Source organism: Tianweitania populi (genome assembly GCF_014652875.1).
Lineage (GTDB): Bacteria > Pseudomonadota > Alphaproteobacteria > Rhizobiales > Rhizobiaceae > Tianweitania > Tianweitania populi.
Genome location: NZ_BMZQ01000003.1, coordinates 56,637 through 246,831, shown reverse-complemented (window position 1 = coordinate 246,831; position 190,195 = coordinate 56,637). Strand labels below are relative to the sequence as shown.

Annotated in this window: 170 protein-coding genes, 7 pseudogenes and 1 riboswitch (1 of these 178 running past the window's edge); of the genes and pseudogenes, 83 read left to right on the top strand and 94 right to left on the bottom strand. The window is 58.9% G+C overall.

The window, feature by feature from the left end:
• Positions 1-563: 563 nt before the first annotated feature.
• From IE166_RS17560 to IE166_RS17515, 10 genes and pseudogenes are all read left to right on the top strand, one after another.
• The gene (locus IE166_RS17560) at positions 564-800 is read left to right on the top strand and encodes a hypothetical protein (protein ID WP_189506488.1); all 237 of its coding nucleotides are present in this window, start codon (positions 564-566) and stop codon (positions 798-800) included.
• Between the two features lie 227 nt (positions 801-1,027).
• Positions 1,028-2,033, top strand: a pseudogene (locus tag IE166_RS17555) (IS30 family transposase).
• 345 nt (positions 2,034-2,378) lie between these two features.
• Positions 2,379-3,320, top strand: a complete 942-nt coding sequence (locus tag IE166_RS17550; RefSeq protein WP_189506486.1) for a hypothetical protein — start codon at positions 2,379-2,381, stop codon at positions 3,318-3,320.
• A complete protein-coding gene (locus IE166_RS17545) occupies positions 3,317-4,339 on the top strand; it encodes a glycosyltransferase family 4 protein (RefSeq protein ID WP_189506484.1) in 1,023 nt (340 codons plus the stop codon). Before IE166_RS17550 ends, IE166_RS17545 begins: the two co-directional genes overlap by 4 nt.
• 391 nt (positions 4,340-4,730) lie before the next feature.
• Positions 4,731-6,716 (top strand): rhamnan synthesis F family protein, encoded by a 1,986-nt coding sequence (locus IE166_RS17540; RefSeq protein WP_189506482.1) that lies wholly within the window; start codon positions 4,731-4,733, stop codon positions 6,714-6,716.
• The gene (locus tag IE166_RS17535) at positions 6,716-7,582 is read left to right on the top strand and encodes a glycosyltransferase (RefSeq protein WP_189506480.1); all 867 of its coding nucleotides are present in this window, start codon (positions 6,716-6,718) and stop codon (positions 7,580-7,582) included. Before IE166_RS17540 ends, IE166_RS17535 begins: the two co-directional genes overlap by 1 nt.
• A 103-nt stretch (positions 7,583-7,685) precedes the next feature.
• Positions 7,686-8,711, top strand: coding sequence for a WavE lipopolysaccharide synthesis family protein (locus IE166_RS17530; protein WP_189506478.1), 1,026 nt, complete (start codon positions 7,686-7,688; stop codon positions 8,709-8,711).
• Positions 8,711-9,601: a phosphotransferase gene (locus IE166_RS17525; protein WP_189506476.1), complete on the top strand. Its 891-nt coding sequence runs from the start codon at positions 8,711-8,713 to the stop codon at positions 9,599-9,601. Before IE166_RS17530 ends, IE166_RS17525 begins: the two co-directional genes overlap by 1 nt.
• A 2-nt stretch (positions 9,602-9,603) precedes the next feature.
• The gene (locus tag IE166_RS17520) at positions 9,604-10,677 is read left to right on the top strand and encodes an NTP transferase domain-containing protein (RefSeq protein ID WP_189506474.1); all 1,074 of its coding nucleotides are present in this window, start codon (positions 9,604-9,606) and stop codon (positions 10,675-10,677) included.
• Positions 10,674-11,714: a WavE lipopolysaccharide synthesis family protein gene (locus IE166_RS17515; protein WP_189506472.1), complete on the top strand. Its 1,041-nt coding sequence runs from the start codon at positions 10,674-10,676 to the stop codon at positions 11,712-11,714. Before IE166_RS17520 ends, IE166_RS17515 begins: the two co-directional genes overlap by 4 nt.
• Positions 11,715-12,867: 1,153 nt before the next feature.
• On the opposite strand, the gene IE166_RS17510 is transcribed toward IE166_RS17515, so the two are convergent.
• The 9 genes and pseudogenes from IE166_RS17510 to traA (IE166_RS17475) all read right to left on the bottom strand — a co-directional run bounded on the left by IE166_RS17510 (position 12,868) and on the right by traA (IE166_RS17475) (position 24,206).
• Positions 12,868-13,761 (bottom strand): TIR domain-containing protein, encoded by an 894-nt coding sequence (locus IE166_RS17510; RefSeq protein ID WP_189506471.1) that lies wholly within the window; start codon positions 13,759-13,761, stop codon positions 12,868-12,870.
• 2 nt (positions 13,762-13,763) lie between these two features.
• Positions 13,764-14,048 carry a hypothetical protein gene (locus IE166_RS17505; protein ID WP_189506469.1) on the bottom strand — a complete coding sequence of 95 codons (285 nt, stop codon included), beginning with the start codon at positions 14,046-14,048 and terminating at the stop codon, positions 13,764-13,766.
• A gap of 501 nt (positions 14,049-14,549) precedes the next feature.
• Positions 14,550-15,611 carry an acyltransferase family protein gene (locus IE166_RS17500; RefSeq protein WP_189506467.1) on the bottom strand — a complete coding sequence of 354 codons (1,062 nt, stop codon included), beginning with the start codon at positions 15,609-15,611 and terminating at the stop codon, positions 14,550-14,552.
• Positions 15,608-17,476, bottom strand: coding sequence for a methyltransferase domain-containing protein (locus tag IE166_RS17495; RefSeq protein ID WP_189506465.1), 1,869 nt, complete (start codon positions 17,474-17,476; stop codon positions 15,608-15,610). The genes IE166_RS17500 and IE166_RS17495 overlap by 4 nt, the downstream gene beginning before the upstream one ends.
• On the bottom strand, positions 17,476-18,414 hold the full coding sequence (locus IE166_RS17490) for a glycosyltransferase family protein (RefSeq protein ID WP_189506463.1): 939 nt from the start codon (positions 18,412-18,414) through the stop codon (positions 17,476-17,478). Before IE166_RS17490 ends, IE166_RS17495 begins: the two co-directional genes overlap by 1 nt.
• Positions 18,415-18,434: 20 nt before the next feature.
• Complete coding sequence (locus IE166_RS17485; protein WP_189506461.1) at positions 18,435-19,514, bottom strand: NAD-dependent epimerase/dehydratase family protein; 1,080 nt, start codon at positions 19,512-19,514, stop codon at positions 18,435-18,437.
• 46 nt (positions 19,515-19,560) lie between these two features.
• Positions 19,561-19,900 (bottom strand): annotated as a pseudogene (locus tag IE166_RS20970) (Tn3 family transposase); the annotation flags it as partial.
• A gap of 342 nt (positions 19,901-20,242) precedes the next feature.
• Positions 20,243-20,614, bottom strand: a complete 372-nt coding sequence (locus IE166_RS17480) for a DUF6118 family protein (protein WP_189506459.1) — start codon at positions 20,612-20,614, stop codon at positions 20,243-20,245.
• A gap of 13 nt (positions 20,615-20,627) precedes the next feature.
• Positions 20,628-24,206 (bottom strand): Ti-type conjugative transfer relaxase TraA, encoded by a 3,579-nt coding sequence (gene traA / locus IE166_RS17475; protein WP_189506457.1) that lies wholly within the window; start codon positions 24,204-24,206, stop codon positions 20,628-20,630.
• Between the two features lie 289 nt (positions 24,207-24,495).
• Between traA (IE166_RS17475) and IE166_RS17470 the strand changes: the two genes are divergently transcribed.
• The 3 genes from IE166_RS17470 to IE166_RS17460 are packed head-to-tail and all read left to right on the top strand — an operon-like array spanning position 24,496 to position 26,806.
• Complete coding sequence (locus IE166_RS17470) at positions 24,496-24,801, top strand: mobilization protein (RefSeq protein ID WP_189506455.1); 306 nt, start codon at positions 24,496-24,498, stop codon at positions 24,799-24,801.
• On the top strand, positions 24,798-26,462 hold the full coding sequence (locus IE166_RS17465; protein ID WP_189506453.1) for a type IV secretory system conjugative DNA transfer family protein: 1,665 nt from the start codon (positions 24,798-24,800) through the stop codon (positions 26,460-26,462). Before IE166_RS17470 ends, IE166_RS17465 begins: the two co-directional genes overlap by 4 nt.
• Positions 26,459-26,806 (top strand): hypothetical protein, encoded by a 348-nt coding sequence (locus IE166_RS17460; protein WP_189506451.1) that lies wholly within the window; start codon positions 26,459-26,461, stop codon positions 26,804-26,806. The genes IE166_RS17465 and IE166_RS17460 overlap by 4 nt, the downstream gene beginning before the upstream one ends.
• 213 nt (positions 26,807-27,019) lie before the next feature.
• On the opposite strand, the gene IE166_RS17455 is transcribed toward IE166_RS17460, so the two are convergent.
• Positions 27,020-27,661 carry a hypothetical protein gene (locus tag IE166_RS17455; protein ID WP_189506450.1) on the bottom strand — a complete coding sequence of 214 codons (642 nt, stop codon included), beginning with the start codon at positions 27,659-27,661 and terminating at the stop codon, positions 27,020-27,022.
• 122 nt (positions 27,662-27,783) lie between these two features.
• Between IE166_RS17455 and IE166_RS17450 the strand changes: the two genes are divergently transcribed.
• Positions 27,784-28,023, top strand: coding sequence for a helix-turn-helix transcriptional regulator (locus tag IE166_RS17450; RefSeq protein WP_189506448.1), 240 nt, complete (start codon positions 27,784-27,786; stop codon positions 28,021-28,023).
• A gap of 281 nt (positions 28,024-28,304) precedes the next feature.
• Here the strand turns inward: IE166_RS17450 and IE166_RS17445 are convergent, their stop codons facing one another.
• The 3 genes from IE166_RS17445 to IE166_RS17435 form a co-directional block, all read right to left on the bottom strand.
• Positions 28,305-28,583: a type II toxin-antitoxin system YafQ family toxin gene (locus IE166_RS17445; RefSeq protein ID WP_244641552.1), complete on the bottom strand. Its 279-nt coding sequence runs from the start codon at positions 28,581-28,583 to the stop codon at positions 28,305-28,307.
• A 13-nt stretch (positions 28,584-28,596) separates the two neighbouring features.
• Positions 28,597-28,875: a type II toxin-antitoxin system RelB/DinJ family antitoxin gene (locus IE166_RS17440; RefSeq protein WP_189506444.1), complete on the bottom strand. Its 279-nt coding sequence runs from the start codon at positions 28,873-28,875 to the stop codon at positions 28,597-28,599.
• Between the two features lie 340 nt (positions 28,876-29,215).
• Complete coding sequence (locus IE166_RS17435) at positions 29,216-30,268, bottom strand: hypothetical protein (protein WP_189506442.1); 1,053 nt, start codon at positions 30,266-30,268, stop codon at positions 29,216-29,218.
• Between the two features lie 248 nt (positions 30,269-30,516).
• Between IE166_RS17435 and IE166_RS17430 the strand changes: the two genes are divergently transcribed.
• Positions 30,517-30,738, top strand: coding sequence for a hypothetical protein (locus tag IE166_RS17430; RefSeq protein WP_210312989.1), 222 nt, complete (start codon positions 30,517-30,519; stop codon positions 30,736-30,738).
• A gap of 382 nt (positions 30,739-31,120) precedes the next feature.
• Here IE166_RS17430 and IE166_RS17425 read toward each other — a convergent pair whose 3' ends face one another.
• Both IE166_RS17425 and IE166_RS17420 read right to left on the bottom strand, forming a co-directional pair.
• On the bottom strand, positions 31,121-31,798 hold the full coding sequence (locus IE166_RS17425) for a DarT1-associated NADAR antitoxin family protein (protein ID WP_189506440.1): 678 nt from the start codon (positions 31,796-31,798) through the stop codon (positions 31,121-31,123).
• The gene (locus IE166_RS17420; RefSeq protein ID WP_189506438.1) at positions 31,798-33,396 is read right to left on the bottom strand and encodes a DarT ssDNA thymidine ADP-ribosyltransferase family protein; all 1,599 of its coding nucleotides are present in this window, start codon (positions 33,394-33,396) and stop codon (positions 31,798-31,800) included. The genes IE166_RS17425 and IE166_RS17420 overlap by 1 nt, the downstream gene beginning before the upstream one ends.
• A gap of 119 nt (positions 33,397-33,515) precedes the next feature.
• Here IE166_RS17420 and IE166_RS17415 point away from each other — a divergent pair, with 119 nt between their 5' ends.
• Positions 33,516-33,797: a PIN domain-containing protein gene (locus IE166_RS17415; RefSeq protein WP_189506437.1), complete on the top strand. Its 282-nt coding sequence runs from the start codon at positions 33,516-33,518 to the stop codon at positions 33,795-33,797.
• Positions 33,798-33,946: 149 nt separating this feature from the next.
• Complete coding sequence (locus tag IE166_RS17410; protein WP_189506428.1) at positions 33,947-34,225, top strand: HU family DNA-binding protein; 279 nt, start codon at positions 33,947-33,949, stop codon at positions 34,223-34,225.
• 131 nt (positions 34,226-34,356) lie between these two features.
• Here IE166_RS17410 and IE166_RS17405 read toward each other — a convergent pair whose 3' ends face one another.
• The 6 genes from IE166_RS17405 to IE166_RS17380 all read right to left on the bottom strand — a co-directional run bounded on the left by IE166_RS17405 (position 34,357) and on the right by IE166_RS17380 (position 41,077).
• A complete protein-coding gene (locus tag IE166_RS17405; protein ID WP_189506427.1) occupies positions 34,357-34,692 on the bottom strand; it encodes a LexA family protein in 336 nt (111 codons plus the stop codon).
• A 95-nt stretch (positions 34,693-34,787) separates the two neighbouring features.
• Positions 34,788-35,222: a MucR family transcriptional regulator gene (locus tag IE166_RS17400; protein WP_189506526.1), complete on the bottom strand. Its 435-nt coding sequence runs from the start codon at positions 35,220-35,222 to the stop codon at positions 34,788-34,790.
• 454 nt (positions 35,223-35,676) lie between these two features.
• The gene (repC, locus tag IE166_RS17395) at positions 35,677-37,017 is read right to left on the bottom strand and encodes a plasmid replication protein RepC (protein WP_189506425.1); all 1,341 of its coding nucleotides are present in this window, start codon (positions 37,015-37,017) and stop codon (positions 35,677-35,679) included.
• 199 nt (positions 37,018-37,216) lie between these two features.
• Entirely contained in the window at positions 37,217-38,218 is a 1,002-nt protein-coding gene (gene repB / locus IE166_RS17390) for a plasmid partitioning protein RepB (protein ID WP_189506423.1), read from the bottom strand.
• Positions 38,219-38,381: 163 nt separating this feature from the next.
• Positions 38,382-39,617 carry a plasmid partitioning protein RepA gene (repA, locus tag IE166_RS17385; protein WP_189506421.1) on the bottom strand — a complete coding sequence of 412 codons (1,236 nt, stop codon included), beginning with the start codon at positions 39,615-39,617 and terminating at the stop codon, positions 38,382-38,384.
• A gap of 593 nt (positions 39,618-40,210) precedes the next feature.
• Positions 40,211-41,077 carry an ArdC family protein gene (locus IE166_RS17380; RefSeq protein ID WP_189506419.1) on the bottom strand — a complete coding sequence of 289 codons (867 nt, stop codon included), beginning with the start codon at positions 41,075-41,077 and terminating at the stop codon, positions 40,211-40,213.
• Positions 41,078-41,614: 537 nt separating this feature from the next.
• On the opposite strand from IE166_RS17380, the gene IE166_RS17375 reads away from it, so the two are divergent.
• The 9 genes and pseudogenes from IE166_RS17375 to IE166_RS17335 all read left to right on the top strand — a co-directional run bounded on the left by IE166_RS17375 (position 41,615) and on the right by IE166_RS17335 (position 53,361).
• The gene (locus tag IE166_RS17375; protein WP_189506418.1) at positions 41,615-42,889 is read left to right on the top strand and encodes a hypothetical protein; all 1,275 of its coding nucleotides are present in this window, start codon (positions 41,615-41,617) and stop codon (positions 42,887-42,889) included.
• Between the two features lie 282 nt (positions 42,890-43,171).
• Positions 43,172-46,642, top strand: a complete 3,471-nt coding sequence (locus IE166_RS17370; RefSeq protein WP_189506416.1) for a hypothetical protein — start codon at positions 43,172-43,174, stop codon at positions 46,640-46,642.
• Positions 46,629-47,102, top strand: a complete 474-nt coding sequence (locus IE166_RS17365; RefSeq protein ID WP_189506415.1) for a response regulator transcription factor — start codon at positions 46,629-46,631, stop codon at positions 47,100-47,102. Before IE166_RS17370 ends, IE166_RS17365 begins: the two co-directional genes overlap by 14 nt.
• Complete coding sequence (locus IE166_RS17360; protein ID WP_189506410.1) at positions 47,099-48,328, top strand: phosphorylase family protein; 1,230 nt, start codon at positions 47,099-47,101, stop codon at positions 48,326-48,328. The genes IE166_RS17365 and IE166_RS17360 overlap by 4 nt, the downstream gene beginning before the upstream one ends.
• Positions 48,329-48,342: 14 nt before the next feature.
• Positions 48,343-48,531 (top strand): annotated as a pseudogene (locus tag IE166_RS17355) (IS3 family transposase); the annotation flags it as partial.
• 329 nt (positions 48,532-48,860) lie between these two features.
• Complete coding sequence (locus IE166_RS17350; protein ID WP_189506409.1) at positions 48,861-49,862, top strand: IS30 family transposase; 1,002 nt, start codon at positions 48,861-48,863, stop codon at positions 49,860-49,862.
• A 248-nt stretch (positions 49,863-50,110) separates the two neighbouring features.
• Positions 50,111-51,373, top strand: coding sequence for an ISNCY family transposase (locus IE166_RS17345; RefSeq protein ID WP_244641557.1), 1,263 nt, complete (start codon positions 50,111-50,113; stop codon positions 51,371-51,373).
• A 69-nt stretch (positions 51,374-51,442) separates the two neighbouring features.
• Positions 51,443-51,826: pseudogene (locus IE166_RS17340) on the top strand (IS3 family transposase); the annotation flags it as partial.
• Positions 51,827-52,041: 215 nt separating this feature from the next.
• Positions 52,042-53,361, top strand: a complete 1,320-nt coding sequence (locus IE166_RS17335) for an ABC transporter substrate binding protein (protein ID WP_244641551.1) — start codon at positions 52,042-52,044, stop codon at positions 53,359-53,361.
• Here the strand turns inward: IE166_RS17335 and IE166_RS17330 are convergent.
• The 6 genes from IE166_RS17330 to IE166_RS17305 all read right to left on the bottom strand — a co-directional run bounded on the left by IE166_RS17330 (position 53,327) and on the right by IE166_RS17305 (position 66,983).
• Complete coding sequence (locus IE166_RS17330) at positions 53,327-54,922, bottom strand: glutamate-cysteine ligase family protein (RefSeq protein WP_189506407.1); 1,596 nt, start codon at positions 54,920-54,922, stop codon at positions 53,327-53,329. The two genes, IE166_RS17335 and IE166_RS17330, sit on opposite strands and share 35 nt — an antisense overlap.
• Before the next feature lies 1 nt (position 54,923).
• The gene (locus IE166_RS17325; protein WP_189506406.1) at positions 54,924-57,419 is read right to left on the bottom strand and encodes an MFS transporter; all 2,496 of its coding nucleotides are present in this window, start codon (positions 57,417-57,419) and stop codon (positions 54,924-54,926) included.
• Between the two features lie 280 nt (positions 57,420-57,699).
• The gene (locus IE166_RS17320) at positions 57,700-58,251 is read right to left on the bottom strand and encodes a hypothetical protein (RefSeq protein WP_189506405.1); all 552 of its coding nucleotides are present in this window, start codon (positions 58,249-58,251) and stop codon (positions 57,700-57,702) included.
• Positions 58,214-58,600 carry a nuclear transport factor 2 family protein gene (locus IE166_RS17315; RefSeq protein ID WP_189506403.1) on the bottom strand — a complete coding sequence of 129 codons (387 nt, stop codon included), beginning with the start codon at positions 58,598-58,600 and terminating at the stop codon, positions 58,214-58,216. Before IE166_RS17315 ends, IE166_RS17320 begins: the two co-directional genes overlap by 38 nt.
• A gap of 289 nt (positions 58,601-58,889) precedes the next feature.
• Complete coding sequence (locus tag IE166_RS17310; protein ID WP_385966446.1) at positions 58,890-61,370, bottom strand: ATP-binding protein; 2,481 nt, start codon at positions 61,368-61,370, stop codon at positions 58,890-58,892.
• A gap of 192 nt (positions 61,371-61,562) precedes the next feature.
• Positions 61,563-66,983 (bottom strand): autotransporter domain-containing protein, encoded by a 5,421-nt coding sequence (locus IE166_RS17305; RefSeq protein ID WP_189506400.1) that lies wholly within the window; start codon positions 66,981-66,983, stop codon positions 61,563-61,565.
• Between the two features lie 614 nt (positions 66,984-67,597).
• Here IE166_RS17305 and IE166_RS17300 point away from each other — a divergent pair.
• Positions 67,598-67,855 carry a hypothetical protein gene (locus IE166_RS17300; protein ID WP_189506397.1) on the top strand — a complete coding sequence of 86 codons (258 nt, stop codon included), beginning with the start codon at positions 67,598-67,600 and terminating at the stop codon, positions 67,853-67,855.
• 124 nt (positions 67,856-67,979) lie between these two features.
• On the opposite strand, the gene IE166_RS17295 is transcribed toward IE166_RS17300, so the two are convergent.
• A complete protein-coding gene (locus tag IE166_RS17295; RefSeq protein WP_189506395.1) occupies positions 67,980-68,519 on the bottom strand; it encodes a DUF6118 family protein in 540 nt (179 codons plus the stop codon).
• Between the two features lie 11 nt (positions 68,520-68,530).
• Positions 68,531-72,109, bottom strand: coding sequence for a Ti-type conjugative transfer relaxase TraA (traA, locus tag IE166_RS17290; RefSeq protein WP_189506392.1), 3,579 nt, complete (start codon positions 72,107-72,109; stop codon positions 68,531-68,533).
• A gap of 201 nt (positions 72,110-72,310) precedes the next feature.
• Between traA (IE166_RS17290) and IE166_RS17285 the strand changes: the two genes are divergently transcribed.
• The 4 genes from IE166_RS17285 to IE166_RS17270 are packed head-to-tail and all read left to right on the top strand — an operon-like array spanning position 72,311 to position 75,424.
• On the top strand, positions 72,311-73,111 hold the full coding sequence (locus tag IE166_RS17285) for an NYN domain-containing protein (protein WP_189506390.1): 801 nt from the start codon (positions 72,311-72,313) through the stop codon (positions 73,109-73,111).
• A gap of 2 nt (positions 73,112-73,113) precedes the next feature.
• Positions 73,114-73,419, top strand: a complete 306-nt coding sequence (locus tag IE166_RS17280; RefSeq protein ID WP_189506388.1) for a mobilization protein — start codon at positions 73,114-73,116, stop codon at positions 73,417-73,419.
• A complete protein-coding gene (locus IE166_RS17275) occupies positions 73,416-75,080 on the top strand; it encodes a type IV secretory system conjugative DNA transfer family protein (RefSeq protein WP_189506386.1) in 1,665 nt (554 codons plus the stop codon). The genes IE166_RS17280 and IE166_RS17275 overlap by 4 nt, the downstream gene beginning before the upstream one ends.
• Complete coding sequence (locus IE166_RS17270) at positions 75,077-75,424, top strand: hypothetical protein (RefSeq protein ID WP_189506384.1); 348 nt, start codon at positions 75,077-75,079, stop codon at positions 75,422-75,424. Before IE166_RS17275 ends, IE166_RS17270 begins: the two co-directional genes overlap by 4 nt.
• A gap of 211 nt (positions 75,425-75,635) precedes the next feature.
• Here the strand turns inward: IE166_RS17270 and IE166_RS17265 are convergent, their stop codons facing one another.
• Positions 75,636-76,064, bottom strand: coding sequence for a hypothetical protein (locus IE166_RS17265; RefSeq protein ID WP_189506383.1), 429 nt, complete (start codon positions 76,062-76,064; stop codon positions 75,636-75,638).
• A gap of 364 nt (positions 76,065-76,428) precedes the next feature.
• Here IE166_RS17265 and IE166_RS17260 point away from each other — a divergent pair, with 364 nt between their 5' ends.
• Entirely contained in the window at positions 76,429-76,662 is a 234-nt protein-coding gene (locus IE166_RS17260) for a helix-turn-helix domain-containing protein (RefSeq protein WP_210312987.1), read from the top strand.
• A gap of 34 nt (positions 76,663-76,696) precedes the next feature.
• Here IE166_RS17260 and IE166_RS17255 read toward each other — a convergent pair whose 3' ends face one another.
• Both IE166_RS17255 and IE166_RS17250 read right to left on the bottom strand, forming a co-directional pair.
• Positions 76,697-77,389 (bottom strand): nucleotidyl transferase AbiEii/AbiGii toxin family protein, encoded by a 693-nt coding sequence (locus IE166_RS17255; RefSeq protein WP_280514888.1) that lies wholly within the window; start codon positions 77,387-77,389, stop codon positions 76,697-76,699.
• On the bottom strand, positions 77,389-77,736 hold the full coding sequence (locus IE166_RS17250) for a hypothetical protein (RefSeq protein ID WP_244641550.1): 348 nt from the start codon (positions 77,734-77,736) through the stop codon (positions 77,389-77,391). The genes IE166_RS17255 and IE166_RS17250 overlap by 1 nt, the downstream gene beginning before the upstream one ends.
• 133 nt (positions 77,737-77,869) lie before the next feature.
• Here IE166_RS17250 and IE166_RS17245 point away from each other — a divergent pair, with 133 nt between their 5' ends.
• The 5 genes from IE166_RS17245 to IE166_RS17225 all read left to right on the top strand — a co-directional run bounded on the left by IE166_RS17245 (position 77,870) and on the right by IE166_RS17225 (position 81,591).
• Positions 77,870-78,412, top strand: a complete 543-nt coding sequence (locus tag IE166_RS17245; protein ID WP_210312986.1) for an FAD-dependent monooxygenase — start codon at positions 77,870-77,872, stop codon at positions 78,410-78,412.
• A 162-nt stretch (positions 78,413-78,574) separates the two neighbouring features.
• A complete protein-coding gene (locus IE166_RS17240) occupies positions 78,575-78,943 on the top strand; it encodes a nuclear transport factor 2 family protein (RefSeq protein ID WP_189506379.1) in 369 nt (122 codons plus the stop codon).
• A gap of 417 nt (positions 78,944-79,360) precedes the next feature.
• Complete coding sequence (locus tag IE166_RS17235) at positions 79,361-79,828, top strand: Rrf2 family transcriptional regulator (RefSeq protein ID WP_189506375.1); 468 nt, start codon at positions 79,361-79,363, stop codon at positions 79,826-79,828.
• Positions 79,818-80,714, top strand: coding sequence for an NAD(P)/FAD-dependent oxidoreductase (locus tag IE166_RS17230; protein ID WP_189506374.1), 897 nt, complete (start codon positions 79,818-79,820; stop codon positions 80,712-80,714). The genes IE166_RS17235 and IE166_RS17230 overlap by 11 nt, the downstream gene beginning before the upstream one ends.
• Positions 80,715-80,919: 205 nt before the next feature.
• On the top strand, positions 80,920-81,591 hold the full coding sequence (locus IE166_RS17225; protein ID WP_189506372.1) for a class I SAM-dependent methyltransferase: 672 nt from the start codon (positions 80,920-80,922) through the stop codon (positions 81,589-81,591).
• Positions 81,592-81,760: 169 nt separating this feature from the next.
• Here IE166_RS17225 and IE166_RS17220 read toward each other — a convergent pair whose 3' ends face one another.
• From IE166_RS17220 to IE166_RS17210, 3 genes are all read right to left on the bottom strand, one after another.
• Positions 81,761-82,342 carry a DUF1349 domain-containing protein gene (locus IE166_RS17220; RefSeq protein ID WP_189506370.1) on the bottom strand — a complete coding sequence of 194 codons (582 nt, stop codon included), beginning with the start codon at positions 82,340-82,342 and terminating at the stop codon, positions 81,761-81,763.
• A 480-nt stretch (positions 82,343-82,822) separates the two neighbouring features.
• Complete coding sequence (locus tag IE166_RS17215; RefSeq protein WP_189506368.1) at positions 82,823-83,779, bottom strand: nitrilase-related carbon-nitrogen hydrolase; 957 nt, start codon at positions 83,777-83,779, stop codon at positions 82,823-82,825.
• A gap of 190 nt (positions 83,780-83,969) precedes the next feature.
• A complete protein-coding gene (locus IE166_RS17210; protein WP_189506366.1) occupies positions 83,970-84,920 on the bottom strand; it encodes a DMT family transporter in 951 nt (316 codons plus the stop codon).
• A gap of 123 nt (positions 84,921-85,043) precedes the next feature.
• Here IE166_RS17210 and IE166_RS17205 point away from each other — a divergent pair, with 123 nt between their 5' ends.
• From IE166_RS17205 to IE166_RS20965, 5 genes are all read left to right on the top strand, one after another.
• The gene (locus tag IE166_RS17205; RefSeq protein WP_189506365.1) at positions 85,044-85,814 is read left to right on the top strand and encodes an AraC family transcriptional regulator; all 771 of its coding nucleotides are present in this window, start codon (positions 85,044-85,046) and stop codon (positions 85,812-85,814) included.
• Between the two features lie 995 nt (positions 85,815-86,809).
• Positions 86,810-87,070: a hypothetical protein gene (locus IE166_RS17200; protein ID WP_189506363.1), complete on the top strand. Its 261-nt coding sequence runs from the start codon at positions 86,810-86,812 to the stop codon at positions 87,068-87,070.
• The gene (locus IE166_RS17195) at positions 87,067-87,354 is read left to right on the top strand and encodes a hypothetical protein (RefSeq protein ID WP_189506361.1); all 288 of its coding nucleotides are present in this window, start codon (positions 87,067-87,069) and stop codon (positions 87,352-87,354) included. Before IE166_RS17200 ends, IE166_RS17195 begins: the two co-directional genes overlap by 4 nt.
• A gap of 53 nt (positions 87,355-87,407) precedes the next feature.
• A complete protein-coding gene (locus IE166_RS17190) occupies positions 87,408-87,647 on the top strand; it encodes a hypothetical protein (RefSeq protein ID WP_189506359.1) in 240 nt (79 codons plus the stop codon).
• A 133-nt stretch (positions 87,648-87,780) separates the two neighbouring features.
• Complete coding sequence (locus tag IE166_RS20965) at positions 87,781-88,320, top strand: GNAT family N-acetyltransferase (RefSeq protein WP_407701828.1); 540 nt, start codon at positions 87,781-87,783, stop codon at positions 88,318-88,320.
• Between the two features lie 180 nt (positions 88,321-88,500).
• On the opposite strand, the gene IE166_RS17180 is transcribed toward IE166_RS20965, so the two are convergent.
• The 5 genes from IE166_RS17180 to IE166_RS20960 form a co-directional block, all read right to left on the bottom strand.
• Entirely contained in the window at positions 88,501-88,830 is a 330-nt protein-coding gene (locus tag IE166_RS17180) for a helix-turn-helix domain-containing protein (RefSeq protein ID WP_244641556.1), read from the bottom strand.
• Between the two features lie 345 nt (positions 88,831-89,175).
• Positions 89,176-90,480 carry a Y-family DNA polymerase gene (locus IE166_RS17175; protein WP_244641548.1) on the bottom strand — a complete coding sequence of 435 codons (1,305 nt, stop codon included), beginning with the start codon at positions 90,478-90,480 and terminating at the stop codon, positions 89,176-89,178.
• Positions 90,464-90,895, bottom strand: coding sequence for a LexA family protein (locus tag IE166_RS17170; protein ID WP_189506355.1), 432 nt, complete (start codon positions 90,893-90,895; stop codon positions 90,464-90,466). Before IE166_RS17170 ends, IE166_RS17175 begins: the two co-directional genes overlap by 17 nt.
• Positions 90,896-90,991: 96 nt before the next feature.
• A complete protein-coding gene (locus IE166_RS17165; RefSeq protein WP_189506514.1) occupies positions 90,992-91,426 on the bottom strand; it encodes a MucR family transcriptional regulator in 435 nt (144 codons plus the stop codon).
• Positions 91,427-91,881: 455 nt separating this feature from the next.
• A complete protein-coding gene (locus IE166_RS20960) occupies positions 91,882-92,049 on the bottom strand; it encodes a hypothetical protein (RefSeq protein WP_244641559.1) in 168 nt (55 codons plus the stop codon).
• Between the two features lie 714 nt (positions 92,050-92,763).
• Here IE166_RS20960 and IE166_RS17155 point away from each other — a divergent pair.
• From IE166_RS17155 to IE166_RS17145, 3 genes are all read left to right on the top strand, one after another.
• On the top strand, positions 92,764-93,012 hold the full coding sequence (locus tag IE166_RS17155; RefSeq protein ID WP_189506353.1) for a type II toxin-antitoxin system Phd/YefM family antitoxin: 249 nt from the start codon (positions 92,764-92,766) through the stop codon (positions 93,010-93,012).
• A 26-nt stretch (positions 93,013-93,038) separates the two neighbouring features.
• Positions 93,039-93,443, top strand: coding sequence for a type II toxin-antitoxin system VapC family toxin (locus tag IE166_RS17150; RefSeq protein ID WP_244641547.1), 405 nt, complete (start codon positions 93,039-93,041; stop codon positions 93,441-93,443).
• Positions 93,444-93,559: 116 nt separating this feature from the next.
• Positions 93,560-95,518, top strand: a complete 1,959-nt coding sequence (locus IE166_RS17145) for a DUF4139 domain-containing protein (RefSeq protein WP_189506349.1) — start codon at positions 93,560-93,562, stop codon at positions 95,516-95,518.
• A 392-nt stretch (positions 95,519-95,910) separates the two neighbouring features.
• Here IE166_RS17145 and repC (IE166_RS17140) read toward each other — a convergent pair whose 3' ends face one another.
• The 3 genes from repC (IE166_RS17140) to repA (IE166_RS17130) form a co-directional block, all read right to left on the bottom strand.
• Positions 95,911-97,173 (bottom strand): plasmid replication protein RepC, encoded by a 1,263-nt coding sequence (gene repC / locus IE166_RS17140; protein ID WP_189506348.1) that lies wholly within the window; start codon positions 97,171-97,173, stop codon positions 95,911-95,913.
• 208 nt (positions 97,174-97,381) lie between these two features.
• On the bottom strand, positions 97,382-98,479 hold the full coding sequence (gene repB / locus IE166_RS17135) for a plasmid partitioning protein RepB (protein WP_189506346.1): 1,098 nt from the start codon (positions 98,477-98,479) through the stop codon (positions 97,382-97,384).
• Positions 98,480-98,636: 157 nt separating this feature from the next.
• Positions 98,637-99,863: a plasmid partitioning protein RepA gene (gene repA / locus IE166_RS17130; RefSeq protein WP_189506344.1), complete on the bottom strand. Its 1,227-nt coding sequence runs from the start codon at positions 99,861-99,863 to the stop codon at positions 98,637-98,639.
• Between the two features lie 365 nt (positions 99,864-100,228).
• Here repA (IE166_RS17130) and IE166_RS17125 point away from each other — a divergent pair, with 365 nt between their 5' ends.
• Positions 100,229-100,702, top strand: coding sequence for a helix-turn-helix domain-containing protein (locus IE166_RS17125; RefSeq protein ID WP_189506342.1), 474 nt, complete (start codon positions 100,229-100,231; stop codon positions 100,700-100,702).
• Between the two features lie 19 nt (positions 100,703-100,721).
• On the opposite strand, the gene IE166_RS17120 is transcribed toward IE166_RS17125, so the two are convergent.
• From IE166_RS17120 to IE166_RS20885, 5 genes are all read right to left on the bottom strand, one after another.
• Positions 100,722-101,603, bottom strand: coding sequence for an ArdC family protein (locus IE166_RS17120; protein ID WP_189506341.1), 882 nt, complete (start codon positions 101,601-101,603; stop codon positions 100,722-100,724).
• 228 nt (positions 101,604-101,831) lie between these two features.
• Positions 101,832-102,887 carry a Fic/DOC family protein gene (locus tag IE166_RS17115; protein WP_189506340.1) on the bottom strand — a complete coding sequence of 352 codons (1,056 nt, stop codon included), beginning with the start codon at positions 102,885-102,887 and terminating at the stop codon, positions 101,832-101,834.
• A 72-nt stretch (positions 102,888-102,959) separates the two neighbouring features.
• Entirely contained in the window at positions 102,960-103,163 is a 204-nt protein-coding gene (locus IE166_RS17110) for an antitoxin VbhA family protein (protein ID WP_189506338.1), read from the bottom strand.
• A gap of 120 nt (positions 103,164-103,283) precedes the next feature.
• The gene (locus tag IE166_RS17105) at positions 103,284-103,616 is read right to left on the bottom strand and encodes a DUF736 family protein (RefSeq protein ID WP_189506336.1); all 333 of its coding nucleotides are present in this window, start codon (positions 103,614-103,616) and stop codon (positions 103,284-103,286) included.
• Positions 103,617-104,003: 387 nt separating this feature from the next.
• The gene (locus tag IE166_RS20885) at positions 104,004-104,189 is read right to left on the bottom strand and encodes a hypothetical protein (protein WP_308430531.1); all 186 of its coding nucleotides are present in this window, start codon (positions 104,187-104,189) and stop codon (positions 104,004-104,006) included.
• On the opposite strand from IE166_RS20885, the gene IE166_RS20880 reads away from it, so the two are divergent.
• A complete protein-coding gene (locus IE166_RS20880) occupies positions 104,121-104,297 on the top strand; it encodes a hypothetical protein (RefSeq protein ID WP_308430532.1) in 177 nt (58 codons plus the stop codon). The genes IE166_RS20885 and IE166_RS20880 overlap by 69 nt on opposite strands.
• Before the next feature lie 3 nt (positions 104,298-104,300).
• Entirely contained in the window at positions 104,301-104,447 is a 147-nt protein-coding gene (locus tag IE166_RS20875) for a hypothetical protein (RefSeq protein WP_308430530.1), read from the top strand.
• Between the two features lie 434 nt (positions 104,448-104,881).
• Here the strand turns inward: IE166_RS20875 and IE166_RS17095 are convergent, their stop codons facing one another.
• Entirely contained in the window at positions 104,882-105,142 is a 261-nt protein-coding gene (locus IE166_RS17095; RefSeq protein ID WP_189506335.1) for a hypothetical protein, read from the bottom strand.
• A 295-nt stretch (positions 105,143-105,437) separates the two neighbouring features.
• Positions 105,438-105,602 (bottom strand): hypothetical protein, encoded by a 165-nt coding sequence (locus tag IE166_RS17090; RefSeq protein WP_189506333.1) that lies wholly within the window; start codon positions 105,600-105,602, stop codon positions 105,438-105,440.
• A gap of 98 nt (positions 105,603-105,700) precedes the next feature.
• Here IE166_RS17090 and IE166_RS17085 point away from each other — a divergent pair, with 98 nt between their 5' ends.
• Entirely contained in the window at positions 105,701-106,171 is a 471-nt protein-coding gene (locus IE166_RS17085) for a helix-turn-helix domain-containing protein (protein ID WP_189506332.1), read from the top strand.
• 179 nt (positions 106,172-106,350) lie between these two features.
• On the opposite strand, the pseudogene IE166_RS17080 reads toward IE166_RS17085, so the two are convergent.
• Positions 106,351-107,580: pseudogene (locus IE166_RS17080) on the bottom strand (IS3 family transposase).
• A gap of 73 nt (positions 107,581-107,653) precedes the next feature.
• Here IE166_RS17080 and IE166_RS17075 point away from each other — a divergent pair.
• The 3 genes and pseudogenes from IE166_RS17075 to IE166_RS17065 all read left to right on the top strand — a co-directional run.
• Positions 107,654-108,172, top strand: a pseudogene (locus IE166_RS17075) (type IV secretory system conjugative DNA transfer family protein); the annotation flags it as partial.
• Between the two features lie 325 nt (positions 108,173-108,497).
• Positions 108,498-109,835 carry a type II toxin-antitoxin system HipA family toxin gene (locus tag IE166_RS17070; protein WP_189506330.1) on the top strand — a complete coding sequence of 446 codons (1,338 nt, stop codon included), beginning with the start codon at positions 108,498-108,500 and terminating at the stop codon, positions 109,833-109,835.
• Between the two features lie 2 nt (positions 109,836-109,837).
• Entirely contained in the window at positions 109,838-110,122 is a 285-nt protein-coding gene (locus IE166_RS17065) for a helix-turn-helix domain-containing protein (RefSeq protein WP_189506328.1), read from the top strand.
• 174 nt (positions 110,123-110,296) lie between these two features.
• Here the strand turns inward: IE166_RS17065 and IE166_RS17060 are convergent, their stop codons facing one another.
• Genes IE166_RS17060 through IE166_RS17040 form a run of 5 tightly spaced genes read right to left on the bottom strand, consistent with a single transcriptional unit; the run spans position 110,297 to position 114,787 of the window.
• On the bottom strand, positions 110,297-111,244 hold the full coding sequence (locus tag IE166_RS17060; RefSeq protein ID WP_189506326.1) for an aliphatic sulfonate ABC transporter substrate-binding protein: 948 nt from the start codon (positions 111,242-111,244) through the stop codon (positions 110,297-110,299).
• Complete coding sequence (locus IE166_RS17055; protein WP_189506324.1) at positions 111,241-111,984, bottom strand: ABC transporter ATP-binding protein; 744 nt, start codon at positions 111,982-111,984, stop codon at positions 111,241-111,243. Before IE166_RS17055 ends, IE166_RS17060 begins: the two co-directional genes overlap by 4 nt.
• Positions 111,985-111,988: 4 nt before the next feature.
• A complete protein-coding gene (locus IE166_RS17050; protein WP_189506322.1) occupies positions 111,989-112,810 on the bottom strand; it encodes an ABC transporter permease in 822 nt (273 codons plus the stop codon).
• On the bottom strand, positions 112,803-113,936 hold the full coding sequence (locus IE166_RS17045; RefSeq protein WP_189506320.1) for an LLM class flavin-dependent oxidoreductase: 1,134 nt from the start codon (positions 113,934-113,936) through the stop codon (positions 112,803-112,805). The genes IE166_RS17050 and IE166_RS17045 overlap by 8 nt, the downstream gene beginning before the upstream one ends.
• Positions 113,933-114,787 carry an ABC transporter substrate-binding protein gene (locus IE166_RS17040; RefSeq protein ID WP_308430529.1) on the bottom strand — a complete coding sequence of 285 codons (855 nt, stop codon included), beginning with the start codon at positions 114,785-114,787 and terminating at the stop codon, positions 113,933-113,935. Before IE166_RS17040 ends, IE166_RS17045 begins: the two co-directional genes overlap by 4 nt.
• 156 nt (positions 114,788-114,943) lie before the next feature.
• Between IE166_RS17040 and IE166_RS17035 the strand changes: the two genes are divergently transcribed.
• Positions 114,944-115,336: an ArsR/SmtB family transcription factor gene (locus tag IE166_RS17035; RefSeq protein ID WP_189506318.1), complete on the top strand. Its 393-nt coding sequence runs from the start codon at positions 114,944-114,946 to the stop codon at positions 115,334-115,336.
• Here the strand turns inward: IE166_RS17035 and thiD are convergent.
• The 6 genes from thiD to IE166_RS17005 all read right to left on the bottom strand — a co-directional run bounded on the left by thiD (position 115,315) and on the right by IE166_RS17005 (position 119,859).
• Positions 115,315-116,118: a bifunctional hydroxymethylpyrimidine kinase/phosphomethylpyrimidine kinase gene (gene thiD, locus IE166_RS17030; protein ID WP_189506316.1), complete on the bottom strand. Its 804-nt coding sequence runs from the start codon at positions 116,116-116,118 to the stop codon at positions 115,315-115,317. The genes IE166_RS17035 and thiD overlap by 22 nt on opposite strands.
• On the bottom strand, positions 116,115-116,768 hold the full coding sequence (gene thiE / locus IE166_RS17025; RefSeq protein ID WP_189506314.1) for a thiamine phosphate synthase: 654 nt from the start codon (positions 116,766-116,768) through the stop codon (positions 116,115-116,117). The genes thiD and thiE overlap by 4 nt, the downstream gene beginning before the upstream one ends.
• Positions 116,761-117,492, bottom strand: coding sequence for a hydroxyethylthiazole kinase (locus tag IE166_RS17020; protein ID WP_189506312.1), 732 nt, complete (start codon positions 117,490-117,492; stop codon positions 116,761-116,763). Before IE166_RS17020 ends, thiE begins: the two co-directional genes overlap by 8 nt.
• The gene (locus IE166_RS17015; protein WP_189506310.1) at positions 117,489-118,430 is read right to left on the bottom strand and encodes an ABC transporter substrate-binding protein; all 942 of its coding nucleotides are present in this window, start codon (positions 118,428-118,430) and stop codon (positions 117,489-117,491) included. Before IE166_RS17015 ends, IE166_RS17020 begins: the two co-directional genes overlap by 4 nt.
• A gap of 19 nt (positions 118,431-118,449) precedes the next feature.
• Positions 118,450-119,196, bottom strand: a complete 747-nt coding sequence (locus IE166_RS17010; protein ID WP_189506508.1) for an ABC transporter permease — start codon at positions 119,194-119,196, stop codon at positions 118,450-118,452.
• Positions 119,197-119,306: 110 nt separating this feature from the next.
• A riboswitch (TPP riboswitch) is annotated at positions 119,307-119,410 on the bottom strand.
• 254 nt (positions 119,411-119,664) lie between these two features.
• Positions 119,665-119,859 (bottom strand): hypothetical protein, encoded by a 195-nt coding sequence (locus IE166_RS17005; protein WP_189506304.1) that lies wholly within the window; start codon positions 119,857-119,859, stop codon positions 119,665-119,667.
• Positions 119,860-119,895: 36 nt separating this feature from the next.
• On the opposite strand from IE166_RS17005, the gene IE166_RS17000 reads away from it, so the two are divergent.
• Positions 119,896-120,159, top strand: a complete 264-nt coding sequence (locus IE166_RS17000; RefSeq protein WP_189506302.1) for a hypothetical protein — start codon at positions 119,896-119,898, stop codon at positions 120,157-120,159.
• A 3-nt stretch (positions 120,160-120,162) separates the two neighbouring features.
• On the opposite strand, the gene IE166_RS16995 is transcribed toward IE166_RS17000, so the two are convergent.
• Genes IE166_RS16995 through IE166_RS16985 form a run of 3 tightly spaced genes read right to left on the bottom strand, consistent with a single transcriptional unit; the run spans position 120,163 to position 122,218 of the window.
• On the bottom strand, positions 120,163-120,735 hold the full coding sequence (locus IE166_RS16995; protein ID WP_189506300.1) for a DUF6969 family protein: 573 nt from the start codon (positions 120,733-120,735) through the stop codon (positions 120,163-120,165).
• Positions 120,735-121,010, bottom strand: a complete 276-nt coding sequence (locus tag IE166_RS16990; protein ID WP_189506298.1) for a hypothetical protein — start codon at positions 121,008-121,010, stop codon at positions 120,735-120,737. The genes IE166_RS16995 and IE166_RS16990 overlap by 1 nt, the downstream gene beginning before the upstream one ends.
• Positions 121,007-122,218, bottom strand: a complete 1,212-nt coding sequence (locus tag IE166_RS16985; protein WP_189506295.1) for a YeeE/YedE family protein — start codon at positions 122,216-122,218, stop codon at positions 121,007-121,009. Before IE166_RS16985 ends, IE166_RS16990 begins: the two co-directional genes overlap by 4 nt.
• Before the next feature lie 237 nt (positions 122,219-122,455).
• Between IE166_RS16985 and IE166_RS16980 the strand changes: the two genes are divergently transcribed.
• The 4 genes from IE166_RS16980 (at position 122,456) to IE166_RS16965 (ending at position 126,178) form a co-directional block, all read left to right on the top strand.
• Positions 122,456-122,824 (top strand): TlpA family protein disulfide reductase, encoded by a 369-nt coding sequence (locus IE166_RS16980; RefSeq protein ID WP_189506293.1) that lies wholly within the window; start codon positions 122,456-122,458, stop codon positions 122,822-122,824.
• A complete protein-coding gene (locus IE166_RS16975) occupies positions 122,821-123,540 on the top strand; it encodes a cytochrome c biogenesis CcdA family protein (protein WP_189506291.1) in 720 nt (239 codons plus the stop codon). The genes IE166_RS16980 and IE166_RS16975 overlap by 4 nt, the downstream gene beginning before the upstream one ends.
• A 123-nt stretch (positions 123,541-123,663) precedes the next feature.
• Complete coding sequence (locus IE166_RS16970) at positions 123,664-124,962, top strand: rhodanese-like domain-containing protein (protein ID WP_189506289.1); 1,299 nt, start codon at positions 123,664-123,666, stop codon at positions 124,960-124,962.
• Between the two features lie 604 nt (positions 124,963-125,566).
• Positions 125,567-126,178 carry a helix-turn-helix domain-containing protein gene (locus IE166_RS16965; protein ID WP_189506505.1) on the top strand — a complete coding sequence of 204 codons (612 nt, stop codon included), beginning with the start codon at positions 125,567-125,569 and terminating at the stop codon, positions 126,176-126,178.
• 74 nt (positions 126,179-126,252) lie between these two features.
• Here the strand turns inward: IE166_RS16965 and IE166_RS20735 are convergent, their stop codons facing one another.
• Positions 126,253-126,447 (bottom strand): hypothetical protein, encoded by a 195-nt coding sequence (locus tag IE166_RS20735; RefSeq protein ID WP_244641558.1) that lies wholly within the window; start codon positions 126,445-126,447, stop codon positions 126,253-126,255.
• Between IE166_RS20735 and IE166_RS20835 the strand changes: the two genes are divergently transcribed.
• Positions 126,446-126,715 (top strand): hypothetical protein, encoded by a 270-nt coding sequence (locus IE166_RS20835; RefSeq protein ID WP_280514887.1) that lies wholly within the window; start codon positions 126,446-126,448, stop codon positions 126,713-126,715. The two genes, IE166_RS20735 and IE166_RS20835, sit on opposite strands and share 2 nt — an antisense overlap.
• Positions 126,716-126,875: 160 nt before the next feature.
• Here the strand turns inward: IE166_RS20835 and IE166_RS16955 are convergent, their stop codons facing one another.
• From IE166_RS16955 to IE166_RS16905, 11 genes are all read right to left on the bottom strand, one after another.
• Positions 126,876-128,375: an ABC transporter permease gene (locus IE166_RS16955; RefSeq protein WP_189506285.1), complete on the bottom strand. Its 1,500-nt coding sequence runs from the start codon at positions 128,373-128,375 to the stop codon at positions 126,876-126,878.
• Positions 128,372-129,220, bottom strand: a complete 849-nt coding sequence (locus IE166_RS16950; RefSeq protein WP_189506283.1) for an ATP-binding cassette domain-containing protein — start codon at positions 129,218-129,220, stop codon at positions 128,372-128,374. Before IE166_RS16950 ends, IE166_RS16955 begins: the two co-directional genes overlap by 4 nt.
• A gap of 4 nt (positions 129,221-129,224) precedes the next feature.
• Positions 129,225-130,190 (bottom strand): ABC transporter substrate-binding protein, encoded by a 966-nt coding sequence (locus IE166_RS16945; protein ID WP_189506281.1) that lies wholly within the window; start codon positions 130,188-130,190, stop codon positions 129,225-129,227.
• 41 nt (positions 130,191-130,231) lie between these two features.
• On the bottom strand, positions 130,232-131,581 hold the full coding sequence (locus IE166_RS16940; protein ID WP_189506279.1) for an LLM class flavin-dependent oxidoreductase: 1,350 nt from the start codon (positions 131,579-131,581) through the stop codon (positions 130,232-130,234).
• An 811-nt stretch (positions 131,582-132,392) separates the two neighbouring features.
• On the bottom strand, positions 132,393-133,193 hold the full coding sequence (locus tag IE166_RS16935) for an ABC transporter ATP-binding protein (RefSeq protein WP_244641545.1): 801 nt from the start codon (positions 133,191-133,193) through the stop codon (positions 132,393-132,395).
• Entirely contained in the window at positions 133,178-133,972 is a 795-nt protein-coding gene (locus IE166_RS16930) for an ABC transporter permease (RefSeq protein ID WP_189506277.1), read from the bottom strand. Before IE166_RS16930 ends, IE166_RS16935 begins: the two co-directional genes overlap by 16 nt.
• Positions 133,973-133,981: 9 nt before the next feature.
• Positions 133,982-134,833: an ABC transporter permease gene (locus tag IE166_RS16925; protein WP_189506275.1), complete on the bottom strand. Its 852-nt coding sequence runs from the start codon at positions 134,831-134,833 to the stop codon at positions 133,982-133,984.
• A 49-nt stretch (positions 134,834-134,882) separates the two neighbouring features.
• A complete protein-coding gene (locus tag IE166_RS16920) occupies positions 134,883-135,956 on the bottom strand; it encodes a substrate-binding domain-containing protein (protein ID WP_189506273.1) in 1,074 nt (357 codons plus the stop codon).
• 51 nt (positions 135,957-136,007) lie between these two features.
• Positions 136,008-136,328, bottom strand: coding sequence for a 4Fe-4S dicluster domain-containing protein (locus IE166_RS16915; RefSeq protein WP_189506271.1), 321 nt, complete (start codon positions 136,326-136,328; stop codon positions 136,008-136,010).
• Positions 136,325-137,938 (bottom strand): FAD-dependent oxidoreductase, encoded by a 1,614-nt coding sequence (locus tag IE166_RS16910; RefSeq protein WP_189506270.1) that lies wholly within the window; start codon positions 137,936-137,938, stop codon positions 136,325-136,327. The genes IE166_RS16915 and IE166_RS16910 overlap by 4 nt, the downstream gene beginning before the upstream one ends.
• Before the next feature lie 888 nt (positions 137,939-138,826).
• A complete protein-coding gene (locus IE166_RS16905; protein WP_189506268.1) occupies positions 138,827-139,336 on the bottom strand; it encodes a hypothetical protein in 510 nt (169 codons plus the stop codon).
• 135 nt (positions 139,337-139,471) lie between these two features.
• Here IE166_RS16905 and IE166_RS16900 point away from each other — a divergent pair, with 135 nt between their 5' ends.
• Positions 139,472-140,140, top strand: a complete 669-nt coding sequence (locus IE166_RS16900; protein ID WP_189506266.1) for a response regulator transcription factor — start codon at positions 139,472-139,474, stop codon at positions 140,138-140,140.
• A gap of 5 nt (positions 140,141-140,145) precedes the next feature.
• On the top strand, positions 140,146-141,459 hold the full coding sequence (locus IE166_RS16895; RefSeq protein ID WP_189506264.1) for a sensor histidine kinase: 1,314 nt from the start codon (positions 140,146-140,148) through the stop codon (positions 141,457-141,459).
• Positions 141,460-141,968: 509 nt separating this feature from the next.
• Here IE166_RS16895 and IE166_RS16890 read toward each other — a convergent pair.
• The gene (locus tag IE166_RS16890; protein WP_189506262.1) at positions 141,969-148,103 is read right to left on the bottom strand and encodes a putative Ig domain-containing protein; all 6,135 of its coding nucleotides are present in this window, start codon (positions 148,101-148,103) and stop codon (positions 141,969-141,971) included.
• 852 nt (positions 148,104-148,955) lie between these two features.
• Between IE166_RS16890 and IE166_RS16885 the strand changes: the two genes are divergently transcribed.
• Entirely contained in the window at positions 148,956-149,603 is a 648-nt protein-coding gene (locus IE166_RS16885; RefSeq protein WP_189506260.1) for a response regulator, read from the top strand.
• A gap of 3 nt (positions 149,604-149,606) precedes the next feature.
• Positions 149,607-150,932: a sensor histidine kinase gene (locus tag IE166_RS16880; RefSeq protein WP_189506258.1), complete on the top strand. Its 1,326-nt coding sequence runs from the start codon at positions 149,607-149,609 to the stop codon at positions 150,930-150,932.
• A gap of 98 nt (positions 150,933-151,030) precedes the next feature.
• On the opposite strand, the gene IE166_RS16875 is transcribed toward IE166_RS16880, so the two are convergent.
• Positions 151,031-151,402 carry a VOC family protein gene (locus IE166_RS16875; protein WP_189506256.1) on the bottom strand — a complete coding sequence of 124 codons (372 nt, stop codon included), beginning with the start codon at positions 151,400-151,402 and terminating at the stop codon, positions 151,031-151,033.
• A gap of 553 nt (positions 151,403-151,955) precedes the next feature.
• On the opposite strand from IE166_RS16875, the gene IE166_RS16870 reads away from it, so the two are divergent.
• The 7 genes from IE166_RS16870 (at position 151,956) to IE166_RS16840 (ending at position 158,173) form a co-directional block, all read left to right on the top strand.
• A complete protein-coding gene (locus IE166_RS16870; RefSeq protein WP_189506502.1) occupies positions 151,956-152,720 on the top strand; it encodes an amino acid ABC transporter ATP-binding protein in 765 nt (254 codons plus the stop codon).
• Positions 152,717-153,361 (top strand): amino acid ABC transporter permease, encoded by a 645-nt coding sequence (locus IE166_RS16865; RefSeq protein WP_189506254.1) that lies wholly within the window; start codon positions 152,717-152,719, stop codon positions 153,359-153,361. The genes IE166_RS16870 and IE166_RS16865 overlap by 4 nt, the downstream gene beginning before the upstream one ends.
• Positions 153,361-154,023, top strand: a complete 663-nt coding sequence (locus IE166_RS16860; protein ID WP_189506252.1) for an amino acid ABC transporter permease — start codon at positions 153,361-153,363, stop codon at positions 154,021-154,023. The genes IE166_RS16865 and IE166_RS16860 overlap by 1 nt, the downstream gene beginning before the upstream one ends.
• Positions 154,024-154,047: 24 nt before the next feature.
• Positions 154,048-154,890, top strand: coding sequence for an ABC transporter substrate-binding protein (locus tag IE166_RS16855; RefSeq protein WP_189506250.1), 843 nt, complete (start codon positions 154,048-154,050; stop codon positions 154,888-154,890).
• 65 nt (positions 154,891-154,955) lie between these two features.
• Positions 154,956-155,690 (top strand): aspartate/glutamate racemase family protein, encoded by a 735-nt coding sequence (locus tag IE166_RS16850; RefSeq protein WP_189506248.1) that lies wholly within the window; start codon positions 154,956-154,958, stop codon positions 155,688-155,690.
• 26 nt (positions 155,691-155,716) lie between these two features.
• A complete protein-coding gene (locus IE166_RS16845) occupies positions 155,717-156,838 on the top strand; it encodes an aldo/keto reductase (protein WP_189506246.1) in 1,122 nt (373 codons plus the stop codon).
• A gap of 51 nt (positions 156,839-156,889) precedes the next feature.
• Positions 156,890-158,173, top strand: a complete 1,284-nt coding sequence (locus IE166_RS16840; protein WP_189506244.1) for an NAD(P)/FAD-dependent oxidoreductase — start codon at positions 156,890-156,892, stop codon at positions 158,171-158,173.
• Here the strand turns inward: IE166_RS16840 and IE166_RS16835 are convergent.
• A complete protein-coding gene (locus IE166_RS16835) occupies positions 158,170-159,099 on the bottom strand; it encodes a LysR substrate-binding domain-containing protein (protein ID WP_189506243.1) in 930 nt (309 codons plus the stop codon). The genes IE166_RS16840 and IE166_RS16835 overlap by 4 nt on opposite strands.
• A gap of 93 nt (positions 159,100-159,192) precedes the next feature.
• Here IE166_RS16835 and IE166_RS16830 point away from each other — a divergent pair, with 93 nt between their 5' ends.
• Genes IE166_RS16830 through IE166_RS16820 form a run of 3 tightly spaced genes read left to right on the top strand, consistent with a single transcriptional unit; the run spans position 159,193 to position 163,372 of the window.
• Entirely contained in the window at positions 159,193-161,634 is a 2,442-nt protein-coding gene (locus tag IE166_RS16830; protein WP_189506241.1) for a GcvT family protein, read from the top strand.
• A 38-nt stretch (positions 161,635-161,672) separates the two neighbouring features.
• Positions 161,673-162,419, top strand: coding sequence for an electron transfer flavoprotein subunit beta/FixA family protein (locus IE166_RS16825; protein ID WP_189506239.1), 747 nt, complete (start codon positions 161,673-161,675; stop codon positions 162,417-162,419).
• Between the two features lie 23 nt (positions 162,420-162,442).
• Positions 162,443-163,372, top strand: coding sequence for an electron transfer flavoprotein subunit alpha/FixB family protein (locus IE166_RS16820; protein ID WP_189506237.1), 930 nt, complete (start codon positions 162,443-162,445; stop codon positions 163,370-163,372).
• Positions 163,373-163,469: 97 nt separating this feature from the next.
• Here the strand turns inward: IE166_RS16820 and IE166_RS16815 are convergent, their stop codons facing one another.
• The 10 genes from IE166_RS16815 to IE166_RS16770 form a co-directional block, all read right to left on the bottom strand.
• Positions 163,470-164,876, bottom strand: coding sequence for a DNA phosphorothioation-associated putative methyltransferase (locus IE166_RS16815; protein ID WP_189506235.1), 1,407 nt, complete (start codon positions 164,874-164,876; stop codon positions 163,470-163,472).
• Positions 164,869-165,342 (bottom strand): class I SAM-dependent methyltransferase, encoded by a 474-nt coding sequence (locus IE166_RS16810; RefSeq protein WP_189506234.1) that lies wholly within the window; start codon positions 165,340-165,342, stop codon positions 164,869-164,871. Before IE166_RS16810 ends, IE166_RS16815 begins: the two co-directional genes overlap by 8 nt.
• Positions 165,343-170,694, bottom strand: a complete 5,352-nt coding sequence (locus IE166_RS16805; protein ID WP_189506232.1) for an FtsK/SpoIIIE domain-containing protein — start codon at positions 170,692-170,694, stop codon at positions 165,343-165,345. It abuts the gene before it with no gap.
• Entirely contained in the window at positions 170,681-172,318 is a 1,638-nt protein-coding gene (locus IE166_RS16800) for a hypothetical protein (RefSeq protein ID WP_189506230.1), read from the bottom strand. The genes IE166_RS16805 and IE166_RS16800 overlap by 14 nt, the downstream gene beginning before the upstream one ends.
• Positions 172,318-174,168, bottom strand: coding sequence for a hypothetical protein (locus IE166_RS16795; protein ID WP_189506228.1), 1,851 nt, complete (start codon positions 174,166-174,168; stop codon positions 172,318-172,320). Before IE166_RS16795 ends, IE166_RS16800 begins: the two co-directional genes overlap by 1 nt.
• A complete protein-coding gene (locus IE166_RS16790; RefSeq protein ID WP_189506226.1) occupies positions 174,168-174,992 on the bottom strand; it encodes a phosphoadenosine phosphosulfate reductase family protein in 825 nt (274 codons plus the stop codon). The genes IE166_RS16795 and IE166_RS16790 overlap by 1 nt, the downstream gene beginning before the upstream one ends.
• The gene (locus IE166_RS16785; RefSeq protein WP_189506224.1) at positions 174,989-178,174 is read right to left on the bottom strand and encodes a hypothetical protein; all 3,186 of its coding nucleotides are present in this window, start codon (positions 178,172-178,174) and stop codon (positions 174,989-174,991) included. Before IE166_RS16785 ends, IE166_RS16790 begins: the two co-directional genes overlap by 4 nt.
• A complete protein-coding gene (locus tag IE166_RS16780; RefSeq protein WP_189506222.1) occupies positions 178,171-179,067 on the bottom strand; it encodes a DUF4007 family protein in 897 nt (298 codons plus the stop codon). The genes IE166_RS16785 and IE166_RS16780 overlap by 4 nt, the downstream gene beginning before the upstream one ends.
• Positions 179,052-180,203, bottom strand: a complete 1,152-nt coding sequence (locus IE166_RS16775) for a cysteine desulfurase family protein (RefSeq protein WP_189506220.1) — start codon at positions 180,201-180,203, stop codon at positions 179,052-179,054. Before IE166_RS16775 ends, IE166_RS16780 begins: the two co-directional genes overlap by 16 nt.
• 399 nt (positions 180,204-180,602) lie before the next feature.
• The gene (locus IE166_RS16770; protein WP_189506218.1) at positions 180,603-180,878 is read right to left on the bottom strand and encodes a helix-turn-helix domain-containing protein; all 276 of its coding nucleotides are present in this window, start codon (positions 180,876-180,878) and stop codon (positions 180,603-180,605) included.
• A 164-nt stretch (positions 180,879-181,042) separates the two neighbouring features.
• On the opposite strand from IE166_RS16770, the gene IE166_RS16765 reads away from it, so the two are divergent.
• The 8 genes and pseudogenes from IE166_RS16765 (at position 181,043) to IE166_RS20830 (ending at position 185,499) form a co-directional block, all read left to right on the top strand.
• On the top strand, positions 181,043-181,546 hold the full coding sequence (locus tag IE166_RS16765) for a hypothetical protein (RefSeq protein ID WP_189506216.1): 504 nt from the start codon (positions 181,043-181,045) through the stop codon (positions 181,544-181,546).
• An 85-nt stretch (positions 181,547-181,631) separates the two neighbouring features.
• Entirely contained in the window at positions 181,632-182,513 is an 882-nt protein-coding gene (gene ehuB / locus IE166_RS16760) for an ectoine/hydroxyectoine ABC transporter substrate-binding protein EhuB (protein WP_244641544.1), read from the top strand.
• A gap of 9 nt (positions 182,514-182,522) precedes the next feature.
• Complete coding sequence (locus IE166_RS16755) at positions 182,523-183,182, top strand: amino acid ABC transporter permease (RefSeq protein ID WP_189506214.1); 660 nt, start codon at positions 182,523-182,525, stop codon at positions 183,180-183,182.
• Complete coding sequence (gene ehuD / locus IE166_RS16750; protein WP_189506212.1) at positions 183,172-183,831, top strand: ectoine/hydroxyectoine ABC transporter permease subunit EhuD; 660 nt, start codon at positions 183,172-183,174, stop codon at positions 183,829-183,831. Before IE166_RS16755 ends, ehuD begins: the two co-directional genes overlap by 11 nt.
• 23 nt (positions 183,832-183,854) lie before the next feature.
• Positions 183,855-184,605 (top strand): annotated as a pseudogene (locus tag IE166_RS16745) (amino acid ABC transporter ATP-binding protein).
• Between the two features lie 11 nt (positions 184,606-184,616).
• A complete protein-coding gene (locus IE166_RS20725; RefSeq protein WP_244641543.1) occupies positions 184,617-184,814 on the top strand; it encodes a M14 family metallopeptidase in 198 nt (65 codons plus the stop codon).
• Positions 184,815-185,288: a M14 family metallopeptidase gene (locus IE166_RS20720; protein WP_280514886.1), complete on the top strand. Its 474-nt coding sequence runs from the start codon at positions 184,815-184,817 to the stop codon at positions 185,286-185,288.
• The gene (locus IE166_RS20830; RefSeq protein WP_453901325.1) at positions 185,275-185,499 is read left to right on the top strand and encodes a hypothetical protein; all 225 of its coding nucleotides are present in this window, start codon (positions 185,275-185,277) and stop codon (positions 185,497-185,499) included. The genes IE166_RS20720 and IE166_RS20830 overlap by 14 nt, the downstream gene beginning before the upstream one ends.
• Before the next feature lie 240 nt (positions 185,500-185,739).
• On the opposite strand, the gene IE166_RS16735 is transcribed toward IE166_RS20830, so the two are convergent.
• The 3 genes from IE166_RS16735 to IE166_RS16725 form a co-directional block, all read right to left on the bottom strand.
• Positions 185,740-186,147: a hypothetical protein gene (locus IE166_RS16735; RefSeq protein ID WP_189506210.1), complete on the bottom strand. Its 408-nt coding sequence runs from the start codon at positions 186,145-186,147 to the stop codon at positions 185,740-185,742.
• 19 nt (positions 186,148-186,166) lie between these two features.
• Positions 186,167-186,610 (bottom strand): PaaI family thioesterase, encoded by a 444-nt coding sequence (locus IE166_RS16730; RefSeq protein ID WP_189506208.1) that lies wholly within the window; start codon positions 186,608-186,610, stop codon positions 186,167-186,169.
• An 83-nt stretch (positions 186,611-186,693) separates the two neighbouring features.
• Complete coding sequence (locus IE166_RS16725; RefSeq protein ID WP_189506206.1) at positions 186,694-187,284, bottom strand: TetR/AcrR family transcriptional regulator; 591 nt, start codon at positions 187,282-187,284, stop codon at positions 186,694-186,696.
• Between the two features lie 161 nt (positions 187,285-187,445).
• On the opposite strand from IE166_RS16725, the gene IE166_RS16720 reads away from it, so the two are divergent.
• Both IE166_RS16720 and IE166_RS16715 read left to right on the top strand, forming a co-directional pair.
• Complete coding sequence (locus IE166_RS16720; protein WP_189506204.1) at positions 187,446-187,706, top strand: hypothetical protein; 261 nt, start codon at positions 187,446-187,448, stop codon at positions 187,704-187,706.
• Positions 187,703-188,179, top strand: a complete 477-nt coding sequence (locus tag IE166_RS16715) for a PaaI family thioesterase (RefSeq protein ID WP_189506202.1) — start codon at positions 187,703-187,705, stop codon at positions 188,177-188,179. Before IE166_RS16720 ends, IE166_RS16715 begins: the two co-directional genes overlap by 4 nt.
• A 537-nt stretch (positions 188,180-188,716) precedes the next feature.
• On the opposite strand, the gene IE166_RS16710 is transcribed toward IE166_RS16715, so the two are convergent.
• Positions 188,717-190,195: the 3' portion of a pyridoxamine 5'-phosphate oxidase family protein gene (locus IE166_RS16710; RefSeq protein ID WP_189506200.1), read on the bottom strand. It continues 525 nt past the right edge of the window; 1,479 of the gene's 2,004 nt are visible here — the last part of the coding sequence; the start codon falls outside the window, past its right edge — the gene reads right to left on this strand; the stop codon is at positions 188,717-188,719.

Genomic DNA, 190,195 nt, shown 5'->3' with positions numbered 1-190,195 from the left:
ATCAGGTGGGAGATCGGCGAACCTTGATACCCGCCGACATAAGACACGCCGGATTGCAGCAGAGCCTTCGTAATGGCGAGAATGCCTTCCCCCCGGAACTCCTCGCCGTCGCCCAGCCGGAGATCCTTGACCTCTCGGGCAAATGACCGCTCAGCCATCGAACACTCCTGAGAACCATCGTGCTAAACTATGCTTTAGCATAGATTTAGGGGTGAAATACGTCAACGGTCGTTGATCCAAACACAACACCGACCCTTCCAAGCCATCTCTGGTGCATCTCACAGACGGGATCGATGCCGTTTCAGAGTCCCACAACGAAGCCACGCGCGGGCTTTTGCCGGAAACGCCGATAATGTGCGTCGGGCCCACCGCTTGAGCCGTCGCGTGCGCCCGACGACAAGGCGATCCTGTGGGTTCAGGTGCCCGACGCGCCGCGCATCCTGCAAGGCGACGCAGTCGGCGAGATCGCGACCTCCGGGCAATAGGACGACCCAACGTGCGAAGCCTTCGCCGAACGCATCAAGTCCATCCTTGCCCGCCACGTCACCGGCTTCAAGGATACGGTGCTTGGCTGCCGCGCTCTTGCACTGGCCGATCTAGAGGCGCGCAACATCAACTGCTGGGCGGCGATCCATATCGCGGCGCATGCACGGTCGACCAATCTTCCTGTGGCGACATATCCAGGCTCGATGAACCACTGTACACCCGTGGTCGGGCATTACCATATAGGCGCTTCAACCCATCTGGCTCCCGGTCTTGGTGGCGGCTCCGGCTTCCTCGTGGCCAAGGAAGTCGGCTAAGGCCGATGCGCGGGCTTCGGCTCGCCCAAGCCTGCCATTGCGACGGATGGTGGCGCTTGGTGGATTCAAAAGCTACACTGCAACTGTCTAAAAGAATCGACCCGCAGACCTCTTTGTCGGTTCCATAACACAGATTATACAACTTATGGTTGTAGCGGGGTGGGTTCTAACTTGAAGTGCGACTTTGCAGCGATACCAATCGTTTCATCGCATGCAAGGAGCCCCACATGGAACGCACCTACTCTCAGATTGATCTCGATGAGCGTCGTAAGATCGCCCGCTGGAGACAGGCCGGGGTCGGCGTCGATGCCATTGTGGAGAAGCTAGGCCGACATCGCTCGACGATTTTCCGGGAACTGCGCCGCAACAGGTTCCAGGATGTCGAGATGCCAGATCTGACCGGCTACTACTGCGTCACAGCCGATGGTTTCGCCAAGGAGCGCCGGCGCCGATATCGCAAGCTCGTTCGTCATCCGCAGCTTCGGGCAGCCATCATCGAGCGGATCAAGCACGGTTGGTCGCCGCAGCAGATTGCCGGCCGACTGGCTTATGAGCGCAGCAGCATTCGAGTGTGCCACGAAACGATCTACCGCTTTGCCTATTCCCCTGACGGCCGGGAGATGAAGCTCTGGCGTCACTTGCCGGAAGCCCGGGCCAGACGGCGACCGCGCCATGCATGCCAAGCGCCGTCATGGCCGACGCTTCAGCCCAGAACTCAGTATTCTGCACCGTCCCGACGTCGTGCGTGACAGGAAGCAGCTCGGCCATTGGGAGTGCGATCTCATCCAGTTCCGCAAGAAGTTCGGTAAGGCCAATGTGACCTCGCTGGTTGAACGGGTCAGCCGCTTCGCGGTCTTCCTGCACAACAACGACTGGCAATCGAGGCCGATCATGGAAGGAATGATCGACGCCTTGGGTGCCCTGCCGTATACCGCCCGCCGCTCGATCACCTTTGATCGTGGCACCGAGTTCATGGATTGGCCTTACCTTCAAGCCGGGCTTGGCGTGCAAACCTGGTTTTGCGATCCACAATCGCCTTGGCAGAAGGGCACGGTGGAAAATACCAATCGCCGGGTCCGCAAATGGCTGCCGCGTGATGCTGATCCACTAACGTTCGATGATGATCACCTGAAGCAGGTGTGCGCCCATCTCAACTCGACACCGCGCAAGTGCCTCGGCTTCCGAACGCCCGCTCAAGTGTTCCGACGCAAGATGATGGCGGCCAGCCGCTGAACCAGCTACCCTGCCCTTCGCCGCAAAGTCGCACTTGGATGAGAACTCACATATATGGCGAACCTATGCAGATCGACGGGTCGGACCATCGCGGTACATTGCTCTTTGCGACTTCCGTTAGTACCCCCGCGGCGGCCGTGGTTGAGCGGACTCCCGCGACGGCGCCAAGCACGGCATGGTAGAAGATGAACGAAGGCCTCGAATTGCCGGCGGCTGTGGCGTATAACAAATTCTTGTTATCACCTTGGTTGCAGGTCGTGTCTGCAATCTGCTCCTGCTTGATCGCTGGAAAGTAGATACATGGAACTGGCGTGGCATCGGAGCGATCTTTTGTGGACAAGAGAATTGGCTGACGTCGCTATCCCTAATGAACGCATAAGCTCCGATGAGGAAGGGTTGGGGTTCTTCGATAGTGTGCTGGACAGGTGCGAAGCGGACAAGAAGCTTCCCCGGATCATTTTGCGCAATGAAGAGCTCGAGGCTGAGATCATGAGGGTTGTTGCCGAGCGGGACGAGGCAAACCGCCGGAATGACGAAACCCAGCATCAGATCCGCGATCTGCTGAACTCACGGTCCTGGAAGATCTCCGCTCCCTTCCGGTCGCTCGGTACCATAGCGCGCCAAGCTCGCGGTGCTGTGAGACACCGCTTTGGACGTGAGCCTACAGCTGAAGATCAAGCCAACACGTTAGAAGGATTTGTAAGGAACCATCCGCATCTCTTGCTCATGAATGCGGCGTCTCGTTTGGACCCGGCACTCGATGAACCAGCGGTTGCCTTTGCCAACGTGGCGGCGGAGGCCGGTTATGGTGTGGTTTTTATCGGGTGGCAGATGATCGAGACGGACGCGCTTCCCGGGCGCTCCAGCCGGCTTGCCCCAAACCTCTTTCAGATCGGTCGGTATGACATGAAGGAGCTGGTTGCCGTCCTCAAACATGTAAAACCCGCATCAACCACTTGTCTTGTGACCGTGCCAATGTTGGAAATCGTTCAATCCTTGCTGAAGCTTGAAGAGGCAGGTGTGCGGGTCATCTATCACAAGCTGCAGGATTGGGGAGAGATCGCCCAAAAAGGTCTTGCTCCATGGTTCGAGGACCACCTGGAAAGGCACTTGATCTTGAATGCAGATAAGGTGACGGGCATCGCGCTTTCTGGCCTTGAGCCGATCGTGCAGGAAAGCAATGCGATCGTCGTGGGCAAGAAGGTCCTGCCGCTAAGCCCCGCACGTCCCGCTATCTCGCCAAAATCATCCATTTGGGCAGCTCAGCTGCAGATGATCCTTCAATGAGTAAGAGCCTGTTTATCTGCCCCTGGTGCACTCTAGGAGGCGTCGAGCGCAGTTTGCTTAACCGGGCATTGGCCCTGAGGGAAGCCGGCAACGATCAGCAATTCTTTGTTCGCTTTCTCCATGATGGACCGGCCCTGGACCGTTTTCAGTCTGCTATCGACGCGTTGTCCCTGTCCGGGCTTATGAAGCTCCACCAGGGAGAGGGTGAGGACTTTGATCGCTACGTCATCGTAGATTGTCCCGATGGATTGACCATCATCCCGCCCCATGCCGACGTTTATGTGGAATGCCACACGACATATCCCGATTCGAAGCAGTATTTGCGCGACCTTCCTTCGTCTATCCGCGCGGTTTTAAGCCCAAGCGATCAGTTCTCGGGCGAAATCAGGCCGCTGGTTCCGTCACGGACCCCTGTCCGCACACTTTGGAACTACGTACCGGAGGTGAAGCGGGCGACACTTCCAAAACTGAATTCCGAGCCGTCCTTTACGTTTTTCCATTACGGACGGATGGACTTCTGGAAGAACGATGCCGAAGTCGTGGCGACGTTTGCCGAGGTCGCTCGGAATGAACCCCGCGCCAAATTCATCCTGTGCGGCGACAATCTCGGGGAAGACCGCTACTTCCGCTATCTTTCGGATGCAGGACTGATCGGGCGGTGCCGCTTGATGCCGTCCATTTCCTTTGAGGATGTCGACACATTCCTTCGGCAAATGGTTGAAGCCCGCGCTATATTCATCTCAAGTTCGCGAGGAGAGAGTTTCGGCCTCGCAGCCGCCGAAGCGATGTCGCATGGCATCCCTGTTCTGCTTTCAGACATTCGAGGTCACCGCGCGCTGGTTCGGTCGCAAGAGGCTTTCCTGTATCCGCTCTACGACACGTCCTCTGCTGCAGAGAAGTTGCTGCTTTTAAGCCGGAACTGGGCCGATGTTTCGCGCACGGCGCGGGATATGATCGAGGACTATGCCGACGTGCATATGATCAATCGCGCTTGGAAGAGCGCGATGGATCTTTCATGAATGGCCTGCTTTCGCCTCTTGCCAGGCAGGATACAGGCCCAGACCAGCACGCCTTAATCGAGTGGGTTCAAACGTCGAGATCCGGTCGCCGCTTCGGCTTGATGACAGAGGTTGCATCAGCTGCTAGGGCGCCGAAGGTGAGCATCTTGCAAGTCCGGACATCGCATTGACACCTGAAGCAGACGCATCCCACGGGGAAGATCCGGAAGGCTTGTTTTCCGAGCCGGCTCGGCAGGAGCATGGCTCTGCTGCTCTTGCAGCCCGTTACGAAGCCAGAATCGCAGCCCTGAAGGCTGACCGCGACCTAAGAATTTCGGAGATGAGGTCTGAGCGGGATGCGGCTCTCGAACAAGCCAGGCTGATCGAAACAAGCACTGCGTGGAGAGCGACCTTGCTGCTGCGCCGGAGCTTTGCCACAAAGCCGCGCCTGCGTTTGTTCGGTCGCAAAGTGATCAAGCTTGGCTGGTGGACGATTTCTGGCCAGCTTCCTTATCGCATACGCGCTTGGCGACACATTCGCGCTGATGCCACTGCCCGCCGTGCCGAAGCGATGCCGGGTGGGAACTCGCAAACGCCAGAGGTTGCCCGTCCGATTGAGAACGACTACAGCGCGGCCGTGCCCTTTGCTTACCCTATGGCAAACCTGGCGGAAGCGCCGGGCCTGGCTGTCATCTGTCATATCTTTCACGAGAACCTGACGCCAGAAATCCACCGTTACCTCCGCAGCATACCCTTCAAGTCGGATATCTACATTTCCACGGATACCGCCTCAAAGAAGGCGATCATCGAGCGCCAGTTCGCGTCATGGAACAACGGCTGCGTCCAAGTCCGCGTGACGGAAAACAGAGGTCGCGACATTGCACCGAAGCTTGTCGGCTTTCGGGATGTGTACGATGAATACGAGTTCGTTCTGCACCTTCACTCGAAGCAATCCAGCCACGACTCTGTCTTGAACGGTTGGCGTGGGTATCTGCTCGAGAACATGCTTGGTTCTCCCGAGATCGTCCAAAGTGTTTTCGAGGCCTTCACGCGCGAGCCGAAGCTCGGGATCGTCGCATCCCAGCATTTTGAGCCTGTTCGCGCTTGGATCAACTGGGGCGGCAATCTCGACCTTGCCAACCGCCTACTGGCGAAGTTCGGAAAGCCCTTTTCTTATGATCAGGCGCTCGATTTCCCTTCCGGCTCGATGTTCTGGGCCAGGTCTGCCGCACTGAAACCGCTTCTAGACCTGCAACTATGTCCGGAGGACTTTCCATCCGAACAAGCACAAATCGACGGTACGCTAGCGCATGCCATAGAGCGCTTGTTCTATATCGCCTGTGAATATGCAGGTTTTACCTGGATGAAGATCGCGCAACCCGGTTTGTTCGAAGCAACACCTTGCATCGTGCCGATCAACGACATTGCCGATCTCGATCGCTTCATGGTCAAGCATGTTGTTTCACTCACCGGACCAAGCCGTCCGGCAAGGCGCAAGAAGCAGCCGGAGTGGATCGTGGCTCCGACGAAAGGCCTTGTTGACCGACTGCAGACGCGTGCGCTTGGCTTGGATCGACAGGTTGATCGCTCCACTCGGGTCGCCATCGGGATACTGACCTACAACAATGCAAGCGACCAGTTGCAGAGGATGCTTTCCAGCGCCCGTGTCTCGCTTGAACAGGCTGGGCTGGAAACGCATGGGCGGCTCTACCTGACGGACAATGGTGTCTCGACGGAACAGCTGACGCGAGCCAATGCTGCGGTCACCCGCCTGCCGAGTGCCGGCAATGTCGGGTTTGGCGCCGGCCATAACAGGTTGATGCGCGAGGCGTTTGCTCAAGGCACCGATATCTACATCTCCGCAAATCCGGACGGCGCTTTTCATCCTGCAGCGATTACGGCCATGGTTCAGATGATGGCGGCGCAGGATCACAAGGCGCTTATCGAAGCTTGTCAGTTTCCAAGCGAGCATCCCAAGACCTACGATCCGTTCACGTTCCAAACGGCGTGGGCATCGGGTGCGTGCCTTGCCATTTCGCGTCCTGTCTTCGAGGCCCTTCGCGGCTTTGACGATGACTTCTTCATGTATTGCGAGGACGTTGATCTTTCGTGGCGCGCGAAGGCGGCAGGTTTTCCGGTGCAGATCTGCCCGCGCGCATTGTTCCTGCATGGCGTAACGAACCGGCCTCACAATCCGGCCGTTCTATGGATGGTCTTCAACTCGGCCGTCATCTTGGCACGAAAGTGGGGCGATCCCAGCTTCGAGGCTTGGGCAGACAGACAGTTGAAGGAGCTTGGTGGCGAAACACCCACCGTTCAGCCCGAAAAGGTGCCACCGGAATGGCAGCACTTTGCGGACTTCTCACATGAACTGCACTTTTCGCAGGCGCGGTGGTGATGACGATCATTGCTAATCAGGTAGACGTCGTTGTACGGTTCCATGACGTCAGCCGACTTGCGGAACTGGAAAGATGCCTGTTTTCGCTCGTGGGCCAGGACTACAGGCCCTTGCACATTATTCTGGTGGTACAGCGCTTCTCTGATGCAGATATCGAACGCACGTACTCAAGCCTGCTCCCTTTGTTCGGACTCGATCAAGCTCCCAGCTTCGAGATCCTGAACTGGGAGCATGAAGCGCCGCTGGATGCGCGCTCGGCTCTGATCAACCTCGGCATCAGCGCCGCAAAGGGACGCTTCCTTGCTTTTCTGGATTTTGACCAAGCCCTTTATCCGGAAGCCTACCGCCTGCTGGTTTCGCAGTTGCAGTCGGCCGGTGCTGACATCGCCTTTGCCAAGGTGCGCCGGGTTGAAATGGAAGCTTTCAGCAGCTTCCTTCACTCACGAGCCATGTTGCCATCTGCTGAGTGCGCAAGTTTGCGTGATCTATTTACAGGGAATGTCTGCCCGCTCCATAGCTTTATGGTGGATCGGACCCGTATTCCCGAACAGCTCCTGTTCTTCGAGCCTTACCTTATGGTTGAAGAAGCCTATGACTTCCTTCTTCGGATTTGCGCGCAGTTTCGATCCGACTTCACGCTCGCCCGAGCTGGAATAGGGGAATACCACGATAGGATTGACAGCGCTAATGCACAGGATAACGTCAGCGTCCGGCACGAGGGGCGTATTCTCTATAAGCACGAAGCGGCTTTTGTGGAGCAGCGTCGGCGTAATACCCCGCTGTCAGAGCCAGTACGTCGGGCGCTTGGAATTGTACCGCTACAAATAAACTTAAGCATTCGTGATTATCTCGATGGCGCCTCTTAGCGGACAGCCGTAGAGTTTTAGAGCACCATTTGAAGGTTGCTGTACGTGCCACGCTGTCATATGTCGCTGGTAACAGGCCGGGCTTTCGACATGCGAGCTACGGATGGTTTCAACCGCACTTTTTGGGCATTCAGTGACATTCGAAGATAAAGACATCACGTTTGTCGTACAGGGGCCGGTCAGTAGGACCGACGGTGCGAAGACGTCCGACACAATCGCCTCGATTAGGCACTTTTTTCCAAAAAGTCACCTCATCCTGAGTACATGGGAGGATGAAGACACGGACGCGATCGCTGCGGATGAGGTCATCAAGAGTGCCGACCCGGGACCGATTGTTTCGGATTATGAAGGCCTGCAAATCTCCAACAACGTTAACCGCCAGATAACCTCGACACGCGCCGGGATGGAGAAGGCGCAGACGCCTTTTGCCGTCAAGCTTCGCTCAGACGCGCGAGTGACTGGCCGCGGCTTTGTTTCCTTGGATCAGCACTTTCCTGCGCGCCTTCCGCAAGATCGCGTGTTTGAGCGCCGGATCGTGATCTCCAAGCAGATCACCCGGAGCTCGCGGTCGTTTGTGCCCATGGCCTATCATCCTGGCGACCTATTTCAATTCGGGCTGACTAGTGACCTCCGTTTTTTCTGGAAAGCCGATCTCCTCGACGGTCAAGCGCTTTGCGATTTTATCCTCGCGCGAACGCCAGACGTTCGCTTCAAGATGTTTGACCGCTTTCGGTACACGACTGAGCAGTATCTATTCCTGTCCGCTCTCAATCGGGCTGGCCACAATCCGAAACTACGCGATTACGCAGAGATCAATGATCAAATCGTCGCTGATTCCGAGCAGATGCTCTTCAACAACTTCATTCCTTGTGAACCGGAGATCCTGGGCATTTTTCATCAAAGGTTCAGCTATCGGGCTCAGCAATCCCTCGTAGAGGACTGTTTGGGGCTCCGAGAGTTTCTGGCCTGGTACCTTGGGGCGCCAACTCAACTTGGGGCCGGCGCCCTCGTTGGAACAACAGCACCTCGCATGTCTCTGATGCTTCGCGCGGAACGGGTTGGTCGCGAAGTTCTGAAACACAACAGGCTGATGCGCAGCCTCTACGCAGGACGGTTCCTGAAGCGGTGATGACTACAGTTTCAAGCCCGCACCCGCAACACATTCGGTCGCTGACGGGTCATTCAGGATGTTCGGTCACGCTGTGCCTAGATGGCGATCGATATTTTGTGCGCAAGATTTCTGCTTCTCCGGCTTATAACGTGCGCTTCAAGCAGCAGATCGAAAAACAGAGAGCGCTGGCCAGGATCATCTCAACGCCACGGGTATTGCAGCAGGGCGAGAGCGACGGCCTGTTGTGGTATGACATGGACTATGTGCAAGGGCATGGCTTCGTGTCATTCGCACCTTTGCAAGCCGTCTCTGACATACCGCGTATAGTGGAACAACTCACCAAGCCGCTTCATCGTCTCGCCGAAACAGCTTCAGGGTCGCTCGATGACGGTCTGTTTGTGGCCAAGGTCATTGAACTGAACGCGAGCGTACGCCGCAGCCCGTTTTATCCAGCCTATGTGGCCTTTCTCGATGACCTGCTTGATGCACTCGGCGAGGCCGATTGGACGGGAATCCCCCGAACTATGTGCCATGGCGACCTCACAGTCGAGAACATGCTCATCCGAGAGGACGGCTCAATTGTGTTCATCGACCTTCTCGATGGAAATCTCGAAAGCATGTGGATGGATGTGGCCAAGCTGCTTCAGGATCTTGAAAGCGGCTGGTCGCTGAGGAGCCTTCTTTGGCAGGAACGGCCGGATGCAACGGCCAAGCTGCTGCGGACAATCAGCCATTATCTCGCTGACGAAGTTACAACTCAGATGACGGGCTTGTTTCCCGGCCTCTTTGCGAGACTTCCTGCATTGCGTGCATTGCAGGCCATGCGTGTTCTCCCTTACGTGCACGACAAAGCAATCTTCGCCGGCGTCATCGCCGGTCTAAAACGGATCCGACTTATTGAGGCATGAGCATGAGCAAGCAACGAACTGTGATCCTTCCGATCGCTGGTCGGTCTTCGCGTTTTCCGGGCCTTCGCCCTAAGTGGATGTTGACGGCACCGACTGGTGAATTGATGCTGGAAAAGTCGCTTGCATCCGTGTCGGACTGGCGCTCGCATCGTGTGGTCATTGGCGCACTCGCCGAGCATCTCGACGGACTGGGTGGCCGCGGCGCACTCAACAAGGCTTTCGGCGACGCCGTTGAAATCGTCACCTTCGACGAGCAAACGGCCGGACCCGCTGAAACGGTTGCCGAAATCCTGCTGCGAGCCGAGGTGCAGGGACCGATTTTCATCAAGGATTGCGACAGCTGGTTCGTGCCACATGAAGACGTGTTCAGCGACTGCGTGTGTTATGCCGATCTTCGGCAAACCGGTGAAGTTCGCAACATCGCGGCCAAGAGCTTCCTGCACCTCAATGAAAACAGCCTTCTGCTTGGCATCATCGAGAAGAACGTGTCGTCCAACTACATTTCTGTTGGCGGCTACGGCTTTCATGACGCGCAGATTTTCATTGCCTCCTATCAGCGCCTGATCGCATCGAACCATGACGGCGAACCCTTCGTCTCCCATGTCATTCTGGACGCGATCCGGCAGGGCAACGTTTTCCGCGGCATCAACACGGATGGCTATGTCGATGTCGGTACGCTGGAAGCCTGGAACCGTTTCCGCGAAAATCTCGGCCTTTATCTCGTCGATTTGGACGGCGTGGTGTTGAGGAATGCCGGTCAATTCATGCCGCCGCTGTGGGATGATCCAGATCAGGCGCTTCCTCGCAATGTCGAAACGTTGAAGAAGCTCATTGAAAGCGGTGCGCAGATCATCTTCGTAACGGCCCGCCCAGAGCGCTATCGTGAAAAAACAGAGGCTTTCCTTCGCGATCTTGGTCTCACCTGGCATGCTGCTGTCTTCGGAGTAAACCATGCGGCGCGGACGCTGATCAATGATCATGCGTCGTCCAACCCGTACCCATCGGCCGTGGCTATCAATCTCGCGCGTAACGGCGATGATCTTGCAACGATGCTACCTGGCGTCGGCAAGCAATGAGCGAGAAACAAGACCACGTCTCCGGCGGCTCATCTATTGCTAATGAGGACGTCACCATCGTGATGCAAGGCGGATTGGGTGGTGAGTGGGATATACGCTATTCTGCCCGCTATCTGCGTGAGGTCATGCCGGGCGTCAAAATCATCCTGGCCACGCAGAAGACGTCAGCCAAGTCTTTCGATGACGGGTCCGACTTCGATGCCGTGATCCTGACGCAGGATCCAGGGCCTTTGCCGTCAGTAAAGCTGGTAGGGGCGCCTCACAACGTCAACCGCCAGATCGTGTCCTCGGCGGCTGGGCTAGCGGCTGTGACAACTCCATACGCCATGAAATTGCGAACCGACTCATATTTGTCGTCGCGAAGAGCCGTCGAACTCTGGTCACGTTGGGGAGAAGCCAACCCAGGTCCGCGCCAAAAGGGCCAAGCCCGCATCTTGGTAATGTCGTTGTTCAGCCTGAACCCACATTACGATGAACGTCTCTGTTACCATCTCAGCGACTTCATGCAGTTTGGCCGAACGGAAGATCTACGGGCGTTTTGGAACGGCCCTCAAATGGATCTCGGCACTAACACCTATTATGAGCGCCATCCCTATGCTGCACATTCGCTGCCGCGTGAGCGTGAATTCAGATCCCTTTATGGCACAGAGCAGTGGCTGACGCTTGGCTACCTGTTCGGAGAGGGCCCTTATCCCATCGCCTACCACAACGACGTCGACGAACAGATTATCGACGAGTTTGAAGAATATCTAGCCGATAACTTCATTGTCGCCCATCCATTCGATGTCGACTTGCACATGCCGAAGCATCAGCACGTTTTTACAGATCGCTACTTCAATGCGATCTGCTATTCCTTTGAAGATTGGAAACGGCTGGTCGGGAAAAGGTCGAACCTGACCGGCTCCGATATCGGCTACACGCGATGGCCTACCAACGATCGGGACAAGCGCTCCTATGTTGCGGTTCGGCAGCGCCTGCGCTGGTTCCGTCGGTTCGCTCTGGCGCGAGCTATGCGTAGGCTATTGCCGCGTTTGTAACCAAACAGGGATCCATACACGGTCTTCAACAACTCTTAGAGGTTGGGCTTCTCAGTTGTTGATTTAGTCATCGACTCGCGGCGGGTGTTGGATGATCCCTCGTCACCACAACGCCGTATCAAACTAGGCCTTTGCGCTCGTGTACAATTTACAGCGAGGCGAATGCGAGAACATCGGTGGAAACACTCACACAGCTAAGAGCCGCAGCAAATGGTAACGGGTTGAGGATTGCTCAAGCTCAGCACCTCATCAAAAAGCTGACTAGGTTGTGCGAGCCGTCTCGGGCACTGGATGCAGCCGGCGAAGAGCTCGGTTCCCTGCTCTTGAATATCGAGATAGAAAGCATTTTGGGAGGAGAAACCTCTAAAATGAAAGCTAGAGCAAACACGTTACTTGATGCTATAGAAAAAGCGATGGCTAGCCCACGAAGATAGGCACAGGCTGTTGGTTCAACCTTGAAATGCAAGCCAGCGGTCAGGCTACAAGGTCATACAGTCGCTATCCGGTTTCGACTCCAGTCCCTTCCATGTAGGCACAGAGTTGGGCCTCGAGATTGTGATGGCAGGGCATCTCGTGCCGCTTGCCACCCTTCTCACACAGCCGCACCCATAGGCGGCGGTTCTGCACATAGACATTCTCGACCTTCATGCCGAGAGCGGCCCCGATGCGAGCGGAAGAGTAGACCATTAGTCCAATCAGCTCCCGTTTCTCAAACCGCCCAGCGTCGTCACGTCAATCGCTTCGAGGAGCTGACGCGCCTCATGGGGATCAAGCACCGGCGTTTTGCCGCGCCTTACGCTATGCGAGGGACCGCGCACCGAGGCGGCGAGGTTTACCGTCACGATCTGGCCGGTTAACGCCAATCTAACAACATGCGGATAGCCGCCAGGCGCTGTTTGGCTGCTTGTGCCGGTCGAGATTGGCTCAGCGACTCAATATAGCTGGCGACGTGACAACGGTTGCACGGTAGTGATCGACCGGACGCCATGAGCCTCGCACCAAGTCAAGAACTCGCTCACGGCACGACCGTAGGCGCGGCGTGTGTTCACGTTACGGATGTTAGCGGTGAGGAACTTATGGAAGCGCATGCGGGCCGCAGTTTTTAATGCCTCAAGCAGCGTAGGCACACGATCGGCGTGAACGACAAGCGCGGTCACTGCATCACCTTGTTCCAGTCAATCACGTAGCCCGCTGCCTGCAGCTCTCGAGCAAGCGAAGCCTTCCATCCATTCCCCTGGTCCATCGCTTCCCAAACTACGCCTGCGAAGTCGCTCGGGATCTCGAGCTCACCACGTTTAAGCGCACAGACGCGAGATCGCCCTAGTTTGCCAAGGAAATAACCAAGCTCGAGCAACACGTTTTGCCTAGCTCTCGGCTCAGGTTCGCTACCCTTCTTGCTTCCCGTATCATCGGGCGTCAGCAACACCACTGCAAACCCGACATCTGCGTTAGCTTCCACCTTCTCGATGACGGTCCGCCCCTGATTAGCCTGTTCATGTAGGATGATTGCCTCAAGCCCAAGTTTCTCGATGAAACGGGCAACAGCTTCTCTTGCCTCACCATCATGACCGTGCACCACGAAAATCTTTTCACTAACTGGCAACACTAGGCGTGGCACCGGTGCCTCTTTGCTCTCGACATAGACTTTGAAGTCGCGAGCGAAAGGGATCAGCAGCTGGCTGACCACGGAATGGATGTTCGCAGTGTATTTCGAGCCGGAGTAGAAATAGGTGTGACCGAAGTCGATCATGAAGTCAGGGTTTTCTGCAAATCGCCGGATCAGAAGAAGCGTGAGCCCCAGCTCCTCTCGACGATCGTCCGGCCAATTTAGCTGGTCACTTCCAATCATGCTGGCTCGCGAACCCTTTCTCTCCAGAAACGCATCGAGATCGATCCCCTCCGTCAGAGAGCTGACAGCTGGGGCCAGATCGTCAGCCTCAAGCAGTTGCGCAAGTCGCTTGAGAGGACGTGTGTAGGTCTGGGATTGCGATGCTTGCAGATCCAGCAGCGCATTGTTGATCTCGCGAAAGATATCGACGCTGGCCATGATCAGTCGTCCTGTTTGCCGAGGCGGTGCGCCTGTGCCTGCTCGATAATGGCTTGCCGAAAATGCTCTTTAGTTTCCTCGATCATCGGCCCAACCAGCGGATTTCGCGCGTACGGCCCCATCTTGTCGTCGATCATCCGGTGTGCAGCTTGAACAGCGACATCAATGCTCGCAGGATCTTCAGGGTCAAACGACGCTTCGCCAAGCAAACCGTCGATCTCTTTCATGGCCATTTCCGCTTCCTTCAAGTCTCGCTGCAGCTTGTCGATCCCTTGGATCTTCATCATGTCTCTCCTCACACTTATATTTGTTAAAGGATATTATCATATATTAATGAAGTTGGTCGTACCCGCCGGTCATTCATCCCGAAGAGAAACTCCAGACAAGCGACCGCTTTCCGCCTCGCCGGGAGCGTCATCGCCAAAACCGTTTAGGGATGGTCATGACCGTCAGCACCAGGAACGTCAACATCGCAGCCGGCAGCGGCGAAAGCTGGGAAGAAGACCTGCAGTGCCGGCGGTTTGTAGCTGGGTGAGCTGTGCGGCCGTATAGAGTGCATTGCCATCGCCGACTGTCGATGATGATTTGGGCCTCGGCAAGGTTGTAGAAGATTCTCCGCCGAGGACCAGCTCGTCAGAGAACGGCTATGTAGAGAACTTCAACGCGCGTGGCCGGCGATTCGCGCCGACCCGCTCCGCCGGCACAGCTACCGCTGGTGCAAAGACCTACCCTGGACTAATTTCCGACTGGACCACTCAGCGGGAGCCGCTCGCGGCGTCGAGACCGCTTTATGGCTGGATGCCAGCCAGGCTAGGCCTAAAACTTCCGAGTGACCTGGGCTTTAAGCGCAGCGCTGGCTTTTCAACGAAGTGCCAGGAGAGTTTTGCCAATCCGCAGGACACGAGGAGAGCGATAATTGCGTTAAGGCTAGGTTGCCCATCTGTCTTGAACGTCACGGCGACACATTGTTGGACGACGAAGCCATAAAGATAGATACCGTAAGAAAGATCGCCGACGCGGTCGACTGCTGCGAAGGCCGGGATAGGCGCTTTTGCAAAGCTGAGGACGGCATAGGGCAGCAGCACAAACAAGCAGGTTTCCTGAAGGAGCGGCGAGCCTGTAATGAACGGCGCAGAGAAAGCCGCAAGTATACCGCATTGAAGGTTCAGCGGGATCCAGTCCAGATAACGTCGAAAGGTCGCTCCTGCTAGGAAGTAGGGAGCCATGGCACTCGCTGCAGGCAAGCTCGTGCCATAGATCACAAGTGGTTCCGACGCCGGCATTGTGCCGAGCACCCCGGCCAAGCCAAACACCGTTACCGAAATGATCGGAAGGGAAAACCGGACCAGCCGATCGAACATAAGGGCGAACGGCAGGGTGAGATACATGAAAAACTCAACCGGCAACGTCCACAGCGAACCGTTCACTGCTACCGGATAAACGTTCGAGGTGAAGACCCCCGGCAGCGCGTAGACCGGGAAAAGAAAAATATTCCAAAGGTAGTGACGCGTACCCTCTGCGGCCATGTATTCGGCCACGGACAAAGACGTGTATAGGGGTCCCACAACAGCTACAGTCAGCAGGGCGAGAACAGCGAGAGCGGGGAATATCCGCAGGGAACGGCGGATCATATATCGAAGCAAATTAGCATCGCGATCCCAGCTTTCCGTAATGAGGAAGCCGCTAATCACGAAGAACACCTTCACTGCAATTGTGCCCACAGGACTGTAAAGTAGCCCTGGAGACGTTTGTCCGGTCAAGTAGAACGCATGGCCATAAATGACTGCACTGGCTGCCAGGAGTCGCAGAGCAGCAAAATTGTCGCGATGCACTACCCGCCCTTGGTTCATCCCTTGAAGCCCTTTAGTCGCCTAACAGGAGCGCTGAATTGCCAAGATCGCGAATGCCGAATCGTATCGCCGATGTCCCGCAACTGTTGGGTTGTAAGCATTGGCAGTTGCTGGAGCTTGATCTCCGAAGGAGCGCCACATAGCCGCGATGCAAGGCGAAGCGGTTTGGTGAGCTGCCAAGAGGTGGATGCTAAGAGCATCAGAACCTCGCTGAGTGCATGCGACCAGTCCCGAGCGTCACCTGCTTGAAAGGAGCCACAGGGGGTCCGTTCATCGCGTTCGTCCAGAAGCTGCCGGATGAGCCTCGAACTCCCCGCCGGAAGCAGTAGCGGCGCCGAGTCTTGTTTTTGGAAGATCCAGGCGTGGTTTTGCTGCCATTCTGTTTGAGCGTGGTCGGTACGCGACGATTGATGATTGTCGTCCCACCAGTGATACACTGATGTGATTTTCTCGCTGCTTGCCACGCCGACAACCAAGGCCACGCGAAGGATGTAGTCCCAGTCCTCGGTGGTCGTCAGTTGTTCATCGAAATGGATCCCGAGATCAAAGAATGGTCCCCGCGGGAAAGCGACCGATACCGGAGGCGTGCTGTTGACGCGCAAATGTTCGAACAGATCGAATGAGGATGGATAGAGTTTCTCCAATGTTTCCACTGCTCGGATCGCAGCGCGTCCACCCGTTTGGACGCGTTCGATGTTTTGTCTCACGCTGACAGCGCGCAACAGCCGACCGGGATGCTTGGTAGAAAGCTCTCTAAATGTTTCTATCCAATGCCCAAAAACGATGTCGTCGTCGTCGAGGATGGACACGTACTCCCCGGAAGCGACCTCAAAGCCTCTATTCAGAGGGTGGGTCCTGTTGCCGCTATCAACAAGAACCAGCTTTGTACGCCGCCGCAGCGCTTCCGGAGCTGCATCGAGAATACGCTCTATCTGCTTCTGACGCTTGGTATTGAGCTTATGACCAACCACGATCCACTCGAAATCGCTATCCGTCTGGCCGGCAAGACATGTCTGAACCTCGACGAGGCATTCAGGCCGCGTTCCCTGAGTTCGGGTCAGAACACTCAGAAAGGGCCGCTTCTCCTGAGTTGTGGCGAGAAAGGCGGTGGGCTCCGCCGCCGGTCCGCTAAGATATGCGCGGACAAATTGATTGACCTTGGTCACTCGGCTCGCACGCGAACCGAGGTGATCAAACAATTCGCGAAGCGTTGTACCTGAAGCAAGCGCTGGATGAGTTTGGGGAAAGTGTTGATCACTGATCGCTTTCTCCACGTCGAGCCCACCAACCTGATGTAGCCCGGCGGCTCGCATGGTACGCTGGAGACTTGCCTCGCTGAACAAGCGAACGTGGGTGTGGTCCAGAAGGCCGTCAGGTGTGTAGTCCCAACGTCCTAACGCCAATTTCGACCCAATATCCCGGTGGGTGACATTGGGAACACTGGCGATGAGAATGGCCGAATGCGGCTGCATGAGGGCGGCGATAGCGCGGAGCATCGCGTCGCCGTGAGGGAGATGCTCAAGCGTATCGAGAAACGTCACCGAAGCCAGTTGACGCGAACCCACAAAGCCGCGCAAGAGCGCAAGCGTGTTCTCAAAATCCTCGAAGAACCCGCGATGGCATTCAAACCCTCGATCCCGTAGTGACTCGAGACCTGCTTCATTGGCGTCGATACCGACATAATGCAGTTGAAAGCGATCGCGGACAACTTCCGCAATCCGACCGAAACCACAGCCCACGTCGAGATGGACTTTCGCTCCCTCCTCCTGGCTGGGCTGCAAATGACGTCCGAGCAACTCGACGGCATGGCCGTAAACATTATCATGCTCAAAAGCATTGTCGTAGCTGACGTGATCGTTGAGCATCAGAGTTTGTATCTATGTTGAGTGTATAGGTCGCCCGTGAACGTTCCGATCCGGTGTTTGGGATCGCGTGGTTCCGGAAGGTTGTTCTCGTCCATCCGCTTCACGAAAGCCTCCGCCGCTTTTCGTTGGAAGTCGTCGCCGTGCGCCTGGTACATCTTTAGGTATTTCTGGACGAGATCGGCGCGTGACCATTTATGCGCCATGATCATCGAAGCCTCTGCGGAATAGTAGCGTTCGGCATTGGTCGGCTGCCATCCCGCGTTCTGCGATGACAAGCGTTTGTCGTGAAAGACCGTTGCCGACGGCTGAAATATGACCTTCAGTCCCGCTTCACGGACAAGCCAGGAAAAATCTACGTCGTCGCAATAAAGAAAGAAGCTTCGAGAATCGAAGCCACCCAGCTCGTCGAAGACCGCTCGGGGGATCATGGCACAAGCAGTGGTCGCCCAGTCAGTTTCGCCAGTTGCTTTGTTGTAGTCTTTCGGATGCTCGATCGGCAGCTGCTTAGCTTCCACCATTCCGACATTGGGAAGACGAAATGGCTCTAGAAGAGCCTCGAACAGGCGTGGAGACGGAACAACATCAGGATTTTCAATCAAAAGAAAATCGCCATCTTGGGAAAGACCAGCTAAGCGATTATGCCCCGCTGCGGAACCCAGGTTTTCCCCAAAGTGGTGGTAGTCCAAATTGAGGGGCAACGCGAACTTCTCTCCCCACTCCTTCAAAAATTTGTCGTCGAGAACGGGCGACGGCGAACAATCGCCATAAGCGAGGGTGATGCGGCCGCAACAGCCATCCGAAATGGCAAGTTCACACGCTCGGTGGATGTTCTGGATCGAACGCTCCACATCCACCTGATCATTGAGATACAAGATCGATTGTATCCGGAGGTGGGTGTTCGGCTTTCGGTAGGGGCCTTGTAGCGTTTGCACGTTCATGAAAGTGGTTCCTAGCACGCTTAGGCGTACCCATTGGCCACGAGCCATTGCCCGACCCTGGCTGATCCTTCGCGGAAGTCTACCGTCGGACGAACTCCGAGCAGCTCTACCATTTTGGTGATATCGGCAACGGCGCTCCGCACATCACCATCACGGAACTTGCCACAGACCTCTGGGGCTGGAGCACCGTTCAGTTCGGCGATAACTTCCGCTGCCGCTTGGATCGTCGTCGCAGTGCCGGTACCGACATCGATGATCCCTGTATACGGATCAGGAAGATCAACGGCTGCAACAACGGCATCTGCTACATCATCGATGAAGACAAAGTCGCGAACAATCTGACCATCCTCGTAGACAGGGATGGTATCTCCTTTGCGAGCTAAACGGTGAAAGATGTTGATGATGCCTGTGTATGCATTGAACGGCGATTGACCCGGTCCATAAACGTTCTGGAAGCGAAATATCGTCAAGGGAACACCACGTGCTCCGCACCAGGCGGAAAGGATGTTCTCCTGAGCGAGCTTGGTCGAGCCATAGATGCTCGACGGCCGTGGGAACGTCGTTGTTGCCGCGTGAGGGAGGGCCTGGGCAGGCAGATTGTTTGGCCCGTCCGGATCCCACTTGCCCGAACTTAGCATGACATGAGTGCGCGGCTCTGGGTAAAAGCTCGTCCCTTGTTCGGTCTGCCACAAGCCCTCACCGTAGACAGCCCTGCTGGAGGCTAAAACAATCAGTCGGGGCTGGATACGATTGCGTGACAGGGCGTCCAGCATTTCGGCCGTGCCGGTCACGTTGACATTGGCGTGCCTGGAAGCTTCGTCAAGTGATTGAGCGGTCCCGGTTTCCGCCGCCAGATGAATGACAACCTCTGGGCTGAAACGAGCGAGGAGATCGTCCCAAGCAACACTGTCGCAGACATCTGCAACGACAAGTTCGGCTTCCTCATGCAGCAATGGCGGGCGCTTGCCCGATGGATGGATCTGTGGATGCAGATTGTCCAAGGCGACCAATCTTGAACCTGGCCGACCTGTGAGCCGATCGGCCAGAGCAATACCAATGAAGCCGGCGCCGCCGGTAATAAGAATGCAATGCTCGGCCATACGGAAACTCCTTCGACATCTCCCCTAAAGTGAAGCTTGTGCTACTTCAAGGGTCGGTTCCGGCCGGGGCAAAAATCCGCTCCAAGCGCTTGCAGCGCTGGCAGTGATATTCGCCGGTCAAAAATGCCCAACCCAGCGGAGGATATGTGCGCCAGAAGTTCGGGCATACATCAAGTCCTTCATTTTGGCGCTTTTGTCGCTCAGCGACGCTTAGCCGAGATGCAGAGTTTTCCAGTAGATGATGATTGTGCAGAGCAGATCTAGACCACCGATCCTAATGTTAGCCTTCGGTGGTTCGGTCACAGATTCACCTTGGCGACCGATACGCAGCGCATGCTTGAAAGCATGGGGGCCTCGCCCTTGTTGTTGAGGTCGATCTTGGCACGCCACCGCAGACATGGCAGCGTGACTAAACGAAACAGCTTCCGGCAGTCCCGGGACGGTTCAAGCTACTTCGGATGACTGTTGCAATCGTACGTGCAAAACCATTGCTTGCGACAGCTAAAGAACGATGTCACACGCACCACTACGACTAGCCAGCCCGGTCCGCTCCCCCAAAGCGGGCCTTAAAGATGGGCAAGCGGTTTACATTCCTGGAGACCAATGCGGAGTGTTGGCCTCTTCCTGTTCAGGCTAAGGCTCAGCTTGCGGTTCGGGTTGTCCGAGTGCTGCCGCCAGTCCGCATTGATGCGCTCGCGTACTGCCACGACCCCATTTTCAAGGACTCCTTAGGGGATTTGCTGTTGCTGGCCAGGAAGCCTTTGAGGCGCGCAACCGCGGCCGTTGCACCCTTGCCATTCTTTTCGGCCTCCTCCGCCCTTTCCTGAGCCTTTGTCCGCTCCACGATTGCGCGTTCGAGTTCCCAGCGCTGACTGTCGATCCGGTTTTCCAGCAACCGGCGCGCGCCGCTGCTCCATTTTATCGAGGGCGAACTCGAAGCCGTTGCGGATGGTCGCCGTTTCGCGGATTAGATCGACGGCGAGGGTTTCTACTGTAGCCTTAAACGCCTCGAAAGCGGCGGCGGCCGGATCACTGGCGTCTTCGACGTTCAAGACGTCTGGATCGAGGTCCTCTTGGTCATCGTACTGGCTATCCGCCATGTCGCCTTCCCTCCTAGCGTTCCATACCGCGGTCGCGATCGCGACTCCGCGACAGTTCTCGCTCCATTTCACGAGCTATGGTTTGATCCTGGCGCAGATACCTGATCCCAAGCTCCTGAGACCGCCTGCGCAAAGCAGCGTCAGCCTGGGGATCGCGCTCCAGTGTCTTTGCCATGGTGCGCATCTGGTTCTCGACCTTGTCGCGCGCCTCTTCGTTGCTCCAACCACGAAGCTCCTGGCGCTCAGCTTGCAAGCTCTGCCATTGCTGTACGAAGCGCTCCGCTCGAACATGTGGGTCAGCCTGCGCCGCTCGCTCCCGCTCCATGCCGGCTACCAGCTGGATGACGCGATCGCGGCCGGCATGATTGGCGATGACGTCCTTCATCTCCGGATCATGCTGTAAGGCCGAGCGGATCAGGTCGTGCGAGCCCGGCCGCACCTGCTCGAGCTGTTGCCTTGCCCCTTGCAGCTCCTGCTTCTGCATCTCGAGAAGCGGCAGCCCTTGGTTAAGCTGCTTGTCAGCGGCGCTGAACGCACGCGCATAATGATCAATGGCTTGTTCAAAGCTGGACATGGGCCGAGTGCGCTCGGCAAATCGATCTGCTTCCTCTTTTCCCGTGCGCTGTCCCAGCGAGGCTATGCTCCGCTCTCGGGAAACACCGCGGCTGACTGGGAGCTTCAGGCCGTCAAACATGCTGCGTTTTTGTGGCTTGGCCTTCGGCGCATCCGTACCAGCGACGCCATTCCGATCCGCAACGCTGGAACGATTACCAGGAGGATCCTGCCTAGGACGACCTTGGTTTTCACGCGCAAGATCTGGACCGGGCTTCTGCGAGGATCCGCGCGCAAGCGAATGATCCTCAACCGTCACCTTCCGCTCTGTACGCGGGTCGACATGGTCGCGCGCCACCTGTCCCGGTGGAACCTCTATCTCGCTACCGACACCCAGTCGTTCTGCGATCCCGCGCCGTTCGGCAAAGCCCTTGGTGTAGTCGAGTGTGGCTTCCTTTGCCCCCGAGCGCGAAAGACGCTTCTCGAGTTGGTCATAGGCCAGTTCACCGGCATCTCTGACCTTCCACACATTGCGCTGTGTTTCCGCGCCATCGGGCAAGCGGACCGTTTCGGCACCAACATGCTGAAGGCCCATCCTGTCGCCGACCTTAGGCGCAGCCTCCTTCATGGCCTGCTGAAGACCGACGCCCCATGTGGTGTGCCGCTGCCCATGATCGTTTTCCAGCGTGACGAAGTAGCTGTCGCGGTTGCCCGCCTTTTGTTCGTAGGACGCAACACCATGCTGCACCAGTTTGCCGGTTTGGCTGCCAGGACCAGATTTGCTGAACTCCTCCTGCGACGCGTAGACCTGCACGCCATCGCGATGTCGGGTCATGGCGACATAGGTCAGATGCCGGTCCATCGTAGCCGACGCCAGCACATAGGCGCGGTCGACCGTGGCGCCCTGGTTCTTGTGGATGGTCGTGGCATAGCCGTGGTCGATCGCCTGGTAATCGCTCATCGGCACGCTGATGCGATCGCCATTACGGCCATCGAGCTGAACCATCATGCTCGGACCGGTGCCCAGCCGGCCGGCTTCGACCTGCTCCACCGTTCCGAGCATGCCGTTCTTCACGCCCAGATCGCGATTGTTCTGAAGGAACACGACGCGGTCTCCGGCAGCGAACTCGCGTTGGCCGTCATTGGTCTGGAAGGTTCGTGCGTCAGCGCCCTCGCCTCGCGCCAGTTCGCCACGCTCCTGCAGCTCAGTGCGGATCGCATCGTTGAGGGCGCGAACATCGGCCCGCCGATGCGCCATCGCAACGCGGGTGCCGTCAGGCCGCTCATCGCGGTCGGCTAGATAATCGCGCACGATCCCGGCTCGGGCTTCCTCGCCGTTCTTGCTGAACTGAATGTCGCCGCGCTCTCGATAAGCCGCCAGCCCTTCAGCCGATCGGTGCGTAGCAAAAGCGACCGATGCTTCACGCTGCCAGTCCAGACGCTGCCGCCGGATTTCAGACAACTCGGCATGGCCGATCTCTTGCGTGATTGCACGGAATGGAGCCCCGGCCCCGATTGCCTGCAGTTGCTCATGGTCGCCGACTAAAACGATCTTTGCGCCGCGCACTTCGGCCTCGCTAATGAAGCGGGCAAGCTGACGGCTGCCCACCATGCCGGCTTCGTCGATGACGAACACATCGCCGCGACTAAGCTGGTGTTTCGCCCCACCCTGCGGGTTGTCCCAGGAGAGCGACCACGACGCCAGCGTGCGGCTCTGGATGCCGGAGCTTTCCTCAAGTCCTTCAGCCGCTTTGCCAGACAAGGCTGCGCCGTGAACCTTGTAGCCTTGTGCCTCCCAGGCATCGTGTGCTGCCGCGAGCATGGTGGACTTGCCAGCACCGGCAAAGCCAACAACAGCAGAGATCCGCTCTGGCCCTGTAATATGCTCGATCGCCCTCCTCTGCTCGTCCGACAGCCGTGCAGATGCATCGCCGGAACTCCGCTGTATGGCGGCATCCTGGGCTGCAAGTGCTTGACCGACATGCTGCCGATGGACACCATGATCGTGGGCCGCGTGCATCTGCTGCGCGCTTTCGATCATGCCGGTTTCGATGGCGATCATTTCATGGGTCGAATAACGCGCAAGCGACACTGCGCCTGTCTCAGCGTCAGTGCGCGCCGCCTGCAATTCCACTAGCTCGCGTGATACCATAACTTTCGCAAAAGCGTTCTCGAAAGCCTGCGCATCATCGTTGACATACCGATGCAACGTCCGAGCCACATCGTAGCGATCAAACACGCTCTTCTCGTTGGTGATGAGCGAAAGAACCTGTTCTGGTTTTTGCCCGATCAAATCGGCATTGCGCTTGGCCGCATCCGCATCGAGCCGGCTGCGCTCCACAAGGTCGCCTTTGCGCTGCATCTGTGTCGCAGCGACGCCCATATGCTGTGTTGGCTCGATCTCCAATCCGCGCTCGGCATGCGAACGATGATCGATCCGCACATCCAGACCAGCGCTCGCCAGTTCTCGGTTTGCCATCCCTTCCCAGCCGCGGCGAATATCCACCAGCTGCATCTGCGTGGTCGCCAGTCCGCGCGGCAAAAGCTCCTTGTTGGCAAGCTCGATATAGGTTTTGTCGCCTAGACCTTCCGCGGTGACCTGGCGCGTGGTCACCAACACATGAGCATGGTGGTTGCGGACATCGCCGTCGCGGTGCGGTGTGTGGATCGCGAAGTCCACGGCAGCACCATAGCGATCGGCAAGATCCCTAGCGAACTCTCGCGTCAAAGATGACCGCTTTTCTGCAGATAGCTCGTGCGGCAATGCCAGCACGAACTCGCGCGCCACTCGAGCGTCTTTTCGCTTTTCTGCCAGCTCGGCAGCGTTCCACAAAGCTGACCGGTCAAGAGCCCACTCGGCGTTCGCACCTTGCGGCAAAACAATCTCCGAATACTCCACGCCGCCGCGATGCGTGTAGTCGTGCGTCAGGCCATCGCGTTCGTTGGTCAGCTTCGCGGCGGAACGATAAGCAACAGCGGCAACCGCACTGCGGCCGCTGGAGCGTGAGACAACAGACATCTGGCAATAGAAGATCGCCAAAGCCGTTTGTCTCCTTGTCCTCGGGAAGCCCAGCGCCAGCGCCGCAAGGGGTCAGCATGACCCGTATTTGCGCCCTTGTGACTTCCTCGTTTCACTCGAGCAGCCACGGTATCGGCCTGCATCGACGCCGCTATCCCTGAATACCGGGATTGAGCTTGGCCAATCCTGACGCCACGATTTCAACGATTGATGGAGGACCAAATGGCTGCCGACACCCACCGCTCGATGCGCACAACACATCGACAAAGATCATCAAAGCACGGATCTCAGCATTGCCGGGACGTTGATCATGGCGAGGAAGAGCATTGAACAACGCCTGGGTGAGCTGGAAGCGCAACGCTCTGCTCTGAAGGCGCGCTTGTCCAAACAGGAACGTGCCAACGACACACGCCGCAAGGTGCTGCTTGGCGCCTTCGTTCTGCATCGGCTGGAGAACAGCAAGGACGAGGAGTTTGCCCATCGCCTTCGTGAATGGCTGAACAGGGAACTGCCGGGCTTTCTCACGCGCGACAATGACAAGGCCCTGTTCAGCGATCTGATCGGCAATGGTGCCAATGCAGCTCCAGCAAACACAGCCGGGGAGACGACATCATGAACCAGGCAACACAAGCATGGGCGGCGCTGAAAAACATGCTGCGCGCGGCCGTTAGTGATCCGGTATGGGCGCTGACTGCCCTCGTTCTTGCGCCGTTTCGCGCGTTCAAACCGATCGTGCAAGCCATCGTCTTTCTCGGCATCATCACCCTCGTTGTCGGTTTAGGTGGAGCAATGGGCCTCGATGCCATCGGCTTCGGCCAGGGCAGTGTTCCGATGATGGCTTTAGACATCATCCTGCCCCTCATTCTGATCGCCGTTCTGTTCCGCCTGATCACCAATCCCCTGATCATCCACTTCGGTGAAACGGACGGCGATACCCACGGCTCGGCCCGCTTCTCCTCCGACAAGGAAGTGGCTCCCCTCGCCCGCTCCCCCTCCGGACTTCTGATCGGCCGCGATGGCAAAACAAAAAAGCTGCTTCGCTACGACGGTCCGGCTCATCTACTGACCATGGCGCCAACACGCACCGGCAAAGGTGTTGGAACCATTATACCGAACTTGCTTGTTGCCGATCGGTCCGTGATCTGCATCGATCCGAAGGGCGAGAACGCCAGGATCGCTGGGCGGGCCCGTGAGAGGTTTGGGCCTGTGCATGTGCTCGATCCTTTTGGCATTACAAGTTTGCGGTCTGCTGCCTTCAACCCACTTGACGCGCTTGATCCTGACGGCCTCAATGTCGCGGAAGATGCCAGCACCCTGGCCGATGCTCTCGTGTTCGACGAACCTGGTATGAGCGGTGAAGCGCACTGGAATGAAGAAGCAAAAGCGCTCGTCGCCGGCCTGATCCTCCATGTTGTTGCCGAGCAGCCGAGAGCCGGGCGGAATCTCGCGACGGTGCGCGAGTATCTGACACTCGCCCCGGAAGCCTTTGCCAAGCTCTTGAAGGACATGCAGGCATCAACCGCGGTGTCTGGGTTAGTCGCACGCGCAGCGAACCGTCACCTTGGCAAGTCCGACCGGGAAGCTGCCGGTGTGGTGTCGGCCGCGCAGCGCCATACGCACTTTCTGGACAGCCCGCGCATGACGGCCGTGCTTGATCGGTCCGACTTCCGCTTTGCCGATCTTAAACGGCGCAACGTGTCGGTGTTTCTTGTGCTGCCGCCTGATCGTCTTGCCACCTACTCCCGATGGTTGCGGCTGCTCGTTTCGCAGAGTTTGATCGACATGGCGCGCGATCCTTCCAAACCGGATGTGCCTGTGCTCTACCTGCTTGATGAGTTTGCAGCCCTCGGCCATCTGGCGCCTGTTGAGCGCGCGATGGGGCTCATGGCTGGCTATGGCGTTCAGCTCTGGCCGATCCTGCAGGACGTGCACCAGCTTCGCGCCACCTACGGTCAGCGCGCCGGCACCTTCCTGTCGAACGCCGGCGTCCTCCAGGTCTTCGGTGTCAACGATCACGACAGCGCTCGGCTGGTGTCCGATCTGCTCGGGCAGGAAACCGTCGTGTTCCAGACCATGAGCCGCGCGCTCGACTCCGAGAAATCCGGTATCTCTTTTGGCGAACAACACATAGGACGGCCGCTGCTCACGCCGGATGAAGTGCGCAACATGGCACCGCAAGTCCAGTTGTTGTTCCTTGCGGGACAGCGGCCGATTATCGCCGGCAAGCTCGCCTATTACGCGGATCCAGAGTTCAAAGGATTGTTCGATCCAGCATGAATGATGAAACCAAGGATCTGACTGAAACGCTGGCTTTTACCCTCAGCGTCATCCTCAGTGGAAACGAGGCTGAACGACGGCGCATCGCAAGTGCCTACCAGCGCGGACGCCAGCTGATCGCCGGGATCCCCTTCGATCGAGGCGATGCTCGACCTCGGATCATCGCCTGCTCAGAAAGGTTCAACACTTGCGACATTGCCGGGGAGATCGCCAGCGCTGGATGGATGCTTGCCGCGATCGAAGAACGCGTCGCCGAAAAGAACCTGCGTGGATGGAGAAAGCTTCGCAAACTCGTCGATGAGACGGTGAGGTTCCTGCCGTCCTGCCAACAGACCGTGCACTAGGGGCGCACGCCGCTCCTTCGTGCAGATGGAAGGCCCGGAAAACCGGTCAAGGGTGTTGCCCAACCAACGATCCCTGACCGGCCTTCTTAGCCATACACTCCGTTCCCGCAAAGCGTCCGGCCAACCCTGGCTGAGATCGTTCACTGTCCGCCGTGCAGGGCAGGTGACGGACAATCACGAGCCCTCGCTGTCGAGGGCACCAATGCCAGCAGCCTACAGAACAAGCCGAACCAGATCCTGATGCGCTGATCGAATCTGCGGCCAGGGAAACTCCTTGGGATGCTCGTCCCACGCCGCACCCCAGCGAGACACGGCCTCGAGCTTGTTCGCAACACCGGCGAGCGAAGCCGCCTGAGTGATTGCCATCGCGTCCAACAAAGCCTCTGCCTGTTTGAATGCGCCCTGCTCCGCCTTCATGGTGGAGAAGTACTCGACGTCATCCGCAACTGCCTCAAAGCGAGCTTGCCGCTCATCAAGCTCGGCTGCTGCCTGCCTGCGGATCTCATCCACATCCGTCCGGTCACCAACCAGACGATCAAGGGCCTCATGCGAGTAAAGAAGAACAGGCCCCTCCCCTGGAAGCGTAACCCTCATCCCCAAACAGTCCGTCCGCTCGGCAAGTTCAATCTCAAGCTCCTGCATCCGACGGCTGAGATGCTGAACCCTCTCATGCACGGCTTCCCATTCGCGCCAAAGCGAAGCGACTGGGTCAGTTGGAGCCGCCGCATAGAGAGATATGTGATTTAGGGCATTTGCAGATGCACTTTGTGGCGCAGCAGCAGCAGCAGCAATGCCCCATAATGCGACCCGGCGCGTGACGCAGGCAAATCTCGTGGTATTGGTAATCCCAGCCATGATCCGAGCTCCTTGTAGCTTGGGTGTGGTTAGACTGTGCGCGTGTTGCAACCACGCGCACAGTCGACTGCTTATTATGCGCATATTTGCGTTTTTTGTGCAACCGGGTTTGCTTTGAGCCTATGAAACATTTTCCTGCTCAGGTTCGTGCAGCTCGTGGGCTTCTTGCTCTAACTCAACAGGATCTAGCTGCCCTCTCACACGTGAGCTTACGCACTGTGGTGCAACTTGAACGTGGAGACAGACCGGTTTCACCGTCGATCTGCCAAGCTATCAAATTGTCTTTGGAAGCGGCGGGAGTTGACTTTCTCCCTGCTAATGGCGGCGGGCCTGGTGTTCGTTTGGCGCGCTATTCAGAATAGAACTAGCTAAGGGAAGACGCCCGAGGTTTGTAGCTCATTAAGCATTAATTGGAACGAGAAGCTCGCCATACATTAACAAGGGCAAGTTCGTCATGATCATGTGTGCTGGGCAACGTACAGCTTGCAAGGTGCAGTTGAGGCAACGGGATTTACACAGCGCATCCTAGGATCCGTCCGTCCATCCACCGCTCTGCCTTCTTCTAAAATTGTTCGTTATTTTCAGTATTTGGCACGCGATGCTCGCCTCGGAAGGCATAGAAGTTAAGCAGGGAACCTAGCCGTTACTCGAACAGTTCAGCATGGGTACCAGCACGCACGAAAACGATGCTGTCGTCCTCCACCTGGTAGATCAACAGAAAATCGCCTCCGATGTGGCATTCCCGATGGTCCCCCCAATCGCCTTTTAATGGATGATCTAGCCACTCCGGACCTAAAGGTTCATCATTGCCGATCAACTGCAGCATGGCAGTCTTGAGTTGGCGCATATTGTAGCGCCCAGAACGCGAAAGCCGATCCCAGTCTTTTACAAAGCTTTTTGCGTAGTCTGCCGTTCTAGGCATCGAAGCCCGTTTGCTACCTACGGATTTCTTTGTCGAGGGCATCAAACATTTCCTGTCCATCTTTAAATCGCGCGCGATGAGCCTTCATCATGGCGCGAGATTCCTCCATTGCCCCGCGTGTCTCAGCGTTCGGCACCTTCAAGTCGAACGGCAGAGCCTTATCCCGAGCAACTCGCGTCAAAGTCATCCGTACGACATCGGACACGGTAAGCCCCATTTCCGACAAGACCGCTGAAGCTTCGTCTTTAAGTCGCTCATCGATACGAGCACGTACAAATGCGTTAGAAGCCATAGGTAGGGGCCTCCTTTCCAAGCGAGATTGTAGCTCGGTTGAGCAACACAATCAATGAGCGACCAAATGCAAATCTGAGCTGAGCTGGGCCAAATCGATAGAAGAGGGCATTCTGCGTAGGCGACAACGTCCCCTCAGCGAAGCGATTCAGCCGCCATTAACCCCAACAGCGGTCAGACGGCAATCGACCCCATTGCGGTCATTCATGGGGCTCGCAGCGAATGTCCGCTTCGAGCTCTAATTGTATGTTCGCAGCCCGAACCTAGAACGGAAATTAAGTCGCGACTTTCTATGAGCCTGCATTTGCGGAGTCTGTAGAAACACGCTTGCCGCCTGGTGCCTATCGGCGCATGGGGTTGGCAAACCTTATTTCCTGCTCAACGTAAGCGAAAACTTTAGGTGCCCAGCGGTATCCGTATGAATACTCCATCTTATCCGCTTCAGCGAATTTCTTAGCCGTACGTTTAGCACATTCATAGGGCAAAATGGCGTCTACCTGCCTCTTCAATTCAGCACTTTGGGCTGCGCCTACTTCATCATCCTGAACATGATTGATTGCACCAAGGCGACGGCCAACTTCGAGCGTGTTCGACTCCAAGATTGGAACTGATGAGAGCGAGACTAACCGTTTAGAAACTCGCTTAGAGAGTGTCTGAATCTTCTCCCAATCACCGCGGTTCAACACCTCCTCGGTGTTCATGATTGCTACGATCTCATCAAGCGAGGCTACTACGGCATCTCTCTCACTAGCGGGAAGAAACGAATGGGAGCACTGCCGTACTATGCTTAGGACAATCTGGAATTCGTCAGGATCGGTATTGGCCATCCAACCGAACTCGCCGTGGATCAATTCGGCGTAGTCCCACAGATGACTGCCAAAGTACCCAAGGTTTAATGCCGCTAGTAGACGGTCGCGATGGAAGGCATGAGCCTCTGGGAGCGTAAAGTTGGGAAAGTGGCTTTTAAACGTCGAAGGGTTTGCGCCGAGACTTCCCACGATATCGTCCCAGAATAGGAGGCCGACAGCTGACTTGCCCTCGCTGACCCTTTTATCGGAATACATCCTCACTTCCATCTGAAGCTTCGTGTCGCGATCCCGAGTGGTCGCGATATAGATGGCATTGAGTGCAGGCTCGAAAGCGTCGGAATTCTCGACTTCTGCTTTGACCATCTCAATCTTCAGTGGTTTCGCGTACCGCTTACATTGAGCGCCGATCCGCCTTCCGATGTCGTCCGGCCCGAAGATGTCGACACCTTTCTGTTTCTGACCCGGACGACCGTTCGCGGATAAATTGGGCGAACCCCAACGCAGACGTAACGCGTCCAAGGTGATTGCTTCGAAGTCCTGCCAGTTTTTCGGTTTTGGTATCTCGAGGGAGTGAATTGATGTCATGATCTTCGGATGCTGGCTGATCGTTCTGCGATGTATACCCGGTTGAAACGCATGTAAGCAAAATCGGCTGTAAGGACACAAACGAGAGCGATCACATTGTCCGCATAGCTGTCGTAGGTAGCCGATTTCGTGAATGACCGGTTTCCACCCGGTCGAGCCGTCAGCAGACGGCCTGCTTCGACCGCCACGACGATCCGTTAGCGTATATCTGAGTCCGTTCTATGTGCTGACCGGGATGGACCTATCGGTTGCCGGCGCGCGAGGAGCGGCGCTACCGGGAGCGCGTCGCCGATCTTCCCGCCGACATTCAGGCGATCGGCTGGAAGGCGCAGGTGCGCCTGTGCCAACGCTTCCGTCGGCTGACGGCTGCGGGCAAGCCGCAGCCCAAGGTGAACGCGGCGATCGCCCGGGAGCTGGTCGGCTACGCCTGGGATATCGCGCGCCGCACGCTTGCGGCGGCGCCCGCCTGATCGCGGCGGGCACGCCATAGTCTTGGAAGGCGTGCCGCGGGCACCCGACTGTGATGGGCAATCCTCGGCGTACGGTGGGGCAGGATCGATCCGATGCCCGAACTTAGAATGAGGCAGGCCCAGCGACGGAGACGGGAAATGCGGTAGCCACCCCGCGGATGAGAGCTTGATCAATCGTTGTCGATCAGGAGCACGCGGCACACCTGCCAAGGACGGACCCTCGCTGGCCATCAGACCAGCGAGGGTCTAAACTCGTCCAGCGTCTCAGATGGCAGTCATGAGAGCGTACGTTTTTGACCATCCTCTTACCGGCCTCCTGTAGGCTGGATGTGCGTACGCCAGCCTGCGAAGCTTGGAGGCCGGTTCGGGCCATTGCTTGCTGTTAGAACAGTTCGCCCTGCTTTGCGGCTTGCGGAGAGGGCAGAGCAGGCTTGCCGAAAAGTTCCAGGAACGCGTCAGGCGATGAAGTGGCCTGCTCGAGCAGGCCCGACTGCAGCAGCGAAACATACAGCGCAACTGATCGAGCCTGGCAGTTGAACGACTTCTCAGGGTTGAACTCGATGTCCGTGAACGCGTCGTACTTCCGGACGCCATCGGCGAGGTCATGATGGCGCTGGAGCGCGGACACGTAAATCCAGTCATAGAAGACAGTCTTAGGTTCGGTCGGCCATTGCCTACCGTCGAACACGAAGGATGTCAGCGGGCCCGAGTTCCGCAGCCGCTGATCCCGTTTTGCCTCCCTGGGCACCTTCGAGAAAAGGTCGTTGAAGGGCCCGCCGTCCCTGAAGACCTTGCTGCCTTGGAAAGCGCATTCGACGGTGAGGGGCGGGCTGCCGAACGTGAGGTTGAACGCGCTCAGGGCAACGCCTAGACGGTCCCGGGACTTGCTTGACACCTCCAGCACGCTGCGGACTTTAAGGACCGCCCGCGCAGCTGCGTGCAGCTCTTCGACCGATCGCTGCTTTTGCGCTATGGAAAGCCCTGCATGCCATTTGAACTCCACGATCTCGACGGCAACCATGGATGCAGGGCGGGGAACGAAGACGGGCCGACTCGCCATCAGGAAACGGTCCTTAAGTTCTTCCGCGCGAACGCGCGGGTTCCGAAAAAGCCGGAACCTTCCGCACATATGGTGGCCTTTCTCCCTTCAAGGCAATCCTGGTACCTTGCGGCAAGCTCCGGCTTGCTGAACACGAGCTCCTCTATTCCGGAAGGCTCGATTCCCTCGAAGACCAGGACTTCGGCCTGGACGTCGGTGGGATCGAACAGCTCCATCCAGGCACTTTCCCGCCTGGAACCTCCGACTTCCTCGTCGAACATCGCCTCAAAGGCGGAAGGCGTCAGAAGATCGCCCAGTGGCCGCCTGCTCACCCTGCTGTCCGCCGCGTTAAGCGGGCAGAAAGCCGCCTTCTTCGTCCAGAGTATCGAAGGGCTGAGCTTCAGGACCACCCAGTCCTGATCGGGGTTTTCCCGGCGATACTTGTAGAACATCCTGTCGTTGGCATGGGCGACCGATAGCGAGACCGCTCCGGGTCGCCGGTCGTACCGCGCGAGATCGTTGCGGGAGAACGGGATGCGGCGTTCGCCAAGCGTAGTCACAGGAAGCACCCCTGCCTGGCAGATCGACCTCAGGTTCTCGATGCGCGTGAAGTGCACGAGGAACGGCACCCTGCGCCTTTCGGCACTGGCCCGAACCTCCTGTCCAGTCCGGCTTTCAAGGGCGGTCCCGAGCCTGGGCGCTTTCCCTTCTGCGTCCTCCAGTGCCGTTGCAGCGGGCTTCCTGGCGGCTGAGCCTGCCTGCGCCTTCAGTGCTGCGGGCTGAGGGAACTGCGCTGCGAAAGTGCCGACCAACGGCCAGGTCTGTTCGTTCAGCAGGGCGGCGATAAACGCGTTGAAAAGGTCGGGCGAAGCATGCGCCTTCTTCTGCATGTCGCGGATGAACGTCTCGCGTTTCATGCGTAACGCTTCGACCTTCAAGTCGATCCTTGCCTGTACGTCAGGACTGGAGTGCTCGGGTACATGGCTGAACACGGGCGGCCTTACGAGCTCGCGCGACGCCTGCTCCTTGCGTATCTCCTTTGCGCCCTGGAGCGCCTTGTCAAATCGGCTGAAGTTTTCTTCGTAGAGTGCCTTGAGCTGCGGCTCCATCGCCGCGACTTCTCTGGCATGCTCTACTTGGCGAATGGCGGCAGCATAGGCGGCCTCTACGTGGATGCGTTCGCTGTCGACCGTCTGCGCCAGCTCGCGTGTTGCCGTCTGGACAGCGTTTGCCAGGTTTATCGACTGCTCGAGGTCGGCCATGGTTGCTGCTGCCGCCCCGGAGAAGCTGAAGGGCATGTTGGCGGCACTGGACCCGGCCGCCTTGGCAGCTTCCTTTTGCGGTGCATACGGTACCGCGGCAGCCTCCGGACGCTCCGGGAGCCTCTTCTGCGGCGTGGCCTCTGCTGCTTTTTCACCGACAGGTTCGTCGTTCGGCTTCACGAACGCGTATGTTCCCCACACGACGATCAGCTGCAGCCCCACCAGCGGCGGATAGAATAGGTTGAGAAGCGTGAATGCAGTCCACACCGTGCACACGGCGATCAAGTAAGAGGGAATGGCAAAGCGGGCCACGACGATCGTGACAAAAATGAAGGTTTGGTACGCCAGCACTTCCACTCGGGCACTCGCAGTCTGCGCGGACTTACTGCGGTCCCGCTTTCCCTGCGATAGACTGCCGGTGGTTGAGGAATTCAAAACGCGATCTAGGATCGCCAAACGGACAAGCATACCGTTCGATGCAAACCCATAAGTGGCACATCAGCCAAGGGGGTGCGTCTGCTAGGCTTGCTCAGGATCTGCTGCTCCGGTTCGAGCACCGGGTGCTCGCAGTGAACGAGCCTGTCGCCTTGGTTTGGGGCAACCTTATGGGATTGGCCAAGCGCCGCGGTCGTGGCCTTTCGTCGATGGATGGATTGATTGCCGCGACAGCCATTGCCAACAAGCTCACCTTAGCTACCCGCAACATCAAGGATTTCGACGCCTTCGAGATCGATCTTTACAATCCAGGGACGCCTTGAACCGCGCTATGGCATGGATCGCACGGCTTGGCGCAGGGTTTGCGTTGCTTTGCTTCGCGAAGCTGAGGTGCGAACTCAGCATCCCCAATTGCGCGCGGACCGCAAACTCGTGATAGGCAGAGGCCGTTTTCATCATCAGGAGTGAACCAATGACGACAACGACAGAGATCGCCGACAAGATTGCAGCTGAGCAGAACTTGACCGAGGCACAAGCCAAGACAATCGTTGAGGCCGTGTTCAAAGAAATTACGAATGCGGCCTCCTCAGGTGTGGAAACTAGCATCCCTGGGTTTGGCAAGTTCAAGGTCAAAGACACCCCGGCACGGGAAGGGCGCAATCCGGCGACCGGCGCCAGCATCCAGATTGCTGCATCCAAAAAGCTGACCTTCACTCCAGCCAAGACGATCAAGGACGCGCTCAACGTCTAATCACCTGGCTAGCCGGTTCATCACTGTAATGAACCGGCTAGCCGCTTAACGTGCTTCATGCCATTTCGAGACCGAGTACTCGTTTATTTTAGGGGGATTACCATCCGAAGCTTACTTCGCTGATCCCGCCTTCAACAAGTCTGGTGGGATAGCGGCACGTCACGTTTGCCAGTCCAGCGCTTAAACGAACGGTCACCATCAATATCCACGACAACGATGTCACCAGGCGTCGGCGGCACCGAGCGATCGACCACAGCAATATCGCCGTCGAACAGCTGCGCCTCGACCATGCTGGAGCCTTGGACGCGCACCAGGAAGGTCGCAGCCTTGTTCTGAACGAGCAGGCGGTGAAGGTCGATCTCATCCTCGACATGATCCTCAGCGGGCGATGGGAAGCCTGCCGGAACAGCCCTTGCAAGGAGCGGGAGGAAGGTTGGCGTTGGCCGAAAGGCGAAGATGGTCAGCATGATCCGTCACGTGCTTTGAACGTGAACGAACCACGACCATTTGCTACATTGAGTCAATCGCCTCCGCGATCAACTCTCTGGTTCCGAAGCGTCAGCTAAGCCTTGGGCTTACGGCTGCGCCTTTGAACAGGCGCTGGTTCGGCCGCAGATTTTGGACGCCGACCTAGCCCCATCTTCTTGGCAAGCATCGAGCGGTTCGCAGCATAGCTGGCTGCTACCATTGGATAATCTGCCGGCAAGCTCCACTTTGCCCGATATTGATCGGGAGACAGGCCAAGCTTGGCGAGATGTCGCCTGAGCGTCTTGTACTGTTTCCCATCCTCCAGGCTGATGATGTAGTCTGGGGTGATCGACTTCTTGACTGGAACAGCCGGCTTCGCCTTCTCCGAAGATATGGCAGGCTCTGCACTCGCCGGTTGGTTCAGGGCGTTCAGCTTGGTGTGGACGCTCTCGATCAATCCCGGAAACTCGCTCATTGGAACCGGGTTCTTCGCGACATACGCGCTTACGAGCTGCGCAGTTATCTCCATGATAGGGCTTACCACCGAAGCAGGTTCGTCTAGTGTTGGAGTTTCCACGATAATATCCTCGACTGGATCGAAGGCTTCAATGCAGCGGAGGGCTGCTTAAGCATTCAGGTTGTGCCTTGTGATCTATCCTCGCCTTCGGATTTAGGCAACATTGCAGGCACAGCTTTCATTATTTGCCGAAAGCACATCCTCGGAACAACCTTACAGTCATTTCTCCGTTGTTCCACAGGTTCGCCTAGCACGCATTCATGGCCAGCGACAGCTTGTGCTCGTGTGCATCAAGGCTCCAGCAAACAGCATCTGACTGAAGGCGTCACCCCACGCGCCGACTGCTGTACAAAGAACGCATTTGAATCCGTCTCTGATGCGAGCCCTCCCCTCTTGGAGAGCTGGCGCCCTTGCACTAACACCTTTGTTGCGTCCGCGGAGGCATAACCGGCCGGAGCGTCAACCATCAGCGATCCCAACGCTTTTTCGCGATCGATCGGCGAAGTGCATCACTGGCTTCAAAATGGGTTTCGCGGTGATCGCCCTTTTCGGCGCTGCCAGCCTCGAAGGACCGTACATTTGCGCCAGCGTCAGCCGACGAACCTCCTTTCATCTTCTTGCGCAACAAAGCCATCACCATCGGCCAAGGCGAAAACTGCCCCGCCCTCGCCCGCTCCGTCAACGAGCGAAGATAGCCGCCGGCGTTGCCGATTTCGTCAGCTCGTTCGTAGATCGCGCTGACGGTGATGGCAGCGTTTTCCACGCCAAGCACCACCTGCGCGTCCTCCCAGGCGCTCGAGCTGATACCAAGCGACGGCCGCGCCAATCTGGCCGCCGCCTGCAGATCTCGCCATGTCCGGATTTCGCCGCGGTCACCCAGCAGCCGGATTTCCGGGCATGCATCCAGCACAATTCCTAAAGGCAGTTCTCGCTTAGGCAAACTGCGTACGTTGTCGCTATCAGCAGCGTTGCCGCTCTCTTCTTTCTTTTCTCCCAAGCCCTGTTCAGATTCGTAGATGGGTTCTGGTTTTGAATTATGTATGTGGCGATCAGAATGAGACTCATTGGCGTTCATATTCTTCGATTTAACGAACAACTCCAATGCCTTACCAACTTCATCGCGCAGCACTTCGAGCTCGGCGGTGACACTGTCGAGGGTTTGGCGAGCAACTGTGCGTGGAAGGTCGTCGATTAGGAGGCGGTATCGTGCCCTGAAAGCTTCCCAGTCCCCTGGTACTTCCTCTTCCACACCCGTCTCAATAAGTTTGACGATGTCCCGGCGGCATAGCGAGAGCCGTTCCTTGGCAACCTTGAAGGCGTGCTTTTCGGCTCTGATGGCGTCAGCCAGCTCGCGAAACTCCTCGGCACGCGCAACGATCGGTGAGAGATCGAAGCCATAGGCCTGCTCGATCAATCCCCCCTGCCCCTTTCTGGCAAAGCGTTTGCCATTGGGGCTATCGCGTCGAATGATCAGCCCGCAGGTCACCAGATTGGCCAGGTGCCTTCGCAGCGTTGCCGGTGACATTCCGTTGGCACGAGCTTTCAAAAGCTCATTCGACGGCCAAACGACAAGTGTGCCATCCGCCGCAAGCGTCGTGTCCGGATGGAACGTCAGGAGCGCGTTGAGGATCGCCAAAGCACGATCAGTTGCCCCGATCGCCTCGCGCGCCTCGCGGATGGTTTGGAAGACCTGCCACTTGTGTGCCGTCGCTTCGGCCAGCATTTCCTTTGTTGCGACCTGACTTGCCAGAAGGCCAAGCGTCATCGGTCGCCGCCCGAAGGGCGTCGATGAAATATGCGTCTGCATTTCCTTTTACCTTTTGTTAGGCAAAAGAAATCTGCTCGCCAAAACGGCGTTGAGCCCGAACGGACTCTTGACGGCGATTCCTGAAAGTGCGATTCTCAAGTTGCGACACTATGAGAAGGGCTTCCGGAATTCGTTTCGGTGGCCTTTTTCTTTGCCTGCCTGTCAGAGGTGGTTGATCTCCATGGCAGCGGTCAGTACATCAGCTTCCCTCCTCCTTACCATCCGCCTGAAACTCGACGTAAAGCTGGTCAAGACGCGCCGAAATGAAACGGGCGAAGTCTGGGACGACTTTGTCTTCGAACACTAGAGTTGTCCGACCATGCCTGGCTTCTATATGGGCAGCGCGTTTGCCGTTGGGCGCCTTCCACATGTCCTTTGAAGCGAGGCTCTTGCGAGGCTTACTCGCTAGAGCCTGGAGTGCTGCGTTAAGCCGGGTGTCGCTATCTGCCTTGCGAAGCGCGGCGCTTGCAAGAGCATCCTCAACAACATCTATCTGGGATCGCTTCTCCAGGGCATCGGCTAAAGCGAGCCAACGGGCCCGCCCCGCCTTTGGCGCTGGTCCAATTTTCCGCACGATATCTTCTGGAACTCGCCGAGCGACGAGGATGTATCTGCTCACATCGGCTTTGTCTGTCCCGAGAGCGGCGACGATCGTTCGCCGATCACAACCGTCGTCCTCAAGATTCTTAGCAAAAAACGCTTTCTCGATAAATGAGAGGTCCTTTCGATCGAGATTTTCGCGTCCCTGTGCTACGATGAGCTCACTATCGGACAGGGTTTTGACAATCGCCTTGACGGAGCGACCAAGAACTTCCGCAGCTCGTAGGCGGCGCCGGCCATATGCAATCTGGTAACGCCCCGCGACGTCCGGGTGGGGCCGCACAAGGATAGGAACCTGCTGTCCATTCTCCTCTATGCTCGCAACAAGCTGGTCGAAAGCTGCGTCGACTTCGATCGGTATACGATCAGCCACCCGTGAGCTGTCAATCTTCGCTACGTCGAGAGACAGAACGGCTTCGCCTTCAGCCAGCTGCTTTTGTAGATTCGCAGCATGCTTGGCGTTCTCCGACATCTCGTGGAGGGAAGCACCCATCGCCGAAATCGCGCCCGTTCTCACCCGCTCGCCGCTCTTTTGTGGCTTACCGGACTCGGGATCAGGCCGCTTCAAGAAGAGACTATTTACAGTGTCCTTCCGGCTCATGATGTTTCTTTCTGACCCTGTCGCGCGGTAGATTTATCCGGATGTTGGGAGCTCCCAACACTATTTGATTTCCCCAGATCCAAGGATAGCACTAGCCGCTCGTTGGGAGCTCCCAACAAGCAGTTCGCTCCAGTGCAAAATCCTCTACCGCCACCGAGCTTCATCATGCGCGCGCCCAAGCTTTACGGATCAGATCTTCGATCTCCGCGTTGACCGCATCAAGAGCTTCCATGGCACGGTCGTAAGTCGACCGCGTTATATTCTCTCGACCGATCTCATAGAGCGTCTGCTTCGTCAGCCCAGCATCGGAGACAGCTGCTGACTTGACCATCGGGTTTGTCATAACATGATCGTCGAAGAGGTTTCGCAGCAGAGCAGCCACCTTTGTCTGCGGGGCATCCTGAGGCTCGTAGCGCGTCAAGAGATATCGTACGAAATCAAACTTGAGGTCCCCACCGGCATCACGAACAACTCCCAACAGATCCCGAGTCATCAGTAGGAATTGGCTCATGGATGAAATGTCGAGCATCTGCGGGTGAACGGTCACTACCATGCTCGTAGACGCACACAGGCCGCTGAGTGTCAGGAACCCAAGCTGGGGAGGGCAGTCAATGACAACAACGTCATAGTTGTCCGCGACTTCATCAAGCGCTTCTGCCACACGGGCGAAGAAGATGGTTTGATTCTCCCGGCCGTCAGCAGTCAGTGCTTTCGGCGTGGTATGCTCGAACTCCATCAGCTCAAGATTGCCAGGAACTAGGTCTAAGCCATCGAAATAGGTGTGACGCACAACATCGGAGAGTGGTCGTCTCTGAGCGTCGTATCGGATCGCCGCATACAGCGTTTCGTTTGACCCAACATCGACTTCGGGAAGCACTCCAAGTAAGGCCGACAAGCTTGCCTGTGGATCAAGGTCGATCGCAAGAACGCGATATCCTTGTAAGGCCAGATACTGGGCAAGGTGAGCTGACGTTGTGGTCTTGCCAGAACCACCCTTGAAGTTCGTGACCGCAAGAACCTGCAAGTGTTCGTGGGACCGGCGATGCGGCACGAACTCTATAGCCTCTCGGCCGCGTGCCGACTGCGCCAAGAGCTTCCGAATTCCATTGATGTCCGACAGGGTGTAGAGGCGTCGGCCATTGCTTGTGGTCTGGGGCTGAGGTCCATCCCCCGCAAGCGTCATCTTGCGGAGGGTGGAGTCGGAGACACCCATCAGCTTGGCAGCTTCACCAGAGGTGAAACGTCGGAGTACCTTCTGCGACGTTGGAGGAAATAAAGCCTCGCTCATTGCCCGAAGCTGAGAACTCAGCAGCTCTGCTTGAGCGCCGATGGTATCATCGACGCTTGGAAGCAAATCACGGTTGGCTTGAGCGTTCGCACTCACGGTAAAAACTTTCATCACGGTTTTTAGAGCGAAACGGCTCTGTTTCCGTGAAGTTACCTACAAAGCAGTTTCACGCAAGACGTTTTTGGTTAATGAAACCTCAACGATAACGCTCCTTGCTACATACAAGCCTTGACCAGCACACGACCATTATCGTTTTCCGTCAATGCTTTGTCGCTCGATGGACCGGCCGGTGTTAACGAGCTCTCCCTCCTCAATGCACCGGTGGGAAACTACCTCACGCGTTAAGTTTCTATCTATAACCACGGACGCGATGCGCCGATTGCCCCGAATCGGCCTTCGTAGTTCTTCCTTCCCTTGCCGTTTGGTTCATCTTTAACCCTACTGCTTCCAAACCTGTCGATGAGGTGTTGTCTATCAGAGTTGGCGCGAATAATTCACAGTGCGACGTTGAGCGACTGTGCATGGAGGAGGGGAGGGGCGTTAGGCTCCCCGTCTGGTCGAACCAGACATGCCGGTGTCTGTTTCCTTTAGAAAGCAGGAACTGGGCTCGATGCACTGTCCGGCTTATCCGCGCTACTGAACCTGCCTGGTGGCGGGTAAAGCGCTTCGAGTCGATGGATGCGTGGAGCACCATTCCTGTTCCTCTATGGTTGCAAGTCATGCAGGAAACCGGCTGCACGTTCGGCGGCCGATGCAGCTTGGAAGATCGCGCGCTTATCTTCCTTCAAGCACTTCAGCCACGATTCAAGGTAGGCCGCATGATCCTCGCGCGGCTCGATCGAAACACCCAGATCAACCCCGAGGAAGGCTGAGCCGATTTCAGCAACAAGTTCCTCTCTCGCATATGCCTGATCTCCGAAACGTTTTCCAAAGGTCCGGTTTAAACGGGCTTCATGCCCGCTCCAGTGAACAACCTCATGGCAAAGGGTAGCCGCGTATCCTTCCGGCGTCGAGAACTGTTCGAAATTCGGCATCTGAACAAAGTCAAGGCCGCCATTATAGAAAGCGCGATTGCCGCCATGGCGAAGATCGACGCCCGTGTTCTCCACGAAGCGATCAACCTGCGCCAGGCGCTCGCCGGTGGCTTTTGGCTCTGGCGCCACCGGGTAGTATTTGGCGTCTAACCCCTCGATCTGCTCGGCGTTGAAAACAGCATATGATTTCAGGAAGGGTATGCGGCGCTCAATGTCCTCGCCGGTCTCGCTCTGCTCGGTTTTTTCCATGCTGCCGGCGTAAACGACGAACGTTCCGCGCTCGCCTTTCTTAACGCAAGCGTTCAATGCCAGCGCCTGCTTGAAGGTGAACCAGTACGGCGACGAATAGCCCGCCTGCGATGCCGCATCCCACAAAACAAGAACATTGATGCCGCGATAGGGTTCACCGGTTGAACGTGTTGGGCGAACGGGTAGACCGTTCGTTTCCCACGGGCGAAGCCAAGGGCGGACGCCGTTTTCAAGCTGCTGAATGATGCGGTTCGTGATCTGTTGGTAGATGTCTTTCCGCTCGGACATGGCTTCTTCCTTTCGCCTGTGGGGCGAAGCCTTCCCTTCTGTTTAGGGAATGCCTCTCAGCATTTCCCTGGGCAGAGGGGGGAGGGCGCAGCCCGCTCACCGGCGCGCGATCAAGCGGGGTCAACCGGTTGCCTGCTGAAAAACGGAAGGTTCGGGCAAAGCCTGAAAGCCGTCTTTTCTGAAGGCAACGTGGCGAAGCCGCGCTTGCCGGTTGATGCTGCGGCGCGCGATGGCAGGGCGGAAAAGAAGGGATTGTGGCAGCCCAAACGGCGGCCTCCATGCAGGACCAGAGTCTTAGAGGCCTCCCTCGGGATCAGGTTCGAGTTTCCAAAGGAGCACCCTGGAAGCAAGTCGAAGCAGGTTTGTGGCTCATCTAGCGTAAGATCGGCGGTAACCCGCTGTGGACAGAAAATTCCTGGCAAGTCTAGCAGCCGAGCGGGGAGGGGGAGTGGCTAGCTCCGATAACGACGTCAGCAGACAGACGGTAGCCTGCCACCTAGACTGGCTTCCAGATCATCTGCGTTGAGACCGACCATCATGCAACTCACTCGCCTCGAGCTTTACACCCGCGTGTGCAAAAGCCCGCTTAGCAAACTCGCGCCCGAGTTCGGTATCTCTGGAATAGCACTTGCCACGATCTGCAAGAGATACGCCATTCCTTATCCCGGCTCAGGGTACTGGACGCGCTTGTCCCTCGGACAGGATGCCGAGCTGCCCGTGCTGCCTGAGGCGCCCAATCAAACTATCGAGATCGTGCCTCCGGTCACCAAGCCTCGGAAGAAGCGCACCATTGATGAGGGCGGCTCGCCCAAACCTAAGCGCGCTGAAAGAGCACGACCTCCAACCCGACACCCATTGCTGTATGGCGTTGAGGAGCACTTTCGCAAAACGCGCGCTTTAGAAAGCGGCGAGTTCCTTCGACCCTATAAAAGGATCCTGCCGGATCTGATTTCGTCGGAAGCAGCCTTGGCGAAAGCGCTGAGACTCGCCAACGAGCTATACCTTGCACTCACCGAAGCGGGATACCGCGTCCATATTGCGCCAGCCGCCGACAAATTGCGGCGCATGCACGTTCGCGAACAGGAAGTCGAGATGAAGGATCGTCTGTATGGTCGCTACCGTTCCGGCACCATCTGGTCTCCGGACCGTCCAACGGTCTTCCATATCGACACGGTGCCGGTCGGCATCGCCCTCCTCGAGATGACCGAGCGGGTGACCGTCAGATACTTCAACGGCGACTACCATCGCGAAGACAGCGCAATCATACGGTCCGCAAAGTCGTGGCAGCTGACGCATTCCTGGACGGCAGAAAGAGATATGCCCAGCGGACGCTTCAAGCTTTTCGCCTACTCCCCAAGGAACGGCGTCGACTGGTCGATCAGCTGGCAGGAAACGGTACAGGAAAGCTTGAGCGTCCTGACGCAGGCGATCGTAGCGACGCTCACAGCGTCCAAGGACAACCTGCAAGGTCTTATGAACGCGGCCGATGAAGCGGCAGCCCAGAGGAAGCAAGAAACCGCCGAAAGATGGGAGCGCTATCGAAGAGAAGAGGATGCCCGCAAAGTCGCCCAGGCTCAGACCGACAGCCGCAAACAGCTCGCCGACATCATCGACGCCTGGGGGAGGGCGATCACCATAGAACGCTTCTTCACCGATGCTGAGCAACGCCTGGAAGGTACCGAAGGTGAGCGTCGGCTGCGCCTAGAAGATCGGCTAAGACTTGCGCGCGAGATGATGGGGGGTGTCGACCCGCGCGACTTCATCGAAAGCTGGGTAGCGCTGGAAGAGAGATACCGTTCGGAGTATCGGTAGACGGCAAGTTCTTGGGAAAGAAAGCGGGATGCGCTTATCCGGACACGACTGACCCATTCACTCGTTGATCGGTAGTCTCAGCCTGCAGCAGACCAAAGCGCGCGCGCCAAAGCTTGCTCTGCCGCTGAACCAGCCGGCACCGCTCTATGATCGGTGATTGCATCCAAAGCGTCTATGTTAAAGCCTCACGGCGCCTTGTGCGCGAAGATACACACTGGAATGGGAACGACTCCTATGCCTTAATCAAAGCACCAGTAGTCTGCGAGTCGAAGCCCATAATTTATGACATCTGATCCTTACCTAGACGCTCAAAACCGGCTAAGGGGCGCAATCGCTGCATATTTAGGTGCATCAAACAAGCGGGGAAGATCAAAAGATGCGGAAGCTGGTAAGCCACTAGCTGATCTACGAGCTCTACGACATGACGTAGCAGGTGTTTATACCTTCGCTCGCAATCGGATTTCTGAGCCAAGGTTCAGGGAGTTTATTGAATGGAGCATAAAGTCTCTTGAAATTCGTGCCCCGAGATACTTTTCACAACCGATTGGTGAAGACTATTTGAATGCTAGGTCATTAGGCGACACTGGAACTCTGTTGCGAGATTTGGGGTGGATAGCCGAGCGTATAAGAGCAGAACGTCAAACAATAGTACGGTTCTTAGAACTGAGGCAGGCCATCGCCCTAGCTGTGGCGCAAAACGAGGGGCATGCTGCTATAGCACAGCTTACCCAGCTAGACGAGGAGCTTGGCACCTCAGTCTGGAGCATAGAGCTACGCATCGCCTTGGAACATGCCTTCAAAGGATTAGAGGCGCAAAAGAGATTTACTGCATCCGTCCGCGAAAGACACCCAAAAGGTATATTACAATATATAACCTATTTTCTAAGTGTTAGAAATGAAGATCGCACGGCTGTCGATGAATTTTTCAATGCTATAGACCGCCGCATTGACGATAAAGTCGACTTAGCTACTGCCGTATACATAAAGTATAAGTTGACCCACCGACTTCCTCTTACTGAGGACGGCCTGCTTCAACTTTTACTTATGGAGCAGCAGCGTTCCATAATTGATCTATACGAAACTTTCGTCGACATCCTTCAAGAAAATACATTTGGGACTGCCGCTCTATTGAATAGAAAAGCTATCCTCGCCTTGATTGAAGTTGCCTCTCTCGAAGATTTCCGGCTTGAGAAGTGCTTTAATCATCTGGAAGGACACGTACCCGACAGGTTTAACCCGCGACCCTATGATAGCTTGAAAAAAGCGTTACAAACGCCGGTTGACAATAGAGCAATACGACTAGCTTTAACTTATGAACACACCGGACAGTCTCCATGGGAGATAATCTACGCAGGAGCGGCGCTATCTTGCACATCTCGCCCTTCAGCCCTGGTACGATACGGTCCCATCGGGTTAGCCGCTAGCCTTGCAAATGCCCTGAAGCTAGGGCACAGCTCCCAGAGTCCAGCACTAGATTGCGAGCGTGTCTCCGTAAATTTTTCAGGTATCCCGGCGATTAAAGGTGTCTATCGGTTCCTTCGAGAGATGAAATCGACCGACTTAACCTATGCACCAAGGGTCCACGTTGCCGATATATACTCACCAGACGACGGACCTGAGACTCTCTTACTCTATCAAGAAGGAACACTATGCCCCGGGGCGGGGGGTCTCTTCGAAGATCCCACGCATCCTAAAGCTGCTGCTGAAGACACGGTAAGTCCTGCATTCAACGCATTGTTCGACGCTTTAAGCTATGAGCGAGCGGGCGACCCTGACTCTGCCGCTTCGACAATGCACGAGCTTATATCCGAACCTCAACCAAGCTCAGTTCTCCACGCCGCGATTAAGATCCTTTATCGCTCGTACTACGCCCTAGGCAAGCGCCGCCACTTGATTGATCTGACGGCTACAGCGATCGCTTCGAAAGACCAACCCATACCGTCGGAATACATTCTATCAGCCCTCCGCAGCTACGCTTTTGCGGACTACGCTTCGGAGGGGCTGGATCTGTCAGCCATTGTTGCAATCGACGGGCTCCAGAAGATATCGCACGATGAATTACATCTTTCCATTCTGAGATTTGCAACATCGCGGTTCATAAGGCGCAGCGAGTGGGATCGACCGTCTCTGATCCTTGAGCATGTATCTGCATATGATAGCACACAGCTGCGGTACTTTCTCAGCGAAGTGTGTATCCCCAGTGTTATCGACGTTGCAGGGCCGTTTAAGTCTACACGAGAGGTGCTCCGAGAACGCCAATCTATACTCGGGGTATTGGTGATGATAGATGAGGTAAATAGGGCTCATTACGAAGACGAGATTGTAACCATTGCACACCGGCTGAGCGTTATGGATGGGCTCGCCATAGTCGATCGCAACCGTGTCTATGTCGATACGGACGCAATAACTAGGTTGATGCGTCAACGATTAACGCAAACATTTTTGCGATACCGAGATCTACTTAGGCTCGACAGTGAGGAAATAGTTGCGTTTGACCAGCTTCTGAAAGATGTCTCGTTAGCTGCCAAACACGGGAAGGAGGGGATCCAGATACCTCCAAACGAGGCTGATGGCGTCCTTCTCGACATGGTGTCTCAAATAAGGGACGAATTTTTACATAATCCCGCTTATGGTCTCGACTTCTATCTCAGTAAGCGCATTCGTCACCTGTCGTTCGTAGGTAAGTTAAGAGATCCACTTGAACTTAAAAATCTTATTACCACGAGAATGAATGGACATTCAGGCTATAACGAAAATAGTTTTTGGTTGGAGAAGTTGTCACTGACTGAGTCGTCACGAGAGCGACTGAGTTTGCTTTTCAGTGACTTTGCTGCTGAGTTTGACGAGAGAGTTGCATTAATCAAAGATCGTTTGTTCCATGCTCGCTCTACCGACAAGCCAGAAGGCATCTTTGATATAGTAATCACCCCGTCACTGCTATACGTTATAAAAGTCATATCTGTTAATGATACTGACGTAGAAAAGCTTTTCCAGACGATCTACGCTGTCTTTTGGGGCTCTCTCTCGCCTCACCTTGAACTTGCCCGAACAACTATTTCGCAGAGCCTGCGGCTCGCACTACCAGAGTCGCTTAACAGGTTGAGAGCGAAAGTAGCCGAGATCGTCAACCAGGACGCAGCTTTACAAGAATTCAGTCTGTTCGTTGCACAAGCAATAAGTGAGCTGGAGACGGCTATAATTGAGACGGAGTCGTGGTTCGATCGAGCTGACATCAAATCTGCTGAGCACCATTTCACGCTCAGCCAAGCCGTTGATGTTGCAGTCGAGTCTGCACTTAAATCCAACAAGGTTTTAGAGCCAAAAATAGCCTATGAGCTTGATGAAGACACATCAGTCTTCGCGTCTCAACTCGTTTTCATTACGGATGCAGTACTTGTCGCCTTCGGAAACATCCGGAAACACTCGCAACTTGCATCTCCTAATGTACTCATAAGGTGCGGGCTAAACTCAGAAAAGAACGGTCTTCAAGTTGAAGTCATTCATGATGTTTCCTCACGAATAAACAAGCCGGAACATCAAAGGCGAATGTCAGAAATCAGAGATCTTATTTCCAGAGGAGCAGACGGTAAGCGTTCTAAGTTCGACGAGGGATCGGGCTTCATTAAATTAGCCCAGGTTGTAAGACAGTCTGAGCATGGCCGTATTGAGTTTGATTTTCACGAGAGCAGAAAGTTTCGCCTTTTTGTTCAGTACGCGTGGATTCCTGAAGAGACAACTGATGAGACACTTTGATGGCCATCTAGTCGAGGATGAGGACTTCAAACGCCGGCATATCCAAGAGTTTATAAGTCTAGAGTTTCCACAAGCAAATATCATTACGTCTAGATCAGTAACGTCAGCGATTGATAATTTAGACAATCGACTGCCTCATGTCCTATTGCTCGATATGTCTCTTCCTACATTCGATATCGGTGAGGCGGAAGGAGGCGGGAGACCGCAGGGTTTTGGCGGCATTGAGGTACTGCGGCATTTAAAGTTTTCAGGCTTTGCTTTCCCCGTTATTGTCGTAACCGGCTACGAAACCTTCACAAAAGGAGCAGTTTATGTCGATTTGCACGAACTTGAGAGAGAGTTAAAGGAAGAATTTCCTGATCTGGTTCAATCGGTTCTTTACTTTAATTCGGCATTTGACGACTGGAAAGAGCAGCTTCGGATTTCCATTGAGATCGCTGTATTGGGAAGCGCAAATTGAAAATACTTGTGATTGATGACCAACCTAGGAAATATAGTCGTTTTTTTGAAAAGCTAGTCTCAGTTGGGCATTTAAGAGATGAGACCGATATCGTCACATGCTCATCCGACGGACTGCTAAAGCTGAAACAGACCCATTACGATTTAGTGGTGCTTGATATCCTGCTGCCCTATCGAAACGAGGACGAGGCAGATTTCGACAACTCCGTACAACTCCTTATGGAGATTTCCGATGGAACGGAGTTAATAAAACCAGGCAGAGTTGTAGGCATTTCTGCTGATAAGCTGGCTGCCGAGAAGGCTTCACCTCTTTTTGCTCAGTACTTATGGACGATCATAGAATATGACAGCTCGTCCGATGACTGGATTAATCAGCTGACTAGTTGCATATCTTACATGTCGGCTCAGGGTAGTAATCCCGGCAAGCCTAGTTCCAAGATCGATCTCGCTATCATCTGCGCTTTGGCTGAGCCGGAATTATCTGAAATTTTGAGTCTGAATTGGGGGTTCGGATCAGCTGAGCCTATCGACGATGTTACCTTCGGACATCGTGGGCAACTGGTCAGCAATGGCAGATCTCTATCGGTTATGGCCTTCAGCGTGGACCGAATGGGTATGGTGCCCTCTTCGCTGAAAGCCGCTCGCATAATAGAAAAACTTCGCCCCAAGGTTTTGGCGATGACTGGAATTTGTGCGGGAGTGAAGGACAGGGTTGATCTTGGTGACGTTGTATTGGCCGATCCATGTTGGGATTGGCAGGCCGGTAAATATGCTAAGGTTTCAGATCAATCCCGCTTTTTGATGTCTCCCTACCCCTTCCACCCTCCACGGGCTGTTAGGACGTTTATGGAGCAATTAAAGGCCGATCGAAGCGCCCTTGCAGAGATTGGAGCGAATGCACCACATAAAGCGATAGGTATTCCCAAGCTACACCTTGCACCTCTGGCATCTGGCTCAGCAGTTGTAGCAGACAGTGAGATCACGGCTGAGATTGTTGATCAAAATAGGGAGACGTGTGGCATCGATATGGAGGCTTACGGGATATATTCCGCGGCATATCACTCAGACACTCCAACTCCGCTAACCTTCGTTGTAAAAGGGGTTTGTGACTTTGCTGATCCTCACAAGAACGACAGGTACCAACGAGATGCAGCTTATGCGAGCGCTAGTGTATTACGCGTATTGTTCGAAAGGTACGGCGACAAGGTTGTTGAATCGGCAGATTAGAATGCTTTGAAGCTAGCCGTTGCGGCAACTGTAACGACACCGCCGTGGCGGAGAGCTTCTTCAATCTCCTCAAATGCGAGATTATACGACTCCGGACTTACCGGGGACGCGACGAAGCAAGGCAGAACGTGTTCGACTACATCGAGATATCCTACAACTCCAAGCGCAAGCACGTCAGGAACGGGATGCTATCACCCGTCTAGTTCGATCGGCAGCAGGAAATGTAACCCGAGGGCATCCACGAAACTCCGGGCTATTCAGCTGCAGCCACTTGAACCCGTCCGATGGCTTCAGGCAGGGAGCCCGAGATCACGCGCGTGGTGATGGCTGCCTTGCCTAAGCGAGGTAGTCCGCGCGCTGCGTAAACTGCGCCTCGTGTTGTTTCTCCGCTCACAGCGGTGTCAGAGATAAAGCACACCTGATCAAGAGTTCCATAACACAGATTATGCAACGCCTGGTTGTAGCGGGGTGGGTTCTACCTTGAAGTGCGACTTTGCAGCGATACCAATCGGTTCATTGCAAGGAGCCCCACATGGAACGCACCTACTCGCAGGTCGACCTCGATGAGCGTCGTAAGATCGCCCGCTGGAGACAGGCCGGGGTCGGCGTCAATGCGATTGCGGAGAAGCTAGGCCGACATCGCTCGACGATCTTCCGGGAACTACGCCGCAACAGGTTCCAGGATGTCGAGATGCCAGATCTGACCGGCTACTACTGCGTCACAGCCGACGGTTTCGCCAAGGAGCGCCGGCGCCGATATAGCAAGCTCGTTCGTCATCCGCAGCTTCGGGCAGCCATCGTCGAGCGGATCAAGCACGGTTGGTCGCCGCAGCAGATTGCCGGCCGACTGGCTTATGAGGGCAGCAGCATTCGAGTGTGCCACGAAACGATCTACCGCTTTGCCTATTCCCCTGACGGCCGGGAGATGAAGCTCTGGCGTCACTTGCCGGAAGCCCGGGCCAGACGCCGACCGCGACATGCCAGGCGCCGTCATGGCCGACGTTTCAGCCCAGAACTCAGTATTTTGCACCGTCCCGACGTCGTGCGTGACAGGAAGCAGCTCGGCCATTGGGAATGCGATCTCATCCAGTTCCGCAAGAAGTTCGGCAAGGCCAATGTGACCTCGCTGGTTGAACGGGTCAGTCGCTTTGCAGTGTTCCTGCACAACAACGACCGGCAATCGAGGCCGATCATGGAGGGATTGATCGATGCCTTGAGTGCCCTTCCTCATGCAGCCCGCCGCTCGATCACCTTTGATCGTGGCACCGAGTTCATGGATTGGCCTTATCTTCAAGCCGGGCTTGGCGTGCAAACCTGGTTCTGCGATCCACAGTCGCCGTGGCAGAAAGGTACGGTGGAAAATACCAACCGCCGGGTCCGCAAATGGCTGCCGCGTGATGCTGATCCCCTAGCGTTCGATGATGATCACCTGAAGCAGGTTTGCGCCCATCTGAACTCGACCCCGCGCAAGTGCCTCGGCTTCAGAACGCCCGCTGAAGTGTTCCGACGCAAGATGATGGCGGCGAGCCGATGAACCAGCTACACTGCCCTTCGCCGCAAAGTCGCACTTGGGTGAGAACTCACACGGCTGTTTGGTAATGCGACAGCTGGGCCAGTTAGAGATGCGACAGTCTCGCCTCTCTACGCACTGGTCAATGCCACTGTCGGGAGCAAGGATGACGATCTTCAGCCTGGTTGAGACCAGCAGCGGTCGGAGTCGTCATGTCCTTTACGATCACCATGTCGCAGAAAGAGTTGCATCGGCTCGAGGTCATTTAGAAGATTCGTGACAGACGCCTGAGCGTCGTTCGGGCTGCCGAGTTGCTCAGGCTTAGCCGAAGTCAGGTGCATAGACTACTGCAGGCGTATGACCAGGCTGGTCCAGCTTGTCTCGTTTCGAAGAAACGATCGCGTCCGAGCAACCGACGTCACAGTAAGGATTTCCGCAATGCGGTGCTGGATCTGGTCCGTGAACGCTATCTGGATTTTGGCCCGACACTTGTGCGTGAGAAGCTGATCGAGTTGCATCGGCTCTCCGTTTCCAAGGAGACGTTGCGGCAGTGGATGACCGAGGCCGGCATCTGGATCTCGCGTCGCGAGCGCACGAAGAGAGTTTTCCAGCCGCGCGGCCGTCGGGATTGCTTTGGTGAGTTGGTGCAGATCGACGGGTCGCATCACTGGTGGTTCGAGAACCGCGGCCCTAAATGCGCCCTGCTCGTTTATATCGACGATGCCACCGGCAAGCTCTTGCATCTACGCTTTGCCGGATCGGAGAATACGTTCGATTACCTGCATGCGACGAAGTCCTATCTGCAGCAATGGGGCAAGCCGCTCGCTTTCTACAGCGACAAACACGGCGTCTTCCGCTCTACCCATGCGTCAGAGAAAGATCGGACGAGTGGCCTGACGCAGTTCGGCCGAGCGCTCTATGAGCTTAACATCGACATCATCTGCGCCAACACTCCGCAAGCCAAGGGTCGTGTGGAGCGAGCCAACCTGACGCTGCAGGACCGGCTGGTGAAGGAGATGCGGCTGCGAGAGATCAACACGATCGTGGCAGCCAATGCCTATGCACCTGCTTTCATAGCCGACTTCAACGAGCGTTTTGGCAAGCAACCGCGCAATTCGAAGGACATGCACCGACCGCTGGCCGACCATGAGAATCTCGATGGCGCTATGTGCCACAAGGAAGTCCGCACGCTGTCGCAATCCCTAACGCTACGCTATGACAAGGTGCTGTTCATTCTCGATCCAACTGAGTTTTCTCGGCCGCTGGCGGGCCAGAAGGTCGTGGTCTGCGATTATCCGGACGGCCGCCTCGAGATCATGCACGACAGCTTTGCTTTGCCTTGCAGAACCTTTGACACGTTGCGCTCGGTGCATCGCGCAGATGTTGTCGAGAACAAGCGTTTGGACGACATGCTGTCTGTCGTCGCAGAGATGCAAGCTGGGCACGAACAGCAGCGCAGCAAGAGCGGCCCTCGCCGCACTGGCCAGACGGATCATATGTTCGGCATTCGCGACGGTAGCGTGACCAACGGCTGACAGCGATCGACCGTAGCTCCAAGAACAGTGACCGAACCTATGGCGCCCTCCGCGTCTGGCATGACGTGCTGGGCGATGAAGTCGGAGATGACGGCGCAGCTCCTGACAGACGCCCTCATCATGACGATCTGGCGCCGAGGTAAGCCCGACAGCCTGCTGCACCATTCGGATCAAGGCAGCCAATACACCAGCGAGCAGTTCCAGAGCCTGATGGCGGACCAAGGCATTACCTGTTCGATGAGCCGATCGGGCAACGTCTGGGACAATGCTGCGATGGAGAGCTTCTTCTCGTCGCTGAAAACCGAGCGGACGACTCGCAAGGTCTACAGGACGAGGGATGACGCCAGGGCGGACGTGCTCGATTACATCGAGCGCTTTAATAATCCCCGGCGACGGCACTCGACACTGGGCTACATGAGCCCCGTCGAGTTCGAGCGGAAAGCTATGTTAGCTAGACCTCGTGTCCACGAAACCGGCAGCAGGCCAACTCGAGCAACTTCATTGAAGCTGTCTAAGCAATTTTATTCATGTGGATTTCCAGCTAAGGAAACGTAAGGTCATTGCTCGTATGATTTGGCTGCTCACCTCAAACTTGTTCTTCTGTAGTCAAAAGCAAAGCTAGCCGCGTCCAGCTACTGTAAGAGCACGCACCATGCAGGCTAAAGTCGATGAAGCGCTTTTTCGAACGCCCCCCGACAGCTTATCACCTCCAGACGATGTCCTTCCGACATCAAGCAGGTCACACTTCGTGCCGTTTGATGCCGTTCCACTCGGCCATGATGCACGTGATGCTTCTAAGCGCGACCCTACTGGCATTCGGCAACCTTCCTGCCCAAGCGCAGTCTTCCGCCGTAAACGTTCCGGTTGCACAAGGTTCATTGTCACCTTCCACGCAAGTCTGGCCTTCTGATCCGCGCCGAAAGGCGGACGGTACCAAATGGCGCTTAGGGTATTATGAGGGCGGCCAGTACAAAGATTACGAAACCATACTGAAAGCCACGGTCCGCGGCTTAGCTGCCTTAGGCTGGATCGAGCCTATCAGCCTGCCTTCAGCAAACGATCCTCAGGCCGGCGGCTTCTGGCGTTGGTTGTCTGCCAACGTGAAAAGCGACTACATCGACTTTCCGGCTGACGGATACTACGCGTCCGGGAACTTCGACAAGATCAGGCGTCCCAAGGTAAGGGCCGAGCTACTTCAGCGCCTGAACGAACGCCGCGATCTGGATCTCGTTCTGGCGCTTGGCACCTGGGCTGGACAGGATCTTTCAAGCGCCGATTTACGTACGCCAGTTGTCGTAGCATCCACCAGTGATCCCGTCGGATCAAAGATCATCGTTAGTGAAGCGGACTCGGGGCACGACTATCTCAACGCAAAGGTCGAGCCGCAGCGGTATGCCCGGCAGGTCGAGCTTTTCGATGACATCTTTCACTTCAAGCGACTGGGACTTGTCTATGAGGACAGCCCGGAAGGGCGCACTTTCGCCGCAGTAGACGACATCCGACGCCTCGGGGATGAACGCAGCTTCGAAGTCGTACCGTGCTTCGCGCCCTTCAACGACATTGCTCAGGAAGAAGCCGAAGCCAAGGTCATCGCCTGCTATGAGGACATCGCCACAAAGGTAGACGCCGTCTACATCACGGTACATCGCGGCCTCAATGAAACAAGCCTGCCAAAGGCTCTAGCCCCCTTGACCGAAAATCGTATCCCGACCTTTTCGATGCTAGGCGAGACCGAGGTTAAAGCAGGAGCCTTGATGAGCGTCGCCCAATCCGACTATCTGTATGTCGGCCGATTTCACGCGGAAACCATTGCAAAAATCTTCAACGGAGCGTTGCCACGCGAACTCCCGCAAATCTGGCAGGCGCCGGCTAAAATCGCGCTGAACCTGCGCACCGCCGATGCGATCGGCTACGCTCCGTCTGTCGACATCCTTTTAGCCACTGACGAGATCTTCAGTGCGAACCAAGGGCCCGCGACCGCGCCTTGACGAGATTCGCGCTGTCCTTGTGAAAGACTGATGAGGACGCAGGCGCGATAGCAAGAACTGGACATGGAAGCGGTCCCTGAAGCGTCCGCCTTCTGACGAGTTTAAGGATCCGCGTCCTGCTGTCTCCCGATTGTGTCTCGAAAGCCGCCAAAGCGCGGTCCGCGCCGTTCTGCCCGGTTGCAAGAACGTGCCTGGGATAAGCGAGCATCCACCGTTCGGCCGGCGCAAGACCCGCCTCCGCCTCGTCCAGAACAGCCTCGCTGAAGCGCTTCAATGTGAGGCCGTTTAGGGTCCCGCCAAGGCCATGGCGAATTGCCTCTTCCCGCATCATCCGAATGTCTCGCCAAGGCATGAACCGTGACAAGCGCCGATAAGCGTCTGGGTTGAGCTGGAGGCCCTTTTGAAGGGCCGAGGGCGAAACGGCAGCCGATGCTGCTACAAGAGGGTTTGACAGGCCGCAAAGTTCGGGATCCGGGAAGGTCGCGCCACAGGCCCTTCCTTCGATGTAGAGGCCGCTGCACGACGACGCGAAGAGATCCTCGAGCGCATCTTTCGCAAATGCCTCGAAAAAGGAGTCGACCGTCGGTAGTTCGGCAAAAGCGAATCTGATCCTGCCGTCAAGGAACTGTGAGAACTGCAGCTTGTCCAGGTGGTCGACACTTGGAACGAGTTCGAGGGGCGCATTGGTTTCGATGTCAAAAGCCCGTGCGGGACCGCCGCGCAGGAAGGTCAGGAAGTCAGGGTCTCCTTCAACCCGGGCGAGACCGCCAAAGCCCTTGTAGGAGTTGCCAGGCAAAGGCAGCACCTGCATTGCCGTACCCGCGCCGAACATCCACTGGAAGTAGTCCCTGAGACTTCGGAATGGCTGGTCGGGTACTTGGTGGAACGTGCGGTCGCCTGGAAAAACTGGCTCGGCAAACATGCGAGGCCAGATTGTCAGACGGTTCTCCTTCAAGCCCGTCAGCTCTCCGTTCTCGAACGGACTGTTTGCATACAGAGCGATTAACGCGGGCGCAGTCAGGAGGACCAGGTTCAAGGCGGCCACGGCGTCAGCAGCGGTCACGCCAGTGGTCGGCCCATTCTGCGCTTTGGCGTCTATCCCCTGCTCATGCCGCCAGCCACGACCCTCGCGCCAGTATCCGTAAATGGGTTTCGGAGCTCGCATCTCGCGATAGACCTGTTCGGTTACCGGACAAGCGGGGTGTTCCGAGAAGTTCACGACCCCTGCGCCTAGTTCGCCAAGCACGTCGCAAACATCGGTCAGCTCTCGGTGAATAAGCGAAGCAAGGCGGTTTAGAGAAAAGGTTCCCGATCCAGGTCCCCCGACTACGCCGATAGCGCTTTCCAGGTTGTTGAAGCCATTATCGACGCTTGTGATAACAAGATCACCCTCGACGCCGATCATCTGGTCGCCTGCATTCAATGCCGTAACCCGGTCACCTCTCGCGAGCCTATGATTCAGGAACGCGGGAAAGAAGCTTCTTGCATCGTAAGTGGACCCATCATCAAGCCGTGCGACGGGCATCTCGATCTCAGCGCCAAGGGTCGGGTTGCGTTGCATGTCAGGCATGAGGTTGGTCCACGGCAGTGTGGGCGGGGGGGAGACGGTCCCGCGCGATCAGGAAAAAGAGGGAATTGGATGCGACTAAGTAGACGCCAGTGAGCGCAATGCCTTCACGTGCGCCGATAAGGGCAAAGAGCGCGCCCACTGCCACAGGTCCGATCATCTGCCCCAGCTTGTCAGCGGCACGTTGAATGCCCATGGCCCTGCCGGTTCCCAGACGCTGGACGCTTGGCAAATGAAGGGCGAAGCTTGATTGTGCAGGGCCGCCCAAGCTGCTGGCCAGGCCAAGGAGGAACACTGACGACACGAGTGTCGCAACACCGATGTCGACATAGGTAAAGACCAACCCTGCCCCACCCAGCAAGCCGCCTAGAACGATAAACGGCTTTTTGCGAATGTGTCGGTCCACCCACCCTCCTAGAACCGGCGCAATGTAGATCACCGACAACCCGTAGATCATCATGATGCGGCCGATATCGGCCTGCTCGAATCCTTCATGCGAAAGGTAGACGGGCAAGGTATAGTAAAGGAGACCGACCTGGGCGATCGAGAATGGCACGACGCTGAGCAGAAGGAGTGCAAGAAAGTTGCGGTCTGTTAGAAGCGAGGACAGCCTTGAGCCCGGCTGCGCAGTTAAAGGTATTGGCACCGGGGCAGACGCCGCCTGACGAGCTGAAGCATTTTCGCGCATCTCATGCGGCCTGCCGAAGTAGGACCTCATGAAGAACCACGCAAACGGGATCGGTAGCAAGCCGGCGAAGGCAGCTACCTGGAACACTGCCGAGAAGCCAAGCTGGTCCGCAAGCATTGCGCCCGTCACATTGCCGCAGATTTGTCCTGCGAAGATTCCGGCGACAAGGTTGGCGATGCCTTGAGTGCGCGTGCGAGGACTTGACCAAGTAAAAATGTAGCCCTGGATGCCCATCCAGGCGAGGCCATAGCCAAGTCCGACTAACCCTCGGGAAGCAAGAAACAGGACGGGCATGGTTGCTAAAGCCGAAAACAAAGCTCCCGCCGCGCAGATGACGCTGCCGAGCAGAAAGGGGATGTGCCAGCCCTTTCGATCTGTAAGGATGCCTGCGAGCAGAGCTGTAACAAGCGCGCATCCCATCTCAGTGGAAATTGGCAAGGCCATCGTCACGTCGCGCGACAGCCCCAGAAGTGGCTCATCAGTGAGAGCGCTCATCTGGAGGGGTACGAATGACAGTGTCAGGCCCCAGCCGAAGACTAGAAGAAACGAGGCAGGACGCGCCAAGAGATGGTGCGAGTCTTGGTCGGTCACCCTTTGATGTTGCTGCTGCACCAGGCGGCGCATGAGGATCCCGAACAGGACAAGAAGTTCGAAGCCGAACAGCGCGGACGTCAAGAGCACCGTGCTGGCATCGAGAACTCGGCGTCTCACCCCTTCAGAGATTGCCTTCTGTGAAAGTGTGGCGGTCAGGCGAGCCAGAACGTCGCCATCGTTTGAATAGCGGATTTCACGAACAACGGACTGGAATGCAGTTCCAGTGTCATCCAGCGTCGGCCCGCCCCTTCCCGCGTCGTACGCTGACAAAGTCTCGCCGCTCATCGCGGTAAGCCGAACCACGGCGAGCTCCGGTATGTTGCTTGCCATACGCTTGAAAGGAGCTTCGTAGTCTGAAAGCCGTTCGAGATGCACGCCTTGCTCGACCAGCCGCTGAAGATCCGTTTGGAATCGCTCGACCGCTCGCTCGACATTCGTGGTAGCCGCTCGCAGATACACGTCGCGAAACGTTGTTACATTATGCCAGGACGATATGCATTGGGCGCTGACAAGAACAAGCGCGGGGATAACCAGCAGCTTCCATCGCTCAGTACGTTCTGCAGCATTCGCCCGGATCATCAGGGAGCCAAGAGCGATGGCGAGTGCGCCGAAAATGGACGTGACGCAAATCGATTGTACCGCCAAGCTTATCGGCCCACGAGCCGCTTCCGCAATTACGGCTTCCGGGACGACCATCGTCAGCGTTCCAGCGAGAACGTCTCTTGCGCCGCGAACTGGTAGAACGAAGAGGTGGTTTGCTCCAAGTTGAACAGCTGACAAGGTTGGCGGGGTACCGCCGTTGGCAGCTTTGGCAGCTATCTGGCCGATCGCCATTCCTGCCCCCGGGTCCAGTTGTCCCTCGATATTGCTTTCGACGATGGAGCCGTCAGTCAATGTAACGACTACTCCGGAGAGAAAGGGCAAGTCACCGCGTATATCAGCCAGCATCTCTGTCAGTCCGAACATCTGCGTAATTGGCTTGCCGAAGCGCAGAGAGTTCTGGATGCGGAATGCCCAGTCATTGCCGACAATCCGAGCAGCGGTAGCGCTGGCTTCGAAGGCCGTTTTTCGGATGGCCGAGGTTGTGAGGACGCCGTTGAGAAGCTGGGCGAGCACAAGCACTGACAATGCAGCAATGATAAACCGGACTTGAACGCCAAAGCGCAAATGTTTCAACCCCGAACTTAGGCTCTTGACTGCCGTAGCCACTGACGCCCCCAAGCAGCAAAGCTTCTATATCAAAAATTGATATTCACAATTGACCAAAAAAACGTTACGGCTGTGCTGTTGGAAGTGTTTCTCCAGCAAATAGCGCCTTACAGCTTTCAGTGGATACGTGCCGGCCTCCGGCACCTTCTTGAGGCGTCGTCTACGTCAGCAGATCATCCGATACGTTATTTGCGTCACTAATGTTGCCGGATGCGTTGTCTGTGACCTGCCTGGCTTGCATGTGGATGCACGGCAACGGGAAACTTGGATCTCCAAGTTCTCAGCCCCCGTCTCCAAGGTTTGCGTCGGCATCAATTATCAGCAAGTACGGAACGCCAGAAGCAATGAATCCATCGGCGCTAGACCAGGATGGACGCAGGTAAATTCCATCCAGCCCCACCTCTGAGGATGATACCTTAATTTCGGACCCGTTTCCAAAGTGGTAGTAGGTCGATCCGTAATCGCGGCTTGCATCCCAGTGCACCTCAACCTCGGAAGGATGGGTTGGACGAAGAACGACTGTGCCTTTAACCGGGACTTCGGTTATAAGAGGATCGTCGAGATAAGATGCCAAGCTGCTCAAGCGGTCAGCTGGAAGTGGAGGCTTCTCGCATGCTGCAAAGACAACCAGCAGCAGGCAGCCGCCGGTCAGAAGACCTACGGATACCAGTGGCCGAGCGTCGTAGCTGCTGCGCGTTGCCATGGTCAGGTTAGCATAGCTGCCATCAAAGGATGCGGCGGAGCTGTCGTCACTATGAGAGATCAGCCCGGCCAACCCAGGGATTACGCCCTGCTTAAACAATGGCACGCTGCACCAGAACCGTATCGACATACTGGACGAACCGGAGGATCTTTCCGTTGCGGATCGTCCAGGTATGTGCGAAGGGCGATCGAAAGCTCTTCATCGTTGCCTTAAACACGCCGCTGTAGTGCCCAAGCGCGACAACCTCGTCGCCTTCGCTTACATAGCGGTCAGGTGTGGCCCGATAGTCGTTCCACTCAGTCGCCAGCTTGACGAACACGCCGTCCACAACTGCCTGAGGCCCATGGAAGGTCCCGGCATACGGATAGCCTTCTGCTTCCGTCCATTCGATTTCAGGTGACATGTCGGCAAGAACGACAGGCAGGTCCGCAGATGCGAAGCCTGCATAAAGGCGTTTGATGGTTTCGATGTTGCTCACAGGGTCTCCCTCTGGTCATCGTTGAAGCCTCTGTGCTCCGACAGACCTGAAGCTGTGGCGTTCGCTGAACCAGCAGGAGTGTTCGATGCGATCGAACAATTTTTCTTTGCGGAAGAAACTAACTCGCACTCGCCCTTGTTTTGGGAGTGTTCAAGTCGAGGCTTGAATGCAGAGAGGTCGGCCCATCATAGTCGATTGGCGTGGCGCGCCGGCTGCTCGCGTCTCTCGGTTACCGACACGAAAGAGAGCCTGCTCGCAACTCCACCCGCTATCACGTGAAGTTAGGCACTTAAAACTTCCAGTCCATCGAGACCGGAGGCTGATAACGGCAGAAGCTGCCCGTCCTGATGGACAGCGCCAGATGCTGTCCAAGCGCGGGGCAAACAGCTTCGACTTGCGCAACGGCGGCGCGTAGGGTCCGGGTGACATTCACCCGCATCCGTTCCTGCGGAGAGCCAAGACGTCTGGCCCGCCCGCCCAAGCCAGAGCTCTTCGCCAGTTCCTGCGAGACAAGCTCATGCTCGCGAAGAACGCTTGCACGCCGATCAGCGTCCAACGCGTCCTCGTCCATAGCCAGTGCCCGTTCGAGGAGCCGTAATCGCTTGCGGTAAGCGGTAACCGCCTGCGCATCCAACACCGGATCACCACGGCCGATCTCACGTGGCTCCCCATCGGCTACTGCTGCGAGTTTCCCCGCGAAGATCTCAATCCCTGGAGACTGGAGAAGATGCCGGATCTGCCGTAGTCCCTTGCTGTCAGGCAGTATGGCCTCATGTTCATCGAACTGGATGATCCAGACAGCATCGCGCTGCCGGAATACGCCGACATGCGGCGTAGGCGCAGCCAGTCGCTGCAGAACGCATCCAGCGATCTCCCAGGCCGCGCCATCTTGAAGGCGTACGGCCAGAGCCTGGGCTTCAAGGGCTAGGGCTTTTGCCCCGTCCGTGTCCTCTCCCGCCACCAGCCTGACCCGAGCGCAATCGGCAAGCAGACGCGCGTGCGAACCATGCACATCGCCGAGGCGCTGAAGGCCAAGACGTCGGCACAGCGCCAGTGCTTCGTCATAGAGTTGCAGAGCCTCTCCTGCCCTACCTGTGCGCTCCAGAACGCCCGCAAGGCTCTGATCGCCAATCATCCGCACCACAAGGCTGCCGTCATGCTGCGAAGCGATGACCTTCTCGTATCGGCTAGCCGCTTTCTCCCACTCTTCCAGACGCTCATGGCCAAAGCCAACGTTCCATGCTGCGAAGCCTTGACCCCATCGATCCTCAGGGTAGCGTGCGATCAGTTCCGCCCCTTCGATGGCACGCCTCAATCCGGCGTCTTTGCTGCCCGCAATGATGTCACATTCACCGCGAAGACAGAGGTGATAGCCACGCAGAAGATCGGCGCCGGGCTCGTCCAGGTCTTCCAGAAGCGCCAGTCCGCGATCCAGCTCCACCGCAGCATTCAGCCAGTCACCCGTGTCGTGCGCTTCAAGAAAGCCGAGACTGAACTGAGTTGCTGCCTGCAGGATGACAGGCGCCTCGCTGGCCTGGTCGAGCGCAGCACGCAACCAGCCGATGCCCTCGCGATGCCGACTAGCTGTCCACCAGAACATCGTCAGGGCAACCGCGGTCCCCAGAGCTTCGACGGCCCGCCCTTCGTACAGGAGGGTGCGCAGCGCTTCATGCAGATTGTCGACCTCTCCCTGAAGCTCTGGAAGCCAGGTATCTTCAGGCACGAAGTTGACGGCTCGTGCCCGGTGCGCCAGCGCCGAGAAGTGCATCGCATGAGTGAGACGCATGGCACCCAATTCGCCTGCTTCCTGCGCCAGTTTTGCCGCGAACAAGCGCACCATGTGAAGAAGCCGATAACGTGCGGTACTCATATCGAACTGAACCAGCGAGTGTTCCACCAACTCGCGTAGCGAGGGCAGAACGTCCGCCTGAGTCAGTCCTTCATAGGCGCACACAGGCGCCACGGCCTCTAGCGAGAAGCTTGCTTGAAATGCGGAAAGCCGGCGAAGCAGAAGCCGTGCTTTGGCCGTTAAAAGGGCGTGACTCCAACGGATGGTGTCGTCGAGAGTGTCATGCCGCGTTGGTATGGAACCGCGCCGCTGCAGGAGTTCGAAACCCTGCGATAGCTGCAAGGCAATCTCGTTTACTGGAAGAACATCGGTCCAACCAGCAGCGAGCTCAACAGCCAGCGGGAGGCCGTCCACTGCCCGGCAGATCGCCTGCACCGCGCCAAGTGCCTCGCCTGCCATGAGGAGGTTCGGTGCTCGATCGCTAGCCCTCTTGACGAATAGGTCGATGGCGGCTTGTTCGTCGAGTGCCCCCAGCCGCAACTGCTTTTCGCCGACCAGGCTCAGTGGAACGCGGCTAGTCGTCAGAACAGAAACCTTCCGGGTACCCGTCCCAAGTGCGTCTACCAAGGCGGCGACCTTATCGACGACATGCTCGCAGTTGTCGAGCACCAGCAGCAGCTCGGTGTCGCGTAGCCATTGCACGATCGCCTCGAGATACGGCCGTCCGCCCGTCTGCGGCATTCCCACTTCAGCCGCCACGGCTCCGAGCACGGCTGAGGCATCTGACAGCCCATCGAGCCGAACAAAGGCGATGCGCCTGCCGTCGTTTCGTTCGTTTGCGGCAAGCCATTCCAGAACCAAACGCGTCTTGCCGACGCCGCCGGGGCCTATGACCGAGACGAAAGCCGAAGACTGCATCAATGCATCGAGCTCCTGCAGTACCGCAGCACGCCCGATGAAAGGATCACGTCTAGGTATCACCGCCGTTACTTTCTGCTCTTAGATACGCGCCTGAACGGATCCCGTGCGTTTGTGATCTAACATACAATCAGGAGTAACGGGCAGTTGTACGCACCTTCTTACTGCGACTTCAGTTCGGCAGAATCACGCGCTAGCGGAAAGAATACCCTGCTTCGAATGCAGGAACAGGGCACTAAGCTGGGAGCACAATGCTCAGAATTTATACGTGAACCCCAACGAGGCCCGGTGGCTGTCGATGCCAGATGAGAACGTGCCATCATACCGCACATTGGCTGATAGTTCGTCGGAAAGAGCAACACCAACACCTGCACCAACCAGAAAACGATCTCGCTTGCCGCCTGTAACTGACGTATAAAAATCGGCGCCGGCCACGGCAATCGTAGAGGAGCTGGTTGTGTCCAAGCCGCGCAACGAACGCTCATACATCAGTTCAATGGCAGGTGTCACAGTGATGCTGCCGAACTGAACTGTTGAGCCGAGACGTGCACCGAAAACAGCGTACAGCTGATCGCTGTGTTCATCGTCGACGGTGAGGTTGAGAAGGCCAGCGCCATCCTCCGTGTAGCTGTCTCGCGAAGCATGAACACCACGCAGGCGTGCGACAGGACCGAGTTGCACGTTACTCAGGCCAACCGCAGGCGCTAAGTCATAGAACGCTTCCGCGAAACCGGAGAGCGCTGTACCGTCAGCGTCTCCACGAGCCGTGATCGTGTCTGCACCAACAGCGATGTCACGGGTCAGATCGTAATTGAGCCATGTATAGGCCAAAGCCCCTGATATTGCTAGATTGCCCTCTGTGTGGCTGCCATAGAAGCCAAAATGGCCAGCATCTGCATCAGCTTCGCCGTCAGCTACATCGACGTTGGTCCGTGAGTACCCCCCCGCTAAACCGAACACAGTCGTGCCAGTACCGTAGTTTGTGTACTCAAACCCACCCGCGACGCCACCCGTTTGGCTATCGTAGCCGAAAGCCGAACCGCGGCTAACAACAGATGTGTCCTCGCCAAAGCCGGAGATCCAAACCGCCAGCCCGCTTGAATCAACGATCGGTGCTATTTCGGCGGTTTCGTTATTAAACACGCCCGGATGTGACAAACCCGTCGTCTTTGCACTGGGCTCTTCAGCAAACCCAAGCGGGATAGTGGCGCCGGTGACAGACATGCGGCCGAGTTGGCTTTGCATGGATATGCGACGGCCAAGCGTCTCTGCGAAAGCCATTGAAGCATTTCCAGCGCCGTAGAGCGAGGCGGGGCCATTCGCCTTGTTTGAAAAGCCTGGTGTCGGCTGCGGCTCCGGTTCAGGATCTGTCTCTGGATCCGGGATAACTATCCCCTGCTTCTTTAGACCGAGTTGCACGTTGGACGGGTTGTAGACAGCATAGGCATCGATGTCGGGCAGATTGTCGATCACACCGGAAAACTCGCCCGAGATGCCGCCCGCCGAGATGATTGTGTAGCGATCTGCATCCGAGTAGGCCCCTGCCGCACCAAGAACGCTTACGGTGCCGCCGTTGATCGAGACAATACCTTCGGAAACAAGGCGATCGGACTTGCTTGTCGCATCGATCTCTACTTCGTAAGTCGATCCCTCGCCGAACGTCACGTCGCCTGCGACCCTTAGGGTGCCGATCGAGTTGCCGGGTGCAAGCGTGGAGCCGTTGTTGAGGCTGACGCTACCGGCGATCTCTCCGGATCCAGCGAGCCGACCATTGCTGTTCACACTGACGCGCGCCTGGTTTGAGCCATCCGTATCATCTAGGTCGCCGAAGAGACCGTTCACCCGCAACGTGCTGTCCGTGACGTTGGTGGTGCCTGTGAAGGACGACCGTTCAGTGTTTATGCCAGTTAGGTTAAGTAAGCCGCCGCCAGTCATGTTGATGACGCCAGACCCAGTGAAAGCGCCAGTATAGTCGGCGCTGGCGGCACCCGTAACATCAAGCTCACCGTCAATTTGGCTAACGGCATCAGCACTTGATCCGCCGAAATATTGTGTCTGCAACGTCGAGCCGGTTGTCACGAAGATCGAGCGATCGCCGAACACTGTAAGGCTGGTGTTCGCGTCGTTGACAAGCGAAGTGAGGCCAGTCAGTTCACCATCGACAATGAGCAGCCCACCGTCGGTATTTGCAAAGCTATCGTCCGCAGTGGTCGTGCCGTCTACGAGGAACAGGCCACTATTGGCGATAGCACCGCTGATCGATCCACCCCGCGTCTCAAAGCGGTTCAATGAACTGATGCCGCCGCTGATCGAACCGGCAAGTTGTTGCGTGTAGCCTGTGTTGACGAGGCCACCGGTGAGTACGCCCGATGTTTCGAAAGTGTCCGTGTTAATAACGCCTGATAAAAGCGATCCGCTGATGTCGAGCACAAGGCGACCCTGGCTGACAACGGTTCCACCGGCAAAGGTGTTCGCGCCAGAAAGCGTCAGCGATCCGCTACCGCTTTTTGTAAGCGACCCCGCGCCAGAGATAACTCCAGAAAGGGCGGCTGATACCGATGGAGTGACTTCGACCGTCCCGCCGACGGCTTCGATCAGAATACGACGCGCGCTCGTCAGATCGTCTGTCGCGCGCAAAGTGCCGCCTCCAAGCAACAACCCACCAGAGGCTGCGCCCAGATTGGCATCAGACGAGATGGAAAGCGTACCTTCTCGTATAATCCAGTCGGTTTGCGCGCTCGTTGCGTTCTCAAGTGTCCATACGCTTTGACCGGTCTTGTGGAAGTCACCGAAGCCGACAAACTGATTGCCTAGCGACGATGCGTCGAATGTTGCGTCGTTCGCGCCGCCAAGGATGAAGCTATCGCTGGAGGAATACGCAAGGACGTCGCCCTCGATTGTGGAGCCAGCTTGCAGCTCCAAGCTGTTGCCGCCGCCGGTAAAGCGTATAGCGGCAGCCTGTTCGGAACTACCTGCGAAATAGTACGAGTTGTCGCCGCCCTCGATCGTCCCTGCGTTGATCACCGATAGGTTTGCACCCTCGATCGCGCTCGCATTAGCGCCCAACGGGGCACCTCCGGTGAAGTAGGAGTTGGGGGTTTGGCCACCTCTGATCTGGCCGCGATTGATAATCGTTCCACCGCTCGCTGCTAGTATACCTTTTCCGCCGTCACCAGATCGGCCCCTCATCGCCAGGGAAGCATCTTCTCCTTGCAAGTCGCCCGCAGCGCCGCCTAATCCGCCTTCGATAGTGCCATTATTAGTTAAAGTTCCGCCGCCCTGAAGTCGAACACCAACGCCACCGACCCCTCCGTTGCCACTGATGCTATTTGCTCGACCCTCATAGAGAATGCCACCGTCGCCTCCCAAACCGCCTCGAATAGTTCCACCGTTCATGATTTGGGCAACGTCACTTGCCTCGACGCCGATTCCGCCGGAGCCACCGTTCCCGATAGTGCCAGACGAACGATCAGAGTCACGATCGATATAAAGTAGACCGCCAATCCCGCCGGCCCCGCCGCTGACCAGAGCATCTTCGTTGACCAACGAACCTCCAATGATGGCTATGGCCGCTCCACCACTACCCCCGTCTCCGGTCGTAGTGTCTGTAAATTCTGCTCCGACAAAGCCCCCCGTGCCGCCAGCGCCTCCCGTCACGCTGCCGGTGGCAAGCGTAATGTTTGTGCTGCCTGAGGTCTGAAGCGCAATACCTCCAGCGCCACCTGCGCCGCCAGTAAAGTAAGAATATCCCCCATCGCCTCCCATACCACCAGATAGCGATCCGCCTGCGTGCCGATAAAGGCCACCATTAAGCCTTGCGCCGGTACCACCGGCACCACCGCTGCCTGCGGTACTTGAAGTCACATAACCGTAAGCACGACCACCGGCCCCACCGCGGATGGTGCCGCTATTTTCGACCTCCGCACCGTTGAGGACAATACCCGCTCCACCTGCCCCGCCGCTTGCACCAACGCTCCTGTAATTAGTAGTGCTCTCTCCTCCGCTGCCACCATTTACCGTTCCCGCGTTGCTAAAGCGTCCGCCAATGATCGCAGAGGCTCTGCTGAAACCTACGCCCCCGTCACCACCTTTTCCGACAACTCCGTAAGTAGATTCGCCGCCTGCGCCGCCTTCACCACCTGCAACAGTGGCAAGACCTTCGTTGACGAAGTCTTTGGCTGAACGCAGTTCAAGACCAGTGCCACCGCCGCCGCCAGCTCCTCCGTCCCCGGACGGTATGACTAAGATGCCATAAGGCACATAAGGTACATTCCCGCCGTCGCCACCCCTGCCTCCAGCACCACCTGTGATCTGCCCGGTATTGGAGATTGAGCCTTCTCCGTAAAGGATCGCACCTTGCCCACCGGCGCCACCGCCACCTCCCCCGCCGCTGCTCGCGGGATTCGAAGAGGTGTCTCCCCCCGCCCCTCCGTTGCCGCCCGAGCCACCCAACAGAACAGATGCGTTAGGAAACTGCGTTTGGCCTGTTAGACCGTTTCCACTGATGCCACCGGCTCCCGCACCACCGCCGCCGCCGCCAAAGTAGGAACTCGTACCCTTCGACCCGTCACTTCCTGACGCTCCCGCACTCGAACCGTCGGGCGCTCCTCCTTGACCACCTTCAGCGCCGTTGCCGCTAGCACCACCAGCGCCTCCAGCCTGGCCTGGATCGCCGCCGTTGCCTCCCGATCCATTTGTGTTCGTGCCAACTGCGCCAGACGCTCCATCCGACCCAGCACTAGCACCAGCTGCGTTACCCCCAGTTCCACCCGCTCCCGGAACTCCTACGAATTGGGCTTGCGCAAGTGCAACGCTGGCCGCCAGCAGTGAACCAGCAAGTCCGCTGGAAAGCATTGTGCGGGCGAGTAGGCGACGCTTCCCAGAGATAGATCGGTGCGTGGGTGCTTGTAAGAACGGCAAACGATCTTGTTCATGGGACAGGCCAAGCAGCACGTCAGCCAAGTCACTGCTCACTGCTTCTGGCGACGATGCCGCCAATCCAACCCAAGCATCTTCCGACGCCGCCTTCATCAAGAAGTCGCGCGCTGCAGGCAGGTCAGGTAGCACCAGATCCAACAAGAAGGCCTTCGGATGTAGATCGCGATGGACTGGAATGTTAGACAGGATCAGTGGGGCACCGTGAGCGGCCGCTTCGGCCGCCGGCATGTTAAAGCCTTCGAACCGTGACATGGAGACAAACGCTTTGGTGCGGCGGTAAAGCTCGTCCAGCTCAGCTCGCGACACAAAACCGCGATGCTCAATGCGTGATTGGATGTCAGTTGGTAGCCTCACAAGCTCCCCTTCAAAACCATCCCTTCCATAACCTGTGAGTACCAGGCGAAGTTTCGGATCAGAAGTCGCAAGCTCGGCAAAGAGATTCACGAGGCCAGGAAAGTTCTTATGTGGATGATTTTCATGGTGCGCTACAGCGAGAAGGAAATTTTCGCGCTGCCTTGCCGGCGCTACAGCGGGAGCGAATATGACAGGCGGGACAATCGAGAAGTTGCGAGGCGAACCAAACACGCTTGAGAAGTCTCGCCGGCTGGCCTCACTAACAAAAGCGATGTGGTCTGCCCAAACCCTTGTTTCTGTGAATAAAGTCTCAAGCTCAGCCCGTTCATGAGCCGGAAAAAGGTCATGGAGAAAAGCGAACTGGATGTCATGGACAATGTTCACAACTCTAGGCCGCGGTGAACCAGACTGAGATGGCTTAAGGGGTGACTGGAAGTTGGGAATTAGAAAGACCGAATGTGGATCCAGGCGTGCGAGAGCTTCAGCACATGCCCGCTCTCGTGGGAGATAGCGTTCTGGAAGAGGTCCAAACTTGTCTAGAAGAGAAGTGACTTGGACAAGACGTGAGCCCAGCCTTGCCTGCAATGCGGTTCGCAGGCGTTGAGAATATTCTGCCACACCGCCCATGAGCGGAAACTGCTCAACTACGTCAAAATAGTAAATTCGACGCTCGTTGCTGACACCAATCCCACCCATCGTCTATCCTAGTTGCTATACCCCCGGCAACCAGCAGTTACCCTGAGTAAGCAGGCAGTGTCTTTGGTCTTCTATTAGCAACCAGAAATATCTTGCGCTTTGTTGCCGTTGCGACACAGCTTCTTACCGAAATAGCCGATAGCTTGAATGGTATGTCGTGAACCTTCGAATCGTCGCGTTCAGGTATGTCTCTCAAAAAGTTCACTAGCGCTCCGCCTGATCTTCGTGACAATACCACACCGTCATCAGTATGGGATGCTGCGGACCCCAAAAGCTAGATGGTGGGGACTTAGGATGACTTCATGCTCAAAACCGACACCCGCCAAGCCAACTGGCGCCGAGCCAATCCCGGTAAGTATGAGGCTCATCTTGCTGTTCAACGAGCAATGAAAGCAGGAGAGCTGGAGAAGCAGGGTTGCGAGGTTTGCGGGACCGACGCCGTTGATGCCCATCACGACCAATACGATAAGCCTTTGACGGTCCGCTGGCTATGCCGTCGGCATCATACAAGGCTTCACCACTACGGCGAAGACATGTTTCCGATCAGAAACGCGCTCTAGAATACGAACGGTGCGCCGCGAACCTCTCAGAACGCACTCCCACGATGTCGATTGCCAGTCGCTATAGCGCCCCCGCCTGATGCAGCCAAACACCCATGACGACGCCGGCCACTTGGACCGCAACCTAAAACGGCAGCATTGCTGGCAGGAACAGGGTCAACACAACACCGGCGAGCATCCCGCAGAAAGCAGCGATGATGAACCATCGATTTTGCCGGTTGCGCTCACGGGCGCTGGCAACGTGCGCGGACAAGTTCCTGCCGGCGCGCTCCAGGTCAGATGCTTGCCGTTCGAGGTGCTGCGCAGCGGTTCTAACCAGGCTCTCGCCGCTGTTCTCGATCACGCGGGCATAATGCTCCGGACCATGCTTGAGAGCGGAGGATTGCTCAATAGCTTGCAGGCGCTCATTGGTTTCAGCCTGGTTTCGTTCCATGCGGCCGATTTCAGGGCTGTAGTCAACAGGCGCGCCCCGCTGCTCCATTCGGTCGAGGGCGAACTCGATACCGCTACGGATGGTCATCATTTCACGGGTGAGATCGGCGGCGAGCGTTTCCACTGTGTTCCGTAGCGCCTCGAATGCGACGGCGGCTGGATCGTTGGCGTCCTCGTTGTTCAAGATATCCGTATCGAGATCCTCCAGGCCTTGGTTTTGGTCATCCGCCATTTCACCTCCTCCTATCGTTCCATCCCACGGTCGCGATCGCGACTCCGCGACAGTTCCCGCTCCATTTCACGAGCGATGGTCTGATCCTGGCGCAGATACCTGATCCCAAGCTCCTGGGCCCGATTACGTAAAGCAACTTGAGCTTGGGGATCGCGCTCCAGTGTCTTTGCCATGCTGCGCATCTGGCTCTCGATTTTGCTGCGTGCCTCGTCGTTGCTCCAACCACGAAGCTCCTGGCGCTCAGCCTGCAAGCTCTGCCATTGCTGCACGAAGCGCTCGGCCCGGACATGGGGATCAGCCTGTGCCGCTCGCTCCCTATCCATGGCGACCACAAGCTGTCTGACGCGATCGCGGCCGGCATGATTGGCCATGACGTCCATCGTCTCCGGATCATGCTGTAAGGCCGAGCGGATCAGGTCGTGCGAGCCCGGCCGCGCCTGCTCGAGCTGCTGCCCTGCCCTTTGCAGCTCCTGCTTCTGCATTTCGAGAAGCGGCAGGCCCTGTTTAAGCTGCTTGTCGACCGCGCTGAACGCCCGTGCATAGTGATCGACGGCCTGCTCAAAGCCGGACAGAGGTCGGATTCGTTCGGCAAACCGATCTGCCTCCTCTTTTCCCATGCGCCGGCTCAGCGAGGCTGCGTCGCGCTCCTGGACGGCACCGCGGCTGACTGGGAGCTTCAGGCCGTCAAACATGCTGCGCTTCGGTGCCTTGGCCTGACGCGCCACCGTGTTGGACGTGCCTTGGCGCTCCTGAACGGCGGAACGATCACCAGCGGGAGCCTGCACAGGATGCTCGGGATCCCTGGGTGCAATATCTGCACCGGGCTTCTGCGAGGATCCGTGCGCAAGCGTCTGATGGTTGGTAGACACCGTCCGCTCCATGCCCAGTTGGACATTGTCGCGGGCCACCTGTGCGGTTGGAACCTCAATCTCGCTGCCAACACCCAAACGTTCCGCAATCCCGCGCCGTTCGCCAAATGCCTTGGTGTAGTCGAGCGTGGTTTCTTTTGCGCCTGAACGCGACAAGCGCTTCTCCAGCTGGTCATAGGCCAGCTCATCAGCAGCCCTCACCTTCCACACATTCCGCTGTGCTTCCGTGCCATAGGGCAAGCGGACGGGCTCCGCGCCAACATGCTTGAGGCCGATCCTGTCGCCGATCTGAGGCGCGGCCTCCTTCATGGCCTGCTGAAGGCCGACGCCCCATACTGTGTGGCGCTCGCCCTGATCGTTTTCCAGCGTCACAAAGTAGTTGTCGCGGTTACCAGCCTTTTGTTCATAGGACGCAACACCATGCTGCACGAGTTTACCGGCTTGGCTGCCGGGCCCAGACTTGCTGAACTCGTCTCCAGCCGCGTACAGCTTCACGCCGTCGCGATGCCGGGTCATCGCGACATAGGTGAGATGCCGGTCCATCGTGCCTGAAGCCAGCACAAAGGCGCGGTCGACCGTGGCGCCTTGGTTCTTGTGGATCGTCGTCGCATAGCCGTGGTCAATGGCCTGATAGTCACGCATCGGCACGCTGACCTTGTCGCCGTCGCGGCCATCGAGCTGCACGATCATTGTCGGACCGGTGACTAGTTGGGCAGCTTCGACCCGCTCGACCGTTCCCAGCATTCCGTTCTTCACACCAAGATCGCGATTGTTCTCCATGAACACGACACGGTCGCTGACTGCGAACTCGCGTCGACCAACATTGGTTTGGAATGTCAGCGCACCCGCCTCCTCACCCCGTGCAAGCTCCCCCCTCTCCTGTAGCTCTGAGCGGATGGCATCATTGATGGCGCGAACGTCGACACGGCGATGCGCCATCGCAACGCGGGTTCCCTCCGGTCGCTCGTCGCGGTCAGCGAGATAATCGCGCACGATCGCGGCCCGCGTATCCTCACCATTCTTGCTGAACGTTATGTCGCCGCATTCTCGATAAGCCGCCAATCCTTCAGCTGTTCGATGCGTGGCAAAAGCAACCGATGCGTCACGCTGCCAGTCCACACGCTGCCGGCGGATCTCCGACAACTCGGCATGGCCGATCTCTTGCGCAATTGCCCGGAACGGAGCCCCTGCCCCGATCGCCTGCAGCTGCTCATGGTCGCCGACCAGGACGATCTTCGCTCCGCGCTTCTCTGTCTCACTGATGAAACGGGCGAGCTGCCGGCTGCCCACCATGCCGGCCTCATCGATCACAAACACATCACCGTGACCAAGCTGGTGTTTCGAGCCACTATCCGGGTTGTCCCAGGAGAGCCACCACGACGCCAGCGTGCGGCTTTGGATGCCAGAACTTTCCTCAAGTCCTTCCGCCGCTTTGCCCGACAAAGCGGCACCATGAACCTTGTAGCCTTGGGCTTCCCAAGCCTCGCGTGCTGCCGCGAGCATGGTGGACTTGCCGGCACCCGCAAAACCGACAACAGCAGCGATCCGCTCAGGCCCAGTGATATGCTCGATCGCCCTCCTCTGCTCGCCTGACAGCCTGGCAGATGCGTTGCCGGCACTTCGCTGGATGGCAGCATCCTGTGCTGCAATAGACTGACCGACATGGTTCCGATGAACACCATGATCCTGCGCCGAGTACATCCGCTGCGCGCTCTCGATCATGCTGGTTTCGATGGCTACCATTTCACGGGTCGAATAGCGCGCAAGCGAGACTTCGCCCGTGTCACCATCAGCGCGCTCAGCTTGAAGCTCGACCAAGGCTGGTGAGGCCATCACTTTGGCGAAAGCGTTCTCGAAAGCCTGCGCATCATCGTTGACATACCGATGCAACGTCCGAGCCACATCGTAGCGATCAAACACGCTCTTCTCGTTGGAGATGAGTGAAAGAACCTGCTCGGGTTTATCCCGGATCAGCTCTGCATTGCGCTTTGCCGCATCCGCATCGAGCCGGCTGCGCTCCACATGGTCGCCCTTGCGCTGCATCTGAGTGGCCGCGACGCCCATATGCTGTGTTGGCTCGATCTCCAAACCGCGCTCAGCATGCGAACGGTGGTCGATACGAACATCCAGACCGGCACTCGCCAGTTCGCGGTTTGCCATTCCCTCCCAGCCGCGGCGAATATCCACCAGCTGCATCTGCGTTGTCGCCAGCCCGCGCGGCAGAAGCTCCTTGTTGGCGAGCTCGAGATAGGTCTTGTCGCCCAGACCTTCTGCTGTGATTTGGCGCGTGGTCATCAAGACGTGCGCATGATGGTTGCGAACGTCGCCGTCGCGATGCGGTGTGTGAACAGCGAAGTCCACGGCGCCGCCGTAGCGATGGGCAAGATCCTGAGCGAACTCTCGCGTCAGCGACAACCGCTTTTCTGCAGACAGCTCGTGCGGCAATGCCAGCACGAACTCGCGGGCGACACGAGCATCTTTGCGCTTCTCCGCCACCTCAGCCGCATTCCATAGAGCCGCACGATCATACGCCCATTCGGCACCAACGCCTTGCGGCAGCACGATCTCAGAATGTTCGACGCCGCCGCGATGCGTGTAGTCGTGCGTCAGGCCATCGCGTTCGTTGGTGAGCTTCCCGGCCGAACGGTAGGCCACAGCCGCAACAGCACTGCGGCCGCTCGACCGCGAGATAACAGACATCTGGCAATAGAAGATCGCCAAAGCCGTTTGTCTCCTTGTCTTCAGGAAGCCCAGCGCCAGCGCCGCAAGGGGTCAGCATGACCCGTATTTGCGCCCTTGTGACTTCCTCGTTTCACTCGAGCAGTCACGGTATCGCCCTGGATCAGCGCCGCTATCCCTGAATACCGGGATTGAGCTCAGCCATTTCAGACGGCACGATTTCACTGCTTGATGGAGGACCAAATGGCTGCTGATACACTCGCGGTGCTTATTGATGCCGACAACGCGTCACCGAAGATCATCTCGGGCCTGCTTGCCGAGATTGCTAATTACGGCGTGGCAAGCGTTAAACGCATCTATGGCGACTGGACCGCGCCGAACCTTAGGGGCTGGAAAGCATGCCTGCTTGAGCATTCGCTGCAGCCAGTCCAGCAGTTTGCCTACACGACGGGAAAAAACGCCACCGACGGCGCGATGATCATCGATGCGATGGATCTACTTTACACCGGTCGGTTCACCGGCTTCTGCATTGTTTCCAGTGATAGCGACTTTGCTCGACTGGCAGCAAGGCTGCGCGAGCATGCCGTCACCGTTTACGGCTTCGGAGAACGGAAAACGCCGCGTCCATTCATCACGGCTTGCGACAAGTTCGTGTATTTTGACGTGCTGGCTTCAGCAACGGCAGAGACGAAGACGCCTTCTGAGTCGGAACAAACACCGCCTACAAAGGCTCCGGTCGTCGACGGTGCGGCTCAATCTGCCAAGCCCACACCGACAAGGGCGCGGCTGGACAAAACAGCTTTGGAAATGCTGAGAACGGCGGTGACCGCTTCATCTGATGAAGACGGCCGCGCCAATCTCGCCCGCGTCGGTGCGCACCTCGCGAAACAAGCTCCAGACTTCGATCCGCGTAACTACGGCTTTGCCCGCCTTTCACAGCTCGTGTTGGCTTCTGGTCTCGTCGACATGGAGAGCGTCGGCGAGCATCCGAAGGTCATCATGGTCAAGCTGAAAGCAGCTGCCACAGTGACGTCGGGGGAATGATCATGGCGCGGAAAACCATTGAACAACGCCTCGGTGAGCTGGAAGCTCAGCGCTCTGCTCTGAAGGCGCGCTTGTCGAAGCAGGAACGCGCCAATGACACACGCCGCAAGGTGCTGCTCGGCGCGTTCGTTCTGCATCGGCTGGAAAGCAGCAACGACGGGGAGTTTGCCGACCGATTGCGCGAATGGCTCGCACGGCACCTGCCGGGCTTTCTCACGCGCGCCAATGACAAGGCCCTGTTCAGCGATTTGATCGGCAAGCGTGCCAATGCAGCTCCAACAAGCACAGTAGCGGAGACGGCATTATGAAACAGGCAATACAAGCATGGGCGGCATTCATAAACATGCTGCGAGCCGCCGGCCGTGATCCGACATGGGCGCTGACTGCCCTTGTTCTTGCACCGGTTCGCGCGTTCAAACCGATCGTGCAAGCCATCGTGTTTCTCGGCATCATCACGCTCGTTGTTGGACTGGGTGGCGCACTGGCTCTCGATGCCATCGGCTTCGGCGAAGGCAGTGTTCCGATGAGGGCACTAAATATTATCCTGCCCCTCATCCTGATCGCCGTTCTGTTCCGCCTGATCACCAGTCCCCTGATCATCCATTTTGGAGAAACGGACGGCGACACGCATGGCTCGGCTCGCTTCTCATCCGACAAGGAAATGGCTCCCCTCGCCCGCTCTTCTTCCGGCCTTCTCATCGGACGTGATGGCAAAACGAAGAAGCTGATGCGGTACGATGGTCCAGCTCATCTCCTCACAATGGCGCCAACACGCACGGGCAAAGGTGTGGGAACCATTATCCCGAACTTGCTGACCGCCGATCGGTCCGTGATCTGCATCGATCCCAAGGGCGAGAACGCCAGGATCGCGAGACGCGCGAGAGAGAGGTTTGGTCCTGTGCATGAACTCGATCCGTTTGGCGTAACCGGCCAGCCGTCTGCTGCCTTCAATCCGCTTGATGTGCTCGATCCCGACGGCCTCGATGTCGCAGAAGATGCCAGCACGCTGGCCGATGCTCTCGTGTTCGACGAACCTGGTATGAGCGGTGAAGCGCACTGGAATGAAGAAGCAAAAGCGCTCGTCGCCGGCCTGATCCTCCATGTTGTTGCCGAGCAGCCGAGAGCCGGGCGGAATCTCGCGACGGTACGCGAGTATCTGACACTCGCCCCGGAAGCCTTTGCCAAGCTCTTGAAGGACATGCAGGCATCAACCGCGGTGTCTGGGTTAGTCGCACGCGCAGCAAACCGTCACCTTGGCAAGTCCGACCGGGAAGCCGCCGGCGTGGTGTCGGCCGCACAGCGCCATACACACTTCCTCGATAGCCCTCGCATGACGGCCGTTCTCGATCGATCTGACTTCCGCTTTGCCGATCTTAAACGCCGCAACGTGTCGGTGTTTCTTGTCCTTCCACCCGATCGTCTCGCCACCTATTCCCGATGGCTGCGGCTCCTCGTTTCTCAAAGTCTGATCGACATGGCGCGCGATCCGGCCAAACCGGATGTGCCTGTTCTCTACCTGCTTGATGAGTTTGCAGCCCTCGGCCATCTGGCGCCGGTTGAACGCGCTATGGGTTTGATGGCTGGTTATGGCGTTCAGCTTTGGCCGATCATGCAGGACGTGCACCAGCTGCGCGCCACCTATGGGCAGCACGCAGGCACCTTCCTGTCGAACGCCGGCGTCCTGCAGGTCTTCGGTGTCAACGATCACGACAGCGCAAGGCTGGTGTCCGATTTGCTAGGTCAGGGAACGGTCGTGTTTCAGACCATGAGCCGCGCCCTCGACTCCGAAAAGTCCGGCATCTCTTACAGCGAACAACACACAGGCCGGCCACTGCTCACCCCGGACGAAGTCCGCAACATGGCGCCGCAAGCGCAACTGCTGTTCCTGGCTGGACAACGGCCGATCATCGCCGGCAAGCTCGCCTATTATGCGGATGCAGAGTTTGAAGGATTGTTTGATCCAGCATGAATGATGAAACCGAGGATCTGACAGAGTCCCTGGCTTTCACCCTCAGCGTGATCCTCAATGGAAACGAGGCTGAACGACAGCACCTAGCAAACGCGTACAGAAGTGGACGCAGGCTGATCGCTGGCATCCCCTTCGATAGAAGCGATGCTCGACCCCGCATCATCGCCTGCCTGGAACGGTTCAACACCTGCGACCTTGCCGGTGAGATCGCCAGCGCTGGATGGATGCTTGCCGCGATTGAAGAACGCGTAGCCGAAAAGAACGTGCGCGGATGGAGAAAGCTTCGCAAACTCGTCGATGAGGCGGTGAGGTTCCTGCCGTTATGCCAGCCGACGGTGCACTAACGGGTAACACGGTTCCTTCGTGCAGATGGAAGACCCGGAAAACCGGTCAAGGTGTCGCCCAACCAACGATCCTTGACCGGCCTTCTTGGCCACACACTCCGTTCCCGCGAAGCGTCCGGCCAACCCTGGCTGGGATAGTCTGCTGTCCGTCATGCAGGGCAGGTGGCGGACAAGTGCAAGCCCTCGTTGTTGAGGGTTGAAACGTCAGCAGCTACAGCGCGAGCCGAACCAGATCCTGGTGCGCCGATCGGATCTGCGGCCAAGGAAACTCCTTGGGATGCTCGTCCCACGCTGCACCCCAGCGGGACACGGCCTCCAGCTTGTTAGCAACACCGGCGAGCGACGCTGCCTGAGTGGTTGCCATCGTGTCCAACAAAGCCTCTGCCTGTTTGAATGCGGCCTGCTCCGCCTTCATGGTGGAGAAGTACTCAACATCATCAGCAACTGCCTCAAAGCGCGCTTGCCGCTCATCAAGCTCGGCTGCTGCCTTCCTGCGGATCTCATCGACATCCGTCCGGTCACTCACGAGACGGTCAAGCGCCTCGTGCGAGTAAACGAGAACAGGCCCCTCACCTGGGAGCGTAACCCTCATCCCCAAACAGTCTGTCCGCTCGGCAAGCTCAATCTCGAGTTCCTGCATCCGTTTGCTGAGACGTTGAACCCTTTCGTGAACGGCTTCCCAATCGCGCCAAAGCGAGATCACGGGATCAGCGCGTAGGGAAGCTGATGAATGAACGGACGACAGATCTCGGGCTTGGGCAAATGCATCCCGTGGCGCAATCGCGGTAGCAGCAGCGCCCCACAGGGCAACCCGGCGCGTGACGCAGGCAAACTTCATGCTATGGTCGGAATCAGCCATGATCCGAGCTCCTTACAGCTTGGTTTGTGGTTAGGTTGCTAGGGGTGAAGCGAACACCCCAGCAGCCGCTAAATTGAATTCGTAACACTGATACGATAATTGAAGTTGCCCTGTTGATCAACATGAATCGTAGCCCTGTTCTGAAATGAACGCCATACAGTGCAAAATGGCGCGTGCGGCGCTGGGCTGGGGAACGCGCGATCTTGCACGGAATGCAGCCGTGTCTCCCGACACTGTGGCTCGTCTTGAGAGAGGCGAGCAATTAAAGGCGTCGACAGTCATGGCACTTCGATCTGTATTCGAAGCAGCAGGAGTTGAGTTCATTCCCGCCAATGGTGGCGGGCCTGGGGTTCGAATGATGCGACCATTAGACGAGTAATTTGTCAGCACGCTGTTTGGCTGCGCCGCTTCGTTTAAGCTTGCTTGCTTTCGTCCAAAGCATTTTCAAGAACGTCTATCGTCGACGTAAGACCAGTCGCGATCAGGTCGAGATAGTCGGGAAGGATCATCAACTGAGCGATGGTTCCTGATACGAAATCTGGGTTGAGAGCTTGTAACCGGTCGAGAGCGTTGGCAACCTGGTCTGGGTAGGCACGCAACGCTTCAACAATTTCAGAGCGATGCGAGCGCGCAGCAGCCGCGATGTCAAACACGTCCCGTGCCTCGGCTTGACTACCGCGATGAACGATCTTCTTGACTACGATTTCCGGAATAGTCTCTAGCTCGACAGTCCGGTCTTGGATGAAGAACGAAGTTGTGGGCACCGCAGTCAAGCTGGCAGCCACGATGAAGTCGATCTCGCCGATGCCCTCAAAGGCAAATTTTTGGAAGCGCGCGCCCTCCCCCATGTAAGAGGAAGGTGCCTCTTGAAAGCTCAGTTCCGCTTTTGCCGGATCAAGAAAGCCGAGGACCTGACTGTCATCGAGGAAGATATCGACATCGTGACTTTCCCGATGACCGATCTGCAGCATCATTGCTGTGCCGCCGCCAAACGACCAACGTAGGGGGTAACCAGCAGTCCGTTCGTCAACTTGGTCGAGTAGATCAGCAGCAATGGCGAAAAGCCGTGCCCACTGAGATGGCCGGCGATTGTGCGAAGCGAACATCAAGAAGCGAGATGGTAACTCTGGCCCGACCATTTTGCAAAATCAGAGGCGAAGCTCTTCAAGTCTGCCAGGGCAATCCCGAACTCGTAAGCGAAAGCCTGTTGCTCCGCGGCGGGAACCTCGCCAAAGAACGAACTAACCTGACCGGAAAACTGCTTAGCTAGGTCAAAATTTGACAGGCAATGTGCAAGCTCTGCCCCATCCAGCTGTGCGCTGTAAGGAGCATTCACCGTCGTCAATACTGAGGCGAGTTGCTTGCTCATCGTGCACAGATAGAGCTTTTCCAACCTTTCGGCAAGTTGCAAACCGGTAGGCGTATAGGCGGCTTCCGACCCCTCCCAAGACATTCAGCATCCATTTGCGCGCTCCCAATAGCGGACGTCTGAGTCCGGGGCCTTCTCCCGCCAGTACAACACCGTCGGCGGCCGCGGCGCGACCCTGAAGCCCGGCCGCGACGGCAAGCTCCACGTGTACATGGGCATGCAGAAGAAGCCCGAGGGCGAGCAAGACTGGGACAACGAGCGGATGAAACAGTTCCTCCGGGAGTGGTTCGCGACCGACCGCTGGCACTTCCCACGGATCCTCGACGGAATGTTGAAGACGCAGAACCTCTACTTTGACGTCCTGCGCCAAGTCAGGATTGCCCGCTGGTCCATCGGTCGCATGGTGCTGGCGGGCGACGCCGCATGGTGCGCAACGCCGCTGTCGGGGATTGGCACACAGCTTGCGTTCGTCGGCGGCTACGTGCTAGCGGGCAAGCTTGCCAAGACGGATGACGTGCCCTCCGCTCTCGCTGCATACGATCGAATCATGCGTCCGGTCGTGAAGGAGGGCCAGGGAGTGCCGAAGATCGTGCCGCGCATGTTGTGGCCGCACTCGCGGTTGGGTCGGGCCGCCCTGCGCGAGGTTATGCGGGTCGCTGGATGGCCTTTCGTGCGCAAGACGTTCGCAAAGCTGTACCTGCGGGACTCGAAGCGGGTATTTCTGCCGAACTACCGCGAACCAGCACCGACAAAGGCCTGACAACAGTTTCTCCCGCAACCTCCTTAAAACGCTGGCCAAGGCGTCCGTCAGGAAGGATCACCAGTTCATCCGCGCGCTTCGTGCGAAGTGGGAGGCCGTGAGGGTCTTTGTGCGAGCAGGGTTGGAATGCACTTATCAGTGTGGAGGAAGGACATCACATCGATGACGATACTGGATAAATATATCTCAGGCTGGCGGGCGCACGACGTTGCGGCGATCCTCGCGACGCTTACCCCGGATTGCGTTGTCATAGAGAGTTTCGGACCGATCTACCGCGGGCACGACTGGATTGAACGATGGGTCTCGACATGGCTGGCCGAGGAAGGCCGCGTCATCGACTGGACCGTCCACGATTTGCGATCCTCGCCCGAGGGTGAGACTGCGGAATGGACCTTCCACTACACGTGGCGCGGTGAGGAAAAGAGTTTTGAGGGCGCGACCATCGCGAAGCTGCACGACGGCAAACTCTCGTATCTACGAGAATATGCCGCGACGGCAGAGCTCTACGAATGGCAAGGCGCGTTCGAATGATCACTGTCGACTGCCGACGCGTAGTTCGGTTGCCCCCGCTACCTGATGCTGGGCTGGCATTCAGTCCGCCACCTCGAACAGGTCGGCGAGGACGTCGCCGGAACACTTGAGAAACGAGCCTGCCCCGGGCCGTCACGAAGTACGGGGATTCGTTCTTTCCCCTCGGGTGCTCCCGATGTTCGCCCCTTCCAGATGATGGACTCTCCTTACGTAAGGCAGGTTAATCATCCGTTCGGGCGGGTGGACCGAGACAGTGTCCGCTCTGGACGCGGGCTCGCTCACCCAGTTCCGCTAGAGATACAGCGCGCTTTTGGCAGATACCGCCATTCCCAAACAGCGTCTGCAATGCTGGGACTCGAGACGAACTTCACTACCCGCAGCTTGACATCAGCTTTCTCATGCAACATTTGATGTTCTATGAGAAGCGATAGCCGACTGTCGGGCGTCCTGCACGTCCTGCTCCACATGGCCGAGACCGACGGTCCGGTAACATCAGAACATCTGTCGAAGGCGATGCAGACCAACCCGGTCGTCATTCGCCGGATCATGGCGGGACTGCGCGACGACGGTCTCGTGCGGTCGGAGAAGGGGCACGGCGGCGGCTGGACCATCGCGCGCGACCTGTCGAGCGTGACGCTGCGCGACGTCTACGCGGCTCTTGGGTCGCCCGGCCTGTTCGCCATGGGCAACCGCACAGACTCTCCCGGTTGCCTCGTCGAGGAAGCGGTCAACGCGGCGTTGGACGACACGTTCGCCAAGGCCGAGGCTCTGCTACTCGAACATTTCGGCGCGGTGACGCTGGCCGCGCTCCATGCCGATTTCCATGCCCGGCTGAAACGGCGGGCCAGCCAGTGCAACTTCGAGGGAGAACCCCATGCGGCATGACGCGATCATCGTCGGCGGCAGCTTCGCCGGCCTGTCGGCGGCCACCTACATCGCCCGCGGCCGCCGGCGAGTTGCGGTGATCGACGCCGGGTCCGCACGCAACCGCTTTGCCGCCCACTCCCATGGCTTCCTCGCGCAGGACGGCGCAGATCCTCAGGCCATCCTGTCGACCGGGCGGCGGCAACTGGCCGGCTACGCGGAAGCCTCTCTCATCAAGGCAACCGCCATGGACGCTCGGGCGATCGACGGCGGCTTCGCGGTTGTCCTCGACAACGGCGACACTCTCGAGGCCACGAAGATCGTCCTCGCCTTCGGCGTCAGCGACACCCTGCCGGACGTCCCGGGGCTGCGCTCGCGCTGGGGCCGCGACGTGCTTCACTGCCCCTACTGCCATGGCTACGAGTTCGCGGGCCGGAGCCTTGGCGTGCTTCACACTGCACCCCATTCCGCCCATCAGGCGATGCTGATCGCGGAATGGGGGCGGACGACCCTGTTCCTCGACGGCGCGGACATGCCGGACGCGTCGACCTGCGAGGCGCTCGGCGGGCGCGGCGTCACGATTGAGGCCAGTCCCGTAAGATCCTTGGTCGGCTGCGACGGGCGGCCTCTCGACGTGCTGCTTGAGGACGGTCGGAGCGCCCTCGTCGGCGCGCTCTTCATCGCCGCCCCGACCCGGTTGAACAGCGACCTCGCCGAACGGCTGGGATGTGCCGTTGACGATGGACCGCTTGGGCCGATAATTAGGACGGATGCGGAAAAGATGACGACCGTACCTGGTGTCTACGCCGCAGGTGACGTGGCCCGCGCGCCTCATACAGTGACCTGGGCGGCCAGCGACGGCGTCACCGCCGGTCTTTCGGTCCACCGTACCCTCGTGTTCGGCTGAGGACGTCGCCGCCGCGGACGGGGTCGACACCGAAAGCTTTGGAACGGCGCCGCGACCACGACCGTGTGGCCTCGGGAGCGACCTACGTCGGCAACACCATGTTTGGAGCGTGGGCGCGAATGCCTTCGTCGGGAGTGCCGTTTGTCTTCCCCACCACCGTCGACCGATCCTCTCGCGATCATCCAGAACATGATGGAGTTGCTGCTTGTCGTCCTTCTCCGATCCAGAAGCGGTGGCCCGATACTCGGAGGGTCCGGTTCGAATGGTGCCTGGCTTCCACCCTATGCAGCGTATGGCCGCCCTGCTGCTGGCGGAGCGCGTTCCAAACGACGGTCGCGTGCTGGTTCTGGGAGCAGGCGGCGGCTTGGAACTGAAAGTGTTCGCCGAACACCATTCAGGTTGGCGGTTCGATGGAATTGATCCGTCGGCGGAGATGCTGGAGCTCGCGGCACGCACGCTCGGTCCGCTCGCCTCGCGCGTCGGTTTCCACAAGGGCACGATCGACATCGCACCCGACGGACCTTTCGACGGTGCGACGTGCTTGCTGACGCTTCACTTCCTGCCGCGGGACGAGCGCCTGCGCACCTTGGTTGAAATCCGGCGGCGGCTGACGCCCGGCGCGCCCTTGGTCGTCGCGCACCACAGCTTCCCGCAGGAACCTGCGGAGAAGTCGCTATGGCTGGATCGCTTCGCAGCGTTCGCGACGGCGCCGGGCATGTCCGCTTTACAGATGCGCGGCGCGGCCGTTGCGATCGGCGAGCGCCTGCCAACAATGTCTCCCAAGGAGGACGAGGCTCTGCTCCGAGAGGCAGGATTCAACGGAGTCGGCCTGTTCTATGCCGCATTTACGTTCAGGGGCTGGGTCGGATACGCCTGACGGATCGGACACGTAGATGACTTGCCCGAGGCCTCGCTCCGCCCTTCGAAGCGGAATAGGTGGCAGAAGCATCGAACGATCCAGCCGCGATCGAACCCTCTCGGACAGCCGAACGGCTGGACATCGCAACGAGAAGCAGACGTTCTCAAGGGCCCCTGGGTTGCTGCGCTTACCGAAGGTCGTGCAGATCCTTCCCAAGATGGTTCGTCAGCGTCCAATCTGAGAAGTGGACTGCCAGACCCGCTCGCTCCGGCGTGCAGCACATCGGGCCGACCTGGTAGCTGACGCCTTCCGGGAATGGACAGAGCCGTATGAGGGGCCAAAGCCTCCCGTCGATCGAGGCCTGCACGCGCAGGACACCATCGTCCAGGGACACGCGCATCCAGAAATCCATCGGGTCGCCATCAAAGCGTCCCATTGCCCAGTCGGACCGCTCGTTTGTCAGGACGCTGCCAAGCAGGGCATGTCCATCCGAAAACTCGAGCCCAGCCTTGATCCAGTGCCGCTCGTCGATCCGGACCATGATGCTGGCTTGGTCGTAGAGGCTCTCGAACTTCGCCCGGATGCGCACCTGAGCGGTGAAGCCGTCGTTGGTCTCCAGTCCCAGGAAGTGGCCGCTGTCGCGCGTGAAACCATAATGCGTCTCGCGCCAGAAGTCGGTCCGTTCGTCGGTCACCATCTGGAGACTGTCGGGGCCAAGCTCCGCCTGCCCTGGTTCGTTCAGCCAAACACCTGTCCTGAGATCCGTCATCGACCCTCATCCTTCGATTATCTCATGGCGTCGGCGCACCAACCCGGCGACCTCTGGCTCAGTCTCGATGGCTGAACCACTTCGACGTACCGGAGCACGGTCCATTGGGCGCTGCAACGCAGGCCCGGCAGCTTACGCTACCTTTACCCCCCAAAAATGCCCGACCGCTTTCCACCCGTCCAGTCTCAGGCGGCCAAGTGGATCGACGCTCGGGAAGCGGTTCATCCGCTGTCGACCCCTTCATTGCCATTCCAAAGCTTTGCGCATCTCACCAAAAGCAGTCATCCGAACGCGTGGGAAAGCATCCCATTATTCCATCGTTCGTCAGCCACTTCGGGAAATGGCATTCAGGATCAGGTTTTAGGCAAGCCCAGGACGGGTCTGGCTCGCGTCCGATCTGCGTCCAGCTTTCTCGTTGAACGTTCCTTTCCGGGAAGGACGGACAGCGCCTAAGGCTACACTTTTACTGATGCCGAGGGATCACCCCTCCCGAGGCGCGAACAGCGGCGCGAACAGCTCCGGCCGATTATAGTGGCCTGCCGTATCGTGGACCATCTTGGGAATGATGACGTCGCCAAGGTCGATGTCGGCATAGACCAGCCGCTCGTCCGAGCCGGTGCCGTCCCCGATCCGCTCGCCGATCGGGCTGAAGATCATCGCTCCTTGTTTGGCGGCGCGCTGCACCTCGAGATACTCGCGATCGGCGTCCGTCGCCGCCACCGCTTCGATATAGGCGTCGGAGAGACGCAACACTGCCGACAGTACAAAGCATTTGAGCGAGTAGGCGAGCCCGGCCGACGCGGTCTGGATTGCGTGCTGCAACGTCACACCCGGCCCGAAGTAGGCAGGCCAAGACGCAACATGAACGACGGGATAGTGGACCGCCGCAGCATATTGCCCGAGCGGATTTGAGTTCTCGCCGCAGATCAGGCCGGATACGATGCCGAAATCGGTTTCGAAGCTATTATGGTGCCCAGTCGTGCCCGGCGCCTGTATCTGGCGTTCGCCCGTTGTTGGAACGTATTTTTGGTGCTTGCCTGCAATCACGCCGTCGCGGGTAATGTGGACTTGCGTGTTGAAGGTCGTGCCAGTCGTGCGCGCCCGGCGCTCGTTAATGCCGACCACGGCGTTGACGCCCGCCTGTCGGCACGCGTCGGCGATGGTGCTGATATGCTCGCCTGGCAAGACGACCGAGTTGAGGAACAGCCGCCGATCGAGATCCCGCGCCTTCGCCCCCTCGCTCAGCGTCTCGTACCAGTTGGGATAGGAAGGGACGAAGTTCTCGGGAAAGGCGATCAGGTCCGCGCCGTTCCTGCCGGCTTCCGCGATCAAATCGCAGGCGATGCGCGTCGAGCCCTCGAGATCGAGGAAGGCAGGCTCGGCCTGGACGGCCGCCACCTTGATGCGCCGGAACTCGGCGCTGTCGTTAATCGTCATTGTTCGTACCTCATGATATTCGTCGGGATAGCCGCAGCGCGTCCACCGGTAGGGCACGCGCTGGCAACGGCGTCGCGTCGCAGCAGGGTAGTGCAGAGCGTGGACAGCGCCGGGTCTTGCAACCCGGCGATCAGCCCGGCGCGCACCAGCCAAGCCGGCATGGCGCCGGCTACCGGTGGAAGGAGGTGCATCACACCTCCTCCGTCGCCCAGGCGGCCGCATTGGGAGTGTCGTCACGAGGCCGCCCGATCTTCCACTCGCGCAGGCCCACCACGACGCCAAGCAGCGCAACGCCACCGCCGATATAATGGTAGGCGTGGAGCCGTTCGCCGAGGATCGCCCAGGCAAGCAGCGCGACGACGACCGGCAGAAGGTTAATCGTCAGCGCGGTGCGGGCAGCACCCAGCTTCGCAATACCGACCATCCAGAACAACGGCGCCAACAGCGAGGCGGGGATCGCCGCGTAGAGGATCAGCGGCACGCCAGCCGCGTCGATCGGCTCGATCGGACCGAGCAGCCATACCGGCACAAGCACGATGGTCGCCGCCACGATCTGCCAGAACAGCAGTTCCCAGACGGGCAGCGTGAGCCCCCAGCGCTTGAGCAGGACGCCGTAGAACGCGTTCGCTAGGACGGCGACCAGCATCAGCGCGTCGCCGATGTGGAGCCCGCCGCGCACTAGGTTCATCGGATCGCCCTGCGAGGTCAGGTAGACGAGGCCGCCGATCGAGATCACGCCGCCGACGATGCGAGCCGTCGTCAGGCGCTCGCCGGCGAAGATGCTGGCGAGCAGCGTGGAGAATAGCGGCATGAGCGCGAGGATGACGCCCATGTTGATCGCGGTGGTGGTCTCGGCCGCGACGTAGGCGAGGCACTGATAGATTACCATGCCGAGCAGGCCACCGATGAAGAGCTTGCCCCAAACCGCCTTTGCGGCGGCGCGATTGCTCCACGCCGCGGGCGCTACAAACGGTGCCAGGACGATTAGCGCCAGTGCCCAGCGGTAGAAGGCGATCGCGCTCGGCGCGACGACCCCGGCTGCGGCCTTGGTGACGATCGCGTTGCCCGACCAGATCAGGACGGTCGCGAGCGGGGCGAGGATCGCCAAGGAGGCGGTGCGGAAAGTGTTGGTCTGGGTCATGGGTATGTGCCGTTGAGAGGGGTGCACGCCTCGCGCGCTCTTAACTGGCAACAATGTAGCCATTGTCCGAAAGACATTATATAGTGACTTTCAGACAATGGCTGTCGATCTTAGGTACGGTGCATGGAGCAGGCTGTCATCGAGGGTGTGGCGCCCGACCCTGTGTCGGTTCGCACGGCCACCTACCCGGCCGGAACCACCTTCCCGCGTCAGGGCCGACCTTGGGGGGAGTTGAACTATGCGCTGTCAGGCGTGTGCGAGTTCGTCATCGCCGGGCGCGCCTATTTGTCGCCGCCTTCCTACGGAATATGGATACCACCCGGCGTCGAGCATCAAGCGTGGAACCGGCAGGCGATCCACTATGCGACGGTGTATGTCGCGCCCGGCCTGTGCGGCGACCTGCCCGCCGAGCTACGCACGATCGCGATCGATCCGTTGCTGAAGGCGATCGTCGCCGACTTCTCGGGCCGCGGCGTTGCCGTGCCGCGTTCGGCGGCCGACCACCGCCTCGCGCATGTGCTGGTCGATCGGATCGTGGCGGCACCACGCTTCGACAGCTACTTACCTGCGTCCGATGATCCGCTGGTCGCGCCTGTGATTGCGGCGCTCCAGACCGATCCCGGTGATCGAACCTCGCTCGACGAATGGGCGCGCCAGGCTGGAGTGACGGACCGCACCCTGTCACGACGATGGGCGGCTTCGACTGGGTTGGGATTTCACGAGTGGCGCCAACGGGCCAAGCTGATAGCCGCGCTAACCCTCCTCGATGCTGGGGTTAAGGTGCAGGACGTGGCGGATCGGCTTGGCTATCGCAGCACATCGGCGTTTGTGGCGATGTTCCACAAGATGACCGGACATAGCCCTACCCGCATCCTCTCGGCAGATGAGAGGTGATCGGTCAATCAGAGTTTGACAACTGTTTGGTTTCCCGTTTTTCCATCATTTTCGATAAGGCTTGCGATGCCCTACAAATGGCGGCCTACCGCCAATCTGTACAATAAGCGGACAGACCGTTTTCCACCAGGTCGGGCCGCTCACGATCGAAGAAGCGGACGGCCGAAAGCAACCCTTCGGCTTTCGACCCCATTCTTGACGTTGATGGCCGGCATCTACATTCCTAGAAGCAGACCATCTGGCGAAAGATAGCGTAGACGGATGGTGCCGCTGTTGGACGAAACATGCGGCAGCGGTACGGATGATGTTTCACCCAATCCGTCCACTTAGGACTAAAACAGTAAGCTAACTCGTGAACCCAGGGAAACGCTGCTGCGCAGTCGTCGAAGTCGGACGTTTATATCAGCTGAGCCCGAGCTTGTGCGGCCGTCCACCTTTGGCCGTTGGCACTCCTCACCTGGATGTTTGTGCCGCCCAGGCGTTCGATCTTAGACAGCAGCGGCAGTGCATCTGCTTGCCTGACCGACTGGCTTTCGCGATCGCCACCCGAGTTTAGATGCGTTATCTCGAATGACATAGGTTTTCCTTGTAAATCGAAATTTTTTCTGGACCGCTAATAGCGGAGATATAAACAGAACACCGTTCTGTGTTTTTCATAGTCACTGAAGTGAAGGTTCAGGCCACACCTTTGTTCCGAAGCCATGAATAAAAAAATCGTTGTACGACAGCCAAATAATTATCTTTAATATTCCACTCGCCCTTGTGTTATCTCAAGAATAAGCGCAATCTCCGAGTGTTGGATTTGGCCAAATGGCTTGGCGGTGTCAGAACCTGGAGCCGCCGTTTCTGAATTCTCCTGAAAATCATTAGCTCGACAACCGCTTAAGCTCACTCTTTCGCGTAATCTCGCTCAGCCGTTCGGCCGATGTTTGATCATGCTCTCAGGCGTAACGAGCTCAAAGTCGGATCGGCGCGTTGCAATCGGAGATCCATCAATGACCAGCCGCACACGCCAAGACGTTGTCCATTTTGCTACCGATTTCACCTTATGGGGCATAGACATGCCGCAACCAGCTGGGACTTATCGCGTCGACTACGATGAAGAGTCTATTGACGGCGCATCCTGGATCGCTTGGCGGAACGTCGGCACCTTCCTGCACCTGCCAGCCATCGTTGCTGGTTCGGCCACTAAACAAATGATGCCCGTCGATTTGGCGGACTTACAATCCGCCCTAAAGAAAGATCAGCAACAATGACCATTATTGCCTCCACCGGTAAGCCCGCGCGCGTATCTGTTCAGAACATCCATATCTTCGAGGTCGGGCAAGCCGTCCGCTTCAAGAATGTTTTCGCAATGCCGCGGATGACGAACACGTACAAGGTGACGCGCAAACTGCCGCCGCTGGGAAATGCCCTGCAATACCGCATCTCGGCAGAAGGAGAAGGCTATGAGCGCGTGACCACGCAGGACGATCTAGAGATCGTGCTTGAAGGATCGACGATCCACAACACCCTCATCCAGAAGACGTTCCGCACTTAAACATTCTGTCGTAAGCTTCTGCATGAACGGCCAGATTGAGGGCAGGATTCGACATGAGCAACGTCGTGACGCTTCATACCGACAAAAGGTGGAAGGCGGTCATTGAGTACAATGGCGGGCGCGGTCTGGAATCAGCGACACACTACTTCGAGGAAGTTTCGGAACTTCATCTAATCATTGAGCACGGAACAGACTGGAACCACCTTGCTCAATGTGTCCTGACGCTCAACCGGACCGATGATGGAAGCGCCCAGAACATGCAGGGAAAGGTGAGAAGCAACGAAAAATGCTGAGTTAGCCGCACCCTAGTCGTACGAAACGCCAACGGCCGGGTAGTAGCGCGACTCAGGGTATCCCTCGATGCCGCCGAACTCGATTACGTCGTTACCGGCTTGGGTCCAGATCTGAGTGCCCGCCTTAAGGCAGATGCAACGACCGGAGCGTTCGGCCTCGGCCTTCATCTCGGCTGCCGTCCGCTTCTTACGATTTCCGCGATGGATTGCTCGTCCTCACAGGCCCACATCGCGTTTTCACCGTTGCGAAGGCGCCTGTCTGCCCTGCAATGGCCGGAATGTGATGCTATGGCAGTCGAACACACGAGAGGCCCGTTTCAGGAAGCGACATCGTTGGTTGGTGCGATATCGTGCAAGGTCACGAGGATGGGGTCTTGGAACGCTCGGAATGGGCGTAGTCTCGCGCTGGCGAGGTCAAGGAATAGGGCGAAAGTTGATCGTTGAGACCTTGAAAGCGGCAGACGACGCTGCCGAGTTCTTGCGAATACAGCTGAGCGTCTATTCGAATAATGACGCCGCGATAAATCTCTATCGCAGCGTGGGCTTTCAGCAAGAAGGCGTTCAGCGCAAGGCCCGCATAAGTCTGAGCGGCTTCGTTGACGTCATTATGATGGCGCGGCTTCAATATGCCGATCTCTGGAATCGCCACAGTGACTTCAGTGCGCAATCTTAGGTCAGCTTTTTCTCAATCCTTGCAGAAAGCTGCCATTTTGCTTTCCACCATCCCTCGCCATTCGGCTTCGATGAAGCGAACACCTACAGCGGACGTACATCAACCGTGTGCTCCGCCATCAGGCGCTTGCACGAGCGAACGCACAACCAGACATTGTTCCCGCTTCACCAACCGTCTAGTCTAGGCCGTCTGTGCCGCCTTATCCTGCAACTGCACCTGTTCCAGGAGCCCGACCAGATGATGCACCTTGCTGTGAGGTAGATCTTGAATCAGTCCGATCAGTCGGCGTCGTTCATCCGCCTCTTCTTGCGTCTCAGCATATAGATGGGGTGCCAGATCGAAAATCAGTTCTAGCGGCTGAATGCCAAATAACTCGCAGAGATGGATCAAACGAGGGACCGTTAAACTGGAGAATGCGCGTTCATAGGGGCCGTATACAGGCATTGAAAGTCCGACAAGGGATGCGAATTCAGCTCGTGTGAGACCGTCTGCCTCACGTCTCTCGCGGATCGAAGCTGCAAGCTTTTCCTCTATCTCCCGGTAGCTTACTACCCCGTCGAAGCCGGGCCGCCTGAAAACGGCTTGTCGACTTCCTCGTCTTTTGTCTCTACCAAGCCACGTAGATTTTTAAAATCAAGCAGATCACGTTTTGAAGGCATGCTATTCCACTCACATCGTTCAATATGCCTCAAACTTCTTACAAGCTAGCCGTTCGAACTGGGAATACCAACATCTACTGAAATCTACTCATTTATACATGATCATGAAAAGCGGATGGATCGTTAGGCAAGTACAAATTCAATCAGTAACGCACTAGGCTATTAGCCTGGACTAAGCCTTCGTAGATCGGTCGCTTCAAGCTGCAACGATTGGCAACTCGCTGAGCCTCGTCGTATATCTCGGCGACCGCATCGAGAACTTGGTGGACCAACCCCTCTTGCCTAGAGCCCCGGCAGAGGCCGGCACAACCGTTCCCCTGCCCCACTTCCTGTTACATTCGTCCATGGCCTCCATCAGCGCGCTGCCGCCTTCGCGGTCGAGCCGGCCAAGCCCGGGCAAGGCACGTTGACTTGCCTCGATCGGAACCAGGTCCACAGTCACGACGCCTGCTTTGGAATAGCGGTAGCCGTCCTTCCATACGGAGCGGACACCGTGCGTGGCCGCCGCGGCCAACACCATCGTGTTGTTCGATGCTTCCGGCAAGGTGACGGTCGTTGATACGGATCGTTGCGGCGCGCTTCGATCATGATCAGAGGTGTGGAAGAACACAGTGACGTGGTCCGTCCCTAGTCCGCCCCGGCGCAGCTTCTCGCTCAATCTGGCTGCATGACTGGCGACCGCCTGCTCCATGGTCTGCCTAGCGTCCACCCGCGACGAGAACATGCGGGTCACCGCGCAGCCCTTGCGCGTAGGCGCATGCTCTTCCAGCGAGAGACAGGACACGCCACGCAGCTCGTGGATGATGCGCTCGCCAACGACCGTCATCGATCGCCTGGCAAGCTTTGGATCCATGCGGGCAACATCGGCAACCGTCTTGAGACCGATGCCGTACAGCCGAGCGGCGCCGGCAGGACCGATACCCCAGACTTCCTCCAGAGCTACACGGCTCATCCATGCAGCTCGTTCGTCAGGATCAGTCAGGTCACATACGCCGCCGAGATCAACATTCTTCTTTGCGATGTGGTTTGCCAGCTTGGCGAGCGTCTTCGTCGGTCCAATTCCTACGCAGGTCGGAATGCCTGTCCATAGCAGAACCTTGGCACGCATCTCCTTGGCCATCCCGGCGCGCTGGCTCGCATCGACATCCGACCAGTCCATGAACGATTCGTCGATGGAGTAGATCTCCACCCTCGGCGCGAACGTGCGGTAGATGTCATTCACCCGCGTCATCATCGAGTGGTAAAGGCTGTAGTTGCTGCTGAACACCCGGACGCCCCGATCTCGGCACAGGTCCTTCATCTTGAAGTATGGCTCGCCCATCCTGATGCCCAAAGCCTTCGCCTCTGCAGTTCTGGCCACTGCGCAGCCGTCATTGTTGGACAACACGATGACTGGGACGAGCTTCAGTTTGGGATCGAAGACGCGCTCGCACGAGCAATAGAAGCTGTTGCCGTCAGAGATGGCGTAGCTCAGCAGCCGGCGCTCACGCACGGTGGGCACGCCGCCTGGCGCAAACGCTGCCTGTCACCGTTCCCCAGACTTCAACCAATGCCTCTTGGGGTAGCTGGTAGGGTGGCAGAGCGCGGTTGGCGAAGGTTAGCGGCACGTCACGCTTGCCAGTCCAACGCTTGAACGATCGGTCGCCATCGATATCCACGACAACGATGTCACCCGGCGCCGGCGGCACCGAGCGATCGACCACAGCGATATCGCCATCGAACAGCTGGGCCTCGACCATGCTGGAGCCCTGGACGCGCACCAGGAAGGTCGCAGCCTTGTTCTGAACGAGCAAGCGGTGAAGGTCGATCTCGTCCTCGACATGATCCTCAGCGGGCGATGGAAAGCCTGCCGGAACAGCCCTTGCGAGGAGCGGGAGGAAGGTTGGCGTTGGCCTGAGGGCGAAGATGGTCAGCATGATCCGTCGCGTACTTTGAACGTGAACGGATCAAGAACATTTTCCTACGCTGAGTCAATCGTCGACGCGATCAAGTCTGTGCTTCCTGAACGTCAATTATGCCTTGGCTTTCCGGCTAGATTTTTGAACAGGCGCTGGTTCGGCTTCAGGTTTCGGGCGGCGGCCCAAGCCGATCCGCTTAGCGAGCATCGAGCGGTTTTCAGCATAGCTGGTTGCGACCATGGGATAATCTGCCGGCAAGCTCCATTTTGCACGATATTGATCGGGTGACAGGCCGAGCTTGGCAAGATGCAGCTTCAACGTCTTGTATTGTTTCCCGTCCTCCAGGCTGATGAGGTAGTCTGGGGTGATAGACTTCTTGATCGGAACGGCCGGCTTCGCCTTCTCCGAAGATGTGGCAGGCTCGGCACTAGACGGTTGGTTCAGGGCGTTCAGCTTGGCGTAGACGCTTTCGATCAATCCCGGAAATTCGCTCATTGGAACCGGGTTCTTCGCGACATACGCGCTTACAAGCTGCGCAGTCATTTCCATGATAGGGCTTACCACCGAAGCAGGTTCGTCTAGAACTGAAGTGTTCACGATAATATCCTCAACTGGATCGAAGGCTTCAATGCAGCGGAGGGCTGCTTAAGCATTCACGTTGTGACTTGTGATCTATCCTCGCCTTTAGAATGAGGCAACATTGCAGGCACAGCTTTCATTATTTGACCAAAGCACATCCTCGGAACAACCTTACAATCATCTCTGTGTTGTTCCCCAGGTTCGGCTAGCACGCATCCATGGCTACCCGCAGCTTGTGCTCGTGTGCATCAAGGCTCCAGCGAACAGCATTTGACTGAAGGCACCATGCCGCGCGCCGACTTCTGTACAAAGAACGCTCTTTCACACCGTCTTTGATGCGACCCCTCCCCTCTTGGAGAGCTGGCGCCCTTGCACAATTCCTATCATTGCATCCGCGGAGGCAAATAGATCGGGAGCGTTAACCATCAGCGATCCCACTGCTTTTTCGCGATCGATCGGCGAAGTGCATCACTGGCTTCAAAATGGGTTTCGTCGTGATCGCCCTTTTCGGCGCTGCCAGCTTGGAAAGACCTTACATTTGCGCCAGCGTCAGCCGACGAACTTTCTTTCATCTTCTTGCGCAACAAAGCCATGACCATCGGCCAAGGCGAAAACTGGCCCGCCCTCGCCCGCTCCGTCAACGAACGGAGATAACCACCGGCATTTCCGATCTCGTCGGCTCGTTCGTAGATCGCACTGTGCGATGGGCTCGATCTCCGATCCGGCGACCTTCTGCGCTACAACCTGGTGTCACCCGACCCGGACGAGCCGGGATGGGTTGGATGGAGCGAATGGTTCTCGGCCTTCTCGACCGATGTGCCCGCCGCCAACTTTGGAATGCATATCAGCTTCTGCATGGGCAGCATTCATGCGGCCCTGATTGGCGAAGGGGTGGCCCTTGGCTGGTCGCGGCTCGTACAGCGCCTTCTTCAGGAAAGGCGCCTCGTGCGCATAACGCCATATTCCATGACAACCCATAGGGTTACTTCATCGTGGTGCCCCGGCACCGCAGTGAGCGCAGCGACGTCTCGCTTTTTGTACACTGGATCAAGGATCAAACTCGGGAGGGTCAGGGGTAAGTCTCTGCCGAGAACACGCAAATGGACCGCTTTGAAAAACTTGCCGCTCCAGTTCTCGTTCTACGGTTCGATCCTTGCTTGGATGCCTTCGCGCGCTTCAGAAGAGGACCTGCCAACCAAGTGGATCGAAGGCCAGCTTTCCAGACATATCATCGGTGCACTCAAATCTTGACGACGGCGATCTTCGAGCGCATATGTGGTCACATATGACCATTTTGTGAGGCTTGGATGCCCATTGTCAGCTTGAGAGATGCGAAGACCGGCCTGTCTTCCTATGTCGACGATGCGATCAGGGGCGAGTACATCACGATCACCCGCCACGGAAAACCCGTGGCTGCCTTGGTTTCATTGGCTGCTGCTGAGATTGCTCAACGCGCTCAAAGACCCCGTCGATCCAGCTTCCTGTCCTACCTGAAAACGTTTCCGGGTGGGGAATTCGACCGCAATACCTCGCCTTCGCGCGAGGTCGATCTTTGACAGCATACCTCCTCGACACGAATGTCGTGTCGCTCCTGTCGCCTTCTCGTGCGCAGGCGACGGCCTTGATCGCCTGGTTGGACAGGACCGATGAGACAACAGAATTTTTCCTGTCAGTCGTTACCGTCCATGAAATTGAGCGTGGCATCATGCTGCTCGAGCGCAAGGGTGCAACAGCCAAGGCAAGTGGTCTGAGGCATTGGATGGCCGGCCTGGTTGCAACTTACGAAGATCGAATCCTGCCGATAGATGCTGAAGTTGCGGCTTTATCCGGAAAGCTTGAGGCTGAAGCGGTCTCTTTAGGCCACAGTCCCGGAATGGCCGATGCGCTGATCGCAGGAACCGCAAAGGCGCATAATCTGACCGTGGTGACACTCAACATGCGGCATTTCGAGCCATTCGGCATTGACCTCATGGCGGTACCTGTCTGATCCAGCCGTGATGGTACACGGTCAGATGCACGGCTGCAGAACTTCCTAGCTAATGCATCAACCCCTGAGCTAGGCTGAGCCTAATCAAACCGGAAGTCGGCATCGGGAGGCAGACAGTGTTCAAAGTGCTTGCGGCGGCGACTGCCCTCGGAACCATGATGTCCGCAGCGGTGGCGCAGGAGAACGGGCCGATCACCCAGGTCACCCTGTCATCGGGCGGTCTCGCCGAGATCGTTCGCACCGCCCGCGTGACGGGCAGCGGTTTGGTTGAGGTCGACATCCCGACCGCGCAGATCGATGATGTTCTAAAAAGCCTGCTGGTCCGTGATCCATCCGGCAAAGTCGGGAAGGTGTCGCTGGATGGTCCTGCGCAGGATGACCTTGCGCGCCGAGCCCTCCCCTTTCCGGCAGGCGAACTGACATCGGTGCCCTCCTTGCTCTCCGCGCTTCAGGGATCGCGCATGACTATTTCGAGCGGCGGCAAAACGCTCACCGGACTTGTGATGGGCGTGGAAACGCGGTCCATGGGCGAGAACGAAACGCTCGCTCTTCTTACAGTTGTCAGCGATGACGGAGCGATCGACACGTTGAAGCTCGGTCCTGATGCCCGGCTGACCATCGAAGACCCGTCTGTTCGCCGAAAGGTCGACGCTTCGATCAAGGCGGCAGGCGCCCGCGCGTCGGATGGCTCGCGATTGGTTCGCATCGCCGTCGAAGGCAGTGGCGAGCGCGATGTCACGCTTTCTTATGTGGTTGAAGCCTCGGTCTGGAAAGCTGCCTACAGGATCGTCGCCGACCAAGATGGCAAGGCGCGCATGCAAGCCTGGGCCATTTTGGAAAACGCAAGCGGCGAAGATTGGAATGGCATCCACCTTTCGCTTTCTTCCGGCAAGCCGGTGACCCTCAAGCAGGCGCTGCATCGTAGGTACTGGGCGGATCGCACGGAGGTTCCCGTATCGGTCGGCAGTGCGCCACTGCCTGCAACAGACACCGGCGTCTTGGCGATGGAAAGTGCAGATCACGAGCCGTCACGCATGCGAGCGTCGGCGATGCTAGCTGCCCCCGCGCCTGCTGCAGAACCAGCACCTCTCTTGTCGCAGGCAGTTTCGGCCGAAGCGTCGGAAGGCGATCTTTCCGCAAGGTACTTCCTGCCTGGAACCTATGATCTGCAGAGCGGGCAAAGCCTGTCGGTCCCTCTTGTGGATGCCGACCTGCAGGCCAGCTTGGTGTCGGTCTACCGTTCCGGCCAGGCGAGCAGCCATCCCATTGCCTCCGTGTCGCTGACCAACGCCACCGGGGCCAGCCTGCCACCCGGCATCGTCACCGTCTACGATGAGCGTTCAGGCTATCTCGGCGATGCTCAACTCGGCGGCGTGCCTCCCTTAGAAAGCCGCTTGGCCGGCTTCGCTGCTGACAGCAAGGTGCAAGTGGTGGAAGAGGCCGAAGATGAGACCTCGATCATCGATGTCAAAGCCGTGGACGGCCTGCTGAAGGCGACCTTCCGCAACCGGCAAAGCGTGACATACCGCATTGCGGGTGCGGCCGACGCACCTCGGACGGTGGTCATCGAGCATCCCCGAATGGCTGGCTGGACCTTCGCCTCCGATGCGGCCGACGGCGAGACCGCCACTCATCACCGCCTTAAAGCGTCTATCTCGCCAAGTAGCTCGGCCACTGTGAAAGCCATGCAGGAGATGATCCGCGAAGAAGCCTACGCACTTGTCGATGCTGATGCGCAGCAGCTCGTTTCGCTGGCAGGTTCAGCGCGCGACCCTGAAACCAGGCGCAAGATCGAGGAACTGGCCGACGCACGCCGCCGACAAAGCGAGGCGCAGCGTGCCATCGATGACGCGACGCGCGACATCGACGAGCGCTCGCAGGCGCAGGCCCGCATCCGCGACAATCTCGGCGCAGTGCCTGACAACAGCGATCTCCAGAAATCCTACCTCCAACGCCTGTCCAAGGCCGAAGATGCGATTTCAGCTTTGGAAGCCAAGCGCGGGGAAGCGTGCGAGGCGGAAGCCGAAGCGTCCAAGTTGGTTGGCGAAGCCATCAGGTCCTTTACATCTGACTAAATCAACGCGGAAGAGACCCATTCTAGGGATCGTGGGTGCAAAGCTTGCCTGACATCCGCCCGCCCACCGAGAAGCGGATTTGGAGACGAACCACAATGGTTCGTCTCATGCAGGATACTGCTTGGAAAGCCGGCTACTTGCGGAAGGCAGCGTGGCGGCTTTGGTCGCTTCCCTCCAGCGGCGGCAAGAGCACGCTGCTTCGCTGCATCAATCTCAACGGATGCTTCGTGCAGCTCTCCGAGTTGACGTGCTGCCGTGAGAGGAAACGCCCGCGGCATCTTCCAAGATTGCATGATCATCGTACACTCTCGTCAGGTTTTCGGCTGCATTCGGCAGATTGGCAGCAAAATGCGAAAGATCTGATCTAAATCCCGGCAAATACGTCGTGTTTGTCATCTGGGTTGCCCGTTTTCCAGCGCGGCAAGCATCGGTATGACCGAGAATTTGCCGGCTTCAGCCCGTTCGGTGAGCGCCCGAAGATAGCCGCCCGGCGACCGGATATGTTCGGCGCGTTCCAAGATTGCGGCGATGGTCATGGCAGCACCGAGATCGCCCATTGCTTCACGCGCCCGCGTCCAGGCATCGGCTGAAATCCCCAGCATCGACCGGACCAGTTCAGCGGTGGTCAAAACGCTTCGCCAATCGGCAATCCCGTCGCGGGCATAGGTGGCAAGGGCCGGGCAAACCGCCAGGAGGTAAGACAGAGGTACCGTCGTGCTCTTGGTTTCGGGCGCCCTCCCCTCTTTCGTGTCTGGCCTTCCCGTACCATTCGGTTGGCTCAAAGCATCCAGATTGTCGCTCGGCGCTTCCTTCAGTTCGTTTGCCGAGCCCTTTTCATAATGGTGGTCTGTTTTTGAATTCTGATAGTGCCGCTCGAAATCGGCGTCATTGCCGCTCATTTCTTGTTCTGACATGGAGTTGAGGTAGGATGTCTCGACCTCGGCGCGCAGGCGCAGGAGTGCATCGCGACGCGCTTCCAGGAGGGGGCGTTCGGCGTTGCGGGCAAGGCGACGGCCGAGCGGCATCAAGGAGAGCGCGAAGCCTTGCCAATCCCCTGCCCTTGTTTCAGCCAGCCCCGCTTCGATGATCTTGCCGACATCGCGCAGATGGATGGTGATCTCGCCGCGCAATCGATGGCACAAGCGGCTTTCGTCGCGCATGTCCTCGGCGGCGGCATGGATGCCGGCAGCGGCGAGCGCCAAGGGTGAAAGATCGAAGCCGAAGGCGTTCTCGACCACGCCGCGCTCGTTGCGCTGGCAATAGCGCTTTCCGTTCGGGCTGTCGCGGCGCAGAACCAGGCCGGCCTCCACGAGGGCCGCAAGGTGGCGCCGGAGCGTGGCATCGGCCATGCCGCGCGTGCGCAGCGAAAGCTCGGCGTTGGACGGGAAAACGATGATGGGTGCGGTTCCATCCAGCTCGCGGTCGGGATGGAAGCTCAACAGCGCTTCCAGAACCGCGATCGTGCGATCCGACAGCTTATAAAGGCCGCGCGCTTCCGTCAGCGCCTTGAGGAGCGCATATTTCTCGGCCCGACCGGTATCGTTGCCGCCTTTCGCCAGTCCTTCGCGCTGCCGATCGATGGCCTGCCTGCGCTGAAATTTAGCCGCAGTCATTCGTCCGCCGCCAAATGGCGTCGTTGCTAAGCGTTCCGTCATGATCACCTCGTCGAGGAGGCACAGAAAAACGCGGCCGGGACGCGCCCACCCTTGACTTGGAGTCGTAGAAGTGATTCTTTCAGATTGCTACATCGAAAGGGGCTTCTGGAATGGTGACGTTCTGGGGCCTTTTTTCTTTGCCTGGATCTCCGTTATCGTTTCAGGTCTACACACACATGCCGCCGCAACCGATTGCGCCGGCAGGTCTTCAGGGCTTGACCTTCTTGGCATCGCCCGTTGTTTCACTCGCCGAGCCCGACTGTTGCGCGGCTTTAAACGCCTCGTGCAACGTCGGCAGTTGTTCGGCCACATAATCGGCAAATCTCCTGCCCGCGCTGATCGGGATTGTCAGACGTGCGCCTCTGGCAGACTGCGCGAGTTCGCCGATCGCGGCGCCGTCGGCCGCGCGAATGACCACCGCTGCGTCCGGAGCCACACTGGTGGACTGCAACGCGCTTGTCAGGCGATCGAACACACGCTGAAAGCGCTGGTCGCTGTCAGCCGTATCGCGAAAAGCCTGGTCGGTGATCTCCTCGTTCGCCCAATGCCGAATGCGAGGATTTGCGATCAGCTCGCCCAGCGCCATCCAGCGCGGGCGCCCCGTTTTTGGCGCCGGACCAATGGCATGGGCGACCTGAATCGGGATCATTTCGGCAACGCCGATCAGCCGGCTCATTTCTGATTTATGGACGGCAAGGGCGGCCTGGATCGTGGCGCGGTCGAAACCGTGATCGATCAGGGTCTTGGAAAACAGAGCGCGCTCGATGAAGCTCAGCGCCCGCCTTTCCGCGTTTTCCTTGCCCTGCGCGACCACGAGCTCCGCATCGTCAAGGCTTCGGATCACGGCTCGCACGGTGCGCCCAAGCGCACGCGCGGCCAGCACGCGCCGGTGGCCATAAGCGATCTGGAAGATGCCCTGCCCCGCTTTAACTGGCTCGCTGTGTGGACGCACGAGAACCGGCACCTGCTGACCATGGTCGGCTATGCTCTGCATCAGGTCCTCGAAGCTCTCGTCATGGGTCGGGCCGTCGCTGAGACGGTCGGAAAAGGGCGACCCCTCGATCACAGCCGGATCGAGCTCGACGATCTGCTCGCCCCGGCTGAGGCTTTCGCGCAAACGTCGCGCGTCTTCAACCTCCTGAGACAGCGAAGACAGCGACAGACCCATGGCCTTTACGGCTCCGGATGTCGCGCGCTTGTGCGGTTCGGCAGCGGGCGCCGGCTCGTTCTGATCGGCAGCCTTATTGGCCTCCTCGGCCGGCACACCACCAAACAACGATCGTAATTGGTTCTTGCGTGTATTCATGCCGCGCTCCCTTTTCCACGGGCACCATCGCATCCGCCTAAGAGAGGTGGATAGATCCGAGCGCGTGCCGCAGCCTGGGACTGACTGGGAAGCCTGCATCTGCTGGGCTTTGGGGCAAAGTTGACAGCTGTCAACTCGATGGCTTCATCCACTCCCATCATGCGATCCGTCCCCAAGAGCGCAGCATCAGATCCTCAATCTCGGAGTTGACCGCCGTCAGCGCTTCATAGGCGCGGTCGTAGGTGCCACGGTGGAAATTTTCACGGCCGACTTCATAGAGCGTCTGCTTGGTCAAGCCGGCATCGGAAATCGCTGTCGATTTCAGCATCGCCGCCGTCAAGACACGCGATCCGAACTGCGTGCGCAGGAAACCGGCGATCTGGGTCTGCGGTCCGTCATTGGGTTCGTAGCGCGTCACGAGATAGCGCAGGAAATCGAAATTGAGCGTGCCGCCGGCCTCCCGCACTACAGACAGGAGGTCGGAGGTCATGAACAGAAACTGGCTCATGGACGCCACATCGAGCATCTGCGGATGCACGGTGACGATCACCGATGTTGCCGCACAAAGCGCGCCCAAAGTGAGGTAGCCGAGTTGGGGAGGACAATCGATCACGACAACGTCGTAGTCGGCCTCCACCGTGGCGATCGTCTGCTGCACACGGGCAAAAAACAAGTCATCGGCCTTCCCGCGCTCGCGCCCTGCCAGATGTTGCGGCGTGGTGTGCTCGAACTCCTGCAGTTCGAGATTGCCAGGCACCAGCGACAAGCCGTCGAAATAGGTTTCGCGGATGATCGAGGCGAGGGGAACGCGCTCGGCATCATAGCGGATCGCGCCGTAGAGCGTATCGTTTCCGGTAAGATCAAGCTCCGGCTGATAGCCATACAGAGCCGATAAGGATGCCTGAGGATCAAGGTCGATGGCAAGCACGCGATAGCCTTGCAGGGCAAGATGCTGTGCCAGATGCGCGGTCGTGGTGGTTTTGCCGGACCCGCCCTTGAAGTTCGTGACGGCGATCACCTGGAGATGCTCGCCCGGCTGGCGCCATTTCAGATACTGCTTGGCCTTCACGCCGCCCTGGGCACCAAGATGACGCCGAAGCGCATTGACGTCAGCCAGCGTGTAAGAGCGCCGGCCGCCGGCACCGATTTCAGGGGAGGGGCCTTCCCCGGAAATCGACAGCTGCCGCAGATAGCCATCGGTGACGCCAATCAGCTTTGCAGCTTCTCCCGAAGAGAAGGAGCGCAGCGTCTTTTGCGCTGTTGGCGGAAAAAGACGACCGCGCAAGGCAGCGAGTTGCGCGGATAACAGCTCGGCATCCGCAGCGATCTGCTTATCTGCGGGTTCTTCGTTCGGCACCGTCTTGGCCCCACGTAGTTCTTGCATAAAACGCCTCTCGGACGCGCAATGATGCACATCCCGACTCACTCGACCGCTCATAGATTACGCGATTACGCATCAACTAACAGCCAGAGACCGAATTTACGGTTTTTACGACTAGTACTCACAGTCGGCGTATCTCCGCTTCATCAGTCATCGATTCGTGTCAACAGCCGGCTGACGCTTTGGATCTATCCCGCTGAAGGAAGTTGACAGCTGTCAACTTCCTTCAGACTTGGGATTAAGCGTATGGAGTAGGAAGCGGTATGGTGGCTCTCATGTTAGCGGGGGAACGGTTGCAGACTGCGGCAAAACTGAACGTGTGTCGCTACTTTCCTGTGTTAAAGAACGCTAGTGCAGGGGTAAGAACGATGCCATCCAAAACGTCTCTAGAAAGCTACAAACACGCTCGCGGGTTAGTCGAGACCACTGATGATGAAGTCGATAAGCCACTGCATAGGCGGCCGGGTTATCAAGGCATCGTCAGTTTTGGTGAGATGGATGAGAAGCTTGCTGCTTTCATCCGCAACAAGCGTGAAACACAAGGGCTGACACGCGCTGAGTTTGCCGCCATCGTTGGGCTGTCCACCCCAGTTTACGGCCGGTATGAACGTGCGTTCTCACGCATCACAGTTACCCGCATGATCCATCTTTGCGAGTTACTTGGATTCATGCCGATCGACATGATCTTTGAGGCGGCACCGCATCTGTACGGACGTACACACGAAGAAGCGGAAGACCACCGCAAGCTTTCGCAGCTGATCCGGAATCTGCCGCACGAGACGATCCGCGATTTGATTGGACTGCTAAAAAGGATGACGCCGGACGAAGCCGGCGACAAGTAGACGAGAAGAAGGAAGGCCGCTAAGGGGCCTTCTTCGTTTCGGCTCCTTGCAAACTATGCAGAAAGTCGGCGGCGGCTTGGGCCTTTGCTGCGGCAGCGATGATGGCGCGCTTGTCCTGCTTAAGGACCTTGAGCCAGCTCTCGATGTAGGCGGTCGTGTTGCCTCGCGTATCGTGGGCGATACCCAGATCAGCGCAAACAAAGGCCGCGGTCATTTCGGCGCAAAGCTCCTCGATCGCGTAGGCTTCCTTTCCGAAGCGGCCGCTGAGATCACGGTCCAGCCTGGATTTCGCACCAGTCCAGTGCCCCAGCTCGTGCAGGGCGGTGCTATAAAGATGAACCTCGCTGATGAACCGGTTTCTATCCGGAATGAGGATGTCATCCAGGGCGGGGCGATAGCAGGCCTTGGTTCCGCCGTAGGAAACGAGGGCGCCGGTGCGCTTGATGAAGGTCTCGACATTTTCGAGGACGGGCAGGGGCTCTACAGCCGCGTCTTCGACAGGGCTTTTGAAGCGATCAGGAAGGTTTTCGATCTGCTCGACGTTAAAGACCGTGTAGCCCTTGAGGTAGGGGATGGTGCGATCGACATCCTCGCGCTCCTTCGGGGTGAAGGTGCCGTACTTGACGACGAGGGTGCCTTTCTCTCCCTTGCGGACCTGGCCACCGAGCTCTGACGCTTGCCGGTAAGTAATCCAGGTATTTTCCTCGTAGCCGCTGAGCTGGCCGGAAAGCCACAGCATGATGACGTTGATGCCGCGATAGGCCTCTCCGGTTGCGCGCAGCGGGATGATGGAGCTGCGGACGTTGCCGCGCCAAGGGCGGATCCAAGGCTTCGTGCCGGCTTCAAGCTGCTCTACGATGGTGTCTGTGATGCGCTGGTAAGTGTCCTTGATGCTCTGCATTGCCGCCTCCTGCTCGTTGGTTGACGGCAGGAAGCGAAGATAGCCAAAGCGAGCCTATGCACCCGAAGGGCCGTAACGAAGAGGAGGACCGCGCAGCGGTTGAATGGGGGAGCGGCTATCGTAGATTGCCCGTCAATCACCCAACGGACAGGAGGCGGCAAGAGGAAGGGATTGGCACGCCGGCTCTGCCTCACAGGCGAAACAGGCAGCGCCTCGCCGGCATGACCGCTACCGGTCCCGATCGTCGCGGCTTTGCTGCTGCTGACGGTTTGCAAGGTGTTCCGCCTCGATGGCCTTCAGCTCGGCATTCTGGCTTTGCTGCTGTGGCTGTTCAGCTTGTCGTGGCGTGGATTTTACCTCCTGGGACTGTTCCGAGCGTCCAAGGCTGGTGAAGTCCGAACGGGCGGTGAACTTGACCTCCTCGTCATCTGACGGCAGTTGCTCCGGAAGATCCGCGCGATTGACCGCAATGATCCCCTGATTGGTCGCAAGGGTAGCAACACGATCGTCGTGTCCGAAGACATGGCCGCTGATCTCCTCGCCCTGTCGGGCCGTGCGGATGTAATGCTCGAACGGCTTCTCGCCGACGTCTTCAAGATCCGAGAACGCGCCGCGAAGAGCCTCACGGCGATTAGAGTCCATCGCGTCCTTAATGACATGCTTCATGGCCGGATGCGATGGATCGTTGGTGGTCGATATCGACGCCTCGATCATGCGTGTTTTGCTGATGTTGGTAAAATCGATCTCGTGGCCGTATTGTCGGCCGAGTTCGGAAATGAAAGCTTCCTGCGTTCGGCCATTGCCCTCCCGAAAGGGATGCACGTAATTGAGCTCTGACAGGACCTTGGCCGCGCGTTCGGCAAACTCGTAGGGTGACGCACGCCTAAACGCTTGCGCCTCACTGATAGGCTTTAGCGCCTCGTTGAGGCCTATATCGATACGGGCACCATGCAGAAACGATGTGTCGCCCTTGCGCATGCCGCCAATCGGCTGCACCCGCTCACCATCAACAACCGAGCTCTCGTTGCGAGTGTGGCCCGCCCACTCATAAACATCTTGGAAGATATGGCCGTGGATGGCCTTCAGGTGCGCAGCATCGAAGTTGCCTTTCGGGCCGAAACCTTCCTCGATCTCGATAATGCGAAAGGCCGCCACGCGGTACTCGGCGGTGCGCAACTCGGATCGGGTTTCGATGCCAAACTTGTTCCTGAGAACGTCCTGCCGATCTGGATCGTCCGACGTGTTTGGATAGGTGTAGGAGCCTTTAGGGCTATCTTCTGCCATGGCTTAGACCAAAAAAAAGCCGCCTGCAGAAATGCAGACGGCGCTTTGCCTTGTTGAGCTGCGGGGGAGGGTTTAGGACTTCGCTACCGGCATGATGCGGACGCGATATTCCTCGCGCGTAAGATCGCCGGCGACATAGGCGGCGGTTGCATCTTCCAGCAACTGGTCGTGCACGTAGCCCTGACGGATGTTCATTGCCCGTGCCTGGTCTGCAGCCTTCTTTCGAGCTGCAACGGCTTCGGGCGAGCGGTCGGGACGCGAGGTATGAACGTTCATCGGGAGACCTCCTATTGAGACCAAAACTAGCACAAAGTGCGTGAAAAAGCCAGCTTTTCACGATGATTTCGACCTCGCGCGAGGGGGAAGCCCGGTTCAAGACCGGGCTCGCTGCGCTCCTCAATCCCGTGGATCCCACTCGATGATGGCCTGCACCGAGGCATCGTCCTGGCCGGGGTAGCGGCCCAAGTTGGCGTTGAAGCCCATGCGCTTGATGGACAAGGTGTAGTAGGCCTTCTGCTCGGCGCTGATCTTCTTCCAGATGCCGCCAACCTCGATGTCATGGCCGCGTGGCGACTTAGCGTAAACCCGGTGCGTGGGAGCCTTCTCGTTGGTCGATGTGAAGGGCGTAACCTTGATGTCCAGGTCGCGGTCGATGGTGGAGATGATGCCGGTGCCGGCTGCGCCCTCGATGTCGTCGTTGGTGAACTTGATGAAGTTGGTCATGCTCATGTTAGTCACTCCTCTTGGGTGGTTGCGATGAACGTTCACAAGGCACGGCGGAAAGCGGTGCGCACCGAAGGCCGGAGCGCAGCGAAGGAGGCCAAGAGCGGCCAAAATTTGCTTCGCGAGGAAGCCGAAGGCGGGGAAATTTTTGCGTTTCTCGGCTTTGCGTTAAGCGCGTCGACGTGCGAACGGACATCAAGAGCAACCCCCCATGAGGGGTGATGTATGAACGCGCTTGCCAAACGATCACCTGTTCTTCCGCGATGACATCGACACGATAAGTGCGCCAATATTATTCATCGCCAAAGTACACACAACCGGTAAAGTCAGGGTTCTTACCCGGAACAACAAATCAAATTGGCTATGTCCCTGCATGCTGATTTAGTCGCCGCATCATGCAGAGGCTAGTTGTGGCGTCGGAACGCGCCGGTATGAACTCGGCCGCTCCATTTGGGCTCCCCACAAGCCCCGGCGACGAGCACGGGCGCTCTCCTCGGCCGCATGGTAGTCATGCAGATCGATGGGATGGGAAGAGGGGAGATACTGCAGCAAAAGCGCGGCTTGTCCTGCTTTCACCATCTCAAGGCCGACATCGACATTCTGGCTGAAGCACTGCGCGACCAGGCGCTCGTATTAGTCGGTGTCGAACACGATGCAACGGACGTGTTTGCCATCGATCAGCTTTGAAAGATGACTGCGCGCAACAAGGCCGCACTTCCACACCGCACCATCCTTCAGGCCTGTTTGATCTCGCTCGCAAGCGTCAATCGCACCGAGCCGAATCCGCTGCTGACGGATGCTAATCGTATCGCCATCGATCACTCGGGCACGCCCTGAATACTCGGCTGCAAGAACAGGTCCGCTGACGAGCAGGGCGGATAGGAGCATTATTGGTAGGGCTGGTTTTCTCAAGCGACGGCCTCCGTAGAATTTCGCGCGCTTAAACGGCGTGAGCGGTGTTTATAGCTCTGTTAGCGTGATGATCCCTCACGGGCGGGAGGAGAGTTTGAGAGGAGGGGGCTTGGGCCTCCTCTCAAGGCCGGATAGGCCATCCTTGCGAAAGCAAAACGCCCGCCAGGCTGGATGCCTTACGGGCGTTTGGGGTTCTCGGATCGGGAAGCCCGTCACGCGGGAGAACGTGACCGGCTGGATAGCATGGGATTAGTCAGCCGCCATCGGGAGCGGCTGATCTACGCTTTCGCTATTATCGTCCTCTTGCATGGTGTGGTCGCCGGGTGCGCTGGTTGCCTTCGGATCGGCCTCAATCCGTATCAAAGGCGGGACCCAACTGCTACTTTGACGGCACGTTCCGCGAACGCTGCCGCCTCGGCCTTCTTCATCCCGGCAACGGAGGCCGCATATTCACGGCCTCGAACCTCGGAAACCGCCGCCTGAATACTCGACCGGTTGATATGGCTGAAACAGCTTTCTGCCGTGGTTTCAAACCACTCGCGCATATCGACCTTAAAGGCACGGGCAAGCTGGTGCGACTGTGCGATGCCCGACTTGCGATCATGGAACTTCTTTTCCACCGCGTTCAGGCTGTGCGCTACGGCGTAAGAGCCAAGCGACGGCGCACGATGATCTCTGTAACGCCGAACCGGGCAGCAACATCGGAAACGATCTTGCTGTTCTCCACGAGGCTCTGAACCCCTCAGACTGATCGACCGGGTGCATGGCCCCGCGCTATTCCTTTTCCGATAGGCTGATCTCGACGGCGTTTACGCTATCGCGCACCTTACATTCGATGGCACGGCCTTTCGCAAATGTCCCTGTTCGATCAGCAAGAACCAACGCGCGGCAGCGGCGCTCGCCAGCGGCAACGGATTACCGGCCCCTGTTGATGCGGGGATAGACGATGAGGTTTTGCAGCAAGTCATTGGCTGCGATGTTGGCCGCAAGCTGCGCGATGATGTCCGCGTTATACGTCTTTCGAACATTCTTCGGGGAGGCGTCAAGCTTCCCGACTTCGATTGCAATTGTCTCGCTCATAGCGAGGGTCCAGTTGACTCACCATCCACGTTTTTCGGTATTTTGAGAGTTACCCAAATCGGTATTGTATTCACTCTTAAGTTTATACGGATGAGGGTATGAGACCGTCTCTAGAAATTCGGGTTACTGATCTAAGTGTGCAGGAGGTGCATGATCCGGACACAACAAAGCCAATTAACAAAGAGCCTTTTAGAGGGTGTATTCCCCTAGGAGCTGCGCTCGATGATAAAGTTAGTGTGAGCATTCGTGATGCTTGCAAAAAACGAAATTTGCCTAGCTCAGAAGTCGCTCCACTGTTGGGGCTAGGCGTTGACGTCTACCATTCTTTCGAAACTGATGCTTCGACTCTGACAGTTGTTAGTTTCATTCGCATTTGCGAAGTGCTTCGCGCAACACCGGAAGAACTTCTTGGGCCTGCTGCGCCGCAACTTTGGGGCGAAACCGTTAAACAATCAGACCTTCTACGTGCCAATATCGATATCATGCGTTACCTCGACACTGAAACGCTGACCTTGGTGCACAGCTTCATTAGCAGGCTGGGCGTTCAGCCTCAGCTTAAAGAACGCTGAAACATGCATAACCTTCACTCAAACTTTCGTTCGGCCGGTATACATTCCGATCAGTTTCGCATTGCTGTTACAGATGTATGCTGTACGACGCCGCGCTTGAGTTACGGCAAGGAATGGCTTCGTGACTATGCAGAGTTGGTGGAGTGGACCCCGTTTCACCGGACAGGCGGCGGTTGTGTTTAGGCACTGAGGCGCAGGAACTCGCGTGGTGAGCGGAACTTGAGCCCGGAGTGCGGGTCGACCTCACAGTAGCCGTCGATCCATTCGGGCAGCAAGGTCAGGATTGTCTCGGCGTCTGGGAGGATGACGGTTGAAGCGTAGTCCCTTTTCAGGGTCTTGACGAATGCTTCGGACATGCTGTTGCTTTGGGGGCTCCGAACCGGGGTGAAGAGCAGGTCAATGCCCAGAGCCGCGGCCACCTGTGCGGTCTGCCTGGCGATATAGGCGGTGCCGTTGTGCGAGAGCCATTCCAGCCGGTGTGGAACCTTGAGTGTCCGGAAGCGGCGCTCGACGGCTGCGATCATCAGGTCACACCCCATCTCGCCGGAGATGCCGGGATTTGGCGATGGCTGACCAGGCGATGATCTCCCGGTCGCAGGCATCGATTACAAAGACGATGCGGACCACCTCTCCGTTGCGGGCATGCATCTCCAATTGATCTGAACACCACCGTATGTTGGAGCGCAGGGCAACCACGACGCCATCGTGGGTGCGAGTTCGCCGCAAAGCCGTATGCTTTTGAAGGGTACGCCCGTTTTGCTGCATGACCCTGAGAACCCGCTTGGTGTTGACGGTGGGCTTGCTCTCTTTGCGCCGCTGCCTGTTGAGCAATGCCGTCACGCGGCGATAGCCATATGTGGGGCGTTGATCGATGATCGGACGCAGTTCGGCGAGAAGGACGAGATCATCGACCTTGCGATAAGGTCCGCGAGGCTTGGACGGATTGGTGGCGCGCTCGATCAGGTTGGACCTGGAGACGCCTAGAGTGCGGGCAATGACGCTCATTGGGTATCGTCCTCCGGATTGCTCCACGACAGCAAGGGCGACGTCCGTTTTTTTGGGCGCGCAAGATCCAGGGCCTCTCTTAGGATCTCGGCTTCCATGGTCTTCTTGCCCAGCATGCGCTCGAGATCGCGCACCCGCTTCTCCAACTCGCGCATCTGAGAAGCGCCAACAACGTCTTCATCAGCCTGAACGGCCGCGTGGCCACCTTCAAGCATGCGACGCTTCCAGGCGAAGAGCTGGGAGGGCGAAATGCCGGCACGTCGTGCCACGTAGGAAACGCTCATACCCGGCTGCATGGCTTCCTCAACCAGCCGGACCTTCTCGGCGACTGACCAGCGTCGGCGGCGCTGCACGGAGGTGATGACTTCAACCCGTCGAAACGGCTCATCGGAACTTTTGGACATAGTCGTACTCATAGGCGCATGCCTATGCCTTATCAGCTATGCCGCCTGTCCGGTCAAAATGGGGTGCGCTCCAAAGCGGATGGACGAAATCGTCACCAAGCTCCCTTTCGTGGCAGGGTACAACATCAAATTCGCGTTCATCATTCAGGACCTAAAGAGCTTGGATGAAATCTACGGAGAGAGTTCCCGCCAATCTTTGTTCGCCAATTGTGGCTACCAGCTCGTGCTGGGTGCCAACGATCAGGCGACGGCAGAATATGCATCGAGGGCGCTGGGGAAGCGAACTATTCGTTACAAGTCTGAATCTCGTACTATGGAGCTTGTGGGGCTGCCCCATCGGACAAAGGTTGAACAGATACGCGAACGCGATCTGATGATGCCGCAGGAGGTGCGGCAAATGCGCGAAAATAAGATGATCCTGCTCGTGGAAGGCCAGAGGCCGATCTTTGGAGACAGGCTCCGTTACTTTGAGACTGAGCCGTATAAAGCAGCTGGAACCTATTCGCGGGCGCATGTTCCAGTTATCCCCGAGATAGAATGTGAACAGCCTTTGCCGGTACCAGCGACAACGCCTTTCTACGAAAAAACTGGGCGGTCTCTACACGTGGGAGAGGGAGGGAGTGGCGAGTAAGCATGTCAATGCGCCGGCAGTTTGCTTCTACGTTGCCAACTCGTGCCGAAATGTCGGCCGTCAGAAGCAGAGCCGGATCAACCAAAGCCTATGGCAGGGAAGATGCGGTTGATGCTGAAGTGCTTAGCCTTAGCCGTTCAAAGCCGAAGTCGCGCTTATCTCTGATCCTATGTTCTCAGCTGACGGCCAACCACGTTAGCCTCTGGTCTTCGAGCAAAAAGTTCGACCCTTTTAGGGTGACATTTAGGGTTATCGTCCTTATGTTATGCCCCATAAAGAGAGACATATGACGATCATCCTGCAGACATTCCTTGGTTCGGACTGGTATGACGCTGCAGAAGTCGATTTTGAAATCGACAACCACGGCTACCTCAGTCCATCGCATGTAGGATACGAAATTGACTATTACGCGCGACATGGTTCGGCTGATTACGCTGACGGTCATCCCGCGATAGACCATCGCGCGGTATCCACGCGCAATCCGGTAGATTTGGTCGACCGTTATACATCCCGATGGCCTCCATTCTTGCTTGACCTCCTTCCCCAGGGACATGCTCGTATTCGTTTGGCAAAAGCGCTTGGTTTAGACCCGGAAGCGCGTTCGTCTGACCTGCCTTTGCTAATGAGATCAGCTGGCAGCACGATAGGGAATGTCCGCATTAAGGAAGCCGCAGAAGAGGAAGAGAAGCGTCTCAATGGGGCGCCAAGGGCGGGCCTGTCTGACCATGACCTGATCCACCGTACGGATCTCTTTGTCGAGGTGGTCGACAGGCACTCGATGATCGCTTCCGGATCTAGCGGTCTGCAAGGCGAGTGGCCGAAGGTTGCCCTAACGAAGTCACGGGACGGCCTTTACTACCCGGACCCACTCGTCGCTGACGAAGACGCTGTAGAGCACGTCATAGTCAAGCTACGGCGTGGGGGAGAAGTAGATGGCCTAATCCTCTCAATGGAGGCGACGTACTCCGTCGTTGCTTCTCAGATCGGGCTCAACGTGTACGGGGTCGCGTCCGCAGGAAATGGAACGCTGGTCATACCAAGGTTTGACAGACGTGTCGTTGAGGGAAGAACGGTTCGCATTGGCCAGGAAAGCATGACGTCTGCAGTCGGCGTGTCCGAATTTGGCCATATCGACGAGCATGAACGCTACGTCGGGATTCTCAAAGCCGTGTCCGCAGATCCCCAGGCGGATGTACTCGAATATCTCAAGCGCGACGCCGCAAACCTTGCGATGGGCAATCCTGATAATCACGGACGCAATACAGCCCTGTCGAAGTATCCCGACGGGTCGATCCGTCTTGCGCCCCTTTACGACTTCGCCCCAATGAAGCTTGCGGGGGAGGTTATCGCCCGATCGACGCGCTGGCGATGCTTGAAAGACTTCGGCTCGGATTATTCTCCAGACTGGTCCACCGTTTGCGCAGCTGTGTCGGGCGATACCGTCGACGGACGCCTGCTTGCAGAAGAGCTCGCCGTTTTTGCTGACGCTCTTGAAGACGCTCCGCGGATTGCCGTGGATCGGGGAGCGCCGCTGGAAGCAGTCGAGCAGGCGGCGGGACGTTGCAGCGAGGTCGTGGATGGCCTGCGCCGAACATTAGACGCGCCTTCTTTGATACGGAGGTAGTGATGGCCCGCTTTGCACGTCCAACGAAAGAAGAGATCCGGGAACGCCGCCGACAGCTGTCGCAAAGGGCGGCTTCTGGAGGGCTGCGCTTCCCCGAGGATCTTAAAGATATCCGGCTAACCTTTGGGAAATCCCAGGAAGAGTTCGCGTCACTGATTGGCCTGACGCGGAGGCAAGTCGCGGAAATGGAGGGAGGAAAGGCAAACCCTACATACGAGACGATCATGAAGGTAGGACGTCTGTTCGGCTATAGACTTGCTTTCGTGCCGGTGGAGAGTGCGTCTTGAAACGCACTACTACAACCTTGAGCATGCCGCTGGATAATATAGCCTCTTGCAGAGGATTTTGACGAAGCGTCGAGAATGGCTGTCGCTTTGATAACTGCTTACGTGAGCACAATACGCCTTGAGTAACCGAAGTTTTTCTCAGCGGCAATCAACACGACTCGCAACCTGCCTTTTCTACTTCAAACCGACGACGCCTTTGGACACATCCGGCCGGGAGGGGATGATGCCGCTTTCCGCGTACCAGTCGGCGATCTTGCCGATCTGGGCGGCGTCGGCGTCCGACACTGGAGTGGTTGGAACGGCATTGTTCTCGCCGATCTTGCTCGCCAGCTCGGCGGGCAAGTTCATTTCCTTGGCCCAGATAGCGCCTGCTTCCGCCTTATGCTCCAGCGCCCAGGCGTTCTCGCTTTTTAGGACGTCGAACACGGCTTGCAGCGTGTCCCGCTTCTGGTCGGTGAACGTGCGGCTCGCGACGAGCACGACGGCGTTATCGGAGCCAATGGCGTTTCCATCTGCCAGGACCTTGCCGTCATAGGATGCTTCGGCGATCGACAGGAACGGGTCCCAAGTCGCCCAGGCGTCAACATGGTTCTGCAGGAAGCTTGGGCCGCTATCGCTGGGGCTGAGGTAAACGCGCTCGACCGTTTTCGGATCGACGCCGTTCTTCTCAAGGGCCTGCATCAGCAAATACTCGCCGGTGCCGCCACGGTTCACAGCGACCTTCTTGCCGGCCAGGTCCTTGATTGATGCGATGGTCGAGGTCCTCTTGACCACGATGCCCTCGGAAGCAGCCGCCATCTTCTGATAGCCGAACACCACGACCGGAACACGCGCGGCGAGCGCTGCGATGGCCGATGTCGAGCTGCCCGCCGTTATGTCGATGCTGCCGGCGTTCAGCGCTTCGAAAGCGGGAGCGGCAGCCGGGAACGGGCCGGCCCATTCAACGGTGATGCCCTTCTCTCCCAAAGCCTTTTCAAGCGTGCCGCGCGACTTGGCGAGCGTGATGTCGTTTGGCCCGCGCAGCCAGCCGATGCGTACGGTTTCGGCGGCCTGTGCAGCCATGCTGCCGAAACCTAGAAGAGTAGCGGCTGCAAGCGTCAAGAGCGTGCGTTTGTTGATCATGGTTCGATCCGTTCGCTATGAGGGTTGTGATGTTGGTGGTGATCTGCCTGCTCGACGCCCAGTTCAGCCAGAAGTTCGGCTTCGAGGGCTGCGGCATGAGGGTCGGTGCGTCGGCGGGGATGGTTGAGCGCCACGTGAACCTCCCGCCGAAAGCGGCCATCCTCAAGCACGAGGATGCGGTCTGCCAACGTGACCGCTTCCCAGACATCGTGGGTCACGAGCAGTACGGCAGGCTGATGCTTGCGCCAAAGTTCACGTACGAGACCCTGCATGCGCAGCCGTGTCAGCGCATCAAGAGACGCGAAGGGTTCGTCCAACAGGAGCAGTTCCGGCTCGCGCACGAGAGCGCGCGCAAGCGCTGCACGCTGCGCTTCGCCGCCAGACAGCGTAAGCGGCCAGGCTTCCGAGCGGTGCGACAGCTCCACATCGTCGAGTGCGAGTGCCACGGCACCACTCGCACGCGCGTTCGGCACACCCAGCGCAATGTTAGCGGCGACGCTCTTCCACGGCATGAGCCGCGGTTCCTGAAACACGATGCTGCGCCGTTTCGGCAGCGTGACGCGGCCGGCGTCGGCCTCATCAAGTCCAGCAAGAACCCGCAGAAGCGTGGATTTTCCCGAACCGCTGCGCCCAAGAAGTGCAACGAATTCTCCAGCCTCAATCCGCAGATCGATCCTGTCCAGCACGGGGGAGCGGCCGAAGCTGCGCGACAAGCCTTGAATATCGACCAGTGCGCTCATGCGATCACCATGACCGCCAGCGAAGCGTGTGGGCTTCGATGAGGCGCACGAGCGCATCTGTCAGCAAGCCCATCAAAGCGTAAACGATCAGGCAGACGACAATTACATCGGTCTGGAGGAAGTCGCGAGCATAGGTGATGATCGAGCCGATGCCGCTCGATGCGTTGATCTGCTCGGCCACAACCAGGCTCAGCCACGCAATGCTCAAGCCGTAGCGCACGCCGACCAGAAGTGAAGGCAGTGCGCCGGGTATAACCACGTGCCGGATGATGCCGAAGGTGTTGAGGCCCAGCGTGCGACCCGCTTCAATCAGCTTACGGTCAACACCGCGAATACCGCCATGCAACGTCAGGTAGATCGGAAAAACGGAGCCGAACGCGACCATGCCGATCTTGGGCGCTTCGCCGATCCCGTACCACAGGATAAACAGCGGCAGCAGGCCGAGAAAGGGCATGGCTTTCAGCATCTGGATCGGGGGATCGACCAAGATGTCGCCAACGCGCGAAAGCCCGGCTGCCAGGGCCAATGCAATGCCGACCACAAGCGCAATCGCAAAACCCGCCAAGACACGTAGAAACGAGACGCCTAGCCCAGTCACCAGTTCGCCCGACGCCACCAGCCGTGCGCCCGTTTTCGCAATATCGAGCGGCGAGGCCAGAATGTGAGGCGTGAGCACGCCTGTGAGGCTCGCAAGTTGCCAGAGCACGAGAATGGCCAGCGGTGACAACAGCCGCAACAAGCTTGCGCCTACTCGCCATTTGCCGAAGCGTCGCACAGGCTTTGCTTCCGCCTCCGAAAGACGTTCGAGGCGTTGCGGATCAGCCATTCGCGGCCTTTCCGCTCAGATCGCGGTCGAACAATGTGGACCAGGTATATTGCTTGGCAGTGAGCGCAGCCCGCTCCACGGGCAAACGCGGCAGCACCATCTCGCCAAACCGATAAGCCTCCTCCAGAAGCGGCATTCCAGACAGAATAAAGGTCTCGACACCGACCGCTTGATACGCTTCCAGCGTGCGGATTACGGTGTCGGGTGATCCGACGATGGCCGTTCCCGGACCGGGGCGCACGAGGCCGATGCCGGCCCATAGATTGGGCGAGATCTCCAGATCGCGCAGGTTCGCCGGCTTGATACCGCCGTGCATGGCGCTCATCCGCTGCTGGCCGACGGAATCCGTATTCGACACGAAGCGCTGGTTGGCGGCGAGCGCCACGTCGTCCATCTCCGCATACAGATCGGCTGCGGCCTCCCACGCCTTTTCATCAGTCTGGCGCACAATCACATAAAGCCGGATGCCGTAGTTGAGCTCACGCCCATGCACTGCCGCGCGGCGCTTGACCTGTTCGACCTTGGCACCCATCTGCTCGGGCGTTTCGCCCCAGGAGAGATAGGTATCGACATGCTTGGCGGCGACTTCGATGGCGCTGTCGGAAGAGCCACCGAACCATAGGGGTGGCGGAGCAATCGTGGAGCCGGCGGGCAATGCAAGCTTTGCACCTTCGGTCTGAAAGTACTTTCCTTGGTGCGAAACGCTTTCGCCAGCCATCAGCCGGTGCCACAAAGCGAGATACTCGTCCGCCATCTGGTAGCGTTCGTCATGCGGCAGCGTCATGCCATACGCGCCGAGCATCTTGGCGTCGCCCGACACGACATTGAGCATCAGCCGGCCATTCGAAAACTCCTGGAACGTCGCGGCCATCTTGGCCAGCAAAGTCGGAGCAACAAGGCCGGGATGAAAGGCCAGCAGGAACTTCATCCTGTCTGTATAGGGCAGCAACGCGCCAGCAAGCGGCCAGACATCATGGGCGCCGGTTGCGAACAAGGCGCCCGTATAACCCAGATGGTCGTATGCCTGTGCAAGTTGCTTGTAATAGCCGTAATCGACGGTGCGTGAGCCTTCCGGCTTCCAGGGATAAGCACCGTCAGGCGCGCACATATACCAAAGCACGTTCATGACAGCGCTGCCTTCCCGTTCTGTTCGGCGATCTGCACGCTGCGTTCCAGCGCACCATGGCGAAACAGCGTGTCCGCCTCCCTCTGCTGCTCCCACAGCAATTCAGCATCCGCGGGATCGATGCGCCAGTTGCGCTCGCTGACGATGCGCGTCCAGGCCCGGCGCTCGCGCTCGCCGCCATCGGGTGAAAGAAGCCTCGCAGCCTGCTCTGGATCGGCCGTTATCGCTTGGCCGAGTTCGGCAAGTTCGCTCTGGAACGTTGCGAGTGTTTCGGCCGAGAGGGCGCGCTCTTTGCTGGTCCAGAACAGCGAGCGGTTAGGGATGGTAGTGCCGCAATGGGCGAGGACCTGAAAGTCTCCTTCACCGAGTGCCTGTTCCAGGTGGGGCGCCATGGCCAGCCATGCAGCCACCTCGCCGGATAACAGCAACTCGCGCGACTGAGCGGGCGGGAGGTCGCGGCGTTCGACATTGCCCAGGTTGAGCCCGGCCTCTTCGAGGCTGCGGGCAAGAAAGTATGTCAGAAAGGAACCATCAACGAGCGCGACGGGCTTGTTCGAAAGATCCGCAATGCGTTCAACGCCTGCGCCCTTTTTCACCAAGATCGCTCCGTTGGCCGGGCGCGGTGCGGAAGCGGCAGCGTAGATCACCGACATCCCGTTGACCGCTGCGATGATCGGCGGGGTCGAACCTGTGCCGCCCAAGTCGATCTCGCCGCGTGCAAGCTTCACTGCCGTGTCGCGACCTTCCTCGTAGCGGATGAAGTCCGGCCGCAGGGTCTTGAATGCCCCTGGCCAGTGCGAAGCCAGTGTCAAATGCAGGTTGTTAGGGTGAAAGCCGATTTTCAAGGTCACGCTGGAAATCAAGGTTCGTGTCGATATACCTTTTTGTATAATGACTCCCAGCGGGGTGATGAGGCACCGACTTCCATTCCTTCGGCCATTGTTGGAAAAAGCTGTCTGTCCAACCAAACGCTTCTGGGACACGAGGTGACAAACAGGGATCGATCGATGCTGACCAAAAGCCGGGAGCCGAAAATTCAGTGCCAGGCGATCGGTGCGGCGTCTGACTTTTTGAGGGCGCTCGGCAATCCTGTGCGGCTGTCGATCCTGTGCGTGCTTTCCGAAGGCGCCCGCACCGTGAGTGAACTCGAAGCTATTTTGGATGTGCACCAACCGACGCTATCGCAACAAATCGGCGCGTTGCGAAGGGCCGGCCTTATCGAAGGGCAGCGCACGGCGCGCGCGGTGAGCTATCGTCTTTCCGACCCCCGCGCTTCTCAGCTTATCGGCCATCTCCGCCTGCTGTTCCCGGATCCAAGCGCATCCGCCATTTGGCGCGGCGCGCGCCTCGACGATAGCGTTGGTGAGATGATGTCGGGTCATGCTTTCCACCAGCGATGAAAGTGGTGCACCGGACCTCGGCCCGAGCCAACGTGAAGCCGATCAGCACTTCGGAGCGCTTCATGCAAAAAGGCTTTTGCCTGCCTCACAGCCTCATCCAGCGGAAGCCCTAGCGCGATACCAGCCGCAATCGCAGCTGAGAGGGTGCAGCCCGTTCCATGATCGTGCGTGGTTTTCAGCCTCGGTGCTTCAAAACGGCGAATGTTCATGCCATCGAAAAGCAGGTCGGTGCTTGTCTCGCCTTTGCCATGCCCGCCCTTGATCAGCACAGACTTCGCGCCCAGCGCAAGGATGCGCTCGGCTTGCGCGGTTATCGTCCGCTCGTCTTGCGCGACCGGACTGTCGGCAAGAATTGCAGCCTCCGGCAGGTTGGGCGTGACGAGATCCGACAAGGGCAGAAGCTCGGTGCGCAGCGCTTCCACCGCGTCGGGCTGCAGAAGCCTGTCGCCGGAGGTCGCCACCATGACGGGATCAAGCACCGCGCGTCGGCCATGCCGTCGAAGAGCGGCGGCAACAGCATGTGCAGTCTCAACCCTAGACACCATGCCGATCTTGATCGCACCGACCGCAAGATCCGATAGCACCGCGTCGATCTGTGCCGCGATGATTGCGGGCGACAGGTCCTCCACAGCCGTCACGCCCCGCGTGTTCTGCGCGGTAATGGCCGTGATTGCGCTCGCGCCGTAAACACCGAGTGCCGAGAACGTCTTGAGATCGGCCTGGATGCCGGCGCCGCCGCTGGAGTCGGAACCGGCGATGGTCAAAGCAATTGGGGTCGTCATGCGGTTCGTCGCTCCAGCGCTTCGTCCACGGCCTGCCTCAGAGCAGCAGCTGCTGCGCCTGGATCGGCATGCTGAAAAATCGCTGATATGACCGCTACGCCGTCGGCGCCTGCTGCGATGGCTTGAGGCACGCGTTGAAGATCGATCCCAGCAATAGCGCCGACCGGCATTGACGGACGAAGGTCGGCCAGCTGCCTCCGCAGAAAAGTCAGGCCTCCAAGACCTACGGGCGCATCGGGATTGTGTTTGGACAAAGTCTCGAACACGCCGCCGATACAAGCGTAGTCCACGGGGGCCGCACCCAAAGCTGCCGCATCCTGCTCGTTCTTGACCGTCGATCCGATAATGGCTTCGCGACCGAGGATAGCGCGAGCCTGCGTTACCGCCATGTCCTCACGGCCGAGATGCACGCCGGCCGCACCGCTGGCGAGCGCGACATCCACACGGTCATTAATGAGAAGCGGGACGCCCGTTCCGCTGAGTGCCGCTCCGATCGCAGAGGCGCACTCCACCATCTCCCGTGTTCCGCCGCTCTTATCGCGATACTGGATCAGGGTCGCTCCGCCGTTTGCGGCCAAGCGTGCAAGTTCGGGCAGTTTTGCGCGACCCAGCGATGCATCAACCAGGGCATAAAGACGAAGGTCAATCATGAACGAGCCTCAACCGTACGCGGATGTCGTCAGCCTCGATGCTTGCCAGCGCGTCGAGCAGTTCGGGTGCGAAGGTGCCGGGGCCTCGGCTGCGTTGCGCGGCCATTTCCGCCCCAATCCCGAGAAGCGCCATTGCACCAATGCCTGCATGCAGTGGGTCATCTTCCACCGCAGCAGCGGCTGCGATCACGGCACCGGCGAGGCATCCGGTGGCGGTCACCATCGCCAGCCATGGATGGCCATTTTCGACCGCTACGGTTGTTTCGCCATTGGTGATGCGGTCCTTTGAGCCGGTCTCGACCACAAGCATGTGCGGGGTCGCAACGGGGTGAAGATCATCCATCTCAGCGCGGTTGAGCTTCACCGCGTAAGGTTCGCGCGCGATCAGTTCTTTAGCGAAGTCGTGGCGGACCGTTGAAGCATAGGCCTTTACGGGATCGAGGATGAAGGGCTTGCTTGCTTCCCTGGAAGCGCTGACGGCGACAGCAATGGTCTCGCGCATTTCCGGTGTCGAAGTGCCCAGATTGACCAGAAGCGCATCTGCTCGTTCCGTGAACTGCGCTACTTCGTCCAGGCTCGACGTCATGGACGGCGTGCATCCAATCGCCGATAGGCCGTCCGCCACGAACTTCTGCGCGACGGTGTTGAGGAGACAATGCACGCGCGGCCCTTTCTTGCGCAACCGCTCCGGCAGCGCCGCGAGGCGGTCGATGTCGAGGCTCATTGGCCAAGCTCCACTGCAATGTCGGAGATAACGGGAGCCTGCTTGATCAAACCCGAGTCCGCCATGAACTGCCCAAAACGGCGATAGCGGAGCGCGTCGAGAGCCGCTGGACGCTTCGCGAAACGCGGCAGCGTATCGATCCAGGCTTGCCGGTTCAGCTCGTCGTCCAGATCGGGGTAGGCCTTGATGAAAAGCGTCCAGCTCTCTTCCGGGTGATTGGTGAGATAGATGGCGGCCTCTTCCACCGCCGCAAGGAAGCGCGGCAGGCGCGAGTCGTTCACTAGGTCCTTGCGGGTGACGAAGATCAGTTCGTCATAGGCCGGCACGCCATGCTCTTCGGGAAAGAAGGCGCGCCCCTCATGGCCCGCCAGCCGCATCTGGGTCAGCTCGAAGTTGCGATAGCCGCCGATTGTTGCGTCGACGCCGCCGCTGATCAGCGATGGAGAAAGCGAGAAGTTGACGTTGACCAAGGTCACGTCTTGGTCGGTCAGTCCAGCACTGCGAAGGAGTCCGTTCAGCAAAGCTGTCTCGAACCCAGAAACGGAAAAGCCAACGCGCTTTCCCTTAAGATCCTTCAGCGTTTTGATCGGGCCATCAGCCAACACCGTGAGTGTATTCAACGGCGTTTCCACCAGTGTGCCGAAGCGCCGGAGGTCAAGACCATTCGCGTGATCGAGGTAAAGGTTGGGCTGGTAATGCACGGCTACGTCCGCTTGGCCAGCCGCAACGAGACGAGGCGGGGCGGCTGGATCGGCAGGCGGAAGAAGGTCCACTTCCAGCCCATGAACCGCGAAGAAGCCCTTCTCCCGTGCAACCACCAGCGGCGCGTGATCCGGGTTTACGTACCATTCCAGGAGCACGGACAGCTTGTCGGCAGCGAAGGCCGGCACAAGGGACCCGAAAAGCAGACTGGCGGCAAGAGATGTGACTTTGAACATGAAGGCGATCCGTTTGGTATCAGCGGGTTTCGGGAGCCCAGGGGGCGATCCGTCGGGTGAGCGCATCCGCGAGGAAGCGCAGGAACAGCGTGGTTGCCGCCAGCAAAGTGAGAGCTGCAAAGACCGTGTCGGTCTGCATTCGTGCATTGGCCTGCAGCATCACGAAGCCCAGCCCGCCCGAAGCACCCACCCATTCGCTGATCACGGCGCCGAGCGGCGCCAACGGTGCCGCCACCCGGATCCCTGTCGCGAGTGCCGGAAGAGCAAGCGGGACGCGAACATGCCACAGCGCCTGCAGATGGGACGCCTCCGTCATGGCCGTGGCATCTAAAAGGTTGGGATCGATCCGTCGCAGCCCATCGGCATAGGCGGAAGCAACGGGAAAGAAGATGATCAGCCCCGCCATCACGATCTTGGAAGTGAGCCCGAAGCCGAACCAGAGGACCAGGAGAGGTGCCAATGCGAAAACCGGCATCGCTTGCAGGACCAGGAGAACGGGCCAAAGCAAGCGCCCGAAGCGCGGAAAGGCAACAACGGAAAGGCCGATAGATGCGCCGGCCGTGATGCCGAAGAAAAGGCCGAGCCATATTTCCAGCCCGGTCACGAAGCTTTCGCGCAAAAGAAACGGAGCGCGCTCGATTAGCGTGGCTGCAACACGAAGGGGGGACGGGAGCATGAACGAGGGCGGATCGAGGACCCAGATCGCCAACTGCCACACCAAGCAGACAACCATCATGGCGCCGATCGTTGCTGCGACCGCGCGCAAGGGCATGAGCAGCCCCCTGCCAGTCGCGTGCTCAGCCTTCCCGAAAACAAACGTCGCCATTGCCCCAGCGTCCAAGACGATCAGGCACAAACAGCGGAAGACAGAGGAGCGCTCGACGCACATTCCGTTCCTACGCCGGCATGACCCGGATCAGGTTCAAGGGTGCTGGCTCAACGCCATCTCAGCACGGTCACGTGCGCCCCTCGGAATAACAGGAGGTTGCAGCCCTACAGTCTGGAAGTCAACCAGACAGGTCCTCATCCCCAGGGTTGATTGGGTAAGGCATGTTAATCGATCTTTGGCTTGGGGTAAGGAAGGTGCATGCGGCTTTCAGATACCGGTGCCCTCTCGCCAACCAGAAGGTGGGGCAATGTCGTATACCATGCCTGACGATCGGGGCGATGAAGTTGGACATGAACACCCTTGTATTCGGCCTAAACCTTTAGCCAGCTGCTCCGCTCGGTTCTGTCAGCGATACTTCAGGCGGTGGCAGAGCATCAACCTTGTCAGCCTGGGACAAGCAATGGGTACGCCGATGATCATCGCCGAACTTGAGGAGGAGGAGAGATGAACCATCAGGGTGAACAGCTTGCCCGGAACGGATCGGTGCGCATCCATCGTCATCTGCATATTCTGCCGGGGACTGGACTTCTGCACCGTCAATCATGCGGCTGATGCAGGTCGCCGGACTGGACGCCGATGTCTACCCCAATCAGCGGCACCATCGAACCAAAGGTCGAAGTCGGCGACCAAGTACAGATAGGATCCATCGGTGGCACCATTTATCCGTTTAACGATGACGCGGCGATCCTCATCCGCTTCATACGAATAGTCGTATTGCGTGCAGCGTTCCCTACCCTGACCGCGAAAGGCGACTGCTTGTTCAAGGTCGTTGAAGATCGACCCCAGATCAGGTGTCACTATCTCGCTCAAACCAATGTGGCGCGACCTGAACAAACCTAGTCGCTAGAGCCTGAGTTCCGAAAGAACCTCGATGTTCTTGTCGGCGAGGAGATCGCCAAGCTCGCGATCCTGTTGTTCAAGCCAAAGGTCTCGATCAAGGTTGAGTTGGCGAATGATGTCCTCATAGCGCGTGACGATCGCTGTCAGCCACCGATTCACAAGGTAGTCCGGCTCGGCGAGTTCGACGTTGAAACGATCGAGGTAGCTGTTTGTAGTCTCGGCATCACTCCAATCGCCGCCAACCACCCATTGATTGACGGTGAACAGCCGGGTGACATGACCAAGCCGGTCGACGCCGACTGCAATCAGGTGGCAGGCGGCACTGTGCATTCCATCTGGTCTGACGAAGCAGTGGAAGTGCCCGTGCTCTCCTTTCCCCGGAGAATCGTCGTGGCAATGATAATACCATTGCGCACCACTCTGCGGATCATAGACGTCCGTTTGAGGGTAATGCTTCCAGGTCTCTAAGCCGGTTTGAGGCAGAACCTTAAGCAACACATTCGAGCTCGACTTCGCAAGGATCGCTTCGCAATAGGCGATTTCCTGCGTGGCACGGACTTGGTCCTCGGATGCCATCAGAGGGTGCCGGCGGAGCAGGGATTGCTTGCCGGATCCGGGGGTGGGGCAGGTTCGGGTGCCGGCGCAGCTGCAGGCCCGCCGCTATATTCGTTTGCCAGATCATCATAGCTGCGCTGGCGTGGCATTGTGGGTGGCGCTGCGGCGCAGGGATTGGAGGTTTGATCCTTCGCGATGGCGGCTGGAGGCGCTTCGCTCGCAGCATAATCGGCGGTGATCGCACCGAGAGCGGCGGCGAGGGACGCTCCGAACAGCAGCGTATTCTTCTTGCTCATGCCTTCTTGAACCCATCGAGGCCGAAGAGCGGGCGCAACGCGATCCCGAGCAGGCTGCCTATGTAGGCCAGGACAAACCACACCCAGCCATGTAGGCTTCCCGATGCGATGCCGCTGAACAATGCGCCGATATTGCATCCAAAGGACAGGCGGGCCCCATATCCCATCAACAGTCCGCCGAGGATGGCGGCTGCGTAGGAGGCGAGCGGCACATCCGATTTCTGGGCGAACCGGCCCGCCAAACAAGCCGCAAGCGCCGCACCCAGGATCACGCCGAAGTTCATCACCGAGGTGACATCAAACAGCACGCTTCGGGTGAATGCCAGCTTTTGCGCCGGCGCCTGCCAGAAGGCCCAGTCTGCAACCGGAATGCCGATGGCTGAAAAGATCTTTGCGCCCCAAAGACCGAAACCATAGGTGACCGACCAGGGATGACCGGCAAGCAGCAGTGTCATAACGTTGCCTGCGACAAGGACGAGAGCCGCGATGATCAGCGGCCAAGGACCGAACAGGACCTTGCTGCCCTTGAAATCGGACAAGCCTGAGACGATAGACTCCACGTTTCCGTGCCGCCGCTTTTCGAAAACAGCGAGAATGCCGATGATGGCGGTTATGCCGGCAAGCGTCAGGCCGGTCCCGATCAGCGGACCAAAGGCCTCTCCGAACTTGATGGCCGGCAGGGATGGCAGAGATAGCCAGAAAGGCAGATGCGCCGTGCCGACGACGGCCCCGACCACGAAGCCCGTGAGCGTCACGAGCATGCGACTGCTTCCGCCGCCGACCGTAAACAGTGTGCCTGAGCCGCAACCACCGCCCAGTTGCATTCCGGCGCCGAAAAGAAACGCGCCGAGGACAACCGAAACACCGACAGGTGCCCACGCACCGACGAGGGTTTGATCAAAAGGACTTACGCCGCTGAGAAGCGGAATGAAGATGATGGCCGTCAAGCCGATCATCAGGAACTGCGTCCGCATCCCGCGCGACCGACCCTCGGTCGCAAAGCGGCGCCAGCCGCCGGTGAAGCCGAAGGATGCTTGATACAAGGCAATGCCAAGCATGCTGCCGGTCAGAAAAAGAAGCGCCTGCGTGGCGCTGACCAGCCATCCGATAGCGATGCTGCCGAGAACGATTGCAAGCAGGATGGTCGCCAAAGGCGACACTTCGATGGGTGGACGCAACCGGCTTTCGGTCACGGCTGAGACGGTCATAGGCGTAATTCCTCTATGACGATCTTATCCCATTTTCCGAACGGCCAAGACAACGATGGCCTTTCTAGAAGTGCGCGCAGGAGGAAAATTTATCCTCCTCCGATTGTGGTTGTGGAAGGCTCGTTCTTCAGAAGAGCGACGTCGGGCGTTAGTTTTGAATCGAACCTTGAGGAATGTCCCGTGCTTGCAAGCCGTCTTCGTGAAGCCTTCATATGTCTTGCGTTCGCATGTGTTTCGATGACGCTGGTCGCCGTCCAAGCTCCGGCATTTGCCCAGGAGCAAACTCAAAGAGCCCAGCTGGTGCAGTATGGCGTCGAGACCGACCTGAAGGCGCTGGCCAGGAATGGCAAGACGGTGGTGTTCTTCTTCGCGACCTGGTGTCCCAACTGCATCCTGACGTTGAGCGAGCTTCAGGAAAAATGGAACGATATCGATCCTGAACTTACGCTCGTCATCGCCGACTATGATCGGGAAACCGCTTTAAAGGCGCAGTATGGCGTCACCTATCAGGACACGTTTGTGCTGCTCGATGGCGATGCCGGTCGCGTCAAGCTGTGGAATTCCGGCGGGGTGAAGGGACTGAACGAGAATACCCGCACGCGATGACCATCGCCTTCGCCTTTCTTGCAGGCGTGGTGACGATCCTGTCGCCCTGCGTGTTGCCGCTTTTACCCGTGCTTCTGGCAAGCACGGCTTTGGAAGGCCGAGCCCGGCCGTTGGGTCTCATTATCGGTTTTGCCACATTCTTTACCGCCATCACGCTGCTCTTAAGCCTCCTGGTCCAGCAGTTTCCGATCTCGCCGGACATTCACCGCGTTGCAGCGGCAACGATTTTTGTCGGGCTCGGCATGGTGCTTGCCGTTCCCGCGCTGAAACTGCGCTTTCAACTCGCTGCTTCGGGGCTGACCTCGAGTCTGGTGGCAGCAGGGTCAGGAGGCAGTGGCTTCGGCGGAGGGCTGGTGTCCGGCGCGGGCCTGGGACTTGCGTGGACGCCCTGTGTCGGGCCGATCATGGGGTCGGTCATCACCTTGGCGCTCAATCAACAAACGACCATGGCCTCTGGATTGACCGCGATCGCCTTTAGCCTCGGGACCGCGTTGCCGATGGGGCTCTTCGTTCTGTTCGGTACCCGCGTCTATCGCCGCATCGGCTTCTTGAAGCACAACAGCGAACGGATCCAGCAGGCCATGGGCCTCCTGATCGTGCTGGTTGGGCTTGCGATCTGGTTCGGCTTCGATCGATCGATCCAGATCATGCTTTTCCAACTATTTCCCGGATGGGATGCGTTCCTGACAGGATGGGAGAAGGTCGTTCTGGAATAACTTGGCTTCAGTTCCGCGAAGACGAAAAACAAATTCGCTGAGCCTGTCAACTTTACAAATCCATTCATTGTCTCAACCGCTGCGGTCCATGAAGATCCGACCATTAAGCTCCAGGAGACCAGTATGCCGATCCAATCCGTGAAGAACGTCCTTCTTGCCGGTACGATATCTATGTTGGCGTTGAGCGCCATGCCTGTAGTCAGCACGCTTGTCCCGGCCAGCGTCGGATCCGAAGCCTTTGCGCAGGACGCAGCCTATCCCATTATCGTCAACGAGCAGCAGTTCAAAGAACTGGCTGATAAGGGCGCCAAGGTGGTGGACTCGCGTCAGGCGGCGGCCTTCGAGCGGGGACATATCCCAAGTGCGGTCAACCTGCCCTGGGCCAAGCTCAACGTCTCCGAGCGCGACGGCATTCGTAATGAATTTGCGGAAGACAAAGTGTTCGAGGAGGTCATCAGCAGCGCGGGGCTCAAGGCGGACGACACCCTCCTGATCTATGACACCAACTCACTTCCCGGCCGTGCGTTTATCGCGCTGGAATATGCCGGTTTCAAGAACATCCACGTTCTGGATGGCGGTGTCGGCGCTTACTCGGGAGAGCTTTCGACCGAGCCGGTTCAAGTTACGAAAAGCGACTTCAAGCTCGTCGACAAGCATGATGTTCGCGTCGACAAGGCCTATGTGGAATCGAAGCTTCGCTCGCAGGACACGGTGATCGTCGATGGTCGCCAGGCCGATGCCTTTGTCGATGGCCATATTCCCGGGGCCAAGTCGCTTGTTGCCTCGAGCCTTCTCACCAAGGACAGCAAGATCCAGCCGGAAGAAGTCATCAGCAACTTGCTGGCATCCCGCGGCATCGACAAGAGCAAGGAGATTCTTTCTTATTGCGGTAGTGGTGTCGCCGCGGCGAACAACTACATCGCTTTACGCAATCTCGGCTATACCAATATCCGTCTTTATGACGAAAGCTGGGATGAATGGAGCCGCGATCCAAAGGCCGGCCAATCGCTGGCCCTCGGCAACTACACGTTCGGGGTAGGGGAAGCGTCTGGTGATGCCGGACAAGGACAGCCTCACTTCCTGACCGAAGCGCAGGTCAAGGATCTGGCGAAGGATCCGAAAGTGGTCGTGGTGGATGTTCGTTCGCCTTCCGATTACAGCGCGGGACAGATTCCGGGTTCCGTCAACGTGTTCTGGGATTCGACGCTGGACGAAAATCGAGTGCTCAAGACGCCGGAAGCGCTGAAGCAGATTTATTCGGAAGTTGGCGTTACGCCGGATAAGCGCGTCATCTTGTTCACGCGCGGCGGCGTCCAGCTGACGCATAGCTATACCGTCCTGTCTCTTCTCGGCTTCAAGAACGTCGATTTCTTCACAGGCAAGTTCGAAGGTTGGGAAAACGGAGCGTTGAAGAAGGGCTGACCGGACGTGCCAAGTCCTGCGACATGTCCGGCTTATCGACATGTTGCGGGCTTGTACAAAGAACCGCCCCTGAGATTTGGGTCGCCAGCGGAGGCTTGGCGGCCCAACGTCGTATGAGGCGCCGGAGCGTGACACCTTCCATGCCGTGTCGCTTGCTGCCGATATCAGGCAACGTTTCTGCAGACCGGACAACTTGGACAAGCCAACCTTGCTGCCACGCGCCGGTCGCTGACAAACGACTTTCTGGAACCGTACTTTCCGAGAAGCCCTAACTTTGGAAAGCCCATCCTTCACGCATGAGGCAACTTCGACCAAGCTTTGCGTCGACTTGCAAGAACCGAGGTGCCTCATGTCCGCGTCGACCGCAGAAGTGATTGACTTTCAAGCTTACCGGAAGGCGCGGGATCAATCGGCGAGACCGAATATGCCCGCACCGGCCATTGGCGGCTTCGTGGCGATGCCCGTTGCATGGATGCCCGTTTGGTATGTTCCCGTCTTCATGATGCCCAGCCCCCTCGAACAGGCAAATTGAGGGCATAAGGAAGCGGTGAGTGAACAACAGCTGCAGCAGACCGCACGCGACGGCCGGCTGAAACCGTCTTCGGTGCAGGCAGGCGTGGAGACGGCAGATCCGTCGCCGGAGGCACAAACAGAACTGGCTCTGCTGCTGGGGCGCAATCTTCGTCGACTGCGAACACAACGCGGGCATTCGCTGGAACGGTTGGCCAAGCTTTCAGGCGTCAGCCGCGCCATGCTGGGGCAGATCGAGACCGGCAAAAGTGCACCGACCATCAGCCTTCTTTGGCGCGTATCGACCGCGCTGAACATTCCCTTTGCCACGCTTCTCGAAAGTCACCGGCTTCCAGGCGTGACAGTGTTGCGCCGCAAGGATGCCAAGCTTCTCACTTCGCGCGACGGGGGCTTTATCTCCCGCGCCCTGTTTCCGTTCGATGGCAAACGCAAGGTCGAGTTCTACGAGTTGCGGATCGCTGCGAACCACTTCCAGGCTTCGCATGCGCACCAGGCCGGAACCGTGGAAAATCTCGTGGTTGCTGAAGGGTCCCTGGACATCAAGGTCGGACAAGCCAATCCTCAAACCTTGAATGCAGGCGATGCCCTGCTGTTTGAGGCGGATGTCGCACACAGCTACCACAATACAGGCGATAGCGAAGCCGTTGCCTATCTCGTGATGACCTATCTCGAAACGGTCGGCTGACACGACGCTGAGCCATTTTCAAAAGAAAAGGGCCAGCATGCCGACCCTTTGGGTACGCATACCTGGCTGAAGGCTCAGCCCTTCATGCACATCATCATCATGCCGCCGCAGGCCATCATCATGGGCATGCCGCCATTCATGCATTCAGCCATACGCTTGCAGCATTCGTTGAACATCTCGTTGGACATGCCGTCCATCGGCATCATCTTGCAGACCATGCCCTGATCGGTCATTTCCATGGTCATGCGGCACATCATGGTCGGCATCATGCCCGACATCATCGGGTTCATGCCCATCATCATCGGGTTCATCATCGGCATCATGTTCATCATGCCGTTCATTGGCATCATGCCCATCATCGGCATGGCAGGCATCTGCATTGCGGGGTTCATGGTCAGCTCCGTCATTTATCTGGTGCCCATCACCGTGGTGGGCGGTCACGGCGCTGCATGTGAACCCCGCCGCTGCTACCAGCAAGACGGGTGGAACCTGCTCGTGTCGCTTTCCTCCGCTGCGATCGACAGCCTGTCAGGCTGAGTGGATAAACCGGCCAACCATGGATGATCTTACTGCCGAAAGGCTCTGAGTTGCCGTCAAAATCCATGAACAAGCCCGAATCCGGGCGATCTTGACTTGACGGTGCCGGATTTGATGATGCGGTGACGTTAATCCGAGTTTACGTCACGCCCAGCATCCCTCAATGGCTCGGGCGGCCGCGGCCTTGCACGATACGATCCAGCACGATGGCGCAAACGAGGATTGCCAAGCCGGCAAGCAATCCTTGACCCTGGGCGGCATATTGCAGGGCATGAAGGACATCCTCGCCCAGACCCTTCGCGCCGATCAAGGCGGCGATCACGACCATGGACAGGCACATCAGGATCGTCTGGCTCACACCCGCCATGATCGAAGGCGCCGCCGTCGGCAGATCGACTTTCAGAAGAAGGAACAAGCGGGATGCCCCAAAGGCGATCGCGGCTTCCCTTACCGAAGGCGGCACATTGGCGATGCCAAGCGCGGTAAGCCTGACAACCGGAGGAATGCCGAAGATGATCGTCGCTATGATGCCGGACGGCTTGCCGATGCCGAACAAGGCGATCACCGGAATCAGGTAAACGAAAGCCGGCATCGTCTGCATGAAATCGAGCAGCGGGCGGATGAAGGCTGCGACGCGCTTGTTGTAGCCACACAGAACGCCGAGCGGGATGCCGATGGCGATCGAGATGAAGGCTGCGGTTCCCAGCAGTGCCACGGTCTGCATGCTCTTTTCCCAATAGCCGAGCAGAGCCAGGTAGCTGATGGCAACGAAGGTGAGCAGGAAGACGCGGAACCCTGCCAGTTGCCAGGCAACGGCGAGAATGAGGGCCATGACCACCGGCCAGGGCGTCGCGGTCAGTGCGTTTTCCATCAAACCGAGAACAGCGCTGATGCCGGCTGTAAGCCCGATCGCAGCTGGGCGAACGGCGAAACTGATCGCGGCGATCAAGCCGTCCAGCCACTCGGCCGCTCGCGAGTTCCAGGTCGGATCGCTCGGGACGGCCTGGAAGAGCGTTCGATCCGCAAAGCTCAGGAGGACGGTCGGGACCAGAACGGCAAGAAGCACTGCGGCGGCGGCAGCGCTCGGCAGGCTGAACCCGCCTTTCGCCGCGTCTCCTTCCAACCGCCAGGCACGAAAACGGCGCTCCGCGAGGTGGTTGGAGAAGGCACCCTGAAGGAGGCGCGATGCCGCAAGCAGGCCGACGCCCATGGCGGTGAACAGCCACGTATCCGCCTGCGCCTGCTCAGCCGTTTCCCGCGCATCGGCGGCGGCTTGCTGAAGGGCCGTGGCGGAACGAGACAGCGACTTGGCGAGATTGGATGCGGCGTTTTGCGCGCTGGCATCCTGAGCCTCGACCTGCCGACGCGCGGCAAGGTCTTCCAGTTGGTTGGCGCGCGCTGCCAGATCCACGCTGTCGCCGCCGGACAGGGCATAGGCGATGATGACGACCGCGAGCAGGTCCGCAATCAGGAAGGGCCAGAAAGCGGACCAGATCCGGCGACCGCTGAGCCAGATCGGACCGAGCAAGAATGCAGCGACATTGAAGGAAGGCACATAGCCCTTGCGCTCGCCGATCGTCTTGAAGGCGCGTCTGTAATAGGGTCCATTGCTTCCGACGAAGCGATCGATGGCTTGTTCCCGCGCAGTGCCCTCACTCATGCGTTTTCCCTCGCTTCAAGAGGCTGCTTCTTTTCGCGATAAGCGGGGTTCGTATGCCCCATGAAGCGGGCCACGTAGTCGTCGGCCGGCTGATCGAGCAGCTGCTGCGGCGTGCCTATCTGGACGATCCGGCCGGCCCGCATCAAGACGACACGATCGGCGATGCGGAAGGCTTCCTCGACATCATGCGTGACGAAGACCGTTGTTTTCCGCAGATCGGCCGACAGCGCCATGAACTGCGTTTGCAGATCGTGGCGGATCAGAGGATCGAGCGCGCTAAAGGGCTCATCCATCAGGAGAATGTCGGGATCTGCGGCAAGCGCGCGGGCAAGTCCGACGCGCTGCTGCATACCGCCCGATAGCGCGCGGACACGTCCGTCGCCAAGTCCGGTCAGGCCGACATGTGCGAGGAGCTCGTCGGCGCGGTCTTCGCGCTGCGTTCGTGCCACGCCGCGAATTTCGAGGGGCAGCGCGACATTGTCGCGGATCGAGAGATGATCGATCAGCGCATGGGACTGGAACACCATCCCGATGCGCGTCGATCTCAGCTCCCTCAGGGCCTTGTTGCCAAGCTGGATGATGTCCTGACCATCGATGCGAACGCGCCCGGCGCTGGGCTCAAGAAGCCGGTTGATGAGCCGCACGAGCGTGGATTTGCCACTGCCGGACAAACCCATGATGCAGAGCAATTCACCGTGCCCGACGCTGAGCTGTGCCCCGGCAACACCAATCACCGCACGATGGCGCTTGAGGATCTCCTGGTCTGGCAAAGAGCGGCGAGCTTCGCGTAAGACGGCCTGCTCGTCGGTGCCAAAGACTTTCCAGAGATCCTCCAGCTCGATCATCACCTTAGTTGCCGAGCCAGTTGGCCACGGTTTCCTTGTTGGCAGCCAGCCATTCCTTGGCGGCTGCTTCCGGCGTCTTGTTCTGGACAGCGATTTCGTAAGCAAGCTTGCTGACCTCGTCCGTGGTGAAGGTCACCTTCTCGAGGATGGCCGCGACATCCGGCTCGGCTTCCGCGAGCGACTTCGCATAGGCGATGTGAATTTCGGCATCCTTGTAGCCCGACTTGATGCTGGACTTCTCAAGCCAGTTCGGGTCGGACGCTTCCACGACCTTCCAGTTCGCTTCGTCATGGGCTGGCTCTTCGAGCACTTCCAGCTCGTAGCGGGCGAAGTTCTGGTGCGGACCATAGCAATAGCCGATCCAGCCCGTGCCGGCCTTCACCGCTGCGTCGAGGTCGGCAGTGGCGACGGCTTCATCGGTGGTCTGAAGATCGAAGAAGTTGGCAAAGCCGTAATCGCGTGCCCGCACCGTTTCGATATTGGTGGAAAGCCAGCCGGCCGCACCGACCCAGATTCTGCCCTTGCCTTCATTATCCGCCGAGAAGACGGCAGCCTTTTTCGGGTCGGAAAGATCGTAAACGGAGTGGATGTCGTGCTTGTCGGCAATGGCCTTTGTCGTGCAATAGCCTTGCGTGCCGGCATAGAAGTTCTTGGCCAGCTTTACCGAGCCGCCTTCTTTAGCGTACTGATCGACAAGCGCCTTCTGGTTCGGCAGCCAGACATCGGTCCAGATGTCGGCTTCGCCATTGTTGCGGTTCAGCGCTTCCCAGATCACCGGGACAGACGTCGTGTTGACGACCGAAACTTCCTTGCCGAGCTGATCCTCAAGCAGGACTTTGACCACATAGGCCGTTCCCTGGGCAGTCGCATAACCGGGATCAACGACCGTGATCGGCTTTGCGCTGGCCGCCGACCAGGAGGCAGCAAGAAGAAGAGAAGCGACAAGAGTGGTCTTAGAGGCGAAGTGCATTTTTGAAGATCCAGTTGGCTGATGCGTTGATCTTGAATTGGTCAGGCGCTCTTGCGCTCTGTCTTGGTGTTCATCCGAAGCGGACGTGGCAGGTTCAGGCGTTGCCGCAGCGTTCGAGCCGTGACATCGGGCTCAAAAAGGCCGCGATGGGTCAGCAGCGGCACGACATCGCGGATGAAGTCGTCCTGTCCATCGGGGAAGGTTGGCGGGAGCACCATGAAGCCGTCGGCAGCGCCCGCGGTGAACCAGTCTTCCATCTGGCCTGCGATGTCTTCCGCCGTGCCGATGACCTGCCAATGACCGCGCGCGCCGGCGATCCGGCGGGCCAGTCCAATCACGGAAAGCCCCTCCTGACGCGCAAGGCCGGTTAACAGGCCTTGGCGACTGCGGATGGAGTTGGATTGCGGCAGATCAGGCAGCGGCCCATCGATGTCGACGCCGGAAAGATCGACATCGCCCAGATAGGTCTCCAGGAGAGACAAAGCGACCTCCGGCTGGATGAGGTCCTGCAGCGTGGCGTATCTGTCCTCCGCTTCCGCCCTCGTTCGACCGACAACGGGAAAGATGCCCGGCAGCACCAGGAGATGATCGGATGAGCGGCCTTCAGCGCCGCGGCGTTGCTTCAGGTCCTGGTAGAAGGCACGGCCGGCCGCCAAATCCGGTTGAGCCGTGAAGACGACGTCGGCGGTCCTTGCTGCAAGCGCCTTGCCCGCATCGGAAGAACCGGCCTGAGCAAGGATCGGGTGGTCCTGGCTGGAAGGAATGACGTTCAGCGGACCCTTGCTTCGAAAAAAGCGACCCTCATGATCCACGCTTTTGAGCGCGTCGGGCCCGAGGAAGACGCCGCTTTGCTTGTTGCGAAGAATGCTGTCGGGGTTCCAGCTTTCCCACAGGGCCAGAACGGTCTCCACGAATTCCGATGCGCGCTCATAGCGGTCGGCATGATCGAAGCTCGGTATCGGATTGAAGTTCTCGCGCTCTTGCTCAAGCGAAGACGTCACGATGTTCCAGCCGATGCGGCCCTTGCTGATCAGGTCGAGCGAAGCAAGCTGACGCGCCAGATTGTACGGCTCGTTGAAACTCGTAGAGGCTGTGGCGATCACGCCGATGCGCGTTGTGGCCGTGGCGACAGCAGCGGCAAGTGTCAGCGCCTCGAAACCGTGAGACCATTCATCGACGCGCTGCAAGGCCTCTGCCCGGCTTTGCGGAATGCCCAGGCGATCGGAGATGAACGCGATGTGGAAGCCGGCTTCCTCCGCTGCCCGTGCCGAACGGATGTAGTGGTCGACATCCACATTGGCGCTGGCCGACGTCGAGGGATGACGCCATGCCGCCACATGGTGCCCGCTTGGATACAGGATGGTGCCTAGGACAAGTTTGCGGGACGCCATGATCGATGTTCTGGAGGATGATTATTCCAATAATATCTCTGACGATCGCGCAAACCAGGCATCTGCATGCGTTTGAAATCAAGAACGTAGAAGGAAACTAACTATTTGGACGGTCGCTGTGAAATGCCGGAGGTCACGTCGCTGAGTGGGCTGGCTTCAAGTGACTGCATGCAAATTACCGCCAGGGTCACAGATCCTTACGTTAATTGACCGTTCCACGGAGGCATCACCGAACAGATCGGTCGCCTGATGCTAGAGCTTGGAAAACGCGCTTGGCGCCCAGAAGTTGTCGATGAGCGGCCGGCGACTTGGGCGCTCAACGCCAATCAGCTACCGCCATCGTCGCGCTGTTGCCGGCGGTAAACCTAGCAGATCGCTTTGACTATACCTCTTTTTGAACAGGCATCGTTCCCTACAACGCGGCTTCGCCGACCTGCGCCTATGTCAAGGATTTCGAACGCTTATTGAGCCGCATTGCACAGCTCGGTTCTGCTGGAGTGATGAGCTGCGGCTCGGCCTTGCTTCGAACCACCTATGCTTGGCGTCTGCTCGGTGCATGGTCAGCCTCTATACGACGGTAGTCACACTGGTTGCCGCAGCTGGTCCATCGGTCCATGCCGCAACCCTGATACGGGCTTTGACTGGCTCTGGCCGTTCCTCGCAGGCGTTCTCCTAGTGTTGCTGAAGCGCCTTGCACGCTCGCGCTCATGGCACTGTCCAGCAAGCCGCGGCGTGGATTACTCTCTGTGGTCTCAAGAGCAAGCACGCGATGGCCAAGATTGTCAGCGGCTGCGTGATCTGGGTGAGGCCCTCACGTTTCCAGAAGATCCGCGATCTCCGCCCGCGCTGCAACAAAATCAGGATCGCTGCGGCGTCGTGGGCGTTGGCCGGGCACATCGACGATGCGGCGAACCCTGCCGGGGCGCGGCTGCATAACGATCACGCGGTCGGACAGAACGATGGCTTCCTCCACATCATGGGTCACCATGATCACCGTGCTTTGTTCCTGCTGCCAGATTTGGAGAAGCTCGTCCTGCAGTCGTGCACGGGTCAAGGCATCCAGCGCGCCGAGCGGTTCGTCGAGAAGCAGAAGCGGCGGACGTGGCGCGAGGCCGCGCGCGATCGAGGCGCGCTGCGACATGCCGCCCGAGAGCTGATGCGGCAGCGCGGACTCAAAGCCGCTCAAACCGACGAGGTCGATCAGTTCCGCCACCCGTGCAGCCTTTTCGGCGGCCGTTCCTAGAACAGTGCGCAGGGCAAGCCCGATGTTCTTTTCCACCGAAAGCCAGGGAAGCAGGCGGTGATCCTGAAAAACGATGCCGCGCTTCAAGCTCGGTCCGGCAATCGCCGCGCCATCAACGGTGATCGTGCCTTTGTCCGGCGTATCGAGCCCGGCCAAGAAGCGCAGCAGCGTAGACTTTCCACAACCTGATAGGCCAACGATGGAGATGAACTCGCGTGGACGGATCGACAAGGACACGTCGTCGAGAGCGTGAACCTCGCGGTCCTTGACCCTGAAGGTCTTGGACACGTTCCTGATCTCCACCGAGCCGACGACATCGCCTATTTCCGGTTCGGTCGCGGGAGCGCGCGTGCTTAATGCCTGTGCCACGGAATAGCCTTCCTAGAAAAACCGATAACGAGCCGATCCAGCGTCACGCCGATCAGGCCGAGGAAAAGAACGCCGAGCAGGACCTGATCCATCCGCGCATATTCGCGTGCGGCGGCGAGATATGCGCCCAGCCCATCGCCCATGCCGTTGATGTAGCCGGTGCCGATCAGATATTCGGCGCCGAACGTACCGAGCCACGCCACGTTGAGCGACAGTTCCGCGCCAGCGACGATGGAGGGCATGGCAGCCGGCAGGATGATGGAGCGCAGCGTATCCCGGCGGCTGAGTTCCAGCACCTTGCCGACCTCACGCCAGCCTTCCGGCACGTTCTGGCATCCCGCTTGCGCGCCCAGCGCCATCGGGAAGAAGGCTCCGAGCGCGATCAGCGTGATCTTCATTGTCTCGCCATTGCCGAACCAGGCTGACAGAAGCGGGATCCAAGCAAACAAGGCGATCTGGCGCAGGCTGTTGATCGTGGGATTGAAGAGGCCGCGTGCCAGGCCCGAGATGCCGATCAAAGTGCCGACAAGGAGGCCCGCGCCGGCGCCGATGATCCAGCCTGCCAAAGCGCGCAACAGGGTGGCTGCCGTGGCGCCCGACAGGCTTCCATCGGCAAAGCCGGCGATCGCGGACTGTACGACTTGCAGCGGCGAAACAAACAGATCGCGGTTGGACCATCCGGCCGCATCCGCCGCAGCCCACAGGGCGATCAACGCCGCCGGGAGAAGCAGGGCTTTCCAGAACAGGCCGGTTTCAGGACGCTCGACGGTGTCGCTCATGGCGGCCTCCTAACCCACGGCCTTGAAAGACCAGCCGGTGGCCCGCATCTGGCTTTTCAGCAGCGCCCAATCCAATAGCCAGCCCACGAGTCCGATGACGATGATCGTGGCAAAAACGACGTCGAGTTGAAACGCCTTGCGGCCCCACATCATGAGATAGCCGATGCCGGCCGCCGACGAGATCATCTCCACCAGGATCAGGGCTTTCCAGCCCTTGGACAAAGCAAGACGCAGGCCGGTGAGAATAGATGGCAGGATGGAAGGCCAGATCACGATGCCGACGCGCGTTGCCCAGGGGAGTTCAAGGACGGCTGCCACCTCGTCATACTTGCGGGGACGATTGCGCAAGCCCTCATAGGACGCCACCATCAGCGGCAGGAAGCAGGTCTTGGCGATGAGGATGATCTTGAGCGCTTCGCCGATGCCGAACATCAGCATGAAGAAGGGCAGCCAGCCAAGTGACGGCACGAGACAGATGGCGCGGATCGTTGGCGACACATAGATGTCTAGCGGACGCCAGAGGCCGAAGCTCAGTCCAGCCACAAGCCCCAGACCACCGCCCGCGACAAGCCCCGCTACGACGCGGCCAAGGCTGACCAGCAACTCACGCTGCAGTTCGCCGGTGGCGAGGAGATCAAAGAAGGTCTCCCACACCAGCAACGGCGACGGCAGGATCTGTTCTGCCAGCCATTGTTGCTGAACCGCATAAGACCATAAGGCTAGAACGCCGAGTGGCACAACCAGGCCGAGTGCAATCGCCGTGGCGTGGTCGCGCAGGCGCCCCCATGCGATCGCAGCTTTATCGGCGAAGCGGCCGCTCAAGGTGGCGGCAAGAGGCGACTTGTAGCTGATCTCCGACATCACGAAGGTCTCCTGCGGCTGAGTGGATTGGCGGAGTTACGGTCAGCCGTCAGCCGACCTTCTTTCCTTCTGCATCCCGGGCGTTCCAGACAGTCTGGTAGCCGAGATCGGCGATGACCTTCGTCAGCAGGCTGTCGTCGATCCATTCATCGAGATCAAACGGACGCCGGACCAGGCGCTGCGCGACCGTGAAGTCGAGACCAGCCTTGATGTTGGCCCGGTAGAAGCCATCCAGCAGCGGCGAATTGCGGTCGGTGAGTGCGTCGCCTTCATAGTCGCGCACGTAAGTTTCGCGCGGCGAACCTGTCAGGGCAAAGATGTCGTACAGCTTTTCACGATTCTCTTCCTGGCTGGCGTAGTGGGAGGCCGCGATGAAGGTTCGAAGAACGCGCTCCGTGATCTCCGGATTGTCGGCGCGGAATTGATTGTGAACGGTGAAGGAACCGAAGGTCGCGCCGGGCGCGGGGCTGCCCTTCGTGCTGTAGGCCACTTCAACCAGACCCTTGTCGACCAGTGCGAGCACCGTGTTGCCCTGACCCAACAACGCATCGACATCGCCCGACTGGATCGCCGCGACCTGATCGGCCCCCTGCAAGTCGTAGATCTCCACGTCACTGTTGGTGAGGTTGGCCTGTTCCAGGATGCGCGACAACGAGAGCTCGAAGATCGTGCCGCGCTGGAAGGCCACCTTCTTGCCCTTCAGATCGGCGATCGTCTTGATCTGGGCGGCCGGCCTTGCGCCGATATAGGTCGGCGAGTTGCCTGTTGCCGAGATCACGGTTGTCGGCACACCCGCGCCACGGCCCACGATGTTGGGCAGACCGCCATAGCTCGCGAAATCGAGCTGGCCATTTGCCAGCGCCTCGTTGATTGCCGGGCCGGTGCCGCGCGGAAATTGCCATTCGATGCGAATGCCATCCGCTTCAAACTCTTTCTCAAGCAGTTCCAGCGCCCGAAGCACGCCGATCGAGCCCGAGCCGTAAGGGCGTCCCGATGCATTGCCGGGACCTGCGAGGCGGATTACCTCAACCTTCTTCTGCGCACGCACTAGCACAGGTGAAGCGAGCATCCCAGCTGCGACACCTGCTGCGCCCTTGATGAACGTCCTACGCGAAATCATCATGTCATCATCCCCTTGTCGTCGTAATCCGGCGCGCAGCCGGATCGATCCGTTTCAGCCGCGCAAGCGCTGCATGATCTCTGGCGCCGGTCTCTGGCGTCCGCCTTCTGCCCAGCCAACAGCCTGCCGGTAGCTGCCGAAGGCTCCGGCGAGTTCCAACTGCTCTTCAGTCACGTCCACCGGACCATCGGCGTTCGGTGACACGTAGAGCGCGTCGTAGGGGCACCAGACCTCGCACATGAAGCAGGTCTGGCAGTCGTCCTTCCGGGCGATCACCGGAATGCTGCCCTTGACGGCGTCGAAGACATTGGTCGGACAGGCCGTGACGCAGATGTTGCAGGCGGTGCAGCGGCTGGCGCTGATGAGTTCGATCATGCCGCCAGCACCTCGTCGGCCGGTCCGCCCACATTGGCCGTCGAGGTCCAGACCTCGTCCAGGCCGCCGGCGATGATGTGGTGGCGCTGAGCCTCGTCGCGGCCGGGATAATCTTCGCGCTTGTGCATGCCACGGCTTTCGGTGCGCGCGAGTGCGGAACGATACATCCAGCGGGCCGTCGCAAGCATCGCGACGCCCTCACGTGTACGAACGGCTTCGCTGAGATCGGCGGCATCCGTGGAGCGCAGGTCGCTCCACAGCGTGTCGAGGCGATCAAGCGAGGCGTTCAGGCGGTCGGCATGACGATGATAGGTATGGTTGTAGGGCAGCACCTCCTGCCGCACGGACTGGATTAGGGACGACGCATCGATGCGCGAGCCACGGCCTTCCGTCAGCCCGGTTTGACCTGATCGGGTAGCAACACGCGACCGGCCACGAACCTGGCGCGCATGGTCGCTGGCCGATGATCCCGCCCAGAAGCCGGAAGACATGGCCCAGGCCGCATTGTGGCTGCCCCCGCCGGTGAATGCGCCGCAAACCAGTTCACGCGTTGCCGCATCGCCGGCTGCGTATAGGCCCGGCACAGTTGTCGCGCAGCCTTCGTCGACGAGGCGCAGGCCACCCGTTCCGCGCACGGTTGCTTCCAACCGCAACGTGATGGGAAAGCGGTCTTTGAACGGGTCGACGCCAGTGCGGTTCAAAGGCAGAAAGAAGTTCGGCTGCGCATGGCGCATGGCCACCTGCTCCTGAGCATCCGCATTCAAGCGGGCGTAGACCGCCTGGCCCGTTCCTAGCACCTTCGCGATGCTGGAACGCCCGCCCTTCGAGGCCGCACCTGGGATCGGCGAACCATCGGCATAGGTAAATTCAGCCCATTCGTAGAAGCGCGTCTTCGTCACCGAACCATGATCCACCGCCATGGCATAGGCGGAAGAAAACTCCATGCCGGAAAGCTCGGCGCCGAGTTCGGCAGCCATCAAATGTCCGTCGCCGGTCAGGACGTTGCAGCCGAGAGCCTTGGACAAGAAGGCGCAACCCCCGGTGGCGATCACCACGGCACCTGCACGGACTGACCACGTGTCGCCTTTCTGGCGGCGGATACCGGTGGCACCTGCTACGGCGCCGGACGCATCGCGCAGCAGTTCGAGCGCCGGGCTATGATCGAGGATGCGCACCCCAGCTGATTTCACCCGCTTGCGCATCAGGCGCATGTAATCGGGACCATCCAGACTGGTGCGGATTTCCTCCCCATCCACCCCGGTCGGAAAGGGGTAACCCCATTCAGCCAGGTGGTTGACGTTCTGATAGGTACGGTCCAGCACGCGCCGCATCCAGACCGGATCGGCAAGCCGGCCGCCTAGATCCCAGCGGCTGTTCATCGCCTTGGTTCTGCGGGCCGGATCCGGCGGCACGTACCAGACGCCGGTTCCCGATGGCGCTGTTGCACCCGACGTTCCGCAAAAGCCCTTGTCCGCAAGCACCACCTTGGCGCCCCGGCCAGCCGCCGCAATCGCGGCCCAAGTGCCGGCCGGACCACCGCCGATCACCAGCACGTCGACCTCGTAATAGACCGCTGTATCAGCCGAAAAACCTGTTGATGCCGTAACCATGCGAACCCCCTACAAGTCTCCCGTAAGAGTTCCGCGTAATCCCTATAAAGTCGATAGAGTATAATTCCTTTTTCAAGCCACTTGCAGGCCGCCATGCTCACTTTCGGCACGCTTGCAGTTGTTAAATCTCCGTGCCGCTACGTTGGGTTAAATCGAACCGGGAACAAGCTTGAGCATCATCCGGTAGGCCGACCTTTTGCTGACAACCATCCCAGCCGTCCACTAACTGAACTTCATTGTCCGCATACAACGGTCCTGCTTTTTGCTTGCCATCCACCAGGGAAGCGAAAAGAGGCTAGCCACGTGGCCAGCCTCATAGCATTTGTCGGATCAGGGCTTCGGCGCCGGTGCCGGACCACCAGTTCCCGGAGCTGTCTCGCTGCCAGGAAGCGGAACTGATGCTGCGCTTCGATCGTCGGGCATCAGGCCTGGTTCTGGCATGGCTGCAAACTTGTCCATCAACTGGTTGGCAGCATCGGCACAGGGCTTGATCGGCTCGAGTTCCGAGCAGCGTACCGCCACTTCGAGAGGCCCGCGCTTGAAGCGGAACTCAGCAGCCTTTGATGGTGGCGGAGGCGGTGGGCCGTCGTGGCCCTTAGGCCCCCCGCGTGCCTCATCCTTGGGGCCGCGTTCTGGCGGGCCGCGGCGGTCATCACCGCGCGGGCTGGCTTTGTCACCTCCTTCCGGGCCACGAGCTTCAGGACCAGGGGCCACAGGCGGAGGAGGAGGTACGTCGGTCCCGGCAGGTGGTGGTGGCGGTGGCGGGGTTGCAGCTTCCTGTGCGAAGGCCGCAGATGAGGCCAGAAGACTCAGTCCAAGTGCCCCGATGATCAGTTTCTTCATGTTGCGATGCTCCGTTGCTGAAGGGTTGATGCCAGGTTGCCAGGATCAGGGAAGCGTCGGCTCTTCCGCTACCCGAACATGACCGTGGCCGAGACGTTCGACCCAGCCACGCGGACCGGGCTTGGGTGGCTTCAGGCTCTGTGCTGCGCCATCGGCGCGGACCAGAACCTCGGCGCGAAGCGAGCCGCGATCGAACCTGCCCTGAACGGTGACGGTCTCACCCGGCTTGACGAGATCGCCGCCTTCTCCGCGCCAGCCGCTGTCGATCAGTGCGCGGCCGGATTGGTCCGCCAGAACGAACCTGTTGCCGAAGACGTCGCCCACCGTGCCCTTGATGGCGGCCCGGGTGCCGTCTTCCAATGTGTTCACGGCAACCGGCTTCATCAGCACAGTGCTTTCGTCAGGCGACAAAGCGGCCGTTGCGCCCGCGCCGCCGGCAAGGCCAAGGACGAGAAGGCCGATGCCGAAGAGGGCGGCTTTGGTTCGCCCGCCTCCGACCAATGAAGGAGCGGGACGTTCCGTCTTTATCTGTATCGCCTCGTTTTCAGGGCTCACTGGCATATCTCCTCGTGTTGCGAATGGGCTGATCATGCACGGATCCTCGCAATCGAGCCTGAACTGCCTCGTTCAGGTTCGGTTCAGCGCCCAGGCATAGGTCGCAGCCGACGGATGCATCGGAGAACAAAGGGCGTGAAGGTTTTACTGCTCGAAGACGACGTAGCGCTCGGAAGCCGCATCGCGGATGCTTTGCGGGCCGAAGACTTCGCGGTTGATTGGGCGAAGAACGGCGAAGACGGGCAGCATCTGGGCGATACCGGCATCTATGACGCAGCCGTGCTCGATCTCGGCCTTCCGAAGATCGACGGCAAAACCGTACTGCGCGCTTGGCGTCAGGCAGGTCGCGCTTTGCCGGTCCTGATCTTGACCGCTCGCGACGGCTGGTCGGAAAAGGTCGAGGGCTTCAAGGCCGGGGCGGACGACTACCTCACCAAGCCTTTCCGCGTCGAGGAACTGGTGATGCGCTTGCGTGCGCTCGCGCGTCGCGCCGCCGGCCATGCCGCTACCCGCATCGCCTGCGGCGCGCTCGTCTTCGATGCCCAGCTCGGCTCCTTCGAGCTGAACGGCCTACCGTTGCGGCTCACCGCACTTGAGTGGCGCGTTCTTTCCGCGCTCGCCTTGCGCAAGGATATAGTGGTGTCGCGCAGCGAGCTGACCGAGCGCGTTTATGAGGGCGACGCTGAAACAGACTCCAATTCGCTGGAAGTGATTGTCGGCCGTTTGCGCCGCAAGCTCGGCCGCGAAGCGATCGAGACGGTGCGCGGCCACGGCTATCGGTTGACGGCGGTGAATGGCGAATGACACTCATGCCCCGCTCCCTGGCCGGACGCCTGCTTCTTGCGGCGGGTGTCGCAATTGCCGCAGCGCTCGTGGCGGCGGGCTTCTTGATCAATGCCGTGCTTGAACGCTTCGTCGTGCGGCAGGTGGATGGGCGGCTCGATGCGCAGATTGCCCTGCTCGATGCAAGCCTCACCAACGGAGATGACTCCCTGGAGAAAGCCCGGGACCGCCCGTTCTTCGACCGCCGCGAGAAATGGGTCTGGGTTGTCTCTCGCAATGGCCGAACCATTGAATCCGAGTTTCTTGGCTCGCTACCTGATTTTAGCGAACGGGCGCGCAAAGTTGATCCAAATGGTATCCAACCCTTCGACCTCCACGACGATGACGGCCGGCTGATCCACTGGCGGGTGCTTCGAAAAAGCGGCGATGCGACAATCATTGCTGCTGGCGCACCCTACGATCCGGCGATCGGCCGCCCTCTTAGGGAAGCCATGCAGCCGCTGGTTTGGGCGCTGCTTGCACTGGGCGTCGCACTTGTGCTCGCGGCGCTCATCCAGGTTCGGCTAGGGCTTAGGCCACTACAATTGCTGCAAGCGGACCTTCATGACATCCGCGCGGGCAGGCGGCAGGAGGTAAGCGAAAACCAGCCCAGCGAGATCATGCCGCTCGCCGCCGAGTTGAACAAGCTTCTGGGCGAAAACACCGAAACTCTCGCTCGCGCGCGCCGCCATGTGGCGAACCTTGCCCATGGGCTGAAGACACCGTTGGCGACGCTTGCGGCGGCTCCGTCGGCGGCGGCCGATCCGCAGGTCCGCGATCTTGTAGAGCGCATGGACAGGCTGATCCGCCACCATCTCACGCGCGCCAAGGCGGCGGCGTTAGGGGACACCTCACGGGCAAGAACGGACGCAACCGAACGGCTCGTTGAGCTCGCAGAAGTGATGCGGGCAGTACACGCGCCTAAACTCGTCCAGGTCGAGCTCGATGTTCCCGCAGAATCAGTAGTTGCCTGTGAGGCGCAGGATTTCGACGAGATCTTCGGCAACATCATCGACAACGCCTTCAAGTGGGCGAACGGAACCGTGCATATTGTAGCCAGTCGCGAAATGCGCGAAGTCTGCTTTCGCATCGAAGATGACGGCCCTGGCGTCAATGCTGAGGCAGTGCGCGACGTGCTTGAGCCCGGAAAGCGCCTGGACGAAACGGTGCCGGGATATGGCTTTGGTCTAGCAATCGCTCGCGAACTCGTCGAACTCTATGGTGGCTCGATCAGGCTCGGCGCGTCGCAGGGTCTGAAGGGTACATCTGTGGAGGTGCGTTTACCATGGGCTTCGAGCTAAGACGCGTGCGACCAGTTTCCAGCCAGATAAGGCAGTACGAAGCACGCTGCGAATGGTAGACTTTGAACCTATCAACGACATTCAACAAGAAGTCTTCGCTCCCGCAACTGCCATGACAGCCGGGGAAAACTCGCATTATCCTCATGCTTGTTCTCCTTTCGTCGCTACGACTTGGAAGAAGCGAGGAGGTTCGGAGAACGCGTTTGCAGGTTGGAGTAGCAGCAGTTTTGGTCGACGATAGATGACCGACGGCATCCTACGTTCAACGCGTTCCAACTTGCCGGATGTCGACTATGTTTACTTGCCACAGATAACGCGTTCCCAAGCCGGGTCTGGCCCTTAGCAGATCGTCCGCTTCCGTGCAGGGAGGGCAATAAGCTGCCATTTCAAAAACGACGCGCTCGCTGTCATGGAAGTCGAACCTTGGATTCTCGCTCAAGGTGTCCATACTCATAAAGGTCTTGGATAAGCTAAATCGGCCGAACCTGTAACCTTGCCTCTTTCATAGGTCAGAACCGCTTCGACACCTTTGCTTCGATCCTATGGTCCTGCGCATTGCCGTTGGTGCCGAACTCAGTCTTGTAGGTGAGCCCCAATGCCCATCCGGTAGCAAACTGTGCATCTATGCCCAGGACAAGCGTGATGTTGTCCTTGCTGAAAACGTCCGCGTCCAGCGAGTAAGGTAGGTTGTCGCCAAGATCGGCATAGCCAAGACCAACGCGGCTGGAGCCGTCGAAATCGTGTGAGTACTCGATCCGGCCCTTTGGCGTCAGCGTGCCCCATAGTCGGTTGATATCTTTCTCCAGCCTCAAACCAATCAGCGCGGAGGACGTGGTGACCTGCTGTTCGCCGAAGCGAAGATTGAAGATGCCGGCTCCGTTCTCGCTATAAGCATCCAGGTTGGATCTGGAGCCTTCGTAGCCTGCGTAAGGCGCCACCAGCCAGCCGTTCTGCTTATGCTCATAGGCGACCGTCAGCGATCCGAACACCTGATTGCCCGAGCGCTCGCCTTGCGCCCGCAGATCCTGGTCGGTCACGGCTCGCCGCGTATCGAAGTTCAGGTCGCTGTAGCCGAGCACGCCATCGACGTAGATGTTGGCCACGGGCGAGTAGCTGCCATAAACAGCGCCGCTATAGGCGCGGGCGCTTGCTTGCGACCCTCTGTCGCCGATCTCGCTCTTGTCGCGGCCGACGCCAAAGCCGACGCCGCCAACGAACTGCGAGGAGAAGCGGTAATCCACGCCAGCGCTGATGCCGACCAGCGTTTGATCGAGCTCGATACCGTCATTGTCGCGAGAGCCGAAGTTGACGAAACCGCCGGTCCACAGCGCGGCATTGCCGAAGCGGCGACGCGCTTCCGCTTCAGACGGCAAGACAATCGGCTTACTGTCGTTGGCATAGCCCAGCACGGCAAGCGTCGCGGGATCAGTGCCGCGACGGGCTTCTTCTTCCGCGTAAGACGACAGTGGGCGGTCGTCTTCGCTTCGGCCGCCGCCCAGCGTGATACCGAACGATCCCTGCAGCCGTGTTTCCTCGTCATGGGTCTGCTCGAGACGATCCCGGAAGTTCCTGATCTGCGCACGCGCCATACGCTGGGTGGATTCAACCTGTGCGCTGACCAAGCCGATGACTTCGGCATCTTTTGACGGATTAGGACGAGCTGTCACCATGAAGGTCACGGATGCAGGCGCAGAGGTCGCGAACTGATTTGACAGAGTATAGGTAGCCACAGTCTGACCCGATGCATCGGCGCCTGCGGCAAACACAAGATCATAGTCCGAACCAGAACGCACGATCCGCGACGTTCCCAAAGACGGATCGGATACACTAACCAGCGTTGCGTTTGTAAATGGCCCTCCTCGCGCACCGTCTGTCAGCCGGACGGTGGATGTGGTGCCGGCAAGCAGGGCTGCCGACTGGTTCTGCGCAACAGGGATCTCGCCATCTACCGTCAGCGAGAGATCTACGGTTGCGGCAAAGCCGTTGGCGTCGGTTGCTTCGATCGTGAAGGCGAAGCTTCCTCCCGTTTGCGGCGTGCCGGAAAGGCGACCGCCGGTGTCGAATACCAGGCCAGTCGGCAGTTCCCCGCCCGACACGGCAAAGCTGTAGGGCGCAGCCCCGCCTGAGGCTGCAAACGTTATCGCATAGGCGTTGCCAGCCGTGGCGTTGGACAGCGAGGCCGGCGTGACCGCAACCTGTGGCGCATCAACCCGGAGGGTGTAAGCCTGCGACGCCGTGAAGTTGCCGTGGTCAGTGGCCGTCACAGTGAAGGCAAAGCTGCCTGACACTGTAGGCGTGCCGGACAGGACGCCGTTGGCGGCGAGAGCCAGCCCCTGCGGCAGGGTTCCTGCCGTCACAGTGAAGCTGTAGGGCGCCAACCCACCCGATGCCGATATCGTCTGTGCATAAGCTGCACTGCCGGTCGCCGAGGGGAGAGAACCTGGAGCCAGGATGATGGCGGGCGCGGAAACGTCGAGCGTGAAGGCCTGCGACCCGGCAAATCCATTCGCGTCCGTTGCCGAGACTGTCAGAACAAAGCTGCCTGCTTCGGTCGGCGCGCCCCTGAGCGTGCCATCAGACGCAAGCGTCACCCCTGCCGGAAGCGAGCCTGAAGCCAGGGCGAAAGTGTAAGGTGCAGCTCCTCCGGATGCAGAGAGCGTCTGGCTGAACTGCGCGGCAACAACAGCGTCCGGTAAGTTTGAAGGCGCCAACGCGATGCCCGGCGCCGCAACGGTTACGGTGTAGGCCTGGAAGCCGGTAAAGGTCCCGCTGTCCGTCGCCGTCACCGTGAAGTTGAAGCCGCCTGCTGCCGTGGGCACCCCAGAGAGCGTGCCGTCAGGCGCAAGCGCAAGGCCTGTCGGCAGGGCACCGGACGTCACCTTGAAGCTGTAATTGCCTAATCCGCCTGACGCGGTGATCGTCTCGCGGTAGAGTGCGCTGCCGGTCACTGCGGGCAGCGAACCTGGTGCCAGCACGATGGTGGGTGCAGACACGTCGAGCGTGTAAGCCTGCGTCCCGGCAAACCCATTCACGTCGAGGGCTCGGATGGTAAGAGAGAATGCTCCGGCATCGGTTGGTGTGCCTGTAAGAAAACCGTCGGATTCAAGTGTCAGTCCTTCAGGTAGCGCACCTGCGGAGATTGCGAATGTGTAGGGTGCAGTTCCCCCTGTGGCCTCTAGGGGTTCATTGTATGCGCTGGCCACCACCGCCGCAGGAAGGGTCCGCGGAATGACGGTGATACCCGGTGCCTCAATGTCGACAGTATAAAGCTGAGACCCAGTGAACGTCTCGTCGTCCGTTGCCGTCACCGTGAAGGTAAACGAGCCTGCACTCGTTGGAACACCGGAAAGTTTACCGTCCGTACCCAAGGCCAAGCCAGGCGGAACGTTTCCATCAACGGCAAAGGTGTAGGGCGAAAAGCCCCCTGAGGCGGTAAGGATCGTCAAATAAGCAGTGCCGCCGCTTCCCTTGGGCAGGGTGGACGGGTTCAAAGCGATGGTTGGGGGTGCCACTGCGAGGGTATAGTTTTGCAAGGCCTGGAAGCCGTAACCATCTGTGGCGGTCACGGTGATTAGAAAGGCCCCTTCCTCTGTTGGTATGCCTGACAGCCTGTCCTTCGAAAAAGCGAGCCCCGTTGGCAAGGTGCCGGACAGCGTGAAGGCGTAGGGCTCGGTTCCACCTGACGCTGTGAAGACCTGACTGAATTCGCTAGCAGCTTTTGCATCCGCCAGAGCTTGCGGAAACAGGCCGATGCCCGGTGCATCAATCACAAGCACATAGTCTTGTACGATCCTGTAAGGACCAGCACCGGAACTATCGTCCGTCACAGTGACGGCGAATGAGAATGTTCCGCTTTCGATCGGGGTGCCTGACAGCGTGCCATCAACGTCAAGTGCGAGACCCCGCGGCAGGCCTGTACCTGCACTGAAGGTATATGGCTTGGTGCCGCCGCTTGCGGTTAGCTGCTGGCTGTAGGCGTTGCCCCCCAAGCCATTTGGAAGGCTCGTAGGTGAGATCGAGAGCGTCGCACCCCCGACGACCAAGCTATACTCTTGCGTTCCGGAAAACGGCGCCCCGCGCCCGGTCGAGCTGTCCGTTGCAGTAATGGAGAAGGATGCCAGGCCGCCTTGCGTCGGTGTTCCCGAGAGAGCACCTTCGGCCGACAGAGAAATGCCGAGCGGCAAAGAACCGTTCGTGACCCTAAAGCTGTAAGGGGGCAGGCCACCATTAGCAGACAGCGGTTCCTCGAAGGGCAAACCTATCTTGGCGCCCGATAGCGTGGTTGGTGACAGCACAATGGTCGGCGCGTTCACTGTGACATCATAGGTCCTCGGATCTGAGGTGTTGCCGTCGGCATCGATCGCTGTAATTGCGAAACGAAAGAAGCCGGCTTTCGAAGGTGTTCCCGCGAGCGCGTCCTCATTAAGCTTGATGCCGTCCGGCAACTGTCCGTCCGAGATTGCGTATGCATAAGGGGAGGTTCCTCCAGTGGCAGAAAATACCTGCGAGAAGTTGGCTCCAACGGTCATCTTGGGAAGGTAAAGAGGATCTAACTGGATTCTGGGCGACCGCACGGTGATGGTCAACGTCTCTTCAAAGGAGTACGGCCCCGAGCCGGTGGAACTGTCCGTCACCCGGTATTTTAACGGGTATTCTCCCGATTTTCGCTGGGTACCGGACAATGTGCCGTCTGGTGACAATGTGAAGCCTGCCCACTCGCCAAGGGGTGCGAAACTGTAGGGGAGGGTGCCCTGATTGGCGTACAATTGTTCGCTCAGTTGTGCTCCCGCGTCGATCGAAAGGATCGTCGGAGCGACAGAGAGGGTAGGCGGCGCGATCACCAACTTGATTGGCTTGGTCGCAGTTAAAGGCGCTGGACTCCGCGTGCCGTCTGTTACCATGAGCGTGAGATCATAGGTGCCGCCGCCTGTCGGAATGCCGCTTATGTTCAAACCAGACGAGGTTAACCCTGTTGGCAGTGCCCCTGACGAGACCGAGATTTTGTAAGGTCTGGTGCCACCCGTTGCCTCCAGTGCAAGGTTAAAAGGGCGCCCGACCATTCCTGATCCATCCCCAGTCAGTAATTGCAGATCAGGCTTTGACACCGTTAGCGTATAATCCGCACTCGCGGGCAAGGGGCCTTCGTCGGACGCGCTTCTTTCCGTGACTGTGACCGTGAACTTGAAGTCTCCGTATTCGGTAGGGCTGCCTTCTATCGAGCCGGTTTGGCTAAGCATCAACCCGGCAGGGAGTGCTCCGCTGGATATGGTAAAGATGTAATCGCCCGAACCGCCGATCGCGGTAATATCCTCCGCGTAGGGAGATCCCGACGCTGCATCTTTTAACGCGCCACTTGAAGGCGAGATCGTCAACTTCGGGGCGACGCGTTCGACGTTGATGGTGTAGCCACTGCCGGCGCCGGTTGAGGTTATCACCCAGACAATGATTTGCGTTTGCCCCAGCTTAAGCGAGATCGGCTGAGAGGATGCTCCGGACTCAACGAGTACGTCGTTGATCCTGATAGTGTCTGTAGGATCCGTCGTGGTTGCTGTGATGGAAGTCGACGTCACACCCTCATCGGCATTGGCATCGTACCAGCGGCGACCAGGCTGGAAAGAGGTACTCAGCGAGACGCCTGACAATTCAAGTGTGTCAAGCGTGGCTTTAGATCCACTACGACGCGTGACCTGGATCTTATAGGTCTTTGTCGTGATGCCGTTTTGTGCGGTGACGACAACAGGAAACACATTCGAGCCGGTTGACAAGGGAACGGTGACACTGCCGCCCAAGACAAAGGTTTGACCGTAAATCGATACCGTGGCCTCGTCATCTTCAGCTGCGGCGCTGATCGTGACGTTGTCGACATCTGCATCAAAAGTAGCTGAGTAGGTTAGATGATCTGATGAAAAAACATCTGGTTCTAGGACTTTATCAATAATCTCTAGAGAAATAAGATCTGCATTTTGTCGAAGCGGTGCGCGCTCAATCGTGATCTGATAGAAATTGTATGAAGAATTTTGACCCTTGACGGTCACACCGACTGCACGGCCCGAACCTGCAGGAACTTCGATCGGCTTGCTTTCGGCTCCGCTAGCAAGACTTTCCCCACCAACCAATATTGAAGTCGTACCTGAGGTTCCAAAAGGCCGCAGCGTGACTTGGCTCACGTCTGCTGGCAGATTCAGTTTATAGACGGTGACATCCGGAGAAAAGGCGGGATCAAGCGTCCCGGCGCTAAACGACAATCTTGAAAGGCTGACGGAAGATGCAGCTTCGCTGCACGTTGTCGTGACCTTATATTGTCCTGGATCGCTAGAAGTGGATACCGTAGTTAAAGTAAAATCGAAGTATTTGCTGTAAGGTATTGTCCAATCGAATTTACTGATAAAGCCAAAAGGCCCCGACCCTCCATCAACCGATATTTCCGTCCGATTAAAACCCACGGACTCGTTCGTGATATGCAAGACCTCGCCACCAAGAAAATCTCCTGAGTAGCGGATCGCTTTCGATGTTCCTGTTAACGCACCGTTTTGCACGGCCTGGCAGCCAGCAGAAAGTGCATTCGCCGAAGTTACGAGTGTCGACAGCAAAGCCACTGAAAGAAGAACCTTAGCAAACGCCCGAATGGCGTCGCGTACAGTCACTTTGAGTGTCTGCCTGCAAGTGACCAATTTGTTTCCGCATGCTGGAGCGTTGGACCCAGATCCACTGTGTTGCTGTTGCATGCTGTCCCCGCCTGATCGGCCTGTTCGTTCCGCCGACGAGATGGGGCTAAATGCTGCCAAGCATGTTCCCATTGATCGGCAAACGGCGGGAATAGGTTTGAGATGGCGATCTGTCTGTCGGCTATATACCTACAAGCCAAGTTTTGACTTCAACTCCATGCGTGACCTCCATTCCGACCTTCGCAGATCAACTTTCTGAGTTGCGGTCGCGAGGCTGCAACCTTTCTTGACGCGACCTGATGACTGACAGGCGCAGGCTGAGATCACGGGAAACATGTAAGCTTGTAGGTTAGCAACCGACAGATGGGCTTTGATCAGTGGTGTATGGCTCGATTTTACGCTTGCCTGCACCCTGCCTCCTTCAACGTCATCAATCCCGACGAAGGGGGCAGCATGATCTGGATGAATCAGAATGCTTCCAATCCGCATCCGCCTGCCGGGCGGAACGTTGAAAATCAAAGAGTGCAGGCACTTGAGGCGTCTTGAACTGGAAGGGCTCGTGCCCTTGTGGCGTATTGGCCGGACCTACTTCGTGTGGCACCGCACCAGGAAGTCTGACCGTCCTGCTGCACGTCGTTGATCCAAGGCGAATGCTATACAACTGCTTCTTCAAAGGACGGTCCCCCTACAGGTTGATCATGGCCGCAGGCATATGCATTGTCCCGCGTAACGGGCTGCAACGATCTTTCAGCTAAGAATTGGCGGACTAATTACATTACAGGTCACAAGCAGAATGACTGATCATCATCTTTGGTCCAGGCTTCGATTGTGATGCGCGCACGTGTCCTCATCATCGACGACCATCCAGTGGTCCTTTATGGCCTGCGCTTTTTGTTCTCGCGCGATCCCCGGTTTGAAGTCTGTGGCGAGGCGGGAGACAGCGTCGCGGCGCGCAGCCAGACACTAGCACTTCAACCAGACTTCATTATTTGCGACTTGGTGCTTGGCGGACGCGATGGAATGGAAATGGTTCAGGATCTTTGCCGTATCGCAGCGAAGACTCGCATCCTAGTCTACTCCAGCCATAGCGAGTGGACGTTTGCCCGCCGGGCTCTGCAAGCCGGTGCCAAAGGCTATGTAGCCAAATCTGAGGGCTTGGAACGAGTGGCGACAGCCCTTGGGATGATTGCGCGAAACCAGATCTATGTGAGTGAAGACGTTAGGTCCCGCCTGACTGAGCGAGGCGAGAGTGAGGCATCTATGTCGGTAAAGCCGAACATCGATGCGCTTTCAAATCGTGAATTGCAGATCCTCCGCCTGGTTGGAAACGGAACTTCCAGCCGAGAGATTGCGGACGCCCTAGGATTGTCAATCAAGACCGTGGCCACCTACTGCGAGCGTCTGAAGGTCAAGTTCAAGCTAGGCGCGATGCGCGATCTTCAAGCTCTTGCTCGCGAGCATGTTGAGGGCAACAGCTAAGCGATGAAAGTGACCGTCACCGATTGGCGCCGCCTGCTCGATCCAGCCGGCGGTGATCTTCTTGATCATCCGCATCGCAGACTTCGTCTGAACTTGCGCCGCATGGAAGCCGTTGGCCTACTGGCAATCCTGGTTGCCGCTGTTGAAGCATCGTTCAGCCGGTACAGAGGCATTCCTGAGATGGCATGGTTATGCCTAGCACTCGCAGCAATCGCGTTAGGCTTCATCCTGTATGCCCGCCATGTTCAACGAAACGGCAGCCAGCATTCCAAACGATTGCCGGACATTTTCATCCTTTTCGTATTGCTGGCATCACAAAGTCTCGGGTACTTCATTTCCATGACAGGTCGGTTGGCTTCCGGTTACGGCCTTACAGCCATGGCTTGCGCCGTATTCTTCCTGATACCACCTCGCCGCTTTCTAGCGCTTTGTCTTAGTACCCTTGCTGTCTATGTCACCTGGATGTTGCTCACACATTTGAGCCCGTTCGACAAAATCAATGGCATATTCAATACGATACTCGCCGTCTCTTTCGCGACCATGGGGCGTTGGGGCCTGAACCACCTAGAACAAACGGACGAGCGGCAAAAGCGCCAGATCGCAGAACAGAACGCAACACTTAAGAAGGTCAACGCGCGTTTGCATGCGAGCAACATTGAGCTCAATTCCCTGATGGCCGTTGCTGCGCATGATCTGCGTAGTCCATTGTACGGCCTAGGCAATTTGCTGGATCTTGCCTCAACGCGCCCACCCCATACAAAAGCAGGATGGCAAGGCATCTTGCGTGAAGCAAGAAACAGCATCGCCGGCATGCAGGCATTAATTGGCCGAATACTTGAAGCGCACGAAGCTGAGACCAAGCAGTTTGGAAAGCTCCAGCGCAGCGATCTCGGTCAGTCGCTTCGCTCGGCCGCCGCACGCGCTCGATCTATCGCCGAACACAGCGGTATAACAATCATCTTGGCTCTCCAACCGCCAGCAGCAGAAGCGTTCGTGGAAAAGGACGACCTTGCCCAGATACTCGACAACCTCCTTTCCAACGCCATACGGTTTTCTCCGCTCTCTTCAATTGTGGAACTAAGAGCGAGCGGAGGCTCTTCGCCCTTCATTGAAGTTTGCGACAGGGGCATTGGGATCCCTGTTGAGCAACGTGCGCAGTTGTTCGGTAAGTTTCAGCGCGGAACGAATACCCCGCTCAACGGCACGAGAGGGTCTGGCCTAGGGCTGTACATCGTCAAGACCTTGGCCAACGGTATGGATGCAGAAGCAAGCTACCGTCCTAGAGAGGGAGGTGGATCAGTGTTCCGTATCACTTTTCGGCGAACGTAAGTCGCCGCTTTTTTCACGAATTTCCACTTCAACCGCATTCGGTTGACAGCATGCTGTGACGAAGGCTCTCTCAAAAATTCCTTCGTTAAGGTTCAGACTCAATCGACTACAGCGTTGTGACCGTGGCTGAGGACGTTGATAAGGCGTCCGAACGGGTCGCGGACATAGAAGCGCCTTACGCCCCAGGGCTCATCGGTCGGACCATACTCAACTTCAAGCCCAGCTGTTTCGGCACGCTGCTGGACTTCTTCAAAGTTATCGACTTCGACAGATAGATCGGGAACAGCTGTTCCAGAACCTCCTTCGCTGGCAAAGCTAACCTGCGGCCTGCCATCTATTGCCGGCGCAGCAAACGTGATCATCCAGCCATGATCCATGACAGCTTCAAGGCCCAATATGTCACAATAGAATGACCGAGCAGCATCAGGATAGGGCGTAGCGATATTGGCGATAATCCGTTTGACGGCCATGGTTCTCTCCTCGGTTGAAGAAGCATAATGTTTTCAAAGCCAGAACGCGACCGCGGCCATGAGGCCCACGGCTGAGAGGAAGTTGCGAGCGAGCTAGTCCTAGCGAGTGGCAGTCCGGTCCAACTCCTTGGGGCGGCAGATCATGGCGTTGACCTGCCAACCTGGCAATCGCGCGGGTTGAACGCTTCAAGGATCGGAACGAGGCTCTCGTTCTTGGTAATTGTTGGCGATGACATTGCGAGCCAGTTCCAGCGTAACCGCACCCGCAATCTTGAAAATGGTGCTTCACCCATAACTTCAGGTTAGGTCGGGATCGATCTTTTATGCCCTGCTCCGTCTAGGCATTGGCGTTTAGTCTGGCTCAAGACGTGGGAACAAAGACATTCCAGGGCTGCGAGGCTCATGGAATGCAAGCTCAAAAAGCCATGTGTGCGTCATGCTTCGGATAGGCAGGGTGCCTGCCCGGCGGAGGAGATTGTAGATGGATGGCGCAGTGCTGTACCTTGCGGATCCCCCGCAGTCATCGCAGGATCGTAGCAACGGCGGCATCATGATGGAGCAGGGAAGCAACGGGACGGTCATCCGGCTTCGTGCATTAAGCAAGCATTTCGGGGCACACACCGTTCTCGATGCGATCGACCTAGATGTTAGGCCAGGCGAAGTGCTTGCCATCATCGGGCCGAGCGGTTCCGGCAAGAGCACGCTGCTTCGCTGCATCAATTACCTGGAGCGGCCAGACGGGGGGACGATCACCATTGGCCCCACTACGATCGACGCATCGATGCCAGTCGAAAGGGCTGAACTTTCCAAGCTCAGGCGTCGGGTGGGCATGGTATTTCAGTCCTTCAATCTCTTCCCGCACATGACTGTCTTGCGAAATGTCAGCATTGCCCAGGAACGCGTACTTGGCCGGAGCCGTGCAGAGGCGGAAGAGCGTGCGATGCAGCTTCTCAGCCGTGTCGGCTTGGCCGATAAAGCCGGCCAGCATCCCGGCCGCTGTTCAGGTGGGCAGCAGCAACGCATAGCGATCGCAAGAGCGCTCGCGCTCGACCCGGAAGTCATGCTCTTTGATGAACCCACATCGGCTCTGGACCCTGAGCTCGGTCTTGAGGTGCTTGCCGTCATGCGCGAGCTCGCCGACAGCGGCATGACGATGATCGTCGTGACGCATGAGATGGGTTTCGCGGAAAACGTATCCGACACGGTGATGATGATGGCCGATGGCGACATTGTCGAAAAAGGCTCGTCGAACCAGGTCATGCGCCAGCCCCAGCAAGAGAGGACAAAGCGTTTCCTGCGTGCGGTGCATGATCGATGAGCCAAGCGGATATATTCGTCATTCTGCGTGGCCTGCCTTGGACAGTCGCCCTGACGCTCGGCGCATTCCTGATAGGCTCCATCGTTGCAGTGCCGCTGCTCGCGGCTCGGGAAAGCCAGTTCCTGCCGCTGCGCCTTTTTGCCATGTCACTGATCCAGGTCGTGCGCGGTATCCCGCCCCTGCTATGGCTGTTCATCATCTTCTTTGGCCTGGGGATGAGTTACTTCCCGATCAGCCCCTTTGTCGCGGCCTTGACGGGGCTGGGCTTGATTGCTGCGGCCAATATGGCGGAAATCTATAGAGGGGCGCTGAAATCGATACACCACGGGCAGTGGGAAGCAGCCAACGCTCTTGATCTAGGCCGCCTAAGCACGGTCGCTTTCATCATCGCGCCGCAGGCGCTCCGCGTTGCTCTCCCGTCCGCAGCGAGCTACTTGATCGGCCTCATGAAGGAGACGGCCGTCGCGTCTACGATCGGCGTGGCGGAACTCGCGTTCCAGGGCAACCGCTTATCCCAGCTGACCTTCCAGGGTTTAGAAGTTTTTGCCGTTGTCGGCCTGCTTTACGTTGTCCTTAGCTTGCCAGTTGCGTGGCTGTCGCGATCTGCAGACGCCTATCTCCGATCGAAGGTGGCAGCCTGATGCTCCCAGCTTACGAAGAACTCGTTGCTTGGCTGCCCGAGCTTCTTGCGGGACTGACGATCAGCCTGCAGGTTGCCGCACTAAGCCTGCTGTTCGGCATGCCGCTCGGCTTGCTCCTCGCGCTCGGGGTCATAGCGCGAAGCAGGATACTCAAGACGGTCTCGCTGGTGCTAGTCGAAATTGGCCGCGGCGCCCCTGCACTCGTGCTGCTGCAGTTCATCTATTTTGGCTTGCCGGCCACGGGGTTGACGCTCGGCTCGTTCACGGCAGCCGTGGTGGCGCTTGCCTGGAACACGGGCGCTTACACGAGCGAGATTATCCGCGCGAGCCTCCAGTCAATACCACGCGGCCAACGGGATGCCGCCGAGGCGATCGGCCTCACTGGGGTTGACGAACTGCGCTACGTTCTCCTGCCGCAGGCACTCCGGGTCGCTTTGCCGCCTCTTCTGGGCTTTTCTATTCTGATCTTCCAGGGCACGTCGCTCTGCTTCACCATCGCACTGCCGGAACTGGTCAGCCGCGCCTATGAAATCGGCTCGGGCACGTTCCGCTACTTCCCTGTCCTTCTTGCGGCGGGGTGCCTCTACGCTGCTGTTTCGGTCCCGGCAGCCATCCTCGTCGGGCACGTGGAGAAGCGTGCAGGCCGTTACGCTGAACGTTGAATAACCTTTGAAAGGAGATCTGCCATGAACTCTTCTATGTCGAAGACCTCGCTTCTTCTTGCCGCAGCAGCCGGGGCGATGCTGCTTTCTGCCCAGTTTGCTGCGGCGCAGGACTGCAAGCCCGCGCATCAATTCAGCACGATTGAGTCTGGAACCCTGACTGTTGCAGTGACCACCTATGCGCCTCATTCCTTTCTTGACGAGGCCGGGGCGATGAAGGGCATCGATGGCGACATTGCCGCGGAATTCGCGAAACGCGAATGCCTGACCGTAAAGGCGGTCGCCGTCGATCCTGCAGCAGCCATCCAGTATGTCCTATCTGGTCAGGCTGACATCACCACAGGTGATTGGTACCGTACCGCAGAACGCGCCAAGGCCATGAACCTTTCAGCGCCGCTTTACGTCGACCAGATGGGCATCTATTCGAAGGACGGTCTTTCGAAGGTTTCTGACCTCGAAGGCAAGTCGGTCGGGACCGTGCAGGGCTACCTGTGGGTGGCCGACCTTAAGGCGCTTCTCGGTTCCTCGCTCAAGCTGTATCCGAACTCCGTCAACATGCAGCAGGACCTGTTCTCTGGCCGTATCGACGTGGCAGTCGATGGTTACTCTACGGGGGTCGTTGCCGAGCAGAAGGGTGCCTTGAAGGGTTATCAGGTCAAGGCCGCGGAACCCGATGATCGCGTGAAGGCTACTAAGGAAGCAGCCCAGGCCGCGTTCCCATATGCGCTCAAAGCCACAGAGCTGGGAGCGGCGCTGGATGCCCAGGTCAAGGCAATGCATGAGGATGGCACTATCGTGAAAATCCTTAAGTCCTATGGGCTGGATGGCACGGCTGGCGACACAGGCGAAGCACGCCTGCTTCAATAGAGACTTCGTGGGAGGCAGCCAGCCTCTCCTTTCTTCAACCAGAGCATGCTGCCGGAGATATCGGGATGGCTGTTTATTCGGTCTTGCGCAAGACGCAGTCTTGGTATGGCGAGTCCATCGGCATCCTGATCCTGGATGCCGCATACCCCTGCGTTCCTGGAAACGTCGGGAACGCGACGACCTATGACTTCCCGGTACGCTTTCAGGAAGTACGCGGTGCCTCGATCGACCGGCTCCTCAATCAACGCGACCCCGCGCTCCGCGAAGTGTTCATCGAAGCGGCTTTGGAGCTGCAGGACCGGGGTGTAAAAGCGATCACCGGCGCATGCGGTTTCATGGCCTATTTCCAGGAGGAAGTGGCCGCAGCCGTCGAAATCCCCGTCTTCCTGTCAAGCCTGATCCAGATACCCTTCATGCATGCCGTCACTGGCGGGACCGTTGGCATCATCACTGCTAACGCATCTCGCCTGACGCCGAGGCACTTCGAGGCCAGCAACGTACCGGCGCATATCCCCTTGGCGATCGCGGGCATGGAAGGCCAGACGGAGTTCCGCGAAGCGATCCTCGAGGAGAAAGGCACGCTCGACAGTGGGCGGATAGAGCAGGAGGTCACCGCCGTGGCGCGCCAGCTGGTGGAGGAGAGCCCTGATGTTCGCTCGATCTTGCTGGAGTGCAGCGATCTACCGCCTTACGCGCATGCCATCCAGACTGCGACGGGCAAGCCGGTTTTCGACTTCGTCACGATGATCAACTACGTGCAGCAGAGCGTGGCGCGCCGCCGCTATGATGGCCGGATGTAACGCAGGTCGACCGGGACAGCTTGGCGATGGCGATTGATCACTACTATCACCTGGGGCGCTCAGGCCTGCGTGTAAGCAGGCTGGCCCTTGGCACGATGACTTTCGGGAACAAAGGCATCAGGGGGATCAAGGGCGCCTGGGGATCTGACGAACAAACAGCACGATCCATTTTCCAGCGTTACGTACAGGCCGGCGGCAACTTCATTGACACTGCGGATTCCTATGGAGAAGGCCTGAGCGAAAGCCTGCTCGGCCAGTTTGTGGCCGAAGCCGGGCTTCGGGACCAGGTTGTAATATCCACCAAGTTCTCGAACAGCCTTCAGCCCGGGAACCCGAATGCTGGCGGCAATGGCCGCAAGTCAATGATGCGCGCCGTGGATGCTTCGCTGCGCCGGTTGAGGACAGACTACATCGACCTTTACCTGCTGCACACCTGGGACCGGGTCACGCCGGCCGAAGAGGTCATTCGGGGCTTTGACGATCTCGTACGCGCTGGCAAGATCCGGTACTGGGGGTTATCCGATGTACCCGGCAGGGCGCAGACATGGGCAGAACTTCACGGTCTGTCGCAGCCGGCCTGTCTCCAGCTTCCTTACTCGCTGGTTGAACGCAGCATCGAGCAGGAGTTCGTGCCGCTGGCTCATGCGTTAGGGCTCGGCATAACAGCGTGGAGCCCTCTGGCGATGGGCTTACTGTCAGGAAAGTATCAGGGGCGAGACCCTGGCGAAGGCCGTTTGGCGCTCGATCAATCCGGAAGCGGCCTGGGCCTCTTTACTGACCGCAACCAGCGCATCCTTGGGATCCTTCATGACGCTTCCGCGACGCTTGGCAGAAGCATGGCGCAGATCGCGTTGAACTGGGCCGTGTCTCAGCCATCGATTGCCAGCGCAATTGTGGGTGCCCGGAGCGTCGAGCAGTTAAACGTCAATATGGCCGCACTCGCGTTCAGCCTTCCCGACGACGTACTGTTAGACTTGGCTGAGGCCAGCCGTATCGAGCTTGCACATCCCTATACGCTGTTCGCAGATGACTATCAGGCCGGCGTCTTGAATGCTGGTGTAACGGTAGGTGACAAGCCTGATGGTTATGCAACCCGCACCTTCTTACCGAAGGTCACTGACTATGCTTTCGGCCGGTCAAGAATGTAGCCGCAATGGAAGCCGGCCCGGACCAGTTCGAGTGTCCCGCGAGGAAAAGACATGCTGAATGATCGACGTTCCCATGGATTGTGGGAAGAAACGGCGCCGCCGGCCCCGGGCTCGGAGCCGTTGCTGAAGGATGCGGCGGCTGATGTCGTTGTTGTCGGCGCAGGCTATACTGGGCTGTCGGCTGCACTCCATCTCGCGGAGGCAGGACGAAGTGTAGTCGTTCTGGAAGCGAACGAGGTAGGCTTTGGCGGCGCTGGCCGGAATGTCGGCCTGATCAATGCGGGCATGTGGGTCATGCCTGACGACCTCCCTGCCGAGCTTGGCGAAGTGCATGGCGAGCGGCTGCTGCAGTTGTTGGGCAACGGTCCCAAGGCGGTGATGCAACTGATCGACAAGCATGGCATCGACTGTGAGCTTGAGCGCAACGGCACTCTGCACTGTGCAGCTGGGACAGAGGGGCTGCGCGAACTTAGGCAACGCGCTGAGCAGTGGCAGCGTCGGGGCGCACCCGTCGAACTCCTCGACGCAGCACAAACTGCAAAGCATGTCGGCAGCCGTGCCTATAGCGGTTCGCTGTTGGACCGTCGCGCAGGAACGCTGCAGCCGCTAGCCTACGTGCGCGGCCTCGCTCATGCCGCCGTACGGGCGGGTGTCGTCCTCCACACAGGCAGCCCTGTTGTCGCAGCCGAGCGTGCAGACAACGGCTGGAAGGTTTCGGCGAACGGCGCCAGCGTGACTGCCAGCTGGATTGTCGTCGCGACGGATGCATACAGTACCGGTCCTTGGGAAACCGTCCGCAGCGAGCAGGTGCATCTTCCCTATTTCAACCTCGCGACCCAGCCGCTCGACGCGTCCTTGCTGGCTTCGATCCTGCCAGGGCGCGAAGGCGTGTGGGACACGAAGGAAATCCTTTCCTCTTTCCGCTTGGACAAAGCCGGGAGGCTGGTGTTTGGCAGCGTTGGCGCACTGCGCAATTCAGGCACGTCCATTCACAAGGGCTGGGCTCGCCGCTCCCTAAGGCGCCTGTTCCCGCAACTTGGAGAGCTTGCGTTCGAGCATGAGTGGCATGGCCGCATCGGCATGACGGTCAATGCCTTGCCCCGCTTTCATCGCTTTGCGACCAACGTTGTCGGGTTCTCGGGCTATAATGGCCGCGGCATCGCGCCGGGCACGGTGTTCGGGCGGGTTCTGGCTCGCCATATCCTCGGCGAATTGAGCGAAGAAGACCTTCCGTTGCCCCTGACGGAACCGCAGAAGGCGCCATACCGCAGAATGAAGGAGGCCTACTACGAAGCCGGTGCGCAGGCAGCCCACGTTGTTGGCGAACGGTTTTAGCCCCGTGTACTTTTTCCCATTTCGGCAACCTGTTCCAGCAGCCAGTCCCGGAACAGCTCTGCCCCGCGCTTCGGCCACCGCTGAGCCGGCATGATCAGGTATATTGACTGACCTGATCGATAGCTGGTTGTCAAAGGAGATAACAGCCTGCCTGCTTTGAGGTGGTCGTGCACCAAGTGGCGCCATCCGAGTGCGACCCCTTGGCCGAGTACCGCAGCCTCAATAGAGCCGAGCGCATCGGTGAAGACGAACTCCTGGCGGAGTTTCGGAACCGGTACGCCGTTGCGCTCAAGCCATTCGCGCCAGACCATTCGGGTGCGGTGACGCTCCTCGAAGTTAAGGAGTTCATGGTTCAGCAGGTCGGCAGGTTCGCGGATTGGGCCATGTTCGCGGAGGTAGTCCGCGCTGCAGACGGCGATGACCTCTTCGCTTGCCAAAGACCATACATTCACACCAGGCCAGTTTCCAAGTCCAAGGCGCGCTGAAAGGTCGATGTCCTCCTCGACCAGATCTTGATCGTCGCGGCTGCTTTCCTCGATCCGCAGCGAAACGTCAGGGTGACGCGCCTTGAAGCCCTTGAGGCGCGGAAGAAGCCACAGCTGCACGAACGAAGCCGAGAACGATACGCGGACAATGTCGGTCGAATGTTTCTTCTGGAGAGTCGAAATGACCATGTGAAGGTGATCGAAGGCTTCCTGCGTCTCCTTGTAGAGACGCTTCCCTTCGGCAGTCAGCTCCAGCCTCGTATGGTCACGCCTGAACAGCCGCAGACCTGTCGCTTCCTCCAGAAGCCTGATCGTCTTGCTCACGGCAGGCTGGCTGACATTCAGCTCCTGTGCCGCACCGGTGAAGCTCTTCCGCCGGGCCGCAGCCTCGAACACGAAAAGATAGTTGGCGGAGGGGATAAGGGAGCGAAGGCGATGCATAACGTGAGGTTATGAAGCTTAGCACTGCTTTGCAAGCTTACACTCGCACTTGCCCCCCGTAGATTGCCATCAACCTACAAAAAGGACTGATGGATGCAAACTCATGCTCGCGCTGTGGTAATCGGCGGTGGATGTGTCGGGGCGGCTATTCTTTATGGCTTGGCCAAGCGCGGCTGGACAGACGTGGCGCTATTAGAGCGTACCCAGCTCACAGCTGGCTCGACCTGGCATGCTGCAGGCCTCATCCCCTCCTATGCACGCAACATCAACATCGGACGGATGATCGCCAAGACGATCGAAATCTACGAAGGCCTCGAGGCCGAAACCGGGCAGCATGTCGGCTGGCACAAATGCGGGCAGCTGCGTATCGCGAACACGCGAGACCGGCTGGACGAGTACAAGAGCTATATGAGCGTCGCCGCCGCACAAGGGATCCGGGCGGAACTTGTCACCCCCGACGAAGCGCGCGCATTGTGGCCATTGCTTGAAAACAACAACGACATTCTTGCCGCCCTCTACCACCCCGACGATGGCCATATCGCCCCGGCTGACGTGACCCAGGCTATGGCGAAAGGCGCGCGGGACCTAGGCGCGAAAATCTACCTCAACACGGAGGTCAGGGGCTTCGAACGCCTGCCCAACGGGGAATGGAAGATCAAGACCAGCAATGGGGACATCGTCTGCGAGCACGTCATCTCGGCGACAGGCAATTATGCCCGCCAAACCGGCGCTATGCTCGGCCTTGATATCCCCGCCATTCCGATCCTGCACCAGTATTGGATCACCGATGCTGTCCCGGAAGTTGTCGAACGCAAGCGGGCGGGACTGCCGGAGATGCCGATCCTGCGCGACGAGGCTTTCGAGGGTTACCTGCGCGAGGAAGGCGACGGGCTGATGTTCGGCCCGTACGAGCGGACCGAGCATCTCAAGCTGTTTGCTGAGAACGGCGTGCCGGAGTGGTTTGGCGCAGATCTGGTCGAAGAAGATTTTGATGCCGTTTCCTGGAACTGGGAAAAGGCAATGGAACTGGTCCCAGCCCTTGGACGCGCGGGCATCAAGGCCAACGTGCGCGGTCCCTTCCAGATGACAGCCGACGAGCTGCCGCTGGTAGGAGCGGCATGGGGGCTCGAGAACGTCTGGCTTGCGGAGGGCGTTCCCGGCGGCATCCTCTGGGGAGGGGCGATCGGCTACTACCTATCCGAACGCATCGTAGAGGGTTCCAACAGCATCGACACGTCCAGTCTCGATCCACGCCGCTTCGGTGACTATGCCAACAAGAACTGGACCCGTGAAAAGGTGCGCGAAGCCTGGGGCACCCATGCCGAGCAGCACTATCCCGGCCAGGACATGCCCGCCGCGCGGCCGCAAAAGACGGCACCGTCCTATGACCGCCTGACGCAGCTTGGCGCCGTGTGGGGCGTGCTGAACGGCTGGGAGATGCCCAACTGGTTTGCGACCGGCGGCATCGAGGCCAAGAACCAGTATAGCTGGAGGTGGACCGAGAAGGGCAGGATCATTGGCGAAGAGGTGCATGCGGTGCGCAATGCAGTCGGCCTCGTCGAAATGACGCCCATGACGAAGTTCGAGGTGAGCGGCCCAGGTGCTGAAGCCTGGCTCGACGGAATCCTGGCGAACCGCCTGCCGAAGGTGGGCCGCGTCAATCTGAGCCATCAACTAACGCCGCGAGGAGGCGTTCAGGCCGAGTATGTCGTTTCGCGACTGGAGGATGGTAGCTTCTACCTCATCTCGACGCCAAGCGCCGAGCGCTGGAATTTCGATGACCTGTCCAGGCTGCTTCCAAAGGACGGCAGCGTCCAACTGCGCAACGCGACGAATGAACGTGGCTGCTTCACCGTGGTTGGGCCCAAGGCCCGCGACGTTCTGCAATCCCTGACGGAAATTGATCTTTCCAACGAGGCATTTCCGTGGTTTGGCGTCCGTTCAGGCACGGTTGCCCTTGCAACAGACGTCCGCCTGCTTCGCGTCAACTATGAAGGCGAACTGGGCTGGGAACTCTATCACCCATTGGCCTACCAGCGGCATCTTCTGGAAGCGATCCTGGCTGCCGGCGAGCCCCATGGCCTGCGTCTGATCGGCTTGCATGCACTGGAATCGCTGCGGCTGGAAAAATCCTACCGCGCAATGTACCGCGACATGAACCCTGAGCTGTCTGCATGGGAAAGCAGCCTTGACCGCTTTATCCGGCTGGACAAGGGTGACTTCATCGGTCGCGATGCCCTGGTCAAGGTAAAGGAAGAAGGGGTATTTCGCAGGACGTTTACGATCGCGATCGAAACGGACGATGCGAGCGCGCTTGCTTTTGAGAGCGTCTACCATGATGGCAAGCTCGTTGGGCGAATAACCTCAGGAGGGTACGCCTATACGCTCGGTCACGACGTCGCGTTTGCGCTCCTGCCTGTCGAACTAGGCACTCCGGGCACGGAGCTTGAGGTGCCTGTCCTTGGGGAGATGCGAAAGGCACGTGTCATTACAGAGTCTCCTTACGACCCAGATGCCCTGCGCGCCCGGATGTAGGCCTAGGCCGCGTCGATCATGATCGAGAGGAAGAAGCCATGAGGATAGTCGTCCCGGTTAAGCGGGTTGTCGATTACAACGTCAAGATCCGCGTCAAGTCTGACGGATCGGGCGTCGAACTCGCCAATGTCAAAATGTCGATGAACCCGTTCGACGAGATCGCGGTTGAAGAAGCGATCCGTCTGAAGGAAGCCGGCAAGGCCGAAGAGATCATCGTCGTTTCGGTTGGTCCGCAGCAGGCGCAGGAAACCCTGCGCACGGCGCTCGCCATGGGCGCCGATCGTGCCATCCTGATCAAGGTGGAAGAAGCCGCCGAGCCGCTGACCGTCGCCAAGCTCTTGAAGGGCGTCGTCGATGCCGAACAGCCCGGCCTCGTGATCCTCGGCAAGCAGGCGATCGACGACGACGCCAACCAGACCGGTCAGATGCTGTCCGCACTGCTTGGCTGGAGCCAGGGAACCTTCGCATCCAAGCTCGAGATCGAAGGCGAAAGCGCCAAGGTCACGCGCGAAGTGGATGGCGGTCTGCAGGTCATCACCGTCAAGCTGCCGGCAATCATCACTACGGACCTGCGCTTGAACCAGCCGCGTTACGCCTCGCTGCCCAACATCATGAAGGCCAAGAAGAAGCCGCTCGACGAAAAGTCGGCCGCCGATCTCGGCGTCGAAGTCAAGCAGCGCCTCACCGTTCTGAAGACCGAAGAGCCGGGCGGCCGCAAGGCCGGCGTCAAGGTCAAGGACGTGGCGGAACTGGTTTCGTCGCTTAAGTCGGCCGGCGTGCTCTGAGTTCGGAAGAAAGGAAAGTTATCATGGCTATTCTCCTCATCGCCGAACATGACAATGCTTCGCTGTCCGACCAGACCGCCAAGGCGCTGACTGCCGCCACCCAGATCGGCTCGGACGTCGACGTGCTGGTGGCCGGCAAGGGCGCGCAGGGCGTTGCCGATGCCGCCGCCAAGCTCCAGGGCGTGCGCAAGGTTCTCCTCGCCGAAGGTGACGACCTGGAACAGCGTCTGGCCGAGCCGCTCGCCGCTCTGGTGGTTTCGCTTGCCGACACCTACGACACGATCGTCGCGCCTGCGACCTCGACCGGCAAGAACGTGCTGCCGCGCGTGGCTGCCTTGCTCGACGTGATGCAGATCTCCGAGATCATCGAAGTCGTCTCCGCCGACACGTTCAAGCGTCCGATCTATGCCGGCAACGCGATCCAGACCGTACAATCGACCGATCCGAAGAAGGTCATCACGGTTCGCACCGCCTCCTTCGCGGCGGCCGGCGAGGGCGGTTCGGCGTCCGTCGAAAATGCATCGGCTGCCGCCAATCCCGGCCTCTCCACCTTCGTGGAAAACCGCCTGTCGGAAAGCGATCGCCCGGAGCTCACTTCGGCCAAGATCATCATCTCGGGTGGTCGTGCGCTTGGCTCGTCCGAGAAGTTCGAGGAAGTCATCCTGCCTGTCGCCGACAAGCTTGGTGCCGCCATCGGCGCTTCCCGCGCGGCCGTTGATGCCGGCTATGCCCCGAATGACTGGCAGGTCGGCCAGACCGGCAAGGTCGTGGCGCCCGAGCTTTACATCGCCTGCGGCATTTCCGGTGCAATCCAGCATCTTGCCGGCATGAAGGACTCGAAGGTCATCGTCGCCATCAACAAGGACGAGGAAGCGCCGATCTTCCAGGTCGCCGATTACGGCCTGGTCGGCGATCTCTTCACGATCCTGCCGGAACTTGAAAAGGCACTTTGACCTGCCTCAACGAAACTTTGCTCCTCGCCAAGTCCAATCTGTATCTCGTTGTGCCTGAGATGAAAAAACAATGGCGAGATGAGAAAGTTCTTCGGGATTATACCTTCGCCAGTACCTTCGTTTCCCTGATACCAAAAGCTACACAATACTCAGCTTCAACCGATCGTTGGCGGGATCGTCGTGCCATGCCGAAGACGTCCGCTTTACGTACCAGGATGCGGGGGTCGTCGCGGATGACCACATCTTGCCGCTTGAGGTCGATCGTGATCGACATTTTTGTCTTGGGGAACGGCTCGCGCCTAGAGGTAAGCGTGAAGAGCGTGGTGCGACGGCGCAGCGGGTCGAGTCGGACGATGTGCTCCTGCTCGATGTCGCCTGACAAGTACAGCGCGCACCCGACGTAACACCTCAGCATCCCCTCGAGCTTGGCAACGCGTTCTCTGTTGATGACCAGGCGTCCATCCTCGTCGATCGCCCCCAAGCCCCCATCGGATGCGTGCTGCATGGCGGTGACCGTGCGTTGTGGATCCGCGAGGAGGTGGAGATATTCGAGCGCCTGTTCGCCGAACTGCTGCTGGCTACCGAAGTGCTGGCGGATGTCGCGCAACATCGCCGTGCTCAGCTGTGTGGCCGTACGAGACCGGTTGAGGATGTTGAGCGCTTGGTGCACGAGCAAATCCTCTCTCCGCTCGTACACCGCCCGAGCGAACATTTCCGCATCTATGCCTGCATCGCGGCTGGCCTCGATTGCCCGCGCGAACGATACACGCTCGGCGGCGAGGAGATCATGAACATCCGGGGTCACCTCGTCCGGATGGGGCAACCGCCCCCGCTCGAGCGCAAAGCCTGTTATCGCGTTGATAGCGGTGCCGATCCGATCTGCGAGTTGTGGTTTCGAGACGGCGGTCCTGGGGGGACGATCGGCGCGGTAGGCACTGGTGGACGTTCTGCTCCCGCGACGTCGCTCCAAAAGGAAGTCCTGCTCGTCCTCGGGCAAGCGGAAGAGCGCAAAGATGCCTGGCGCCAAGGCAACGGGCTCGACCCCCGTCACCTGGGTCAGCATCGCCTTTAACTCCGCCTGCTGAAAGTACTTCTGGAAGGTGCTCCGAGCAGTCAGGTACCCGTCACCGAACTGACGCAGGCCGACCACAGGCACTGCGCCGACAATCATTACCGAGACAACCAGGATGCGCGTCGCGAGCGCCCACGCTCCCGTGAGTGCAACGATGCGCTCGGCCGGATCCTCGATGACGTTCAGGACGTAGCCGAGATTGACGATCTCGGCTTTATGCTGTGGCGCCTCGGGTGCGAAGTACGGATCCCAGCCGACCGCCTGTACGCCCGCCGCACCTAACGCCCGCAGGTCGTCGCCTTGGCCGCAGCCGTAGTCGAACACCGTCACGCCCGACCGGACCAACCCAAGGCGAACCGCGAGCGACATCGGTCGCGACAGAGTGTGCCGCACCATGGCTGTCCGATGGCGGTGCACGGTCGCGTTAGTCATGCGGGAAAATCACCTCGTCGCCGAACGCGGCCCAGCCTGCCTGCGCGAGCCGCTCGTTCCAGGTTCTTTGTCGTCCGATGACGTGGCTGTCCTTGAACAGGCCCGTCTCGACCATCTTTCGGGTCGTCTTGGCCCAGCGGACGGCGCGTGGATCGTTCGGCATCACCAGCTGTTCCTTGCGATGTAGGATCAGCGGGTTGGCCGAACGGCTGAAGTCAGTTCGGGTATGCTTTCCAGTTGCGACGTTCACCCGCGTCGATGTGATGAGCCGCGGGAAGGCTGCGGCATCAAAATCCTCGTACTCGAGCAGTCCAACGACATGCTTCTCTACGCGCGCGACGTTCCACCGTGATGCACTCGCGATCGCGACTGCCTCGTCGATAATAGACCGCTTATCCTTCGCGAGCGCCCCGATAGCGTCGCGGTGAACGTAGAGCGCGCCGCGTACGAGCTTCCCGACAGCCATCTACTCCGCCGCTTCCCGACGCGCCTCCAGCCAGGTCGAGATCACAGCGTCCGCGAGCTCCTCGACCTCTTCGTCGCCGATAAAGGGTACCTGCAGGTAGATCTTGTCGTCGGTGTCGAGCTTCGCGATCAGGTGCCCCTTGCCCAGCAGCCGGTCGGCACCGGCCTCGCCGAGCGCTATGCGCGAACTTCCCTCATCGCCGAGACGCAGGATCAGCTTGTTTCCGAGGTTCGTCCGCAGCTGCATGGTCATAACCTGATTGTCGGCACGCTGGTACACCATGAACAGGTGAAAGCCCGCGGCTCGCGACTTGGTCGCGATCTTGTTGATGAGGCCGTCGACGAGCTTCTTGAAGTCGTCGTCCTGCATCCAGTTCGCGACCTCGTCGAAGAAGATGACGATCCGCGGCATGCGCCTGTCGGGTGGCATCTTGCGGTTGTACTGGTCGATGTTGCGGCAGTTCTCGCGGCTGATCTCGTCATATCTCAGGTCCATGTCACCCACTAGGCGCTCCAGGAGTGCCATCGCCCCGTCCTGATCGTCGACGATGCCGCCCTTTAGGTGCGGCAGGCGACGGGCCCAGGCGTAGTCGACTCCCCGCTTGGGGTCGATCAGGTACATCTCAAGCTCTTCCGGGCTGTTGAGGGAGCACAAATCGAGCATGAGATTGGTGACGAGGATGCCCTTGCCGCTGCCTGTCGTGCCCGAGATTAGGCTGTGAGGCGCCGCGCGCTCCTGCGCGAGGTATGCGCTAGCCAGCGGCAGGAAGCAAAGGCTGCCGTCATCCTCCTTTTCACCCAGAAGCGGCGAGGTGCGCTGGCCATCCGCAGGATCGGCCACGCGCTTAAGCCAAGCGTCAGCGAGGTGAAGGATCGCGCGCGCCGGGCGGCGCAGACCGATCGCGATCTGCCCGGGCATCGGCGATATGCGCACGATGTCGAGCCCATAGCGGGTGAGCAGGTCCGTCCGCTTCCGCTCCAGCCAAGCGACCGTCAGCGTGCGCCCGCCGACATAGACAAGACCGGTGTTCGGAGTGAGCCGCTGGCCCGTAACGGGTGCGTCCATGCCCTCGGCTTGCAGCGCCGCACGCAATGAGTCGATCTGCCCTGCGAGCCATGTTTGGCCCTCCGCCTCGTCGCGGGCGTTGCTCAGCCGATGTAGGACTCCCGTGATCTGGTGGCTCCACGGGCCAGCGGCGTCTGCAGGCTCGTCAGCCACACACAGTTCGGCTGATCCCTCAGAAATTGGATTGGGCGGCGGCTTCGGTCCGTCTGGCTGCGGCCCCGAAGGTGGCGGCGGTACGTCGTCTAGTGGGTCGTCCTGCGATGGATCCGCATTGAACTGCGAAGGCGTCGAGGGCGCCTGCACGTCGTCAGGTTCGACGCCAAGCGCCGATCGTGGCCAACCAGCCGGCACATGGATCATGGGAGTCAGCGAGGCATCGGCGAGCCCCCGCAGAGCTTTGGCGGTATCCGCACGCGAGAACACCCACTGTGCTAGACATCGACGTTCGGCAATAACCTTCGCCTCGTCGGGCAGGTGCGGCATCGGTTCGAAAACGGCGTCCAGCTCATGGCTGAACACCATAGAGTGTCCGTCGACCGAGATCGGGAGAGTACCGTCTCGCAGGCCCTCCAGCCATCGATCCTGGCCGATCCCCCCGATTTGGTCAAACGGCTCCATGTGCTCGAGGACCATGTCCGCGAGGCGGTGGCGCCAAATCGCCGGATCCAGGTTCGCGGATCCGCCGAGCAGGCGGTGGTTGAGCGCCGTCCACGTCGCCTCGAGTTGCCCAGCGGACCGCTTGCGGTGCTCGGAGATGCCGTCCTGACCGACGTATTTCGCCTCGGCCACCACCACGCGGACCTCCGGTCCGTTGACACCGACCGCGAAGTCGATGGCGAGGATATCGGCCATTTCGCCCGTCAGATCGAGCCAGTCCCGGTAGTCGTCGAGGAAGAACCACGCGGTCTTGTTCTCGCGATCCACGCTTAGCAGACGCTCGAGTTCACGTAGGGAGAGGACGAGACCGAGCAGCTCATGCGCGTAGTTCGACCATTGTGCGCCCCGCATCACGACGCCGCCGGACAGCTGCGCCGCCCGGATGAAGAGCTCGTGGCGGATTGCCGATAAGGTGTCTGCGTCCAGCCCCTGGAGCAGGACGCCGATGTCCGCGTCGATGCAGTCGCCGAGCTCTCGCTCGGTGATCTCGGTCGATACGATTACGTTGTGCGTCGACCCAGGCACGCTGAAGTAACGGATGATGCGGCGCTCGTCGGTGGCGATGAGCCGACGGTCGGCGACTCGGTCGAAGGTCATCACCCAGTTGCCGAGCTTGTGCGCCTTGGCGAGGATCTGGCTGACCTCGCCAGCCTTGAACTCGACCTCCTGCACGGGGAGCCAGGGTTCAGCGTTCGTCGCCACGTCGCGCATCATGATCGTTCGTAGGGCATCGACGTAGATCCGTCCCGCAAGTGGCTGCCTCGGCGCCGTCAGGTATAGCGCAGCCGTGGTGTTCCCCTTGCGGAAGGGCCGTCGCTTCGAGCGCGCGGTCGGGACGAACGTCGCGATCTCCTCGCTTGTGCCGTCGTCAAATCCCTTTGTCCAGCGCACCTTGCTGCTGCGCGCGATCACGTCCTGCAGCAGGACGATGTCGTTTGCCTTCTGCGTCTCTTGCGCGAGCGTCTCGGGGCTGAAGATGCCAACACGCAGACGCGACAGGAAGTTGCGTGCCGCCTCGCTGGCAAGACTGGTGTCGATTTCGTGGCTGATGCGTCGGTTCTGCCGCTCGTACACCTGACGAAGCCGGATGGGATCGTCGTCAGTCACGACGAGCTCGCACCTGATCTCGCTGTCATCCTCGACACGACGCGATAGCCCGTTGGCCATAGCGAGCGGAAGGTTCTCCGAATCGGCGTTAAGGATCACCACCGAGAAGTTCGCCCGCTCGTGCGGGCGCAGTTTGAGGTACTCGTCGGCGACGCGGTCGAACGCGGCGATCGCCGCATCGGCGGGTTCGTTGGTGACGCCGTGCTGGGTGCCCCCCGAGACCGGCTCGAGCAGGCTGCAGTCCATGATCGCCTCGGTTTCGGCGATTAGCTGCGCGTCAAGGCCTGGAAGCACGGCGATGTCGCCGTAGTAGGTGCCGCCGAGGGTGGCGATCCGGTCGCAAACAAAGTCCTCGACACCGCTGCGCTGGTCGGGATCACTGGTGACCACGGCGGCCACAGCCTTCGCCAGCTGACGGGCTTTGGCACCGATCTCGGCAAGTCGCAGAGGGTGCCACGCCGTCACGATGGCCGACGGCGTCTCTCCCTCGACTGCTATGAGGCCGATGCTCGTCAAGGGTGCAAGCAGGTCTCGAATACACAGTTCCTGCGGTGCAATCGTCATGACGCTGCGGAGTAGGTCTCCGTAGAGTTCAGCCTGAAGCAAGATATCGTCGGCGCCGATGCCTGAGCCCCGCACGAGAGCATCGACGGCCGCACCGTAGGTCGCTACGAACGTGTCGTAGGCGGAGCGCAGCTCCTGTCCCTGGTCGGACGTGATCACGCCCTGCTCAACAATGGCGGTCAGCGCGCGCGGCCACGTAACGTCGATGCAGTTCTCATCGCGACCCGGGTTTGCCAGCAGTCCCTCGCTCTGCTGGAACGCGTCCGTTACGGAGCTGCGTTGAGCGAGATCGACGTTGCTGGGCGCGGCCCTTCGGCTTGCCCTGTTCTGGTAAATGCGTCCGGTGATCAGGTGCGTCGGCTGCGTGGCGTCCTGCTGTCGGATCTGCCGCAAATCGATCGAAAGCGACAAACCCAAGGCTTCGGGGTGCGGTTTCCAGACCATCTGCGCGCGGTTGGCGTGCGGCTTGCTCGATCGGTCCTCGAGGACGGCTTCGAGCTCCTCTCGCGTGACCAAAAAGGCCTCGAACTCGAGCTCGGTCGCCGCCTTTCCGTTGCTGGAGTTCTCCTCGGCGACGTTCTGCTCCCAGCTGTCCTCCCAGCATCTCCCGAAGTCGAGCACCGTGTGGGGTGCGAGCAGTTCGGGAAGGCCGCGGTATCGGTCACGCAGGTAGCGCAGGATGCGCGTGTTCTTTTCCGAAGCCCAGAAATCCATCTTCTCCGAATTGCGGAGACGTATGAATAGGACCGGCGAGCCTTCGTCTGTCTCGGTGTCCTCAGTTTCGGGGAACGCACGATGCGCGAGGCGCAGGAGGCCTTCGCCCAGATCCCTGGTTTCGATCGGCGCGCGAAAGACCATGCGCTCCCACCGCTTGTAGAGCTTCGGGTTCGTCTGCAGCCGGGGGCGGTGCCGGGCGAAGAAGTCGTCCACCTGTTGGGATGGCTTCAGGTTCTCCTTGGCCAAGTCTGCGAGCAGTTCGTCTTCGGCTGGCTTCAGCGTCCCTGGGTACTGGCGGTCGAAGAACGACTTCGTCTCGCTGCCGAACGACTGCTTTGGCTTGCGCTTGGTTTCGCTGAAGAACGGCTCAATGCGATCCCATCCGAGTTCGGAGACCGCCTGCTGGCTCTGCGTCCACTGGCCGTCGTGCACGGCGCGGTCGGCGACCAGTGCCTCGAGCTTGTCGTGCACTTCATCATTGAGGGTGCCGTCGGCCTTCATGACTGCCAGCCTTTGGCGCAGCTCGCTGCGGTTGAGCGGATCGCCGTCCTTCGCACGCAGAAAGATCGCCGGCTGCACGTCTTCGACGATCTTGCGGAAGAAGCGCGCCGCCGTCTCCGCCGACTCTGTGATCTTCATCCTCGGGTCCCCACTGTCGCGCGGTAGCCGTAACGCGGGCAGCGAGGCACGGATCGCGTTCTCTGGCGCGAGACCCTTTTCAATCAGGTGGAAAACGACGTTCGAAACGAAATCGCCGATCGTCTCGGCGTCATGGGCGACGAACGCGCCGAGCACCCCTTCCAGCACGTTCGTGAACTTGTTCCGAATCTCGTCGGAGCTCTGCCTGAGCGCCACCTGCGACCAGATCTCGGGACTCTGCAGCAGCCACGCCTCGTCGATCTTCGAGTTGTGGGCTAGCGTCGGTTCGGTGGCCTTTACCATGTCCGGCGGGACCGTGCAGACAGTTAGCTTCATGCCGGCTGTCGCGTGGTTGCGGTGCCACGGCGCCGTCTGGTCCGAGATGACTGCGGGCGAGACGTCGCCGACGGCCAGTCGCGGATGGATAAACACCTCAACGGCGCCGCTGTGGGCGGCCGCATCCTGCGCCACGCTCCTGACTATGGCACTTGTCACCTCGGCCCCGAGGCCAATGATGCAGTAGAAGGCACGGCCGGTCGAAGCGTCGCGCACTTCGGCGAGACGACGCGCGGCCACATGACCTATCAGTTCAAGCGTGGACAAGTTGCGCTGCTCCGCTGGTCGCCGCCGTTGCGTCGTGGAAGGGATTGATGACGAAAGCGCAGTCGTCGGACTTGCGGTCTAGGAAGCCTAGCACGCGGAGCCGGTCTTCGAGACGGCGCTCGTTGTCCTTCAGGTCCGCCAGTGGTGCTGGAAGCGCGCTGGTCTTCACGTTGAAGGCGACGCGCACCTCCTCCGGTCCGATGACGATGTTGTACCTAGTCATCAGCCTATGCAGGAAGTCGCCGAACTCCATAGGAGTCGTGACGTTTGCGAGCACCAGCGCCTCGAGGAACGCGTCGCTCGGCGCATACCATGTGCCGGAGCTGCGCTGGGCCCTCAGCATGCCGATGTGCTTCGCATGGTTCGAGAACGTCGATGTGATCGAGTGCCCTTTGGTGTTCTGTGCCTGCGTGCGCAGCTCGGCGAGTTGATCCAGCGGCGAGGGCATCCAGTCCGGGTTGGGTGATCGGCTTGGCCGCCATAGGAAGCGGGATGCGAGGAGGTCCATCGCCTCCTTCGCGCCAGCGGCACTGGCCAGCACGCCACTCCATTCGCCGGATGCGGCGAAGGTGTCGATGAAAGCGCCGATCGCTTCGACCGGCATCGAGCGGTGCCGCCTGAACTGGTTCGCGGACAGCTTCCGGATGGGGTTGTTGCCGGGCGCGCCGAGCAGGTCTAGGAAGAATGGCGGAACCGGCACGTCGTCGCCGATCGTCTCCTGCGCGCGCTCGAGGATGTAGAGGATCTGCATAAGTCCACTGACGCGTTCGAGCGGATCGAGCAGGTTCTCGACGGGGATGTTACGCAGGGACAGAAGCGCGACCCAGTCGTCGGCGAGACGGTTGTAGCTGGTGGCACTGGCCACAGGCAGGTAGCCGATGTGCGTGTCACCAACCGATGCTGCGGTCGATCCGCCGACACGCTTAGCCAAGCGGTTCCATGGGCTCGCTGCACCAAGCAGGCGCGTTTCGATGAGCTCGCCGAGCCCCTCCCGCCGAGTCGCCCGATTGAGCATCAGGTAGAGCATCTCGCCCGTCCGACGCATGAACTTGCGGTCGAGAGAATTCTTATCGTTGACGTCTGCAAACAGCATGTCTGGGCCGAGCGGGAGGATGTGCCGCGACGTCCACCGCTTTGCCGACTGCGCCTCGATTTCGGCGGTGCGCAGCAGCTCCACCGAGCGTGCCATCTCGCCGAACGTCTCGAACTCGTCCTGTAGGTAACCAAGTTCAAGGCCTGCATAGTCCCGGCTGACGGTCCCGAGCCATGCCTGCCAGCGGGCCTTCTCGTCGACTGACTGTCCGTTTGCGATCCGGATTACCTCGCGATCGCGGAAGAGCATGTGTCTGAGTTCGTAGTTGAGCCGCAGTCTGTAGGTGATCGCCTCGTGCTCCCCAGAGGCAGCGGATGCGACGGGCGTGAAGACCGGGTCGCCTTGCACCTTGCGGTGGAAGCAGATGTGCAGCGCCTCGACTACGGTGAGCCATGGTGACTGGTCATCGTAGAACAGCAGCCCCCAAATTGCGTACTCGCACCACAGCTTCACGCTCGAGAGGTTCTGCGTCTCGGGAACGCGGACAGCGTTCTTTAGGAGCTGCAGGTGCTGATTTCTGCTGGTAGTCATCAGATTTCGATCCTGCTGGCCTGGACCTCGCCCTGGGTTCCGAGCGACAGCATGTGGACGACTTCAGGATTAGATTCGTCATCGGCATGCATCGCGCGGATCGCGGCAGTGGCGACCAGCGCGTAGTGCCGTATCTCCTGATGGCACTGCCTCGAAAAGCTCGCTGGAAGGCTGCCGTTAGCAACGCGCATCAGGTACTCAAATAGCAGCGGACGTAGGTCGAGCTGCGGCATCTTGGCCTGGACCCATAGCTTCGGGACCGCGACGCCGAGCGATGGCCGGCGCGTGACCGGGTCGCGTAACAGCTTGACCGAGAGGTTGGTGGTGGAGGTTCGATCGACGGCTTCCACTGTGGCGACCCTCCCCGACGGGTCGTCGGTCTTGCCAATCGTACCCGACAGCCAGAGATGGTTGTCGTCCGCGGCCATCATGCCCGTCAGTGCCCTGTTGAGGCCGCGGACGAGCTGCCGCGTGAACGGGTCGGTGACGTCACGAGCGGCCCCCGCCTCAAGCGCGTCAAGCAGCCGGAGGTATTCGCCCCCGTGATGGAAGATGGTCAGGCGCCACGGCGTTGCCCCCTCAACATACGGATGTTCCGGAAGGAGGAAGAAGGCGCGCCGGCGTTGGGCCTCGAGGCCGCGGCGGAAGTTACGGATCGCGACATCGCCGCCGCCACCGCCCAGATACTCGCGCCTGAGTTGATCGAAGACGTTCGAGCCGTAAGTCGGCTCCTGATCGAATAAGGTGCCGTATAGCGACTTCGGCTCGCGCTGCACGAGCATTGCGTCGATAATGTTGTTCGTCTCGAAACCCACTCCGAGCACCTCAAAGATACCGAAGACTCGGTTCGCGCGCCGCCTGTCGTCGCGCAGGTTGCGGCCCATCGCGTTGTTGTAGGGGTTGGTGCTCCCGTAATCCCGCGCGAGGGCCCGCTTCTTCGCGGTGGCGCAGTCGAGCAGAGGCCGATCGGCATTCTTCGCGTCGCCAAGGATGATGTTTACGACGAGTGTCAGTAGCTGGCGAATGGGTACGTGCTGATCGTTCGCCGCGGCGAGGCGCAGCGAATTCCGTAGTCGGGCGCGGAACGATGACGGCACGCCGTCTGAAGACATCAGCAGCGACCGGTTTAGCTGGATTGGACAAGGTGTCTCGCCCGAGGCACCTAGGCATCCCGAGCAGGCTCCGTCCCAGTCGGGATGTTCGAGAACCGCGTCGAAGATGGAGTCAACGGTGGCGCTGCTCCATGTCCGACTGAGGTTCATCAGGCGTAGCGCCACGCCGTTGGCGGTCTCGCTCTCCGCACGCAGCATCTCGGTGATACGTTCGTGTAGCAGCCGGTATCGATCCGCGACCGTTCCGCCCGTGCGAGCGGCATCGCGGAAGTACTTCAGGAGCTGCCCATCGTTCGCGGCCACCAGGTACAGCCGCTCGTCGGTCTCGCCGAGCAGAGCGCTTGCGAAACTCGCTAGCTCGGCCTCCTTCTCGCTGTCTGAAATTTCACTCAGGTCGCGGATGACGCGCAATTCCCGACCGTCCGGCAGCTGGATGTGAAGAACACCTTCCGCGCCTGGCCAGCCGACCAGCGCGGCTGGGTGGTGCACCTCGAGGAAGCGCCGGATGTGGAAGGTCTTGCCGTCGCCCGCTGTTCCCGTAAGGATGACGTTCCTTCCGGCGCCGATGTTTAGCTCCGTTCCGATGTCCTCGAGGCGGGGCGCCTGCGTGCTGATGCTGGTGACGCCATACTCGTCCTCTGCTATTCGGACGTTCTCGTCGCACAGGCTATCCGAGGCGGCGACCGGACCGTATGTAGCCAGGAAGTCGATGAGCCTGTTGTGGGCCGGCGCGTTCATCAAAGGTGGCAGACGGCGCAGCCGTCCTCTGCCTTCGATTTGACCACCCTTCGCGGCATGTTCTCGACATCGTCGAGCGAACGGCCATCGACCCAAGTGTACTTCCGACCCTTTTTCATCGTCTCGTAACTCTTCGCCTTCTCATACAGCTCGGGATGGCGCTCCTTAAGGCCCTGCCACTCGCCGATCTGCTGGTAGAAGCAGAAGTAGCACCCCGACCGGCTCCGCCACTCGTAGTAGTCCGGAAGGCCTAGCCCGGCGCTGTCGAGGATCCGGCCGACCTCGGCGATGTCGATAGCGTCATCTCGGTAGGGATAGACGGGCGTGATGTTGGGCCTTTCCGAGATCACCACCGGTTTGGCCCCAGCCGTGCCCGTCCCGAGGTATCCAGCGCGGTTCTCATCGGCGCGTAGACCAATGTAGGAGTAGGCTCGATCGCCGCCGATGAAGCGCTCAAACGGCGCGATCTTCATAATCCGTGTGCACCACCTCGCGCGCGGGCTAGGCAGGAAGCCCGCGAAGTGTTCGAACAGCGCGACATCAAATGCAGTGCGCCCCGGCTTTTCAGCAACATCGAACATTTCCATTGCCGAGACCCGGTGGATCTTCACCCCGATGATGTTTTCGAGCCGATCCAGATAGTTGATTGTCTCGGGCAGCTCGACGCCTGTGTCGGAGAACACGTACTCGAAGTTAACTTCGGGATTGCGCTGCTTCAGGTAGACAGCGAGAGCGGACGAGTCTTTGCCACCCGAGACGGGCACGATGTGCCGTGCTCCAGTATCCTTCACTGCGTCATTGACGTTCGTGGCCACTAAGCTCATCTTTTTCCTCCCGCGACCTGAACGCTGCGGACGCGACTGTCTTCGGTCTCGTCGATCTTAGCAAGCATTCTGGTAAGTTGCTCAACGCGGGCCTGGACAATCGGCCTCAGCGCCACGGTTGGCTTTTCGGTGTCCATCGCTGCCGCCTCTATCCGCTCCCGCGCGTCACGCAGCGCGGACCTGAACTGCGCGGCAGTGCGATCGTCCCACTTGTCGAGGCTGCGCTGGAGCAGGATCGAGCTGAGCGCGTTGGCAAGAGACTTCGGCGAGAAGCGGCCGTTCACCGCCTCTACCGCCTTCCGCAACACGGCACGGTCGACAATGCGTAGGTCGTCGCGCCTATCTAGTGATGCGGCGTCGAAGCAATCTGCCCAGGCGGTGACCGCTTCCAGCGGATCAATGCCGAGATAGGCGGACCGGAAGCCCTGGGCTATCACCTCGACAGCATCCTGAGCGAATTGGTCGCGCAGATGATCGATCTCGTTCCGCGCAGTCTCCAGCTTGCCGATGAGGCTAGTGGAAGGCGTCTTTTCGCCAATCGCCATTGGCAGATCCTTGAGGAGGAGCTGGACTGGATCGGAAGAGCTGCCCACTGTCCGCAGTAACCCCCTTGCACGAGTCCCAAGCTTCTGGGAGCGTCTGGATCCGTCGGAAACGGTGAGCAGCCAGCGTGTCAGCGCATCATGCGCGAAGCGGATGAGTTCGTCGCCCGCCGTGGGCCGCTCGTGAGCGAAGACGTAGGCGATCTCGGACAGGTATTCGACGAGGTTGGGCGTGGGGTCGAGAACCTGCACGCAGAACCCCTTCGGGTTGGACACCATGCTGTCGAATTGGAAGCCCAGGGTGTCAGTGACGTATCGACCGCTTTCGTACAGCGCCACGGCGCGTGAGAAGTGCTTGAACCCAGCAGCGATGAGCACCGGTATCACTGCCCTCGGGACGCCCATCGGCGCCGACGCAAGTGTCGTGACGAACTCACCCAAGTCACGGTACTCGCCTTGGTTCCGACCCGTGGGCGTGCGGAAGAAGTTGGCGATACGGAACCAGACTTCCTGGAGGCCCGGGTCGGCGATTTGGTCGGGATCAGCGAAGCGCTTCGATCCTGCGGGACGAAGCCCCGTGTTCTCTAACACTGTTCGGTAGATGGATCCTTCCGCGCTTCGATCGCCTTCCTCGTAGCCCAGCCGTTCGCGATCGGAGCGTTCGAGTATGGATCCGATGACGCGGACGCGCGCGGTCTGCATCGTGCGCGATGCGGAGCTGCGCATCAGCTGCTCGTTCGCAATCCTTGGCGTCTTGTCGAACCATTGGCTGAGCAGGCGGGATGCTGCCATTGGTCCGGGGCGCTCCGGCGACACCCCTAAAAGCTGGCCTTGCGAATACCACGTCGATCCGGTGGCACGTGGATCCAATAGCCCGCGCAGCAGTGTGGCCAGCTCCTCGAAAGCCACCGACTGGAGTTCGTCGATCTCTGTAATCACCATGGGATCGGACGCCACGAACTCCTTGTCGGCGCGAAGCGCCTCGATTGACGTCAGCTCAATAGCGGCGCTTTCAACATCGAGGGGACGGTCCGGCACAGCAATGATCGCCTTGACGTCGGACTTCTTCGCCAGCTCCCGCGCGGCGGCTATCTGCGCCTTGTCCTCGGCAAGCACGTAGATGATCAAACCATCCGCCGCGTCGCCGTCCGCGAGGAGTGTGCCCAGTTCATTGATTGACGCATAGCGTCCCATCAGGAAGCGGTTCACCCCGTATTCGGCGTTGTGGCGCGGTGCTCGCAGATGCGGCGCAGGAAAACGGTCATCGAGGAACGCCCGCAAGTTGAACGCGCTCGACCGGCGTTCGCGTTCTTCGCGTACTCGGATGGCGACATCGATGTCCGCACCGTGCCACACCGCTACGTCGTCGGTATGCTTGCGCCAGAGCAGCAGCTTGGCCTCGAGCAGATCGTCCACGGCGGTCACGACGTCGGCGGATGGGATGTCCGCCTCCGCGACCGCCAGCTCAAGGACCTCGCGCGGCAAGCGGCGACGTTCGCCGCTGATGCCTAGCTGCAGCAAGCACGCTGCCGCGAGCAGCATTCGTTGCAGGGCGGTATCGGCCCGCGACCTGGCGCTCTCGGTCTCGATCCAGCGGCGGTACGTGCCGCCGATGCCGACATCGGTACGCATCGCGTCCGAGAACGCCGTGTAGACCGCCTCAAGATCGACCTTGCGCGTAAGGTCGATCTCTCGCAGGAAGGAGAAGAGGCTTCGCTCGTTCTGGCCCACACGCGCGACAAGTGTCGGCAGAATCTGTAGCGCGCCCGGCGACAGTGGTCTCGCGTCTTCGAGGATCGCGAGTGCCTGGCCCGCGTCTTCGATACCGTCTAGCCACTTCCACTTCACGACCTCTTCGGCGATGCCCTGGGTGACAGGCGGCATGATCGCCGCGCTATCGGGCGGACGCATGTCAGAGACAACCTCAGCGATCAGGCGGTAGAATTCCTGACTATCCTCGATCATTCGAAGTGGGCGGAACCGCCCCTCAATCTTCCGCCACTCGCTGCGCGACGTCTCATTGAGGCGCGTTGCGTACGCGAGAAGGTTCTGGTGCAATAGTAGCGTCAGGCTCATCGTTGGCCCGGTCGCGCGTGATACGCGTTCCGACAGACGCTGGACGACATCGAGCTCACCCGAACGACCATCGGCAACCAGGCCTTCGAGGTGTCGACCGAATTCATCCCAGACGATGGCGACGTGGTCCCAGCCAGCGTCGCGCATCTTCTTGCCGAAGCCCTCGACGCTCTTTGGCGGCTGCTTCATGCCAAGCGCTTCGGCTATCGCCGCGATAGGGTCATCGACCATCCCAGACAGGACGACGACATGCCCTTGAAGGTTGCCGGCGAATCGGCTGCGTAGGGCCGATCCGATTTCCGGGTCGACCTGGTCGACACGGTCCAGGACCGGTGCAAGCGCACGCCGGTCGTGGTCAGAGTTGAAGACCAGCAGCGCTCCGACGCCTGCTGCCAAGCTCTTTCCGCTTCCATAGGGCGCGATGACCATCGTCGCGGTGCCTGGTTCGATGATGGCGCTGATGATCGGCAGCGCTCGGCGGGTGGGGCGATAGTGGCTGAAACGTTCTGGATGCTTCAGATCCTCGACCAAGCTGAGCGAGCGGAAGAAGTCGGCGCCAATCATGGCGCGTCCTTGATGCGACCATAGTAGTCGCGGAGCCACTGTTCGATCGGCCTGACCGAAGCCCGAAGGTATCGCTCGCCTGCCAGTGTCTCGACGCTGACGCCCTTCATCGACAATGCGCTGGCCGCCGTGCCAACCATTTCGTCGACGGCATCGAGGCCGGCACAAAAAACGCGGCCCGGGCCGAGACGGAGCGTTGCGAGTTCGCGCAGCGACAGCGCGTCTCGGCCTGTCTCCCCGGCGAGCAGCGAGGAGCAGGCGAGGAATGCCTCGACCGGCAGCCCGACAGTTGCACGGCTGCGCTCGAAGCGTCTTACAAGGTCGTGGCGCACGATCAGCCCGAGCTCGCGAAACGGGCACGCGCCCACGTCGTCGGGATCGACGAGGTCGACGCCCGGACGCGCTGCGTACGCGTTGAGTAGGCAAGATACGTCCTTCAGCGCCATGGCGTCGCTGGCTGGACGCAGGGCTTTGGCGCGCGTGAATTGAAGGAAGGCCTCCGCGCATGAAGCACGGTCGAAGATACGGTCCGAATGGTCGTTGAAGAACCACGACCACACAGACCCTTCGCGGGTCGCCAACACCAAATGGAGGAACCACCATGTGCCAGGCAACTCGCAATAAGGATCGTGCGTCGTGACCAAATTCGCGATTTCCGACGGCACACGGCCCGACCGGGCATCATCGCCGTCACGGGCTAGTCCGGTTGCCTTAAGCCAAAACCCAAGCGACTCAACCATCTTGGAGCCGAGGCCGAGATCGTCGCCAACCTCCGTGTTTGGATGGAAGGCGCCCTCCTGCCGCATCCGGGAGAGGCCCTTTGGTAGCCAGCCATAGCGCACTGGGAAGGTGACGTGGCCGCCGTAGGAGAAGCGCATTAGGCCTGTGCCCATGAAATGCTCCTTAGATGGTTGACAGTATCGGCGATTATTGACGTCGCCTCATCTATCTCGGCACCGGTATTCAGGGTGGAGATCGAGAAGCGGACGGTCTCAAAAGCGTCATTCTCGGACATGCCCATCGCCATCAGCACATGCGATGGTTCAGGGCGGCGGCTTGAGCATGCCGACCCCTGCGATGCCGCAACGCCGCGGCTGTCCAGCTGGGCGATCAGCGACATGCCATCGACACCCGGGAAACGTACGCTCGAGATGTTAGGCAGTCGATTGGTCGCGCCCTCGACTAGCACGACTTCGGGAAGTGCATCTCGCAGCCCGGCCTCCAGTCGATCGCGCAACTGCGACATGCGCAGCACGCTGTCATCCATTGTGCCGGCGCGCGCCTCGCAGGCCGCGCTAAGGCCCGCGATCAACGGAACCGCTTCGGTGCCCGCTCTCAGCGATCCCTCCTGGTCGCCGCCGACGAGCAGGGGTGCTAGCGGTACGCCCCGCTCGGCGGCTACAATCGCGCCGACACCCATCGGAGCGTGCAGCTTGTGCCCGGAGATGGTAATCACGTCGGGGCCAACTCCGGGCGATAGGTCGATCGGCAGCTTGCCAAACGCCTGCGCCGCGTCGGAGTGAAACGTCGTCTGCGTACGTGTCGCCAGCAGCGTCGCGATAGCAGCGATCGGCTGGATCACGCCTGTCTCACTGTTCGCGAACTGGATCGAGACGAGAAGCGGCCCCTGCACGGACGCGACCATTGCTCCGAGCTGCTCGAGATCCACCAAGCCAGTCCGATCGACCGGGACGAACAAGACGGTCGTTCCGCTGGATGCCGCCCGCTCGGCCGACCGTAGCACCGAAGGATGTTCGACGGTGCTCGTGATAATCGTGGTCGCCGGGACGCCTGCGAACACTGTGTTGTTTGCCTCCGTGCAGCCGGATGTGAATGTCACGCCATCATCCAGTGCGCCGCCCAGGAGTGACATCACACCGTCGCGGGCCCGGGTGAGGACGGCACGCGAGCGATCACCGAGCTCGTGTGCGCTCGCTGGATTGGCCGCTCCGCTGCGCATTGCGGCGACGACAGCGTCGATCACTTCCTCGGTTGGTATGGTGTTCGCGGCGGCATCCAAATTGATCATCGTCGCGGTGCCCAACGGCAGGGAACCATTGTTGAAACCGGTAAGAAGTACGTCATTACGCCATCCCTCGCACGGTCGATGGCTTGTAGGATGAGCTCCAGTACGCCAACGATTTATCTGCACCATCCGCCACCGCGCAGTGGCGACGCCTACCTGGCGGTGGGACATACGAAGAATCGTACGCACACCGCAATTGATTACTGACGGACGGCACGCTCTTGCACCACCGCGACAACATTGAGCGCTCCTACAATCTTCGGCGGAGACACTCGGCATCAAGCTGTCAGCCCCGTCGCGTTCGAAGAAATAGCTATGGTAGCTTACCCTCGCGTCCACAAGACCGGCAGTAGGTCTCTTGGATAGGATTAGAGCCCGGGTAACTTACAACGTGACGATGCATTAAAGTTTTTTGGGTGAGCGAAGTCTGACACCTACGCCCCCGCCATTTTCATCGATGAACTCGATGCCGGCCTCCTGCAAGCAACGCTTAAGTGCAGCGATGGTCACCCGGTTAGCTTTTATTGGGCCGGATACCGGCTCTAGGCGCTTGATCGTTGCCAAAGAAACACCGGACTTTTCGGCCAGCTTCTTCTGATCCCACTGAAGCAGCGCTCTCGCGGCTCGAACCTGATCGCTGGTCAGTTGAGAGTCTTCATCGGCAGCAACAGCATTCATAGGGCTTGATTATTCTTCTGGCATCATTTAAGTCTTATGGCATCACGCGTTCGCTTAGGTGAGCAGTTAAAAAACCTGCCTAGGCGACGTGCGAGAGCGGCTGAAAGAGGTGCGTCAACACCTCTCCCAGCCTGACCACTACCAAGCTGTTGGGAGCTCGGATCATGGCTGATTCCGACAATACCACGACTTTGCCCGTCGTCATCAAGAAGTGGCGTGAGAAGCAGAGGCGTGTAGGCACCACTCAGAAACAAAGTTGCATCGCATCGACGCACGCGGCATCGATCGTTTCCGATCCTGCAATCGAACTTCTGCACAACTGGAACGAGACGCATTACGCGGCGAGCGTGCTATGCCGCCTGCAACAAAGGCAGGAAAGCCGCTCGTTGAGGCTCCGGCCGCGGCGCTCCAATCCTGACGTTCCACATACCGAATGCTGCAACCATGAAGCGGCGCGGGCTGCCGAGATCACGGCCATCGATGAGGAGGAACGCCTGCTTGAAGCGTGCTCGGCAACCTCGGCCTCCACGCTGGAGGGCGTCTTGGCCAAGCTCGAAATGATCGAAAGCGCCGGGCAGAGCAGGGGAACGGCCACGGAGTTCCCTTGGCCGCAGATCCGTTCGCTGACTATGGACCTCAGGAAGGTCTTGTCGGCAGGCAAGAGGTAGCCGTGATCGCCTGAGCCGGAACGAAGCGCGGCACAAGCCAAACAGGCCAGCTGCACCACAAGTCTTACGAGAATGGGAGAAGAGAATGTTCGATCGCTTTCGCGAGCCGGTAGCGCTTGCCTGTACCACAATGGCATGCCTCGCGCTGGTGAGCTTGTCCGCCATTACTCCGGCGCAGGCAGAAACAACCAGGGAGCGCGTGCTCCGTGAAGGCAAAATCGTCATCGGCATCCATAACCGTTCACCATGGGGCCTCCGTGACGATCAAACAGGCGAAGCGACCGGCTGGCATCCCGACCTTCTGCGTGCAGCGTTCGAGCCGCTCGGTGTGACCAAAATCGAGTTCAGGGTGACAGAGTTTGGCGCGCTGATACCGGGCCTGCTCGCTGGGCGCTTCGATGCAGTGGCCTCCGGGCTTGCGATAACGCCAGAGCGATGCAAGCAGGTTTCCTTCGGAGCGCCCGACCTTCAGGCACCTGACGCAGCCATCGTGCTCGCGGGTAATGCCCAAAAAATTTACGGGTATGCCGACATTGCCGACAACGACGATCTTGTCATGGGCGCCGGCCGAGGGAGCGTCGTCACACGGAATGCCACGGCCGCGGGAGTGCCGGAGTCGCGCATGCTGCTTTTTCCCGACATTGAAGCGAATGTCTCCGCGCTTCGGGCGGGACGCGTTGATGTGGCGGTTTTGTCTTCAGCGACAGTCATCGGGATCTTAGGAGGGCAGGGGGCTCAAGGACTAGAACGGGCCTTGCCCTTTGATGTGGGGGAAGCGGAGTTAAACGTCTCTGCAATTGCGTTCCGGCATGAAGACGACGATCTGCGCGCCGTCTACGACCAGCAGTTGGCGGAGATCAAGAAAGACGGCCGCTTCGAAGCAATTATGAAGAAGTACGGCTTCGGTGAGCCGGAGATGGTGCCGTCTGGCGTGACCACCGCCGAAATCTGCGCCACCAAGCCGTAACAGATCGCCATGACCATTCTGGATATCTGGCTGGGCATCCTTCGGGGGCTCGGGACCACTGCGGCCGTGACCGGTTACGGCCTCGTCTTCGCAGTCCCGTTCGCGCTTCTTTTAGGGGTCGCCCAATATCTTACCCGAGGGATCGCACGCCTTGCGATTACCTGCATCATCGAATTCTGGCGCAGTTCTGCCGTCATCATTCTCCTCTTCTTCTTCTACTACACGCTTCCGGTGGTAGGCGTCACGCTGTCGGCCTGGACGGTAAGCGCCATGGTTCTTGGTCTGAACGCCGGCGGCTATGCCAGCCAGGCAGTGCGGGCGGGGCTGCAAGCCCTGCCAGCCGGTCAAAGGGAGGCAGGGAAGGCGCTCGGACTGTCGCGCGCCACCACACTGTTGCTGATTGAGCTTCCTCAGGCCTTGGTTGCGATGAGCCCGACTTTCGTGAACACCCTCATTCAGCTTGTGAAGGGAACAGCACTGGTCTCCTTGGTCACACTGACGGACATGACGTTCAGGGCCAAGGAAATCGCCCAGATCGAATATAATCCTATCGCCATTTATAGCGCGCTGCTCATGGCCTTCTTTGTCGTCTGTTATCCCATTGCCTTGATGGGACGCTGGCTTGAGGCGCGCATCGGCAAATCGGGAGGGCGTTTCGGTGGGATTTGATCCAGATTTCGCAGTTTCGAGTGTGCCCATCATCCTCAGCGCGCTCGGCACAACCCTGGCTGTAGCGTTGGCAAGCTGCATAGGTGCAGCGATCATCGGCTTCGCCTTCGAACTGATCCGGCGCGCAGGCGGGCTTGGGGGCGCGACCACACGCTTCATCATCGACTTCATTCGCTCGACGCCAGTGCTCGCTTGGCTTTACTTCCTCTACTATGTGCTGCCTTTCTACGGCATCCGCATCAACGCGATAGGCACAGGCATAATCGCCCTGAGCCTCTACTACAGCGGCTACCTGGCGGAGGTCTTCAAAGCTGGCATAGATGCCATTCCGCGTGGCCAGTCGGAGGCTGCAAAGGCCTTATCGCTCAGCCGCCGCGACACGATCGTTCACGTCATTGCGCCTCAGATGCTGCGCAACATCGCCCCACCACTTGGCAACTACTTCGTGTCGATCCTGAAGGCGACGCCTTACCTTGCCGTTCTAGCCGTCCCCGAGATGCTTGGACGCGCCTTCGACATCGCCTCTGAGATCTATCGCTACGCGGAACCGCTGGCTGCAGCTGGGCTGATTTTCCTCGTGCTCGCACTGCTCGTCTCAGCCGGCGTCAAGCGCCTGGAAAATCAGCTTCTTTGGAGCGGTACGCGATGAACATCGCAATCCGGAACTCAACAATGACGGCAGCCAAGCAACCGGTCGTGGAGATCATCGGCCTGAACAAGTGGTTTGGAGCGCTTCATGTACTCAAGGACATCGACTTTGAGCTACCCACTGGTGCACGAATTGTCGTCTGCGGCCCGTCTGGTTCGGGAAAATCGACCCTGATACGCTGCGTAAAAAGGGCTTGAAACCTACCAATCCGGGCAGCTGCGTCTGGCGGGGGTAATCGTTGGCCAAGACCCCAAGGCAAGTGCCGCAGCACGCCGCCAGACCGGGATGGTCTTCCAGAGTTTCAATCTCTTTCCTCATCTCATGGTCCCTGCCAACTGCACATTGGCGTTGCGTCGTGTCGCGGGCAAAAACCGAAGCGAGGCCGACGCCATAGCGATGGCGTACCTCGAAAAAGTTCAAATACCGGAGAAGGCCAGATCCTATACGGGTCAGCTTTCCGGCGGCCAGCAGCAGCGCGTCGCCATCGCGCGGGCACTCTGCCTCAACCCGCGGGTGATGCTGTTTGACGAACCAACATCCGCTCTCGATCCCGAGATGATCAAGGAAGTGCTCGACGTCATGCGCGGCCTTGCGAATGACGGCATGACGATGATCTGCGTGACACACGAGATGGGCTTTGCGCGGGAGGTCGCCGATCAGGTCGTGTTCATGGACGCCGGTCAGATTCTGTATCGCGGGTCGTCTGACAGTTTTTTCAAAGGGGAAGGGCATCCACGCTCACGCACCTTCCTCGAAACGATCTTGAAGCATTGAGGATGCCATTCGTGACTGGCTATACACAGGTCTGGACGGCCATTGATTTCGAAGCAGACGGCAAGCAGGGCGACTGGCTCCGAGTTCCCCACTCGACGGACCTGTCAGGGTACGGCGTCATTCCCATCCCGATCGTATGTATCAAGAACGGCGAAGGCCCGACTGCGCTGTTCGTCGGAGGCAGCCACGGCGACGAGTACGAAGGTTAGGTGGCATTGGCTCGGCTCGGCAGGGAGATCGATCCGAAGGATGTCAGTGGGCGCATCATCATCTTGCCATCCCTGAACCTGCCGGCGGTAGCCGCTGGACGGCGGGTGTCACCGCTCGATGACGGGAACATGAACCGGTCGTTTCCCGGCGATCCGAAAGGTGGCTCGACAGCGATGATTGCTCACTACGTCTCCTCGGTGCTCTTAAGGCTGGCGGATGTCGTCGTGGATCTTCATGCAGGAGGTCGATCGAGCTACTATCTGCCCTGCGCTCTCATAAGAGAGGGCGGTGATGAAACAGAAAAAGAGGTGAACTCGCCCGACGGTTCGGCGCGCCGATCACGTCGATCAGCGACGGCTCGGGTGGCGGTGGGGCGACCTGTCTGCGACGGCACAGAGCCTTGGCCTGCCGGCTCTCACGGCCGAACTTGGAGGACACGCGACTCTGTCAAAAGAGGGAATGGAGATCGCTGAAGAAGGCCTTTGGCGGGTTCTTCGAGAGTATCAGATCGTTTCAGGCGCCAGAACAATGCCGGCACAGCAAACCCGCTTCATGCAAGTGCGTGGTCGTGGCGCCTTTGTCTACATGATGAGCAACGGGATGTTTGAACCCGCAGCGGATCTGGGTGCCACAGTCCAAGATGGTCAGCTTGCCGGTTTCATTCATGCCATCGACCAACCATAGCGGCGGCCTGAGGAGGTGACGTTCAGACAAGAGGGCTTGGTAGCATGCAGGCGAGCTGTTTCACTGACTGTGCCTGGGGACTGCCTTTACAAGCTCCTCGTCGATGTCCCATTACGCTGATCGGTGGCAAGATGTTCTACAGAGGCAATGAGAATGTTTCGGGGTCCGAAGCGGCCCTCCACAATGGCTCCCGTCGGCGCGAAGCCGCGGCCGAGATTGAAGCGCATGGCCAAACATTTTTCACATTGACGCTTGCCATGACATGCGTAACGGAAGGTCGGTTCGCTCGATCCATTGCGCCACAAGGCGCAACGCTTCCTTGCCGTAGCCATGCCCCTGAGCATGTCGGTCAGTGCGCATAGCATCGGCAGGGTTTCGGCGCTCTTGCAGCACCTTACCGTCCTCACTCTTGATCGCGGCATAGCCTAGTCGAACGACGGTACGCTGCTCTGGCCCCAGGAACGGAAAATGGCGAGCTTCCTGCTCGTGGCAGCGGCCTTGCACCTGGACATCTTTGAACGCGTCAGGAAAACCTTTGCGGGAGAACAGCGCACCTCCGCCCTTGAGATGGGCAGTGAAGCTTATCAGCTTGCGCCAGCGGTCAAGGCCGCCATGCGCTGCCAAGGTCTGGGCGAGAAGATCGGTCATGGCATCGCCTTCGATGACGTTACAGGACGAGGAGCGTCGACGTTGCCGACGCACACAGCCGACCGTTGCGGTCGTGCAATTCGCCGCGCGTGAAAGCTACGCGGCGACCGTGGGATACGGTTTCGCCTGTGGTGCGGAGTGGCCCGCTCTCGACGGAGAGACCACGGTGGAAGGCAACCTTCAGCTCAAGTGTCTTATAGCTCTGGCCTGCTGCAAGTGACGATTGCAGCGCGAGGCCGCAGGCGCTGTCGAGCATAGTTGCGGGATATCCGCCAGTGATCGCGCCATCGGGATTGAGCATGGTTGCAGGTGGCGTCGTTTCGATAACGATCCTTCCCGGTTCCAGCTCGACGATCGCGAAATCGAACGTTTCCGCAACGGGCGGCCGAGCAGACCGTCCTGTTCGGATCGCCTGTAGAAGGCTCAGGCCATGGGGTGCGGTGGAAAGACCATCAACAAGCATGTCGGGTTCCTATGATATGACAACGATCATACTAAACGGCAGACGGAAAGCACGGCGCGTGTTGCCCTTCACTCTTGATGATCTTAGCTCTCGCTATGAAGGCCCAACGTGGTCCGCACGGAGATGCGCGTCTTTGCAAGCAGCTTTTCGGCGTCCTGGCGATCGGCGATGCGCGCGAGACTGATAGCACCAACCATTTCGGCCAGTGCCACGTCGGCACGTGCCTGGGAATCGGTGATGCCGTTGCCCTCCACAAGCCGCGACAACCGAGCGCGCATCCGTAATGACGCGGCCGCGAAACGGGATCTAGCGGCTGCCGGCATCCGGTGCAGCTCGCCTGCTAAGATCGGGATCGGACACCCGCGTTCGCGGGCGTCCCGGTGTGCCATCGACAGGTAACGGTCTACAAAAGTCGCTAGGATTTCTCCGTCTCCAGCCTCGTCACCCTTGGGCAGCAAATGAGGCTGGGCATCGGCGAACATCTGGTCGACGGCATGAGCGAGAAGATCGTTCTTCGACTTGAAGTGCGCATAGAATCCACCATGCGTAAGTCCGGCACGGCTCATCACTGCGGCGATCCCCACGCGCTCCGCGCCATCGGCACGGATGGCAGCCGCCGCTTCCCTCAGGATGCGTTCGCGAGTCTCCGCCTTGTGTGCGGTATCATACCTCATAACCTCGCCTCTTTGATCGCCCACGGCAGGGTAGATGGCAGGCAGACGCGTCGCATTCGCTGTAGGAATTAGGAGTGGCCGCGCTCGCCTGGAGGATTCACTTGCTAAACGAAAGTCATATATTACAGCCATCATCCAATGATTGCAAGGGGAGAGATGGCATGGCTGCAGCCGCGACAGGCAAGAAGACATTCGAAGCGTACGAACAAGGTCTCGCACAGTCGCGCCATACGATGATGGAACACGACACTGCGTTCCCGTTAGCAGCGTCTGAAGCGCGGAAAAACTTGACCAAGATCGCACAAAGCGCGGACGTCCGCATCCAGCTCGATCCCGTTCATGCCAGCGTCCATCATCTGCGGGCCAAGCTTCGGGGTGCGGCCAAGGTCCGCTCTACGGAAACGCTGGATCAGCGTTCATGAGCGCAAGAGAGACAAAGCGCCTTGATGGGCTTGCTCAGCTTTGGGCCATGTTGGGCGCAGGCGTGCCTGCCTCAATCGGCGAAACGCTCGGCTTTTCGCTGGTCGAGGTAGACGCCGGCCGGGCCGTCTTCGAAGGCCAGCCTGACAGGCGCGTCTACAACCCCATCGGCTCGGTCCATGGCGGCTATGCGGCCACGCTGCTCGACAGCGCGTGCGGCATCGCGGCTCACAGCCAGCTTGCAGCTGACGAAGGCTACACAACGCTTGAGCTTAAAGTCAGCTACCTTCGCGGGCTGTCGGACAAGAGTGGTCGCGTCAGAGCCGAAGGGCGTGTGGTGTCAAGAGGACGCCGAGTTGTGTTTGCTGAAGCGGCATTGGTCGATGGTGCGGGACGTTTATGCGCTACCGCGACTTCAACGCTGCTCGTGTTTTCGCTCCCGCCTGTAGAACCGCCACGCGCCGAAACCGAATAGATCAAGCTGAAGACGCATGTTGTAGAAGTTCCTGCCTGCTTCGCGATCGGCGAGACTTCAACCGCTAGATCCAGCGCGTAGTTGTTGTCGGTACGGATCAAGACTGATGAAAGCCGCTGTACATGTCAAAGGCATGACGGGGCCAATGGATCATTAGCTCAGGCTTACAGTCTAGGCTGGCACTGAAGCACTCCTCATGTCACTGGACAGGTCGGCTAGTATGACTCAGTGGTGGTGAGGTTGCGCTGGATGAGCCATCCTGCCCGCTTTGTTCAAGTTAACGGTAACGCTACTGTCTACGAATGTCCGCTTCTGGACCCGCTAGGAATACAAGGTATGGCTGCAACGGGGTCGAAAGGAGCCGAACGCTAATGCGGCGAAAAACATATGTTTTCCGACGAATTTTAGAACATCCCCTGTGGGAAACACGCGCTAAGTGCAGGCTTAACAACAGTCTATCTCGGCAGCTTACATAAGCTTACAGCTGCTATGGTGACAGTGATAAACCAAACGCCACTATCATCAGTGAACCGCTCTCTAGCAATCTAGCTCGATGTCGCCTTTGGGGATCGACTGACACAGGAGGACTTGGCCACGCGCAATCAGCGGGACTTCTCCAGATGGGTAGATCACACCACCGCTGACCATCTTCTGGCTGCAGGACTGGCATTCGCCTGAGCGGCAAGAAAATTGGACCTCAATGTCGTTTGCAAGCGCTAAGTCGAGCAGCGAGCCGCATTCCGGTGTCCACGTCGCCTGCCTATTGGAGCGTGCAAACACAACCTCCCGGGGTGGCAGTTTCATCTGTGTCTCAGACAGCGCGAAGCCGCCGCCACTGCTCTGCTCGAAAGCCTCCATGCGAATGGATGACGGCGATGCGCCCAGTTCGATCAGGCCCTCGCTTAACGAGGACATGAATGCTTCGGGGCCGCAGATGTAGAAGTCGGCTTCCGCGACCGGTACGTGCCGCGCAACCGCTGCGGCATCAAGCCGGCCTTCGTGGTGGCCGCTATCACCGGCTTCGGGGCGCGAATAGGCAGTCAGAATGCGAATGCCGGGATTTTGCTCGGCGAGGCGCAGAACCTCCGGTGCAAAGAAATGGTGCCGGGAATTTTTGGCGGCATGGACGAACCAGACGTTTCTCCCGGGCTCTTCCTTCGCAAGATACTCGGCCATGGGCAGTAGGGGCGTGACACCAACACCGGCGCTGATCAAAACGACCGGCTTCATCGGTTCGCTGTCCAGAACGAAGTGTCCGCCTGGAGGGCCCAGGAAGACCATGTCTCCGGGCCTCACGGTGTCGTGCAGCAAAGCCGAGACGCCTGCATCGCCGACGCGGCGAACGGAGATGCGCAACGCTTGATCGCTTGGCACCGAAGAAATCGAATAACAGCGCTGGCGCGCCGACTTGGCGTCGTCAGGCAAGGAAAGGGTGACAAACTGCCCGGGTGCGGCCGCGCCGATCGGAGCACGATCGCGTGGGCTGAAGGTGAAGGAAACGACCTCCGGGCTTTCCTGCCGGCGCTCCACGCAGGTAAAGGCGCGCTTGCCGCTCCAGGCGACGGGGCGTGTGTCCATCCAGATGCGTGACCTGGTCAGCGCCGCCGAGCAGTGAAAGAAGATTTCGTTCGACTGAAGGCTGAGTTGTCGCCGGCCTTCAGCCGAGGCTGAAACTTCGCGGTAAACGCCATTCAGGCGAATGTTGTCGCAGCGGCCTGGCTCGACTGCAATGATGGCGAATGGAGCGGCGTGCGGCATGGCATCGTCGATGCCTGACCCCTCGTGTTTGAGGTCAAGCAACAGCGACTGGGCGTTGGTTGTGGGATCCCGGCGCAATGGCGGACCGCCAGCCAGGTCAATTGAAATTTCTCCAGTCGTGCTCTCATGCGCGAAGACGATGAAACGTGCCTCGTCGATGAAATTCATGAAGCCGGGTCCGGCCGTGTCATAGACCTTCTTCTGCACGGCAGGGCTTGGCGTACCGTAGAACTCACGCAATCCGGACTGCTGAAGGCG

Coding starts and splice junctions, on each gene's coding strand:
- IE166_RS16800 (WP_189506230.1), bottom strand. CDS start 172,318: ATGACTACCAGCAGAAATCAGCACCTGCAGCTCCTAAAGAACGCTGTC.
- IE166_RS16830 (WP_189506241.1), top strand. CDS start 159,193: ATGCAAACTCATGCTCGCGCTGTGGTAATCGGCGGTGGATGTGTCGGG.
- IE166_RS16915 (WP_189506271.1), bottom strand. CDS start 136,328: ATGATCGAACTCATCAGCGCCAGCCGCTGCACCGCCTGCAACATCTGC.
- IE166_RS20880 (WP_308430532.1), top strand. CDS start 104,121: ATGCAGATCGATGGGATGGGAAGAGGGGAGATACTGCAGCAAAAGCGC.
- IE166_RS16715 (WP_189506202.1), top strand. CDS start 187,703: ATGAGCGCAAGAGAGACAAAGCGCCTTGATGGGCTTGCTCAGCTTTGG.
- IE166_RS16995 (WP_189506300.1), bottom strand. CDS start 120,735: ATGGCATCCGAGGACCAAGTCCGTGCCACGCAGGAAATCGCCTATTGC.
- IE166_RS17060 (WP_189506326.1), bottom strand. CDS start 111,244: ATGATCAACAAACGCACGCTCTTGACGCTTGCAGCCGCTACTCTTCTA.
- ehuB (WP_244641544.1), top strand. CDS start 181,632: ATGTTCGATCGCTTTCGCGAGCCGGTAGCGCTTGCCTGTACCACAATG.
- IE166_RS17500 (WP_189506467.1), bottom strand. CDS start 15,611: ATGAACCAAGGGCGGGTAGTGCATCGCGACAATTTTGCTGCTCTGCGA.
- IE166_RS17275 (WP_189506386.1), top strand. CDS start 73,416: ATGAAACAGGCAATACAAGCATGGGCGGCATTCATAAACATGCTGCGA.
- IE166_RS16780 (WP_189506222.1), bottom strand. CDS start 179,067: ATGGGCACAGGCCTAATGCGCTTCTCCTACGGCGGCCACGTCACCTTC.
- IE166_RS17525 (WP_189506476.1), top strand. CDS start 8,711: ATGACTACAGTTTCAAGCCCGCACCCGCAACACATTCGGTCGCTGACG.
- IE166_RS16955 (WP_189506285.1), bottom strand. CDS start 128,375: ATGAGTGAGGGCACTGCGCGGGAACAAGCCATCGATCGCTTCGTCGGA.
- IE166_RS17320 (WP_189506405.1), bottom strand. CDS start 58,251: ATGTCGATACGGTTCTGGTGCAGCGTGCCATTGTTTAAGCAGGGCGTA.
- IE166_RS16795 (WP_189506228.1), bottom strand. CDS start 174,168: ATGAACGCGCCGGCCCACAACAGGCTCATCGACTTCCTGGCTACATAC.
- IE166_RS16735 (WP_189506210.1), bottom strand. CDS start 186,147: ATGACCGATCTTCTCGCCCAGACCTTGGCAGCGCATGGCGGCCTTGAC.
- IE166_RS16990 (WP_189506298.1), bottom strand. CDS start 121,010: ATGAGCAAGAAGAATACGCTGCTGTTCGGAGCGTCCCTCGCCGCCGCT.
- IE166_RS16815 (WP_189506235.1), bottom strand. CDS start 164,876: ATGACTAACGCGACCGTGCACCGCCATCGGACAGCCATGGTGCGGCAC.
- IE166_RS16985 (WP_189506295.1), bottom strand. CDS start 122,218: ATGACCGTCTCAGCCGTGACCGAAAGCCGGTTGCGTCCACCCATCGAA.
- IE166_RS20835 (WP_280514887.1), top strand. CDS start 126,446: ATGCCCGACATCATCGGGTTCATGCCCATCATCATCGGGTTCATCATC.
- IE166_RS17425 (WP_189506440.1), bottom strand. CDS start 31,798: ATGGCGAGTCGGCCCGTCTTCGTTCCCCGCCCTGCATCCATGGTTGCC.
- IE166_RS17210 (WP_189506366.1), bottom strand. CDS start 84,920: ATGACCCAGACCAACACTTTCCGCACCGCCTCCTTGGCGATCCTCGCC.
- IE166_RS17415 (WP_189506437.1), top strand. CDS start 33,516: ATGCAAACCCATAAGTGGCACATCAGCCAAGGGGGTGCGTCTGCTAGG.
- IE166_RS17450 (WP_189506448.1), top strand. CDS start 27,784: ATGAAACATTTTCCTGCTCAGGTTCGTGCAGCTCGTGGGCTTCTTGCT.
- IE166_RS17235 (WP_189506375.1), top strand. CDS start 79,361: ATGAGAAGCGATAGCCGACTGTCGGGCGTCCTGCACGTCCTGCTCCAC.
- IE166_RS16785 (WP_189506224.1), bottom strand. CDS start 178,174: ATGATTGGCGCCGACTTCTTCCGCTCGCTCAGCTTGGTCGAGGATCTG.
- IE166_RS16945 (WP_189506281.1), bottom strand. CDS start 130,190: ATGCACTTCGCCTCTAAGACCACTCTTGTCGCTTCTCTTCTTCTTGCT.
- IE166_RS17265 (WP_189506383.1), bottom strand. CDS start 76,064: ATGCAGGAACTCGAGATTGAGCTTGCCGAGCGGACAGACTGTTTGGGG.
- IE166_RS17510 (WP_189506471.1), bottom strand. CDS start 13,761: ATGGCCAGCGTCGATATCTTTCGCGAGATCAACAATGCGCTGCTGGAT.
- IE166_RS17255 (WP_280514888.1), bottom strand. CDS start 77,389: ATGTTCGCTTCGCACAATCGCCGGCCATCTCAGTGGGCACGGCTTTTC.
- IE166_RS17165 (WP_189506514.1), bottom strand. CDS start 91,426: ATGGAAATGACTGCGCAGCTTGTAAGCGCGTATGTCGCGAAGAACCCG.
- repA (WP_189506421.1), bottom strand. CDS start 39,617: ATGAAAGTTTTTACCGTGAGTGCGAACGCTCAAGCCAACCGTGATTTG.
- IE166_RS17215 (WP_189506368.1), bottom strand. CDS start 83,779: ATGACGATTAACGACAGCGCCGAGTTCCGGCGCATCAAGGTGGCGGCC.
- IE166_RS16940 (WP_189506279.1), bottom strand. CDS start 131,581: ATGGCGTCCCGCAAACTTGTCCTAGGCACCATCCTGTATCCAAGCGGG.
- IE166_RS17370 (WP_189506416.1), top strand. CDS start 43,172: ATGACATCTGATCCTTACCTAGACGCTCAAAACCGGCTAAGGGGCGCA.
- IE166_RS20960 (WP_244641559.1), bottom strand. CDS start 92,049: ATGGCTTTGTTGCGCAAGAAGATGAAAGAAAGTTCGTCGGCTGACGCT.
- IE166_RS17410 (WP_189506428.1), top strand. CDS start 33,947: ATGACGACAACGACAGAGATCGCCGACAAGATTGCAGCTGAGCAGAAC.
- IE166_RS17285 (WP_189506390.1), top strand. CDS start 72,311: ATGGCTGCTGATACACTCGCGGTGCTTATTGATGCCGACAACGCGTCA.
- IE166_RS17195 (WP_189506361.1), top strand. CDS start 87,067: ATGACCATTATTGCCTCCACCGGTAAGCCCGCGCGCGTATCTGTTCAG.
- IE166_RS16875 (WP_189506256.1), bottom strand. CDS start 151,402: ATGGCCGTCAAACGGATTATCGCCAATATCGCTACGCCCTATCCTGAT.
- IE166_RS16860 (WP_189506252.1), top strand. CDS start 153,361: ATGCTCCCAGCTTACGAAGAACTCGTTGCTTGGCTGCCCGAGCTTCTT.
- IE166_RS17380 (WP_189506419.1), bottom strand. CDS start 41,077: ATGTCCGAGCGGAAAGACATCTACCAACAGATCACGAACCGCATCATT.
- IE166_RS16950 (WP_189506283.1), bottom strand. CDS start 129,220: ATGATCGAGCTGGAGGATCTCTGGAAAGTCTTTGGCACCGACGAGCAG.
- IE166_RS17350 (WP_189506409.1), top strand. CDS start 48,861: ATGGAACGCACCTACTCGCAGGTCGACCTCGATGAGCGTCGTAAGATC.
- IE166_RS16920 (WP_189506273.1), bottom strand. CDS start 135,956: ATGATGATTTCGCGTAGGACGTTCATCAAGGGCGCAGCAGGTGTCGCA.
- IE166_RS17460 (WP_189506451.1), top strand. CDS start 26,459: ATGAATGATGAAACCAAGGATCTGACTGAAACGCTGGCTTTTACCCTC.
- IE166_RS17300 (WP_189506397.1), top strand. CDS start 67,598: ATGCTCAAAACCGACACCCGCCAAGCCAACTGGCGCCGAGCCAATCCC.
- IE166_RS16845 (WP_189506246.1), top strand. CDS start 155,717: ATGGCGATTGATCACTACTATCACCTGGGGCGCTCAGGCCTGCGTGTA.
- IE166_RS17155 (WP_189506353.1), top strand. CDS start 92,764: ATGCCCATTGTCAGCTTGAGAGATGCGAAGACCGGCCTGTCTTCCTAT.
- IE166_RS17070 (WP_189506330.1), top strand. CDS start 108,498: ATGACGATCATCCTGCAGACATTCCTTGGTTCGGACTGGTATGACGCT.
- IE166_RS17125 (WP_189506342.1), top strand. CDS start 100,229: ATGCCATCCAAAACGTCTCTAGAAAGCTACAAACACGCTCGCGGGTTA.
- IE166_RS20885 (WP_308430531.1), bottom strand. CDS start 104,189: ATGGTGAAAGCAGGACAAGCCGCGCTTTTGCTGCAGTATCTCCCCTCT.
- IE166_RS16825 (WP_189506239.1), top strand. CDS start 161,673: ATGAGGATAGTCGTCCCGGTTAAGCGGGTTGTCGATTACAACGTCAAG.
- IE166_RS16720 (WP_189506204.1), top strand. CDS start 187,446: ATGGCTGCAGCCGCGACAGGCAAGAAGACATTCGAAGCGTACGAACAA.
- repB (WP_189506346.1), bottom strand. CDS start 98,479: ATGAATACACGCAAGAACCAATTACGATCGTTGTTTGGTGGTGTGCCG.
- IE166_RS16820 (WP_189506237.1), top strand. CDS start 162,443: ATGGCTATTCTCCTCATCGCCGAACATGACAATGCTTCGCTGTCCGAC.
- IE166_RS17045 (WP_189506320.1), bottom strand. CDS start 113,936: ATGAACGTGCTTTGGTATATGTGCGCGCCTGACGGTGCTTATCCCTGG.
- IE166_RS17530 (WP_189506478.1), top strand. CDS start 7,686: ATGGTTTCAACCGCACTTTTTGGGCATTCAGTGACATTCGAAGATAAA.
- IE166_RS17335 (WP_244641551.1), top strand. CDS start 52,042: ATGAAGCGCTTTTTCGAACGCCCCCCGACAGCTTATCACCTCCAGACG.
- IE166_RS17245 (WP_210312986.1), top strand. CDS start 77,870: ATGCAGAAGAAGCCCGAGGGCGAGCAAGACTGGGACAACGAGCGGATG.
- IE166_RS17440 (WP_189506444.1), bottom strand. CDS start 28,875: ATGGCTTCTAACGCATTTGTACGTGCTCGTATCGATGAGCGACTTAAA.
- IE166_RS17405 (WP_189506427.1), bottom strand. CDS start 34,692: ATGCTGACCATCTTCGCCTTTCGGCCAACGCCAACCTTCCTCCCGCTC.
- IE166_RS16930 (WP_189506277.1), bottom strand. CDS start 133,972: ATGAGCGACACCGTCGAGCGTCCTGAAACCGGCCTGTTCTGGAAAGCC.
- IE166_RS17085 (WP_189506332.1), top strand. CDS start 105,701: ATGAGACCGTCTCTAGAAATTCGGGTTACTGATCTAAGTGTGCAGGAG.
- IE166_RS17520 (WP_189506474.1), top strand. CDS start 9,604: ATGAGCAAGCAACGAACTGTGATCCTTCCGATCGCTGGTCGGTCTTCG.
- IE166_RS17490 (WP_189506463.1), bottom strand. CDS start 18,414: ATGAACGTGCAAACGCTACAAGGCCCCTACCGAAAGCCGAACACCCAC.
- IE166_RS16910 (WP_189506270.1), bottom strand. CDS start 137,938: ATGGTTACGGCATCAACAGGTTTTTCGGCTGATACAGCGGTCTATTAC.
- IE166_RS17445 (WP_244641552.1), bottom strand. CDS start 28,583: ATGCCTAGAACGGCAGACTACGCAAAAAGCTTTGTAAAAGACTGGGAT.
- IE166_RS17035 (WP_189506318.1), top strand. CDS start 114,944: ATGCTGACCAAAAGCCGGGAGCCGAAAATTCAGTGCCAGGCGATCGGT.
- IE166_RS17375 (WP_189506418.1), top strand. CDS start 41,615: ATGCAACTCACTCGCCTCGAGCTTTACACCCGCGTGTGCAAAAGCCCG.
- IE166_RS17190 (WP_189506359.1), top strand. CDS start 87,408: ATGAGCAACGTCGTGACGCTTCATACCGACAAAAGGTGGAAGGCGGTC.
- IE166_RS16755 (WP_189506214.1), top strand. CDS start 182,523: ATGACCATTCTGGATATCTGGCTGGGCATCCTTCGGGGGCTCGGGACC.
- IE166_RS16850 (WP_189506248.1), top strand. CDS start 154,956: ATGGCTGTTTATTCGGTCTTGCGCAAGACGCAGTCTTGGTATGGCGAG.
- IE166_RS17105 (WP_189506336.1), bottom strand. CDS start 103,616: ATGAGCATGACCAACTTCATCAAGTTCACCAACGACGACATCGAGGGC.
- IE166_RS17470 (WP_189506455.1), top strand. CDS start 24,496: ATGGCGAGGAAGAGCATTGAACAACGCCTGGGTGAGCTGGAAGCGCAA.
- IE166_RS16835 (WP_189506243.1), bottom strand. CDS start 159,099: ATGCATCGCCTTCGCTCCCTTATCCCCTCCGCCAACTATCTTTTCGTG.
- IE166_RS16880 (WP_189506258.1), top strand. CDS start 149,607: ATGAAAGTGACCGTCACCGATTGGCGCCGCCTGCTCGATCCAGCCGGC.
- IE166_RS17240 (WP_189506379.1), top strand. CDS start 78,575: ATGACGATACTGGATAAATATATCTCAGGCTGGCGGGCGCACGACGTT.
- IE166_RS17330 (WP_189506407.1), bottom strand. CDS start 54,922: ATGCAACGCAACCCGACCCTTGGCGCTGAGATCGAGATGCCCGTCGCA.
- IE166_RS20875 (WP_308430530.1), top strand. CDS start 104,301: ATGACTGCGCGCAACAAGGCCGCACTTCCACACCGCACCATCCTTCAG.
- IE166_RS17260 (WP_210312987.1), top strand. CDS start 76,429: ATGAACGCCATACAGTGCAAAATGGCGCGTGCGGCGCTGGGCTGGGGA.
- IE166_RS17485 (WP_189506461.1), bottom strand. CDS start 19,514: ATGGCCGAGCATTGCATTCTTATTACCGGCGGCGCCGGCTTCATTGGT.
- IE166_RS16855 (WP_189506250.1), top strand. CDS start 154,048: ATGAACTCTTCTATGTCGAAGACCTCGCTTCTTCTTGCCGCAGCAGCC.
- IE166_RS17535 (WP_189506480.1), top strand. CDS start 6,716: ATGACGATCATTGCTAATCAGGTAGACGTCGTTGTACGGTTCCATGAC.
- IE166_RS16765 (WP_189506216.1), top strand. CDS start 181,043: ATGGCTGATTCCGACAATACCACGACTTTGCCCGTCGTCATCAAGAAG.
- IE166_RS17280 (WP_189506388.1), top strand. CDS start 73,114: ATGGCGCGGAAAACCATTGAACAACGCCTCGGTGAGCTGGAAGCTCAG.
- IE166_RS16870 (WP_189506502.1), top strand. CDS start 151,956: ATGGAGCAGGGAAGCAACGGGACGGTCATCCGGCTTCGTGCATTAAGC.
- IE166_RS17200 (WP_189506363.1), top strand. CDS start 86,810: ATGACCAGCCGCACACGCCAAGACGTTGTCCATTTTGCTACCGATTTC.
- IE166_RS17250 (WP_244641550.1), bottom strand. CDS start 77,736: ATGTCTTGGGAGGGGTCGGAAGCCGCCTATACGCCTACCGGTTTGCAA.
- IE166_RS16980 (WP_189506293.1), top strand. CDS start 122,456: ATGACGCTGGTCGCCGTCCAAGCTCCGGCATTTGCCCAGGAGCAAACT.
- IE166_RS16970 (WP_189506289.1), top strand. CDS start 123,664: ATGCCGATCCAATCCGTGAAGAACGTCCTTCTTGCCGGTACGATATCT.
- IE166_RS17065 (WP_189506328.1), top strand. CDS start 109,838: ATGGCCCGCTTTGCACGTCCAACGAAAGAAGAGATCCGGGAACGCCGC.
- IE166_RS17365 (WP_189506415.1), top strand. CDS start 46,629: ATGAGACACTTTGATGGCCATCTAGTCGAGGATGAGGACTTCAAACGC.
- IE166_RS16865 (WP_189506254.1), top strand. CDS start 152,717: ATGAGCCAAGCGGATATATTCGTCATTCTGCGTGGCCTGCCTTGGACA.
- IE166_RS17400 (WP_189506526.1), bottom strand. CDS start 35,222: ATGGAGATAACTGCGCAGCTCGTAAGCGCGTATGTCGCGAAGAACCCG.
- IE166_RS17220 (WP_189506370.1), bottom strand. CDS start 82,342: ATGACGGATCTCAGGACAGGTGTTTGGCTGAACGAACCAGGGCAGGCG.
- IE166_RS17295 (WP_189506395.1), bottom strand. CDS start 68,519: ATGGCGGATGACCAAAACCAAGGCCTGGAGGATCTCGATACGGATATC.
- IE166_RS17055 (WP_189506324.1), bottom strand. CDS start 111,984: ATGAGCGCACTGGTCGATATTCAAGGCTTGTCGCGCAGCTTCGGCCGC.
- IE166_RS17000 (WP_189506302.1), top strand. CDS start 119,896: ATGTCTACCCCAATCAGCGGCACCATCGAACCAAAGGTCGAAGTCGGC.
- IE166_RS16895 (WP_189506264.1), top strand. CDS start 140,146: ATGCCCCGCTCCCTGGCCGGACGCCTGCTTCTTGCGGCGGGTGTCGCA.
- IE166_RS16885 (WP_189506260.1), top strand. CDS start 148,956: ATGCGCGCACGTGTCCTCATCATCGACGACCATCCAGTGGTCCTTTAT.
- IE166_RS17230 (WP_189506374.1), top strand. CDS start 79,818: ATGCGGCATGACGCGATCATCGTCGGCGGCAGCTTCGCCGGCCTGTCG.
- repC (WP_189506348.1), bottom strand. CDS start 97,173: ATGACGGAACGCTTAGCAACGACGCCATTTGGCGGCGGACGAATGACT.
- IE166_RS16730 (WP_189506208.1), bottom strand. CDS start 186,610: ATGCTTGTTGATGGTCTTTCCACCGCACCCCATGGCCTGAGCCTTCTA.
- IE166_RS20735 (WP_244641558.1), bottom strand. CDS start 126,447: ATGATGCCGACCATGATGTGCCGCATGACCATGGAAATGACCGATCAG.
- repC (WP_189506425.1), bottom strand. CDS start 37,017: ATGCAGACGCATATTTCATCGACGCCCTTCGGGCGGCGACCGATGACG.
- IE166_RS16790 (WP_189506226.1), bottom strand. CDS start 174,992: ATGAGCTTAGTGGCCACGAACGTCAATGACGCAGTGAAGGATACTGGA.
- thiD (WP_189506316.1), bottom strand. CDS start 116,118: ATGACGACCCCAATTGCTTTGACCATCGCCGGTTCCGACTCCAGCGGC.
- IE166_RS17515 (WP_189506472.1), top strand. CDS start 10,674: ATGAGCGAGAAACAAGACCACGTCTCCGGCGGCTCATCTATTGCTAAT.
- IE166_RS16840 (WP_189506244.1), top strand. CDS start 156,890: ATGCTGAATGATCGACGTTCCCATGGATTGTGGGAAGAAACGGCGCCG.
- IE166_RS16775 (WP_189506220.1), bottom strand. CDS start 180,203: ATGATCAATTTGGATGCCGCCGCGAACACCATACCAACCGAGGAAGTG.
- IE166_RS20965 (WP_407701828.1), top strand. CDS start 87,781: ATGCAACGACCGGAGCGTTCGGCCTCGGCCTTCATCTCGGCTGCCGTC.
- IE166_RS16770 (WP_189506218.1), bottom strand. CDS start 180,878: ATGAATGCTGTTGCTGCCGATGAAGACTCTCAACTGACCAGCGATCAG.
- IE166_RS17090 (WP_189506333.1), bottom strand. CDS start 105,602: ATGAGCGAGACAATTGCAATCGAAGTCGGGAAGCTTGACGCCTCCCCG.
- IE166_RS17015 (WP_189506310.1), bottom strand. CDS start 118,430: ATGTTCAAAGTCACATCTCTTGCCGCCAGTCTGCTTTTCGGGTCCCTT.
- IE166_RS17505 (WP_189506469.1), bottom strand. CDS start 14,048: ATGATGAAGATCCAAGGGATCGACAAGCTGCAGCGAGACTTGAAGGAA.
- IE166_RS17020 (WP_189506312.1), bottom strand. CDS start 117,492: ATGAGCCTCGACATCGACCGCCTCGCGGCGCTGCCGGAGCGGTTGCGC.
- IE166_RS17170 (WP_189506355.1), bottom strand. CDS start 90,895: ATGCTGACCATCTTCGCCCTCAGGCCAACGCCAACCTTCCTCCCGCTC.
- IE166_RS17115 (WP_189506340.1), bottom strand. CDS start 102,887: ATGGCAGAAGATAGCCCTAAAGGCTCCTACACCTATCCAAACACGTCG.
- IE166_RS17545 (WP_189506484.1), top strand. CDS start 3,317: ATGAGTAAGAGCCTGTTTATCTGCCCCTGGTGCACTCTAGGAGGCGTC.
- IE166_RS16725 (WP_189506206.1), bottom strand. CDS start 187,284: ATGAGGTATGATACCGCACACAAGGCGGAGACTCGCGAACGCATCCTG.
- IE166_RS17455 (WP_189506450.1), bottom strand. CDS start 27,661: ATGGCTGGGATTACCAATACCACGAGATTTGCCTGCGTCACGCGCCGG.
- IE166_RS17270 (WP_189506384.1), top strand. CDS start 75,077: ATGAATGATGAAACCGAGGATCTGACAGAGTCCCTGGCTTTCACCCTC.
- IE166_RS20830 (WP_453901325.1), top strand. CDS start 185,275: ATGGAGATCGCTGAAGAAGGCCTTTGGCGGGTTCTTCGAGAGTATCAG.
- IE166_RS17050 (WP_189506322.1), bottom strand. CDS start 112,810: ATGGCTGATCCGCAACGCCTCGAACGTCTTTCGGAGGCGGAAGCAAAG.
- IE166_RS17120 (WP_189506341.1), bottom strand. CDS start 101,603: ATGCAGAGCATCAAGGACACTTACCAGCGCATCACAGACACCATCGTA.
- IE166_RS17435 (WP_189506442.1), bottom strand. CDS start 30,268: ATGACATCAATTCACTCCCTCGAGATACCAAAACCGAAAAACTGGCAG.
- repB (WP_189506423.1), bottom strand. CDS start 38,218: ATGAGCCGGAAGGACACTGTAAATAGTCTCTTCTTGAAGCGGCCTGAT.
- IE166_RS16975 (WP_189506291.1), top strand. CDS start 122,821: ATGACCATCGCCTTCGCCTTTCTTGCAGGCGTGGTGACGATCCTGTCG.
- IE166_RS17205 (WP_189506365.1), top strand. CDS start 85,044: ATGGAGCAGGCTGTCATCGAGGGTGTGGCGCCCGACCCTGTGTCGGTT.
- repA (WP_189506344.1), bottom strand. CDS start 99,863: ATGCAAGAACTACGTGGGGCCAAGACGGTGCCGAACGAAGAACCCGCA.
- IE166_RS17480 (WP_189506459.1), bottom strand. CDS start 20,614: ATGGCGGATAGCCAGTACGATGACCAAGAGGACCTCGATCCAGACGTC.
- IE166_RS17110 (WP_189506338.1), bottom strand. CDS start 103,163: ATGAACGTTCATACCTCGCGTCCCGACCGCTCGCCCGAAGCCGTTGCA.
- IE166_RS16810 (WP_189506234.1), bottom strand. CDS start 165,342: ATGGCTGTCGGGAAGCTCGTACGCGGCGCGCTCTACGTTCACCGCGAC.
- IE166_RS17495 (WP_189506465.1), bottom strand. CDS start 17,476: ATGCTCAACGATCACGTCAGCTACGACAATGCTTTTGAGCATGATAAT.
- IE166_RS17465 (WP_189506453.1), top strand. CDS start 24,798: ATGAACCAGGCAACACAAGCATGGGCGGCGCTGAAAAACATGCTGCGC.
- thiE (WP_189506314.1), bottom strand. CDS start 116,768: ATGATTGACCTTCGTCTTTATGCCCTGGTTGATGCATCGCTGGGTCGC.
- IE166_RS16925 (WP_189506275.1), bottom strand. CDS start 134,833: ATGTCGGAGATCAGCTACAAGTCGCCTCTTGCCGCCACCTTGAGCGGC.